The sequence below is a fragment of the Bradyrhizobium sp. SZCCHNR2028 genome (assembly GCF_032380995.1).
Taxonomy (GTDB): Bacteria; Pseudomonadota; Alphaproteobacteria; order Rhizobiales; family Xanthobacteraceae; genus Bradyrhizobium.
In genome coordinates this window covers 115,344-344,902 of the sequence record NZ_JAUHJF010000004.1, presented here as the reverse complement: position 1 = coordinate 344,902, position 229,559 = coordinate 115,344, and the positions used below count along the sequence as shown (strand labels likewise).

General features: G+C 66.1%; 215 protein-coding genes, 2 pseudogenes and 1 riboswitch (1 of these 218 only partly in view). Of the genes and pseudogenes, 92 read left to right on the top strand and 125 right to left on the bottom strand.

Going from position 1 to position 229,559, the window contains the following annotated elements:
- A protein-coding gene (locus QX121_RS09865) for a DUF1993 domain-containing protein (protein ID WP_315811849.1) crosses the window boundary here: on the top strand, positions 1-306 show its 3' portion. The gene continues 198 nt to the left of window position 1, outside the view; only the last 306 of its 504 coding nucleotides appear in the window; its start codon lies off the left edge, out of view; its stop codon occupies positions 304-306.
- A gap of 159 nt (positions 307-465) precedes the next feature.
- Entirely contained in the window at positions 466-1,563 is a 1,098-nt protein-coding gene (locus QX121_RS09860) for an alkene reductase (RefSeq protein WP_315811801.1), read from the top strand.
- 174 nt (positions 1,564-1,737) lie between these two features.
- On the opposite strand, the gene QX121_RS09855 is transcribed toward QX121_RS09860, so the two are convergent.
- The 3 genes from QX121_RS09855 to QX121_RS09845 all read right to left on the bottom strand — a co-directional run bounded on the left by QX121_RS09855 (position 1,738) and on the right by QX121_RS09845 (position 8,501).
- Positions 1,738-2,154 (bottom strand): hypothetical protein, encoded by a 417-nt coding sequence (locus QX121_RS09855; protein WP_315811848.1) that lies wholly within the window; start codon positions 2,152-2,154, stop codon positions 1,738-1,740.
- A gap of 491 nt (positions 2,155-2,645) precedes the next feature.
- Positions 2,646-5,672, bottom strand: coding sequence for an autotransporter domain-containing protein (locus QX121_RS09850; protein WP_315811800.1), 3,027 nt, complete (start codon positions 5,670-5,672; stop codon positions 2,646-2,648).
- Between the two features lie 453 nt (positions 5,673-6,125).
- Positions 6,126-8,501, bottom strand: a complete 2,376-nt coding sequence (locus QX121_RS09845) for a TonB-dependent receptor (RefSeq protein WP_315776118.1) — start codon at positions 8,499-8,501, stop codon at positions 6,126-6,128.
- Between the two features lie 312 nt (positions 8,502-8,813).
- Between QX121_RS09845 and QX121_RS09840 the strand changes: the two genes are divergently transcribed.
- Positions 8,814-9,449, top strand: coding sequence for a response regulator transcription factor (locus tag QX121_RS09840; RefSeq protein WP_315811799.1), 636 nt, complete (start codon positions 8,814-8,816; stop codon positions 9,447-9,449).
- Positions 9,450-9,576: 127 nt separating this feature from the next.
- Here QX121_RS09840 and QX121_RS09835 read toward each other — a convergent pair whose 3' ends face one another.
- The gene (locus tag QX121_RS09835) at positions 9,577-9,933 is read right to left on the bottom strand and encodes an EF-hand domain-containing protein (RefSeq protein ID WP_315738719.1); all 357 of its coding nucleotides are present in this window, start codon (positions 9,931-9,933) and stop codon (positions 9,577-9,579) included.
- A gap of 956 nt (positions 9,934-10,889) precedes the next feature.
- Between QX121_RS09835 and QX121_RS09830 the strand changes: the two genes are divergently transcribed.
- Together QX121_RS09830 and QX121_RS09825 are read left to right on the top strand one after the other, a co-directional pair.
- Positions 10,890-11,732, top strand: a complete 843-nt coding sequence (locus QX121_RS09830) for a hypothetical protein (RefSeq protein WP_315811798.1) — start codon at positions 10,890-10,892, stop codon at positions 11,730-11,732.
- Positions 11,733-11,780: 48 nt separating this feature from the next.
- Positions 11,781-12,122 carry a hypothetical protein gene (locus tag QX121_RS09825; protein ID WP_315717331.1) on the top strand — a complete coding sequence of 114 codons (342 nt, stop codon included), beginning with the start codon at positions 11,781-11,783 and terminating at the stop codon, positions 12,120-12,122.
- A gap of 43 nt (positions 12,123-12,165) precedes the next feature.
- Here QX121_RS09825 and QX121_RS09820 read toward each other — a convergent pair whose 3' ends face one another.
- From QX121_RS09820 to QX121_RS09730, 19 genes and pseudogenes are all read right to left on the bottom strand, one after another.
- On the bottom strand, positions 12,166-13,116 hold the full coding sequence (locus QX121_RS09820) for a TonB family protein (RefSeq protein ID WP_315811797.1): 951 nt from the start codon (positions 13,114-13,116) through the stop codon (positions 12,166-12,168).
- Positions 13,113-13,538 (bottom strand): TonB system transport protein ExbD, encoded by a 426-nt coding sequence (exbD, locus tag QX121_RS09815; protein WP_315776114.1) that lies wholly within the window; start codon positions 13,536-13,538, stop codon positions 13,113-13,115. The genes QX121_RS09820 and exbD overlap by 4 nt, the downstream gene beginning before the upstream one ends.
- A 3-nt stretch (positions 13,539-13,541) precedes the next feature.
- Positions 13,542-14,318 carry a tonB-system energizer ExbB gene (gene exbB / locus QX121_RS09810; protein ID WP_315811796.1) on the bottom strand — a complete coding sequence of 259 codons (777 nt, stop codon included), beginning with the start codon at positions 14,316-14,318 and terminating at the stop codon, positions 13,542-13,544.
- Positions 14,319-14,652: 334 nt separating this feature from the next.
- The gene (locus tag QX121_RS09805; protein ID WP_315738720.1) at positions 14,653-16,395 is read right to left on the bottom strand and encodes an ABC transporter substrate-binding protein; all 1,743 of its coding nucleotides are present in this window, start codon (positions 16,393-16,395) and stop codon (positions 14,653-14,655) included.
- A 119-nt stretch (positions 16,396-16,514) separates the two neighbouring features.
- Positions 16,515-16,844, bottom strand: a complete 330-nt coding sequence (locus QX121_RS09800; RefSeq protein ID WP_315738392.1) for a DUF2160 domain-containing protein — start codon at positions 16,842-16,844, stop codon at positions 16,515-16,517.
- Between the two features lie 187 nt (positions 16,845-17,031).
- Positions 17,032-17,838 (bottom strand): carbohydrate ABC transporter permease, encoded by an 807-nt coding sequence (locus tag QX121_RS09795; protein ID WP_315811795.1) that lies wholly within the window; start codon positions 17,836-17,838, stop codon positions 17,032-17,034.
- Positions 17,838-18,740, bottom strand: a complete 903-nt coding sequence (locus QX121_RS09790) for a sugar ABC transporter permease (RefSeq protein WP_315738394.1) — start codon at positions 18,738-18,740, stop codon at positions 17,838-17,840. The genes QX121_RS09795 and QX121_RS09790 overlap by 1 nt, the downstream gene beginning before the upstream one ends.
- Before the next feature lie 3 nt (positions 18,741-18,743).
- Complete coding sequence (locus QX121_RS09785) at positions 18,744-19,826, bottom strand: ABC transporter ATP-binding protein (protein WP_315796813.1); 1,083 nt, start codon at positions 19,824-19,826, stop codon at positions 18,744-18,746.
- Between the two features lie 12 nt (positions 19,827-19,838).
- On the bottom strand, positions 19,839-20,921 hold the full coding sequence (locus QX121_RS09780; RefSeq protein WP_315811794.1) for an ABC transporter ATP-binding protein: 1,083 nt from the start codon (positions 20,919-20,921) through the stop codon (positions 19,839-19,841).
- Positions 20,918-22,471 carry a glycerol-3-phosphate dehydrogenase gene (gene glpD, locus QX121_RS09775; RefSeq protein ID WP_315811793.1) on the bottom strand — a complete coding sequence of 518 codons (1,554 nt, stop codon included), beginning with the start codon at positions 22,469-22,471 and terminating at the stop codon, positions 20,918-20,920. Before glpD ends, QX121_RS09780 begins: the two co-directional genes overlap by 4 nt.
- 153 nt (positions 22,472-22,624) lie before the next feature.
- Complete coding sequence (locus QX121_RS09770; RefSeq protein ID WP_315773407.1) at positions 22,625-23,458, bottom strand: DeoR/GlpR family DNA-binding transcription regulator; 834 nt, start codon at positions 23,456-23,458, stop codon at positions 22,625-22,627.
- A gap of 158 nt (positions 23,459-23,616) precedes the next feature.
- A complete protein-coding gene (locus QX121_RS09765; RefSeq protein WP_315738399.1) occupies positions 23,617-23,808 on the bottom strand; it encodes a hypothetical protein in 192 nt (63 codons plus the stop codon).
- Between the two features lie 160 nt (positions 23,809-23,968).
- Positions 23,969-24,211, bottom strand: coding sequence for a hypothetical protein (locus QX121_RS09760; protein ID WP_315738400.1), 243 nt, complete (start codon positions 24,209-24,211; stop codon positions 23,969-23,971).
- Between the two features lie 369 nt (positions 24,212-24,580).
- The gene (locus tag QX121_RS09755; protein WP_315756980.1) at positions 24,581-25,009 is read right to left on the bottom strand and encodes an acyl-CoA thioesterase; all 429 of its coding nucleotides are present in this window, start codon (positions 25,007-25,009) and stop codon (positions 24,581-24,583) included.
- A 51-nt stretch (positions 25,010-25,060) separates the two neighbouring features.
- On the bottom strand, positions 25,061-25,684 hold the full coding sequence (locus QX121_RS09750) for a flavin reductase family protein (RefSeq protein ID WP_315776111.1): 624 nt from the start codon (positions 25,682-25,684) through the stop codon (positions 25,061-25,063).
- A gap of 65 nt (positions 25,685-25,749) precedes the next feature.
- A complete protein-coding gene (locus QX121_RS09745) occupies positions 25,750-26,358 on the bottom strand; it encodes a TetR/AcrR family transcriptional regulator (RefSeq protein WP_315773451.1) in 609 nt (202 codons plus the stop codon).
- Between the two features lie 24 nt (positions 26,359-26,382).
- Complete coding sequence (locus QX121_RS09740) at positions 26,383-29,523, bottom strand: efflux RND transporter permease subunit (RefSeq protein WP_315811792.1); 3,141 nt, start codon at positions 29,521-29,523, stop codon at positions 26,383-26,385.
- 271 nt (positions 29,524-29,794) lie between these two features.
- Complete coding sequence (locus tag QX121_RS09735; protein ID WP_315756977.1) at positions 29,795-30,901, bottom strand: efflux RND transporter periplasmic adaptor subunit; 1,107 nt, start codon at positions 30,899-30,901, stop codon at positions 29,795-29,797.
- 226 nt (positions 30,902-31,127) lie between these two features.
- Positions 31,128-32,459: pseudogene (locus QX121_RS09730) on the bottom strand (MFS transporter).
- Between the two features lie 35 nt (positions 32,460-32,494).
- Here QX121_RS09730 and QX121_RS09725 point away from each other — a divergent pair.
- Positions 32,495-32,683 carry a hypothetical protein gene (locus QX121_RS09725; protein WP_315717351.1) on the top strand — a complete coding sequence of 63 codons (189 nt, stop codon included), beginning with the start codon at positions 32,495-32,497 and terminating at the stop codon, positions 32,681-32,683.
- A gap of 36 nt (positions 32,684-32,719) precedes the next feature.
- On the opposite strand, the gene QX121_RS09720 is transcribed toward QX121_RS09725, so the two are convergent.
- The 4 genes from QX121_RS09720 to QX121_RS09705 all read right to left on the bottom strand — a co-directional run bounded on the left by QX121_RS09720 (position 32,720) and on the right by QX121_RS09705 (position 35,893).
- Positions 32,720-33,682, bottom strand: a complete 963-nt coding sequence (locus QX121_RS09720) for an alpha/beta hydrolase (RefSeq protein WP_315811791.1) — start codon at positions 33,680-33,682, stop codon at positions 32,720-32,722.
- A gap of 49 nt (positions 33,683-33,731) precedes the next feature.
- Positions 33,732-34,289 (bottom strand): TetR/AcrR family transcriptional regulator, encoded by a 558-nt coding sequence (locus tag QX121_RS09715; protein ID WP_315776107.1) that lies wholly within the window; start codon positions 34,287-34,289, stop codon positions 33,732-33,734.
- 126 nt (positions 34,290-34,415) lie between these two features.
- Positions 34,416-35,588, bottom strand: a complete 1,173-nt coding sequence (locus QX121_RS09710) for a winged helix-turn-helix domain-containing protein (RefSeq protein ID WP_315811790.1) — start codon at positions 35,586-35,588, stop codon at positions 34,416-34,418.
- A gap of 74 nt (positions 35,589-35,662) precedes the next feature.
- On the bottom strand, positions 35,663-35,893 hold the full coding sequence (locus QX121_RS09705) for a hypothetical protein (protein ID WP_315738409.1): 231 nt from the start codon (positions 35,891-35,893) through the stop codon (positions 35,663-35,665).
- Positions 35,894-36,278: 385 nt separating this feature from the next.
- Between QX121_RS09705 and QX121_RS09700 the strand changes: the two genes are divergently transcribed.
- A complete protein-coding gene (locus QX121_RS09700) occupies positions 36,279-36,929 on the top strand; it encodes an OmpA family protein (RefSeq protein WP_315738410.1) in 651 nt (216 codons plus the stop codon).
- Positions 36,930-36,997: 68 nt separating this feature from the next.
- On the opposite strand, the gene QX121_RS09695 is transcribed toward QX121_RS09700, so the two are convergent.
- The gene (locus QX121_RS09695; RefSeq protein WP_315811789.1) at positions 36,998-38,326 is read right to left on the bottom strand and encodes a phospholipid carrier-dependent glycosyltransferase; all 1,329 of its coding nucleotides are present in this window, start codon (positions 38,324-38,326) and stop codon (positions 36,998-37,000) included.
- Between the two features lie 139 nt (positions 38,327-38,465).
- On the opposite strand from QX121_RS09695, the gene QX121_RS09690 reads away from it, so the two are divergent.
- From QX121_RS09690 to QX121_RS31630, 5 genes and pseudogenes are all read left to right on the top strand, one after another.
- Positions 38,466-39,167, top strand: coding sequence for a FecR domain-containing protein (locus QX121_RS09690; protein WP_315796806.1), 702 nt, complete (start codon positions 38,466-38,468; stop codon positions 39,165-39,167).
- A 2-nt stretch (positions 39,168-39,169) separates the two neighbouring features.
- Positions 39,170-40,330: a hypothetical protein gene (locus QX121_RS09685; protein WP_315811788.1), complete on the top strand. Its 1,161-nt coding sequence runs from the start codon at positions 39,170-39,172 to the stop codon at positions 40,328-40,330.
- 152 nt (positions 40,331-40,482) lie between these two features.
- Positions 40,483-41,916, top strand: a complete 1,434-nt coding sequence (locus tag QX121_RS09680) for an MATE family efflux transporter (protein WP_315811787.1) — start codon at positions 40,483-40,485, stop codon at positions 41,914-41,916.
- 284 nt (positions 41,917-42,200) lie between these two features.
- Positions 42,201-43,430, top strand: coding sequence for a Tad domain-containing protein (locus QX121_RS09675; protein ID WP_315785610.1), 1,230 nt, complete (start codon positions 42,201-42,203; stop codon positions 43,428-43,430).
- A 435-nt stretch (positions 43,431-43,865) separates the two neighbouring features.
- Positions 43,866-43,973: pseudogene (locus QX121_RS31630) on the top strand (GTP-binding protein); the annotation flags it as partial.
- Positions 43,974-44,125: 152 nt separating this feature from the next.
- On the opposite strand, the gene QX121_RS09665 reads toward QX121_RS31630, so the two are convergent.
- Entirely contained in the window at positions 44,126-44,644 is a 519-nt protein-coding gene (locus QX121_RS09665) for a cupin domain-containing protein (RefSeq protein ID WP_315717363.1), read from the bottom strand.
- Between the two features lie 146 nt (positions 44,645-44,790).
- Here QX121_RS09665 and QX121_RS09660 point away from each other — a divergent pair, with 146 nt between their 5' ends.
- Positions 44,791-45,006 (top strand): CsbD family protein, encoded by a 216-nt coding sequence (locus tag QX121_RS09660; RefSeq protein ID WP_315738416.1) that lies wholly within the window; start codon positions 44,791-44,793, stop codon positions 45,004-45,006.
- A gap of 360 nt (positions 45,007-45,366) precedes the next feature.
- On the opposite strand, the gene QX121_RS09655 is transcribed toward QX121_RS09660, so the two are convergent.
- Both QX121_RS09655 and ggt read right to left on the bottom strand, forming a co-directional pair.
- Positions 45,367-45,825, bottom strand: coding sequence for an FKBP-type peptidyl-prolyl cis-trans isomerase (locus tag QX121_RS09655; RefSeq protein WP_409998083.1), 459 nt, complete (start codon positions 45,823-45,825; stop codon positions 45,367-45,369).
- A gap of 869 nt (positions 45,826-46,694) precedes the next feature.
- Positions 46,695-48,281: a gamma-glutamyltransferase gene (ggt, locus tag QX121_RS09650; RefSeq protein ID WP_315811785.1), complete on the bottom strand. Its 1,587-nt coding sequence runs from the start codon at positions 48,279-48,281 to the stop codon at positions 46,695-46,697.
- A 132-nt stretch (positions 48,282-48,413) separates the two neighbouring features.
- Between ggt and QX121_RS09645 the strand changes: the two genes are divergently transcribed.
- Together QX121_RS09645 and QX121_RS09640 are read left to right on the top strand one after the other, a co-directional pair.
- The gene (locus QX121_RS09645) at positions 48,414-49,193 is read left to right on the top strand and encodes a rhodanese-related sulfurtransferase (protein WP_315811784.1); all 780 of its coding nucleotides are present in this window, start codon (positions 48,414-48,416) and stop codon (positions 49,191-49,193) included.
- Positions 49,180-49,407 carry a SlyX family protein gene (locus QX121_RS09640; RefSeq protein ID WP_315738419.1) on the top strand — a complete coding sequence of 76 codons (228 nt, stop codon included), beginning with the start codon at positions 49,180-49,182 and terminating at the stop codon, positions 49,405-49,407. Before QX121_RS09645 ends, QX121_RS09640 begins: the two co-directional genes overlap by 14 nt.
- A 13-nt stretch (positions 49,408-49,420) precedes the next feature.
- Here QX121_RS09640 and QX121_RS09635 read toward each other — a convergent pair whose 3' ends face one another.
- Positions 49,421-51,331, bottom strand: coding sequence for a diguanylate cyclase (locus QX121_RS09635; protein ID WP_315811783.1), 1,911 nt, complete (start codon positions 51,329-51,331; stop codon positions 49,421-49,423).
- 170 nt (positions 51,332-51,501) lie between these two features.
- On the bottom strand, positions 51,502-51,741 hold the full coding sequence (locus QX121_RS09630; protein WP_315738420.1) for a hypothetical protein: 240 nt from the start codon (positions 51,739-51,741) through the stop codon (positions 51,502-51,504).
- A 182-nt stretch (positions 51,742-51,923) separates the two neighbouring features.
- On the opposite strand from QX121_RS09630, the gene hemE reads away from it, so the two are divergent.
- On the top strand, positions 51,924-52,970 hold the full coding sequence (gene hemE / locus QX121_RS09625) for a uroporphyrinogen decarboxylase (protein ID WP_409999326.1): 1,047 nt from the start codon (positions 51,924-51,926) through the stop codon (positions 52,968-52,970).
- Positions 52,971-52,974: 4 nt separating this feature from the next.
- Here hemE and hemC read toward each other — a convergent pair whose 3' ends face one another.
- From hemC to QX121_RS09610, 3 genes are all read right to left on the bottom strand, one after another.
- On the bottom strand, positions 52,975-53,952 hold the full coding sequence (hemC, locus tag QX121_RS09620) for a hydroxymethylbilane synthase (RefSeq protein WP_315756959.1): 978 nt from the start codon (positions 53,950-53,952) through the stop codon (positions 52,975-52,977).
- A 15-nt stretch (positions 53,953-53,967) separates the two neighbouring features.
- Positions 53,968-55,593, bottom strand: coding sequence for a choline dehydrogenase (locus QX121_RS09615; RefSeq protein WP_315811782.1), 1,626 nt, complete (start codon positions 55,591-55,593; stop codon positions 53,968-53,970).
- A gap of 97 nt (positions 55,594-55,690) precedes the next feature.
- Positions 55,691-56,869 (bottom strand): acetate/propionate family kinase, encoded by a 1,179-nt coding sequence (locus QX121_RS09610; protein WP_315811781.1) that lies wholly within the window; start codon positions 56,867-56,869, stop codon positions 55,691-55,693.
- Between the two features lie 170 nt (positions 56,870-57,039).
- Here QX121_RS09610 and QX121_RS09605 point away from each other — a divergent pair, with 170 nt between their 5' ends.
- Complete coding sequence (locus tag QX121_RS09605) at positions 57,040-58,074, top strand: uroporphyrinogen decarboxylase family protein (RefSeq protein ID WP_315811846.1); 1,035 nt, start codon at positions 57,040-57,042, stop codon at positions 58,072-58,074.
- 138 nt (positions 58,075-58,212) lie between these two features.
- Positions 58,213-58,860, top strand: coding sequence for a hypothetical protein (locus QX121_RS09600; protein WP_315811780.1), 648 nt, complete (start codon positions 58,213-58,215; stop codon positions 58,858-58,860).
- Between the two features lie 12 nt (positions 58,861-58,872).
- On the opposite strand, the gene QX121_RS09595 is transcribed toward QX121_RS09600, so the two are convergent.
- The 14 genes from QX121_RS09595 to QX121_RS09530 form a co-directional block, all read right to left on the bottom strand.
- The gene (locus QX121_RS09595) at positions 58,873-59,853 is read right to left on the bottom strand and encodes a PDR/VanB family oxidoreductase (protein ID WP_315796793.1); all 981 of its coding nucleotides are present in this window, start codon (positions 59,851-59,853) and stop codon (positions 58,873-58,875) included.
- A 10-nt stretch (positions 59,854-59,863) separates the two neighbouring features.
- Positions 59,864-60,619: a GntR family transcriptional regulator gene (locus QX121_RS09590; RefSeq protein ID WP_315738426.1), complete on the bottom strand. Its 756-nt coding sequence runs from the start codon at positions 60,617-60,619 to the stop codon at positions 59,864-59,866.
- Positions 60,620-60,624: 5 nt separating this feature from the next.
- A complete protein-coding gene (locus QX121_RS09585) occupies positions 60,625-61,668 on the bottom strand; it encodes an aromatic ring-hydroxylating dioxygenase subunit alpha (protein WP_315738427.1) in 1,044 nt (347 codons plus the stop codon).
- Between the two features lie 372 nt (positions 61,669-62,040).
- On the bottom strand, positions 62,041-62,649 hold the full coding sequence (locus QX121_RS09580; protein WP_315738428.1) for a nuclear transport factor 2 family protein: 609 nt from the start codon (positions 62,647-62,649) through the stop codon (positions 62,041-62,043).
- A 1,084-nt stretch (positions 62,650-63,733) separates the two neighbouring features.
- A complete protein-coding gene (locus QX121_RS09575; RefSeq protein WP_315811779.1) occupies positions 63,734-64,402 on the bottom strand; it encodes a hypothetical protein in 669 nt (222 codons plus the stop codon).
- Positions 64,403-64,555: 153 nt separating this feature from the next.
- A complete protein-coding gene (locus QX121_RS09570) occupies positions 64,556-65,224 on the bottom strand; it encodes a DUF1109 domain-containing protein (protein ID WP_315811778.1) in 669 nt (222 codons plus the stop codon).
- The gene (locus QX121_RS09565) at positions 65,221-65,853 is read right to left on the bottom strand and encodes a sigma-70 family RNA polymerase sigma factor (protein ID WP_315811777.1); all 633 of its coding nucleotides are present in this window, start codon (positions 65,851-65,853) and stop codon (positions 65,221-65,223) included. The genes QX121_RS09570 and QX121_RS09565 overlap by 4 nt, the downstream gene beginning before the upstream one ends.
- Entirely contained in the window at positions 65,843-66,349 is a 507-nt protein-coding gene (locus QX121_RS09560; RefSeq protein ID WP_315755483.1) for a DoxX family protein, read from the bottom strand. The genes QX121_RS09565 and QX121_RS09560 overlap by 11 nt, the downstream gene beginning before the upstream one ends.
- Positions 66,346-67,131 carry a DNA-binding domain-containing protein gene (locus QX121_RS09555; RefSeq protein ID WP_315811776.1) on the bottom strand — a complete coding sequence of 262 codons (786 nt, stop codon included), beginning with the start codon at positions 67,129-67,131 and terminating at the stop codon, positions 66,346-66,348. Before QX121_RS09555 ends, QX121_RS09560 begins: the two co-directional genes overlap by 4 nt.
- Entirely contained in the window at positions 67,131-68,000 is an 870-nt protein-coding gene (locus QX121_RS09550; RefSeq protein WP_315811775.1) for a DUF692 domain-containing protein, read from the bottom strand. The genes QX121_RS09555 and QX121_RS09550 overlap by 1 nt, the downstream gene beginning before the upstream one ends.
- A gap of 53 nt (positions 68,001-68,053) precedes the next feature.
- A complete protein-coding gene (locus tag QX121_RS09545) occupies positions 68,054-68,401 on the bottom strand; it encodes a DUF2282 domain-containing protein (RefSeq protein WP_315738435.1) in 348 nt (115 codons plus the stop codon).
- A gap of 128 nt (positions 68,402-68,529) precedes the next feature.
- On the bottom strand, positions 68,530-69,102 hold the full coding sequence (locus QX121_RS09540; RefSeq protein ID WP_315772083.1) for a TlpA disulfide reductase family protein: 573 nt from the start codon (positions 69,100-69,102) through the stop codon (positions 68,530-68,532).
- Positions 69,103-69,122: 20 nt separating this feature from the next.
- Positions 69,123-69,467: a hypothetical protein gene (locus tag QX121_RS09535; protein WP_315772081.1), complete on the bottom strand. Its 345-nt coding sequence runs from the start codon at positions 69,465-69,467 to the stop codon at positions 69,123-69,125.
- Positions 69,468-69,636: 169 nt separating this feature from the next.
- The gene (locus QX121_RS09530) at positions 69,637-69,852 is read right to left on the bottom strand and encodes a hypothetical protein (protein WP_315811774.1); all 216 of its coding nucleotides are present in this window, start codon (positions 69,850-69,852) and stop codon (positions 69,637-69,639) included.
- Positions 69,853-70,124: 272 nt separating this feature from the next.
- Here QX121_RS09530 and QX121_RS09525 point away from each other — a divergent pair, with 272 nt between their 5' ends.
- The 5 genes from QX121_RS09525 to QX121_RS09505 all read left to right on the top strand — a co-directional run bounded on the left by QX121_RS09525 (position 70,125) and on the right by QX121_RS09505 (position 73,017).
- The gene (locus QX121_RS09525) at positions 70,125-70,604 is read left to right on the top strand and encodes a VOC family protein (RefSeq protein WP_315811773.1); all 480 of its coding nucleotides are present in this window, start codon (positions 70,125-70,127) and stop codon (positions 70,602-70,604) included.
- 191 nt (positions 70,605-70,795) lie between these two features.
- The gene (locus QX121_RS09520) at positions 70,796-71,104 is read left to right on the top strand and encodes a hypothetical protein (protein WP_315738440.1); all 309 of its coding nucleotides are present in this window, start codon (positions 70,796-70,798) and stop codon (positions 71,102-71,104) included.
- 305 nt (positions 71,105-71,409) lie between these two features.
- Complete coding sequence (locus QX121_RS09515) at positions 71,410-71,775, top strand: hypothetical protein (protein ID WP_315811772.1); 366 nt, start codon at positions 71,410-71,412, stop codon at positions 71,773-71,775.
- A gap of 73 nt (positions 71,776-71,848) precedes the next feature.
- Positions 71,849-72,655, top strand: a complete 807-nt coding sequence (locus tag QX121_RS09510; RefSeq protein WP_315811771.1) for a sensor histidine kinase — start codon at positions 71,849-71,851, stop codon at positions 72,653-72,655.
- The gene (locus QX121_RS09505; RefSeq protein WP_315811770.1) at positions 72,646-73,017 is read left to right on the top strand and encodes a signal transduction histidine kinase; all 372 of its coding nucleotides are present in this window, start codon (positions 72,646-72,648) and stop codon (positions 73,015-73,017) included. The genes QX121_RS09510 and QX121_RS09505 overlap by 10 nt, the downstream gene beginning before the upstream one ends.
- Before the next feature lie 19 nt (positions 73,018-73,036).
- On the opposite strand, the gene QX121_RS09500 is transcribed toward QX121_RS09505, so the two are convergent.
- Positions 73,037-73,957, bottom strand: a complete 921-nt coding sequence (locus QX121_RS09500; protein ID WP_315811769.1) for a LysR family transcriptional regulator — start codon at positions 73,955-73,957, stop codon at positions 73,037-73,039.
- Between the two features lie 135 nt (positions 73,958-74,092).
- Between QX121_RS09500 and QX121_RS09495 the strand changes: the two genes are divergently transcribed.
- The 7 genes from QX121_RS09495 to QX121_RS09465 all read left to right on the top strand — a co-directional run bounded on the left by QX121_RS09495 (position 74,093) and on the right by QX121_RS09465 (position 80,046).
- Entirely contained in the window at positions 74,093-75,373 is a 1,281-nt protein-coding gene (locus QX121_RS09495) for a gallate dioxygenase (protein ID WP_315811768.1), read from the top strand.
- 213 nt (positions 75,374-75,586) lie between these two features.
- Positions 75,587-76,549, top strand: coding sequence for a PDR/VanB family oxidoreductase (locus tag QX121_RS09490; RefSeq protein ID WP_315811767.1), 963 nt, complete (start codon positions 75,587-75,589; stop codon positions 76,547-76,549).
- Between the two features lie 4 nt (positions 76,550-76,553).
- The gene (locus tag QX121_RS09485) at positions 76,554-76,757 is read left to right on the top strand and encodes a hypothetical protein (RefSeq protein WP_315776080.1); all 204 of its coding nucleotides are present in this window, start codon (positions 76,554-76,556) and stop codon (positions 76,755-76,757) included.
- Between the two features lie 263 nt (positions 76,758-77,020).
- Complete coding sequence (locus QX121_RS09480) at positions 77,021-78,664, top strand: nitroreductase family protein (RefSeq protein ID WP_315811766.1); 1,644 nt, start codon at positions 77,021-77,023, stop codon at positions 78,662-78,664.
- 65 nt (positions 78,665-78,729) lie between these two features.
- On the top strand, positions 78,730-79,473 hold the full coding sequence (locus QX121_RS09475) for an ankyrin repeat domain-containing protein (protein ID WP_315776257.1): 744 nt from the start codon (positions 78,730-78,732) through the stop codon (positions 79,471-79,473).
- Positions 79,470-79,784, top strand: coding sequence for a hypothetical protein (locus QX121_RS09470; RefSeq protein WP_315776078.1), 315 nt, complete (start codon positions 79,470-79,472; stop codon positions 79,782-79,784). Before QX121_RS09475 ends, QX121_RS09470 begins: the two co-directional genes overlap by 4 nt.
- 22 nt (positions 79,785-79,806) lie before the next feature.
- The gene (locus tag QX121_RS09465; protein WP_315738450.1) at positions 79,807-80,046 is read left to right on the top strand and encodes a hypothetical protein; all 240 of its coding nucleotides are present in this window, start codon (positions 79,807-79,809) and stop codon (positions 80,044-80,046) included.
- Between the two features lie 126 nt (positions 80,047-80,172).
- Here the strand turns inward: QX121_RS09465 and QX121_RS09460 are convergent, their stop codons facing one another.
- Positions 80,173-80,616 carry a Rieske (2Fe-2S) protein gene (locus QX121_RS09460; RefSeq protein WP_315776077.1) on the bottom strand — a complete coding sequence of 148 codons (444 nt, stop codon included), beginning with the start codon at positions 80,614-80,616 and terminating at the stop codon, positions 80,173-80,175.
- A 191-nt stretch (positions 80,617-80,807) separates the two neighbouring features.
- Between QX121_RS09460 and QX121_RS09455 the strand changes: the two genes are divergently transcribed.
- Entirely contained in the window at positions 80,808-81,452 is a 645-nt protein-coding gene (locus QX121_RS09455; RefSeq protein ID WP_315776256.1) for a glutathione S-transferase family protein, read from the top strand.
- A gap of 5 nt (positions 81,453-81,457) precedes the next feature.
- On the opposite strand, the gene QX121_RS09450 is transcribed toward QX121_RS09455, so the two are convergent.
- Together QX121_RS09450 and QX121_RS09445 are read right to left on the bottom strand one after the other, a co-directional pair.
- A complete protein-coding gene (locus QX121_RS09450) occupies positions 81,458-83,176 on the bottom strand; it encodes an ATP-binding protein (protein ID WP_315811765.1) in 1,719 nt (572 codons plus the stop codon).
- A gap of 25 nt (positions 83,177-83,201) precedes the next feature.
- Positions 83,202-84,818 carry a flavin monoamine oxidase family protein gene (locus QX121_RS09445; protein ID WP_315811764.1) on the bottom strand — a complete coding sequence of 539 codons (1,617 nt, stop codon included), beginning with the start codon at positions 84,816-84,818 and terminating at the stop codon, positions 83,202-83,204.
- 136 nt (positions 84,819-84,954) lie between these two features.
- On the opposite strand from QX121_RS09445, the gene QX121_RS09440 reads away from it, so the two are divergent.
- The 5 genes from QX121_RS09440 to QX121_RS09420 all read left to right on the top strand — a co-directional run bounded on the left by QX121_RS09440 (position 84,955) and on the right by QX121_RS09420 (position 88,646).
- Positions 84,955-85,359: a nuclear transport factor 2 family protein gene (locus tag QX121_RS09440; RefSeq protein WP_315755459.1), complete on the top strand. Its 405-nt coding sequence runs from the start codon at positions 84,955-84,957 to the stop codon at positions 85,357-85,359.
- A 276-nt stretch (positions 85,360-85,635) separates the two neighbouring features.
- On the top strand, positions 85,636-86,154 hold the full coding sequence (locus QX121_RS09435) for a hypothetical protein (RefSeq protein WP_315811845.1): 519 nt from the start codon (positions 85,636-85,638) through the stop codon (positions 86,152-86,154).
- A 92-nt stretch (positions 86,155-86,246) separates the two neighbouring features.
- The gene (locus QX121_RS09430; RefSeq protein WP_315738455.1) at positions 86,247-86,408 is read left to right on the top strand and encodes a hypothetical protein; all 162 of its coding nucleotides are present in this window, start codon (positions 86,247-86,249) and stop codon (positions 86,406-86,408) included.
- A gap of 71 nt (positions 86,409-86,479) precedes the next feature.
- Entirely contained in the window at positions 86,480-87,070 is a 591-nt protein-coding gene (locus QX121_RS09425; RefSeq protein ID WP_315811763.1) for a cysteine dioxygenase, read from the top strand.
- Positions 87,027-88,646, top strand: coding sequence for a rhodanese-like domain-containing protein (locus tag QX121_RS09420; protein WP_315811762.1), 1,620 nt, complete (start codon positions 87,027-87,029; stop codon positions 88,644-88,646). The genes QX121_RS09425 and QX121_RS09420 overlap by 44 nt, the downstream gene beginning before the upstream one ends.
- Before the next feature lie 149 nt (positions 88,647-88,795).
- On the opposite strand, the gene mmsB is transcribed toward QX121_RS09420, so the two are convergent.
- From mmsB to QX121_RS09315, 21 genes are all read right to left on the bottom strand, one after another.
- The gene (gene mmsB / locus QX121_RS09415) at positions 88,796-89,986 is read right to left on the bottom strand and encodes a multiple monosaccharide ABC transporter permease (RefSeq protein ID WP_315738458.1); all 1,191 of its coding nucleotides are present in this window, start codon (positions 89,984-89,986) and stop codon (positions 88,796-88,798) included.
- Between the two features lie 21 nt (positions 89,987-90,007).
- Positions 90,008-91,558, bottom strand: coding sequence for a multiple monosaccharide ABC transporter ATP-binding protein (gene mmsA / locus QX121_RS09410; RefSeq protein WP_315811761.1), 1,551 nt, complete (start codon positions 91,556-91,558; stop codon positions 90,008-90,010).
- Positions 91,559-91,638: 80 nt separating this feature from the next.
- Positions 91,639-92,709 carry a multiple monosaccharide ABC transporter substrate-binding protein gene (gene chvE, locus QX121_RS09405; RefSeq protein WP_315796773.1) on the bottom strand — a complete coding sequence of 357 codons (1,071 nt, stop codon included), beginning with the start codon at positions 92,707-92,709 and terminating at the stop codon, positions 91,639-91,641.
- A 108-nt stretch (positions 92,710-92,817) separates the two neighbouring features.
- The gene (locus tag QX121_RS09400) at positions 92,818-93,702 is read right to left on the bottom strand and encodes an SMP-30/gluconolactonase/LRE family protein (protein WP_315811760.1); all 885 of its coding nucleotides are present in this window, start codon (positions 93,700-93,702) and stop codon (positions 92,818-92,820) included.
- Positions 93,699-94,781 (bottom strand): aldose epimerase family protein, encoded by a 1,083-nt coding sequence (locus tag QX121_RS09395; protein ID WP_315811759.1) that lies wholly within the window; start codon positions 94,779-94,781, stop codon positions 93,699-93,701. The genes QX121_RS09400 and QX121_RS09395 overlap by 4 nt, the downstream gene beginning before the upstream one ends.
- Positions 94,782-94,785: 4 nt before the next feature.
- A complete protein-coding gene (locus tag QX121_RS09390) occupies positions 94,786-95,712 on the bottom strand; it encodes a Gfo/Idh/MocA family oxidoreductase (protein WP_315811758.1) in 927 nt (308 codons plus the stop codon).
- Positions 95,709-96,644, bottom strand: coding sequence for a dihydrodipicolinate synthase family protein (locus QX121_RS09385; protein ID WP_315811757.1), 936 nt, complete (start codon positions 96,642-96,644; stop codon positions 95,709-95,711). Before QX121_RS09385 ends, QX121_RS09390 begins: the two co-directional genes overlap by 4 nt.
- A 9-nt stretch (positions 96,645-96,653) precedes the next feature.
- A complete protein-coding gene (locus QX121_RS09380) occupies positions 96,654-98,390 on the bottom strand; it encodes an IlvD/Edd family dehydratase (protein ID WP_315811756.1) in 1,737 nt (578 codons plus the stop codon).
- Complete coding sequence (locus tag QX121_RS09375) at positions 98,387-99,127, bottom strand: FadR/GntR family transcriptional regulator (RefSeq protein WP_315772067.1); 741 nt, start codon at positions 99,125-99,127, stop codon at positions 98,387-98,389. Before QX121_RS09375 ends, QX121_RS09380 begins: the two co-directional genes overlap by 4 nt.
- Complete coding sequence (yjfF, locus tag QX121_RS09370) at positions 99,124-100,104, bottom strand: galactofuranose ABC transporter, permease protein YjfF (RefSeq protein WP_315738467.1); 981 nt, start codon at positions 100,102-100,104, stop codon at positions 99,124-99,126. The genes QX121_RS09375 and yjfF overlap by 4 nt, the downstream gene beginning before the upstream one ends.
- A complete protein-coding gene (locus QX121_RS09365; protein WP_315811755.1) occupies positions 100,101-101,093 on the bottom strand; it encodes an ABC transporter permease in 993 nt (330 codons plus the stop codon). The genes yjfF and QX121_RS09365 overlap by 4 nt, the downstream gene beginning before the upstream one ends.
- The gene (locus QX121_RS09360) at positions 101,090-102,640 is read right to left on the bottom strand and encodes a sugar ABC transporter ATP-binding protein (RefSeq protein WP_315811754.1); all 1,551 of its coding nucleotides are present in this window, start codon (positions 102,638-102,640) and stop codon (positions 101,090-101,092) included. Before QX121_RS09360 ends, QX121_RS09365 begins: the two co-directional genes overlap by 4 nt.
- Before the next feature lie 114 nt (positions 102,641-102,754).
- Positions 102,755-103,720 (bottom strand): galactofuranose ABC transporter, galactofuranose-binding protein YtfQ, encoded by a 966-nt coding sequence (gene ytfQ, locus QX121_RS09355; RefSeq protein WP_315811753.1) that lies wholly within the window; start codon positions 103,718-103,720, stop codon positions 102,755-102,757.
- A 239-nt stretch (positions 103,721-103,959) separates the two neighbouring features.
- Entirely contained in the window at positions 103,960-104,604 is a 645-nt protein-coding gene (eda, locus tag QX121_RS09350) for a bifunctional 4-hydroxy-2-oxoglutarate aldolase/2-dehydro-3-deoxy-phosphogluconate aldolase (protein WP_315811752.1), read from the bottom strand.
- Positions 104,601-105,497, bottom strand: a complete 897-nt coding sequence (locus QX121_RS09345; RefSeq protein WP_409999331.1) for a sugar kinase — start codon at positions 105,495-105,497, stop codon at positions 104,601-104,603. Before QX121_RS09345 ends, eda begins: the two co-directional genes overlap by 4 nt.
- A 47-nt stretch (positions 105,498-105,544) precedes the next feature.
- Positions 105,545-106,576, bottom strand: a complete 1,032-nt coding sequence (locus tag QX121_RS09340) for an L-idonate 5-dehydrogenase (RefSeq protein WP_315738473.1) — start codon at positions 106,574-106,576, stop codon at positions 105,545-105,547.
- Between the two features lie 35 nt (positions 106,577-106,611).
- A complete protein-coding gene (locus tag QX121_RS09335; protein ID WP_315776061.1) occupies positions 106,612-107,379 on the bottom strand; it encodes an SDR family oxidoreductase in 768 nt (255 codons plus the stop codon).
- Positions 107,380-107,465: 86 nt separating this feature from the next.
- Positions 107,466-108,662 (bottom strand): mannonate dehydratase, encoded by a 1,197-nt coding sequence (gene uxuA, locus QX121_RS09330; RefSeq protein ID WP_315755434.1) that lies wholly within the window; start codon positions 108,660-108,662, stop codon positions 107,466-107,468.
- A gap of 27 nt (positions 108,663-108,689) precedes the next feature.
- Positions 108,690-109,415 carry a GntR family transcriptional regulator gene (locus QX121_RS09325; protein WP_315738476.1) on the bottom strand — a complete coding sequence of 242 codons (726 nt, stop codon included), beginning with the start codon at positions 109,413-109,415 and terminating at the stop codon, positions 108,690-108,692.
- Between the two features lie 18 nt (positions 109,416-109,433).
- On the bottom strand, positions 109,434-111,296 hold the full coding sequence (locus QX121_RS09320) for a TRAP transporter large permease subunit (protein ID WP_409999325.1): 1,863 nt from the start codon (positions 111,294-111,296) through the stop codon (positions 109,434-109,436).
- A gap of 47 nt (positions 111,297-111,343) precedes the next feature.
- Positions 111,344-112,360, bottom strand: a complete 1,017-nt coding sequence (locus QX121_RS09315) for a TRAP transporter substrate-binding protein (RefSeq protein WP_315811749.1) — start codon at positions 112,358-112,360, stop codon at positions 111,344-111,346.
- A gap of 184 nt (positions 112,361-112,544) precedes the next feature.
- Between QX121_RS09315 and QX121_RS09310 the strand changes: the two genes are divergently transcribed.
- Complete coding sequence (locus QX121_RS09310; protein ID WP_315811748.1) at positions 112,545-113,555, top strand: Zn-dependent oxidoreductase; 1,011 nt, start codon at positions 112,545-112,547, stop codon at positions 113,553-113,555.
- A gap of 9 nt (positions 113,556-113,564) precedes the next feature.
- Positions 113,565-115,046: a mannitol dehydrogenase family protein gene (locus QX121_RS09305; protein ID WP_315811747.1), complete on the top strand. Its 1,482-nt coding sequence runs from the start codon at positions 113,565-113,567 to the stop codon at positions 115,044-115,046.
- 45 nt (positions 115,047-115,091) lie between these two features.
- Here QX121_RS09305 and QX121_RS09300 read toward each other — a convergent pair whose 3' ends face one another.
- The 6 genes from QX121_RS09300 to QX121_RS09275 form a co-directional block, all read right to left on the bottom strand.
- Positions 115,092-116,507, bottom strand: coding sequence for an FAD-binding oxidoreductase (locus QX121_RS09300; RefSeq protein WP_315811746.1), 1,416 nt, complete (start codon positions 116,505-116,507; stop codon positions 115,092-115,094).
- A 119-nt stretch (positions 116,508-116,626) separates the two neighbouring features.
- Entirely contained in the window at positions 116,627-118,336 is a 1,710-nt protein-coding gene (gene nikE, locus QX121_RS09295) for a nickel ABC transporter ATP-binding protein NikE (protein ID WP_409999324.1), read from the bottom strand.
- Entirely contained in the window at positions 118,336-119,196 is an 861-nt protein-coding gene (locus QX121_RS09290; RefSeq protein WP_315738483.1) for an ABC transporter permease, read from the bottom strand. The genes nikE and QX121_RS09290 overlap by 1 nt, the downstream gene beginning before the upstream one ends.
- Positions 119,197-119,198: 2 nt before the next feature.
- Entirely contained in the window at positions 119,199-120,230 is a 1,032-nt protein-coding gene (locus tag QX121_RS09285) for an ABC transporter permease (RefSeq protein ID WP_315738484.1), read from the bottom strand.
- Between the two features lie 18 nt (positions 120,231-120,248).
- Complete coding sequence (locus QX121_RS09280; protein WP_315811744.1) at positions 120,249-121,868, bottom strand: ABC transporter substrate-binding protein; 1,620 nt, start codon at positions 121,866-121,868, stop codon at positions 120,249-120,251.
- A 113-nt stretch (positions 121,869-121,981) separates the two neighbouring features.
- Positions 121,982-123,397 (bottom strand): NAD(P)/FAD-dependent oxidoreductase, encoded by a 1,416-nt coding sequence (locus QX121_RS09275; protein WP_315776049.1) that lies wholly within the window; start codon positions 123,395-123,397, stop codon positions 121,982-121,984.
- A 210-nt stretch (positions 123,398-123,607) separates the two neighbouring features.
- On the opposite strand from QX121_RS09275, the gene QX121_RS09270 reads away from it, so the two are divergent.
- The gene (locus QX121_RS09270) at positions 123,608-124,504 is read left to right on the top strand and encodes a LysR family transcriptional regulator (RefSeq protein WP_315811743.1); all 897 of its coding nucleotides are present in this window, start codon (positions 123,608-123,610) and stop codon (positions 124,502-124,504) included.
- A 1-nt stretch (position 124,505) separates the two neighbouring features.
- On the opposite strand, the gene QX121_RS09265 is transcribed toward QX121_RS09270, so the two are convergent.
- The 3 genes from QX121_RS09265 to hydA all read right to left on the bottom strand — a co-directional run bounded on the left by QX121_RS09265 (position 124,506) and on the right by hydA (position 127,908).
- A complete protein-coding gene (locus QX121_RS09265) occupies positions 124,506-125,267 on the bottom strand; it encodes an SDR family oxidoreductase (protein WP_315811742.1) in 762 nt (253 codons plus the stop codon).
- A 1-nt stretch (position 125,268) separates the two neighbouring features.
- Positions 125,269-126,240, bottom strand: coding sequence for an NAD(P)-dependent oxidoreductase (locus QX121_RS09260; protein WP_315811741.1), 972 nt, complete (start codon positions 126,238-126,240; stop codon positions 125,269-125,271).
- A gap of 198 nt (positions 126,241-126,438) precedes the next feature.
- Positions 126,439-127,908, bottom strand: a complete 1,470-nt coding sequence (hydA, locus tag QX121_RS09255) for a dihydropyrimidinase (RefSeq protein WP_315811740.1) — start codon at positions 127,906-127,908, stop codon at positions 126,439-126,441.
- Between the two features lie 128 nt (positions 127,909-128,036).
- Here hydA and QX121_RS09250 point away from each other — a divergent pair, with 128 nt between their 5' ends.
- The gene (locus QX121_RS09250) at positions 128,037-128,696 is read left to right on the top strand and encodes an aspartate/glutamate racemase family protein (protein WP_315772054.1); all 660 of its coding nucleotides are present in this window, start codon (positions 128,037-128,039) and stop codon (positions 128,694-128,696) included.
- A gap of 250 nt (positions 128,697-128,946) precedes the next feature.
- Here the strand turns inward: QX121_RS09250 and QX121_RS09245 are convergent, their stop codons facing one another.
- Both QX121_RS09245 and QX121_RS09240 read right to left on the bottom strand, forming a co-directional pair.
- Positions 128,947-129,873 (bottom strand): N-carbamoyl-D-amino-acid hydrolase, encoded by a 927-nt coding sequence (locus tag QX121_RS09245; protein WP_315781830.1) that lies wholly within the window; start codon positions 129,871-129,873, stop codon positions 128,947-128,949.
- A gap of 27 nt (positions 129,874-129,900) precedes the next feature.
- Positions 129,901-131,130, bottom strand: coding sequence for an amidohydrolase family protein (locus QX121_RS09240; protein ID WP_315811739.1), 1,230 nt, complete (start codon positions 131,128-131,130; stop codon positions 129,901-129,903).
- A 249-nt stretch (positions 131,131-131,379) separates the two neighbouring features.
- Between QX121_RS09240 and QX121_RS09235 the strand changes: the two genes are divergently transcribed.
- From QX121_RS09235 to upp, 3 genes are all read left to right on the top strand, one after another.
- Entirely contained in the window at positions 131,380-132,636 is a 1,257-nt protein-coding gene (locus tag QX121_RS09235; protein ID WP_315811738.1) for a GTP cyclohydrolase II, read from the top strand.
- 15 nt (positions 132,637-132,651) lie between these two features.
- Positions 132,652-133,875: a URC4/urg3 family protein gene (locus tag QX121_RS09230; RefSeq protein ID WP_315811737.1), complete on the top strand. Its 1,224-nt coding sequence runs from the start codon at positions 132,652-132,654 to the stop codon at positions 133,873-133,875.
- Between the two features lie 270 nt (positions 133,876-134,145).
- Positions 134,146-134,775, top strand: coding sequence for a uracil phosphoribosyltransferase (gene upp, locus QX121_RS09225; RefSeq protein WP_315738496.1), 630 nt, complete (start codon positions 134,146-134,148; stop codon positions 134,773-134,775).
- Between the two features lie 6 nt (positions 134,776-134,781).
- Here upp and QX121_RS09220 read toward each other — a convergent pair whose 3' ends face one another.
- The 7 genes from QX121_RS09220 to QX121_RS09190 are packed head-to-tail and all read right to left on the bottom strand — an operon-like array spanning position 134,782 to position 141,292.
- Positions 134,782-136,155: an amidohydrolase family protein gene (locus tag QX121_RS09220; protein WP_315811736.1), complete on the bottom strand. Its 1,374-nt coding sequence runs from the start codon at positions 136,153-136,155 to the stop codon at positions 134,782-134,784.
- Positions 136,152-137,045, bottom strand: a complete 894-nt coding sequence (locus QX121_RS09215) for a polysaccharide deacetylase (protein WP_315811735.1) — start codon at positions 137,043-137,045, stop codon at positions 136,152-136,154. Before QX121_RS09215 ends, QX121_RS09220 begins: the two co-directional genes overlap by 4 nt.
- On the bottom strand, positions 137,032-137,850 hold the full coding sequence (locus QX121_RS09210) for an ABC transporter substrate-binding protein (RefSeq protein WP_315811734.1): 819 nt from the start codon (positions 137,848-137,850) through the stop codon (positions 137,032-137,034). Before QX121_RS09210 ends, QX121_RS09215 begins: the two co-directional genes overlap by 14 nt.
- Before the next feature lie 4 nt (positions 137,851-137,854).
- Positions 137,855-138,622 carry an amino acid ABC transporter ATP-binding protein gene (locus tag QX121_RS09205; protein WP_315811844.1) on the bottom strand — a complete coding sequence of 256 codons (768 nt, stop codon included), beginning with the start codon at positions 138,620-138,622 and terminating at the stop codon, positions 137,855-137,857.
- Entirely contained in the window at positions 138,619-139,473 is an 855-nt protein-coding gene (locus QX121_RS09200) for an amino acid ABC transporter permease (protein WP_315811733.1), read from the bottom strand. The genes QX121_RS09205 and QX121_RS09200 overlap by 4 nt, the downstream gene beginning before the upstream one ends.
- Complete coding sequence (locus QX121_RS09195; protein WP_315811732.1) at positions 139,470-140,309, bottom strand: ABC transporter substrate-binding protein; 840 nt, start codon at positions 140,307-140,309, stop codon at positions 139,470-139,472. The genes QX121_RS09200 and QX121_RS09195 overlap by 4 nt, the downstream gene beginning before the upstream one ends.
- An 8-nt stretch (positions 140,310-140,317) precedes the next feature.
- On the bottom strand, positions 140,318-141,292 hold the full coding sequence (locus tag QX121_RS09190) for an N-carbamoyl-D-amino-acid hydrolase (protein WP_315811731.1): 975 nt from the start codon (positions 141,290-141,292) through the stop codon (positions 140,318-140,320).
- A gap of 153 nt (positions 141,293-141,445) precedes the next feature.
- On the opposite strand from QX121_RS09190, the gene QX121_RS09185 reads away from it, so the two are divergent.
- Positions 141,446-142,384, top strand: coding sequence for a LysR family transcriptional regulator (locus QX121_RS09185; RefSeq protein WP_315811730.1), 939 nt, complete (start codon positions 141,446-141,448; stop codon positions 142,382-142,384).
- A 101-nt stretch (positions 142,385-142,485) separates the two neighbouring features.
- Here the strand turns inward: QX121_RS09185 and QX121_RS09180 are convergent, their stop codons facing one another.
- Together QX121_RS09180 and QX121_RS09175 are read right to left on the bottom strand one after the other, a co-directional pair.
- Entirely contained in the window at positions 142,486-143,274 is a 789-nt protein-coding gene (locus QX121_RS09180; protein ID WP_315811729.1) for a creatininase family protein, read from the bottom strand.
- A 295-nt stretch (positions 143,275-143,569) separates the two neighbouring features.
- Positions 143,570-143,812, bottom strand: coding sequence for a hypothetical protein (locus tag QX121_RS09175; RefSeq protein WP_315811728.1), 243 nt, complete (start codon positions 143,810-143,812; stop codon positions 143,570-143,572).
- 1,209 nt (positions 143,813-145,021) lie between these two features.
- Here QX121_RS09175 and QX121_RS09170 point away from each other — a divergent pair.
- On the top strand, positions 145,022-145,456 hold the full coding sequence (locus QX121_RS09170; protein WP_315738506.1) for a DUF2267 domain-containing protein: 435 nt from the start codon (positions 145,022-145,024) through the stop codon (positions 145,454-145,456).
- A gap of 59 nt (positions 145,457-145,515) precedes the next feature.
- On the opposite strand, the gene QX121_RS09165 is transcribed toward QX121_RS09170, so the two are convergent.
- The 6 genes from QX121_RS09165 to QX121_RS09140 form a co-directional block, all read right to left on the bottom strand.
- A complete protein-coding gene (locus QX121_RS09165; protein WP_315811727.1) occupies positions 145,516-147,429 on the bottom strand; it encodes a nitric oxide reductase activation protein NorD in 1,914 nt (637 codons plus the stop codon).
- Positions 147,430-147,432: 3 nt separating this feature from the next.
- On the bottom strand, positions 147,433-148,242 hold the full coding sequence (locus tag QX121_RS09160; RefSeq protein ID WP_315776025.1) for a CbbQ/NirQ/NorQ/GpvN family protein: 810 nt from the start codon (positions 148,240-148,242) through the stop codon (positions 147,433-147,435).
- A gap of 59 nt (positions 148,243-148,301) precedes the next feature.
- On the bottom strand, positions 148,302-149,648 hold the full coding sequence (locus QX121_RS09155; RefSeq protein WP_315811726.1) for a cbb3-type cytochrome c oxidase subunit I: 1,347 nt from the start codon (positions 149,646-149,648) through the stop codon (positions 148,302-148,304).
- Positions 149,649-149,688: 40 nt separating this feature from the next.
- On the bottom strand, positions 149,689-150,141 hold the full coding sequence (locus QX121_RS09150; RefSeq protein WP_315738510.1) for a cytochrome c: 453 nt from the start codon (positions 150,139-150,141) through the stop codon (positions 149,689-149,691).
- Positions 150,142-150,243: 102 nt separating this feature from the next.
- Entirely contained in the window at positions 150,244-150,507 is a 264-nt protein-coding gene (locus QX121_RS09145) for a cytochrome C oxidase subunit IV family protein (RefSeq protein WP_315755398.1), read from the bottom strand.
- A gap of 3 nt (positions 150,508-150,510) precedes the next feature.
- Positions 150,511-151,089 carry a cytochrome c oxidase subunit 3 gene (locus QX121_RS09140; RefSeq protein ID WP_315811725.1) on the bottom strand — a complete coding sequence of 193 codons (579 nt, stop codon included), beginning with the start codon at positions 151,087-151,089 and terminating at the stop codon, positions 150,511-150,513.
- A 119-nt stretch (positions 151,090-151,208) separates the two neighbouring features.
- Here QX121_RS09140 and QX121_RS09135 point away from each other — a divergent pair, with 119 nt between their 5' ends.
- Together QX121_RS09135 and QX121_RS09130 are read left to right on the top strand one after the other, a co-directional pair.
- Positions 151,209-151,364, top strand: coding sequence for a hypothetical protein (locus QX121_RS09135; RefSeq protein WP_315738513.1), 156 nt, complete (start codon positions 151,209-151,211; stop codon positions 151,362-151,364).
- Between the two features lie 52 nt (positions 151,365-151,416).
- The gene (locus QX121_RS09130) at positions 151,417-151,605 is read left to right on the top strand and encodes a hypothetical protein (RefSeq protein ID WP_315738514.1); all 189 of its coding nucleotides are present in this window, start codon (positions 151,417-151,419) and stop codon (positions 151,603-151,605) included.
- A 6-nt stretch (positions 151,606-151,611) separates the two neighbouring features.
- On the opposite strand, the gene QX121_RS09125 is transcribed toward QX121_RS09130, so the two are convergent.
- Positions 151,612-151,857 carry a hypothetical protein gene (locus QX121_RS09125; protein WP_315738515.1) on the bottom strand — a complete coding sequence of 82 codons (246 nt, stop codon included), beginning with the start codon at positions 151,855-151,857 and terminating at the stop codon, positions 151,612-151,614.
- A gap of 303 nt (positions 151,858-152,160) precedes the next feature.
- Here QX121_RS09125 and QX121_RS09120 point away from each other — a divergent pair, with 303 nt between their 5' ends.
- From QX121_RS09120 to QX121_RS09085, 8 genes are all read left to right on the top strand, one after another.
- Positions 152,161-153,579 carry a M20 family metallopeptidase gene (locus QX121_RS09120; RefSeq protein WP_315811724.1) on the top strand — a complete coding sequence of 473 codons (1,419 nt, stop codon included), beginning with the start codon at positions 152,161-152,163 and terminating at the stop codon, positions 153,577-153,579.
- Between the two features lie 25 nt (positions 153,580-153,604).
- Positions 153,605-155,170, top strand: coding sequence for an amidase family protein (locus QX121_RS09115; protein ID WP_315811723.1), 1,566 nt, complete (start codon positions 153,605-153,607; stop codon positions 155,168-155,170).
- A 258-nt stretch (positions 155,171-155,428) separates the two neighbouring features.
- Positions 155,429-156,196 carry a molybdate ABC transporter substrate-binding protein gene (gene modA / locus QX121_RS09110; RefSeq protein WP_315772031.1) on the top strand — a complete coding sequence of 256 codons (768 nt, stop codon included), beginning with the start codon at positions 155,429-155,431 and terminating at the stop codon, positions 156,194-156,196.
- Positions 156,197-156,208: 12 nt separating this feature from the next.
- Positions 156,209-156,898: a molybdate ABC transporter permease subunit gene (gene modB, locus QX121_RS09105; protein WP_315772029.1), complete on the top strand. Its 690-nt coding sequence runs from the start codon at positions 156,209-156,211 to the stop codon at positions 156,896-156,898.
- A complete protein-coding gene (modC, locus tag QX121_RS09100; RefSeq protein WP_315738520.1) occupies positions 156,895-157,992 on the top strand; it encodes a molybdenum ABC transporter ATP-binding protein in 1,098 nt (365 codons plus the stop codon). Before modB ends, modC begins: the two co-directional genes overlap by 4 nt.
- A gap of 205 nt (positions 157,993-158,197) precedes the next feature.
- Positions 158,198-159,058, top strand: coding sequence for a xanthine dehydrogenase (locus QX121_RS09095; RefSeq protein ID WP_315811722.1), 861 nt, complete (start codon positions 158,198-158,200; stop codon positions 159,056-159,058).
- 11 nt (positions 159,059-159,069) lie between these two features.
- Positions 159,070-159,660: a DUF2478 domain-containing protein gene (locus QX121_RS09090; RefSeq protein WP_315738522.1), complete on the top strand. Its 591-nt coding sequence runs from the start codon at positions 159,070-159,072 to the stop codon at positions 159,658-159,660.
- Complete coding sequence (locus QX121_RS09085) at positions 159,657-160,079, top strand: LysR family transcriptional regulator (RefSeq protein WP_315738523.1); 423 nt, start codon at positions 159,657-159,659, stop codon at positions 160,077-160,079. The genes QX121_RS09090 and QX121_RS09085 overlap by 4 nt, the downstream gene beginning before the upstream one ends.
- Here QX121_RS09085 and QX121_RS09080 read toward each other — a convergent pair.
- Positions 159,988-160,467 (bottom strand): TOBE domain-containing protein, encoded by a 480-nt coding sequence (locus QX121_RS09080; RefSeq protein WP_315738524.1) that lies wholly within the window; start codon positions 160,465-160,467, stop codon positions 159,988-159,990. The two genes, QX121_RS09085 and QX121_RS09080, sit on opposite strands and share 92 nt — an antisense overlap.
- Positions 160,468-160,488: 21 nt before the next feature.
- On the bottom strand, positions 160,489-161,736 hold the full coding sequence (serA, locus tag QX121_RS09075) for a phosphoglycerate dehydrogenase (protein WP_315738525.1): 1,248 nt from the start codon (positions 161,734-161,736) through the stop codon (positions 160,489-160,491).
- Between the two features lie 289 nt (positions 161,737-162,025).
- Here serA and QX121_RS09070 point away from each other — a divergent pair, with 289 nt between their 5' ends.
- Positions 162,026-164,680 (top strand): flavin-containing monooxygenase, encoded by a 2,655-nt coding sequence (locus tag QX121_RS09070; RefSeq protein ID WP_315811721.1) that lies wholly within the window; start codon positions 162,026-162,028, stop codon positions 164,678-164,680.
- Here QX121_RS09070 and QX121_RS09065 read toward each other — a convergent pair.
- The 5 genes from QX121_RS09065 to QX121_RS09045 all read right to left on the bottom strand — a co-directional run bounded on the left by QX121_RS09065 (position 164,661) and on the right by QX121_RS09045 (position 167,811).
- On the bottom strand, positions 164,661-165,161 hold the full coding sequence (locus tag QX121_RS09065) for a DUF3147 family protein (RefSeq protein WP_315811720.1): 501 nt from the start codon (positions 165,159-165,161) through the stop codon (positions 164,661-164,663). The genes QX121_RS09070 and QX121_RS09065 overlap by 20 nt on opposite strands.
- A complete protein-coding gene (locus tag QX121_RS09060; RefSeq protein ID WP_315811719.1) occupies positions 165,161-165,508 on the bottom strand; it encodes a DUF3147 family protein in 348 nt (115 codons plus the stop codon). The genes QX121_RS09065 and QX121_RS09060 overlap by 1 nt, the downstream gene beginning before the upstream one ends.
- A complete protein-coding gene (locus QX121_RS09055; RefSeq protein WP_315811718.1) occupies positions 165,505-166,140 on the bottom strand; it encodes a phosphatase PAP2 family protein in 636 nt (211 codons plus the stop codon). Before QX121_RS09055 ends, QX121_RS09060 begins: the two co-directional genes overlap by 4 nt.
- A gap of 95 nt (positions 166,141-166,235) precedes the next feature.
- The gene (locus QX121_RS09050) at positions 166,236-166,877 is read right to left on the bottom strand and encodes a 2-dehydro-3-deoxy-6-phosphogalactonate aldolase (RefSeq protein ID WP_315811717.1); all 642 of its coding nucleotides are present in this window, start codon (positions 166,875-166,877) and stop codon (positions 166,236-166,238) included.
- 1 nt (position 166,878) lies between these two features.
- On the bottom strand, positions 166,879-167,811 hold the full coding sequence (locus tag QX121_RS09045) for a 2-dehydro-3-deoxygalactonokinase (protein WP_315811843.1): 933 nt from the start codon (positions 167,809-167,811) through the stop codon (positions 166,879-166,881).
- 71 nt (positions 167,812-167,882) lie between these two features.
- On the opposite strand from QX121_RS09045, the gene QX121_RS09040 reads away from it, so the two are divergent.
- From QX121_RS09040 to QX121_RS09030, 3 genes are all read left to right on the top strand, one after another.
- Complete coding sequence (locus QX121_RS09040) at positions 167,883-168,707, top strand: DeoR/GlpR family DNA-binding transcription regulator (RefSeq protein WP_315755380.1); 825 nt, start codon at positions 167,883-167,885, stop codon at positions 168,705-168,707.
- A 31-nt stretch (positions 168,708-168,738) separates the two neighbouring features.
- The gene (locus tag QX121_RS09035) at positions 168,739-169,875 is read left to right on the top strand and encodes an MFS transporter (protein ID WP_315776008.1); all 1,137 of its coding nucleotides are present in this window, start codon (positions 168,739-168,741) and stop codon (positions 169,873-169,875) included.
- A gap of 271 nt (positions 169,876-170,146) precedes the next feature.
- Positions 170,147-170,665: a nucleoside deaminase gene (locus tag QX121_RS09030; protein ID WP_409999330.1), complete on the top strand. Its 519-nt coding sequence runs from the start codon at positions 170,147-170,149 to the stop codon at positions 170,663-170,665.
- A gap of 52 nt (positions 170,666-170,717) precedes the next feature.
- On the opposite strand, the gene QX121_RS09025 is transcribed toward QX121_RS09030, so the two are convergent.
- Complete coding sequence (locus QX121_RS09025; protein WP_315811716.1) at positions 170,718-171,839, bottom strand: hypothetical protein; 1,122 nt, start codon at positions 171,837-171,839, stop codon at positions 170,718-170,720.
- Positions 171,840-172,410: 571 nt separating this feature from the next.
- Here QX121_RS09025 and QX121_RS09020 point away from each other — a divergent pair.
- The 9 genes from QX121_RS09020 to QX121_RS08980 all read left to right on the top strand — a co-directional run bounded on the left by QX121_RS09020 (position 172,411) and on the right by QX121_RS08980 (position 182,968).
- Positions 172,411-173,976 carry an ABC transporter ATP-binding protein gene (locus QX121_RS09020; RefSeq protein WP_315811715.1) on the top strand — a complete coding sequence of 522 codons (1,566 nt, stop codon included), beginning with the start codon at positions 172,411-172,413 and terminating at the stop codon, positions 173,974-173,976.
- Positions 173,960-175,051 (top strand): ABC transporter permease, encoded by a 1,092-nt coding sequence (locus QX121_RS09015; RefSeq protein WP_315811714.1) that lies wholly within the window; start codon positions 173,960-173,962, stop codon positions 175,049-175,051. The genes QX121_RS09020 and QX121_RS09015 overlap by 17 nt, the downstream gene beginning before the upstream one ends.
- Positions 175,038-175,955: an ABC transporter permease gene (locus QX121_RS09010; protein ID WP_315738536.1), complete on the top strand. Its 918-nt coding sequence runs from the start codon at positions 175,038-175,040 to the stop codon at positions 175,953-175,955. The genes QX121_RS09015 and QX121_RS09010 overlap by 14 nt, the downstream gene beginning before the upstream one ends.
- Before the next feature lie 81 nt (positions 175,956-176,036).
- The gene (locus tag QX121_RS09005) at positions 176,037-177,116 is read left to right on the top strand and encodes a BMP family ABC transporter substrate-binding protein (protein WP_315781888.1); all 1,080 of its coding nucleotides are present in this window, start codon (positions 176,037-176,039) and stop codon (positions 177,114-177,116) included.
- Positions 177,117-177,319: 203 nt separating this feature from the next.
- Entirely contained in the window at positions 177,320-178,921 is a 1,602-nt protein-coding gene (locus QX121_RS09000; protein WP_315781890.1) for an ABC transporter substrate-binding protein, read from the top strand.
- Between the two features lie 92 nt (positions 178,922-179,013).
- Positions 179,014-180,024 carry an ABC transporter permease subunit gene (locus tag QX121_RS08995; protein ID WP_315738539.1) on the top strand — a complete coding sequence of 337 codons (1,011 nt, stop codon included), beginning with the start codon at positions 179,014-179,016 and terminating at the stop codon, positions 180,022-180,024.
- Entirely contained in the window at positions 180,021-180,932 is a 912-nt protein-coding gene (locus QX121_RS08990; protein ID WP_315811713.1) for an ABC transporter permease subunit, read from the top strand. The genes QX121_RS08995 and QX121_RS08990 overlap by 4 nt, the downstream gene beginning before the upstream one ends.
- A 27-nt stretch (positions 180,933-180,959) precedes the next feature.
- Positions 180,960-181,994 (top strand): ABC transporter ATP-binding protein, encoded by a 1,035-nt coding sequence (locus QX121_RS08985; protein WP_315811712.1) that lies wholly within the window; start codon positions 180,960-180,962, stop codon positions 181,992-181,994.
- On the top strand, positions 181,991-182,968 hold the full coding sequence (locus QX121_RS08980) for a peptide ABC transporter ATP-binding protein (protein ID WP_315811711.1): 978 nt from the start codon (positions 181,991-181,993) through the stop codon (positions 182,966-182,968). The genes QX121_RS08985 and QX121_RS08980 overlap by 4 nt, the downstream gene beginning before the upstream one ends.
- 9 nt (positions 182,969-182,977) lie before the next feature.
- Here QX121_RS08980 and QX121_RS08975 read toward each other — a convergent pair whose 3' ends face one another.
- Positions 182,978-184,324: an 8-oxoguanine deaminase gene (locus QX121_RS08975; RefSeq protein WP_315796724.1), complete on the bottom strand. Its 1,347-nt coding sequence runs from the start codon at positions 184,322-184,324 to the stop codon at positions 182,978-182,980.
- A 140-nt stretch (positions 184,325-184,464) separates the two neighbouring features.
- Here QX121_RS08975 and QX121_RS08970 point away from each other — a divergent pair, with 140 nt between their 5' ends.
- Both QX121_RS08970 and QX121_RS08965 read left to right on the top strand, forming a co-directional pair.
- On the top strand, positions 184,465-185,292 hold the full coding sequence (locus tag QX121_RS08970) for an FAD binding domain-containing protein (protein ID WP_315811710.1): 828 nt from the start codon (positions 184,465-184,467) through the stop codon (positions 185,290-185,292).
- Positions 185,289-188,003, top strand: a complete 2,715-nt coding sequence (locus QX121_RS08965) for a molybdopterin-dependent oxidoreductase (protein WP_315811709.1) — start codon at positions 185,289-185,291, stop codon at positions 188,001-188,003. Before QX121_RS08970 ends, QX121_RS08965 begins: the two co-directional genes overlap by 4 nt.
- Positions 188,004-188,119: 116 nt before the next feature.
- Here the strand turns inward: QX121_RS08965 and QX121_RS08960 are convergent, their stop codons facing one another.
- Entirely contained in the window at positions 188,120-188,431 is a 312-nt protein-coding gene (locus QX121_RS08960; protein WP_315811708.1) for a hypothetical protein, read from the bottom strand.
- A 200-nt stretch (positions 188,432-188,631) separates the two neighbouring features.
- Between QX121_RS08960 and QX121_RS08955 the strand changes: the two genes are divergently transcribed.
- Both QX121_RS08955 and QX121_RS08950 read left to right on the top strand, forming a co-directional pair.
- On the top strand, positions 188,632-189,816 hold the full coding sequence (locus QX121_RS08955; protein ID WP_315811707.1) for a urate hydroxylase PuuD: 1,185 nt from the start codon (positions 188,632-188,634) through the stop codon (positions 189,814-189,816).
- Positions 189,817-190,334: 518 nt separating this feature from the next.
- Positions 190,335-190,634, top strand: a complete 300-nt coding sequence (locus QX121_RS08950; RefSeq protein ID WP_315781907.1) for a hypothetical protein — start codon at positions 190,335-190,337, stop codon at positions 190,632-190,634.
- A 310-nt stretch (positions 190,635-190,944) separates the two neighbouring features.
- On the opposite strand, the gene QX121_RS08945 is transcribed toward QX121_RS08950, so the two are convergent.
- A complete protein-coding gene (locus QX121_RS08945) occupies positions 190,945-191,583 on the bottom strand; it encodes a TetR/AcrR family transcriptional regulator (RefSeq protein ID WP_315781909.1) in 639 nt (212 codons plus the stop codon).
- A gap of 315 nt (positions 191,584-191,898) precedes the next feature.
- Here QX121_RS08945 and QX121_RS08940 point away from each other — a divergent pair, with 315 nt between their 5' ends.
- The 4 genes from QX121_RS08940 to QX121_RS08925 all read left to right on the top strand — a co-directional run bounded on the left by QX121_RS08940 (position 191,899) and on the right by QX121_RS08925 (position 198,552).
- On the top strand, positions 191,899-193,020 hold the full coding sequence (locus QX121_RS08940) for an efflux RND transporter periplasmic adaptor subunit (RefSeq protein ID WP_315781912.1): 1,122 nt from the start codon (positions 191,899-191,901) through the stop codon (positions 193,018-193,020).
- Entirely contained in the window at positions 193,017-194,093 is a 1,077-nt protein-coding gene (locus QX121_RS08935; protein WP_315811706.1) for an efflux RND transporter periplasmic adaptor subunit, read from the top strand. Before QX121_RS08940 ends, QX121_RS08935 begins: the two co-directional genes overlap by 4 nt.
- Positions 194,090-197,167: an efflux RND transporter permease subunit gene (locus QX121_RS08930; protein ID WP_315811705.1), complete on the top strand. Its 3,078-nt coding sequence runs from the start codon at positions 194,090-194,092 to the stop codon at positions 197,165-197,167. Before QX121_RS08935 ends, QX121_RS08930 begins: the two co-directional genes overlap by 4 nt.
- A 110-nt stretch (positions 197,168-197,277) precedes the next feature.
- Complete coding sequence (locus QX121_RS08925; protein ID WP_315811704.1) at positions 197,278-198,552, top strand: DUF2130 domain-containing protein; 1,275 nt, start codon at positions 197,278-197,280, stop codon at positions 198,550-198,552.
- 89 nt (positions 198,553-198,641) lie between these two features.
- On the opposite strand, the gene QX121_RS08920 is transcribed toward QX121_RS08925, so the two are convergent.
- The 4 genes from QX121_RS08920 to asd form a co-directional block, all read right to left on the bottom strand.
- Positions 198,642-199,535, bottom strand: a complete 894-nt coding sequence (locus tag QX121_RS08920; protein WP_315811703.1) for a DUF3313 domain-containing protein — start codon at positions 199,533-199,535, stop codon at positions 198,642-198,644.
- 174 nt (positions 199,536-199,709) lie between these two features.
- The gene (locus tag QX121_RS08915; protein WP_315811842.1) at positions 199,710-200,588 is read right to left on the bottom strand and encodes a DMT family transporter; all 879 of its coding nucleotides are present in this window, start codon (positions 200,586-200,588) and stop codon (positions 199,710-199,712) included.
- Positions 200,589-200,618: 30 nt separating this feature from the next.
- Positions 200,619-201,614: an NUDIX hydrolase gene (locus QX121_RS08910; RefSeq protein ID WP_315811702.1), complete on the bottom strand. Its 996-nt coding sequence runs from the start codon at positions 201,612-201,614 to the stop codon at positions 200,619-200,621.
- A 115-nt stretch (positions 201,615-201,729) separates the two neighbouring features.
- The gene (gene asd, locus QX121_RS08905; RefSeq protein ID WP_315811701.1) at positions 201,730-202,605 is read right to left on the bottom strand and encodes an archaetidylserine decarboxylase; all 876 of its coding nucleotides are present in this window, start codon (positions 202,603-202,605) and stop codon (positions 201,730-201,732) included.
- Positions 202,606-202,640: 35 nt separating this feature from the next.
- On the opposite strand from asd, the gene QX121_RS08900 reads away from it, so the two are divergent.
- Positions 202,641-204,305 carry an aminotransferase class III-fold pyridoxal phosphate-dependent enzyme gene (locus tag QX121_RS08900; protein ID WP_409999329.1) on the top strand — a complete coding sequence of 555 codons (1,665 nt, stop codon included), beginning with the start codon at positions 202,641-202,643 and terminating at the stop codon, positions 204,303-204,305.
- Positions 204,306-204,544: 239 nt separating this feature from the next.
- Here QX121_RS08900 and QX121_RS08895 read toward each other — a convergent pair whose 3' ends face one another.
- The 3 genes from QX121_RS08895 to QX121_RS08885 form a co-directional block, all read right to left on the bottom strand.
- On the bottom strand, positions 204,545-205,177 hold the full coding sequence (locus QX121_RS08895; RefSeq protein ID WP_315811700.1) for a hypothetical protein: 633 nt from the start codon (positions 205,175-205,177) through the stop codon (positions 204,545-204,547).
- Between the two features lie 144 nt (positions 205,178-205,321).
- The gene (locus QX121_RS08890; protein WP_315811699.1) at positions 205,322-206,011 is read right to left on the bottom strand and encodes a class I SAM-dependent methyltransferase; all 690 of its coding nucleotides are present in this window, start codon (positions 206,009-206,011) and stop codon (positions 205,322-205,324) included.
- 50 nt (positions 206,012-206,061) lie between these two features.
- Complete coding sequence (locus QX121_RS08885) at positions 206,062-207,117, bottom strand: glycosyltransferase family 1 protein (RefSeq protein WP_315796711.1); 1,056 nt, start codon at positions 207,115-207,117, stop codon at positions 206,062-206,064.
- Positions 207,118-207,474: 357 nt separating this feature from the next.
- On the opposite strand from QX121_RS08885, the gene QX121_RS08880 reads away from it, so the two are divergent.
- The 4 genes from QX121_RS08880 to QX121_RS08865 all read left to right on the top strand — a co-directional run bounded on the left by QX121_RS08880 (position 207,475) and on the right by QX121_RS08865 (position 212,653).
- A complete protein-coding gene (locus QX121_RS08880) occupies positions 207,475-208,173 on the top strand; it encodes a L,D-transpeptidase (protein WP_315811698.1) in 699 nt (232 codons plus the stop codon).
- A 255-nt stretch (positions 208,174-208,428) separates the two neighbouring features.
- Positions 208,429-210,066, top strand: a complete 1,638-nt coding sequence (locus tag QX121_RS08875; RefSeq protein WP_315811697.1) for a DUF4403 family protein — start codon at positions 208,429-208,431, stop codon at positions 210,064-210,066.
- Positions 210,067-210,476: 410 nt separating this feature from the next.
- Entirely contained in the window at positions 210,477-211,217 is a 741-nt protein-coding gene (locus QX121_RS08870; protein WP_315717811.1) for a response regulator, read from the top strand.
- A gap of 23 nt (positions 211,218-211,240) precedes the next feature.
- Positions 211,241-212,653 carry an ATP-binding protein gene (locus QX121_RS08865; RefSeq protein WP_315811840.1) on the top strand — a complete coding sequence of 471 codons (1,413 nt, stop codon included), beginning with the start codon at positions 211,241-211,243 and terminating at the stop codon, positions 212,651-212,653.
- A gap of 71 nt (positions 212,654-212,724) precedes the next feature.
- Here QX121_RS08865 and QX121_RS08860 read toward each other — a convergent pair whose 3' ends face one another.
- The 3 genes from QX121_RS08860 to QX121_RS08850 all read right to left on the bottom strand — a co-directional run bounded on the left by QX121_RS08860 (position 212,725) and on the right by QX121_RS08850 (position 215,748).
- Complete coding sequence (locus tag QX121_RS08860; RefSeq protein ID WP_315811696.1) at positions 212,725-213,261, bottom strand: PRC-barrel domain-containing protein; 537 nt, start codon at positions 213,259-213,261, stop codon at positions 212,725-212,727.
- Positions 213,262-213,848: 587 nt separating this feature from the next.
- Positions 213,849-214,097, bottom strand: a complete 249-nt coding sequence (locus QX121_RS08855; protein WP_315772004.1) for a hypothetical protein — start codon at positions 214,095-214,097, stop codon at positions 213,849-213,851.
- A gap of 163 nt (positions 214,098-214,260) precedes the next feature.
- Entirely contained in the window at positions 214,261-215,748 is a 1,488-nt protein-coding gene (locus QX121_RS08850; protein ID WP_315811839.1) for a hypothetical protein, read from the bottom strand.
- A 215-nt stretch (positions 215,749-215,963) separates the two neighbouring features.
- Here QX121_RS08850 and QX121_RS08845 point away from each other — a divergent pair, with 215 nt between their 5' ends.
- From QX121_RS08845 to QX121_RS08800, 10 genes are all read left to right on the top strand, one after another.
- Positions 215,964-216,746, top strand: a complete 783-nt coding sequence (locus tag QX121_RS08845) for a lytic transglycosylase domain-containing protein (protein ID WP_315772002.1) — start codon at positions 215,964-215,966, stop codon at positions 216,744-216,746.
- 79 nt (positions 216,747-216,825) lie between these two features.
- A riboswitch (TPP riboswitch) is annotated at positions 216,826-216,936 on the top strand.
- On the top strand, positions 216,924-217,937 hold the full coding sequence (locus tag QX121_RS08840; protein ID WP_315811695.1) for an FAD-dependent oxidoreductase: 1,014 nt from the start codon (positions 216,924-216,926) through the stop codon (positions 217,935-217,937). (Overlaps the previous riboswitch by 13 nt.)
- Positions 217,928-218,125: a sulfur carrier protein ThiS gene (thiS, locus tag QX121_RS08835; RefSeq protein WP_315775976.1), complete on the top strand. Its 198-nt coding sequence runs from the start codon at positions 217,928-217,930 to the stop codon at positions 218,123-218,125. Before QX121_RS08840 ends, thiS begins: the two co-directional genes overlap by 10 nt.
- A gap of 358 nt (positions 218,126-218,483) precedes the next feature.
- Positions 218,484-219,266 carry a thiazole synthase gene (locus QX121_RS08830; protein ID WP_315811694.1) on the top strand — a complete coding sequence of 261 codons (783 nt, stop codon included), beginning with the start codon at positions 218,484-218,486 and terminating at the stop codon, positions 219,264-219,266.
- Positions 219,253-219,861: a thiamine phosphate synthase gene (locus QX121_RS08825; RefSeq protein WP_315811693.1), complete on the top strand. Its 609-nt coding sequence runs from the start codon at positions 219,253-219,255 to the stop codon at positions 219,859-219,861. Before QX121_RS08830 ends, QX121_RS08825 begins: the two co-directional genes overlap by 14 nt.
- A gap of 387 nt (positions 219,862-220,248) precedes the next feature.
- Positions 220,249-222,150, top strand: a complete 1,902-nt coding sequence (gene thiC, locus QX121_RS08820; RefSeq protein WP_315811692.1) for a phosphomethylpyrimidine synthase ThiC — start codon at positions 220,249-220,251, stop codon at positions 222,148-222,150.
- Between the two features lie 512 nt (positions 222,151-222,662).
- On the top strand, positions 222,663-223,049 hold the full coding sequence (locus tag QX121_RS08815; RefSeq protein ID WP_315811691.1) for a RidA family protein: 387 nt from the start codon (positions 222,663-222,665) through the stop codon (positions 223,047-223,049).
- 434 nt (positions 223,050-223,483) lie between these two features.
- A complete protein-coding gene (locus QX121_RS08810) occupies positions 223,484-224,743 on the top strand; it encodes an acyltransferase (RefSeq protein ID WP_315796701.1) in 1,260 nt (419 codons plus the stop codon).
- Between the two features lie 188 nt (positions 224,744-224,931).
- A complete protein-coding gene (locus QX121_RS08805) occupies positions 224,932-225,189 on the top strand; it encodes a hypothetical protein (RefSeq protein WP_315738574.1) in 258 nt (85 codons plus the stop codon).
- 195 nt (positions 225,190-225,384) lie between these two features.
- A complete protein-coding gene (locus tag QX121_RS08800) occupies positions 225,385-225,654 on the top strand; it encodes a hypothetical protein (protein ID WP_315738575.1) in 270 nt (89 codons plus the stop codon).
- Positions 225,655-225,687: 33 nt separating this feature from the next.
- On the opposite strand, the gene QX121_RS08795 is transcribed toward QX121_RS08800, so the two are convergent.
- A complete protein-coding gene (locus tag QX121_RS08795; RefSeq protein ID WP_315811690.1) occupies positions 225,688-226,308 on the bottom strand; it encodes a glutathione S-transferase in 621 nt (206 codons plus the stop codon).
- 108 nt (positions 226,309-226,416) lie between these two features.
- Between QX121_RS08795 and QX121_RS08790 the strand changes: the two genes are divergently transcribed.
- Positions 226,417-226,944: a mismatch-specific DNA-glycosylase gene (locus QX121_RS08790; protein ID WP_315738735.1), complete on the top strand. Its 528-nt coding sequence runs from the start codon at positions 226,417-226,419 to the stop codon at positions 226,942-226,944.
- Between the two features lie 414 nt (positions 226,945-227,358).
- Here QX121_RS08790 and QX121_RS08785 read toward each other — a convergent pair whose 3' ends face one another.
- Entirely contained in the window at positions 227,359-229,050 is a 1,692-nt protein-coding gene (locus tag QX121_RS08785; RefSeq protein WP_315811689.1) for an IS1182 family transposase, read from the bottom strand.
- Between the last annotated feature and the right edge of the window lie 509 nt (positions 229,051-229,559).

The window sequence follows — 229,559 nt, the reverse complement described above, 5'->3', positions numbered from 1 at the left end:
GCCCGGCTTTCCCACAGCGAGGTCCCGAGCACACCCGACACCGAGACGACGTTCGCCGAGCTTCGCCAGCGGCTTGCCAGAACCATCGATTACCTGAAGACGTTCCAGCCGGCGCAGTTCGAGGGAGCCGATAGCCGCGACGTGACCTTTCCAACCGGGGCCAACACCACCCAGACCTTGAAGGGGCAGGAGTTCGTCAACCGCGTCTCGTTTCCGAACTTCTATTTCCACGCTGCAATCGCGCACGGCATTCTCCGCCACAACGGCGTCGAAATCGGCAAGCGGGACTTCCTCGGGGTTGCCTGACCCCCTTTTGTTTTCTGCAGCAGGCTACCCAACGGACGGCTTGTTGCGGCGGCCCCGATCGCGCAGCTCGTTTGCGTCGGACGGATACCTCCTGGCATTGCGCTGTTCGCGGCAATGCACAATTGACCACAACCCCCTCCTCTCTCCTGGAAAGACCCGATGAGTGCATCCAAACTGTTCGAGCCGCATAAGCTCGGTCCGATCACCCTGGCCAATCGCGTCGTGATGGCGCCGCTGACCCGCAACCGCGCCGTGGACGGCCTCGCGCCGGGCCCGCTGACGGCCGAATATTACAGCCAGCGCGCCTCCGCCGGCCTGCTGATCTCCGAGGCCAGCCAGGTCTCGCAGCAGGGCCAAGGCTACCAGGACACGCCCGGCATCTATTCCAAGGAGCAGATCGCCGGCTGGCGCAAGGTGACCGACGCGGTGCACGCCAAGGGCGGCCGCATCTTCGTCCAGCTCTGGCACGTCGGCCGCATCTCCCATGTCTCGCTGCAGCCGAACGGCGGCGCCCCGGTCGCGCCCTCGGCGATTCCTGCCAAGACCAAGACCTTCGTCGGCGGCACCTTCACCGACGTCTCGACGCCGCGCGCGCTCGAGCTCAGTGAGATTCCCGGCATCGTCGCGGCGTTCAAGCAGGCCGCGCTCAATGCGATCGAGGCCGGCTTCGACGGCGTCGAGATCCACGGCGCCAACGGCTATCTGCTCGACCAGTTCGCCAAGGACGGCGCCAACAAGCGCACCGACGCCTATGGCGGGTCGATCGAGAACCGCGCAAAGCTGATGCTCGAGGTCGCCAAGGCCGTCTCGGAGGCGATCGGCGCCGACAAGACCGGCATCCGGCTGTCGCCGGTGACGCCCGCGAACGACATCTCCGATTCCAATCCGCAGGCGCTGTTCGACTACATCGTCGACCAGCTCGCGGCGCTGAAGCTCGTCTACATCCACGTCATCGAGGGTGCGACCGGCGGTCCGCGCGACGTCGCGCCGTTCGACTACGCGTCGCTGCGCAAGCGCTTCAAGGGCACCTATATCGCCAACAACGGCTACGACCTCGCGCTCGCCAACAAGCAGCTCGACGCCGGCGCCGCCGACCTGATCGCCTTCGGCCGCCCCTTCATCGCCAACCCCGACCTGGTCGAGCGCCTCAAGACCGGCGCCCCGCTCAACGAGCTCGACCGCGCCACGCTCTATGGTGGCGGCGAGAAGGGCTACACCGATTATCCAACGCTGAAAGCGGCGCAAGCGGCGGAGTAGTCGCCATCACGTAGGGTGGGCAAAGCAGCCGCCCGCAGGGCGGCCGCGTGCCCACCATGCCTCCGCGAGAGCGGAGGGAGTGGTGGGCACGGCGTACGAGAGGCCGCGCCTGTCGCGACATCTCGCTTCGCGCCTTTGCCCACCCTGCGCTTCTGCGATCCGGCACATCCCCACCTATATCATGCTGCCCGGCAGGAAGCACCGCACATCGATGCGCAGGCCCGTATTCAGCTCGCGATAATACACGGGCCATACCATCGTCCGGCCGGCGCGATTGGGCTCGGTCACCACAGCCTCTTCCGGAACGACCCACCATTGGCCTTCAATGCGAACACGGTAGCGGCCATCCTTCGTGTCCCAATCCGTGTCCGAGAGCGCGGTGCCATCCGCATCCGAGCAGCACGGCCCCTTGCCCGAACGCAAACTCTCGAACCAGCCCTTGAGCGGAGAATTGGCGTAACGCCCATCGAGATCGCGCGCCGCCGCATCGCCAAGCAGCAGAGAATACGCCCCCAGACTGCCGGCGAGAAGCAGGGCAGAGATTATCGCTCGTACCCAAGGAGGCACGTGGGGCCGGTGAACGGCATCCATCGATGACGTGATGATCGATACAAGACTTGAAGATCTACGGCTCACGTGCACCACCTCGCTGCTCGATACGATGCGCAATAGCTGGTCGGGTTCTGTGGCGGAAGTTCGTAGTTGACGGAGGCCGGCAGCAACTAATCGCGATGCTTCGCAAATTCCAGAAGCGCGCAGCGATCTCGTTCACGAGGTCAGCGGGATAATTGCCCAAAATCCAACGTGAGCAGACTCATCGACGATTCATACCGGCTGCGTAGGGTGGGCAAAGCAGCCGCCCGCAGGGCGGTCGCGTGCCCACCGTGCATCCGCGCAAGCGGAAGGAATGGTGGGCACGGCGCGCGGTGGAGTTGAGCTCGTGGCATGCAGTGTCGCACGCGCGCCTTTGCCCACCCTACGGCAGCGGAGACACGTCACGCCTTTGGTCAAGCAACGACAAGGCCGGGATTGCTCCCGGCCTTTGACGTCGTGCTTCGCAGGTCCTGCCCGAGGCAGCCGCTTCAGAACTCCGCGCGCACCTTCAGCAGCGCCGACTGCTCGAGATACTGGCTGCCGACCACGGCGTTGTAGCCCAGCGAGATCGACTGACGCTCGCCGAACGCCACCAGCTTGAGCGCGGCGCCCAGCTCGGCCAGGTTGCGCTCGGGCGACGGTCCGGCGGCGAGGAAGGTCGCGCTGCCGCCGGCAAAGCTTGCGGTCACGTTCTGCGCGGTGTTGCCGAACTCGTGCCGCCACGCCGCCAGCGTCTCCAGGCCGAAGCCGTAGGTCGAGGTGACCAGCAGCGGAACGGTCGAACGGAAGCCGAGGTTCGAACGCACCGAGTTGGTGGTCTGCCTGGCGATCGCGAGCGCGGCACCTGCGGTGCTGGTCTCGGTGTAGGCCTGCTGATCGAGATGGCCGTAGGTCACGCCGGCGAACGGCGTCAGCACGGCCTCGCCGAGCTTCACCGGGACACCGAACTCGCCACGCACCAGCGTAAGCCAGCCCTTGTGGCTGCCCGAGACGGTGTCGGTAAAGCCCGCGAAGTTGACGCGGCGCGTGGTGGTGTAGTCGACCAGCGCGATGCCTGCGGAGCCGTTGACGTACCAGGACGGCTGAACATAGGCGGCGTACACCGTGCCCTGATAGTGCTGCATGCCGACCGCATCGCCGGCGGCGGTCCGATCGTCGATGCTGCTGGTGGCGTAGCCAAACGCAGCACCGACGCGGAACGCATTGTCGATCCGCTGATCGATGCCGGCGACGAGGCCCCCGGTGTTGCCGCCGTAGCCGGCAACACCCGCCACGTCACGCTGCGAGGCATTGGTGCCGATCAGGCTGCCCCAGACGGTGCGCTCCGGCTCGGGCGCGATGGCCGACGCCAGCGGCGCCTTCACCGTCGGACGAGCCTTGGTCGGATGGAAGGCCATCAGCATCGAGGCGAGCGGATCGGCGTCGTCGGCGAACGCTGAGGCGACACGCGAATTGGGCGACGCGGCCGCCGCCGTCAGCCGGTTGTCGATCTGGTTCTGGAACAGCGATGCGGTGCTGAGCGGCACCTGGACCTGGGCGCCGTTGACGAGCGGACGCAACTGATCGCCGGCGCCGCGCACCTCCCGGTCGGTGCTGAGGCTCTGCACCGCGCCGCCGAGCGCCTGCAGCTGCGCATTGCTGCCGTTGTAGCCAAGCAGGCCGTTGAGCGCGGCAAGGCTGCTGGGCGAGATGCCGGCAATGGTCGCGGGCGACCGCACGGACGCGTTCAGCAGCAGAGCCCCCGTCGAGGTATCGGCAGTGAAGCCGACCAGCGCGCTGGAGAAATCGACGCCGAGCGGCGTCGCCGACACCGCCGTCGCGACACGGTAGAAGTCGCCATTGCGCACGATGCCCTGAAGCGTCGGCGCAACCGTCCCCGCGCCGGCGAAGGTCACCGCGCCGGTGATGTTGCCGATCTTCGTCGACGGCGCTGCCGCGGTGCCGCCCGACCCGAAGATCGTCGTGCGCAACACCGCGCCATCGACGAGCTGCACGCCGGCCCCGCCGCTCATGGTGACCTGCGACTTCATCAGGTCGAGCATGCCGAAATTGACGATGCTGGCGAGGCTGGTCACGCCGTCGAGCGTCAGCGAATTGCTGCCGAGGCCGCTCTGCGCGACGACGTTGCCGCTGAAGCCGGTGCCCTTCAGCAGGATGGTATTGGTCGCACCATCCTGGTCGTTGATAATGATGTCGCCGCCGAGCGCGCCGGTGTTAACCAGATTGAAGGTGCGCGCGCCGAAAAACGTCGCCGCCTGGGTGGTGCTGGCGGCGCAGAGCGGATCGGTCGTGTTCGCGCCCGCCGTCGGACAGGCATTGCCGTTGACGTCCGTGCCCGAGCCGGAGCTGCTATAGGTGCCCGCGACGGTGCCTGCGATCGCCTTCGCAAACGAGCCGCGCGAGGCGCTCTGGTCGACCGAGATCGATCCCGAGATCGTGCCGCTGTTGGCGATGTCGTGCTCGCCCGAGCCCAGATAGAGGTTGCCCTGGATCAGGCCGGCATTGCTGATGACGCTGTCGCGCGGGCCCGAGTTCGAGCCGCTGCCGGTCAGCGGGAGGGTCGATCCCGCCGCAAGCCCCGCGGCCGTGGTCAGCGGATTGGTGTCGAGCGCCAGGATATCGCCCTTGATCACGCCGCCGGCAGTGTTGGTCAGCGTCAGCGCCTTGGTTTCGGTCACCGTCACGTTGCCGCCGGCGTCGAACTTGTAGAGCGGCGAATCCGGATTGCTGCCGGGGATCGTATCGAACTCGGCGCCGGCGAAGGCGCCGATGGCCCAGTGCCCATCATAGAAGCGGCTCGCCGCCGTCCAGCTGGTGTTGGCGATGGTGCCGGAGTTGGTGATCGTGGTGTCGGCCCGGCCGTAATAGGCGGCGGCATAGTTGCCGGTCGCCGAGATCGTGCCGCCGGCGCGGTTGTTCACCACGAAGCTGTTGGTGTTGTCGTCGGAATACAGCGCCGAGATGATGGCGAGGTTGGTGCCGTTGTAGCGGCCCGTCGCGGTCGCACCGACCGAAACGCTCAGCTTGGTGGGATCGAACGCGCCGAAGAAATTCTGGGTGGCGGCGAGCGTCCCGGTGTTGTTGACGGTGAACCTGTTGACCTGGCTGTCGGCGACGATGACGTGAAGCCGGCCAGCGCTGAGCTGGCTGGTGGTGAGGCTGAGCCAGCCGGCGTTGTTGATGACGACGTTGTTGACGGCCGGATCCTCGGCATTGGAAAAATTGGCCGCGATCATGCCGCGATCGGCCAGACCGGCCTGGGTGTTGGTGGTGAGATTGCGAACGGCCGTCGAATCCAGCGTGACAATCGTCGTCGGCGGATTGGGATTGTAGCCGGTCACCGGAAAGGCCGGGTTTGCCGGCGTATAGGAATTGCTGCCGCTCGAGGGCGTCGCCGTCGCCGCAGCGGCGTCGTACACGGTGATTGCCGTGCTGATGGTCCCGCTACAGGTGACGGTGACGCCTGGCGTCGTACATTCGGCCCTTGCCTCGCCGGCGACCATCCATGTCGACAACAGTACGAAACTTGCGGCAGCTGCCTCGCTGCGCCTTCTATTCTTTGACTTCACCTGACGCCCCACGTTACGCAATACGCGGCTTCTTGTTGATGACCGATTGTATCGAAACGTTGGCAGGAACCAGCAAAGCGAAAGTTTCTAGGAACGAACGGGACATTATCAAACTAACAACCGAATTAGTCCCGCAACGCCAGGACTAATTATCATCATCCGCTTCATTTGAAACACCACTCCTCCGCCAGATCTGAAATTTTGACGACAAGGACGGCGGACCGCTCCACCGTGGAGGACAGCGCAGAGATGAACTCGCGCTCCCGGTTCCGACACCTGCTGGCTCCGATCAACAAATGAAAAGGCCGGGATTTCTCCCGGCCTTCTTGCCACGGTGGGGGGGGCTGCCGTGGCGCGGCGCGGATGCGCCTATGGTGGCTGGTCGTCCGCCCCTGAGGCTCAGAACTTCGCCCGGATGCCGGCATAGGCCGCGAGCGGCATTCCCGGAACCATGCTGCGCGGATCGTTCAACGCGAACGCCGTTCCGCCGCCGGCGGTGTTGAAGCCGGCCGGATCGAACACGGTTCCTGCCGAATAATAGCGCTGATTGAACAGGTTCTGGATCAGGCCGAACACCTCGACGTTCTTGGTCACCTGATAGGACGTGTTGACGTTCACGACCCAATAGGCCGGGACCTTCGGATAGACGTTGGTCTCGTCGTGAAGCAGGTACTGGCTGCCGACATAGTTGACGCTGGCGCCCACCTTCCAGGCGTCGGTCACGGCATATTCCGCTCCGAGCTTCAGGCGATGCGCCGGAATGCCGGGAATGTGGTTGCCGGAGACGACGCCGACCGGCACCCGGAGGAACGGATCGTTGACGTCGAAGGCGCTGCGGAAGGTGGCGTCGATGAAGGTGTAGTTGGCGTAGGCGGTCCACCGGTTCCAGGCCAGGTCGACCTTGGCCTCGACACCCTGGCGCAGGGTGGTGCCGGCGTTCTTGAAATAGCCGCGCACCGGGTTGAGCGGATCGACCACCTGCAGGATGTCGTCGGAATTCTCGGTACGGAACAGGCTGAGGCCCCAGCGCAGCCGCCAGCCGTCATCGACCGCCACCGATTTGATCGGCGCCTTGCGGTAGGCCGGCAGGTCGGCAGCGTAGGCCGAGCGGCCGCCGGAAATCTCGCCGCGCAGGCCGCCTTCGACCGTGCGCGACACCACCTGCTTGAGCGGCGGATCGGCGATCAGGAAGTTGTCGATCAGGCAGGGATTGGCCGGATCGGAGCAGCCGAGCTCGAGCGGGGTCGGCGCGCGGTTGGCTTCGGAGTAGCCGGCATAAGCGGTCATATCAGGCGTGATCTTGTAGGTCAGGCCGACCACCGGGTTGAAGCGCTGAAAGTTGTTGTTGCTGTTCAGGAGTGGCGCGAAGCCGGTCTGGTCGCGCAGGTTGATCTGCGCCCAGTTGAAGCGGCCGCCGGCCGTCAGCGCCAGCTGCGAGGTGATGTCGAAGGTGTTGGTCGCGTAGACGCCGAGATAGGTGTTCTTGGCATTCAGGTTGACCGGAGCAAGGCCGGCGTTGGGCTGGTCGATATAGACGCCGAGGCCGGTGACGAACAGGTTGTTGTCGAGGGTGCCGAGCTCGGAGGTCGCCTGGAAGTTGGTGTTGCCGTGATCGACGCTGGCGCCGACGACGAAATGGTTGTCATGACCGAATAGCTGCGTGGTCGAGGTCGCCTGCAGCGAGCCACCATAGCTGTCGGTCTTGACCGTGTTGCGGTCGATCTGGCCGAGCGCCGCATCGGCGGCCAGCGTGTTGGCGGTTGGGCCGTTGCGGTTGATGTCCCACGGGGTCCCGGCGGCGTCCTCAAGGACGAACACGCCGCCGCCGTCCTGCACTTCGGTGCCATTGCCGTCGACGCGCGCCGACTTGTAGTTACGATAATAGCCGTTGGCCTGGATCGACAGCGTGTCGGTCGGTGTCCACTTCGCGCTCGCCTGCACCATCTGCATCTGCAGATGCAGCGATTGCGGCCAAGTATAGACGCTGGACCAGCGCTGGTTCAACATCTCGATCGGCGTCGCGGCCACCGAGCCGAGCTTGTTGTCGGCGCCGGTGAAGGACAGGTGGAATTCGGTATTGTCGCCGCGCGCGCCGAAATCGGCATACATGCGCCGGATCTGCGAGGCCGACGAGTAGTCGCGCCAGCCGCGGTCATAGGCGCCCTCCGCCGCGATATAGGCCGAATAGGTGCCGTTGTTCCAGCCGTATTGCGCGCCCGACTGGACCCGGCCGAACGATCCGCCGAACAGCTGGGCTTCTCCGCCCTGGTAGGTGAAGCCGTTCTTCATCTCGATCGACATGGCCCCGCCGGTGGCGTTGAGGCCGAACAGCGGGTTGTTCGGCATCAGCGTCATGCGCGCAATCGCCATTTCCGGGATCAGGTCCCAGTTCACGACGTCGCCGAAGGCCTCGTTGATGCGGGTGCCGTTCTGGTAGACGGCGATGCCCTGCGGCGTCCCGAGCACGGGCGAGGCAGTCTGACCGCGATAATTCAAGTCGCGCTGGAACGCGTTCCCGGTCTGGTCGCTGAGCGAGACCCCGGGCACCGATTGCAGGATGCTGTCGAGCAGCGTCGGCGCGCGGCTGTGGTCGAGCTCCCGCGCCCCGATGGTTTCGACATTGGAAGGAATCTTGTCCTTCGCGATCTCGCTGCCCTGAACGGGCGAGACGCCGACCACCTCGATGGTCTGCAGGGTTTGCTGCGCGAACGCAGCCGTAGGCAGCAACGCACACGTCGCGAGAAGCGCGCTCTTCAGCGCCGACAGTCTGGTCAAGACGTCCCCCAGTTTCTTGTCGACCGGTTCCGGCAACAGCCCACGCCCCTGAGCCTTTACCCGCACCAGAACCGGCCGATTTACCTGTTTACGAACGTTAACATTCGTAAACAGCCCTCCAGTTCGTCGCAACGGGCAATATTCTTTGGGACCTAGGGACAATCTTCCCGGATCCGGAAAGTGGCGATCAATTCGCCGAGCTATCTCCCAGCCTCGGCCGCACTGTTGCACCCGATCCTGGTTTGCAAGGGAACTCACATGGTAGAGGAAGCATCGGCGCCGTCGGCGCCATAAGGGCAAGACCTTCATCGGATGTATCGCGTTCTGCTCGTCGATGACCACCCGGTCGTGATCACGGCCTGCCGCTGGCTGCTGAACGAAGCCGGGATCCGCTCGCTGTCCGAGGCACACGATGCCGAGAGCGGGTACCAAGCCTATATCCGCGACCGGCCGGACGTCGCGATCGTCGATCTGCGTCTACAGGGACGGGAACTCGGCGGAATCAGTCTGATCGAACGCATGCGGTCGCACGATCCCCGCGCCCGAATCCTGGTCTTCAGCATGCACGCCGATCCGCGTATCGTCCGCTCCGCGATCGACGCCGGCGCCAACGGCTATTTGCTCAAGGACGCCCCGCCGCACGAGCTGCCAAAGGCATTGGAACAGGTTCGAACCGGCGGCACCTATCTCGACCCGCAGCTCGCCACCCGCATCGCCCTGCTCCGCGCCGATCCGGACGGCATGGCGACCGCGGCATTGACCCCGCGCGAGCGCCAGGCACTTGCGCTGCTGGCTCAGGCGAAATCCTATCAGGCGATAGCCGACCATCTCGGCATCAGCTACAAGACCGTCATCAACCTGACCTACCGGCTGCGACAGAAGCTCGGGGCGCGCAGCCTGCCCGACCTGGTTCGTCTCGCAGTGGAAATGTCCCGCCCAAGCATGTGAGAGCCAATCGCCGTCCCTGCCGGCCCGCCACGAGCATCCGCCTGAAAGGCGAGGGCCTGCGACGGTCTCCCATCACAGGCCCTCGAGCTCATATCTGTGTCGCGTCGGTCCAGTGCGGACCGATGTCTCACTTCAGCAGCTTGGCCACCGACTTCAGCTCCTTGGAATCGAGCGTGCCGTCATGGTCAGGATCGGCCGCCTTGAAGCGGCCTTCCACCAGCGCGAGATACTCGTCCTTGGTCAGCGTGCCGTCATTGTCGGGATCAGCGGCCTTGAGATCCTTGGCCGAAACGCGGCCGCGCAGCTCCTTGGCGTCGAGCGTGCCGTCGTGGTCGCGATCGAGACGATCGAACAGTGCGCCGGCGGCCGTGCGGACCTCGTTCATGTCGGCGGTGCCGTCCTTGTCGGGGTCGATCGAGGTCAGCAGCTTGGAAGGGGCCGGTGCACTGACAGCGATCGTCGACGTGCCGACGATTGCTGTCATGCCGACGGCAGCGGCCGTCATCATCAGTTTCCAATTCATCGAATTGATCCTTTGTCTCCGCCGTCCGGGGGGCGGCGATGAAGGGCACGAAAACAACGTATGCGAGCGTCGGCGGTTCACCGGCAACGCGCCACACATCACTTTGACCTATGGGAGGCCTTGTCATTTCGCAAGTGCAAGAACGCGACGCCCGGGAAATTCCCGCAAGAGCGTCGGGACTAGAACCTCGGTCCGTGCAGGAAATATCTCCCCGGACGGTCGCGACGCGGACCGCTATCGTGGTCGAAGACACCTCCTCCTGCCTCGGCCCGGGCATTGGCGACGTGGCGTCCGCGCTTGGCGACATGCCTTGCGGTTCTGGCACCGCTCCCCGATGACGCCTGTCGGACTTGCCCAACCTGACCTCTCTTGCCGGCCTGGGTTTGATTCCACCACGCTTCCAACTGGTCCCGCAGCGACTCCTCCGCGAAGGCGCGTCCATCCGGCAGCAGCGTGGACAGAAGGAGTGTGAGCACCAGTCCGAGCCGCATCGGCTGAGCGGACAAGCGGCGACGATGACCGGGTGTGTGAAGCACGGGCGTGTCCATTCTCTGGCTGATCCGGCGATCAGCAATGCATGCTGCAGCACATGTTTTCCTCGCTCTATGACTTCAATGTGTTTGCAACACGCCACATTCATCGCCGCCCTGAGATTCACTCGCGAAATGGCCGCCATATTGTCCCGGTCAAAATGTCCCGTTCGACTTGCCAAAACATCCCTATTCCTCATCGAAGCAGGAAGGGCCGGAGCAATTGCGGCATTCAACGACTGATCGTTTCCCGATCGCGTCATCTTTCAGCCGACGGGCCCGCATGTTTTCGCCCCGCCGACTCGTTAGCTCATCAGTTGAAGGGAGCGCGGGGACATGCAGCCGAACGGCATCGCCAGGAGTGCAAGAAGACGATCGCGATTGTACATGGCTGCCGGTGCTCTCGTTCTCGCGCCGTTCGGTGCAGCGGCCGAGGAGATCCAGGGCAATGACCCCGCCTCGCCCGGACATTTCCAGGTCGAACAGCGCTTCGGCTATCTGACAACCTTCAATCCGCAACAGAACGGCGGACGCCGCGTGCCGCAGCGTGCGGTCACCGGCGAGACCGAGATCGGCTACTCGCCAACCGAATGGTACGAGATCGCGTTGACCTCGCCTTACGCCTTTGCCCGCACCAATGTGCCGATGGCGCTGGGCAACGTGATGGACAATGGCGTGCCCGGCTATTCATTCCAGTCCGGCGGCGTCACCATTCGCCAGACCTTCATCCAGGGCGACCGGCTTGAGCGCACCGTCTTCCTCGGCCTGGTGTCACGCACCATCCTGGCGCCGCAGGGCGGCCTGACGCCAGACCTGTGGGTCGCCAACAAGGCCGGAGCCGGCCAGCCCGGCGCGCCGCGCTTCGTGCAGGAGGCCACGCCGCGGGTGGCGCAGATGTTCACGCCGATCATCGGCGTCAACCTGCCCAACGACTATCAGCTCATCTTCAACGCCAACATGACCTTCGGCATCGACGGCGCCGGCTCGGCCTTCGAGCCCTCGGTGCGCGTCGTCAAGCGCCTCAGCGATCGCTGGACCATCGGTATCGAGCACTTCTCCAATCTCGGACCGTTCGGCTACATCCTGCCCTGGAATCAGCAGATGCAGACGCTCTACGCAGTCGCCGACACCCGCTTCAAGGGCTTCGAGCTCAGCTTCGGCGTCGGCTACGGCCTGACCAACGCCTCGCGCGGCCTTGCCGTCAAGACCAGCATCGGCAAGGATTTCTGATCCGCGCGCCTTCATCCCATGACCAATCATAAGAAAAGGACACTCGTCATGCGTCGCCTCGTCACTGCCTGCGCGCTTCTCATGCTTGCCGGCTCCGCCGCGTCCGCCGAGGACGGCCCGCGCTTCCTCAATCGCACCGGCCAGACCATCGTGAAAATGTACCTGGCGGCCGCCGGCACCAAAACCTGGGGCGCCGACCAGTGCAAGAACGACGACGAGGGCGAGGTCGACCACAATGAGCGCATGACGCTGGTCGGCGTGAAGTCCGGCCGCTACGACATCAAGCTGTCCGAAAAGGGCGGCCGCACCTGCGTCGCCAAGAACATCGAACTCAAGGAAGGCGCGCAGTTCGTCGTGCGCGATACGGATCTGACCGAGTGCAGCAAATAAGCGGCACGCGGCGGCACCGATATCGCCCTGGATGGCGCCGCGTTCAGCGCGGCCTCAGATGGAGGGGGACCGTGCGCGAGACCTGCGCCTGAGCCATCGCCGGCGGAAAGCGCGGGAACGGCGCGGCGCGTTCGATGATGCCCATCGCCGCGCGGTCCAGCGCCGGCGAGCCCGAGCTTCCAGCGAGCCGTCGCGACAGCAGCCGTCCGTTGCGATCGATCACGACGTTCAGCATGACGGTGCCGCTCGCGCCATTGCCGTCGGAGGGATAGGCTGCGGCGCGGCGGATCTGCGCCACCACCTCGGCGTTCCAACTGGCCTGGCCCTCGCGCGCCCCGACGCTGTCCTCGCCGGGATTGGGCGCCGACGCGACACGTGAAGGCCGGGCCGCCGGCGCCGCAGCCGGCTTCGGCGGTGCGGGCTTCCTCTCGGCCCTCTCCTTCGTCTCCTTCGTCTCCTTCTTCTCCACTGGCTTGCGCTCGACACGCTCGGGAACGGGCTTCGGCTCCGGCGGTATCGCCTCGATCGGTTTCGGTGGTGGCGGCGGCGGCAAAATGACATCGTCTGCACGCGGCGGCTCGGGCGCGAGCGCGACCTGTGGCGCGGGCTCCGGCGAGGGAATGACATCCGGCACCGGCTCCGGCTGCGCCATGACCTGCGGCTCCGGCTCGGAGGGAGCCGGCGGGACAGGCTCAGCGACGGCCTCGCGCGCGACCGGGTCGTCCTTCACCGGCTCGTCCTTCGGCGGCTCCACCGGCGGCGGCTCGGACGCCGGCGCATCCTGCGCCGTCGGCGCCGGCTCGCTCACCACCGCCGGGGTGAACACGACGTCGAAGGCCGGCGCCTGGGCACGTCCCTGCGGCGCGGGACGCAGCAGCAGATAGCCGACGGCGAGCCCGACATGCAGCCCGCCCACCACCAGCGCGGCGATGGTCCACAGCGTCCGCTCCCGGCGCTGCTCGTATTCGAACGGATCGAGCGTGAGGACGCTCACTGCGCGCCCCGGTCTTCCAGGGCGACGAGCGCCACCTTGGTGTAGCCGGCACGGCGCAGCGTGTTCATCAGCGCCATCACCTCGCCATAGGGCAGCGTCTGATCGGCGCGCAGCAGCACGCGCTGCTCGTGATCGGACTTGGTGGCGGCATCGAGCGAGGCGGCGATGTCGGGCTGCGCCACGCTCTGGTCGCCAACGGCGAGCGAGCGGTCGGCCTTGAAGGTGACGAAGACCGGCGTCTCCGCGCGCGGCTGCGGCTCGGCCGAGATCGCCGGCAGGTTGACCGGGACGTCGACAGTGGCGAGCGGCGCGGCGACCATGAAGATGATCAAGAGCACCAGCATGACGTCGATGAACGGCGTCACGTTGATGTCGTGCGTCTCCTCGAACTCGTCGGGGCGCCGGGCAAGCTTGACGGCCATGGCTCACTCCGCCGGATTGGCGATCGACAGCAGCGGCGCGTCGACCGCGCGGATGGCGCTGCGCCGCGTTTCGGCGGGCCCCGCGTGCTGCCGGTCGAGATCACGGCTGAGCAGGCGCATGACCGCCACCGATGCATCGGCGATGACGGCGCGATAGCCGCCGGTGGCGCGCGCGAACAGGTTGTAGATCACGACCGCGGGAATCGCGGCGGCGAGGCCGAAGGCGGTCGCGAGCAGCGCTTCCGCAATGCCCGGCGCCACCACCGCGAGGTTGGTCGTATGGGCATGCGAGATGCCGATGAAGCTGTTCATGATGCCCCAGACGGTGCCGAACAGGCCGACGAACGGCCCGACCGCGCCGACCGTGGCGAGAATGCCGATGCCGCGGCCGATGCGCGCCACCGCCGCCGCCTCGATCCGCTCGAACTGCCAGGAGACACGCTCCTTGATGCCATCGGCGGGGAGGCCACGCGACTTGTCGATTTCGTCATCGGCGACGGCCAGCAGCCGGCCGACCACACCGTCGTCGGCGGAAATGCGTCCCGTCGCATCCGACAGCGCGCGCGCGGCCATCGCGATGCCGAGCGCGCTGCGCGAGGTACGCAGTGCCGCGCGGAGTTGGATCGTCTTCACCACCAGAACGGTCCAGGTTGCGACTGAAGCCAGCGCCAGCCCGATCATCACCGCCTTCACGACGATGTCGGCCTGCATGAACATGGTCCAGGGCGACAACGCCTCCGGCAGCGTGCTCGCGATATTGGCGATGTGCGCCTGATCCATGGCCGTACTCCCTCGGTGGCCCCGTGGTTGGTGATCACGATCCCGGCGTGGATCGCATGGGGCCATGCCGGATCGTGTCGAGGCCTTGTTGTTTCGTGTCGTTGGGGCAAAGTCACGGCGAAGATCGCGACAATCCCGATCGTCAAAGAGTGCCGCCTGTCCCCACCGGCTTCAAGGCATTTGCTGCGTGGAAGTTGTCCTATGCGACCCGGGAATAATTCCCGAATGGAACGGGAAGCCCCTCACCTCTGGGCCAAAAGAAAAGGCCGGGATTGCTCCCGGCCTTCGTGATGGGATTGCCGGTCGAGCCGGACGACGACTTCAGAGCGTGGGCTCACTTCGCCTCTGCGCGCTTCGGCGGGGTCGCCGGCCACGACTTGATCAGGGTGTCGTAGTCGATCGTCTCGCCCTTCGGCTTCTCGTTCGCGAGCTTGCGCTGCGGAGCGATGTTGCCGTCCTTGGCCGACTTGTTGAACCAGAACTCGGCCGATTCCTTCTTGTTCAGCTTCGGACCGCATTCGCCCTGGACCTTGGATTTCTCGAGACGCTCGAGGACGGAGTCCTGGGCGGCTGCGAGCGCATCCATCGCGGCCTGCGGCGTCTTCGCACCGGACGACGCATCGCCGATGTTCTGCCACCACAGTTGCGCCAGCTTCGGATAGTCGGGCACGTTGTTGCCGGTCGGGGTCCACTGCACGCGCGCGGGCGAGCGGTAGAACTCGACGAGGCCGCCGAGCTTCGGCGCACGCTCGGTGAACGACTTGTCCCAGATGTCGGATTCACGGATGAAGGTGAGACCGACATGGCTCTTCTTCAAGCTGACCGTCTTGGAGACGATGAACTGCAGGTACAGCCAGGCGGCCTTGCGGCGATCCGGCGGGGTCGACTTCAGCAGCGTGAGCGAGCCCGCGTCCTGATAGCCGAGCTTCATGCCTTCCTTCCAATAGGCGCCGTGCGGCGACGGAGCCATGCGCCACTTCGGCGTGCCGTCAGCGTTCACGACCGGCAGACCCGGCTTCACCATGTCGGCGGTGAAGGCGGTGTACCAGAAGATCTGCTGGGCGACGTTGCCCTGCGCGGGCACCGGGCCGGCCTCGGAGAAGGTCATGCCCTGCGCCTGCGGCGGCGCGTACTTCTTCATCCAGTCGAGATATTTGGTGATCGAGTAGACCGCCGCCGGACCGTTGGTGTCGCCACCGCGCTCGACCGAGGAGCCGACCGGACGGCAGCCTTCCATGCGGATGCCCCATTCGTCGACCGGCAGGCCGTTCGGGATGCCCTTGTCGCCGTTGCCGGCCATCGACAGCCAAGCGTCGGTGAAGCGCCAGCCGAGCGAGGGATCCTTCTTGCCATAGTCCATGTGGCCATAGACCTTGACGCCGTTGATCTCCTTGATGTCGTTGGTGAAGAACTCGGCGATGTCCTCATAGGCCGACCAGTTCACGGGCACGCCGAGGTCGTAGCCATACTTGGCCTTGAACTTGGCCTTGTAGTCCGGATTGGTGAACCAGTCGTAGCGGAACCAATAGAGGTTCGCGAACTGCTGGTCGGGCAGCTGATAGAGCTTGCCGTCCGGAGCGGTCGTGAACGACTTGCCGATGAAGTCGTTGACGTCGAGATAGGGGTCGGTGACGTCCTTGCCCTCACCCTTCATGTAGTCCGACAGCGCGATGGTCTGGCCGTAGCGGAAGTGGGTGCCGATCAGGTCGGAGTCGTTGATCCAGCCGTCATAGACGTTCTTGCCGGACTGCATCTGGGTCTGCAGCTTCTCGACGACGTCACCTTCCTGGATGATGTCGTGCTTGAGCTTGATGCCGGTGATCTCGCTGAACGCCTTGGCTAGCGTCTTGGCTTCGTACTCATGCGTGGTGATGGTCTCGGAGACGACGTTGATCTCCATGCCCTTGAAGGGCTCGGCGGCCTTGGCCAGCCACTGCAGCTCCTTCAGCTGCTCCTCTTTCGAGAGCGTCGAGGGCTGGAATTCGCTGTCGATCCACTTCTGGATCGTGGCGTCGTCGGCAAGCGCCGGCACGGACAGCGTCATGGTCGCGGCGAACAGCGCGGCAGCGCTGGTCATCGCGAGATAGCTTGCCTTGGTCAGGTGATGCTTCCTAGGTTTCAAGTGTCGCATGCTTTCCTCCTTGAGCGACGTATCCAGGTCCGGGTTGCCCCCGGATCTGCCCTTCCTCGCCTGCCTCAGACGGTGCGAAAGATCGCAACGGCGGATGCAAGCGAAATTGCGGTCGCGAGCCACAGGCTCGAAACCTCAAAACTGTCCTCGCCGACCGGCAGGGTCGCGATCGTGTCGGTGCCGACAAGCCCGATCCAGACGAGGTGAATGACGGCGGCCGAGATCAGCGAGATGAACAGGCGGTCGCCGCGCGTGGTCGGAATGCGCAGCACGCCGACGCGCTCGGCCTCGGGATAGCGCGCGGCGAGTAGCGTCATGACGCCAAGGGTGCAGGCCAGCGCGGCGAAGAAGATCGCCGTCGGCGCAGTCCAGGCCATCCATGCGATGCTGTCCATGGCTATCAGCTCCAGGCGATAATGCACCCCCTCCCCCGCTTGTGGGGGAGGGTTGGGGTGGGGGCGCCGCGAGTCCGACTGCCCAAGAGGAGAGATGCCCCCACCCGTATCGCATCTGGCGATGCGATACGGCCTCCCCCGCAAGCGGGGGAGGCGGAACGGAGGCCGTCGCGGATCGTCTGCATCATCACACCCGCCCCAGCGCGAAGCCGCGCGCGATGTAGTTTCGGACGAACCAGATGACGAGTGCGCCCGGGATGATGGTCAGCACGCCGGCAGCCGCGAGCAGGCCCCAATCCATGCCGGACGCCGACACGGTCCGGGTCATCACCGCCGAGATCGGCTTGGCATAGACCGAGGTCAGCGTGCGCGCGAGCAGCAGCTCGACCCAGGAGAACATGAAGCAGAAGAAGGCGGCGACGCCGATGCCGCTGGCGATCAGCGGCACCAGGATCTTCACGAAGAAGCGCGGGAACGAATAGCCGTCGAGGAACGCGGTCTCGTCGATCTCACGCGGGACCGAGGACACGAAGCCCTCGAGAATCCAGACCGCGAGCGGAACGTTGAAGATGCAATGCGCGAGCGCGACCGCCCAGGGCGTATCGAACAGGCCGATCGCGGAATAGAGGTTGAAGAACGGCAGCGCGTAGACGGCGGCCGGCGCCATGCGGTTGGACAGCAGCCAGAAGAACAAATGCTTGTCGCCGAGAAAGCGGTAGCGCGAGAACGCGTAGGCCGCCGGCAGCGCCACCAGGATCGAGATCACTGTGTTGATGATCACGTATTTCAGCGAGTTGATGTAGCCGGAATACCAGCTCTCGTCGGTGAAGATGCGCATGTAGTTGGCCAGCGTCGGCTGATGCGGCCAGAGCGTCATCGTTGTGACGATCTCGTTGTTGGTCTTGAAGCTCATGTTGACGAGCCAGTAGATCGGCAACAGCAGGAAGACCAGGAACAGCGAGATGATGATGCGACGGCCCGGAATGGTGTTCATCACGCGCCCCCCTTCACCGGCCGGCGCTCGGCGCCGGCATTGGTCATGATGGTGTAGAACACCCAGCACACGATGAGGATGATCAGATTGTAGACCAGCGATAGCGCCGCCGCCTTGCCGAGGTCGAACTGGCCGAGCGCGATCTTGACGAGCTCGATCGAGATGAAGGTCGTCGAATTGCCCGGTCCGCCGCCGGTGACGACGAACGGCTCGGTGTAGATCATGAAGCTGTCCATGAAGCGCAGCAGCACGGCGATCAGCAGCACGCGATGCATCTTTGGCAGCTGGATTGCGGTAAACACCGCCCAGCGCGAGGCGCCGTCGATCTGCGCAGCCTGATAATAGGCGTCGGGGATCGACTTCAGGCCGGCATAGCACAGCAGCGCCACCAGGCTGGTCCAGTGCCACACGTCCATCACGATGACGGTGGCCCAGGCATCGAGATCGTTGGACACGTAATTGTAGTCGATGCCTACGCTCGTCAACGCATAGCCAAGCAGGCCGATGTCGGGACGGCCGAAAATCTGCCAGATGGTGCCGACCACATTCCACGGAATCAAGAGCGGCAGCGCCAGCACGACGAGGCAGAAGGCCACGGTCCACCCGCCCCGCGGCATCGACAGCGCCACGACGATTCCGAGCGGAACCTCGATGGCCAGGATCGCGAGTGAGAAGATCAGGTTGCGCCCGAGCGAGGCGAGGAAGCGGCCGCCGAGATCGGTCGAGGGATCGAGCAGCTCCTTGAACCAGCCGACACCGTTCCAGAAGAACTGGTTGTTGCCGAACGTGTCCTGCATCGAATAGTTCACCACCGTCATCAGCGGCAGGATGGCGGAGAACGCCACCAGCAGGAACACCGGCAGCACCAGGAACCAGGCCTTGTTGTTGATGGTCTTGTCCATCACTCAGGCTCCCTCGACGAGACGGCTGTCGGCGTAGACATGGACATAGGCTGGATTGAACTTCAGCCCGATCGCCGAGCCCTGCGGCGAGAAGCCGGCCGGCAGTCGCGCGGCGAACTTGACGTCGCCGACACGAACGCGCGCGAAGCGGATGCGGCCGAGATCGTCGACGCGCTCGATATTGGCATCGAGCAGGCCGGGTCCGGGCTGAGCGACATCGACGAATTCCGGACGGACGCCGATCTCGATCTTGGCTCCGGCCGGCAACGCGTCGTAGCTGCGCGCCAGCGTCAGGGTGTGACCGTCGATGCGGGCTTCACGTCCTTTCACCTCGGCCGAGAGGATGTTCATGCCGGGCGAGCCGATGAAATAGCCCACGAACGTATGCGCGGGCTTGTCGAACAGCTCGGCCGGCGTGCCGCTCTGCACGACGCGGCCGTCATGCATCACGACGACGGTGTCGGCGAAGGTCAGCGCCTCGGTCTGATCGTGGGTGACGTAGATCATCGTCAGGTCGAGCTCGCGATGCAGCGCCTTCAGCTTGGAGCGCAGCTGCCATTTCAGCTCGGGATCGATCACGGTCAGCGGCTCGTCGAACAAGACGGCGGCGACGTCGGAGCGCACCAGGCCGCGGCCGAGCGAGATCTTCTGCTTGGCGTCGGCGGTCAAGCGCGTGGCCTTGCGGTTGAGGTACGGTGTGAGATCGAGCAGACGCGCGATCTCTGCAACGCGCTTGTCGATCTCGGCCCTTGGCACGCCGCGGTTCTTCAGAGGAAACGCAAGATTTTCGCCCACCGTCATCGTGTCGTAGATGACCGGAAACTGGAACACCTGCGCGATGTTGCGTTCGCGGGTCGAGGCTTTGGTGATGTCCTTGCCGTCGAACAGGATCTTGCCGTGCGAGGGCGTCAGGATGCCGGAGATCAGGTTGAGCAGCGTGGTCTTTCCGCAGCCGGACGGGCCGAGCAGCGCATAGGCGCCGCCCTGACGCCAGGTCATCGTCACCGGCTTCAGCGCATAGCTTTCGATATCGCCGCTGTTACCGTTATAGGCGTGGGCGAGATCGACGAGGTCAATGCGGGCCATGCGGCATCTCCCTCAGATCGCCGGCGCCGCGACCAGACGGTCGCCGGCGTCGAACACGAACACATTGGCAGGATCGAGTACGGCGTCGAGGACCTCGCCGGGCTCGTATTCATGGACGCCGTGCAGCACCGCGACCCAGTTCATGCCGTCGCGCGTCAGATGCACGAAGCTCTCCGATCCCGTGATCTCGGTGACCGAGACGGTCGCGGGAAAGGCATGGCGGCCGTGGCTGCCGTCGCCTTTGCCAAGCCCGAGCTGATGCGGGCGAAAGCCGACGCGATAGGCGCCGTCCGGCAGAGCGGCATAGAGGCCGACCGCCGGCGCCTTGACCCCGCCGGCATACTCCACGCTCTCGCCGCGCTTCTGGATCTCGACCGTGTTCATCGGCGGATCCGAGAACACCTGGCCGACACGTAAGGTGTCGGGTCGGCGATACACGGCCGCGGTATCGCCGGCCTGCAGCGCCTGCCCTTCCCACATGCAGATGGTGCGGCCGCCGAGCAGCAGCGCCTCCGAGGGCTCGGTGGTGGCATAGACGAAGATTGCGCCGGATGCCTCGAAGATGCGCGGCAGCTCGGTCCGCAGCTCCTCGCGCAGCTTGTAGTCGAGATTGGCGAGCGGCTCGTCCAGCAGCACGAGGTCCGCACCCTTCACCAGTGCGCGCGCAATCGCCGTGCGCTGCTGCTGGCCGCCGGAGAGCTGCAGCGGCGTGCGCTTCAGATAGGGCTCGAGCCGCAGCAGCCGGGCCGCTTCCGCCACGCGCTTCTCGATCTCCTGGCGCGACTTGCCTTGCACGCGCAGCGGCGAGGCGATGTTCTCATAGACCGAGAGCGAGGGATAGTTGATGAACTGCTGATAGACCATCGCGACCGAGCGCTGCCGCACGTCGGCGCAGGTGACGTCCTTGCCGTCGACCAGCACCCGCCCCGTGGTCGGCCGGTCGAGGCCGGCGAGCAGTCGCATGATCGAGGTCTTGCCGGACAGCGTCGGCCCGAGCAGCACGCTCAGCGTGCCGCGCTGCAACGTCAGCGAGACGTCGCGAATGGTGGTCACGCCGTCGACGATTCGGGAGACGTGATCGAGCGTGACGCTCATGCGCGCCCTCCCGCCTCACGCGCCGGCACGGCGGAGCGCTCGCGATTGGCTGTGATCCACGCATCGAGCGCGGCGATCTCAGCCGCCGACATCCGCAACCCCAGCTTCGATCGACGCCACACGATGTCCTCGGCCGTCAACGCCCACTCGTTCGTCATCAGGTACCTGACTTCACGCTCCGTCAAGGTGCCACCGAAATCCTGGCCGAGATCGGCCGAAGATGTCGCACCGGCGAGCATGGCCGCAGCCCGCGTGCCATAGGCATGGGCGATCCGCTTCGCATGTGCATCCGACAGGAACGGATAGGTCTTGCGGAGATCCGCAATCAACGGCGCAACGGCCGAAACCTTCATGTCGCCGCCGGGCAGCGGCGCCTTGCCGGTCCACCCCTCCTCCGCCTTGCCACCTTTCACATAGGGCGCGAGACGCTCCAGCGCCTCTTCCGACAGGCGCCGGTAGGTGGTGATCTTGCCGCCATAGATCGACAGCAGCGGCAAGCCGCCGGGCGTATCGAGCTCGAACACGTAGTCGCGGGTCGCCGCCTTGGCCTCGCTGGCGCCATCGTCATAGAGCGGACGCACGCCGGAATAGCTCCAGACCACGTCGGCCGGCGTCACCGGCTTGGCGAGATATTCGCCGAGCGCGGCGCAGAGATAGGCGATCTCCTCGTCGGTCGCCTTCACCTTGGCCGGATCGCCCTGATAGTCGCGATCGGTGGTGCCGATCAGCGTGAAATCCTGCTGATAGGGAATGGCGAAGATGATGCGGCCGTCGGCGTTCTGGAAGATGTAGGCGCGGTCGTGGTCATAGAGCTTGCGCACCACGATGTGTGACCCCTGCACCAGCCGCACTTTCGCTTTCGCATTGACGCCGGCGCCGATCGCCAGCACCTGCTCGACCCAGGGACCGGCGGCATTGACCAGCGCGCGCGCCTTGATGGTCTCGCGCTCGGCGGTCTGCGTGTTCTCGGTGGTGACCAGCCAATGGCTGCCATCCTGCCGGATTTCGATCGCGCGCGTGCGGGTGCGGATGACGGCGCCGCGGTCGACGGCATCGCGCGCGGTCAGCACGACCAGACGCGCATCGTCGACGAAGCAGTCGGAATATTCGAAGCCCTTGCTGTAGCGCCCGGGGATCAAGGGGCGGCCGACCTCGTCGCTGCGCAGGTTCACCGACCGCGTCGGCGGCAGCAGCTTGCGGCCGCCGAGATGATCATAGAGGAACAGGCCGAGGCGCAGCAGCCAGGCCGGGCGCAGGCCGGAATGATGCGGCAGCACGAAACGCAACGGGCGGATGATGTGGGGCGCGATCTGCCACAGGATTTCGCGCTCGATCAGCGCCTCGCGAACCAGCCGGAACTCGTAATATTCGAGGTAGCGCAGGCCGCCATGCACGAGCTTGGTGGACCAGGACGAGGTTCCGCTCGCCAGATCGTTCATTTCACAAAGGAAAACGGAATTTCCGCGTCCGGCCGCATCGCGCGCGATGCCGCAACCGTTCACGCCGCCTCCGATAATGGCGAGGTCGTAGATCCGCTCCAACAGACGCATCCCCCGGCAATCGCCTTGACTGTGGCGATTTCACTTTCGGTTTCGAGTTAAACACAAACGAAAGTGAAAGCAAATCGAAATTCGCATGTTGGGCCGCGATTGGGCAAAACCTGCCCAAACCGGGATCAAGGAGCCTGCGAGAGTGGCGGAAAGTCAGGCGCGGCGGAGCACGGCGGACCCCGCCGTTTCGGTTGCCTCCGCGGCGTCGTCGGCGTCGGCGGCGGGCATCGCCGAGACCACCTCGATGCCGCGGCTATGGCAGAGGCTGGCCAGTCCGTCCGGCAGTGGCCGGTCGGTGACGAAGGTCTGGATCTGGCTGAGATGGGCGATGCGCACCGGCGCGCTGCGATGAAGCTTGGTGGAATCGGCGACCAGCATCACGCTGCGGGCATTGGCGATGATGGCCTGGGCGACCTGCACCTCGCGATAGTCGAAGTCGAGCAGCGCGCCCTCCTCGTCGATCGCGGATGCGCCGATGATCGCGTAGTCGACCTTGAACTGGCCGATCAGCTGCGTCGCCGTCGATCCGATCACGCCGCCATCCGAGCGCCGCACCGTGCCGCCGGCCACGATCACCTCGATGCGCGGATGCGGATAGAGCAGCATCGCGACGTTGAGATTGTTGGTGATGACGAGCAGGTCCTGGTGCGACGACAGGGCGCTCGCCACCTCCTCCGTCGTGGTGCCGATGTTGATGAAGAGCGAGGAGCCGTTCGGAATCCGCGCGGCGGCGACCGCGCCGATCGCCTTCTTCTCGTCGGCAGCGACGAAGCGCCGCGCCTCGTAGGCGAGATTCTCGACGCCGGAGGCGATGATGGCGCCGCCATGGATGCGCGTCAGCGCGCGCTGCTCGCACAGATCATTGAGGTCCTTGCGGATGGTCTGGGCCGAGACTTCGAAGCGGCGCGCGAGATCCTCCACCATGACGCGGCCGGAGGCGCGGGCGATGTTAAGGATGTCGGTCTGGCGTTGGGAAAGGACGGCCATGGCAAGCTTTCAGGACAAGCTGCACCATGGTGATGCTGATCGAGTCAAGCGTCAATCGGCGAAGCATTGGGCGCATCGCAGCAATCGCCGGCTCGGAGCACGTCCGGCGCGGCACGGTCCGGCTGACGTGCGCCGGCGGCCGCGTGCGCCAAGCTCGCTCAGGCGGCTGCGCTCAGCTCGCCGGTCACGAGCCGAAGCGCGGCGCGTTCGGCTTCGCGGGCATTGCGAAACACCTGGCCCTCGAGGGCATTGAAGCGGTGGGACGCCGCGAAGAAGCGGAAGCCGCCACGATCGCGGACGACGATCCCTGCCGCCTGGGAGCTGACCTCGATGATATAGGTGTCGGACATTGCGAAATCCCGTCGTTCATTCCGGGGCGTATAACGGAGCTCTATGACGAACGTTCCGGTCCTGGAGCCGCCGGCTATCCGATCTGCATGCCAACAGGAAATTGTGTGGATGTTATGTTGGCTGCGCTGCACGCGCCTTCGCCGTCACGACACGGCCGAATCAGCGTGGATCATTCGGGACGAGCGTCGGCCTGCGCAGCGACGCATCGGCCCCGCCGATGCGGTCGTGATGCTGACCGAGCAACTGATAGATGGTGCGCAGATCCTTCAACACCTCGACTTGATCTTCACGAAACGCACTGAGCTGATTTTCGTAGACGCAAATCCTGCGCTCGGCGTGGAGAAGCCGCTGCTGCAGCTTCTTCAGGACCTGCAAGATCAGTTTCTCGTCGACGTCCGACATGGACTTCCTCCCACCCTGTTCGCGCACCGCGCCCCGCCATTTCCCTGTGCCGGCAATTTTTTCCGGCTGGCCCTTTTGGCCTTGTTGATCGGAAGCGGACTACCAACCTCGATGCCCGTCCGATGCGCCACTCGAAGCGCGCAATGAGGCAGAGACGCGGCATCGCACCTCCAAGCAACCAGAACTTGCAAATATCGTAAACACGCCTGCCCTGTGGACAAGACCTACATCGCGCGAGATTGATCGGCACAGACGCCGCAAACGCGTGCTCGAATGAACGCGCGCCGCCGGATCACGGTTCCTATGCCGAGCAAGTGGCATATGCCGGGCATTAACTGATGTTATTTTGGCGGGAGACCAAGATTGCGATCAGGCCGTGGTCGCCCCGTCGCGCCGAATCGGCTGCGGCCGGCCGTCGTCGTCGATCGAGACGTAGGTGAAGTTGCCGTCGGTGACGAGGATCGGCTGCTCCTCCTTCCGGCGCAGCACCCAGGCTTCGAGACGCACCGTCATCGAGGTGCGGCCGACGCGGACGAGATGCGCATAGACCGAAACGAGATCGCCGACATAGACCGCCTTGCGAAAGTTCATCGCCTCGATCGCGACCGTCACCGTGCGCGACTTCGCGACCTTGGCGGCGTACACGCCGCCGCCGACGTCCATCTGGCTGAGCAGCCAGCCGCCGAAGATGTCGCCATTGGCATTGGTGTCGGCCGGCATCGCCAGAGTGCGGATGCAGAGATCGCCGCGGGGCTCGGTCGGCGCGGACAGCGCGGCATGGACGGTCGCTTCGGTCACGTCGGATGGTCTCCAATTGCGGGAGCGTTCAAGAGGCGTCGAGCAAGGCCGTCAGTCGGGCCTCGCCATTTCGAACATCGCCTCCTGCATGATCTCGAAATAGTCGCCGCGACGGCCGGCGCGGACGATCGGATGCGCCAGCGCAGTCTGATAGACCCCGTCCTTGATCAGCGTCTTGTCGATATGCACGCCGACCACCTCGCCGAGCGTCAGCCAGGCCTGCGCCTTGGCGCCATCGGCGCCCTGCAGCTGGATGATCTGCGTCACCTTGCACTCGAACGCGACAGGGCTTTCGCCGACGCGCGGCACATTGACGAACTTGCACGGCACCGGCGTCACGCCCGCAAGCTTGAACTCGTCGACCTCGCGCGCGACATGCGCGGCGGTCGCATTCATCTGCGTGGCCAGGCCGCGCGTCACCAGGTTCCAGACGAACTCGCCGGTGTCCTGGATGTTGGCGACCGAGTCCTTCCACTGCGTCGAGGAGAAGCCGATGATCGGCGGGGTGTAGTTGAAGGCGTTGAAAAAGCTGTAGGGGGCGAGATTGACGTGACCGTCCGGATCGCGCGACGAGATCCAGCCGATCGGACGGGGGGCGACGATGGCATTGAAGGGATCGTGGCGGAGGCCGTGGCCGTTCTTCGGTTCGTAGAAATGCAGATCCCGTTCGGTCACGCCGTCGTCCCTTCCGTCATTGCGGGGAGCGCAAGCGACGAAGCTTCGCTCGAATGACGGCGAACTTAGCTTGCAGCGCCCCTGGAACCAAGCCCTGCCAGCACGAAATCGATCATCTCGTCGACCGTCGGGCCCGGCTTGGTCGCGCATTGCGCGATCATCTGCGGATGGAAGAAGCGCATCATCGCGGTCGTCGCACATTTTGCCGCCAGCGGCAGGTCGGTGACGGCGAATTCGCCGGAGGCCGCGCCCTGCCCGATCACGCGGCCGATGATCTCGGTGATCAGCAGCATGTGCGCCTCGCAGACGTCCCAGCTCTCCTCCATCGCCACCGCGACCATCTCGTGCAGCTTGTTGTCGCCGACATAGCGCTCGGTGTTCATGCGATGAATGGTGCCGAGCAGCTCGCGCAGCCGTGGCGCCGCAGGCCCCGCCCGCTCCGCGATCGCGATGGCAGCCGCCTCGACCTGCGCCATCAGCGTGCGGGCGACCCCCCGGTGGATCGCCTTCTTGGAATCGAAGAACCGGTAGACATTCGCCGGGCTCATGCGGAGCTCCTTGGCGATGTCGGCGACGGTCGTCTTCTGGTAGCCGATCTGTCGAAACAGACGCTCAGCAACGACGAGAATGCGTTCGTGCGTATCGGATTCGATATGGTCGGAAACCAGGGTCATCATGCCTGCGATCTTGTTGGTCCTTCATTCGGCGGCCTCGGCCAAAGGAAGCGCGGGCCTCGGCACGTCAACGTGCTGCGTTGCGGAATGATCCGCGTCCTTCGCTCCGCGCTCGTCCAGGCTCTTGCGGAACCATAGGGCATACAATCCTGGCAAGTACAGCAGCGTGAGAAAGGTTGCAACGAACAACCCGCCCATGATGGTGATCGCCATCGGGCCCCAGAACGCTGAGCGCGACAGCGGGATCATGGCGAGGATCGCGGCCAGCGCGGTAAGCACCACGGGCCGGGCGCGGCGCACCGTGGCCTCGATGATCGCATCCTTGCGGGTCAGACCATGGGCGACGTCGGTCTCGATCTGATCGACCAGGATCACCGCGTTGCGCATGATCATGCCGGCAAGCGCAATCAGGCCAAGCAGCGCCACGAAGCCGAACGGCGCGTTGGCGACATTGAGCCCGAGCGAGGCACCGACGATGCCGAGCGGCGCGGTCAGGAACACCAGGATCAGCCGCGAGAAGCTCTGCAGCTGGATCATCAGCAGGGTCAGCATCACGATGACCATCAGCGGAAACAGCACGAAGATCGAGGCATTGCCCTTGGCGGATTCCTCGAACGCGCCGCCGGCCTCGATCCGGTAGGCGGGCTCGAGGTGGTTGCGGATGTCCTGTAGCTTCGGCGAGATCTGGTTGGTGACATCGGGCGCCTGGACCCCGTCCGCCACGTCGGCGCGCACGGTGATCGCCATGTCGCGGTTGCGCCGCCACAGGATCGGCTCCTCGTGGGAATACTCGATCCTGGCGATCTGCTGCAGCGGCACCGCGACGCCGTTCTTCGAGGTGATGGTGAGGTCGCCGACATGGGCGAGATCCAGCCGCTCGGACGGCGCCGCACGCGCGACGACGCCGACCTTCTCGATGCCGTCGCGGATGGTCGTGACCTGCACGCCGGAGATCAGCATCGCCAACGACTGCGACACGTCCTGCGGGGTCAGGCCAAGTGCGCGGGCACGATCCTGGTCGACGACCAGCTTGAGGTAGGGCGACTGCTCGTTCCAGTCGAGCTGCGGATCCCTGACGTTCGGGTTCTGGCGCATGACGTCGCGCACCTGGTAGGCGATCTCGCGCACCTTGGCCGCATCGGGGCCGATGATGCGGAACTGGACGGGGAAGCCGACCGGCGGACCGAAATTGAAGCGATCGACCCGGACGCGCGCTTCGTTCAGCTCGCCATTCGCAGCGGCGGTCTCGATCTTGGCCTTGATGCGCTCGCGCGCGGCGACGTCCTTGGCGACGATCACGATCTCGGCGAAGGCTTCGTTCGGCAGTTGCGGGTTGAGACCGAGCCAGAAGCGCGGCGAGCCCTGCCCGACATAGGCGGTGTAGGTCTCGATGTCCTTGTCGTCCTTCAAGAGCGCTTCGGCCTTGCGTGCCGCCTTCTCGGTGACGTTGAAGGCGGTGCCCTCCGGCAGCCGCAGCTGCAAGAACAGCTCGGGCCGCTCCGACAGGGGAAAGAACTGCTGCTGGACATGGCCGAACGCCACGATCGATGCCGCGAAGACGCCGACCGTCGCGGCAACGGTGGTGATGCGATGCGTGACGCACCAGCGCACGATGGCGCGCAGGCCGCGATACATGCGCGTGTCGTAGACCGCGTGCTCGTCATGGCCGTGATGGGCCTTCATATCGGGCAGCAGCTTGACACCGATATAGGGCGTGAAGATCACGGCGACGAACCAGGACGCGACCAGCGCGATGGCGACGATCCAGAAGATGCTGCCGGCATATTCGCCGACGGCCGAATTGGCGAAGCCGATCGGCAGGAAGCCGGCGGCCGTGACCAGGGTTCCGGTCAGCATCGGGAACGCGGTGGATTCCCAGGCAAAGGACGCGGCGCGCATCCGGTCCCAGCCCTGCTCCATCTTCACCACCATCATCTCGACCGCGATGATGGCATCGTCCACCAGGAGGCCGAGCGCGATGATGAGGGCTCCGAGCGAGATGCGATGCAGGTTGAGCCCCATGATGTTCATGACGATGAAGACGAGCCCGAGCACCAGCGGCACCGACAATGCCACGACGATGCCGGTGCGCCAGCCGAGCGCCAGGAACGACACGAACAGCACGATCACCAGCGCTTCGACGAACGAGTGCACGAACTCGCTGACGGCGTGCTCGACCACCTTGGGCTGGTCGGCGATCTGCTCGATCTCGATGCCCTGCGGCACGGCCTTCATGAAGTCGTCGGCGGCGGCGTGGACGTCCTTGCCGAGCTCCAGGATATTGGCCTCCTTGGCGGTGACGACGCCGATGCCGAGCGCGGGCTTGCCCTCCTGCCGCACCTTGAAGCTCGGCGGATCGACGAAGCCGTGGCTGACGGTGGCGATATCGCCGAGCCGGAACACGCGTCCGTTGCTTTCGACCGGCGTCTCCGCGACCGCCTTGGCGCCGTCGAGCGCGCCGGTGACGCGCAGCGGCACGCGCTGCGACGAAGTTTCGACCGTGCCGGCCGGGGTCACATTGTTCTGCTTGGCAAGCGAATCGAACAGCGCCTGCGGCGTGATGCCGAGGGTGGCGAGCTTGGCATGGCTGAACTCGACATAGATACGCTCGTCCTGGGTGCCGTAGAGATTGACCTTGGTGACGCCGGCGACCTTCAGCAGGCGCTGGCGCAGGCCTTCGGCGGTCTTCTTCAGCTGCGCATAGTCGGCGCCGTCGCCGGTCATCATGAACAGGATGGAATCGACGTCGGAGAACTCGTCATTGACGAACGGCCCGATGATGCCCGACGGCAGCGACGACTGCACGTCGTCGAGCTTCTTGCGGATCAGATAGAACAGGTGCGGCACCTGGGCCGGCGGGGTCGAATCGCGGAAGGTCACCTGCATCGCGGTGAAGGCCGGCTTCGAATAGGTCTGCACCTTCTCGAAGTAAGGCAGCTCCTGCAGCTTCTTCTCGATGGGGTCGGCGACCTGGCTCTGCATCTCAGTCGCCGTGGCGCCGGGCCACATCACCGAGACGTTGACGACCTTGACGGTGAAGAACGGATCTTCGGCGCGGCCGAGCTTCTGATAGGAGAAGAAGCCGGCGACGCCGAGCGCGACGATCAGGAACAGCACCAGCGGCGGATGATTGACCGCCCAGGCCGACAGGTTGAACCGCTTCATAGGTGCTCTCCGAGATTCGATATCACTGGTCCGAGCCGTTGCTGTTAGTCACCGTCACCGCGAGCGAAGCGACCTGTCCGCCATAGCCCAAAGGGCGACGGCGGAAGCAATCCAGAATCCGCCTGCAGAAAAAACAGTCTGGATTGCGCCGTCGCTTCACTCCTCGCGATGACGACCGTTACGTCCGTCATTCCGGGGCGATGCGAAGCATCGAACCCGGAATCTCGAGGTTCCGGGTTCGCACTACGTGCGCCCCGGAACGACGGCAGAGCTAGAACGTCAGCGCCGACACGACGCGCACCCTCTGGCTGGGATCGATCTTCTGCACGCCGAGCGCCACGACCTTGTCGCCTTCGTCGACGCCTGACGTGACGAGCACGTCCTTGCTGTCATAGGCCTTCACCTTCACCGGCTTCAGCGCCACCTCGCCCTTGTCGTTGACGACGTAGAGCGACGGATCGCGGCCATCGCTGAACAGCGCCGACAGCGGCAGCCGCGCGACGCGCGTGGTGGCGGGATCGGCGAGCGTCAACGTCGCAGTCATGCCGAGCGAGACGGCGTCGCCGGCGTCCGGCAGCGAGAACTTGGCGAGATAGGTGCGCGTCGCGGAATCGGCGGTGGGCGCGATCTCGCGCAGCTTCGCCGCATATTGCTTATTTGCCTCCGACCACAATGTGACGTAGGCGCTGCCGGTCTTGGCGCGCTCGAGCAGGGTCTCAGGGATCGCGACCACGGCCTCCTTCTCGGCAAAGCGCGCGACACGGATCGCGGCCTGGCCGGCGGCAACGACCACGCCTGGCTCGATCATGCTCGCTGTGACGACGCCGCGCGCGTCGGCAACCAGCGTCGCATAGGACAGCGAGTTGCGCGTCAGTTCGACCGAGCGCTCGGCGCGATTGAGCCGCGCCCTCGCCTCGTCGGCGGACGCCCTGGCCTGGTCCATCTGGGCATCCGTGGTCCAGCCCTTGGCGCGCAGCTCCTTGGCGCGGGTCTCGGCGGCGGAGGCCTGCGCCAGCACGCCGGTGGCGGCGCGGAATTCGGCTTCGGCCTGCTCGGCCTGCAGCTTCAGGTCGACCTCGTCGAGCGTGGCGAGCGGCTGGCCGACCTCCACGGTCTGGCCGACCTCGACCAGGCGCTTGGCGACCTTGCCGGCGACGCGGAAGCCGATATCCGCCTCGATGCGCGGCCGGATGGTGCCGACGAAGCTGCGCTCGGGCGTCTCGGCCTCGTAATGGACGGGCGCGACCAGAACCGGCCGGACCGGCTCGGCCTTCTGGGCGACGGTTTCATTGCACCCGGCCAGGGCGACGGCCATCGTGGCCAGCGCAAGGCCAGTCAACAGCTTGGAATAGCTCGCGAAAATCAGGCGGATCAACATGGGGCACCCTCGCTGCTCTTACGAGGAAGTGTCGAATGTCGAATGATGATTGTCAATATTCGTCAGCAATCATGACTTCGTGATCATCTGGACATGTTGCCGCAGGTGCTCAGTGGAGCGGCAGGCCGGCTCGGAACTCCGCCGTGCGCTCACCCGCCACCGATTCCGGGGCCGTCCGCCGCCGCGGTCGAGCCCGGCCCCGCAATCAGGGCATGCACCGTGCGCTTCACTCCGCGGGCGCCTGCCCGGCGAATTCGACCTTGCTCTCATGGCCGCCGAAGAACGCGAGCAGCCCGGCGATCAGCGGCAGCACCGACAGCGCGAGCAGGCCGTGGGTGGTGGAGCCGGTCGTGTCCTTGATCCAGCCGACCAGATAGGGGCCGCCGAAGCCGGCGAGATTGCCGATCGAGTTGATCAGCGCGATGGCGCCGGCCGCGGCCGTACCCTACAGCCATGCCGTCGGCAGCGTCCAGAACACGCCGAAGACACAGAACACGCCGATCGCCGCGACCGTGAGCGCAACCATGGTGAGCGTGGGATCGCCGATCATGCTCGATGCGGCCAGCGCCACCGCGATCAGGATCAGCGGCGCGCCGACATGCATCACGCGCTCGCGTGTCGCATCGGAATGCCGCGCCCACAGGATCATCGCGACGGTGCCGAACGCATAGGGGATCGCGGTGACGAAGCCGGTCTGCACATTGGTCAGTCCGAATGCCTTGACGATCTGCGGCAGCCAGAACTGCATGCCGTAGAGCGCGCCGACGAAGCCGAAATAGATCAGGCTGAGCACGATCACCTTGGGCGACGACAGCGCCTCGCCGAGCGTCATGTGTCCGGCGGCCTGCTTCGCCGCAGTCTCGGCCTCGAGCTTCGCCGCGAGCCAGGCCTTCTGCTCCGCGGACAGCCAGGTCGCATGCTCCGGCCGGTCGGTCAGGTAGAACCAGGTGACGACGCCGAGGATGACGGAGGGGATGCCCTCGATGATGAACAGCCACTGCCAGCCCTGCAATCCCATCAGGCCGTGCATGCCGAGCAGCAGGCCGGAGACCGGCGCGCCGATCACGGTCGAAATCGGCACGGCAACCGCGAAGGCGGCGAGGAAGCGCGCGCGATACTGGGCGGGGTACCAATAAGTGAGATAGAGGATGATGCCGGGAAAGAATCCGGCCTCGGCGACGCCGAGCAGGAAGCGCAGCGTGTAGAAGCTCCACGGGCCTGAGACTACGGCCATCAGCGCCGAGATGATGCCCCAGGTCACCATGATGCGCGCGATCCAGCGGCTGGCGCCGAACTTCTCCAGCGCCAGATTGCTCGGCACCTCGAAGATGAAATAGCCGATGAAGAAGATGCCGGCACCCCAGGCGAACACCAGCGGCGAGAATTTCAGCTCCGCATTCATGGTCAGCGCGGCGAAGCCGAGATTGACCCGGTCGAGATAGGAGAAGAAATAGGCCAGCACCAGAAACGGAATCAGGCGCCACGAGATGGCGCGGATGGTCGCGGACTCGATATCGGAGCGGCCAAGCGCGGCCGGACTGGTGGCGGACGGACTCATCGATCTCCTCCCCGGAGCTTTCTGGACATTGATAGTTGAAGGCGGTGTTGAGCATCGGTCGTGGCAAGTCAATCGGAAAACCTGACATCCCACAGCCCGTCGGCGCATCGCGGGGGCGCGGCGCGCGCATGACGCCCTCCTCGCCCGAGATGCTCATCCGCGTCGTCGGCATCCTGCTCGGCATCTGGATCGACCGGATCGCGATGCGGCCTGCTTGGGCATAGGCCTGCCAACGGCAAGCCGCGATATCAACCGAAAGCTCAGGTCGGCCCCGCGCCGGCGCGGCTGAAGAAAGCGTTGAGCTCCTCGGCCAGAACGGCAGGCTGCTCTTCCGGAATGTAGTGGCCGCACGAGGAGATGGTGATGCCCTCGACGTGATCGGCGACCTCCCTGAGCGGCGCGGCCATGTCCACGATCGACCCCTGGTCGGCACCGACGGCGAGCACCGGCGGCTTCAGCTTGCCTCTTTGTTTCAGCTCGCGGTTCTGAAGCGCGGACAGTGCGGCGGCACGATAATAAGCGAGCCCGGCGCGCAAGCCGCCGGCCTTGGTCAGCACGCGGGCGTATTCGTCGAGATCGCGTTCGGAGAACGCTTCGGGATTGGCCCCTTTGCGGCGCAGGAACCAAGCGAGATAGTCGCGTTCGCGGCCGTGGATCAGCATCTCCGGGAGATCCGCGACGGCGTGGAACGCGAAGTGCCAAGTGCGCCACGCGCGGTCTGGCGCGAAGGGCAGCGCCTCGGGCAGCGTGACGCCGGGAATTCCCGCATCGAGCAGGGCCAGGCTGCGCACCTCGGCTTCGAACAGCGCCGCATAGGGATAAGCCACCCACGCACCGATATCGTGGGCCACCAGATGATAGCTGGTGACGCCGAGTTGCTGCAGCAGCCGATGCACCGCCGTGGCCAGGGTCTGAGTGTCGTAGCCTTCGGCTGGCCGGTCCGAATCGCCCTGCCCGGGGAGATCCGGCGCAATGACCCGATAGCGCGACGCGAGCAGCGGCATGAGCTTGCGCCAGGCAAACCAGCTTTCGGGAAAGCCGGCGAGCAGCACCACGACCTCGCCGGCCGGCGGGCCACCGCTGACATAGTGCAGCCGAAGGCCATCGACGGTCTCGAAGCGGTGGGTAAAGCCCGGCAACGACGCATCGGCGCGACCGAACGGCTCGGCCGCGACCAGCCGCGACGGACTTTCGGCAGAGATGGCACTCATCAACTCAGTCATGGATCATCCTCCTAATTATAGAACAATCGTTTCCTATTTAGACACGACATCACGCGAACAAGGCGGCAGCTTGGTCTGCCACGGCCATCATCTCGCTCCTCGTGCGCCCTGTCTTGCCGACCACCCGAAATCCCTGGATCACGCAGAACAAGGCTCGGGCCACGACTTCCGCGTCGAGATCCGGCCGGATCGATCCATCCGCCTGGCCCAGCCTGATCAGGTCGCGCAACAGGGTCTCGACCCGCCGTAACGCTCCGCGGACCTTGGCGGCGGCCTCCGCATCCAAGGTGGCGAGCTCGGCCGCGCTGGTCACGACGAGGCAGCCGCGCCGGCCTTCGCTGTCGCTGGCGGATTCCGCGTAGAACTGCAGCAAGGCCTCCAGCTTGTCGCGGCCGCTGGGCTGCGCATCGATGCGCTCGCGCACCTGCTGGTCGCGGCGCGCGATGTAATGATCCAGCGTCGCCAGAAAGATCGCGCGCTTGTCCGCGAAGGCCTTGTAGAGGCTGCCGGTGGCGAGCTTCATGGCCGCGCGCAGTTCGGCCAAGGACGCGGCGTGGTAGCCGCGCTCGCTGAAGACCACCAGGGCCTTGTTCAGGGCGGTGTCCATATCGAACTCGCGCGGCCGACCGGGCCCGCGGCGCTCGGATGACTCCTGTTGCGACCTCGTCATTCCTCCTTTTAGGAAACATTCGTTTCCAAATCAAGAGCACTGAGCGGATCTCCGACGACCAGGTCAGTCTCCAAGCTGAAAGCGCTGGAACCGGTGCAGCTCGTCCTCGATGGTCCGCTTCAGCGCCTTGCGCCGGTCGCCGCGCGCCGCCTTGCCCTCGCCGACCCAGCTCCATTTCTGCATCAGGAGCTTGCCGTTCTGGCGGTCGGTCTTGAGATCGAGCGCGGCGACGATCTCGTCGCCGACCAGCACCGGCAGCGCGAAATAGCCGAACAGGCGCTTGTCCTTCGGGACATAGGCCTCGAAGCGATGATCATAGTCGAAGATCGCCTGCGTCCGCTTGCGCTGGATGATGAGCGGATCGAACGGCGACAGGATGTGCACGCGCTCGGAGCTGATGTCGATCGGCCCCTCCAGCGCGGCCGGCGTCGCCCAGTGCTCCTGCCTGCCGGCGCCCTCCAGCGTCACCGGCACGAGCTCGCCGCGCCGGACCCTGGCATCGATGACCCGGCGCACCGCGGCCTTGCTTGGCGCATTGAGATGGCAGAGCGAATCGAGGCTCACGACGCCTTGGGCGCGCAAGCCGCGGTCGAGCAGATGGGCTGCGATCTCGCGATCGTTGGCGCCCTTCGGCAGCCGTTCCCAGCCGAAATGCCGGGTGGTGAGGTCGTAGGTCTTGAGCATGCCGTCGCGGCCCGACACCGTCAGCACGCCCTCGTAGAAGCCGAGCTGCAGCGCGCGCTTCGACGGCTTGCGGCTGGCCCAGGCGTGGTCCTTCTCGCGCAGCACGTCGTCGTCGATGTCGCGAATCGTCAGCGCGCCGCCTTGGCGGATCAGCCGCATGACCTTGCGCGTATCCTCGGGCTTCACGGTCTGCAGCCAGCGATGGCCCTCACGGCGGTAGCGGCGCATCGCCGGGACGAAGTAGCGGAAGTCCTGCAGCGGAATATAGGATAGCGCGTGGGTCCAATATTCGAAGACGGTCTTGTCGGCGCTCTGCGCCTGCCTGAGATCGGCGCGGCGATAGGCGGGAATGCGGCTGAACAGGATGTGGTGATGGCAGCGCTCGATCACGTTGATGGTGTCGATCTGCACATAGCCGAGATGAGCAATGGCGGCGGCGACCGCCTCGGGGCCCGCGCCGAACGGCGCCTCGGCATCGAGCCGCTGCGCGCGCAGCCAGATGCGGCGCGCCTGCGGCTTGGAGAGCGGGATGGGCGTGGGGACAGCGGGCATGCCGCGCAATGGTGCGAGATTCGCCCCCGCTCCCGCAACGGCAAATCAGGCCGGCGAGATCCCCTTGCGGAACCTCACGGCTTGGCCTTGTCCGGAATGCTGCCGGTGGCGATCTCGGCCTTGCAGCTGGCGCGGCCGGGATCGGGCGCACGGCACTTGTAGATGCGGCCGGTCAGGCGGTCGACCAGCCAGGCCGTATCCTCGGCCGGACTTTCCAGGCCGACATAGCGGTTGCCGACCGCGGTGATCAGCGTCGACAGCAGGATCGATGCCGCAATGATGCCAGCCCCGATCAGCGTCGACATGGAACCGGCTGATCCCGTCTGATCCTGACTGCTCGCCCGATGGGACTGATAGTCGCGCCTGTGCGATGGGTTGAACACGGCTCTGCTTTTCTGTTTGCGTTTCTTAGACTACGAATCCAGTCGCCGTTCGCGTCCTTCAAGTTTGCGATTTTTTCCCGGCGAACGCTATCCGGTAGAGGCGCATCTGGCCGATTTGTTGTTCGCGGACCGGCCACCTGCCGATCGCTTTGCGGCAGCGCGCGGCGCGTCCCGCGGACCACTCGCTTCGCCCCGCAAGGGCCGCCCAGTCCGGCAACGTGACGTCGATCACATTTGATGCTTTGAACCCGTTCTATCGTTCACGCATCCAATGACCATAGGGCATGACGACCCGAGGATAACGACAATGACCCCATATTTTGGACGCTTTGCAGTTCAGGCGGCGGCGTTCTCCGCCATGCTGGCGATCGGCGCAGGCACCGCCCTCGCCGGCGAGGCCGTGTCGGCCGACAAGATCCTCAACGCGCTGAAGCCGAAGGCCGTGACGCGCGGCATTTCGGTCGGACCGCAGGCAACCCCGCAGGCCGACGCGGCAGCGCAGGCGAAGCAGGCGGCCTTCATCGACAGCATGCGCAACCGCAAGACCCGCTCGCTGTCGCTCGGCGAGCGCGAGCAGATCGCCGAGATCGCGGCGACCAAGCCCAAGATCGATCTCGAGATCCAGTTCGACTACAACTCGGCCGAAATCAGCAAGGCCTCGATGCCGGCCGTGCAGGAGCTCGGCAAGGCGCTGTCCGATCCGAACCTGAAGGGCTCGACCTTCGTGGTTGCCGGCCACACCGATGGCATCGGCAGCGACGGCTTCAACCAGGACCTCTCCGAGCGCCGTGCCGACACCATCAAGCGCTATCTGGTCGAGAAGTTCGCCCTCGCCGGCCAGGACCTCGTCACGGTCGGCTATGGCAAGACCAAGCTCAAGGACGCGGCCAACCCGGCCGATCCGCTCAACCGGCGGGTCCAGGTCGTCAACATGGACACCAAAACCGCGGCGAAGTGAGCGCTCCGCCGCGCATCGCCCCGCCTGCCCACGGTCCCTGGCAGGCGGGGCGCTTTCTTGTCCGCACTTCAGATCCAGCTCTGGAACAGCATCAGCCGGGTGAAGGTCTGCATCGTCGTGCCGATGAAGGCGGCGCTGACCGGCAGCATCGCAACGAAGCCCAGCACCACGACGGCGACATAGCTCAACAGCACCCAGCGCGGCCAGCGGGTCAGCACATGGACGAGCGCGAGGCTCGCCAGCGTCGCCGACGGCAGGTAGTAGTAGATGAAGCTCAGCGCGCGCGGCAGCAGCGCCCAGGGCAGATAGCAGCCGAGATAGAACGCCAGGATCAGGAACGCCGCCGCGCTGCGCGTCGCGATGAAATCCCGGACGCAGATGCCGAGCGCGGCAAGTGCCGGCCACAGCACCAGCGGATTGCCGAGCAGCACCACCGCGGCGATGTCGGTGTCGCTGGTCTTGTCGAACAGGAACCAGACCGGACGGACCAGCAACGGCCAGGTCGGCCACGCGCTCATATAGGTATGGCCGGCAATCGCCGTGGTGACGCTGTCGGCGAAGATGCGCCGCTGCGCTTCGAAGATGCCGATAACGGACAGGCCATGCAGCGGGACGAAGGTCGCGAGATAGCAAACGGCCGGCATTGCGACGAGGCACAGCACGATCTGCAGCCAGCTCAGTTGCGGCCATTGCTCGGGCCGATACCAGTCGGTCGGCTCGCCATCTCCGAACGAGGTCTGCCAGTGCTGCAACAGCTTGATGAGACCGATGATGAGAAGCGCCGTCAGCAGCGGAAACAGCCCGCTCCATTTGCAGGCGATCGCAAGGCCGAACAACGCGCCCGCCAGCGCGAACACGACCTGCGGCCGGCGCTGCCTGAACGAAAACAGAAAGGCCGCGATCCCGAGCAGGCTGAAGGCGAGCGCGCCGATGTCGAGCATCGCGATGCGCGCCTGCACGAACAGCATCTGGTTGAAGGCCGCGAGCAGCGCCGCTGCGATGGCAGGCCATTGCGCCGCGAACAGCGCCAGGCCGCACAGATAGATCGCGGCGACGGCGAGCCCGCCGAGCACGGTACCGGGATAGCGCCATGCGAAGGCGTTGTCGCCGAACGTCCTGATCGACAGTGCAATCAGCTCCTTGGCGAGCGGCGGATGCATCGGATTGAGCTGCGGCGTCGCCGGCGCCAGTCCCAGCATCTGCCGCGCCGCCGGGACGTAATGCACCTCGTCGAAGACGAATTTCGGCGGCGAGGCGAGCCCGATCATCAGCACGACGTGCGCGATCGCGAAGATCAGCAATGCCGTCATCACACAGCGGCGGACCGACAGAGCGCCATCCTGCGCAACCTCGCCGTCCTCGTCGTCGTCATCCCGGCGAGCAGCAGATACCTTCATGGGCCTCCGCGTTGAACTGATCTCACGGTGGCGGCAACTAACCACCGAACGGTCATCGAGGCAAACTTGTGCCCATTTTACAACAACCCCGCGCGCCGTCTTCGGCTAGATTGAGCAGGAAACAATCTTCGGTGTGGATATGAGTCTGCGTCGCCGAACCTGTGTCGCTGCGATCTCGGCGGCCGCCCTGCTGGGCGTCGCGGGCGGCGCAAGCGCCGACGGCCGCATCGGCGAAGCCGTGCTGGTGCAGAAGGACGTGCTGCGCGTGGCAGGCGCCTCGAGCAGCCCGATCAGCGTCGGCGACGGCGTCGTGCGCAACGAAACCGTGCGCACCGGCAATGACAGTGCCGCGCGGCTCGTCATGATCGACAGCACCAATCTCTCGCTCGGCGCCAACGCCACCCTGACGCTCGACCGCACCGTCTTCAACGACGAGACCAGCTATCGCGACATCGCGATCCGGCTCGGCACCGGCGCGTTCCGCTTCGTCACCGGCCATTCCGAGAAAACCGCCTACAAGATCAACACGCCGCTGGCGACCATCGGCGTGCGCGGCACCATCCTCGACATCCGCTCGCAGCGCGGCCAGACCATGGTCGTGCTGCAGGAAGGCGCCTCGCGGGTCTGCACCCTCACCTTCCAATGCCTCGAGCTGACGCAGCCGGGCGACACCGCGATCATCACCGCGACCGGCCAGGGCCGAAGCGCGATCAAAAAGACCGGCAATCCGTCGTGGAGCTTTGCCGCCACCTGCGCGTCGACATCGGGCCTTTGCACGGTCACCGATCTCGCCAGTAATGCGCCGCCGCAGGACTTCACCGGCATCCTGTGCGGGCGGTGACGATGAGAACGCGCCGCGATCAGCTTGCTCTCCTGATGACCGCCATCGCCGCCGGGCTGCCCGCGCTCGCCCTGCAGGCCGCGCCGGCCGCCGCGCAGAGCAGTTGCGGGGCGGACAATTTCGCGGCGGCGCTGTGCCCGACCCCGTCGCCGTCGCCGACCTCCTCGCCCACCGCAACGCCCACGCCGTCGGCCACGCCGACATCGACCTCCAGCCCGACGCCGACGCCCTCGCCCTCGATCTCGCCGACCCCGTCGCCGACGCCCACCGGCGCGGGAAACAGCGCGAACGCGATCAACGGCCTCGCCGACCAGCGCTTCAACCAGATGATCACCAACCGCGTGCTCGGCCTGGTGCTGCTCGGCGTCAACGAGCAGGTCAACTGCAACGACTGCGTCAGCGCGTTCGGCTCGGCCGGCTCGTTCTCGGCCGGCATCCATGGCCGCAAGCAGCTCACCAACAATCTGGCGCTGCTTGCCGGCCTCGCCTACACGCACTACGACGAGGACGGCTACCACGTGACCTCGGCGCCGATCGGCGCCTTCGCGCTGCGCTACGACTTCACCGATTGGGGCTCGTCGCGGCCGTTCTTCGACATCGGCACGATCCTGACGCCGTATGAGCGCGTGCGCTACGGCCGGAGCTATGCGACGAGCCTCGGTAACGTCACGGTGGACGGCACCACCACGGCGTCGAACTACGCGGTCTATGGCCGCGCCGGCTGGATCAGCCGGTTGTCGCCGCGCGACGAGCTCGCGGCGTCGGTCGAGCTATGGCAATTGTGGCAGCACGTCGCCCGCTATCGCGATCCCGCGCTCGCCTTCAACCCGTTCGATGCGACGATCGCCGGCGGCACCGACCGCACCAGCCTGGTCAAGGTCGGCGGCCAATGGACCCACCTGTTCGGCTCCAGCATCGAAGCCAACATCAATGGCGGCTATGTCCAGTCGTTCGCGACCAGCTCCGGCATCGTCGCCGCCGTCACCGGCAGCGGCACGGTGACGCCGACCATGGGCAACCAGGGCTGGTTCGAATATGGCGGACGGCTGGGCTTCCGCCTGCCGCAGGGCTGGATCGCCGATCTGTTCGTCAACGGCACGCTCCGCCCGCAGCCGGTCGGCAACACCATCCACGGCGGCATGGGCCTGCGCGTCCATTATTAGCGGCTGGCCCGGCGCCGAGCGGATCACCCTCGCTCCGTCAAAATTTCATGATCGGCCTGCGCTCGGGTCGCCTTGACCCGCGCCCGCCGGCGGACCTATTGAATGATAATCATCATTTAAACGCGATGGTTCGCCAGGCGCGCGGAGATCCGATGGACGTTTCCACCCAGGCGACCACCGAAGCCCTGCCCGGTGTTGCGGCGGCGCCGTTCGAGCCGGCCCCGGAGCCGCCGCGCGCCAAGGCCGCGTCGGTCCGCACGGCATTGCTCTCCGGCCCGGTGCTGCCGGCGCTGTTCCGGTTGGCGCTGCCGACCATGACCGTGCTGGTGGCGCAAACCGCGGTCAACGTCGCCGAAGCGTATTACGTCGGCTTCCTCGGCACCGATGCGCTGGCCGGCGTCGCACTGGTGTTCCCGATCTTCATGCTGATGACGATGATGTCCAATGGCGGCATCGGCAGCGGCGTCTCCTCGGCGGTGGCGCGCGCGGTCGGCGCCGGGCACAACGCCGATGCCGATGCCATCGCCTTCCATGCCATCGTGCTGGCGGTGATCGCCGGCGGCCTGTTCACGCTTGCGACCGCCCTGTTCGGCCCGGCGCTGTACCATGCGCTCGGCGGGCGAGCCGGCGCTCTGGAGGCGGCGCTGCGCTACTCCAACTATCTGTTCGCCGGCGCCGTCCCGGTGTGGATCGTCAATCTGCAGGCGGCGGCGCTGCGCGGCGCCGGCAATGTGCGGGTGCCGGCGCTGGTCACCCTGGTCGGCGCGCTGGTCATGATTCCCGCCTCGCCGCTGCTGATCTTCGGCATCGGCCCGCTGCCGGGGCTCGGGATCGCCGGCGCGGGCATCGCCTTCGGCCTGTATTACTGCGGCGCTATGCTGGTGCTGGTGCGCTACATGACCTCTGGCCGCTCCAGCCTGCATGTGCGCGTTGCGCGGCTACAGGGCCGGCTGTTCGCCGACATCCTGAAAGTCGGGCTGCCGACCGCGCTCAACGCGGTCATGGTCAATCTCACCGTCATCCTGGTGACCGCGCTCGCCGGGCGCTTCGGGACCTCCGAGCTCGCCGCCTACGGCATCGCCTCGCGGCTCGACTACATCATGATCCCGATCCTGTTCGGGCTGTGCACGGCCACCCTGACGATGGTCGGCATCAATGTCGGCGCCGGCCAGCGCGGCCGTGCGCGCCGCATCGCCTGGATCAGTGCCCTGGCGGGCGCAGCCCTGGTCGGGATCATCGGCCTGATCGTGGCGCTGCACCCGCCGCTCTGGCTCGGCCTGTTCAGCCGCGACGCCGGGGTTCTGCGCGAGGGCGCGACCTATCTGCGCACCGTGGCGCCGGCCTACGCCGCGCTCGGCTTCGGGTTCGTGCTGGCTTTTGCCGGCCAAGGTGCGGGCCACGTGCTGTGGCCATTCGTCGGGTCCGCCCTGCGCGTGCTGATCGCGGCGGGCGGCGGCTACATCGCAATCATCATGCTCGGCGGCGGCATGGCCTCGCTCGCCGCGATGGTCACGCTGTCGCTCGTCGCCTACGCATTGGTGTGCAGCCTCGTTCTCTCGCCCCGGATCTGGCGCTCGCCTCGTTAGCGCGACATGCACCGGCGGGCGCAATCCAACCGCTTGCAACTCACAAGCCGTCACCGCCAAATACAGGCAATTCGCGCGGTTGCTACCAATGAGTGGTGCGAACGGGCACCTGTCGATGATCCGACAAACGGGCTGATAACCTTCCGCTTCCGCTACTCCGCTGCCGGGTTCCTTTACGGAACCGGATTCAGCATGCGGTAATCTCTGACCGCCACTTCCTTGCAGCAGGGGCTCGCATCCGCCGGCGTCGAGCCTCGGACAGCCATCAGCAGGAAGCGTTGCACATGACCGCATCGATTTCGTCGAAGACTCTTCGCGATCTGGCATGGAGATTTGGCCGCGCGAAGGATGGCCAGATCAGCATGATCTTCGCCATCACCATCATCCCCATCCTGGTGTCGGTCGGCGCCGCCGTCGATTTCGCCAAGTCCAGCGACACCAAGGCGCAGTTGCAGAAGTCGGTCGACGCCGCGGTCCTCGCCGGCGTGACCCAGGCCAGCGCGCAGCAGGTCTCGACCGCGAGCGCGGTGTTCTCGGGCAGCTTCAAAGGCCGGTTCGGCACCGGCACAACGGCGACCTTCACGCCCAACAGCGACGGCTCGCTGTCGGGCACCGCGACGACCTCGGTGAAGACCTCGTTCCTCAACGTGATGGGCACGACATCGCTCGGCGTGACGGCGTCCGCAACGGCCAAGGCCGGCGCGCAGACTACGTCGCCCGTGTGCATCCTGCTGGTCAGCACCATCAACGCGCAATCATTGCTGGTGAATTCCGGGGCCCAGCTCAATGCGCCGAGCTGCGAGATCCACGTGCTGTCGACGCAGAGCCCGGCCGCGATGTTCAACGCCACGCTCAACGTCAAGCGCATCTGCATCAAGGGCACCAATATCACCAAGAACGGCGGCGCCACTCCGCCGGCCGAGACCGGCTGCGCGGCGATCTCCGACCCATTTGCCGGCAAGCTGCCCGCCGTCACGGTGGGCGCGTGCACCACCAACAACAAAGTCTATGATCCCGGCTCGGTCACGCTCAGCCCCGGCGTCTATTGCGGCGCGACCAATTTCAACGGCTCCGGCACGCTGACGCTCAATCCGGGCCTCTACGTCATCAAGGGCGGCGCGATGACCTTCAACTCGGGATGGACGGTCACCGGCAGCGGCGTCACCTTCTATCTCGTCGACCAGAACGCGACGCTCACCTTCAACGGCAACGTCAATGCGACGCTGTCGGCGCCGACCAGCGGCACCTACGCCAATATCCTGATGTACGAGCCGAGCGGCCTGTCGACGACGAACCTGCCGATCAACGGCACCAGCAGCTCGTCCTACACCGGCCTGATGTATCTGCCGAGCCGCAACGTCACCATCAACTCGGTCTCGACCATGAGCAGCAACAGCGTCACGATGGTGTTCAACACGCTGATCCTGAACCAGACCAACTGGGCGATCGCGCCCGGCGCGTTGTCGATGTCGGCGGCGAGTGGTCCGGCCGGCACGGCGTTCCTGTCGAGGTAGTTGCCATAGCTGAGCCAATTCTCGTGAGTGCTGTTTCAGCGGCTTGTCGCCGGGACTGACGACCCGGCTTCACGAGAAGGGATCAGCTCCTCTCTTCCGAGATGAAACGGAGCTGCATCCCGCCACCGATACTGCTTCCCTCTCCCCGTTCTTCACGGCAGAGGGAACGCGGTGTCGCTGGCGGCTGCAGCGTCGTTTCAGCACTGCAAGGACTTCACCAGCTCACCAGAGCCGCTCGCGCCCTGCGATCTCGGCCGCCGCCTCTGCCGACTCCACAAGCCGCCGCCGGCCCGCCCAATCACGCCTTCGTCGCCACGCTCCCCCCTTGACACCGTCTCCCGCTTCAGATGATGTTACGTTATAACATTTCATAAAGAGTCCGCATGCCCGCCCGCCGGCACCGACCCTTTCCCCTGAAGAGGCTGTTCGATCTCGATGCGCAAACTCCCCGTCACGGTCTTGTCCGGCTTCCTCGGGGCTGGGAAGACCACTTTGCTCAACCACATCCTGAAGCTGGCGCCGCGCCAACGAGGCGGCCTGATCAGCCCGCATCCGAACCGAAAGTCCTCGGGTGCAACGAACCGCGAGACACACGCGCGACAGTCGCCCCTGCTTCGCGTGTGAGAGGGAAGGCGTTATAGCCGCTCCCTGCCCGGCGGAGCCGTCGCGAGACGGCTCCGCCAATTCCTTGATGGCTACGACTTCGACTCGGCGGGATCGCGGTGCACCGGGTCGATCCACAGCACCGTCTCGGGCTTCTCGACCGGCTCGATATCGATGTTGATCGCGACCGCCTCGCCGTCGCTGCGCACCAGCACGCATTCGAGCACTTCGTCCGGGCTCGCATTGATCTCCTGGTGCGGCACGTAGGGCGGCACGAAGATGAAATCGCCGGGACCGGCCTCCGCGGTGAACTGCAGCCGATCGCCCCAGCGCATCCGCGCCTTGCCCTTCACGACGTAGATCACGCTCTCGAGATGACCGTGATGATGCGCCCCGGTCTTGGCGTCAGGCCTGATCGTGACCGTGCCCGCCCACAATTTCTGCGCTCCGACGCGCGCGAAGTTGATCGCCGCCTTGCGGTCCATGCCCGGCGTCGACGGCACGTTGGAATCGAGCTGATTGCCCGGAATGACGCGGACGCCGTCGTGCTTCCAGCGCTCGTCGCCGTGATCGTGGGAATGGCCGTGCGCGTGATCGTGAGAGCCTGACATGATTTCTTCTCGGGATTTCGTCTGTTCGAGGGAACCAAACCATTAGCCGAAATGCCGCAGCGAAGCTATTCGCGGTTCCGCACGAACCTTTCTGCATCGCGTGCGTTGGATCGGTGGAGTTCACACAATCAGCGGAGGACGAAGTCATGGGTGCCACCACCGACAAGATCAAGGGCGTCGCCAACGAGACCATCGGCAAGGCCAAGCAGGGCATCGGCGAAGCCACCGGCTCCGAGCGCCTGCAGGGCGAGGGTGCCGTGCAGGAAATCAAGGGCAAGGGCCAGCAGGCGCTGGGCGATGCCAAGAAGGCGACCAAGGACGCGGTGAACACCGCCGCCGGCGCCGCCAACAAGAATCTCTGAGCAGGATCGGCGCGGTCGCGGAGATCGCGCGAAGACGCTATCAACTACAAGACCGGCCCCTCACGGGGCCGGTCTTTGCATCGTCGTTAGTTGACGATAGATGGCAACTATCAGCCAGATCATTACAGCGCTCCAGCCGGCGCCCATGAATGCGCCCTCTCCCCTTGTGGGAGAGGGCATGTAGGACAGCGCCACAAGCTCGGTCGGGTGAGGGGCCTCTCTCCATGAGCGTCGCTCGCCGAGAGAGACCCCTCACCCCATTGTGTTCGCGGTTGGGCCCGTGATGCCCTCTCCCACAAGGGGAGAGGGCGCTGTATCGCGCAGCACGCTTGGTTGCCCTCCCGGCATCATTCGCGCGCCTTACTTCACGCCGAGCAGTTCGACGTCGAACATCAGCGTCGCGTTCGGCGGAATCACGCCGCCGGCGCCGCGGGCGCCGTAGCCCAGCTCGGGCGGAATGATCAGGGTACGCTTGCCGCCGACCTTCATGGTGGCAACGCCCTCGTCCCAGCCGGCGATCACGCGCTTCATGCCGATCGGGAATTCGAACGGCTCGTTGCGATCCACCGACGAGTCGAATTTCTTGCCCTTCTGGCCGTTCTCATACAGCCAGCCCGTATAGTGCATCACGCAGGTCTGACCGCGCGTCGGCGTGGCGCCGGTGCCTTCCTTGGTGTCGATGATCTGCAGTCCGGAGGGAGTGGTCATGGTCTTTCCTGTGGGTTTGGCGGAACTGGTCTGTGCCGAGACCGCGCGGGAGCCCAGCAAGACACCGGCCGCGGCCGATGCCGCCGCCATCAGCGCAACTCTTCTGTTCATCGGACGCCGCATGCTCCAGACCGCCTCTGCTCGTTCACGGGAGCCGCGGTTTAGCTCATGCGGGAGCGGCTGACCAGCCCGGCATCGACTTCCGAAAAAAATAATTCACTTGCGCATAATCGGAAATCATGATTTTCTCCGCGCATCCCGCCTCACCGCAGAGGGGCGTAGCGCGCGATCGTCACGACACGCGAGGTGGGATGCGATGGCCGCGTTGTTGCCGCAGCGTGTCTTCGGACGCGCCGACGAACGGCAGCTTGCGGACGTGAAGTCGCAGCGTCCTGATACCCCGATGCTGGTATCACGCGCAGTGCGCGCAAGCGCATTGTCGCAATGGTGGCCAACAAGCCCGGCGCACCAGGGAGACTGCGTATAAGCGTGAAGACCGTCGCGCAGGGAATGCCGGTTGAATCGGCTTTGCCTGTGGTACCTGCCGCCTGCATTTTTTTCGCAGGCGGGCCATGGGTGAGGCCTTCACCCGGCATTCCCTGCGCCCTCTGCATTTTGCAAGGGCCACGATGATCGCAGACCTCGGGCGTCCGTGCCGCGAGAACGAGACCGTGTGTCGATCGTTGTTTGAGCCGTGTATCCGCCCCATCCACCGCCGTCGTCCCGGCGCCGATCCGGGGCCCATACGCCGCGGCGGACGTGACGTGCGAGGAACTAACGGCTGGCCTGCCTCAAACCACTGCCTGGGGTTATGGGTCCCGGCGCAAGGCCGGGACGACAGCGGTGTGTGTGGATGCGGCTTGCGTAGCCACCATCGTCATTGCGTGGAGCGAAGCGACGAAGCAATCCGGGGTCACGATCGCCACTCTGATCGTTTCGCTGCGCTCGCGATGACGAACGCACGGAAGAATTCCGGCACCTCAATAGCCCAGCGCACAGCCGTCCTTGCGCGGGTCGGAGCCGCCGGTGAGCGTGCCCTTGTCCCAGTCGATCCAGATCGCCTGACCGCCGCCGAGCGGCGACACCACCTTGGCGGTCTTGTGGCCGATCTTCTGCAAGCCCTCGACCACCTCGGCCGGCACGCCGTCCTCGAGCTGATAGACGCCCTCGTAGTGCAGACCGCGCGCCATATCGATCGCTTCCTGCACGTCGCAGCCATAGTCGAGGATGTTGGTCAGCACGTGGGTCTGGCCGACCGGCTGATACTGGCCGCCCATGACGCCGTACGACATCTGGGCGCGGCCGGCCTTGGTGGCGAGCGCCGGGATGATCGTGTGCAGCGGACGCTTGCCCGGGCCGATGCAGTTCGGATGGCCCGGCTGGATGCGGAAGCCGCCGGCGCGGTTCTGCAGCAGCACGCCGGTCTCGTTGGAGACGATGGCCGAGCCGAACGAATGCGCGATCGAATTGATGAAGGAGCAGACGTTGCGGTCGCGGTCGACGACCGTGATGTAGACCGTCTCCGGATTCATAGGCGGCGCGACGTTCGGCAGGTCGAGCAGCTTGTCGAGGCTGATCTGCGAGATGTACTCGTCGGCGAACTCCTTGGCGAGGATGCTGGCGACCTCCGTCGTCATGTGCGCGGGATCGCCGATGTGCTGCTCGCGCATCATGTAGGCGATGCGCGCGGCCTCGGCCTCGAGGTGGAAGCGCTCGACGCTGAGCGGATCGATGCGCGTGAGGTCGAAGCGCGAGAGGATGTTGAGCATCACCAGCATGGTGATGCCCGGGCCGTTCGGCGGGCACTGCCAGACGTCGTAGTCCTTGTAGGTGGTGCCGATCGGCGAGGTCACCTCGGTCTGGTGGTTGGCGAAATCCTCCAAGGTGTGCAGGCCGCCGATGCCACGCAGCGTCTGCACCATGTCCTCGGCGACCGCGCCGGTGTAGAAGCCCTTCGGCCCCTCCTTGGCGATGACGCGCAGGGTCTGCGCCAGCTCCGGCTGGCGGATCACGTCACCCACGGCAGCCGCCTTGCCATGCGGCAGAAAGTAGCGCGCGGTGTTGGTGCCGTTCTTGAGCTTCTCGAACTGGTTGTTCCAGTCGAACGCGACACGCGGCGCCACCACATAGCCGTCCTCCGCGGCGCGGATCGCGGGCTGCAGCAGCCGGTCGAGCCCGAGCCGGCCGTGGTCGCGCAGGATGCGGTCCCAGGCGTCGACCGCGCCGGGGACGGACACCGCATGGGCCGAGGTCAGAGGGACCGAGTGGATCTTGCGCTCGAGAAACCAGTCCACGGTCGCGGCGGCGGGCGCCCGGCCCGAGCCATTATAGGCCATGACCCGGCCTTCGCCCCTGGGCTGGACCAAGGCAAAGCAGTCGCCGCCGATGCCGGTGGATTGCGGCTCGATCACCCCGAGCAGGGCGCAGGCTGCCACCGCCGCGTCGGCTGCGGTGCCGCCGGCCCGCAGCACCTCGATCCCGGCCAGCGCCGCCTGCGGGTGCGAGGTGGCGATCATTCCGTTCTGGGCGTGGACCGTCGACCTGCCGGGGAAATGGAAGCTTCTCATCGTTGCTCGCTGCGTGATCGTTTGGTGGCTGGAATGCCAGTGCTGGCCGGCTACATCGCACATTCCTTCCAGGCTCGGCAATGCCCGGGGATACCAGCTTTTCTATGGTCAGCTCTGCTGGTAAACGGCCGCATGCCCCTCGCCGTCGCCGCCTTCTATCAGTTCGTCGCCCTGCCGGATTTTCGCGACCTGCGCGCGCCGCTCCACGGCTTTTGCGCTGCACGCGGCATCAAGGGCAGCGTCCTGCTGGCCGAGGAGGGCATCAACGGCACCGTGGCCGGGACCGAACCGGCAATTGCCGCTCTGGTCGGCGAGTTTCGCGACGGAACGCTGTTCGCCGGCCGGCTGGACCGTCTGGAGCTGAAATACTCGCGCGCCACGGCCATGCCGTTCCGGCGCCTCAAGGTGCGGCTGAAGCGGGAGATCGTGACGCTCGGCGATCCCGCCGCCGATCCGACCCGGCAGGTCGGGACCTATGTCAGTCCCGCCGATTGGAACGCGCTGATCGCCGCGCCGGATACCGTCGTGCTCGACACAAGGAATGCGTTCGAGGTGGCGATGGGGACGTTCGAAGGCGCGGTCGATCCAGGCCTGCAGAGCTTCGGGCAGTTCAAGGATTTTGCGGAACGCGCACTCGATCCTGCGAGGCACAAGCGGATCGCGATGTTCTGCACCGGCGGCATCCGCTGCGAGAAGGCGAGCGCGCTGCTGCTGGCGCGCGGCTTTTCCGAGGTCTACCACCTCAAGGGCGGCATCCTGAAGTATCTCGAGGAGATCCCGGAAGCCAAGAGCCGCTGGCGCGGCGGCTGCTTCGTGTTCGACGAACGCGTCGCGCTCGGCCACGGTCTGCGGGAGCACAGCGCGGCTACGATCAAGGCAGTTCCGGAGGGCGCACGCGATGAGCAGCTCTGATCCATCCAACGCGGAGCTCGGCGAGCGCATCGACACGCTGGAGATGCGCCTCACCTTCCAGGACGACACGATCGAGACGCTGAACCAGACCATCACCGCGCAGTGGCGCGAGATCGATGCGCTGAAGCGCAAGATCGCCCTGCTGGTCGAGCGGCTCGAGGACGCGCAAAGCAATGCCGAGGGGCCGCGCAATGAGCAGCCGCCGCACTACTGATCGTGCGGCGATCTCAGGCCGGGACGGTCGCCGGCGCCTTGCCGGCGGGCCGATCGATCACCTCTCCGGCCACGATCAGGCGGTCGCGGCCGGCGTCCTTCGCGGCATAGAGCGCGCGGTCGGCCGCCTCGATCAACGAGGCCGGGCCGGCCGATCGCTCGAAGCCCGGCCGGCACACCGCGCCGCCGATGCTCGCGGTGACGATGCCCGCCGGGTTGTGATCGTGGACGATGCAGGCCTCGTGCAGTGCCCGCCTGATCCGCTCGCCGAGCCTGGCGCAGCCCCCGGCATCGGTGTTCGGCAGCAGGATGGCGAACTCCTCGCCGCCGTAGCGGGCCGCCAGATCCGAGCTGCGCTGCGCCTCGTCGGCGAGAATGCCGGCCACGGTGTGCAGGCATTCGTCGCCGGCCGGGTGACCATAGGCGTCGTTGAAGGCCTTGAAGTGGTCGATGTCGATCATCAGCAGCGCCAGCGAAGTCTTGTCGCGGTAGGCCCTGCCCCACTCCTCCAGCAGCCGCTCGTCGAACCGGCGGCGGTTGGCGAGCCCGGTGAGACCGTCCTCGATCGCAAGCGTCTCGAGCCGTCCTTGCAGCGTCTTCTGCTGCGTCACGTCGCGGGTGACGGCGACGAAGCCGTCGAGCGCGCCGTCCGGCTGACGGGTGGCGCGGATCGTGGCCTCGACCCAGATCTCCGACTTGTCCCGGCGGCGCATGCGATAGGTTGCGCGTGCTTCGTCGACGGCCCCCCTCCTGAGCTGATCGAGGATCTCCTGCAACTGCGGGCGATCCAGCGGATGCACGCCGGAGAGCGCGCGCTTGCCCAGGAGCTGCGACGGGTGCCAGCCCAGCACGCGCATGGTCGAGGGCGAGACGTAGCCGATGCAGTCGTCCAGCTCGATCCGCGTCACGATGTCGCTGGAGCCTTCGGCGAGCAGCCGGAAGTTCTCCTCCTTTGCCGCCAGCGCCGCGGCAAGCTGCTGCCGCTGCAGCAACTGCTTCGCGAGGAAGATGCCGATCGCAATGACAAGCGCGACCAGACAGACCAGCACCGTGAGCCGAATCAGCGCATCACGCTTCCATTCGGCCAGGACCTCCGCCTCCGTGCGCGTCACCAGAATGAGGAACGGATAGCGCTGCGCGTGCTGATAGAACCCGATGCGTTCGGATGTTTCGCCGAGCCTTCGGAACTGCAACGGCCCCGACGCCGGATGATAGGGGATCGCTTCAAGTACGGGGCGCCCGACCGTCTGCGGGTCCGGTTCCGCATTGTCGGCGAGGACGGCTCCGTCACGGCTCCTCAGGCTGATCGTCCCCTCACGACCGACGGCAAACTGACGGTAGAACCGAGCGAAATAGGCAACGTCGACGGTTGCCAGCACGACGCCGCCGAACCGGCCATCCGCGTGATTCCAGCGCCTCGACAGGGTGATGACCCATTGACCGCCGGCCCTGCTCTGCACCGGACGACCGATCAGCAGCGAGCGATCGGCCGAAATCCTGTGGTGTGCGAAGTAGTCACGATCGGCATTGTTGTAGTTGGTGAGCGTGACGTCCTCGGTGGTGGCAAGCCAGTCGCCGTTTTCGCCATAGGCGAAGATGCCCCGGATGCGGCCGAGATTGGCCTTCCTCGTCTTCAGAATCGTCTGCAGTCGGGCGATCGCACCGGGCTTGCCGTCATCGGTCTCGAGCGCGGCGACGACGCCGCGCAACAGCGAATCCGCAAGCTCGAAGGTATCCTCGACGTGCTGGGTGAGCGAGTGAGCGAGGTTGCCGAGATCGGTTTCGGCATTGCGCACCTCCGCCTGTCGGGACGTCCATTCGCCCCAGACGCTGTAAGCGAGAATCGCGACCGACACGAGCGCAAGCACGCCAGCCGCCCACATCGGCAGGCGGCTTCGATCAACTCTGGTCGCACCAACGTCCATTCCGCGGGACTCTCCGGACGCCGGGAGAGTCCCATGGACATCTTATCTAACCCTGAAATGCGGCGGGTCCGAAGGCGTCCGCGGCGCCCCGTAAGATTACGGCGTCTCCCGTACGACTACGGACAAACAGCGGCGGTGCCGCGGTCAAGGCGGGCGTTCGGCCTGTTAGTTCAGCGAACGAACACCGATCGCACCTTGTCCCAAAGCGATGGCGAATGGTCTCGGTCAACGTCAGCGTCGTCCTTCACGCGGGTCGTCGAGGGCTGCTGCAGGCTCACCGGGTCCGAGGCCGGAAACGTGTCCATCAGTCCCTTGTCGAGCTGCGTTGCAGTCTTGCGGTCGAGACGCGCGGCTTCGCGGGGATCGACGGCGTGCTTGTCGTGCGGCGCGGGATTGAATTTCTCAGCCATGACCAATCTCCCTGTGGGACAACAACGCAGGGGCGAAGGACGTGTTCCCCTCGATGTGACGCCCTGCGACTGCGGGGACGCTCGCATCTCCCGCGACGCCCGAGCGGATATGACCTTGGCCGGAACCGCTTGGGCATGTATCACGGACGGTAAACTGTTCCCGAAGTTGCGGAGCCCTGAGCGTGAGTAAGACTGCCGTGAACAAGCCTTTCATCGACGTGCTGTCCGGTCAGCGCCAGAACGTGCCGCCGATCTGGATGATGCGGCAGGCCGGCCGCTATTTGCCGGAGTACCGCGAGGTGCGTGCCAAGGCCGGCGGCTTTCTCGATCTCTGCTTCAATCCTGAGCTCGCGGCCGAGGTCACGCTGCAGCCGATCCGGCGCTTCGGCTTCGATGCGGCGATCATCTTTTCGGACATTCTGGTGATCCCGCATGCGCTCGGCCGCAGCGTCCGCTTCGAGGTCGGCGAAGGCCCGCGGCTCGATCCGCTCGATACGCCGGAGAAGATCGCGACGCTGTCGGCGAAGGCAGACCTGTCGACGCTGGAAGCGGTGTTCGAGGCGCTGCGCCGTGTGCGGGCCGAACTGGCACCGAGCACCGCCCTGATCGGCTTTTGCGGCGCCCCTTGGACGGTCGCGACCTACATGGTCGCGGGCCAAGGCACACCTGATCAGGCGCCGGCGCGGCTGCTCGCCTATCGGCATCCCGATGCGTTCGGCAGAATCATCGATGCGCTGGTCGACAGCTCGATCGCCTATCTCTTGAAGCAGCTGGAGGCCGGTGCCGACGCGCTGCAGATCTTCGACACCTGGGCCGGGGTGCTGTCACCGCGCGAGTTCGCGCGCTGGTCGGTCGCGCCGACGCGACGCATCGTCGAGGGCGTGCGCAAGGCGCGGCCGGATGCGAAGATCATCGGCTTTCCGCGTGGCGCCGGCGCGCTGTTGCCGGGCTATGTCACCGAAACCGGAATCGATGCGGTCAGCATCGACTGGACGGCGGAGCCCGCCTTTATCCGCGAACGGGTGCAGAGCAAGGTGGCCGTTCAGGGCAATCTCGATCCGCTGGCGCTGATCACCGGTGGCGCGGCGCTCGACCAGGCGGTCGACGACGTGCTGGCGAGCTATGCCGGGGGACGTCACATCTTCAATCTCGGCCACGGCATTCTGCCGGAGACGCCGATCGCCCATGTCGAGCAGATGCTGGCGCGCGTCCGCGCCTACAGGGGATGACCGATCAACGCGGCCGGCTGCGCTCGATCAGCTCGGCCGCGCCGTTGGCAAGCAGCTCGAGCCCGACCGCCCGGCCGAGCTCGCGCGGACGATCCGCCGGCGCGGAGCGTTGCGCCTCGATGAAGCGGCCGCCGTCCTCGTCGAGCACCGAGGCGGTCAGCGTCAACTGTCCGCCGTCGATGGTCGAAAAGCCTGCGATCGGCGAGTTGCAATGGCCGTTGAGCACCCAAAGCACCTCGCGCTCGGCGTCGGCGCAGGTCCGCGCCGCCGCATCGTCGATGGTCGCTAGGATGCGCCGGGTTTCCCAATCCGACGCGGGGCACTCGACGGCGACGATGCCCTGCCCGACCGCCGGCAGCATGTCGGCGACCGGAAACTCGTAGGAGGCGCGGTCGGACAAGCCGACCCGCTCCAGCCCGGAGCGCGCCATGATCAGGGCGTCGGCCGGCCCCACGGCGCCGCCGTCCGGCAGCCGCTGCAGCTCGCCATTGTCGAGCTTGCGGATGCGGGTGTCGGCCGCGCCGCGGAAATGGATCAGCTCGGCCTGCGGAAACAGCCGCCGCGCATAGGCGGCCCGGCGCACGGCATTGGTGCCGATCTTGAAGCCCCGGCCGCCATCCTTGCGAAATTCGTCGAGCGACAGCCCGCGCCGCAGCACCAGTACGTCGCCCGGCGGATCGCGCGACAGCAGCGCTGCGATGACGAGACCGGGCGTCTCCTCGTTGCCCGGCATGTCCTTCAGCGAGTGCATCGCTGCATGCAGCCGGCCGTCCAGCATGGCACGGCGGATCTCGGCCACGAACGCCCCACCCTTGCCGCCATGCGAGAGCAGCTTGCTGGTCTGGTCGGAATCGCCCGTCGTCTCGAATTTGACGATCTCGATGTCGAGCGACGGAATCGCAGCCTGCAGCCGGCGGGCGATCTCCTCCGTCTGCGCCAAGGCCATCGTGCTCTTGCGGGTGCCGATCCGGAAACGTGTCACGAACTCATTCCTGCGTCAGCGCGCGTCCAGCAAGATCATGTCGGAGGCCTTCTCCGCGATCATGATGACCGGCGCGTTGGTGTTGCCCGAAACCAGATCCGGCATGATCGAGGCATCGACCACGCGCAGGCCGTCGACGCCGCGCACGCGCAAGCGTTGATCGACCACAGCGACCGCATCGGCCCCCATCCGGCAGGTCGAGGTCGGATGGTAGATCGTGCTGCCGGTCTGCCGGCAATAGGCCAGGATGTCGTCATCGCTCACGATCTTGGACCCCGGATAAGCTTCATCCGAGACATACGGCCTCAGCGCCGGTGCCGCCAGGATTTTCCGCAGGATCCGGAGACCCTCGATGTTGGCCCGCCGGTCGGTTTCACTGGCGAGATAATTGATGCGGATTTCCGGCGGCACCGTCGGATCCGCGCTCCTGATCCGCAGCGAACCGCGGCTTTCGGGCCTGAGCTGGCAGACCGAGGCGGTGAAGCCGGAGAAGGTGTGCAGCTTCTCGCCCATCTTGTCGGTCGAGAACGGGATGAAGTGGATCTGGATGTCCGGGCTCGCAAGCCGCGGATCGGTCTTGAAGAACGCGCCGGCCGTACCCGCCGCGATCGTCAGCGGACCGTTGCGGAAGGCCGCATAGCGTGCGCCGGCCAGCACCTTGCGCACGGGGTTGTTGACGATGTCGTTGAGCGTGATGCGCTGGCTGCAGCGCATCACGATGCGGACCTGCAGATGGTCCTGCAGGTCACTCCCGACACCGGGCGCATCGAGGACCACGTCGAGGCCGTGCTGCTTCAGCAGCTCGCCCGGACCGACCCCGGACAACTGCAGCAGTTGCGGCGAGTTATAGGCACCGCTCGACACCAGGATCTCTTTGCGAGCGCGGGCCGTCCGCATCCGGCCGCGCTGGCTGAACGTCACGCCGCACGCCCGGCGTCCCTCGAACAGGATGCGCTGGGCCAGCGCGTCGGTCTCGACGTGGAGGTTGCTGCGGCCGAGCGCCGGCCGCAGGTAGGAGACTGCGCTGCTGGCGCGCCGGCCATGGCGTGTGGTGGTCTGGAAGAAGCCCGCGCCCTCCTGGCTCTGGCCGTTGAAGTCGCCATTGAAGGGCAAACCGGCTTCGACCGCCGCCTTCACGAACGCTTCGGACAACGGGTCCTCGTGTCGCCAGTCGGACACCGGCAGCGGGCCGTCGACGCCATGATAGTCGTCGCCGCCGCGGGACTGATTTTCCGCCCGCTTGAAATAGGGCAGCACGTCGTCATAGCCCCAGCCGACATTGCCGCGCTGGCGCCAGCGGTCGTAATCCTCGTGCTGGCCGCGCACATAGAGCAGGCCGTTGATCGAGCTGGAGCCGCCGAGCACCTTGCCGCGCGGCTGGAACACGGAGCGGCCGTCGAGCCCGGGCTCCGGCTCGGTCTGGTACATCCAGTTGACGGATTTTTCCTTGAACAGCTTGCCGTAGCCGAGCGGAATGTGGATCCAGATGTTGCTGTCCTTCGGGCCGGCCTCGAGCAGCAGCACCGTGTGCTTGCCGTCGCTGCTGAGCCTGTTGGCGAGAACGCAGCCGGCCGATCCGGCACCGACCACGACGTAGTCGAACTCCATGTCCGCCTCACGCAACGCCACGCTGCCTTCCATCGCTTCCCCACCGGCCTTGTTATTCTTTCATCCTCGATGATACCAAAACGCAAGGACATGCAAGCGGCAAATCAGCAGGTCTGGTCGGCCATCTCAGTCATTGCTGCCTAAGCAGGCGCGCGGCGTGCCGCGCGATCATCATTTCCTCATTGGTATTGACCACGCGCACGCGCACCCGCGACCGGTCCGAGGAGATCAAGGAATGACTCGCACGATTGCGGCCGTCGTCCAACGCGATCCCGAGCCATTCGAAGCCTTCGCAGACGCGCTGGCGAATGCGCCATGCGTGCTCGCCGATGCCGCCGCAGAACACCACCGCGTCGATGCCCGAGAGGATCGCGGCCATGGCGCCGAGCTCGCGCCTGATGCGGTCGACAAAGTAGTCGATCGCCTGCCGGGCTTCCGGCGTGCCGGCTGCCTCCAATTCGCGCATGTCCTGCGACAGTCCCGACAATCCCTTGAGGCCCGAATGATTGTAGAGGAGATCGGTGACCGCCTCGGCGGTCATCCGCTTCTCCTGAAGCAGATAGAGGACGACGCCAGGGTCCAGCTGACCGCAGCGCGTGCCCATCGGTAGACCGTCGAGCGCCGTGAATCCCATCGACGAACCGATGCTCTGCCCATCCCGGATCGCACACATCGAGGCGCCGTTGCCGAGATGCATCACGACCACCCGGCCCTTCTCGTCGAGCGGAGCGATCTCCTTCAGTCGCGAAACGACGTATTCGTAGGACAGGCCGTGAAAGCCGTAGCGGCGGATGCCTTGGTCGTAGAACTCACGCGGCAAGGCATAGGTATCATTGACCCAGGGGTGCGAACGATGGAACGCGGTGTCGAAACATGCGACCTGCACGGCATCGGGAAAGGCGCGATGCGCGGCGCGGACGCCGGAGAGATTGTGAGGCTGGTGCAATGGTGCCAGCGGAATGAGCTTTTGCAGATCATTCAGAACATCGTCATTGACGACGATCGGCTGCGTGAAAGCGAGCCCGCCATGGACGACGCGATGACCGACGGCGTCGACTTCGGTGCGGCCGATGGCGCGCTGCAGTACCTCGAGCACGACGCCGAGAGCCGCCTCGTGATCGGTGGCGCTCGCGGCATCGAGCCGTTCGTCAGCCAGCGCACCGTCCCTCAGCTTTGCTTCGAGATGCGGCGCCGCACCGCCGAGCCCTTCGATCTGGCCATGCACGGCCTCGACAAGCGCGGCATCTTCCTCGAACAAGGCGAACTTGATCGAGGATGAGCCGGAGTTGAGGGTCAGGATGTGTTGCATCGATGATGCCGCCTCGTGGAGAATGATGAACTGATAAACCGCAGAAAATACGAACTATTTCCGTGACGATCCGAAGACGAATAAAACGCTAGGTTGCATTCTGCCCTGAGCTTACTGCCTGCTATCATATCAAAGGTTGAGTCGGACCCGCGGGAGAGCATTGCGTGAATATGCCTCGACATCTCCTGCCGACCACCGTGGTCGGAAGCTACCCGCAGCCGGATTGGCTGGTCGATCGCGCAATGCTGTCAAAGTCCGTTCCCCGCATTCGCATGCAGGGCATGTGGCGCATCCCCCGGCCGCTGCTCGACGACGCCCAGGACGATGCGACCATTGTCGCGATCCACGACATGGAACAGGCCGGGATCGACATCGTGTCGGATGGCGAGATCCGGCGCGAAAGCTACTCCAACCGGTTCGCGACTGCGCTCGACGGCGTCGATGCCGACAATCCCGCCATCGTCATCTCGCCGTCCGGGATCAAGACGCCGGTGCCGCGCGTCGTCGGCCCGATCCGGCGGACACAGCCGGTCGAGCTGCGTGACATGGAGTTCCTCCGCCGTAACACCAAGCATGCCGCCAAGATCACCCTGCCCGGGCCGTTCACATTGAGCCAGCAAGCCCAGGACGACTTCTACCGTGACGACGAGGCGCTCGCGATGGCCTTCGCCGACGTCGTCAATGCCGAGGCCCGCGACCTGCAACGCGCCGGCGCCGACGTCATCCAGCTCGACGAGCCCTGGGTCCGCAACAATCCGCGGGCGGCGCGGCGCTATGCCGTCAAGGCGATCAACCGGGCGCTCGATCATATTACGGTGCCCACCATCGTTCACGTCTGCTTCGGTTATGCCGCCGTCGTGCCGGGCTCCAGCAAGCCGAGCGGATATGCGTTCCTGGCCGAGCTTGCCGATTGCCACGCCGCGCAGATCGCGATCGAGGCGGCGCAGCCGCGACTCGACCTCGGCGTTCTCAAAGATCTCTCGACCAAGACCATCGTGCTCGGCGTCCTCGATCTCGGCGATGCCGAGGTCGAGCCGGTCGCGGTCGTCGCCGAGCGCATCCGCAACGGCCTCAAAGTGGTGGCGCCGGAGCGGCTGGTCGTGGCGCCGGACTGTGGCATGAAATATCTGCCGCGTGCGACCGCCTTCGGGAAATTGAAGGCGATGTGTGGGGCGGCGGCGCGGGTGCGCGAAGAGCTCGCCTGAAAGCCCAATGTGGCAGATGCGGCGCATGTCGGGCGCGACGCTCCACGATGGCGCCACCCTGCAAACCCATTTCCGGAATAAGGCAGCCGGCGAGCGCGAGGGGTCGGCTGGCCCGATCTCGTCGCAAGGGAGGCTCCGATGGCCGTCTGCATCACGTCGAGACATGTCGCCGGTGCGATCGGCATGCTTGCCGGCGCAGCGTTGAGCGGGACCGCGATGGCCGATCCGCTCGACGACATCATGGGCGGCCTGATGCGCGACGCGCGCAGCTCGTTTGCGCGGATGGTGCCGATCGGGCTCGTACCGACCATGCCATCGCTCCAGCCACCTCCCATCCAGCAGCCAACGGCACTCCCACCATCCTCTCCGCCCGCGCTCCCGCCACAGGCTCAGACCGTCAAGCCGCAGGCCACGGCGAAACCACTGCGCCCCCGGCCGCCGCTCAGTCCCGCCGCGGCGACGCTGGCGGCTGCCCATGCTGCCGAGACGGTCGCCGACGCCAATCTCGATGCGGCGCTGGCGGCCAACGAGAAGGCCATTTCCGACCGCGACGCGGCGGAGGTGCTGGCGAAGGCCAATCCCACCGCTACCAACATCGCGGCGGCCAAGGCCGCGGCCGAGGCCGCCTACATCGCGGAGGCCAACCTCACCGACGCGCTGCTCGCCGACAAGGACGCCGACGCGCGCCTCAAGGCGGCGCGGGCCTCTCTTGCCGCGGAGCAGAGCGGCCGGAGACCGGCCGCCAAGCCGCAGGAAGCGATGCCGGTCAGCCTCGCCGACAAGTAGCCGGCATCGCGCTCACAGCGCGTCGGCTCGTTCCATCGTATCGATCGTGACCACGCCATGGGCGCGCGACACGCAGGCGCAGAGCTTGCGGTTGTCGTGCTTCTGCTCGGCGCTGAAGAACACGTCGCGATGATCGATCTCGCCCTCGACCTCGACCACGTCGACCGCGCAGACGCCGCACTCGCCGCGCCGGCAATCCGCCATGACCTCATGGCCGGCGACATTCAGCACGTCGAGCATCGAGCGGTCGCGCGGCACCACGATTTCCTCGCCGCTGCCACGCAGCCGGACCTTGAACGGCTCGGTCGACAGCCGGCCGCTCGATCCGAACGTCTCATAGCTGAGATCGGCGGGAGCGCGGCCGCACGCCGCCCACGCGCTGCGCGCGGCATCCAGCATCCGCATCGGTCCGCAGAACAGCACGGCTGCTCCGGACGGCAGACTCGAAAACAGACCGGGCAGGTCCAGCCGCTGCGACTGGTCTGCGGCATACACCGCGAGCCGGTCGCCGAGCAGCGCCGAGAGCTCATCGACATAGGCCGCCTCGCCCTGCGATCGCACCACGTAGTGCAACGAGACGTTCGGCGTCTTGCGGAGCAGCGCGTGCGCGGCCCCAACCAGCGGCGTGATGCCGATGCCGCCGGCCACCAGACAATAATGCGGACGCTGCCAGTCGACCTGCAGCAGCGAGGTCGGGCTCGCCACATCCAGCCGCGCACCGGGCTGCAGCGACCACAGATAGCGCGACCCGCCGCGGGAATCCTCGGCGAAGCGCACGGCGATCCGGTAGCCACGCGGATCCGCCTCGCCGACCAGCGAATAGGAGCGGACATCGGGCTGGCCGGCGGCGAGAACGCCGACCTTGATGTGGCTGCCAACCGCATAGGGCGCGCAGACATAGCCGTCGGGCCGCAGAATGAATTCGCGGATGCCCGGCGCGAGGTCGCGTGTCGAGACCAGGGTCGCAGGCGACCAATTGTCCTGGAATCGCATGATCGCCTCCTCAGCCGTTGGTCTGCGTCTTGATCAGCACCGCCGCCGGCACGAGGTCCATCGGACCACGCGCCTTCACGGCCAGCCGCAGATTGCGGGCGGCAAGCCGGGCATGCTCGCGCATGATCCCCTCGGCGCGCGCGCCCTCGCGGTTCTCGATCGCGTCGATGACGATGCGGTGATGCTCCTGCGCGACCACCAGGATGTGACGCGCCTCGGGGAGCGCCGATTGCGCCATCACGAAGCCGCTCGGCGAGGCGAACGGCAGCGCGCTGGCGCGGTCGACCTGACGGATCACGGGCGGACTGCGCGACAATTCGGCCAGCAAGGCATGAAAGCGCGCATTCAGCGCCACATAGGCCGAGAACCCATCGAACGAGAGCTCGGCGGGCGCGATGAGCTCGTCGATCTGGGCGAGGCATTCGCGCATCGGCTCGGTGTCGCGCACGGACACGCCGCGCTCGGCGGCGAGCCGCGCCGCCAGTCCTTCCATCGTGCCGCGCACCTCGATGGAGTCGAGCACGTCGCGCTCGGAGAACGACTTCACCATGAAGCCGCCGGACGGAATGGCCTCGAGCAGCCCCTCCTCCTCCAGCCGCACCAGCGCCATCCGCACCGGCGTGCGCGAGACGCCGGCGGCCTCGACCGCCTGCAGCTCGGAGATGCGCTCGCCAGGGCGCAAGCCGCCGGTGAGAATCAGGTCGCGCAAAGTGAGCTGCGCACGGACGGTCTGCGAGATCGAGCGCTCGCTGTCACGCTCAGCCATTCCATTTACTCCGCGGCTTCGCGCAGCGGCGTTTCGCGCGCGATCATCCGATCGATGATCCGTCGTGCCCACATTGCGCCTGCATCGATGTTGAGGTTGTAGAAAACGCGTCCTGGATTCTCGTCCATCGCACGCTGCTGCGCTTCCAGGATCAGCTCGTCCTCGCGGAAGATGCCCGACACGCCCTCGCGAATCTCCGTCGTCAGCCGCTGCTCGGAAAGCTGGTAGTTGCGGGCGAACGCCCAGAAATAGTGGCAGGTCTTGTCGGTCTCCGGCGTGATGGTGTTGAGCACCATGCCGTTGACGCCCTGCGAGCGGTCGCCCTCCGGCGCGCCCGTCCCGGTCGGGGCGACGCCGACGTCGATCGTCACCGTGCACGGCGCCTCGAAGCGGATGATCTGCCAGCGGTCGACGAGACCGGGCTTGCCGAGCTGCTTCGCCCAGAACGGCGGCGGCTCGATGCCGCGCATCCAGCGCGTCACGGTCGCGGTGCGCTCGCCATGGGTGACGTCGAACGGCGCTTCCGCCACCGCGTCGTTGCCGATCGACGAGCCGTGCACGAAGGTCTCGTGCGTGAGATCCATCAGATTGTCGACCACCAGCCGGTAGTCGCATTTGACGTGGATGGTCTTGCCATCGCCGGCCCAGGCCGGATCGTGATTCCAGTGCATGTCGGGAATGGTCGCGGGATCGGCCAGCGCCGGATCGCCCATCCACAGCCAGATGAACCGATGCCGCTCGACCGCCGGATAGGCCCGCACGCAGGCCGAGGGGTTGATGGTCTCCTGCGAGGGCATGAACGTGCAGCGGCCCTGCGGGCTGAACTTCAAGCCGTGATAGCCGCAAACGACAGTATCGCCTTCCAGCCGCCCCTTGGACAGCGGCACCAGCCGGTGCCAGCAAGCATCTTCGAGCGCGGCGATGGTGCCGTCGGCCTTACGGTACATCACGACGTGCTTGCCGCAGATCGTCCGCGGCAGCAGGGCCTGCTTGACCTCAGCGTCCCAGGCAGCGGCGTACCAGGCATTCATCGGAAAAGAAGCGGCCATGGCGTGTCCTCGTGTCGGTATACGTCCAACTGACCGCTGTATACAATAAATGGGAGACAAGGCGCAAGTTCCGCCTGTTCCATGTCCACATCTGCCATTTCTGTATACAAAACACCTTCTCAGCCGCGCGACGGTTCCGCCAGAAGGAACGAAGCTGACAGACAATCCTTTCTGATTCAGTGACTTGCGTTGATTCCTCGCCGGTCCTCGACCAGATGTCACCCGTTCGGCTTCGGTCTTCGCCGCCCAGCGAGCGCTCGATCCCTTGGCATCTTTGCCTGGCAACGGGACCACAGGCACGAGGGATCAGCCGCCCCACGGCGAGAGCAGATCCCGCAGGCAGCGCGGCGCCAGCGAGGCAGGGTTCGACGATCACGAGTGCTCGCCCCGAAGCCACGCGGCGCCGCGTGCATAGAGCGCTTCGACTTCCGGCCCCTTCAGCCCGGGCATATCGCGCTTCACCGTGTAGCCGATGCGCGTCTGCAGATAGGCGAGATGCCGATACCCCACGGGAAACTGCTCGAGCAGCGCACGATCCAGCGCCGGCACCGCGCCGGGTGTCACCGGGTCCATGCGATCCTTCTCATAGATCGGCTGGCGCAGCACGATGCCCCATTTGCCCGCGCGCTTCTCGAGAAAGTCGTAGAAGCGGCCGGTGCAGAGCACGTCGCAAACGACGCCTTCGACTTCGGCGCGCTGTGAGATCGTCATCTTGGTCTGCGCGATCGCGCGCTGGCCGGCGAGATCGACCGAGATGCCGCCGAGAAAGTGCAGGATGTTCACACCCTTGGCCCAGGCCGCCTTGCTGATCTCGATGAACTCGTCACCGGTGCCCTGCGTCCACGTCGCCATCATCCGCCCATCCGGATGCCACACCGTGCGGAAACGCTCCCAATCGCCGGCATCGCGCCAGATCGCCCAATTCTGCAACAGCTCGCGGATCTGACGGTCGTCCTCGATTTCGGCGGCGGTCTTGGTCATGTGCATTTCCTCTGTGTTGTGCGGCTGCTGGATACATGGATCGGAGCAGCGCTGCAAAACTCACATTGCTGGTGATGAAGTCCAAGACGCGCCAAGCATTCAGTGTCGTCCCGGGCAAGTCCGACAACGCGGAGCGTTGCCGGACGCCGACCCGGGATCCATACGCCGCGGCGGATGCGGCTGGGCGAGAATGGTCGACCATCGTGCCTCGCACATCTCCTTGGGGTTATGATCCCGGATCGGCGCGCGCGTTGCGCGCTTGTCCGGGACGACAGTTGAGTAAATGTCGACACCTTCGGCCTCATCACGGAGGCGAAGTGATAAGCATCTTTCATCCCGCGGCACGTCGTGCCCGGGTGATGCAGCATTCGTGTCCCTCTGAACAAAGAGAGGGCGCGAGGAAGGCCGGACCTCGGCTGAGGCCCGTGGCCCGCCTGCTCAAAAGAATGCAGGCGGCAGGTACCACAGGTACAGCCGGACAGACCCGGCCTTCCCCGCGCGACGGTGTTAACGGTGTCCTTCGTGCTCTCCCTGGGGATCGGCTTTCTTGCCCCCATCGCCCGCGCGTGCCGTCAAGCAACGCTCACGGACTTGACCTCAGCGTCGAGAGGCCAGGACCACACGACTTCGCCGTACGTAACCACTGCGCTCGTCGGCACAGCCATCACGTCCATCGCAGCCCACCTCCACGTTCGTGACGACGCGTACGTCCCTCTGCTCGAGGCGGGTTGCGCCGACATAAGCACAGTTTCTGAAAAACAGCAATAAAAATCTTTCCAATCGGCAGGCCGCCTGCCCCGAAACAGCGCGAGAAGCTCATCGTTCGGCCGTTCGGTCGCTCCTAAGGCCTTTCCCCTGAACGACCAAAGCGATCGCATTTGCATCGTTGATGTCCGCAGCCGTTGCTGAGCTCTCATGGTCCGAGGCCGCGGCAGGCGGGGGTCTCAGAGGACGGCCACAGGCGCTGCCAGCACTGCGCTCTTGTCCATCTGCGATCCCCCTGCCCCCACAACCGTGCATGATGGCCTACGAATAGTCGGGTCACCTCGCCGGCCTTGCCACCATGCGCCAGCTCTCTGACCGCCTATTCCGGAATCCGTGCGATCAGCTGATGATGGGCATTGACGCCGATGTCGCCGCGCTGCGCGCCATGAGCCGCACCGTCGCTGTGATAGACGAGCAGTACGGCGTTGTCGTGGGTCAGAGGCTGCGGCACCATGATCGTCAGCTTGGCCTTGCCATCTGCGCTGGCCACGAAGTCGTTGGTCGTGGCAGTGCCGTCGAGCGGCGTGAAGCCGACAGGCTTCTGGTCGAAATGGTTTTCGAACAGGCTGTAATGGCCGCCCGGCTTCAGATGATCGAAGCTCATGGCAATCTCGACCTTGCCGCCAGCCGCCGGCGTGAGCGTCACGCTGCCGCTCGCTGCCAGCCAGTCGCCGAGCGTGAAGCCGATCGCCTCTCCCTTGGCATTGGAGATTGCAACGGTCATCGCATCCTGATCGATGAAGGCTGGCCGGAAGCCGGCGACATGCGAGATGTTCTGCGGCCCGACGGCGACCGGCGCTGCCGCGTCCGCGACGAAGGCATGGGGATCGACCGACTTCGGCTGCTTTGTCTCGGCCGAGAAGAATGCAGCATGCGTGACGAAGGTCAGATGGCTTGCATCGGCAGCCATGCTGGGGCCGGAGGCAGCGAGTGACGCGAGCAGCAGCACCGGGCCGGCCCACGAGATCAGATTCTTCGATCGTTGCATCGTCTTATTCTCCTGGCGCCGCGTGCATGTCGACGCGCGCGATGCGCGTCCTGGCGGGCCTGCCCGCGCCGAAGCCCTGCTGGCTGTTCGCTTCGAACGCGACAAAGGTTACGCCCGCTGCCGCCCATGTTCGTGGCGCGCAGCACTGCGAGCTCAGTCCTGGGCAAAGACGCGTGGCGCGATCGAGAGGAACATGCGGCGGCCAAACAGGGCGGCCACCCCCATGAGCAGGACCGCCGTTCCGACGTTCCACATCAGGATCATCACCGAGGCGTCGATGGTATGGAACAGCGCGAGCGCCGTCGACGTGATCGCAGAGACGGCGAGGCTTCCCATCAGAGCGACCATGGTGGGACGAAGCCGCGCGGCATAGCGCAGCATCACCAGCAAGGCCAGCGACAGCGGCAGACTCGTCACCGCGAGCGTCGTGAAGCAGCGCGCCGCTTCGCCCGGACTCATGCCGTCGGGACCGATCGAGATCCAGTCCGTCAGACACTGATAGCCGATGTTGGACAGCCAGAGCGCAAGCGCCGGCAGCGGCAGGAGCATCCAGAGTCGCGAGCGGTCGGGAAGACTGACCAGGAACGCCGCGATCACCGCGAGCACGCCGGTCAGGATCGATCCCAGCAGGCTGGTGACGAAGGGCGCATCGTGCATGCGCTGCGCCAGATCCGGACGGATCCCCTGGTTGACGGCGAGCAACGCCACGATGGCGGCTGCTCCCAGCAGCCAGCCGCAGGCGCGCAGCAGCGGCGGCCGCAGCCGTCTCACCGGCCGCATGTCGGTCGCAAGAGAGTCGATCAGGTCATCGGTCTTGATCATGGCTCGTTCCGCGGAATGAGCAGCTTCTGAAGGCTCTTCAGAGCGCGGTGCATGTTGACTTTCAAGGACGTCGTGGACATTCCGGTCGCCGCTGACGCCTCCCTGAGCGACAGCTCCTTGAGCTTGAGCAGTCGCACGGCCTGTTGCTGGGCCGGCGGAAGGTTGCCGATCGCCCGCTCCAGTTCGCGGCGGTCAGGGGCCGCCTCCGCACTGGTCTCAGGCCCGGCTGCAATCTCGTGCTCCGGCGCCAGCGCGATCTCTCGCCCACGCTGGCGGACCTGCCGCCGCACCCGATCGATCAGTCGACGGTTGGCGATGGTCACCAGCCACGGCGCGAACGGGCGCGTCGGATCATAGGTGTGGCGGATCGAATGAATGGTCAACAGCACGTCCTGCACCGCGTCCTCGATGTCGCTGCGGTCGTTGCAGCGCCGGGCCGCGAGCGAGCGCAGATACGGCGTGATCTCCTGCAGCAGTCGCTGATAGGCGACGCGGTCACCCTCCTGGGCATGCGCCATCAGGATCGCCCAATCGAGCGCCCGCCGCTCCGGCCTGACCTCGGCACGCGCCTGATGGCCGGCCGCGACGAGCCTCAGCCGCGGTGCGGGACCGCCCGAATCACTGCTCATCGGCGCCCTCCGCCTTTCGACCGAACGACGCTGCGAGACGATCGAGACTGACAGGCCCCGGCCCCAGGGCGATGATCGCAACGGCCATCGCAGCCCATGGCAGATGAAAATTGGCCCAGCCGTCGGGGACCACGAGCTGAATGATTGCGGTCATCATCAGAAGCCCGAGCGCGCTCAGCCGGGTCGCGAGCCCGGCCACCAGAAGCACGGGCAGCACGATCTCAGCCACGCCATCGAAGAATGCGAAGGCCGTAGGCCAGGGAAGATCGTAGGCCTGCCCGAACACATGCAGCTTGAACTCATCCTCGAACAGATAGGAAGCGGCCGGCGACAGCGACAGCAACCCATCCCACTTGGTCAGGCCGGATCTGAAGAACGGGACCGCCAGCGCGATCCGCAGCACCGGCGGCGCCACGGTCCCCGCCAGGCGAGCGAGCCGATCCGCGACGTCACGCACGACGACGGCGAGGGCTGGAATGGTTGCGGCCGTTCTCATGCCGTCCCCGCCATCGGCGCGAGGTCGAAGCCGATCACGGCTCCGCTGTGGATCAGGTCGTGGAGCGTTCCGGCCAGCTCGAAGCGGACGTCGGCGCGCAGCGCATTCTCGAGCGCCGTCAGGACCGATCGGCCAGCCAGGAGGGCCTCGACGAAAGCGAGGCTGCCCGCGGGGATCGAGCGGACCACGACATCAGCGTCCGGACGAACGATCAGCGCGGCCTCTCGGGCGTCGAGATCTACAGGGCCAGGAATTCCTCCCGCCGCATTCATCTGCCAAATCGTGAGCGCAGGAAACGATGAGCCGACGAGCCGCAACGACGGATGAAACCGCAGGCGAAGCCCGGGCAGATCGGCCGGCGCAACGGCTGCGAAGGCCGCCGGTGTGACCGGCCCGGCCTCGGCGGCGTGATAGGCCTCCGTCCAGGCGCGCTCGATCCGCGCGACATCCGCCAGATAGGGCAGCGCCGATGCCGGCGCGAAGCCGTGGATGAACGCGGCGAAGCCGGCGCCGTAATCGAGCAGGATGGGAGAGCGCGGAAGCTCGGAGACGACATAGCGGCGCGCCATGGCCTGGAAGAACTCCGCTCCGACGATGCGATGCACTGCGGGATAGGCGTCCTTCAGCGTGGCCGTCAAGCCGACCACGACGTTGTTGCGGTAGACGCCGAACCGTCGCCGGCTCGGCGTGCCGTCCGGCCCGACCAGACCGGCGGGCACCGGCTGCTCGGGGTCGAGCAGCGCCCGCGCAAAGCTGCCAAGACGTTCAGCAGGCGGCGGCATCACGCCACCTCCGTCACTTGCATGCGCATGACCGCCTCGGCGCGGCTGGCATCTTCCGCGAGCACCGGCCAGGGTGGCACCTCGGCGTCCCACTCGACCAGCGTCGGCACGGGGCCGATCGACCGGATGGCACGCGCATACAGCGCCCAGACCACGTCGTCGACCGGACGGTCATGGGTATCGATAAGGAGCGGCTGTCCGTGCTCGTCGGCCTCGCGCGCGTGACCGGCGAGATGGATCTGCAGCACATGCCCAAGCGGAAACGCGTCGAGATAGGAATACGGATCCCACTGCTGATTAGTTGCGGCGACGTGCACGTTGTTGACGTCGAGCAGGAGTCCGCAGCCGGTGCGGCGCGCGATCTCGGCAATGAAGGCGGGTTCGGACCAGTTGCTCTCCGCGAACGCGACATAGGTGGACGGATTTTCGAGCAGCATGCGGCGGCCGAGCGCGCTCTGCACCTCGTCGATATTGGCGCAGATGCGGTTCAGGGTTTCCGTCGTGTAAGGGACCGGAAGCAGATCGTTGAAGAACCCGGACTCGTGCGACGACCACGCGAGGTGTTCCGAGAACAATCCGGGCTCGTAGCGCGCGATCAATTGGCGGAGGCGGCCGAGATGGGCTTGGTCGAGCGGGCGATCGGCGCCGATCGACAATCCGACGCCGTGAAGCGACAGCGGATAGCGCTCGCGAATAGCCATGAGGTAGCGGTGCGGCGGTCCGCCCGCGCCCATGTAGTTCTCGGCATGCACTTCGAAGAAGCCGATGTCGGGCGATGTTTCGACGATGCAGCGGTAGTGCTCGGCCTTCAGGCCGACGCCCCCCCGTGCAGGGATCCCTGCAGCCGTCGAGAATTGCGAGCGTGACACGTGCAGTCTCCGATCAAGAAGTGAGGCGGGCCGCGCGCAGCCCGCCCGCGGCATCAGGCCTTCGGCGTGAGGCTTCCCGATCCCTTCGGGGTCTGCATCGTCGTGCAGGTGCCCTTGGGTTCGAGCTTGAAGGCATTGCCCTGATAGTCCGCCGTGCTCGTGCCCGCGCAGGTCGTGCCGGCGCCTGCGAAGCAATCGTTCTGGCCCTTCAGCGCGACGCCGAAGCACTTCTCCATCTTGCCGTCCTTCATGGCCTTCATGGTCTCGGCCTGCTTGGCCTTCATCATCTTTTCCATGTCGCCCTTGGCCATCATCTCCGCCGAGGCGGACGTCACGGCAAGCGTGCCGGCGGCGACCGCGAATGCGCCGACAATCATTGCGGACAGCGTGCGATTGGACATGCGTGTTCCTCCATTCTCAGGGTTCAGCCTGCGGACATTGCAGGCGTCTGGCGGCCATCGGCACGCCTGCACATCGGTTCGTTCGGATGCGGCGGAAGGTTACGTCGCCGCGTTCGAGATGGCGTCCCTCAATTGCGCCTGAGATAGACGAATAGATCGGCGGCCGCCGACGACGACCAATCGGCGGCGCCCTGGAGGTATCCGATGACGAGGCCCGAAGCGGAGATCAGGTAGGTGATCGGCATTCCATGGAGGATGAACGGCGCGGTCCTGCCGCTGCCGTCGCCCTGCTGGGCCACATATCCGTTCGGATCGAGGCAGATCGGCAGCGTCTTCAGCCCAAGCGACCCGACGAAACGACCGACACGGTCGCGATCGCTCCGGTCTTCGGACACCGCGACGACCTGCAGGCGATCATGGGCGACGCTGCGCGCGAGTTGATCCAGCACCGGCAGTTCGGTGCGGCAGGCCGCGCACCATGAGGCGAAGAAGTTCAGCAGGATCGGCGCGCCGCGCAGCGCGGCCAGATCGAGCGTCCCGCCCTCGAGGCGAAACAGCCTCACCGGCGGCAGGCTCTGTTGCGGCCGCAGCAAGATGAGCTGATGGCGCCCGTCCGCGAAGGCCGGCACGTCATCGTGAGGCGGCGCAGCCAGGGCGGATCCCGCGCCCGCCATGAGGACCGACAGCAGGCCGCCGGTCACATCGCGCCGGCTCGCCACGCTCATTCCGTCACCTCCTCGACGACGAGAACGGGCGACGACTGCGGCACGGCGGGACGGAATGCGATGAAGAAGAACAGCGGATTGGGTAGCCAGTACAGCCAGCCGATCGACGGCTCACGCCGGCCATCCGGAAGCCGAAGGTCCAGCCAAACGTACAAGAACTTGTAGATGCACAGCCCGGGGATCCAGTTCAGCCGAAGATGGCCCGTCTTCAGGTAGCGCCGCCGGATGTAGAGATTTCCTTCGAACGGCGTGATGCCCCAGAGTCCGACCGGCCCCTCGGCAATCACCTCGCCGCTCGGCCGGTGCGTGATGCGCACGATGCGCGGGCGTGTGATCTGCAATCGGATACCTCCGCTGACCGCTCCGGACCATGTTGTTCCGACGGTTCGATCGCGGACCTGGAAAGGTTACCTGGCAGCTTGTCACGACGGAGCGGATATCCGCGGCGCAAATCCGGCTACGGCGGCCCGAGCCTCGACTGGCCTCACGGCTGACGAATCCGGATCGAGATCACACGTCCTGCCCGATCGCAGCGTCGCCGATCACGAGCGGACCGAGACGAAGGCAGGTTCGCGTGATCGGACTCTCCAGCTTGGCCGGCGTGAGCTGCTGCGACATCTTCGCGACGCAGGTGAACCCGACCGCCTCGGCGGCGCTCCCGGCTGCGAAAACGAATGCCAGCAGGAGGAGCGCGTCCGATATCACGGACGGCGTGATGGCTTTCATGCAATTCCCCCTGCCGCAGGACCCGCGGCGGCAAGCCTCACGACACGTCCATACGATATGACTGCGCCAAGACCACAACCGTTGGCGGAACCGACCCGCTGCAGACCACCTGAAAAAAATCTGCTGGAAACGCCGGCCGTCGTGTCGGCATGTGCGCATGCGGACCGTCCTTGGGTCAGCCGTATCGATACGAGCTGGCTTGAGCACTCCCAAATGGCCGCCTATCCAAGGTTGAAGCGTGGCCTGCACCCGGACCGGAGAGGACCCCTGCGATGCCGACGAACAAAAACACGATCTGCCTGTGGTTCGACAAGGACGCCGAGGCGGCCGCGCGGTTCTATGCCGAGGTGTTTCCCGACAGCCACGTGGCCTCCGTGCACCGCGCGCCGGGCGACTATCCGTCCGGCAAGGCCGGCGACGTGCTGACAGTGCAATTCACGGTGTGTGGCATCCCCTGCCTCGGCCTCAATGGCGGTCCCGCGTTCACCCACAATGAATCGTTCTCGTTCCAGATCGCCACCGACGATCAGGAAGAGACCGACCGCTACTGGAACGCCATCGTTGGCCATGGCGGCCAGGAAAGCCAATGCGGCTGGTGCAAGGACAAATGGGGCATCTCCTGGCAGATCACGCCGCGCGCGCTCACCGACGCGATGGCAGCCGGCGGAGCCGAGGCCAAGCGCGTGTTTGCCGCGATGATGGCGATGAAGAAGATCGACGTCGCCGCCATCGAGGCGGCCCGGCGGGGATGACCTTGCCAGCCGGAGCGCAGCATCGCCGCGCTCCGGCGTCACGGGCGCAGGCTGCCGCCGCGATGGCGCGCAGGCTGCCGTTCGACGCCAGAGCCTCGGGACGAAACAAATGACGCCGCCGGGGGAACCATGGGATTGCCAGCAGATTGGTTCCATGACGCAATCCCCCCACCCGGAGACATCTCATCACCATGAAGATTCTTACGATCACTCTCGCAGTAGCCGCGAGCACATTGATGGCTGCAGCCGCCTCCGCTGCCCCGCTCACGGCCAGTATATCGGTCCTCCCGGAGAGCAGCATCCAGCAGGTTCGCCTGGTCTGCAACGAGAACGGCCGCTGCTGGCGCCAAAGCCGCGAACGCCGTGTCATCATCCGCGAAGACCGCGGCGCCTACGGCTATGGCCGGCACGAGCGGCGTGACTATGAAGGGCGTGGCTATGAAGATCGTGACGGCATCGGCATCCGCGCGCCCGGCGTGAGCGTCGGAATCGGCCGATAACACGTCCGACGTTCTGACTCCATGCCAAGGCATCGCGATCAGAACTGCACATGATCCACAAATGAGCCAGGCGTCCGACGTTCGCATGTCGATGCAACGATGCTACGAACGTCGGATGAGCCGTCAGGCCAGACTCGCTCTCGCTTCAGGCGATGGCGGCGACCAGATCCTCACGACAAATAGTTTCGGGCTGGACCTCGCTATTGCGCGCGCACACTCCATATGTTGATGATCACCGCGCGTCCCCCGGCTGCCATCGGTGACTGAGAGCCATGCGCTCCCGCCGCGACCAGAAGGCGGACAGCATGTCGAAAACCTCGAACACCTCTTCGAACACCACCACGTCCAGTGCGCGCGTGGTTGGTGCGACCGCTCCTGGCGCCGCCATTCTTTGGGCTGCTGATCGTCGCCGCGATTCTGATCCAATGGCCGCCGTTCGCAGCGGGGCGCTTGCGCCAGTTCACCCCAACAAGCCCTCCGAGCCGGCCAAGCGAGAGCGGTCATCGCTGCACGCGACACTCGCCACCAGGGCGGAGAATGCGTTGGAGACGGCGGGCCTGATGCAGCAGGGCGGCGAGCGCGCTGCCGCGATCAGGAAGGCGACCATCCTCGCAAACGCCGCCGAGATACTCGGGCATTTCAACGGAAGTGTCCGCTCGCGAACGAAGTGACGCTGGGGCGGCCTGCTCCTGCGTACCATCGTGCCCTCCGAGGGCGGCATCCGGTACAAGGACATGTCAGCCAATGCTCGAGATCAACCTCACCACAGAGCCTCCTCACGGCACGGTCGTGGATCCCGACTTTCTGCTGACGGAAATCATCGGGCTGAAGCGCCTGCTCGTCGAGGCCGAGAGCAATGCCAAGACCCGGTCCGAGCAGGCCGAAATCGAGGCGAGAGAACGCGAGACGGCGAGCAGGCTGCAAAAGCTCATTCTTGAGGAGCTGCACCATCGCATCAAGAATACGCTCGCGACCGTCACCGCCATCGTCTCCCAGAGCCTCCGCAACGTGCCGGCGACCAAGGATGCACAGCATGCCATCTCCGGGCGGCTCCTGGCCCTCGGACGGGCACACGATCTCCTCCTGCAAGCGAAATTGTCCAGCGGCGATCTCCGCACGGTGATCCGTACGTCCGTCCAGGCCTTCGACACGCCCGACGACTCACGCTTTGCGATCACCGGGCCCGACGTGCTGGTGACGCCGGATGCCGTCATCGCCATCGCGATGACGCTCAACGAGCTGTGCACGAACGCCCTGAAGTTCGGTGCGCTGTCCGTGCCGGAAGGACGCGTCGATCTGCTGTGGACCGTCGACCAACGCCGGGTCCGCTTCGCCTGGACCGAAAGACACGGCCCGGTCGTTCAACAGCCCGCCAGCCGAAGCTTCGGAACCCGGCTGATCGAAACGCTCGGCGTGCAGCTCGGCGGCGAGGTTCAGTTGAACTATGCGCCGTCAGGGCTCTCCTACACGTTCGATGCGCCGATCGCCGTTCTCGACTCTCCCGTGAGACCGCCGATGCACGCAACAGAAAGGGATCTCCGATGTCGCTGAGCCAATTTAGCGTCGATGTGCAGCCGCATACGATGGACGGATTGCGCCTGCTCGCCCAGGATGGCACCGTCGGCGTCGAGGCCTTCGTCAGCCGCAAGGTGATGGACATCTGGGCCGAGTCGATCGAGCACACGGGCGGCCGGCAGAGCCTGTTTCGTGTCCAATACAATGCGCTGGGAAAATTGAACCTTGGTGCGATCGAGCGGATCGTGAGCAGGAAATATCGGCGCGGCGCCGCATCCAACCGTCAGCATCCCTTCATCGAGGTGTTGTTCTCGGATATCGCCGACAGCGGTGAAACGCTCGATCTGAGCGAGCTGGTGCGAGAGCCATTGCCGCCGTCATTCCATCGGCTTGCGTGAGACAGGCGGACGGCGCACCTCAGGTCTGACCGATCAGGGTTTGCGCGGACGCGGTGCAGATCTCCTCGAGGAAGTCGAGGAAGGCACGGGCGCGCGAGGAGATCAGCTTGCGGCTCGGAAAGATCGCGGTCAGCTGGGCGGCGCGGGTGTCGAACACGACCCCCCTGCCGATCTCGACCAGCCGGCCCTCGCCGAGCAGCTCGACGCAATAGTGCTCCGGCAGAAAGGAAATGCCGGCGCCATGGGCGACGGCGCGGCGCACCGCCAGCGGATTGTTGATGCGGGCGACATGCGCACCGACGTCGAAGCGGACGAGATGGCCGTGCTGCTTGATCATCAGGGTGCGATCGCCATAGCGCCGCTCGCAGATCATGAGATGGCGCTCCAGCGCGCGGACGTCGTCGCCGATGTCGTGCGCGGCGAGATAAGCGGGGCTGGTCACCCAGATCAGGCGGCCGCCGATCAGCACCTTCTGCGCCAGTTCGGAATTCTCCTGCACGCCGACCACGACCGCGATGTCGAAGCGGTCGGCCAGCATGTCGATCGCCCGCGTGGTGGCCTCGACATCGAGCTCGATGCGCGGATAGCGGCGGTGGAATTCGGCGAGCTGCGGGGCCAGGATCTCCTCGCAGAATGCCGGCGGCAGCGCCACGGACAGTCGGCCGCTGGGCACGCCGACCAGCCCGGTCATGACCGCGTCGGCCTCAGAGACCTGATCCAGGATCTTCTGACATTGCTGGAAGAACAGCTCGCCCTCGCGGGTCACCCGGACGCGCCGCGAGTTGCGGTCGAACAGCCGGATGCCGAGATCCTGCTCGAGCCGGGCGACCGATTTGCTGACCGAGGATTTCGGCATGCCCAGGGACCGCGAGGCGCCGGTCATGCCGCCGGTCGCGACCACCGCATGGAACACCGGAATGTCCTCGATCCGCCATTTCATCCTAGAGCCGCTCGTTCATCGAGAGAAACGATCCGTGCACGTTAGCATGATTGTCTAGCATGGGAAACTTCGTAAGGTCCGTCCCAGCACGGCCGCGGGTCACAGTCCACGGCGGCCCATTTCGCGGAGGGACACTTGGCCCGGATCATCGGCGGCATCGGCGCCTCGCACTCGCCCACCATCGGCTTCGCACTCGACACCAACAAGCAGAACGACCCGGCCTGGAAGCCGATCTTCGACGGCTTCGCGGTCGTGCGCGACTGGGTGAAGCAGAAGGACATCGACGTCCTGTTCATGATCTACAATGATCACATCACCTCGTTCTTCTTCGATCACTACTCCGCCTTCGCGCTCGGCATTGACGACCGCTATATCGCCGCCGACGAAGGCGGCGGACCGCGCGACGTGCCGCCGGCGAAGGGCCACCTCGGCCTGTCGCAGCACATCGCGATGGCGATGATGGCGGACGAGTTCGACATGTCGTTCTTCCAGGGCAAGCCGGTCGATCACGGCCTGTTGTCGCCGCTGTCGATGATGGGCGATGCCAGCGGCCCGTGGCCGGGCATGGTGGTGCCGCTGCAAGTCGGCGTGCTGCAATTGCCGATTCCCAATGCGAAGCGGATGTGGAAGCTCGGCAAGACCCTGCGCAAGGCGATCGAGAGCTATCCGGAAGACCTGAAGGTCGCCATCTTCGCCACCGGCGGGCTGTCGCACCAGGTTCACGGCGAGCGCGCCGGCTTTCTCAACGAAGACTGGGACAACGAATTCCTCGATCTGCTGGAGAACGACCCGGAGCAGCTGACGGCGATGCGCATCGCCGACTACGCGGTCACGGGCGGCATGGAAGGCGCCGAGGTCATCATGTGGCTGATCATGCGCGGTGCGCTCTCGGACAGTGTGAGGCTCGTGCACAAACAGACCTACGCGCCGTCGGTGACCAACATCGCCACGCTGGTGTTCGAGGATCTCGGCGGCGCGCCCGACCCGCAGGAGGTCGCGGCCTATCGCGCACACATCGGCCATGAACTCGCGGGCGCGGAGATGCTGACCGGCACCTACCCGTTCACCCATGGCCGCAGCCAGGCCAATTTCCGCATCAACGACTTCCTGCACCGGCTCGTCATCCCCGCGCATCGCAAGAGATTCGTTGCGGAATTCGACGCACTGGCGGACGAGCACCGTCTCACGGACGAGGAGCGCGAGCTCATCAAGAACCGCCGCTGGATCGAGATGATCCGACGCGGCGTCAGCTTCTTCGTGCTGGAGAAGATGGCCGCCGTGATCGGCGTCTCCAACCCGGAGGTCTATGCCGCGTTTCGCGGCGAGACGCTGGAAGCCTTTCTGAAGACCCGCAAGGTGCCGATGCGCTACTCCGTCGCCGGCGGCGCCAAGGCGGACGCGATCGACGCCCATTGACATCGGCACGGACGACCGGCGCCGCCGCCCCGCAGCGGCGACGCAGGTCATGTCTCCGGCGTTGATGCCGCGCGCCTTGGCCCAGCGCTCCAGGACCTTGCGCTCGTCGCAGCGTGCACAAGCGGAAAAGCCGCCGCGCCCCGCGGCGAACGCCGCTTGGCCCTCCCCTTGCATCGGCCTCTCATGAGCCGGTTCGCAAGATGGAGTTGTCAGATGTCCGACAGCCTGCACACCGTCGTCGTGGCCAGGAAGGCCATCGAGGCGCACAACATGGCGTCATTCGAACTTGTCCCGGCGGACGATCGGCCGCTGCCGGGCTTCACCCCCGGCAGCCATATCGACGTCACCCTTCCCAACGGGCTCACACGGCAATATTCGCTGCTGAACAGCGCCGCCGAACGCAATCGCTACTGCATCGGCGTGTGGAAGGATGCCAACAGCCGCGGCGGCTCCAAGGCGCTGCATCTCGATATCAACGAAGGCGACAAGCTGCAGGTGAGCCGCCCACGCAACCGCTTCAAGATCCCGAAGGACACCAAGCAGGCGCTGCTCGTGGCGCGCGGCATCGGCGTCACGCCGATCCTGTCGATCGCGGACACGCTGAAGGCGAAGAACATCCCGTTCGAGCTGCACTACGTGTTCGCGCTGATGTCGCCGGATTCGTTCCGTAGCACCATCGAGGCCTCGGCCTTCACCGAAGATACGACATACTACAAGGAAGCCACCGAGGACAATCAGCTGCTGAAGGCCGCCGAGCTGCTGGCCGACCGGCCCGACGACACCCAGCTGTTCATCTGCGGCGTCGACTGGTGGATGGATCCGATCGTCGCGCTGGCCAAGCAGAAGGGCTTTGCCGAGGAGCGCATCCATGTCGAGCGCTTCACCGCGAAGGCGGCCGCGGCACTGCTCGACAAGGTGTTCGACGTCACCATCAAGAGCACCGGCGCGACCTTCAAGATCCCCGGCGACAAGACCGTGACCGCGTTTCTCGAGGAGAACGGCGTCAAGATCGCGACCTCCTGCGAACAGGGCCTATGCGGCACCTGCAAGACCAGGGTCGTCGAGGGCGAGGTCGACCATCGCGACAAGCGCCTGTCGGCGGCGCAACGCGCCGAAGGCTACTTCCTGCCCTGCGTATCGCGCGGCAAGGGCGACCGGCTGGTGCTGGATCTCTAGCACCGTGACGACCGAGACCGATCTGTGGCAGACCGCGTGGATCATCGCGCAACAGCATGGGACCGACGGGCCTGCGTTCGCGGCCCGCATGGCCGACGGCTTCAGGCTCGGCCACAAGGTCGCCGCGCATCGGGCGTGGCTGTCGATCGCGGCCAAGGTCGCCGTGCTGATCGACGACAGCGCATCGGGCACCACGCACCGGCATTGATATGTCGAGAAGCGGACAGTTCTGATCGCGCTGTTCAGAATCGGACACGCTGTGTCGGCGCGTCATTCCGGGGCGACGCGCAGCGGCAAGCCCGGAATCCATATCCACCAGCCGTGGTTATGGATTCCGGGCCTGCGCCCAACGGGCTCATGACGACGGGGAGGCAGTTGCGGCTGTTCGGAACGTTTTTTGCTCCGCCTGACGCAGTCACCAAGCGACCGTCCAACATGCGCGAACGCGCAGGTCGCGCCTTGTGAGGAAGCATGTCCGTGTCACAGTCCGGCACGGCGGACGTTCCAGCCGCCGCCGACATCGCGTTGGCCTATCACGCCCGCACCAAGCACAGCCTCAAGCGCTATGCGGCGGGGCCGGAGACGCTGGACTGGGACGCGCAGCCCAATCCGTTCCGCGAGTTCGCCGGCAGCCCGCGCACCGATCTGCCGCTGACCTCGGACCGTCTCGCCGTGAGCTTCGCCGATGCCTGCGACGCCACGGCGCCGGTCCAGCCGTTGACGATCGACGGCGTCGCGCTGCTGCTGGAATTGTCGTTCGGGCTGGCGGCCTGGAAGGAGTACGGCCCTGACCGCTGGGCGCTGCGCTGCAATCCCTCCAGCGGCAATCTGCATCCGACCGAGGCCTATGTCATCGCGGAGAATGTGACAGGGCTCAGCGACGGTCTTCATCACTATGTCAGCCGCGATCACGTGCTGGAGCAACGTTGCCGCCGCGGCAGGCCATCGCATGGCGAGCCGCGGCTATGGCTCGCGCTGTCCTCGATCCATTGGCGCGAGGCGTGGAAATATGGCGAGCGCGCGTTCCGCTACTGCCAGCTCGACCTCGGACATGCGATCGGCGCCGTCAGCTACGCCGCCGCTGCGCTCGGCTGGTACGCGCGCGTGATCGACGGCATCGACAGCGCGAGGCTCGCGGCGCTGATGGGACTCGATCGCGCGGATGATTTCGCCGGCGTCGAGACCGAGAATGCCGATGTGCTGCTCGCGATCGCGCCGCGCGATGCGAGCTCGCGGTCGCCCGCCGGTTTGCCATCACTCGCCACGATCGACGACACGTGGAAAGGTCAGGCGAACCGGCTCGATCGCCATCCGCTCTACCGCTGGCCCATCATCCCCGAGGTGAGCGCGGCCACGGCCGGCGCGGCGCAGGATGCGATCTCCATTCCGTGGCGGTGCCCGCCGCTGACGCGGCAATCACAGGCGCGCGCGGCCGAGCTCATTCTCGGTCGTCGCAGCGCGCAACGCTTCGACGCCAGGTTCACGATGGATCTCGCAACGTTGCTTCACCTTCTCGACGCGCTGCTGCCGCGCGCTACGCCGCCATGGACCATCTGGCCGTTCGCGTCGCGGCTGCATCCGCTGCTATTCGTCCATCGCGTCGAGGGGCTCACGCCCGGGCTCTATGCGCTGCCGCGCGGCAGCGAGGCGGAGACCAGCCTGCGGCGCGCGCTGCGTCCCGACTTCGACTGGCAGCCGGTCGAGCGCGTGCCTGATCATCTGCCGTTGTTCCGGCTGCTGCCGACCGACAGCCGCGGCGTGATCCGCACCGCTAGCTGTCACCAGGCGATCGCGGGCGACGGCTGCTTTGCGATGGCGATGCTCGCCGAGTTCACGCCGGCCGTCAGCGACCATCCGTGGCGCTATCGGCAACTGCATTGGGAGGCTGGCCTGATCGGCCACGTGCTCTACCTCGAAGCCGAGGCGGCGGGCCTGCGCGGCACCGGCATCGGCTGCTTCTTCGACGACTCCGTGCACGAGATGCTCGGCGTGGTCGGAGAGCAGTTCCAGGTGCTCTATCACTTCACGGTCGGCCGTCCCCTGACCGATGATCGCATCACGACGCTGGCGGCCTATCCCGGCCGAACGCGCAATGAAGCGGGAGTCCTGCCATGAGACCGCGTATTCCGTTTCAGCGCATCGATGTCGACCACGCAGCCGAGCTGCTGCAGCGCGACGATGTGCTGCGCTTCGACGTCCGCGACACCGCCTCGTTCGACACCGCGCATATGGCCGGCGCGCGGCATCTCACCCAGCGCAATCTCGCCGAGATGATCGCCGGCACGAGCAGGCGCGCGCCGATCCTGATCTACTGCTATCACGGCAATGCCAGCCAGGACTACGCGCAGACCTTCTCCGATTTCGGCTTCACTGAGGTCTATAGCCTCGACGGCGGCTATGAGGCGTGGCGCCAGCGTTGTCCCGCGCGGAGCGGCGCGGCGAACGTCAGTCCGGCCCTGGCGGCGTGGCTCGCCGCCCAGGGCTTTCCCGCTGACGACGTCGACGCCATCATCGCCAATCGGACCACGCCGCTGATGAAGGCGGCACATCTCGGCAATGTCGTCGTTATCCGCGAGCTGCTCTCTGCCGGCGCCGACGTCGCCGCCAGGAACGCGGACGGCAATAACGCGCTGTGGCTCGCCTGCGTCGGCCGGCATCTCGACGCCATCGACGCGCTGGTCGAGGCCGGCATCGATCTCGACAACAGCAACGACAATGGTGCGACAGCGCTGATGTATGCGTCCTCCTCCGGCAAGGCCGATGTGGTCGCGCATCTCCTGGCCAAGGGCGCGGACATCCGCACCGAGACGCTCGACGGCTTTTCCGCGCTCGACATGGCCGCTTCGCTCGAATGCCTGAACCTGCTGCGGAATGCGGCCAAGGCGGCGGCTTCAAAGGCGCCCGCGCCCGAGGTCCGGCCGTGACCGTCATCGAGCACGATTTCGGCATGCAGCAGCGCCAGGTCGAGCGCCGCTTCCGGACGCTGCTCAGCCTCGATGCGCTGCACGAGGCCAATGTCCGCGCCAATCCCATTCCTTATCTGGAACGCGCCAGCGAGCGCATCTACCAGCTTGAGAAGGCGCTGTTCGATGCGCTGCAGGCGGCGACGGCTGCGGCCGACGATCATGGCGAGACGGTGAGCATCGGCAAGGCCGAGCATCAGCGCCTGCTGCATTGCTGGGCCATCGTCGAGAGCGCCTATGCGCAGCTCGTCGCCGATCAGCCCGAGACCTGACTGAACGAGGTTGGAGAAAGAGATGAGTGAAGGATTCTTCGTGGACTGGGATGGCAACCTGCGCAGCGCCGCCGATCCCGGCGGCGGATATCTGTGCGACATCGACACTGTCGCGCGCTATGTCGCGGTGACGACCAAGAACGGCACGCTGGTGCACGAGGCGACCTTTTTCAGAACCCGGGCCGATGTCGACAAGGCCGGCATCAAGGCACAGCTTGTATCCGGCACCCATCCGTGGGGCAAGAAGGCGGATGGGTTCTGAGGGTCCGCCGAACGACATCACGTAGTGAGTGTCATTGCGAGCGAAGCGAAGCAATCCAGGGCTCAGGTAGGATTCTGGATTGCTTCGTCGCTTCGCTCCTCGCAATGACGTTGGAAATCCCATCCGTCAATCCGGGTGGATCATGATCTCCATGGTCTCGTCGAGGTCGTCGAACGGATCGGGAATATCTTCCACCAGCGCGACGCCGCACAGGCAGACCTCGCCGTCGATGACAGCGAGCGCAATCGGCTCCAGGCTCTGCCCTGCGCAGGCACCGGCGTTGCACAGCCCGGTGTCGATCTCGAACGTTGCGCCATGCCGTCCGCAGCGCAGCAGCGTCCGATCCTTATTGAAGAACTGGCCGCTACCGATGTTCAGCCATTTGCCCTCGTGTGGGCAGCAGTTGACATAGCCCACAAAGCCACCGGACACAGTGTGGATGATCACGATAGGAAACGGCCGCGCCTCGCCATTGTCGCCGATCCGCGACAGGCTGAACGCCTTGGCTTCACCCGGCGCGATGCCGGCGGTCGGACAGATCACGAAGATTTCCGGCTCACGTTCCGTCATGCGCGGCGCTCCCTGACCGGCGCGACGGAGCTACGGGACCGCGATGACGTCTCCTGTCGCAAACCCGACGGCAGCAGCCCGACGTGTCGAGCCACGGCGCATCAGTCTCGATCTGTCCCGATCCTTGCATGAAGCATGCCGTAGGCATCGAAGACACGCGCGATGTCGGCTTGGAGACAATGATGGCCGCGATGAAATTCTACATGACGCCGGGATCGTGCTCGACCGGCATCCACATCATTCTCGAAGAGCTTGAGGAGGTGTTCGAGGCCCATATCGTCAACCTGCCGGCCGGCGACAATTTCAAACCGGACTATGTGGCCATCAACCCGAAATCGACGATTCCGGCGCTGGTGCGCAGCGACGGCAGCGTGCTGACGGAGGTGCCGGCGATTGCCTATTGGCTCGGCCGCTCCAGGCCGCGCGCCAGATTGTGGCCTTCGGATATCGAGACCGAAACGCGGCTGCTCGAAGCCATGAGCTACATTGCCGGAACGGTGCATGGCCACGGCTTCGCGCGCATCTTCGCCACGCCGACCTTCAGCCGCAACGAGGCCGACCAGGAGTCGGTGCGCGCGCTCGGCCGCAACATCGTCGTGAAGGGCTTTGCCATCCTGAACAAGATGCTCGACGGGCAGTCCTATCTCGGCGGCGAATTCTCGGTCGCCGATCCGATCCTGTTCTATGTCGAGTTCTGGGCCGACAAGACCGGCATTGCGCTGCCGGCCAACCTGCTCGCGCACTACCGCCGCATGCTCGCGCGCCCGGTCGTGCAGCGGGTGCTGCGCGAGGAAGGGTATAATCCGGCGACCTTGGGGCAGGCCAGCCAGTTGTAGCCGATCTACTCCGCGGCCTCCGGCAGCAGCTCGTGGTCGCCAAGATCGATGCCGCGGAAGATGGCGCAGCGGCGGAAGACCTCGATGGTCGGGCGGACGCTCTTGTGGTGGCAATATTTGGCGACCAGCTTGGCCAGCCCCTTGATGTCGCGGCCTGACGCGCCTGGGAACGTGTCCACCAGCAGCTCCACCAAGCCGGCATCGACGTTCAAGCCGAACTGCGCGCACATCACCCGCCAGATCCGGCCGCGCGCTTGCGCGTCCGGCGCCTGGAACCTGATCAGCGCGATGCAGCGCGACACGATCGCTTCATCGATGTCGTCGATGCGATTGGTGGTCAGGAACAAGAGCCCGTTGAAATATTCCAGCACACGCAGGAATACGCCGACGACGGCATTCATCGTCATGTCGTCCTCGCGCCGCTTGATGTAGACGTCGGCCTCGTCGATCAGCATGACCGCGCCCCAGCGCTGCGCGCGCGTCAGCGCATCCTTCAGCGCACTCTCCATCGCCGCGACGTTCAGCCCGAGCTGACCGGAATGCACGCGGTACAGCGGCCGGCCGATGATCTCGGCGTAGACCTCCGCCGTCAGCGTCTTGCCGACGCCGGGCGGCCCCGCGCACAGCACGGTGGTGCCGCCGGACTTGCCGGCGACGATGTCGTCCATCAAGAGGTCCATCTCGGCAGTGAGGATGTCGATCAGGTCGGTCTGCTCCTCCGGCAGCACCAGCTTCTGCTTGAGCTCGGGCTGATAGGCGTAGGGCACCATGTCGTCGGCATGCACCCAGAGATAATGGTGCAGGTCGAGATGGAACATCAGCATATAGGGATGGACGGGAATGCGGCAGAAGATGCCCTTCGGGATCGCCGCCCTGGATTCTTCGACCTCCTGCTCGGCGTCATAGAGATTGCTCTTGGCAGCCTTGCGCAGGTACTGCCCGAGTATGTCGCCCGTGACCTCGAGCGTCAGCGCCCGCTCGGTGAGAATGCCTTCGTCGTTGACGAGCCGCGCGCTGCCGCCGCCAGACGACAGCACGATCACGTCCTTGCGCGACCAGTCCATGTCGCGATGCGAGGAGTTCGGATCATCGGCGAAGAAGCCGATGCCGCGGCCGGAGAACTGCGCTCCGTAGCGGCCGCGCCAGGCGAAATAGCGCTCGGCCGTCTCGTCATAGGCGGATATCAGCTCGGGTGTTTCCTTGAGGAAGCCCTTGGCGGCGAAGATTTCGGCGACCGTCCTGCCGACGATGTCGCCGGCGGAGATGCGCAGGGTGGACGTGGTGATCGCGCCCTTGGCGTTGGCCTTGAGCTCGATGAAGACGCGGCCGGCCTCGTCATTCGACGGTGCGCTGTAGTCGAGTCGCGTCACGACATAGGGCAGCGGCCGGCTGGCGACGTTGGCCGTGAACATCCAGCCGCGGATGGCGTCCGAGATCAGGTAGCGCGCAATCGCCGGCAGCACCGATTCCAGTTCGTGCTCGGAGAACCGGGCGCCGGAATCGGCAAAGGCGCGCTGCAGGGTGGCGATCTGCGCCGCACGGGCGTGCCATTCGGGACCGGCCTTCTGGTAGCTGTCGCGCAGGAAGTCGAGCTCGGCGGTCGCGAGTTGCGCCATATTGACCTCGACCTTGTCGCCGAAACGCAGCTGCTCCGTCAACGAGGCCAGACGCGGGAAGGCCACCGCCATCGCCAGGATGGTCGGACGTTCGATCTGCAGCTTCATCGGTCGCACCTCGACGCTGTCGGACTCACGACGACATTCTCGTCGGCGTGCGCGTCACGTCTCCCGACTTTGCCAGCAGCAGGCGGTTGGCGGCGAGCGAGAACTCCTGCCAGGCGGCGGCGATGTCGCGCAGGATCGTCTGCACGTAGTCCTTCGACGGCTTGTGCTCGAACGGAAAGTTCGACAGCGCGCAGGAGGTGCGATTGAAGGCTATGGCATCGTCGAGCAGCGACTGCATGACATCGCGGAACGGTTTCTGGATCTCCGGCATCAGGGCGGAGCGCCCGCGTTCGACGGCGACGTCGCGCATGTCGAAGGTCAGTGCGTCCAGCACCTGCAGCGCCGCCGCGAACACCCCCTCGGTGGCTCCAAGAACAGCGAGCTGGGTCAGTTGCTCGCGCTGCTGCGTAGCGAGGCTGCGGTTGAGCCGCTGCCGATAATCGTCGAACGCGGCATCACGCTGCGCGGCGACCCAGGCGCCGAACCAGGCGAGGCTCGCTGCGTTGCCCGACAGCCCGTCGCCGATCGCCACGGCCGGCCGCGGCCCGGCGATCTCGCCCATGCTCCGGGCCATCGCACGCTCGATGCGCTTGGCGGCGTTCAGGGCACCTTCGAGATAGCCGGCCGCGTGGCTTGCGGTCTCGGCGCCACCGAGGTGCAGCCGCCCGTCCCATAGCGCCCGCCGCAGCATCGGATTGGCGATCTCGCTGTGCTCGCCGCGCGGCGTGGTGCGATCCAATGCGCTGCAGGTGAAGCGCTCGGCCGCCCAGTCCTGATAGTGCTGCTCGCCGCCTTCCAGCGCGGAGCCGAACAGCTGCACCATCTGGCTGTCCATCAGCAGCGGCAGCCCGACACTGAAGGTCGCGCGCAGATCGGGCGAGAAGGCGAGGAAGCCGCCGAGCGCAGCACGGTCGCCGCCGGCATCGCAGGCGTCGAAGATCTCGCCGATCACGGCCTGCTCGTGGCTGACGAACGCATTGCCGGACCGGCCCTGGTCGCGCCAATGCGCCTGGTCGTAGGCGATCACGACCTTGGCCTGCGCCGCCATCCAGGTCTCGGCACCGCGCATCGCATCGAAGGTCGCGTCGTCCAGCTCGGGAAAGAAGCCGACGTGATCGATCAGCAGCCGCGGCGGCAGCGCGAGCACGGCGCGCTTGGCCTCGATCGCGACCGATTCCGTTGATGTGGCAAAGATCAGCCGCACATGCGTGCCGCAATCGACGATGCGCACCAGCTCATGGCCGAGATGGATGAAGGGCTGCGGCAGATCACGCGCCAGCGCCTCGACCAGCTTCGTCATGCCGCCGGAGAGCCGGCGCGCGCCCTGGTGGACCGGCGGCCCGCCGATCTGCTCGGCCGACTTGTCCGCCTCCTTCAGATGAAGAACCGTGCCGTCATCGTGCTGGGCAAAGTCGGACAGGCCGAGCTCCGCGATCAGGCCGGTCAGCAGCGGCTGGGTGTCCGGCCAGAACCAGGTCGGGCCGAGGTCCAGCGCAAGCCCCGCCTTGCTCCTGACCGACAGCACACGTCCGCCCAGGCGATGTCGGGCTTCGAACAAAGCGAACGTGCTGCCGCGCTGCTGCAGGCTGCGCGCGAGTGCCATTCCGCACAATCCACCTCCGACAATGGCCGTTTCGAGCATGGCAGGACCTCGGCTGATGCGTTGCGATCGCGTCTCGACCGGGTCCTGCAAGAAGCTTGCAAGTTTTTGCGCACCAGGGGATGTGCGTTTCCAAACATTGCTTGATTTTCGCACCGGCTTGGCTCACGCCATCACAATGAGCGACGAGCGCGAGATCCTGGCCGCCAATGCGGCCTTCTATGCTGCCTTCACGGCCGGCGATTTCGCGGCACTCGTTGCCCTCTGGGCCGATCGCGACGGCATCTCCTGCATTCATCCGGGCTGGCCGGCGATCGTCGGCCGCGCCGCCGTGATCGGCAGCTGGCGCGACATCCTCGCCAACCCCGGCCGGCCGAACATCGTCTGCGCGGACCCGCACGCGATCGTCGACGGCGATCATGGCCACGTGCTCTGCATCGAGCTGGTCGACGGCGCGGCGCTCGCAGCGGCCAATCACTTCGCGCGCATCGACGGCGCCTGGCGGATGATCCACCACCAATCCAGCCCGATCGCGCAGCTCGCGACGCCGGAACACGACGCCGACGGCCATCGTCTCCACTGATCGCCGCATCTGGCACGAAATTTGATCTACCCTCCCTGACCGGCAGCAATGTCGGGGATTGTTGATTTTCGTCGCGTCGGATTCGGGTCGAATGTCCGTCTCCACGCAAGGCGATCTGCGCAGGCTGCGACCAGCAACGTGCAGATGCCGACGGGAGACAGGGATGGCACGCGTTCTGACCGCCTATCTGAAACGCAGCGATGTGCCGACGCGCACAGCGTTGCAGCAGGCCATCGACCTCGCGCTCGGACAGGCGCAGGGAGCACTGGTATGAACATCGCGGCTCCACTTCAGCCGACGGCAATCCATGCCGTGCCTGCCGAGCTCTGCGAATGCGGCTTCCGCCTGCTGATGATCCGCCAGTTCAATGTCGGCGCGGTGCCGCCGGCCTTCGCCATCATTGATCAGCGCGTCATGCGCATGCCGCAGCGGCTCGGCCGCCATGGCGTGTCGTTTGCCGCCACGTTCCTGCCCGAGGTGATGTCATGGCTGATCGATCATCTCGGCCGGCCATCGCTGCATGATGAGACCGGCCGCTCCTACCGCAATCCGCGCTGGCCTGTCGTGTGCTGGCATGACCAGGAACGCTACTGGCCGAGCGGCGCCGTCACGGTCGAGTGGTTCGCCGAGGTTGCCTTCCAGGATCACGCATCATGGATGGCATTCCGCACCCATTGGCACGAAAGCCTGACGGGCCGGAATGCCGGCGCAGATGCGACCGATGGAGAAGCAGAGCAGCGCGACGCGTACGATGCGGAAAAGGAATTTGCCGGCGAGGTGCTTCAGCAGGCATGATCTGCCAAAGTGATGCGGAGCCGTGCCGGGCTCTGTTCGATGCCGGTCGAGGCGTGATATCAAGGACGTGATCAATCCGCGCGGAGGCTCTCATGCGCTACGTCTCATGGTTCGGAGGCTGGCTCGGTCATTTGCTGCCGCAAGGGCGCGCTGACAGCCGTCTCAAAGCGCACGACATCCTCACCCGGCGCCCGGCCGCCGAGTTGTCCAATGAGGACCTGTTCTACATCGCGATGCTCGGCCCTCACGTCTGAGTGGGATCAGATCCCTCGCCCATCGCGCCGCCCATCGGCGGCCTCCCGCCTCGATACGACACGAGCCCGACATGACTGACATTGCGCGCTTCCGCGACTTCGTCGCCGATACGGCACGCCTCGTCGCAAGCACGACAAACGAGCCGGAGCTGCTCGCCGCGCTCGCACCGAAACTGAAGGAGCTGGTCGCGCATGACGACTGGCTGCCTCAGGCCTTTGCGGTCGCCGACGGCGGCCGCTACCGACAATATCTGCTGTATGCCGATCCGCTCGATCGGTTCTCCATCGTGAGCTTCGTGTGGGGCCTCGGCCAGGGCACGCCGGTGCACGACCATCGCGTCTGGGGCCTCGTCGGCGTGCTGCGCGGCGAGGAACTCTCGGTCAGCTATGCGCGGCAGCCGGACGGCACGTTGCGCGAGGCTGCGCCGGAGCGGCTGCGGGCTGGACAAACGGCCGCGGTATCGCCACACATTGGCGACATCCACGCGATCTCCAACGGTCTGGCGGACCGCTCCTCGATCAGCATCCACGTCTATGGCGGCAATATCGGCCGCATCCGCCGCGCGGTGTATGATGCGGAGACCGGCGCCGCCCGAGACTTCATTTCCGGATATTCGAATGACACCGTCCCCAACCTCTGGCCCGACCGCACCGCCGCCTGACGGTTTCCGCATCATCACACCGACCGAGTTGCGGCGGCGCTGGCGCGCCGGCGAGGAGGTGGCACTGCTCGACGTCCGCGAGGAAGGCCCATATTCGCTGTCGCATCCGTTCTTCGCGGTGTCGCTGCCACTGTCGCAGATCGAGCTGCGCATCCTCGATCTCGTGCCGCGTCTGAATGTAGCCGTCGTCGTTTATGATGATGGCGAAGGCTATGCCGCCCGCGCGGTGCCGCGCATTCATGCACTGGGCTACACCGACGTCGCGATGCTCGCTGGCGGGCTGTCGGGCTATGCGCGCCATGGCGAGGTGTTCCGGGACGTCAACGTGCCGAGCAAGGCGTTCGGCGAATTGGTCGAGGCCATCCGGCACACGCCGTCGCTGTCGGCCGACGACGCCAAGGCGCTGATCGAGCGCGAGTCGAATCTGGTCGTGCTCGACGCCCGCCGCTTCGAGGAATATCGCACCATGAGCATCCCGCGCGGGGTCAGCGTCCCCGGCGGCGAGCTGGCGTTTCGGGCGCGCGAGGTCGCGCCGTCGCCCGACACCACGATCATCGTCAACTGCGCCGGACGCACGCGCTCGATCATCGGCACGCAGTCGCTGATCAATGCCGGGCTGCCGAACAAGATCTATGCGTTGCGCAACGGCACGATCGGCTGGACACTTGCCGGCCATCAGGTCGAGCGCGGCAAGACCGCGCGCGTCCTGGAGCGGCCACGGACGAGCTACGCGACCGCGCTGGCTGATGCCAAGGCCTGGGCCGAGCGCGTCGGCGTCGGCGTGCTCGATGCCGCGACATTCGCGCGCCATCAGGCCGAGGCCGGGGCGCGCACGCTGTATTGCCTCGACGTCCGCACGCCCGAGGAACATGCCGCCGGCCATCCGGCCGGCTTCGTGTCGGCACCGGGCGGCCAGCTGGTGCAGGCGACCGACGAGTGGGTGGGCGTGCGCGGCGCCCGTCTGGTGCTGTTCGACGATGACGGCGTGCGCGCGCGCATGACGGCGTCATGGCTGAAGCAGATGGGCTGGGACGTGGCGGTCGTGGGACCGGATGTCGTTGGAGCGACCGAGACGGAAATCCGCGCCGCACGCCGACCGCCGCTGCCGCAGCTTGGCGACGCGGCAATCAGCGCCGAGCAACTCGCGGCCGATCCCGCTGCGTGGACGATCGTCGATCTCACGCGCAGTCCGAGCTACAAGGCCGGACACATTCCGGGCGCACATTTCGTGCTGGCGTCGCGCTTTGCGGATGATCTCGCCAAGCTGCCCGGCGACGGTCCGATCGTGCTGACCAGCAACGACGGCAGCGAAGCCGCGTTTGCGCTTGCGGATGCACGTGCCGCGACGACGCGTGAGCTGCGCGTGCTCACCGGCGGCACGCGCGCCTGGACGGCTGCCGGGCATGTGCTGGAGAGCGATCGGTCCTCATGGATCTCGCTTGCCGACGACGTCTACAAGCGTCCCTATGAGGGCACCGACAACGCCGCCGAAGCGATGCAGGCCTATATCGACTGGGAGCTGCAGCTCGTCGCTCAGCTCGCCAATGACAGCGTGTCGAATTTCCACGTGGTGTAGTTCTGTGAATGCGCAGGGTGGGCAAAGCCGCATTCGCGACGCGAATGCCGCGTGCCCACCGCTTTCACGCGGGTCGCGAGACGTGGTGGGCAGGCGCCGCTTTGCCTACCCTAGGTCGTTACAGCGTCACCGGGAGCTGCGCGCCGAACTCAGCGGCGCTGGTTGTAGACGTCGATGCAGACGGCGCCGAGCAGCACCAGGCCCTTGATGACCTGCTGATAGTCGATGCCGACGCCGAGAATGGACATGCCGTTGTTCATCACGCCCATGATCATGGCGCCGATGACAGCGCCGCCGACCCGTCCGACGCCGCCATAGGCCGAGGCACCGCCGATGAAGCAGGCCGCGATGACGTCGAGCTCGAAGCCGAGGCCGGCCTTCGGCGTCGCGGTGTTGAGCCGGGCGGCGAAGATCAGGCCGGCCAGCGCCGCCAGCACACCCATGTTGACGAAGGTCATGAACACGAGCCGCTCGGTCTTGATGCCCGACAGCTTGGCGGCCTTGGCGTTGCCGCCGACCGCATAGATCTGCCGGCCGACCACGGTGCGGCGCGTCATGAAGCCGTAGAGCGCGATCAGCGCCGTCATGATGACCAGCACGTTGGGCAGGCCGCGATGCGAGGCGATCAGATAGGTGAAATACATCAGTGCGCCGGCCAGCACGACGTTCTTGGCAGCGAAGAAGCCGAACGGCTCGACCTCGATGCCGTGCTCCACCTCGCGCGCACGGCCCTTGACGCTGGCATAGACCAGAATGAGCGTCAGCACCGCGCCGATCGCGAGCGACGTGGGATAAAGATGCGCCGCGCTCGGCATGAACTCAGGGATGAAGCCGGACGACAGCTTCTGGAACGTACCCGGGAACGGCCCGACCGATTGCCCCTGCAGCAGCGCCAGCGCCAGGCCCTTGAACACCAGCATGCCCGCCAAGGTGACGATGAACGACGGAATGCCGAAATAGGCCACCCAATAACCCTGCGCGGCGCCGATCGCGGCGCCGACGATCAGGCAGGCGATGATCGCGAGCGGGAAGTCGACGTGATAGCGCACCATCAGCACGGCGGCGACGGCGCCGACGAAGCCCGCAACCGAGCCGACCGACAAATCGATGTGCCCGGTCACGATCACCAGCAGCATGCCCAGCGCCATGATGACGATGTAGCTGTTCTGCAGCACCAGGTTGGTGAGGTTGAGCGGCTGCAGCAGGGTGCCGTCGGTCATGAACTGGAAGAACAGCATGATCACGAACAGCGACAGCAGCATGCCGTAGCTGCGCAGATTGTTCTTCAGGAAGCCGCTATGCGACTTCTCCTCCGGGAGCGAAACCGTCTTGTCGGTCATTGCTGGCGTCCTCCCGACCGCTTACGCGGCCGTCTCCTGGTTCTTGATGGTTTCGTTGCGCATGATGGCGCGCATGATCTTTTCCTGCGTCGCCTCCGGCCCGGCGAACTCGCCGACGAAGGCGCCGTCATTCATCACGCAGATGCGGTCGCAGATTCCGAGCAGCTCCGGCATCTCCGATGAGATCACGACAACACCCCGGCCGGCATCCGCGAGCTCCTGGATGATACAGTAAATCTCATACTTTGCGCCAACGTCGATGCCCCGCGTCGGCTCGTCGAGGATCAAGACCTTGGGATCGGTCATCAGCCATTTTGACAGCACGACCTTCTGCTGGTTGCCGCCGGAGAGCTGGCCGGCCTCCTGATAGACGTCGGAGCAGCGGATCCGCATCCGGCCGCGGTAGCCGGACGCCGCCTTGAGCTCGGCGATGTCGTCGATCACGCCCTTCGGCGCGACCTGCGCGAGGCTCGCCAGCGTGATGTTCTTGCGCACGTCGTCGGCCAGGATCAGGCCGAGCTGCTTGCGGTCCTCGGTGACATAGGCGAGGCCGGCGTCGATCGCGGCCGGTACGCTGTTGAGAGTGACGTCGTGGCCTTCGAGGCGGGCGCGGCCCGTGATGTTGACGCCCCAGGAGCGGCCGAACAGGCTCATGGCGAATTCGGTGCGCCCCGCGCCCATCAGGCCGGCGATGCCGACGATCTCGCCGCGGCGCACCTGGAAATCGACGTTCTTGATTACCTGGCGGTCGGTATGCTGCGGATGGTAGACCGACCAGTTCTCGACCGTGAACACGGGCTCGCCGATCTTCGGCTGCCGCTCGGGGAAGCGGTGCGCCATGTCGCGATTGACCATGCTCTTGATGATCCGGTCCTCCAGGACCGGCTCGGCGCGGCAATCGATGCTGTCGACGCTGCGCCCGTCGCGCAGCACCGTGATGCGATCGGCGACGCGGGCCACCTCGTTCAGCTTGTGCGTGATCAGGATCGACGAGATGCCCTGCTCGCGGAAGGCGACGAGGCGGTCGAGCAGCGCCTGACTGTCGGCCTCGTTCAGGCTCGCCGTCGGCTCGTCCAGGATCAAGAGCTTGACACGCTTGGACAGCGCCTTGGCGATCTCGACCAATTGCTGCTTGCCGACGCCGAGATCGGTGATCAGCGTATCCGGCGATTCCTTCAATCCCACCTGAGCCAGCAATTGCTGGGTGCGCCGGTAGACCTCGTCGCGATCGATGACGCCAAAGCGTGACGGCGCATGCGACAGGAAGATGTTCTCGGCGATCGACATCAGCGGAATCAGCGCGAGCTCCTGGTGGATAATGATGATGCCGAGCGCCTCGGAATCGTTGATGTCACGGAAGTGCCGCTCCTCGCCTTCGAAAATGATCTGGCCCTCATAGCGGCCGTAGGGATAGACGCCGCTCAGCACCTTCATCAGGGTCGACTTGCCGGCGCCATTCTCGCCGACGAGGGCGTGGATCTCGCCCGCCGCGACCGTAAAGCTGACGTCGCGGAGCGCCTGCACGCCCACGAAGCTCTTGCTGACGCTGCGCATCTCGAGGATTGCCGTCATCGCGCTGTATCCCGCAACACTTGAAGTCGTTGAGATAAGAGGAGCCGGCGAGCGCATGGCCGCGCTCGCCGGCCATGAGATCACTCGACCTGCGACTTTTTGTAGTAGCCGCCTTCGATCAGGACCTTCTCCCAGTTGCTCTTGTCGACCACGACCGGCTTGAGCAGATAGGCCGGGACGACCTTGACGCCGTTGTTGTAGGTCTTGGTGTCGTTGACCTTCACTTCCTTGCCGCTCAGCGAAGCATCGACCATGTCGGCGGTCACCTTGGCGAGGTCGCGGGTGTCCTTGAAGATGGTCGAGTACTGGTCGCCGCGCAGGATCGCCTTGACCGACGGCACCTCGGCGTCCTGGCCGGAGATGACCGGCATCGGCTGGTTGCCGCTGCCATAGCCGACGCCCTTCAAGGACGAGATGATGCCGATCGAGAGACCGTCATAGGGTGACAGCACCGCATCGACACGCTTGTTGCCGTAATAGGCGCTGAGCAGGTTGTCCATGCGGGCCTGGGCGGTGGCACCGTCCCAGCGCAGGGTCGCAACCTTGTCCATGCCCTTCTGGCCGGAGGCGACCACGAGCTTGCCGGAGTCGAGATAGGGCTGCAGCACCGACATCGCGCCATTGTAGAAGAAGTAGGCGTTGTTGTCGTCCGGCGAGCCGCCGAACAGCTCGATGTTGAACGGTCCCTTGCCGTCCTTCAGCCCGAGCTTGTCCACGATCGACTGCGCCTGCAGCACGCCGACCTGGAAGTTGTCGAAGGTCGCGTAGTAGTCGAGGTTCGGCGTGTCGCGGATCAGGCGGTCATAGGCGATCACGGTGATGCCCTTGGCCTTGGCCTGCTTCAGCACGTCCGACAGCGTGGTGCCGTCGATCGCGGCGATCACCAGCACCTTGGCGCCCTTGGTCACCATGTTCTCGATCTGCGAGAGCTGGTTCGGAATATCGTCCTCGGCATATTGCAGGTCGGTGGTGTAGCCGCGCTCCTTCAGCACCTTCACGATGTTGTTGCCGTCGTCGATCCAGCGCGCCGAGGATTTGGTCGGCATCGCGATGCCGACGGTCCCCTTGCTCTGGGCCAGTGCGGCGCTGGACAGCGCCATCGCGCCGAGGCCGGCCAGCGCGGCGGCCATGATGGTCTTCATTCTCGACATGTCTTCACTCCCTTTGGATTTTCGAATTTTGACAAGAGATACCCGATTGCGTATCTTGATACCAGTTAGCTGTTAGGCTGAACGACGCTTGACTGATTGTTCCTCCTCTCAGATCGACAGCTTGACGTCGGGCTCGGCGCGACCGTGAGCGCCGACGTCAAGAAGGAAAGTCTGGCCATGGCCGGGGTCGGCCGCCTTGGCCGCCTCGTCCATGTCCTGCCAGGCCGACGTCACCAGCAGGCGCGACAGATCGGGACCGACGAACGCCGGGCAGCTCGCCTGGCTGGCCGGAACCGCGATGCTGCGCAGATGCTCGCCCTGCGGGCTGTAGACGTCGACACAACCGCCGCCCCAGCGTGCGTTCCAGATCCGTCCCTCGGCATCGACGACGGCGCCATCGAGCCCACCGACACCGGCATGGCGCAGCAGCACCTCCGGCTCGCCGCGCGGCAGGCCCGTCTCCGGGTCGAGCGCGACACGGTAGAGGACGTTCTCATCCGTATCGGCGAAATAGCCGATCGCGCCATCCGGCGAGAAGCAGATCGCGTTGGGAATGGTGACGTTGGGGAACAACCGGATGATCTCGCCGCGATGCAGCGCATAGATCGAGCCCAGGCCGCACTCGGCGTTGCGGCCCATGGTGCCGATCCAGAACGTGCCGGAGGGATGGACCCGCGAATCGTTCGACCGCGTCGCCGGATTGTCGGCTTCGAGCGGCAGATGCAGCGACAGCGCGCCGTCGGCGACTCTGCGGATGTAGAGTCCGTCCTCGGCCACGATCAGCTGCCTGTCGGCATCGATGCGGCCGAGCGCGCTCGCCATCCTGCCGAGCCCGTGGCGGCGGACTTCGCCGCTGCCGATCTTGGCCTCGAACAGCAGGCCCTCCCGAATGTCGAACCACCAGGCGGTGTCGGTGTGGGGATCGTAGGTCGGCCCCTCGCCGAGATGGCAGCGCTCGTCGCAGAGGATCGTGGTCGGCACCTGCTCGATCATCTGGGCGCTCCCGCGGTTGAGAAGCGATACACGGTCTCGTGCTCATAGACGTCGACGGGCGCAAGACGCGCGCTTGGAAAATCCGGACGGTTCGGACTGTCAGGCCAGACCTGCGGCTCCAGGCAGAGCGCGTCGGATTGACGATAGACACGCCCCTTGCCGCTCACGGTCGCGTCAAGATAGTTGCCTGAATAGACCTGCAAGCCAGGCTGATCGGTGAGCAACTCCATGATCCGCCCGGAGCGCGGCGACTCGAGCCGGGCCGCGAAACGCACGCCAGAGCCGTCGCGCAGACAGAAATTATGATCATAGCCGCGGCCACATTTGATCTGCGCATCGTCGGCACGGATGCGCGCACCAATGGGATGCGCGTCGCGGAAATCGAACGGCGTCCCCACGACGGAATGCGGCGGCCCCGCCAGCGGGATCGCAGTCTCGTCGATCGCGAGATAGTGGTCGGCTTCGACTGTCAAACGATGATCGAGAATGCCGGTGCCGGCGGCCAGGCCGTCGAGATTGAAGAAGCTGTGGTTGGTCAGGTTGACAACCGTCGTCCGGGTCGTCCGGGCGCTGAAGCTGACGGCCAACTCCGTCGGTCCCGCCAGCTGATAGGTGACACGGACGTCGAGCCGCCCCGGATAGTTGGCCTCGCCGTCGGGACTGACATAGAGCATCGTGACCGAGGGCTGGGCGCCGCCTTCGGTGGCGACGATCTGCCAGAGCTTGCGGTCGAAGCCGTCGGGGCCGCCATGCAATGCATGCGCACCATTATTGGCGTCGAGGCGCAGGTCCTGACCGTCGAGCGAAAAGCGCGCCTTGGCAATGCGGTTGGCGTAGCGTCCGACCGTTGCACCGAAAAATTTCCGGAGCTTGAGGTAGCTCAGCAGGTCGTCGTGGCCGAGCACGACGTCGTCGACGCGGCCCTGCGCATCCGGCACCAGCAGCGCCTGCAGCGCCGCGCCGTAAGTGATGATCCGCGCCTCGAAACCGTGAGCGCCACGCAAGGTGACGCGCTCGACCTCGCGGCCGTCCGGCAGCGTGCCGAAGACATCCCGGGTGATCCGTGCCTGCTCCGCCATGGCGTCAGTCCTCGAACGGCTCGACGACGTGGCGGCGACCGAGCAGGAAAGCGTCAGCCACCAGCCGCAGCGGCGTCAGATCGACGTCGCTCGCACCGGTCCTTGTGAGTTCGACGAAGCGACGGTAGAGGCCGGGATACTCCCGCTCCCTTTCGTCGACCATCGGCTGGTCGTCCGCGGTCATCCGCGCGCCGCCCAGCGACAGCTTCAACCGGCCTGCGTCGGTCTCGATCCGGATGTCCCAGCGCTGCGGCCCGGTCTGGCGGAAGTCGAACTCGGCCGCGATCGGCAGGTCGCTCGCCGTCGACAGTGACAGGTTGGCCGCGATCGGAGCCTGGCGGTTGGACGGGAACGACAGTTCCGCCTCGGTCACGAACACCGGCTCTGGCAGAATGCGGGTCAGGATCGACAGCGCGTTGATTCCGGGATCGAACACCCCTAACCCGCCCGGCTCCCAGATCCAGCCCTGCCCCGGATGCCAGACGCGCACGTCCTCCTTCCAGTCAATCCGCACGCTGCGAATCTGGCGGGAAGACAGCCACGCGCGCGCCGGCTCGACGGCGGGCGCGTAACGTGAATGCCAGGTCGCGAACAGCGTGCGCCGCTTCGCGGCGGCAAGCGCGACCAGCGGATCGAGCTCGCTGACGGCGGCGCCCGGCGGCTTCTCCAGCATCACATGCTTGCCGGCTTCCAGCGCGGCGAGCGCCTGCGCACGGCGCACCTGCGGCGGGGTGCACAGCGCGACCGCGTCGATCTCGGGTCCGTCGCGCAGCAGCTCTTCGATCGTGCCGAAATGCGGCAGGCCGGGCAGCGAGGCATTGCGACTCGCCACTGCCGTCAACGTCACGCCCTCGGTGGCGGCGATCGCCGGCACGTGCTGATCCCTGGCGATCTTGCCGAAGCCAACGATGGCGACACGAAGCTCGCTCATCTCGAGCGTCCCCAGCGCAGCACGACTGGGTCGAGCCGGCGCGCGATCTCGATCAGTCCCTTCTGGGTCGCCGGATGAATTGGCGGCTGCGGCGCTCGCAGCGTGTCGTGGCGGATCACGCCGCCCGCCTTCATCAGTATCTTGCAGGTGGCAAGCCCGCACTGCCGGTTCTCGTAGTTGATCAGCGGCAGCCAGCGCTCATAGGCCGCCGCCGCGGCCTCGCGGTCGCCCGCGAAATACGGATCGATGATCTTGCGAATGCCGTCGGGATAGCCGCCGCCGGTCATCGCGCCGGTGGCGCCCGCGTCGAGATCGGCCATCAGGGTGATTGCCTCCTCGCCGTCCCACGGACCTTCGATCGCCGTGCCGCCTGCCTCGATCAGCGCGCGCAACTTGTCGGCCGCGCGCGGCACCTCGATCTTGAAATAAGCGAGGTTCTCGATCTCCTTGGCCATGCGCGCCAAGAACGGCACCGATAGCGGCGTGCCGGCGACCGGCGCGTCCTGCACCATGATCGGGATCGAGATCGCGTCCGACACGCCGCGATAGAACTCGTAGATCGAGCTATCAGGCACGCGGAAGGTGGCGCCGTGATAGGGCGGCATCACCATGACCATGGCCGCGCCCTTCTCCTGCGCGCGGCGCGAGCGCTCGGCGCAGACAAAGGTCGAGAAATGCGTCGTGGTGACGATGATCGGCACGCGGCCGGCGACATGATCCAGCACCGTGGTCATCACCAGATCGCGCTCGTCATCGGTCAGCACGAACTGCTCGGAGAAATTGGCGAGGATGCAGATGCCGTGCGAGCCGGCATCGATCATGAAGTCGATCGCGCGCTTCTGGCCCTCGAGATCGAGGCGGCCGTCAGCGTCGAAGATGGTCGGCGCGACCGGGAAGACGCCCTTGTAGAGCTTTTTGGCGGAAGCGGTCATGCGGCACCTCTAGTGATTGTCGCGCGGCACCGGCGAGCCGCTGCGGCCAACGAGAAAATCGAAATCAACGCCGCGATCCGCCTGCAGCACGTGATCGATGTAGAGCTTCTGATAGCCGCGAGCCGCATGCGGCTTCGGCGGCGTCCATGCGGCGCGGCGCGTCGCCAGCTCCTCGTCGCTGACATGCAGATGCAGCGCGCGGGCGGCGACGTCGAGCGTGATCATGTCGCCATTCTTCACCAGCGCCAGCGGTCCACCGACGGTGGCCTCCGGCGCGACGTGCAGGACGACGGTGCCGTAAGCGGTGCCCGACATGCGCGCATCCGAGATGCGGATCATGTCGCGCACGCCCTGGCGCAGGAGCTTCGCCGGGAGCGGCATGTTGCCGACCTCGGCCATGCCCGGATAGCCCTTCGGTCCACAGTTCTTCAGCACCATGATGCAGGACGCATCGATGTCGAGATTGTCGTCGTCGACGGCGTCATGCATCTCCTCGACACTCTCGAACACGACCGCCCGTCCCGTATGGTTCATCAGCTCCGGCGAGGCCGCCGACGGCTTGATGACGGCGCCGTTGGGCGCGAGATTGCCGGTGAGGATCGCGATGCCGGCTTCCGTCTTGAACGGCGAGTCGAACGGGGTGATGACGTCGGCGTTCCAGTTCGGCGCGGCGGCGACGTTGTCCCATAGCGTCTTGCCGTTGACGGTGCGGGCGTCCTTGTGCAGCAGGCCGCGCTCGCCGAGCGCGCGCAACACGGCCGGCAGGCCGCCGGCGTAGTAGAAGTCCTCCATCAGGAAGCGGCCCGACGGCATCAGGTCGACCAGGCAATGCACGTCGCGGCAGAGCCGATCGAAATCATCGAGCGTCAGCTCGACGCCGACACGGCCAGCAATGGCGAGCAGATGCACCACGGCGTTGGTCGAGCCGCCGATCGCGGCCAGCGTGCGGATCGCATTCTCGAACGCCTGCCGCGTGAGGATGTCGGACGGCTTGAGATCCTCAGCAACCATCTCGACGATGCGGCGGCCGGCCATGCGCGCCAGCAGGTTGCGCCGCGCGTCCGCAGCAGGGATCGCTGCGTTTTCCGGCAGGCCGATGCCGAGCGCTTCCACCATCGACGCCATGGTCGAGGCCGTGCCCATGGTCATGCAGCTGCCGGCGGAGCGGTTCATGCCGGCCTCGGCCTCGTGGAATTCCTTCAGCGTGATCTCGCCGGCACGCAGTTGCTCGCTCATCGAGATGATGTTGGTGCCGGAGCCGATGATCTGGCCACGATAGACGCCGCGCAGTTGTGGCCCGCCTGAAACACCGATCGCAGGCAGGTTGGCCGAGGCGGCGCCCATCAAGAGCGCCGGCGTGGTCTTGTCGCAGCCCATCAGCAGCACGACGCCGTCGAGCGGGTGCGCGCGGATCGCCTCCTCGACATCCATCGAGGCGAGGTTGCGGAACAGCATCGCGGTGGGACGCATCGTCACCTCGCCGAGCGAGGAGACGGGGAATTCGAGCGGATAGCCGCCGGCGTCGAGCACGCCCTGCCGGACATGCTCGGCGATGACGCGGAAATGCGCGTTGCAGGGCGTCAGCTCCGACCAGGTGTTGCAGATGCCGATGACGGGCCGTCCATCGAACCGGTCCTGCGGCGTGCCGCTGTTCTTCAGGAACGAGCGATAATAGAAGCCCATCTTGTCCTGGCGGCCGAACCACGCCTGGCTCCGCAGCGTCTTCTTCTCGTTGTCGTTGCTCATTCCCGGTCCGTTCGTGCAGCCGACTGGGCATGGCGCCGCCGGCCGTTGTAGATGACTTCGATCATGGCCTCGGAGGCGCCCTCGGCGTCTCGAGCGGCGATCGCGTCGATGATGCGCTGGTGCCAGACCAGCACGGTGTCGCGATCGGCAGTCTCGATCGGGGCGCTCAGGACGAACGAGGCGCGCAAGGCGGCTTCGATGACGGCGCCGATCGAGCGCATGAAGGGATTGCCGGAGGCATTGGCGATCGCGATGTGCAAAGCAAGGTCGGCTTCGGCGAAGGCGACCGAGGTCGACGGCTCGCGCTCCATCTGCGCCATTGCCTTGCTCATCGCGGCAAGATCGTCCTCGCTGCGGCGTTCGGCAGCGAGCGCCGCCGCGCGCGGCTCGATCGCCAGCCGGATCTCGGCGAGGTCGGCGAGGAAGCGCTTGTCGATGCCGGCATCGAGGTGCCAAGCCAGCACGTCGGGATCGAACATGTTCCAGTCCGAGCGTCCGCGCACCACGGTGCCGACGCGCGCCTTGGTCGACAGCAGCCCTTTTGCAACGAGCGTCTTCACGCTTTCGCGCAGCACCGGACGCGACACGCCGAACGTCGCCGTCAGCTCGGCATCGCCGGGCAGGCGCGCTCCCTCGGCCAGACGGCCGGAGATGATGTCGATGCCGATGCTGCGGGCGACCTCGGCATGGTTGGAATGCGCGCGCCGTGTCGGAATCGAGACGAGCTGCGAGGTCATGTCCTCGCCCCCGCCGGTTTGACGGACGAGCGGCGCGCCAGCGCCATCAGACCTTGCTGCAGCGCAATGAAAACGAACAACAGAACCCCCGTGGCGATCTTGGTCCACCAGCTCGACAGCGTGCCGTCGAAGTTGATGTAGGTCTGGATCATGCCCTGGATCAGGACGCCAAGGAAGGTGCCGATGACGGAGCCCTGCCCGCCCGTCAACAATGTTCCGCCGATCACCACCGCGGCGATGGTGTCGAGCTCGACACCGACCGCAGAAAGCGAATAGCCGGCCGCCGTATAGAAGGAGAAGACGATGCCGGCGAGGCCGGCAAGCACGCTCGACAGCATATAGATGCGGATCGTCATCGGTCCGACCGGAATGCCCATCAGGGCCGTCGCGGCGCGGCTGCCGCCGAGCGCATAGACGTTCGCGCCGAAACGGGTGAGGTGCAGCAGCAGCGCGCTCAAGACCAGGATGACCAGCATGGCGATCGCAATCGCGGTGAGTCGTCCGCCGCCTGGCAGCCGGATCGCGAAATCGGACACGGCGCTGTAAATCGGCGCGGTGATCGGAATCGACTCGGTCGACAGCAGGAAGCTGACGCCGCGTGCCAGGAACATGCCCGCGAGGGTCACGATGAAAGGCGGCAGGTCGAAGACGTGGATGACGGCGCCCATCGCGGCGCCGAACAGCGCGCACAGCACGAGCACCATTGCGAACGCGGCAAAGGGCGGGATGCCCCAGCGCTCGATCGCGAGCGCCACGAACACCGTGGTGAAGCCGATCACCGAGCCGACCGACAGATCGATGCCGCCGGAGATGATGACGAAGGTCATCCCCGCCGCAACGATGCCGAGGAAGGCGTTGTCGGTGAGCAGATTGGCGACGACGCGGGTGGAGGCGATGTTCGGGAATTGCAACGCGCACAACGCGAAGCCGGCGACCAGCACAAAGGCCGTGATCGCAACCGAGGTCGATGCTCTCATGGCTTCATCCTCCGCCAGCGCGCGGTGAAGCGCGAGAGATCGCCGAGCCGCGGCGACTGCGCCAGCAGCACGGCGAGCACGACGACGGCCTTGACCAGCAGGTTGAGCTCCGGCGGATAGCCCGACAGCAGGATGCCGGTGTTCATGGCCTGGATGATCAGCGCGCCGGCGACCGCCAGCACCAGGCTGAATCGCCCGCCGAACAGCGAGGTGCCGCCGATGACCACGGCGAGGATCGCATCGAGCTCGAGCCACAGCCCAGCATTGTTGGCGTCGGCGCCCATGATGTCGGCGGCCGCAATGACGCCCGCGAGCGCGGCGCACAGTCCGCACCAGACATAGACCGACAGGATCATGGCGCGGGTGCCGACGCCGGAGAGCTCGCTCGCGCGTGCATTGCCCCCGGTCGCCTCGATCAGGAGCCCGAGCGCGGTGCCGCGCACGACCGCCCCCGTCACCAGCAGCATGCCGACCGCGATCACGATCGGCGTCGGCAGGCCGAGCACGGCGCCGTTGCCCATCCACACCAGGTCAGGCGACGTGAACGTGACGATGCGCCCCTCGGTGATGAGCTGCGCGATGCCGCGCCCGGCAACCATGAGGATGAGCGTGGCGACGATCGGCTGGATGCGCAGGACGGCGACGAGGATGCCGTTCCACAGCCCGCAGGCGAGGCCGACGGCGAGCGCCGAGCCGATCACGACCGGCAGCGGCTGCGTATCGGCGAGGCTCGCCGCAGTGGCGCCTGCGATCGCCATCACGGCGCCGACCGAGAGGTCGATGCCGCCGGTCGCAATCACCAGCACCATGCCGAGCGACAGCAGCGCCACCGGCGTGCCGCGGTTGAGCACGTCGATCACGCTGCCGAACAGCCGGCCATCCTGCAGATGCAGGTTGAAGAACTGCGGCGACACCGTGCGATCGATGATCAGGATCACGATCAGTGCCAGGGCTTGCGCGAGACCACGGCGCGGAATCCGGAGCGTCATGATGCGGCCTCGTGCGCGGTCGGTACATCGGCCGCGATCGCCGCGAGAATGCTGGAAACTTCGACGGCGTCGCCCTTCAGCTCCTCGACATGGGCACGGTCGCGCAGCACGATGACGCGGTTGGAATAGGTGACGATCTCGTCGAGCTCCGAGGAGATCACGAGCAGCGCCAGGCCCTGCTCGCAGAGCTCGCGCACCAGGCGGATGATCTCGGCATGGGCCCCGACGTCGATGCCGCGGGTCGGCTCGTCCAGCACGAGAAGCTTCGGCGAGGTCGCGAGCCAGCGCGCCAGCAGCGCCTTCTGCTGATTGCCGCCGGAGAGCAGCCCGATCGGCCGTTCCGGGTCGGGCGGCCTGATGTCGAGCATGCGAATGTAGCGCATCGCGATCTCATCCTGCTCGCGCCGCGACAGCGGCCGGTGCAGGCCGCGCCGGGCCTGCAGCGCCAGGATGATGTTCTCGCGCACGGTCAGATCGGCGACGATGCCCTCAGTCTTGCGCTCCTCCGGGCAATAGCCGAAGCCGAGCCCGGCGGCGTCGCGCGGCGAATTCAGCCGCACGGTCTCACCGTTGACGGTGGCCGCACCGCTGTCGGCGCGCTCGGCGCCGAACACGAGCCGTGCCGTCTCGGTGCGGCCTGAGCCGAGCAGGCCGGCAAGCCCGACCACCTCGCCGCGGCGCAGCTCCAGATCGAACGGCGCAAGATAGCCCTGCTTGCCGTAGCCCTTGAAGCTGACACAGACCTCGCGTGCGGTCTCGGGCTGGCTGGCGGCACGTTCGCCGGTGGTCTCGGCGAGCTCGCGGCCCAGCATCATGCGGATCAGGTCGAGCCGCGGCAGATCGGCAATCTCGCGCGTGCCGATCAGCCGGCCGTTGCGCAGCACCGTGACGCGATCGCAGATCTCGTAGACCTGATCGAGGAAGTGGCTGACGAACACGATGCCGATGCCGCGGGCGGCAAGCTGGCGCATCACCTTGAACAGGATTTCGACCTCGTGGCGGTCGAGGCTCGCCGTCGGCTCGTCGAGAATGAGCACGCGCGCGGAGAGATCGACGGCGCGCGCGATCGCCGTAATGTGCTGGACCGCGACCGAATAGCTCGACAGCGGTGCGCCGACGTCGATGTCCAGCCCATAATCCAGCAGCAGCGCATGCGCCCGCCGCTTCATTTCAGCCTCGCGCACGACGCCGAAGCGCGTCGGCTGCCGGCCGAGATAGAGGTTCTGCGCCACCGAGAGGTTCGGCAGCAGATTCACTTCCTGATAGACGGTCGCGATGCCGGCATCGACGGCGTCCTTGGCCGAGCGCGGCGCGATCTCGCGGTCCGCCAGCCGCACGGTGCCGGCGTCCCGCGCGAACACCCCGGTGACCACCTTGATCAGGGTCGACTTGCCGGCGCCGTTCTCGCCCAGCAGCGCGTGAATCTCGCCCTCACCCAGCGTGAAGTCGACGTCATCAAGCGCCTTCAGCGTACCGAAGCTCTTGGCCAAGCCGCGGATTTCCAGCAGGGCTGGACGCATCGCCGGCGGAGCTGAACTATCAGACATGACGAACTACTTGGCGATCACCAGGAAGGTTGACGTCCGCACGATGTGCGGACGCCAGCGACTTGTCGTCCATCGTCCCGGCGAGCGCCGGGACGACGGCTCAACAGCCAAGGCTCAGTAGCCGAGGCCCTTCTTGCTGTCGTAGACCTTCTGCGGCTCGTCAGCCGCCGTGTAGAGCTTCGATTCCGTCTGGATCCACTTCGGCGGCGTGGTGCCCTTTTCCTTGTAGGCAACGATGGCGTCGAAGGCCGGTCCGGCCATGTTCGGCGTCAGCTCGACGGTCGCATTGGCTTCGCCTGCGGCGATCGCCTTGAAGATATCCGGCACGGCGTCGATCGAGACGGTCAGGATGTCCTTGCCCGGCTTGAGCCCGGCTTCCTTCATCGCCTGGATCGCGCCGACCATCATGTCGTCGTTATGGGCGTAGACCGCGCAGATCGACTTGCCGCCGTTCTCGGCCTTGATGAAGCTCTCCATCACCTCCTTGCCCTTGGCACGGGTGAAGTCGCCGGTCTGGCTGCGCACGACCTTCAGGTTGGCATTCTTGGTGACGACCGCGTCAAAACCCTTCTTGCGGTTGGTGGCGACGCTGGCGCCGACCGTGCCCTGCAGCTCGACGACGTTGCAGGCCTTGCCGCCGACGGTCTTGGCGAGCCACTCGCCGGCGACCTCGCCTTCATGCACGCTGTCGGAGGTAACGGCGGTCAGATAGAGGTCCTTGCCCGACGGATCGATGTCACGGTCGAGCAGCACCACCGGAATCTTGGCTTCCTTAGCTTCCTTCAGCACGGCATCCCAGCCCGAGGCCACGACCGGCGCCAGGAAGATCGCATCCACCCCCTGCGCGATGAAGGAGCGGATCGCCTTGATCTGGTTTTCCTGCTTCTGCTGCGCGTCGGCGATCTTCAGGTTGATCTTGCGCTTGGCGGCTTCCGACTTGGAGACGGAGGTCTCGGCGGCGCGCCAGCCGGACTCGGAGCCGATCTGCGAGAAGCCGACGGTCAGTTCGGCAGCGCTGGCGGACGTGGCAAGCAACAAGGCGGCCGTCGCGGAGGCCGCAAAGAGGGCTTTCAGGGTCATCAGGCGTTCTCTCCCAAATGTCTGTTTTGGATGCGCCGCCGCTCCAGAGCGGTGTCGTCGCACCTTTTCAGCCGGCCTCAACGGCCGACGTGCCCGGTTATTCCACGGAACCTCAGGGCTGACTAGTCATATTATTTGACTGTAATACTTTTTGAAAAGGATGTGCGAGCCCGCGCGTGCACACTGCCCAAGAGCGACAGCATACACCAATGAAATCTTAAGTTGTCAGCAGCGTTCAGCTACCGCAGCTTGGTCGCCTCGCGGGCGCGCAGCTCGATCGCGGCCCAGGCGCCCGCCTTGATGTCGGCCGCCGGCGCGACCCAGGAGCCGCCGATTGCGACGACCTTCTTGTGCGCGAGCCATTGCGCAGCGTTGCCGGCATTGATACCGCCGGTCGGGCAGAAGCGCACGCTCGGGAATGGTCCGGCCAGCGCATCGAGCGCGGCAAGCCCGCCGGCCGGCACCGCCGGAAAGAACTTCACCAGCTCATAGCCGCGCGTCACGCAGGCGATGAGATCCGACGCGGTCTGGACGCCCGGCGCGAACGGCAGCTCGCCGGCATTCGCGGCATCGAGCAGGCCGATCGACAGGCCGGGGCTGATCGCGAAGGCTGCACCGAGCCTGGCGGCGCGCTCGTAGTCCGCCGGCGTCAGCACCGTGCCGATGCCGACAACGGCGTCCGGCACCTCATCGATGATCGCGCGTGCAGCATCGAGACCGGCTTGCGTGCGCAAGGTGATCTCGATCACGCGCAGACCACCGCTCACAAGGGCGCGCGCCAGCGGCACGGCGTGCGCCGCATCGTCAATGGTGATCACGGGGATCACCGGCGCCAGCGCGAGCACCGCATCGAGCTTCGCGCGCTTGTCCAGAGTGCTCATCACGCCTCGCTCATCGCCAGAATGTCCCGCGGCATCGCGGTTGCCGGAATCACGGCCCCCGGCGCCATGATCACGGCCCCCGCCAGCCGGTGGCCCGCCAACGCCGCCTTCCGTGGCGGCGCGCCCTTGATGCGCGCGGCGAGATAACCCGCATTGAAGGAATCGCCGGCCGCCGTGGTGTCGATCGGCTTGAGCACCGCGGGCGGCGCAATGTCGACCAGCACGCCATCGGCATGGATCAGACAGCCGCGCGCGCCGCGCTTGACGACGACTTCGCCCACGCCGGCGTCCTTGAAGCGGCGCAGGCTGACCGACGCATCGGAATCGCCGAACAGCATCTGCTCGTCCTCCAGCGTCGGCAGCGCGACGTCGACCAGCGGCAGGATCGCGCGGAATGCGCGTTGCGCCGCCTCGCGGCTGGCCCAGCCGCGCGGCCGATAGTTGCCGTCGAAGGCGACCCGCGCGCCGCGCTTGCGCGCCACCGTCAAGAGCTCGCGCAGCTTGGCCTTGCCGGTCTCGCCGTACAGCGAGAGACTGATGCCGGAGAGATAGATCCAGTCGAAGCGCGAAAGCCTGTCGAGCATGTCGCTGTCGGCGCGATCGAACAGCTCGCGCGCCGGCGCGCGGTCGCGCCAATAGAGGAAGCTGCGCTCGCCCTTGGCATCGCGCTCGATCATGTACAGGCCGGGCACGCGGCCCTCGACCTGCAGCACCTCCGAGGTGTCGATGCCCTCGGCCTGCCAGGCCGCGAGCATCATGGCACTCAAGGGATCGTCACCGAGCGCGGTGACGTAGGAGGTGGGCACGCCGAGCCGGGCCAGATAGAGCGCCGTGTTCAGCGTGTCACCGCCGAAGCCGCGCCGGAACAGACTGCCGTCCTCCTGCGCGAACTCCACCATGCACTCTCCGATGCAGGCGACTTTCATCGGCGTCGATCCATCCATCAAAACGTCAAATGAACCTTCATCGACCGGCTTCGATCGCTGGCGAGCTCGAACGCGGCAACCGCCTGCTCGAATGGCAGCGCGGCCGAGATCAATGGCTTGACGTCGAGCAGCCCCTCGCCCATCAGCCGCACCGCCAGCTCGAATTCGCGGTCGAACCGGAACGTGCCGCGCAATTGCAGCTCCTTCGTGACCAGCGTGTTGACCGGCAGGGTCATCTCGCCGCCGAGCCCGAGCTGGACGATGATGCCGCCGGGCCTGATGACATCCAGTGCGGCACGCAGCGCGGCCTGGTTGCCGGAGGCCTCAAACAACACGTCGAACGTGCCCTTGCCGGCCCGCCACGGATCGAGCGCGGACGGCCCCGCGCCGACATTGAAGGCGTGGCTGGCCCCGAGGGCGCGCGCGACCACCAGCGGCGCATCGGCGACGTCAGTGGCCACGATCTCGGCGGCGCCGCCGTAACGCGCAACCAGGATCGACAGTGCACCGATCGGGCCGCAGCCGGTCACCAGCACCCGCTTGCCGAGCAGCGAGCCAGCCTGATGCGCCGCATGCAGACACACCGACAGCGGCTCGGCCATCGCCGCTTCACCGAGCGACAGCGACGGCGCGATCGGAACAGCCTGCGCGGCATCGACGGTGACGAACTCGCGGAAGCCGCCCTGCACGTGGGGATCGCGCATCGCGCTGCCCATGAAGCGCATGTCCAGGCACTGGTTGCGCAGCCCCTCGCGGCAATAGACACATCTGCCGCACGGCAGGCTCGGATTGACCGCGACGCGCGCGCCTTCGGCAAGGCCGCTGACGCCGCTGCCCACCGCGGCAACGATGCCGGCGATCTCATGGCCCAGGGCCATCGGCTGCTTGATCCTGACGGTGCCGAAGCCGCCATGATGATAGTAGTGCAGGTCCGAGCCGCAGATGCCGCCGGCTTCGATCTTGACCCGGACCTCACCTGCTCCGGGCGCCGGATCGGGATAGCTGTCGATGCGCAGATCCTTGGGCGCATGAATCACGACGGCTCGCATCGGCTGTTCTCCCTGGCTCGTTGTCCCGGCCGATCCTACATCGACGCCAGCATGCCGCCATCGACATAGATGGTCTGGCCGTTGACGTAGGTGGAGGCCTCGGAGGCCAGGAAGATTGCGGTGCCGACCAGCTCGTCCGGACGGCCCCAGCGCTTCGCCGGGACGCGCGACATCAGCCAATTGTTGAAGTCGGGATTGCTCATCAACGCCTGGTTCATGTCGGTCAGCATGTAGCCGGGGCCGATCGCGTTGGCCTGGATGCCGTGCGCCGCCCATTCGACCGCCATCGCACGGGTCAGGTTGCGGATGCCGCCCTTGGCCGTGGTGTAGGGTCCGATTGTCGGCCGCGCCAACTCGCTGCCGAGCGAGCCGATGTTGATGATCTTGCCGCTCTTGCGCGGGATCATCCGCTTGGCGGCCTCGCGCCCGATCACGAAGGCGCTGGTGAGATTGGTCTCGATGATCCGGCGCCACTCGTCGGTGGTGAACTCGACCAGCGGCTTGCGGTGCTGGATGCCGGCATTGTTGACGAGGATGTCGATCGCAATCCCCTCGTCATCGAAGCGCGCGAAGGCGCGGACGACGGCCTCTTCGTCGGTCACGTCGAACGGACAGGCCTCGGCCTGATGGCCCACGGCGCGGAATTCCTCCACGGCTGCCAGCGTGCGCGCCGGGTCGGTGCCGTTGATGACGAGCCGCGCGCCAGCCTTGGCGAAGCCTTCGGCGATGGCGCGGCCGAGGCCACGCGAGGACCCGGTCACCAGCGCGGTCTTGCCGGAGAGATCGAAGAGCGAGGTCGACATCGGTTCAACTCGAATGGACGAATTCGGGCCGGCATCCTCGGCCACGGCACGCGCGCTGACAAGCGCGTTGTCCGGCGCGGCCTGGATCAGACGGGCAAGCGGTTAATGGCCGCTACCGCGGTCATGACGCCGCGGATCTCGGCAAGACCTTTGAGCCGGCCGACCAGCGGATAGCCTGGATGGGTGCCGCGACCGATGTCGTCCGCCAGCTCGTGGCCGTGGTCGGGCCGGAACGGAATCCGCCAGTCCGGCTCACCCTCGGCCTTGCGGCGAGCCTGCTCCTTCAGCAAGGTCGTCACGACCGCAACCATGTCCACGTCGCCGCGCAGATGCTCCGCCTCCATGAACGAGCCGTCGAGCATCTTGGTGACGTTGCGCAGATGCACGAAGCGGATGTGCGGAGCGAAGCGCTCGGCGAGCGCCGGCACGTTGTTCTGTCCGCCGGCGCCGAGCGCGCCGGTGCAGAACGTGATGCCATTGGCCTTGGACGGGGCGGCATCGACGATGAACTGCAGATCGTCGGCTGACGACACCACGCGCGGCAGGCCGAACAGGTCCCGCGGCGGATCGTCCGGATGGACGCACAGGCTGACGCCGCACTCCTCCGCCGTGGGTACCACCTCGCGCAGGAAGCGCGCGTAGTTGGCGCGCAGCTCGGCATGGCCGATGCCGCGATATTTCTCCAGCATGCGGCGCAGGCCGGGCACGTCATAGCGATCATAGGCTCCGGGCAACCCGGCCATGATGGTCGCGAGCAGACGGTCCTTGTCGGATTCCGAGGCCTGCGCCACCCACGCGCGGGCACGGTCGAGCACGTCGGAGGAGAACTCCGCCTCGGCGCCGGGGCGCTGCAGGATGTAGCAGTCGAACGCGGCGAAGCGATCCTGATCGAAGCGCAGCGCGGTGGCGCCGCCAGGCAGGCGGAAGGCGAGCTCGGTGCGGGTCCAGTCCAGCACGGCCATGAAATTGTAGCAGACGGTGGTGACGCCGCAGGCCGCGAGGTTGCGCAGCGACTGCCGGTAATTGTCGAACAGGTCAGTGAGGTCGCCCTCGCCGAGCTTGATCGCCTCCGACACGGGCAGGCTCTCGACCACGCTCCAGCGCAGCCGCAGCGATGAATCACCCTCGATCATGCCGATGCGCTTGACGATCTCATCCGTGCTCCACACCACGCCATAGGGAATGTGGTGCAGCGCGGTCACGATGCCGGTCGCGCCGGTCTGGCGGACCTGCGGCAAAGTGATGGGATCATCCGGTCCGAACCAGCGCCACGTCTGTTCCATGTCGTCCACCTTCCAAAACGCGTGCGGTCAGCGCCGCCGCCGTGTCCTTGTGCGCGGCTCGGCCTGCGCCAACTCTTCCTGCCGTGCAAAAATGCCGTCAGCGCGGCGGAACACCTCGCGCAAATGACGGCGCATCGCTGCCACCGCCTGGGCCTCGTTGCAGGCCGCGAGCCCGTCCAGGATCTCCTGATGCTGCGCGATCAGGAGCGGAATGTGGCCGGCATCCTCGATCAAGGTCAGATGCCGGACGCGGTCGAAATGGATCTTGGTCTGGCGGATCACCTGCCAGACATGCGGATGCCGGCTGGTGCGGGCGATGGTCTGGTGGAACGCCTCGTCATGGGCGTAGAACTCCGCGGGAGTCGCGGCCGCCTTCTGCTTGTCGATCAGTTCGTTCAATTCACGCAGCGAGGTCGCATCGATGTAGCGCACGGCCTCGGCGACCAGCGCGCATTCGAGATGCTCGCGGATGAACTGGGCTTCTCCGAACGCCTCGCGCGACACCGGCGCGACGACGCTGCCGCTCTGCGGATAGATTCGAACCAGATCGACATCGGCGAGCTTGATCAGCGCCTCGCGCACCGGCGTGCGGCTGACGCCGAGCCGCTCGCACAGATCGAGTTCGGCCATCGGCGTCCCCGGCGGCAGCGCGCCGGAGACGATGTCCTCGAGCAGCCGCTCATAGACCTGGTCGGCGAGCCGCCGCCCGGCCTTGCCGTCCATTCGCGTCAGCGGTGTCAGATCGTCATCCATGACGGCAGTCTATCCGATTCACAGGAAACCGATCGAGATCCATGGCAGGAACACGATCAGCAGCAGCGCCACCACGAGCGCGGCGAGATGCGGCCAGACATGACGGATGACCTCGTCGGGCGAGGCACGGCCGATGGCGCAGGCGAGATAGAAGCCGACGCCGAACGGCGGCGTGAACAGGCCGAGCCCCATCGCGAACACCGCGATGATGGCGTAGTGCACCTCGTGCACGCCCATCATCCGCGCGATCGGGAACAGCAGCGGCCCGAACAGCACCACGGCCGGCACGCCTTCCAGCACGCTGCCGAGCACGACGAAGGCGAGGGCCGAGATCAAGAGGAAGCCCCAGCGGCCGCCGGGTACGGCGACCATGAGATCGACGAGCTGCTGCGAGAAGCCGGACTGGGTCAGCGCCCAGGCCATGCCGGTGGCCGCACCCACCACCAGCAGGATCGCGCCGGACAGCGAGGCGGTATCGACCAGGATCGGATAGACCCGCTTCCAGTCGAACTGGCGATAGACAAAGATGCCGACCAGCACCGTGTAGATGACGCCGATGGCAGCGACCTCGGTCGCGGTGGCGACGCCCTCGACCACCGCCGAGCGGATGACGATCGGCAGGCCGAGGCCGGGGATCGAGATCGCGAACAGCTTCAGCCGCGTCTTGGCGTCGAAACGCTGCGCGCCGCCCATGTCCTCCTTTCGGGTCTGCATGAAGACCACGACGGAGAGCGCGATCAGGCCGACCACCGCCGGCAGCAGCCCGCCGGTGAACAATGCGGCGATCGAGACGCCGGTGACCGATCCGACCGTGATCAGCACGATCGAGGGTGGGATCGTCTCCGACATCACGGCCGAGGCCGACAGCAGCGACACCAGATCACCTTCGGAGCTGCCGCGCTGCTTCATCTCGGGAAACAGTGCCGGCGCGACGGCGGCCATGTCGGCCGCCTTGGCGCCGGAGATGCCCGAGACCAGGTACATCGCGCCGAGCAGCACATATTGCAGGCCACCGCGGAGATGGCCGATCAGCGACACGAGAAACAGGATCATCGCCCGCGCCAGCCCGGCGATCTCGATCAGCGCTCCCAGCAGCACGAACATCGGCACCGCCAACAGCACCATGTGCGACATGCCCTCGCTGACCCGGCCGGGCACGATGAGGACAGGCACCGTGGTGCTAAAATGCAAGTAAGCCACGGTGGCGAGCAGGAAGGTGAACGCGATCGGCGTACCGATCACCATGGCACCCGCGACAAGGACGAAGAAGAAGATGAACAGATTGTAGTTGCCGAGATCCTCCAGCACGGGCGCGGCGGCATAGAGCACCCCTGCTCCCGCCAGCACCAGCGCCAATGCGCCAACGATCTGGAGCAAGCTCCCCTGCTGGATCAGCCGGTCGACGGCGGTGAGCAGCATCAAGAGCACGCCGACGAGCATCGCGGCCTCGCGAAAACCTTCGCTGATCTCGAGCACCGGCATTCGGCTGATCATATGGCTTTCGAGATGATGCCAGGACGGCATCACCAGCGCGACGAGCACGGTGCAGACCAGCATCAGTCCAAGCGCATCGGTGCGTGCCCGCCATGCCGGCGAGAGGTTGCGCACAAAGGCGGTGAGCCGCATGTGCTCGGCGCGCCGCAGCGCGACGACCGCACCGAGCATCGCCAGCCACACGAACAGCACGGTCGCGAGTTCGTCGGACCAGATCAAGGGCGCATTGAAGACGTAGCGCGCGGCCGACGCCGCGCCGAGCAGCACCAGCTCGGCAACGACGATGGTGGCCGCCAGCGCCTCGACCGTGCGGCCGAGCAGCTGATCGAACCGCGCGAACGCGCCATGCGACGGCACAGGGGTCGTCGCTGTCATGTCAACGGCCATTGTATCCTCCCCGCAGATTGCTTGCGCTTCCGCGCGCGATGCCAGCCTCAGAGCTGGCCGACCGACTTCTCGAGCAGGCCCCAGGCCTCGGCGCCGAACTTGGTCTTCCACTCGGTGTAGAAGCCGGCGGTGCGCAACGCGTCACGGAACGGCTTGGTGTCGACCTTGTTGAACGCGACGCCCCCCGCCTGCATTTCGGCCTGCGCCTTCTCGTTGAAGCTCTGGATGTCCTGCCGCTCCTTGACGGCCGCCTCCGACAGCGTCGCGGTGATCGCGTCGCGCACGTCGGCGGGCAGGCCGTTCCAGCGCGCCGCATTGGCGAAGATGTGGTGACCGTCCCAGATGTGGCCGGAGAGCGCGATGAATTTCTGCACCTCGTAGAGCTTGGCGCTCTGGATCAATGCCAGCGGATTCTCCTGACCGTCGACGATGTGGGTCTGCAACGCCGCATAGAGCTCGCCGAAATTGATCGGCGTCGGCGCCGCGCCGAGCGTCTTGAACAGCGTCACCCACAAGGGATTGCCGGGCACGCGGATCTTGAAGCCCTTGAGATCGTCAGGCGAGGTGATCGGCTTGGCGCCCGAGGTGATGTTGCGATAGCCGTTGTCGAGGCATTTCGGCAGCACGTGCAGGCCGACCTTGGCGAACTCGCCGCGCACGTGATTGCCGAGGTCGCCATCCATCGCCGACCACACCTGGTCGTAGCTCTCGAACGCGAAGGCTATGGCATTGATGCCGCCGATCGGCACCACGGTCTGGTTCACGCCGGAGGTCGACATGAAGTCGAGGGCGCCGCTGCGCACCTGTGAGAACATGTCGGGCTCGCTGCCGAGCTGGCTGTTCGGATAGACCTGCAGGTCGACCAGACCATTGGTCTGCTTCTTGATGCCCTCGGACGCCTCGATGATTCTGATGACGCCGGGATGGGTGGCGGGAAACGCCGTACCGTAGCGCAGGCGATACTTGGCCGACTGCGCCCGGGCTGGCCCGAACGCCAGGGCGGACGCCCCCGCGAGTGCGGTGCCGACGAAGCTGCGACGGGACATGGATGTGGACGAAGACATTGGCAAACCTCCCCTGCCGGCCCGCTTGGGGGCCTTTTGTATGTCATTCATGAAGATAAAGCATATAATGGATACCAAATTAGGTTTCAATACGTAACTTGTATCCAAGTTCTCGGATTGCTATACGGCAGCCGCTCACGGTGGAGATGAGCGCCCAAGAAGCGCCCAAGGGATGGAGGAACGCGTGAAGAGCCTCGTGGTGGAGCGGCCCGGCCGCCTGTCGATCGAAACCCGCGCCATTCCCGAGGCCGCCGCCGGCGAGATCCGCATCAAGGTCGAGCGCGCCGGCATCTGCGGCTCCGACATCCACATCCTTCACGGCAGCAACCCGTTTGCGCGCTATCCGCGCGTCATCGGCCATGAATTCTTCGGCCGCATCGACAAGCTCGGCGACGGTGTCGACGCACGGCTCGGCGCTCGCGTCGTGGTCGATCCGGTCGTCGCCTGCGGCCACTGCTATCCCTGCTCGGTCGGCCGTCCCAATGTCTGCGCTGAACTCGCCGTGCTCGGCGTCCACCGCGACGGCGGCTTTTCCGAATATGCCTGCGTGCCGGCTGCGAACGCGCATCTGCTGCCGGACAGCGTCGACGACGACAAGGCGCCGCTGGTCGAGCCGTTCTCGATCGCCGCCAACATCACCGACCACACAAGCGTGTTTGCCTCCGATGTCGCGCTGGTCTATGGCGCCGGGCCGATTGGGCTGACCGTGATCCAGGTGCTCAAGCGCGTCTATGGCGTCAAGGAACTGATCGTCACCGACCGCATCGACCAACGCCTCGACGCGGCGCGGCACAATGGCGCCGATCGCGTCATCAACACCGCGCAGACCGCCCTGCCCGCAGCGCTCGCGGACGCCGGCCTGAAGCCGACGCTGATCATCGATGCCGCCTGCCATCCCGCCATTCTCGCTGAAGCGATCGAGATCGCCTCGCCCGCAGCGCGGATCGGCCTGCTCGGCTTCTCGGCCGAGCCCTCCACGATCGTGCAGCAGAAGGTCACGGCGAAGGAGCTTTCGATCCACGCCTCGCGGTTGAACAGCGGCAAGTTCGCCAAGGTGATCGCGTGGTTCGCCAGCGGCACCTTGCAGCCCGAGCGCCTGATCACCCACCGCTTCGAGCTCGACGCCTACGCCACCGCGTTCGACACGTTCGAGCACAACCAGACCGAATGCTGCAAAGTGCAGTTGATCTTCTGAAGTCCCGCCATGGACCGTCTCAGCCCCGCCACGCTCCACCGCCTGCCTGTCGGCATCCCGAAACCGGACTACGACCGCACGGCCGTCGCGACCGGCATCGTCCATCTCGGGCTCGGCGCGTTCCATCGCGGCCACCAGGCTGTCTACACCGATGCGCTGCTCAAGGATGATCCGCACTGGGGCATTCTCGGCGTCTCCTTGCGCTCACCCGACACCCGCGATGCGCTCGAACCGCAAGGCGGCCTCTACAGCGTGACGGCCAGCGACGGCGCCGGCCATGCGCGGCGCGTCATCGGCGCGCTCACCGGCGTTGCGGTCGCGCCGGAAGATCCTGCGGGCATGATCGCACGGCTGGCCGATCCCGCGGTGCGTATCGTCTCGACGACAGTGACCGAGAAGGGCCACAGCCACGATCCGGCCACCGGCGCGTTGCGCGCCGATGATCCCGACATCCGCCACGACGCTCTAAATCTCACGCATCCGCGAAGCACGCTCGGCTTCATCGTCGGCGGCCTGCGGCTGCGGCGGCAGCAGGGCCTGCCGCCCTACACTGTGCTCGCCTGCGACAACCTTCCCGCCAACGGCCACACCCTGCGCGGCCTTGCCATCGCCTTCGCCGGGCTGGTCGACCGCGATCTCGCCGAATGGATCGCGGACAATGTCCGCTTTCCCTCGACCATGGTCGACCGCATCGTGCCGGCCACCACCGACGCCGACCGCGCCGATGTCAGCGCTGCGCTCGGCCTCGACGATGCCTGGCCCGTCGTGACCGAGCCGTTCAGCCAATGGGTCATCGCGGATGATTTCGGCGGCGACCGTCCGGCCTGGGACGCCAGCGGCGCGCAGTTCGTCCGCGACGTCGCGCCGTTCGAGCTGATGAAGCTCCGGCTGCTCAACGGCGCGCATTCGACGCTCGCCTATCTCGGCTACCTCATGGGATGCGAGACGGTGGCCGCAGCCATGGCCGAGCCCGATCTCGCCGGCCTCGTCGAGGACATGATGCGCGACGAGGTCACCCCGACCCTGCCCGCGCTCGGCGGCTTCGACGTGACCGCCTATCGCGCCGCGCTGCTCAACCGCTTCCGCAATCCGGCGCTCAAGCATCGCACGGCGCAGATCGCGATGGACGGCTCGCAGAAGCTGCCGCAGCGCCTGCTCGGCACGATCCGTGACCGGCTGGCGCGCGGCGTGCCGATCACCCGGCTCGCGCTCGCCGTTGCGGGATGGATGCGCTACGTCAGCGGCACTGACGAGCACGGCCAGCCGATCGCGCTGCGCGACCCGCTGGCGGCCAAGCTGCGCGCACTGGCGGATGAGGCCGGCCCGGTCGCGAGCCGGCTCGCGCCGGCGTTGTTGTCGGTTACGTCAGTCTTCGGCCACGGGTTGCCGAACGATCCTCGTTTCGCGCGTGCGGTTGAGACAGCACTCGGTAGCCTCTTCCTGAATGGAACCCGTGCGACTGTCGCGCGGATCCGGCAAGACGTAGGCTGACGTCACGTCGGCTCTAGCCGGACGACGGGCGACATCAGCATCGAACTAAACGTTCGGCAGCAGCTTGCCCGGGTTCATCAGCCCATGCGGATCGAGCGTAGCCTTGAGCTGTCGCATCAGTTCCAGCTCGAGCGGCGGCTTGCACAGCGGCATCTCGGCGATGCGGAGCTGGCCGATGCCGTGCTCGGCGCTGATCGAGCCCCGGCGGCGGGTGATCTCGTCGTGGACGATACGGGTGATCCGCGCACCGTGCTCGTAGAACTGCGCCTCGCTCATATCGAGCGGACGCATCAGGTTGTAGTGCAGGTTGCCATCGCCGAGATGGCCGAACACCATGGGCCGGACGCCCGGCAGCGCCGCACGGACTGCTGCATCCATCACATCAACGAAATCGGCGATCTCGGCGACGGGGAGGGCGATGTCGTGCTTGACCGCCTTGCCCTCGCGCACCAGCGCCTCCGACACGCCTTCGCGCACGCGCCAGAACGCCTTCGCCTGCGTGCCGTCCTGAGCAACCACGGCATCTGAGGCGATCCCGTTCGCCATCGCCTCGGCCAGCGCAGTTTCGAGCCGCACGGTCAGCGCGCTCTCGTCACCAATGTCGCTCAGTTCGATCAGCACTGCCGCGCCGGGAAGCGCCGCGAATGGCAGCCGCGTGTCCGGCATCTGGCGCAGGATCATCTCCAGCGTCGCCGAGGTCAGGAACTCGAACGCGGTGAGCCGGTCGCCGCAATGCGCACGCGACAGCCGCAGCAGCGCGAGTGCGGCGGCTGCATCGGCCACGGCGACGAAGGAGGTCGCACGCGCGGTCGGCTGCGGAAACAGCTTGAGCACGGCGCCGGTGATGATGCCGAGCGTTCCTTCCGAACCGATGAACAGATCGCGCAGCGCGTAGCCGGTGTTGTCCTTGCGCAAGGAGCGCAGGCCGTCCCAGATCCGGCCGTCCGGGAGCACCACCTCGAGGCCGAGCGTCAGCTCGCGCATCACGCCATAACGCAGCACGGCGACGCCGCCGGCATTCGCCGCGAGATTGCCGCCGACGGTGCAACTGCCCTCGGAGCCCAGGCTGAGCGGAAACAGCAAGCCGGCCGCGCGCGCGGCGTCCTGCACCTTGGCCAGTACGACGCCGGCATCGACCACGATGGTCTGGCCGATGGCATCGACCGCGCGGATACGGTTCATCCGCGCCAGCGACAGCACGACCGCCCTTCCGCCCGCATCCGGCGTCGCGCCGCCGGACAGGCTGGTGTGGCCGCCCTGGGGCACCACGGCGGAGCGCGCCTCGGCGCAGGCCACCATCACGGCCGCAACCTCCGCGGTCGAGCCGGGGCGCACCACCGCAATCGCCGCGCCGTGATACTTGCCGAGCCAGTCACGCAGATAAGGCGCCTGATCGTCGGCTGCGACGAGAACATGGGCGTCGCCAACGGCGCTCCGCAGCCTTTCGATCAGCTCCGTCATGATCAGCGCTTCGACCTTTCAAGATGCAGATGTTGCGATGGGCGGAAATTAACAGGACAGGCGAGGCCGTCCCCAATACCAAGTTGTCCGCCGTCCATAATCGATTGTTATGGGTGGGTTCAGGCCGATACCAGCGCCGCTGGCCGAGCGATATGCGGCACGGCGTCGACCAGCTCGCGCGTGTAGTCGGTCTGCGGGTTGGCGAACAGCGCCCGGCTCTCGCCCTGCTCGACGATCAGGCCGGTACGCAGCACGATGGTGCGGTCGCACATCATGCGCACGACGTTGAGATCGTGGCTGACGAACAGGAAGGCGAGATTGTCCTCGCGCCGAAGACGGTTCAGGAGCTGCAGCACCACGGCCTGCACGGAGACGTCGAGCGCCGCGGTCGGCTCGTCCAGCACCAGGAGCCGCGGCCGGCAGGCGATGGCCCGCGCAATGCCGACGCGCGCCTTCTGCCCGCCGGAGAGCTGATGCGGGAAGCGCGACAACAGCTCGCGCGGCAGCCCGACGCGGTCTGCGCATTCCTCCACGCGCTGGCGCAGCTTGTCGCCGTTGCGCATGTTCATCAGCCGAAACAACGGATGAGCGATGCAGTCGAACGCGGTATAGCGCGGATTGAGGCTGTCGTTCGGATCCTGGAAGACGATCTGAATGTCCTTGCGCAGCTCGCTCGCGTGGAAGTCGCGTGCCAGGATCTGGCCGATCGGCCGCCCGTCGAACAGGATCTCGCCCTCGCTGGGGTCGATCAGGCGGCAGATCATGCGCGAGGTCGTGCTCTTGCCGGAGCCGCTCTCGCCGACCAGGCCGACGCTCTCGCCGCCGCGCATCGTCATCGAGAAGTCGGCCACCCCAACGGTGCCGTCGTCGAAGCGCTTGACGATGTTCTTGACGTCGAGCAGCAGCGGCGTGCCGTGCGGCGGAGGCGGCAGCTCGCCTATCTCGACCAACGGAATCCTCTCGCCATCGGGCACCAGATCCTCGATGCGCGAGGTCGCCGTCGGCGATGCCGCGACCAGACGCTTGGTGTAGGGGTGCTGCGGGCGATGGAACAGCGTCAGCGGCTCGGCCTGCTCGACCAGCCTGCCCTGCTCCATCACCACGACGCGCGCGCAGTAGCGCGCGGCGAGCCCGAGATCATGCGTGATCAGGATCGTCGCCATGCCGCGGTCGGCGGCGATATGAGCGAGCAGGTCCATCACCACCTTTTGCGTGGTGACGTCGAGGCCGGTGGTCGGCTCGTCGGCGACCAGGAGCTGCGGACTGCAGGAGATCGCGATCGCGATCATCACGCGCTGGCACATGCCGCCGGACAGCTCATGCGGATAGGCGCCCATGCGCCGCTCGGGATCGCGGATCTGCACCGCCTTGAGCAAGCTCAGAGCCTCGGCCTGCGCCTCCTGCCGCGACAGACGGCGATGGGCGAGGATCGCATCCGCAATCTGCTGGCCGACGGTGCGGATCGGGTTGAGCGCGGCGCGCGGGTTCTGGAAGATCATCGCCATGGCTGCGCCATGCAGGCTGCGCAGATCGGCGCCGCCGGCGCGGGTGATGTCCTGGCCCTTGAAGCGGATGCAGCCATCGGTGATGCGGCCGGCCTTGTCGAGCAGATGGGTGATGGCAAAGCCGGTCACCGATTTGCCGGAGCCGCTCTCGCCGACAAGGCCCAGCATCTCGCCGGGCTGCAGCGACAGCGACACGCCGCGCACCGCCTCGACGAGGCCGCGACGAGTCGAGAAGGTCACCTTGAGGTTCTCGACCTCGAGCAGCGGCGCCGTCACGTGCGCATCCTCGGATGCGCCCGGCTCTGCTTGGTTTTGACGAGACATCACGTGCGCATCCGGGGATCCAGGATGTCGCGCAGGCCGTCGCCGAGCAGATTGAAGCACAGCACCGCGCTCATCAGCGCAAGTCCGGGAAACGCCACCAGCCACCAGCGCCCCGTGGAGATGAAGCGTGCGCCCTCGGCGACCATGATGCCCCATTCCGGCGTCGGCGGCTTGACGCCGAGGCCGATGAAGGAGAGGCCCGCGGCATTGAGAATGGCCCAGCCGAGATTGAGCGAGATCTGCACCGCCATCGCCGGCAGCACGTTCGGCAGCAGGAAGCGCAGCACCACGGCGATGTGGCTCTCGCCGCAGGCCCGCGCGGCCTCGACCCAGCCGAGATTACGGCGGATGTTCACTTCGGCGCGGGCGAAGCGGATGTAGAACGGCAGATTGATGATCGCGGTCGCGATCACGATGTTCTCGACGCGGTTGCCGAGCGCGGCGACCATCGCCATCGCCAGCACGAACAGCGGGAACGCCATCAGGACGTCGACGAAGCGGCCGACCGCCTTGTCGAGCCGGCCGCCGGCATAGCCGCACAGCGCGCCGACGACCGACCCGAGCGCGAAGGACACGGCGACCGCCGTCACCGCGATGGTAAGATCGAGCCGGCTCGCGACGATCAGGCGGCTCAGCACGTCGCGGCCGAGCTGGTCGGTGCCGAACCAGTGCGCCGCGCTCGGCGGCTGCAGCGCGGCGGAGACCTCGGACGCGACCGGATCATAAGGCGCGAGCCACGGCGCAAAGATCGCGATCAGTGCCAGCAGCAGCGCGCCGCCGGCTGCGACGGCGGTGACCGGATTGCCGCGTAGCACGAACGCGGTATGGCGCAGGGTCGACGCGGTCTCGATCGTGCTCATGCTCACGCCACCGTCGCCCTGGGATCGGCGATGCCATAGAGCAGATCGACCAGGAGATTGACGATCACGAAGATCGTCGCCATCAGCAGCACGAAGCCCTGCACCGGCGCGTAGTCCGACACCAGCAGCGCATCGAGCGCGTAGGAGGCGACGCCCGGCCAGGAGAACACCTTCTCCACCAGCACGTTGGCGCCGAGCATGGTCGAGAATACGATGCCTGCGATGGTGATCACCGGAAGGATCGCGTTGCGCAGCGCATAGGTGACGACGATGCGCCACCACGACAGCCCGACCGAGCGCGCGGTGCGCACGAAGTCGCTGCCGAGCGACACCAGCATCGAGGCGCGGGTGATCCGCGCCAGCGGCGCGATCACGAACAGCGCCATGGTCAGCGCCGGCAGCATCAATTGCCGCGCCGCCGCCCACCAGCCCTCGAGATCGCCGGCGAGCAGGAAATCGATGATCAGGAAACCGGTGCGCTGCGGCGGCAGCGTGGCGAAGATGTCGATGCGGCCCGTGGGGTCCGGCGCGAAGCCGAGCAGATAATAGAACACGTAGATCAGCAGCAGACCGGAGACGAAGGTCGGCACGCAGACGCCGAGCGAGCAGAACAGCCGCACGCCGTGATCGACCAGCGACCCTGGCCGGAGCGCTGCGAGCACGCCAAGCGGCACCGCCGAGACCAGCGCGATCAGCAACGCGGTCAACGTCAGCTCCAGCGAGGCCGGCAGCCGCTCCTTGAGGTCCTTGGCAACGGCCTGCCCGGTCATCATCGAACGGCCGAGATTGCCGCGGCCGACGTCGTACAGATAGATCGCGAGCTGGTTCGGCAGCGGCTTGTCGAGCCCGAGCTGCCGGCGGATCACCTCGATCTCCTCCTGGCCGGCATTGGGACCGGAGGCAAAGAACACGGCCGGGTCCCCCGGCAGCACGCGCATCAAGAGAAAGGTGAACACCAGGACGCCGAACAGCGCCGGCAGCGACGAGACGAAGCGCCGTCCCGCCCGAGCCAAGGTTGCGCCGATCGTGCCCATGGTTATCAGCCGTCCCCGTTACTTGCGGCTCAGGTTACGATAATCGACCTGCCGCGTGAACTGGTAGACATAGCCATCCACCGTCGGCTGCATCACCGCGTCCTGCGCCGCCTGCCAGATCGGGATCTGGAACATCTGGTCGAAATGGACGGCGTTGAGCGCCTTCCCCTGCTCCTCATATTTCGCCTTGTCGGCCTCGAAGCGCGCCTCCTGCGCGATCTTCTCCAGCTCGGCATTGTCGGTCGAGGAGTAGTTCCAGCGCTGCTTGCCGGTGTAGAAGTTGCGATAGAAGTAGTCGGTCGAGGGCAGCCAGGCGACGATGCCCTCGGTGAAGAACGGCAGCTTCTTCTCGTTGATCGCGGTCGACATCTGCGCATCCGGCAGCTTCTGGATGTCCACCTTGATGCCGATCTTGGCGAGCGATTCCTTGACCAAAGCGGCCATCGGCTCGGCGGTCGCCGCCTGGCCGACATTGAAGCTGAAGGTGGTGGAGAAGCCGTCCGCCATGCCGGCGTCCTTCAGATAGGCCTTGGCCTTCTCCAGATCGAGCTTGATCGGCTGCGGGATCGGATAGCCGCCGCTCGGCGGCTTGCCGTCGGCCCACGTCGCGCCGTAGAGCGGCGCGCCGCGGCCGAACAAGGCCGCCTTGAACATGTCGTCATAGGGCAGCGCGGAGGCGACGGCGCGACGCACATTGACGTTGTCGAACGGCGGGATGGTGTTGTTCATCGAGATGAAGGTCACCGCGTTGTATTGCGGCGTCGAGATCACCTTCAGCTTGCCCTTGCTTTCCAGCGACTGCACGTCGCTCGCCTGCAGATCGATGACCAGATCGGCATCACCGCGCTCGACAAGGTTGGCGCGCGTCGCCGGCTCCGGCACAGACTGGATGATCAGGCGCTTGAACGCCGCCGGCTTGTCCGGCGTGCCGCGGTTCCAGGCCTCGTTGCGCTTGGCGATCACTTGCTCGCCGGGCTTGAAGGTCTCGACGATGTAGGCGCCGCTGCCGGCCGCGTTCTCCTTGGTCCAGTTCAGCGCCCAGGGATCTTCAGCCGTCGCATGCGCCTTGGCCAGCTTGGAGTTGATGATGATCGGATAGACGGTCGCGAGATTCGGCAGCGCCAGCTTGTCCGGCTTCGGCAAGGTCACTTCGAACGTCAGGGGATCAATGACCTTGAACTGATCGGCCGACGTCAGCGAGCCCGTCAGCAGTTGCGCCTTGCCGAGGATCGGCGCGCTGACGCAGCGGTCGAGCGACCATTTGACGTCCTCGGCCGTCACCGGCGAGCCGTCCTGGAACTTGGCGTCGGGGCGCAGCTTGAAGGTGATCTTCAAACCGTCAGCGCTGACCTGATAGGATTCAGCGAGCTCGCCGGTGATCGTGTCGAGATCGAACACCCACTTACCATTGAGCTGCTTGCGACCGAACGACACCAACCGGTCGTAGCTCGACATCGACAGCGCGAAGGCCTCGCGCGTCGAGCCCGGAATGTTCGGATCGAGCGTGTTGACGGTGGCACCGGTGACATAGCGCAGAGTCTCGGCGCGGCTCTGCGCATGCGCCGATGGCGCAACCAGCATCACCGCGAGCAAGGCGGTCGCGGCGAACAACGAACGTTTGGACATCTCGAAACTCATCGCCCTTGTTCCCTCATTGGTCTCAAAATCCGGGACTGAAATACCCTGCCAGCGGTCACCGGCGACGCAAGCGCAGCAGATGGAAGCGCATCAGATGGAAGCGCAGCAGCAATTCACGTGCCACGGCGCACCTCGGCCTGCTTCACATCGTAGGCCTGGAAGCTGGCCCAATGCTTGTCGATGTCGGCCTTGAACAACCCGCGCGTCAGCCCATGCACGAGCTTCGGCACCGCTGTGGTCATTGCATTGATGGAAGAACCCGACGCGCCGAAGCTCATCGTCGAGGCAATGGCGAAAACATGGACGTCGCGGATCCACGGCGTCCGGCCAGCCACACGCTCGCACAGCGCATAGTCGTCGGCGAGATAGGGAAAGGCGCCGAGCCGGTCGTTGCGCTCGCTGGCGTCGGGCGTGTAGCGATCGCACCAGCGTGCGATGTTGGCGGCAAAGCGCTGCAGCTCCGGACGCTTTGCGAAGTCCATCGAGATGCCCGTCGCGCTGACTACGAAATCGACTGTGACTTCGTCTTGCGGTGTCCGCAGCACGACTCCGTCGGACGTCTCGCACGCGGCCACGATCGGCGCGCCCTCGTGTAGATGGAACGCGGCATGACGGGCGCAGCGATCATAGGTGTGCTGCGGAAAGCCCTCGCGCAACTCGAGGACCGCGCGCATGAAACGCCAGCGCCAGACGTCGTCGAGCTCGGAGAAATGCCGCAGGAAACCGCGGAACGTCAGCCAGCGATAGGGCTGGATCAGCTGGATTTCCGTGCGGCGGCATAGCAGATCGACGCGCGCCGCACCGGCTTCGAGCGCAGCCGCCGCATTGTCGAACGCCGAGGCACCGGCGCCGATCACGGCGACGCGGCGGCCGCGCAAGCTGTCGAAATCGATCTCGGCGCCGGAATGGGCGCCGCGCGTTGCGGGCAGATCGCGCAGCGGCTCCGGAATGCTCCAGTCGCCCATCCCCTCCTGCCCGGTCGCCAGCACGATCTTGCGGGCGTAGATCGTCGCCTCACCATCCTTGCTGCGCACGGTCGCCTGCAGCAGTCCATCAGCGGCCGGCGCGATATCGACGACTTCGCAGCCGTTGCGCACGGGAAGGTCGAGCACCTCGCGATACCAGGCGAGATAGTCTGCCCAATATTCGCGCGGAATCAGGTCAAGATTGCGCCAGCTCTCGCCGCCGAACTTCGCCTCGTGCCACGCCTGATAGGTCAGACAGGGTATGTCGAGATCCGGTCCGGTGAAATCTTTCGGGCTGCGCAGGGTCGGCATGCGCGCATAGCTGAGCCACGGTCCTTCGCGGCCAGCTTCGGCCTTGTCGAGCACGAGAATGTTGCTGACGCGTGAGCGCAGCAGCGCGAAGGCGGTGGCAAGACCCGATTGGCCGCCGCCGACGATCAACACATCGCGCGCAGGTCGGCCATCGGGACCGATGATAGGCGTCAGCCATGGCATGCTGGGATGCGCGATCCTGGCAAGATCGCTGCGGACCTGGGCCGTCAGCGCGGCGAGACCGGCGCTCATGCCGGCCACCGGATGAAACACGCGCAATCGCGATCGACACGCTCGCTGTCGCTCACGCTCTCTCCATCAGTCATGTCACCCGGCGAGCGAAGCTTAGCAAAGCGAGCCTGGAGCCGACCATACCGATTTGTCCGCCGCCCATAACAGCTTGTTATGGGACGGCAGCGGCAGCTAGAATCGACAGCCATCCGCAGCGAGACAAGAGGTCGCATGCCGCTCAATCTGCGCCAGATCGAGGTGTTCCGCGCCATCATGATGACAGGCTCGATCAGCGGCGCTGCGCGGCTGCTGTCCGTGTCGCAGCCCGCGATCAGCCGGCTGCTGGCCTATACCGAGGATGGCCTCAAGCTCAAGCTGTTCGAGCGCATCAGCGGCCGGGTGCAGCCGACGCCGGAGGCCAGGCGGCTGTTCGCCGAGGTCGAGCACGTCCATCGCGGCGTCGCGCGCATCAACGATCTCGCCGACGAGTTGCGCGCGGGCGGCACCGGGACGATCCGCGTGGTGGCGAGCCCGAGCGCGGGACACAGCATGGTGCCGGAGGCGCTGGCGCGGCTGCGCGACCGCTTTCCCGATCTGCGCGTCGAGTTCGAGTCGCTGACCCTGCTGGAGATCGTCAGCCGCGTCGGCACAGCCCGCGCCGATCTCGGCATCACCGTGCTGCCGGTCGACGAGCCGACAGTCGCGGTCGAGACGATCGCGGAGGGCGCGCTGCACGTAATCATGCCGGCCAATCATGCCCTGGCGAAGCTGCGCAGCGTCAGGCCGAAGGACATGCTGCCCTATCCGCTGGTCGGCTTCGGCCCGCAGACGCCTTATGGCCACATCGTCACATCGGCCCTCGCCGGCGGCCCGGAGCCGACCACCATCGTGCGCTACACGCCCGACGCCTGCGCCATGGCCCGCGCCGGCGCGGGCCTTGCCGTGGTCGACGAATTCGTGCTGCGCGGCCGCGCCTGGCCCGACCTCGCGGCACGGCCACTCGCACCGAAGATTCCGATGCGCGCGTATCTGCTGACGCCACGCTTCGAGCCACTGTCTCGCAACGCGGCCGCGCTTGCGGACATTTTGCGCGGGCGCGATCGGAAATCCGGCACTGCGAGGCGTTGAGCTACGCCGCCAGCCAGCCGCCATCGACCGGCAGCACGATGCCGGTCGTGAACGACGCCTCGTCGCTGGCGAGGAACAGCGCGGCGGCCGCGACCTCGTCTGCCGCGCCAAAACGCTTCATGGCGTGGCGCTGGCGCGAGGCCTCGCGCACCGGCTCGGGATCGGCGTGGCGCGCAAAGCTCCGGCGCAGCAGCGGCGTGTCGATCGCGCCCGGCGCCAGCGCATTGACGCGGATGCCATCGGCGGCGAAGTCGACCGCCATGGTGCGGGTCAGGCTGATGATCGCGCCCTTGGCGGCGATATAGGCGCTGTTGCCTTTGCCGCCGGCGACCGCAAGCTGCGACGCCACGGTGATGATCGATCCGGCCTTCTGCTTCTGCATGATCGGCACCGCGACCTTGGCCCACAGCCAGGTGCCGCCGACATTGGCGCGGAACACCGCGTCCCAATCCATAGGATCGGTCGTGACCACGGTGCCGCCACAGGAGAAGCCGGCCGCGGTCATCAGTACGTCGAGCCGGCACCGTGCCCCGGCCACGCCCTCGATGGTCGCCTTGGCGAAGTCGGCGTCACCGACATCGCCGACATGGACGCTGCCATCCCCGCCCGCGCTCCGCACAAGCGCCAGCGTCTCATCCGCGCCCGCAGCGTCGCGATCGACCAGGGCGAGATGTGCCCCCTCGCGCGCGAACATCACGGCGCTAGCGCGCCCAATGCCGGAGCCGCCGCCGGTGACGATCGCGACCTTGCCTGCGAGCCTCATCTCAATCTCTCCCGTGCTGATCGAACCAGCGGCCGAAATGCTCGGCCGATGCCGCGCAGTCGAAGCGAGCGCGCCAGCCGAACTCCTCGGCCAATCGCGTCGTCGACAGCCGGCCGCGGTTCGGAGCAAACACCGGCACCGTCGGCGCCTCGCCCTGCTCCGCGAGCCGGCAGACGAAACCGGAGCGGCCTTGCGCGAAGGCGCGGCCCCAGGCCTCGGCGGTAAACATGGCTGCGTTGGAGATGTTGTAGAGCCTGTGCTGCGGCCTCTCGGCTTCCAGCAACCGGCGGACGGCGTCGGCGACGTCGACCGCATAGACCCAGTCCTTGTCGCCCGGCTCGTTCAGCAGCGCCGGCGCATTGCGCGCGCAACAGGCCGCGATCAGCGCCTGCGGCGATGGCGTGTCGCGCACGCCGCCGGCGCGCTCGAAAGGGCCGAAGACTGCCGACAGGCGCACGCTGATCACGTCGGTTTGCCACAGGTCCGACAGCCGCGCGGCGACGCGCTCGGAGGCGAACTTGGTGATCGCATAGAGCGACACCGGCTCGCACGGTGTGGTCTCCTCCAGCACGGCAAAGCGCTGACCGCTGGCGCCATAGGACGCCGCCGAGGACAGGTTGATGACGCGGCGGATGCCGCTGCCGCGCGCCGCCTGCAGGATCGGCACCTGCGCCAGCAGATTGACCGCGAGGATGCGCTCGGGGTCGGCGGCATCGCGCTCGGCTCCGGCGGTGATCGCCGCGCCCATCACGACGGCATCGCAACCATTGCCGATCGCGGCCGCGACAGCGCTCGCATCGGTGACGTCGCCCTGCACCAGGTGCAGACGCTCGCGATACGGCGCAAGGGCGCGCTGCGCTGCCGCCGGCAAACCTGCTGCGTCAAAGATCGTCGCGGCATGGCCGCGCTCCAGCAGGCCTTGCGCAATGTTGAGCCCGACGAAGCCGGCGCCGCCGAAGATCAGGACATGCATCAAAGAGTTCCTCGCGTGGACAGCGATCGACGAAGGGCGTTCAGCTCTCTCCCCACGTCATGGCCTAGCGCCGTCCCGGCCATCCACGTCCGACGGCATCCTGGGAAGCACGTGGATGCGCGGGTCCAGTCCGGCCATGACGGCGAAGAGCGGAGCGACCGCGTCAACATGATCAGCTACTCCAACAGCTCTTCGCGCCTAGAGCAGCTTCGCCCCAAAATTCTGCTCCGGGTCCATATCCGCGACCAGGCGCCCCGTCGGCTTCGCAGCCTCGCCACCGCTGCGGGCGAGGAACTGGCCGGAGCCGGGCTGGGCCGACAGTCTGCCGCCGTCAACGATGACGCGGCCGCGCGACAGCACGGTCACCGGCCAACCCTGCACGCTGCGCCCCGCAAATGGCGTGTAGCCGGCGAGGTCGTGCATGGCGGCATCGCTGATCGTGACGTGCTTGTCCGGATCCCACAGCGCGATGTCGGCATCGGCGCCGATCGCGATCGCGCCCTTTCTCGGATGCAGATTGTAGATCTTGGCCGGCGCCGTCGCTGTCAGCTCGACGAACTTGTTGAGGCCCAGCCGCCCCTTCGACACCATCGCGTCGAACAAGAGCGGCAGCCGCAGCTCCAGGCCCGGCAGGCCGTTGGCGATCTGCTTGAAGTTGGGGTTGGGGCCGGCGCGCAGCTTGCCGGTCTCGTCGAACCGATACGGCGCGTGATCGGAAGAGATCGTCTGCAGGTCGCCGAGCGACAGCGCCTGCCACAGCGCCTCCTGATCGGGCGCGCGGCGCGGCGGCGGACTGCACATCCACTTCGCACCCTCGATGCCGGGCTTGTCGAGATCATCAGCCGTCATGAACAGATATTGCGGGCACGTCTCAGCAAACACCTTCAGCCCCTGCCCGCGCGCATCCCGGATCACCTTGGCGCCTTCCGCGGTCGAGACGTGGAAGATCATGATCGGCTGATCGACGAGGGCGGCCATGCCGATCAGCCGGTTGAACGCTTCGGCCTCGGAGAAGCGGGCGTGGCTGATGGCGTGATATTTCGGCGCGGTGTAGCCGCGCGACAGCAGCCGCTTCACCATCCAGGAGATGATGCCATGGTTCTCGGCGTGCGCGCACAGCATGGCGCCGCCTTCGCGCGCGGCGACGAGAATGTCGAGCAGCGGCTCGTCGTCGATCTTGAGCCGGTCGTAGGTCATGAAGATCTTGATCGAGCCGTGGCCCTGGCGGATCAGCGCCGGCAGATCGCGCTCCAGCGTCTCCCTGGTCGGATCGGCGACGATCATGTGGAACGCGTAGTCGATCACGGCCCCCTTGCGCGCCAGCGCGTGATAGTCCTCGACCACCTGCGGCAACTGCATGCCGACATGCTGGGCCGCGAAGGAGATCACGGACGTGGTGCCACCGAACGCGGCCGACGTGGTGGCGCTCTCGAACGTGTCGGCATTGACGATCCCTGCCGCCGAGAGCTGCTCGATATGGCAATGGCTGTCGACGCCGCCGGGCAGCACATATTTGCCGCGCGCATCGATCTCGCGCTTGGCCGGGCCGAGCCCGCGGCCGATCGCCGTGATGGTTTCGCCTGATATCGCGACGTCGGCCTCGAACGTGTCGGTGGTGGTGGCGACGCGCCCTCCCCGGATGATCAGGTCATAGGCCGGCTCGGTCATCGCGATCTCCTAGTTCTGCCAGATGGAACGCCGTGGACGCGAGACGACCGCATCGGCCCCATTGCGTCAGCCATGGCATAGTGGTTGCCTGTCACGCGCCGTCAACACTGAAGAAGCAGGTAGCACCCATGTCCCGCCCGCGCATCACCGTGATCAATCCGAACTCCAACCAGGTGGTCACCGACGGCTTGGCGGCGGCGCTCAAGCCGCTGATGTTCGCCGACGGGCCGGAGATCGTCTGCGAGACCTTGAAGGAAGGTCCATACGGCATCGAGAGCCAGAAGGACGCCGACAGCGTCACCCTGCCGCTGCGGCGTCTCGTCGAGGGCGACAACGCGTCCAGCGCGTTCGTGATCGCCTGCTACAGCGACCCTGGCCTGCATGTCTGCCGCGAGGCCACGGCACGGCCGGTGCTCGGCATCGCCGAATGCGGCGTGCTCACCGCGCTGACCCGCGCCGACACGTTCGGCGTTCTCGCCATCGCGCAGCGCTCGATCCGCCGCCACATCCGCTATCTCCGCCAGATGGGCTTGATGGATCGGTTGGCCGCGGAACGGCCGTTGGACATGACCGTGGCGGAGACGGCGTCAGGCGAAGGCACCTTGGCGAAGATGATCGCGGTCGGCCGCGCGCTGAAGGAGGAGGACGGCGCCGGCGCCATCGTGATGGGTTGCGCCGGCATGGCGCGGCACCGGAAGAGCTTAGAGGAGGCGCTGGGGATTCCGGTGATCGATCCGACCCAGGCTGCGGTGACGATGGCGCTCGGCGCGGTGGCGTTTGCTGGGTGAGTGGCGCTGAGCCTTGCGCTCTGCATTCGCTGATCTGCCCGACCGGTCGCCTCACACACGGCTGTCGTCCCGGCCTTGAGCCGAGACCCATAACCACCGGCTGCGGTGAGGCAGGCAACTAACAGTCACGTTCCTCGATAGCTTCCGCGGTATGGGTCCCGGCGTTCGCCGGGACGACACCATTGTCGTCGCTGGAGTCGAGCACAATAACTGCGATCTGCTTAGCTCCGGCAGCTAAAAAACTCGTTGTTCACTCCGGCGGCACCGCGCCCGTGCGGCTGGTGATCAGCCCGTAATGCTCGATCCGCCGATGCCTTGCGAAGTCGAAGATCGTCTGCTTGCCGAACCGCGTCGCATCGAGATCGCACGGCACGACCAGCACCTCGTCCCCTTCCGTCACGGCTTCCGCGACGATCTCGCCGTCGGGATTGACGATCAGGCTGCCACCGATCAGGTGATGGCCGTCCTCGACGCCGGCCTTGGCGACCGCCACCACCCAGCACGAGTTCTGATAGGCGCCGGCCTGCGCCGAGAGGCGATTGTGAAACAGGCGCTGCTGCAGGCCCTCGGCGCTCTTCAATGAGTTCACCGACGGCGTGTTGTAGCCGATCAGCACCAGCTCGACGTCCTGCAGCCCCATCACGCGATAGGTCTCCGGCCAGCGGCGGTCGTTGCAGATCGCCATGCCGATGATGCCGCCAAGATCGCGCCACACCGGAAAGCCGAGATCACCCGGCTCGAAATAGCGCTTCTCCAGATGCTGGTGGCTGCGCTCCGGTTCGAACTCCTCGTGGCCGGGCAGATGCACCTTGCGGTACTTGCCGACGATGGTGCTGCTGCGATCCGTGAGGATGGCGGTGTTGTAGTGGTGCCCATCCGGCGTCAGCTCGGCATAGCCGAGATACATCGCCATACCATGCTGCGCAGCGCGATCGAACAGCGGCTGCACGGCGGCATTCGGCATCATTAGCTCGAACCAGCTATCGACCTCCACCTGATTCTCCATGTACCAGCGCGGAAAGAACGTCGTCAGCGCCAGCTCTGGATAGACGATGAGATCGGCCCCCCGGCGCTTGGCCTCGTCCAGCAGTGCGATCATGCGCGCCACCACCGCCTCGCGGCTGTCGGCGCGCTGAATCGGCCCCATCTGGGCGGCGGCAACGTTGATCACGCGCATGGTTGGTCTCCTATTCTAACTCTAGCGTCACCCCGGCCGATGCAGCAACGGCCGCGTCCGCGAGAACGATGGCCGGCCGCGCTTGAGGCCCCATAGCGGCTGCGCCAGGGTCGCCACCGTCTCGGTCGGCGTCGACGCATCGATGCAGACCAGATCGGCAGGCGCGCCGACCCTGATGCCATAGTCGTCGAGACGCATCAGCCGGGCCGCATCATGGGTCACCATGTCCAGGCAGGCGGCGAGATGGTCAGGGCGTGAGACGTGGCAGACATTGGCATAGAGATTGGCCATGCGGATCAGCGAGCCGTCGCCATAGGGCGTGAACGGGTTGAGCACGTTGTTGGTCGAGAGCGAGCAGGTCACGCCCGCAGCGCGTAGCGGCTCCAGGGGGACGACGCCGCGTGGGATCGCATGATCCTGCCGGCGACCCATCAGATGCAGGTCGGTCGAGGGCAGCACGGTGACGGCGACCCCGGCATTGGCCAATTGCGCAGCGATGGCTTTGAAGCGCTGCGGCGGCAGTAGCGACAGCTGCGTGACGTGACCGACGGCGACGCGGCCGCCCCAGCCATACTCCTCGGTCTTGCGGCAGACATATTCGATCTGCATGTGATCGAGCGTCTCGGCGAGATCGAGATGCATGTCGATGTCGACGTCGTGCTCGCGCGCGATCGCGAAGATGCGGTCGATCTGCGCCGGCGGGTCGGTGTCGAAATACGGGGCGGCGCCGATGGTTCGCGCGCCGCGGCGCAGGCCTTCGATCAGCAGCTCCTCGGTGCCGGGATAATTGGTGAGACCTTCCTGCGGAAATACGCAGATCTCGAGATCGAGCGCCCAGGCATAATCCAGCGCGAGCCGCCGGATCGCCTCGAAGCCGATGAAGCCGATGCCGGGATCGAGCTCGACATGGGTGCGCATGCGCATCGTGCCATGGCTGACGCAGCGCTCCACCGTCTGCTTCGCTCGCGCGTAGACATCATCAGCGGTGAAGTTGCGCTTCGCGGCCGCGGTCTCGCGCACCGCCTCGGCGACTGTCCCGTCGCGGATGGTGCAGCGGTCGAGGATGCAAGTCTTGTCGAGATGGATGTGCGTCTCGATGAAGCCGGGAACGACGAGGCAATTCTCCGCGTCGCGCTCCGCGCCGTCGGCTGGCAGCGACGGCGCGATCGCCGCGATGACACCATCGGAAATTCCGATATCGGCGCGGCGCAGTTCGCCCTGCTGCGCCAGCATCGCGTTGCGAATGATCAGGTCCATGCTGCCGCCAGGGATTCCATACGCGCGCCAAGCTGGCGGCCCGGCTGCGAAAAGGCAAGCGCCATGCCAAGGCCCGTCCGCCGCAACGCGCGGCCAGCGCTCGATACCATTCGTTTACAAATAGACGGCCGCCGGGAACCACTTGTTTGCCGGGGAAAAACTGCTATATTGATGCATGGAAAACGTGAACTCGTTCTGCTCAGGCCCGTCGTCAAGGCGGGCCGTTGCCGTTTTGGGGGTAGCTGTCCGATGACTCGCTCCAACCGTACGGATCACATTCGCCTGACCTCGCACCCGGTGCCAGGCGCCAAGCACAATTTCCCGCTCCACTGGGGCGCCGAGAGCGCGCGCGAGCGCGGCCCGATCATCGGCACGGTGTCGCGTCCGCAGGACCGCAACGTGATCGGCAGCCATGGCGGCTCCTACACGGTCTACCGCGCGCTCGCGGTATCATCTGGTGCGCTCGATCCGATCCGCCGTCCGGATCTCACCAACACCCATCCCGCCGCTACCATCGGCCCGTTCGCGCAGTGGCGCGATCCGGCGAAGATCGTCGCGCTCGATCCCTGGGGCCATCTGGTCGCCGAGAATTTCGGCGGCGAGATCGCGGAAGGAATCGATATCCGGCCGACGATCGCCGTGACCAAGGCGCGCATCGAGCTGCCGGAGCTGCATGCGGCGCTCGCGGCCAAGCGCCTCGTTCATGATGGCGATGTCGTGCACGCCAACAGCAGCGTGTCGGTGGTCAAGATCGCGATCGATCCGGTGTGGTACCTGCCCGGCGTGGCCGCGCGGTTCGGCACCAGCGAGACCAATCTGCGCCGCGGCCTGTTCGAGCAGACCGGCGGCATGTATCCGGAGCTGGTGACCCGGCCCGACCTGCAGGTGTTCCTGCCGCCGATCGGCGGCACCACGGTCTATCTGTTCGGCGACGTCGACAAGCTCAATGACAGCCGGACGAAGATTACATGTCGCGTGCATGACGAGTGCAACGGCTCCGACGTGTTCGGCTCCGACATCTGCACCTGCCGCCCCTATCTGATCCATGGCATCGAGGAATGTGTCGCGGCCGGGCAGAACGGCGGCCTCGGCATCATCGTCTACAACCGCAAGGAGGGCCGCGCCCTCGGCGAGGTGACGAAGTTCCTGGTCTACAATGCGCGCAAGCGCCAGGAGGACGGCGACGCCGCGGCGGCCTATTTCGAGCGCACCGAATGCGTCGCCGGCGTGCAGGATGCGCGCTTCCAGCAGTTGATGCCTGACGTCATCCACTGGCTCGGCATCAAACGCATCGACCGCTTCATCTCGATGAGCGACATGAAGCATGACGCACTGGTGGGCCAAGGCGTCGACATCGTCGAGCGCGTGCCGATCCCGGACGAGCTGATTCCGGCGGATGCCCATGTCGAGATCGCGGCCAAGAAGGCGGCCGGCTATTTCTCGCTGGAGCCGCAGAAGCCCGAGGCGCTCGGCGACACCGTCGGCCGGCCGCTCGAGAAATACTGAGCGAAGCCTGAGCTCATGGACGACGTCTCCTACCTCCTCTCGGCCCGCGCAGTGCGCGAGCGTGCGCATCAGATGCTGGCGCTCGGTCTTGCCGACAAGCTGTCGCATTTTCGGGTCGAGATCGGCAAGCTCGATGCGATCGCCGACCTCGTGCTGGACGTCACCAGCAAGGCCTATCCCGATGGCGAGGTGCCGTTCCACTCGCGCTGGCGGCATTTCGTGGTCGGCGGCGTCGATCGCTGGGCCGCTGTCGCAGACAAGATTCAGTGGAATGATGCGGCCTCACGGGCGCGCGCCGAGTTCGATCTCGCCATCACCAGCGTGCTGCTCGACGCGGGCGCCGGCGCGGCGTGGCGTTACCATGATGTCATAAGCGACACGCGTATCGGCCGCTCCGAAGGGCTGGCACTGGCGAGCCTCGACATGTTCGCACGCGGTGCGTTTTCGGCCGATGCAAGCCATCCGCTGCGGGCCGACGCCGCGAGGCTGCAGCACATCATCGTCGCCGATCTCGAACGCGGCTTCCAGGTGAGCGCCGACAATCCGCTGGTCGGACTCGAAGGCCGCGTTGCGCTGCTGCGCCGGCTAGGCGAGGTCACGGCTGCAAAGCCGGAGATCTTCGGTCGGAAAGATACCCCACGTCCCGGCGGTCTGTTCGATCAGCTCGCCGCTGGTGCGACCGGCGGCCACCTCCAGGCCGCTGACATTCTGCAGCAGGTGCTGCTGCAGCTCGGCCCGATCTGGCCGTCGCGGCTGACGCTGCAAGGCATCGCGCTCGGCGACTGCTGGCGCCATGCTTCCCTGGTCACCGATGACGCGACCAGCGGTCTCGTCCCGCTGCACAAGCTGTCGCAATGGCTGAGCTATTCGCTGATCGAACCGTTGCAGCGCGCGGGCCTGGTGGTCGAGAACATCGACGGCCTCACTGGCCTTGCCGAATACCGCAATGGCGGCCTGTTCGTCGATGGCGGCGTGCTGGTGCTGCGCGACCCTGCCGATGCCGCGCGCGCCCATGCAGTCGACTCGCCGCTGGTGGTGGAATGGCGCGCGTTGACCGTCGCCCTGCTCGACCGTCTGGCCTTGCTGATCCGTCAGCGCACCGGCCAGACCGCGGAGCAGCTGCCGCTGGCGCGAATCCTCGAAGGCGGCAGCTGGGGCGCCGGCCGCAAGCTCGCCTTCGCTCGCCGCCCGGACGGCTCGCCGCCGCTGACCATCATCAGCGACGGCACGGTGTTTTAAGGGGGGTTGAGGTTAAACTCATCGATCTTGCGCCTCCGTCATTGCGAGCGAAGCGATTTGTCCGCCATAGCCCGAAGGGCGACGGCGGAAGCAATCCAGGGCCAGGAAGGAAGTCTGGATTGCTTCGTCGCTCCGCTCGCAATGACGAAACTGATGAAGTGCCTGTAGGGTGGGCAAAGCGCAGCGTGCCCACCATTCCAAGCTGAGCTAATATCAGGTGGGCACGGCGCTTCGCGCCTTCGCCCACCCTACGCTTCGGAGATGAAAGCCATGGAAGGCGTCACGGTCGTCGATCATCCCCTGGTGCAGCACAAGCTGACCTTGATCCGCGACAAGTCGATCTCGACCAAGTCGTTCCGCGAGCTCTTGAAGGAGATCGGCATGCTCCTGTGCTACGAGGTCACGCGTGACCTGCCGCTCACGGAGGTCGAGATCGAGACGCCGCTGGCGCGGATGCAGTCGGCCAAGATCGCCGGCAAGAAGCTGGTGTTCGTACCGGTGTTGCGCGCCGGCGTCACCTTCGTCGACGGCATGCTCGACCTGGTGCCGACCGCGCGCGTTGCCCATATCGGCCTCTACCGCGAGCCGCAGACCTTCACCGCCGTCGAGTACTTCTTCAAGGCGCCGTCCGACCTGCAGGAGCGTCTCGCCGTCGTCGTCACACCGGTGCTCGCGACCGGCAACAGCGCGGTCGCCGCGGTCGACCGGCTCAAGGAGCGCGGCGCCAAGGACATCCGCATGGTCTGCATGATCGCGGCGCCCGAGGGCGTCGAGCGCGTCCGCGGCCTGCATCCCGATGTCGCACTGTGGACCGCCGCGATCGACGAGGGCCTCGACGACGACGCCTTCATCGTTCCCGGCCTCGGCGACGCCGGCGACCGCGCCTACGGCACGAGGTAGCAGCGGTCAGCCGGCGAACGCGGCCTGCGCCTCTGGCAGCGCCCAGATCCTCTCGATCGCAGCAGTACCTGCGGCCATGATGGCCGCCTCGTTGCCGTGGAGATAGCGACCGTCGTGGATCAGCAGCCGGCCGTCGACCATCACCTGGTCGATGTTGGCGCGGTTGGCGAGGGCGATCAGGCCGCGGCGGGGATCGTGCAGCGGCTGGAGATGCGGATGGGTCATGTCGATGACGGTGAGATCGGCGGTCGCACCCTGTGCTATTACGCCCAGATCAGGCCGCTTGATCATCGCGGCGGCGGTCGCCGTGACCGCGTCGATCAGTTCCGGCGCGCTCGCGGTCTCGGCGCTTCCCAGCGCGATCTTCGAGATCATCGACGCCGCGTTGAGCTCGCCGAGCAGGTCCATGTTGTAGCCGTCGGTGCCGACCGCCGTGCGTACGCCATGCGCGGCGAAGCGGCCGAAGGCGGCGGTGACGCCGGCGCGTGCGAAGACGCGCGGGCAGTTCAGCACGCCGGCACCACGCGCCGCCATCAGCGCAAGGTCCGCATCGGTCGAGGCATGGCAATGCGCCGCCAGCAGATCTGGACCAAGCAGGCCGAGCCAATCGAGATACTCGGCCGGGGTGCGGCCGTCATAGCGCTGCGCGATGGTCGCGACCTCGCCTGCGCTCTGCGCCATGTGCGTCGTGATGGGAATGTCGAGCTCGCGCGCCCGGCTCGCAGCCGCGCGCAACAGATCCGGTCCGCACGTATCGGTCGCGTGCGGGCTCATCGCGAGACGAATACGGCCGTCGCCCTGGCCGTGCCAGCGCCGATACAGCGCATTCCAGATTGCCATGTCGGCTTCGCCGTCATTGCCCGCGTAAGTCACGACGCCGGAGGCATCCGCCTTGGCATCTGATGTCGAGAACAGATAGGGCGCGCCATAGAAGCGCAGGCCCATCTCGAGAGCCGCATCGAACAGCTCCGGAATCGTGTTGCGGAACGGCTCCATGACCGTGGTGGCGCCGCCCTTCAGGAGCTGCAGCACCCCCATGCGGCCGATCGCCAGCCGCTCCTCCGCCGAGAGGATCTCGGCCCCGCGCTTGGACAGCGGCAGCAGCACCGTGTAGACGATGCTCTTGTTGTTGCGCCGGCCGTTGCCGTCCTCGGTGAGCGTGCGTGCGATCGCCTCGCTGAAGATGTGGTTGTGCAGATTCAACAGGCCCGGCAGCACGAAGCGGCCGGGCCGGTCGAACACCTCGTCCGCCGCAGGCTTATCGGCCGTCACGGCTGCGATCTGCTTGCCCTCGATCAGCACCCAACGGTCGCGCAGCACATCCTGCGCGCCGTCCTTGCGCGCCAGCACGTAGCTGCCGAAGATCGCGGTCGTGCTCATGCGTCCTTCGCTTCCGCCGCCTCATGACGCTGATAGTTCGCCGCGATCTCGGCCCCGGTCGTGATCCACACGTCCCGGCACGATTTGGCGTAGGTCAGGAACTCGCGCAACAGGCGGAAACGCATCGGCCGCCCCGAGACCTGCGGATGCAGCACGGTCGTCACCATCGCGCCCCAGTCGCGGACTTCGTCCAGCTCGTCCTTCCACATCGACAGCACATGCTCTTTCGGAAAGATCGAGCGCGGCGAGAACCGCGCCGACAGGCCGTGCATCCAGTCGTCATAGCTCGCGGTCACCGGGATCTCGATCGTGCCCGGCTTGCCGTCGGCGAGACGGTGTCGATAAGGCCTGACGTCGTCGCGGAACGACGAGGTGTAGATGATGCCCTGCCGCACCAGCGCTGTCAGCAGCTCCTCGCAGAACTCGCCGAACGGCGCGCGGTAGCCGATCGGACGGACGCCGAGCCGGCGCTGGATCGCCTCGAAGCCGCGCTCGATTTCCTCGATGATGAAGGGATCGCCGGGATCGGGCAACAGATGGTGATAGCCGTGATGGCCGATCTCGTGCCCCGCCTTCAGCACGGCTTCCGCCATCGCCGGATGCGCGTCGACCGACCAGCCCGTGATGAAGAACGTCGCCTTGAGATCGAGCTCGGCGAGCAGCTCAAGCAGCTTCGGCGTGCCGACGCGCGCCTCGAAGCCACCGAAGCTCATCGTCACCAGACGCGCGGCGTGCGCCGGATCCTTCGAGGTCCAGGCGCTCTCGGCGTCGATGTCGAACGACAGGAACATGGCCGCGCGATACGGCTCAGGCCACGGATAGTCCGGCGCCGGCGGCGCGGTGTTGGCGGGAATGAGCGGAATGCCTGCGAGCGCCTTACTGTCCGGCATTGATCAGCACCTTCTCGATTCCGTTATCGCTGAGCTTCCACTTCACCAGCAGCGCCTTGTAGCTGCCGTCGGCAATCAGGCCCTCCAGCGCGTCGCGCAAGGCCTCGCGCAGCTCCTCCGCCTTCACCGGCGTCGCCAGCCCCGTATATTGGTAGGCGATCGGCGCGCCGATCGGCACATAGGTGTTCGGCTCGAGATCCATGATGTAGGGCAAGGTCTCGTTGCCCTGCACGGCGGCGTCAATGCGGCCCTGCTTGAGCTGCGTCCGCGCATCGGCCGAGCCTTCCGTGCCGACGAACTGAATCGGGCTCGCGCCGCAGTTCTTCTCGCTCCAGGCGGCGATGTCCTTGGGGAACATCGTGCGCCTGCTGGCGCCGACCTTCTTGCCGCACAGCGCGGCCGGCTCCTTGAACTCGGCCGCGCGCGACGCCTGGACGAAGAAGCGCGGACCGCTGCGCAGATAGTCGAGGAAGGTCGCGGTGTCCTGCCGGCTCTTGTAGTCGGTCATGCCGGTCAGGATGATGTCGAAGCGTTGCGTGGCGAGGCCCGGCATCAACTGGTCGAAGCTGGTCTCCTGCCACACCGCCTTGACGCCGAGCTTCTTGGCCAAGGCCTCGCCGAGCTCGACATCGAAACCGGTCAGGGTCGCGGTGGCCGGATCCTTGAACTCCATCGGCGGATAGTTCGGCACCACCGCGACGCGCAGGCCGCTCTGCTTGATCTCGGCCGGCAGCTCTGCGGCGAGAGCCGCGCCCGCCACGGCCGCGCTCATGAACCCAGCCAACATGATCGACTTCAAACCCATCACCTCACCCCACTTCAGCTGCCAGGAATGCCTTTGTTCTCGCCTCGCGCGGCGCGCGCAGCACCTCACGGGCCGGGCCGCTCTCCACGATCACACCCTGATCCATGTAGACCACCCGGTCGGCGACCTCCCGCGCGAAGCCGAGCTCATGCGTCACCACCAGCATGGTCATGCCCGATGTCGCGAGTTCCTTCATCACGCTGAGCACCTCGCCGACCAGCTCGGGATCGAGCGCCGAGGTCGGCTCATCGAACAGCACCATCCGCGGCTTCATGGCGAGCGCGCGCGCAATGGCGACGCGCTGCTGCTGGCCGCCCGACAATTGCGATGGATAGGAGCCCGCCTTGTCGGCGAGGCCCACCCGCCGCAGCAGCGCCATGGCCTCGTCCTTCGCTTCGGCCGGTCCACGCTTCTGCACCTGCACCGGCCCCTCGATGACGTTCTCCAGCGCCGTCATGTGCGGAAACAAATTGAAGCGCTGGAACACCATGCCGCAGGCGAGGCGCTGCCGCGCGATCTCGCGCTCCGACAGCCGATGCAGCCGGCCATCCTGCTCGCGGAAACCGAGCAGCGCGCCGTCGAGCCAGATGCCGCCGCTGTCGGCCGTGGTCAGCTGGTTGACGCAACGGAGCAAGGTGGTCTTGCCGGAGCCGGATTGCCCGATCAGGCAGACCACCTCGCCCTCGAACACATCGAGCGAGACTTGCTTGAGCGCCTGGAATTCGCCGAAGCGCTTGCTGACCTGACGGATGGCGACGAGCGGCGTCATCAGCGTCCCCGCGCGATGCCGCGGGCAAAACGGCGTTCGAGCAGCATCTGCAGCGGCGTCAGGATCGAGACCACGAGCAGATACCAGAGGCCGGCGACGATCAGGAGCTCGATGACGCGCGAATTGGCGTAGTAGATGTTCTCGGCCGAGTGCAGCACCTCGGGATACTGGATCACGCTGGCGAGCGAGGTCGCCTTGACCAGGCCGATGAACTCGTTGCCGAGCGGCGGGATCACCACCCGCATCGCCTGCGGCAGGATGATCCGGCGCAGCGCCTGCAGCCGTCCCATGCCGATCGCCTGCGCCGCCTCGTATTGGCCGATGTCGACCGACAGCAGCCCGGCTCGCATCACCTCCGAGGTGTAGGCGCCCTGGTTGATGCCGAGCCCGAGCAGCGCGGCCAGGAACGGCGTCATCACGTCGACGGCACGCGCGCTCCACAGACCGGGAATGCCGATGGTCGGAAACACCAGCGCGAGGTTGAACCACAGCAGCAGCTGCAGGATCAGCGGCGTGCCGCGGAACAGCCAGGTGTAGCCGGCGGCGACCGACCGCAGCACCGGATTGGGCGACAGCCGCATGATCGCGACGACCACGCCAAGCGCGATGCCGAGCGCCATCGCCGCGACCGCCATGACCATGGTGTTGACGATGCCGCGCAGGATCACCGGGGCGGTCAGGAAGCGTTCGACGTAAGACCATTCGATCTGGCCTCTGGCGAAGGCGCGGCCGATCGCCAGCAGGATCACGACGATGACGGCAGCCGTAAGCCAGCGGCCCCAATGCGCCTCGCGCGCGATCCTGTGCGCCGACAGGTCGGGAAAGCCATCGGCCAGCACGTCGGCGCGGCTCATTGCGGCGCCGCGTTGAGCATCGGCTCGCGCACCGCATTGGCGCCGAGACCCCATTTGTCGAGAATGACCTTGTAGCTGCCGTCGGCGATCATCGCCTTGATCTGCTCGGTCACGACTTCGCGAAGCCCCGCATCATCCTTGCGGAACATGATGCCCTGGTAGCCGAAGGCGATGGGCTCACCGACGATGCGATACTTGCCGGTCTCCTGCGACTGCGCATAGGGCAAGGTTTCGCTGCCCTGCACGGCGGCCTCGATGCGGCCCTGCTTCAGCTGGTTGCGGACATCGATCGAGTTCTCCCCCGGCACATATTGCGCCGCCGGCTTGCCGGCGGCCTCGCAGACCGCCTTGCTCCATTTCTCGATCTCCTGCGGGAAGCTGGTCGAGCGCGTGGTGCCGATCTTCCTGCCGCACAGATCGGTCGCGACCTTGGCATCGCTCTCCGCCAGCACGAAGAATTGCGGGCCTGTGACCAGATAGTCGACGAAGTCGGCGGTCTCGCGCCGCGAGGCGCGATCGGAGATGCCGGAGATGATGAAGTCGGCGCGCCTGGTCTGCAGCGATGGGATCAGCTCGGCGAACGGTGTCTCGCTCCAGACGATCTTGACGCCAAGCCGCTTCGCCAGCTCGTTGGCCAGGTCGATGTCGAGTCCCTTCAGCTCGTTGGTGGCGGGGTCGTGATATTCCATCGGCGCGTAGGTCGAGTTGACCGTGAGCTTGAGCACGCCAGCCTGCTTGATCTCGGCGGGCAGCTCCGCGGCCCCCGCCGGAGCAAGCGAGGCGAGGATGACGAAACCTGCGAACGACGAACGGCGCACCCTGCGACACTCCCCCATGTGAACGGCTAATCGAGCGCGACCGGCTCGACCACGCCGGCGCGCTCGGTGATGACCTTGTACTGATCCGGCCGGCGATGCGCCGCGAAGTTGAACATCTTGTCCTTGCCCTGGCGGCACAGATCGAGGTCGATGTCGGCGACGATGACCTCATCGGCGAGCGTCGTCGCCTTCGCCACGATGCAGCCATCGGGATCGACGATGCAGGAGCCGCCGATCAGCCCGCTGCCATCCTCGTCGCCGGCCTTCGCCACCGCGATCGCCCAGGTCGCGTTCATGTAGGCGTTGGCCTGCGCCACCAGCGTCGAATGGAAGGTGCGCAGCGAGGCATCCTCGGTGGTGCCGCCATTGGGATCGTAGGCCGCGGAATTGTAGCCGACGCAGACCAGCTCCACGCCCTGCAGCCCGAGCACGCGCCACGATTCCGGCCAGCGCCGGTCGTTGCAGATCATCATCCCCATGATCGCGCCGCCCCATTCGCTGCCGGCGCGCACCGCTGGAAAGCCGAGATCGCCGTAGCCGAAATAGCGCTTCTCCAACTGCTGATACCTGGCGCCCGGCCGCGGCTCGACCGAGCCCGGCAGATGCACCTTGCGATATTTGCTGATGATCTCGCCGTCGGGATCGACCAGGATGGAGCTGTTGAATCGGCGTCCGTCCGGCGTCAGCTCGGCATAGCCGACATAGAAGCCGACACGAACCTCTCGCGCCCGGTCGAACAGCGCAGCGACGGCCGGGTTTGGCATCGACCGCTCGAAATGGTCGTCGAGCGCCTCGTCTTCGAGGATCCATCGCGGAAAGAACGTCGTGAAGGCGAGCTCGGGGAAAACCACCAGCTTCGCGCCCTGGCTGGCGGCCTGATCCAGCAGCGCAATCATGCGGGACAGCGTGTGCGTCCGGCTGTCGGCGCGCTGGGTCGGTCCCATCTGGGCGGCGGCGGCGCGGAAGATTCGGCTCAATGGTGCCTCCGATCTGTGCGCCATGCCGAACGATCAGGCGGAACGCCGCCTGGATGCGCGCACTGGAAGAAGGGATCATTTGGCGAAAGCGGCGTGGGATTTGCAATCTGCCCACACGGCCGCGCGCTATGATATTTTGGCCGAGACCATCACCGGGGCTTATAGGACGACCATGCCATGAACCTGCGCCAGCTGGAGATCCTGCGGGCCGTCATTCGCCATCACACCACCGTCGCCGCCGCCGAAGAGCTGGCGCTGTCGCAGCCCGCGATCAGCAACGCGCTCAAGGCGATGGAGGCCCAGGCCGGCTTCACCCTGTTCGAGCGCGTCAATAACCGATTGTTTCCGACGCCGGAGGCAATGACGCTCTATGAGGAGAGCGAGGCGATCTTCACCTTGCACGCCCGGCTGGAAAACCGCGTGCGTGACCTGCGCGAGCAGAAGACGGGTCATCTGTCGATCGTCGCCACGCCGCCGCTCGCCTACAGCATCATCCCGCCGACCTTGTCAGGCTTCCTGCGGCGCCGGCCGCAGACGCGAATGTTCTTCGACGTGCGCCGCTACGAGGGCATCATCGAGGGCGTGCTCGGCAATGTCGCCGAGCTCGGTTTCGCGCTCGGACTGTCCGACCATCCCGGGATCGCCCATGAGGTCGTGCACACCGGCGAAATGGTGTGCGTGATGCCAGCCCGGCATCCGCTTGCGGACCACGATGTGATTTCAGCGCGGGATCTCGCTGGGTTCCCGCTGATCGGCCTCGAACGCGGCACCCGCCTCGGCGAAGCCGTGCGCGAGAGCTTCCGGCAAGCCGATGCGGACTTCCAGCCGACCGTCGAAGTGCGCTACTGCAACACGGCCTGCGTGCTGGCTTCGACCGGCGTCGGTGTCGCCGTGGTCGACCCGTTCTCGCCGCGTCAGGGCGGGCCTGATCTCGTGGTACGGCCGTTCACGCCCTGCACCACGGTGTCGGCCTATGTGCTGTGGTCCGAGGCAAGGCCGCTGTCGAATCTGGCGAAGACGTTTCGAAACGAGGTGCGCAACGCGAGCCGGAGTCTCGCCGGTTGCGTCGACGCGATCGGGGCTCCGAGTCTCGCCGCTTCCGCGGAACGCGGCTGAGCTTGCCGTCCATGATTAAACCGGTGGACGTATCGTTTGCGGCCCATCATCCGAAACGCCTGCCTGCGGCGGGCTTCCCGGGATGATGCTCCGCGTCGCTGTCATCTTGCGGCTGGCGGCGGAGTTGTTGCAGTCGACCATGGCTCGCCCGCCCGCAATCGCGCCGCCAGCGCCGCCGCGCAGCCGGCGAGCAGCTTCTCGCCCTTTGCAGCAGATGCCTTGCGCGCATCGCCTGCGACGCCGGAGGTGGTGATGTCGGCGAACGATCTGAACATTTTCAGCGACGGCACCAGCGAGCCCATGATGTCGAAGCTCGGCCCAAAGGCCGCGTCGAGCCTCGCCGCATCGACGAGGCCGGGATGAACCACCATCATCATCGAGGTCTCGGCTTCGCAGGCATGCATCACGCCCTCCTGATCCTCGAGGACCTCGGCCATCATCTCCCGCCCTTCCATGAAATAGGTCGTCGTCGCGATCGGCGCATTGAGCTCGCGCGTCAATTCGCCGGTGAGAGTGGCCAGCGCCTGAATGTTGCCGCCATGGCCGTTGACGATCACGATGCGGCGGAAGCCGGCATTCAGGATCGAGCGACACAGGTCCCTAAGCACGGCGTGGTAGGTGGAGAGACTGAGGGTGAAGGTGCCGCCGAACGGAACGTGATGGTCGGCAAGCCCGCACCAGACGGTCGGCGCGACCACGATGGGATAGTCTGGAGCCAGCTCCAGCGCGGTGCGACGGCAGACCTCGCTGCACAGGAAGTCGTCAACGCCCGTCGGCAGATGCGGGCCGTGCTGCTCGGTCGAGGCCACCGGCAACAACACGATCGCGTCGCGCGCCGCGAGCGCGCGAAGCGCTGCGGCGGAAAGTCTGTTCCAGGCGGTTTCTGTCATGATGGCTGCTCGCATGGTCGGAGATGAGGAAGATTGGCTCATACCACCCGACACCGCAACGGCGCATCTTGCGCGCAGGCCGCGACAGCCGTCTGCGTGCACCCCAGCCACGACGCGGCTGCAGTTACAGCGCCCTCTCCCACAACGGGCGAGGGCGCAGTAACGGGCACCGCACCCTCGGCTAGATCAGGAGCTGCTTTCCATACACTCAAACATCGACAACGATTGCGATGACCTCAACAAGATGCAACGGCCTTGCGTCCTCACGACACCAGGACCCGCACGGCAGGCCGACTCACACCCGCGCCAACTCGATGTCGTGGGTCTGCTTCGTCTCCGCGTCGTACACCCTGATCTGCAACATCGGAAACCGGCGCTTCAGGTCATGCGCGCCGTTGTGCGCGCCCTCTTTTGTCTTGAACTCGGTCTTGATCTGACCATCGACCACGACGGCATAGCCGGTCAGCGGAAGGTCTTTGCCGGATTTGTCTTGAGCAGGCTTGTTGTGAACAGACTTCTCTTGGGCAGACTTGAGCATTGCGAGCCGACGTCGATTCGTGAGTTGAAGGGGTGTCGAGACGCGATCTCTCCGCCTCGGACGACTCCGATGTAAGGTGAGTCTGTCGCGACGAGCAAGCGAAGACGTGTTCTTCACAAGCAGGACGATTACGGTTCAACCTGACGGCGCAGCGCCGGCCCGCGATGATCTCGGGATGTTCACTGCGAACGAGTCGCGCGAGTTCCAGATTTGTGAGCTTTCCGGACGCTCGGAGTCATGCTCGCCACCGCGAACGACGAGCGCTGTGGTCGCATGTCTCTCAGTGCCCGCAGCGCTCACCTCGCGCCGCCTCGAAGGCATAAGCCCGATTCCAGCATGAGATGTGCGCTCCAACTGAGCGAGGTCACGCAAAATCCCGGCGCCATCGAATGAATGACTCAGCATGACCGCCATGCGCGAATTGCCCGTCGTGCCAGTCTGCCGCAGATAAACCGCTTGCGCCGTCGGGCAAATCGGGACGACATTTCGCGCATCCCGCCTCATGAAGAGGGGCGTGTCGCGAACGTCACGAGACGTGGAGTGCGGGATGCGATGGACGCGACGTGTCGCAGCGGGTGTCATGCCTGCGGACGAACGGCACGGCGCGGACGGCGAAATCGCATGGTCCTGGCGCCGCGACGCTGGCGTCAAGCTCGTGACGAGGTTTCAGCCTCACGCGGGTGACGGTGGCAAGACAGCCCGTTCACCGGGGAGAATGCGTATAAGCCGTAACACCATCGCGCAGGGAAGGCCGGGATGTCTCAGCCGAACCTGTGGTTCCTGCCCCGTGCATTCTTTCCGCACGGGGGCCATGGGGGCGGCGAGCTCCCGGCCTTCCCTGCGCCCTCTCACTTGAAGAGGGTGACGTCATGCAAGCCTCGGGCGTAACCTGCGCCGCGAGATCGCGATGTGCTGTCCTGCTGTTTGTCAGTGTGAACCCCGATCCCCGTGAGATCACGGATGCCGCGCCCGCCGCCCGGTATCCCTGTCGGCAGCTCGGCGCAGATGAGCGGGAACCGTCAACGGCGGCCCGGCGCGGTTGACCCTCCATTTACCTCACGATCGGCCACAACACTCGCGTTGATGCAGATCAACATCCTCGCTGAGAACGCGCCGCCTACTCACAAGGCTCCCTAGCGAATCAGTCGTCGCTGTTGCCTCGTTCGGCGTCCCGCGAACGGTCCTTGTGCAGCATTCACGGAGAATCACATGAGCGAGATCGGCGTGACGGCTCTGGATCACACCGTCCAGGAAACCAACATCTGGCTGAAGGCCATCGAGCAGCGCCTCGCGCTCTCGAGCCGACAGCAGGCCTACAACGCGCTGCGCGCGGTGCTGCATGTGCTGCGCGACCGCCTGCCGATGGCGACCGCCGTGAACTTCGGCGCGCAGCTGCCGCTGCTCATTCGCGGCATCTACTACGAAGGCTGGCATCACGCGGCGACGCCGACCAAGGACCGCCATCTCGAATATTTCGTCGATGACATCTTCCGTCAGTTGCCGCCACAATTTCCGGTCGATCCGCTCAGGGCCGCACGCGGCATCTTCGAGATTCTCTGGGAGAAGCTCGACCCCGGCGAGTTCGACAAGCTGATGGGTCATTTGCCGGTGCCGTTGCGAAATCTGCGCGAGCCGGCGACCTGAAGGGGGGCAAGCTCCCGAAAGGTGAGAAATAGCTCGCAACTCGCAACCAGCGTCCGACCTCAGTGGGCAATCTGCCGATACAGCGCGGGCAGTGCTGCAGGCAGTCGCCTGATGTTGCCGACGATGCCGTAGCCGCCGCGGCCGAACAGGGTCGGAAAATACGACTGCGCCGACGCGTCGATGGTCACGCCGAACACGGCGACGCCGCCGCGCCGCGCCTCCTGTACCGCCTTGCGCGTGTCCTCGATCGCGAAACGTCCCTCATAGTGATCGACGTCGTTCGGCTTGCCGTCGGTCAGCACCAGCAGCAGACGCTTGCGCTCGGGTCGCTCGGCGAGCTCGCCGGCGGCGTGACGCACCGCCGTGCCGATGCGCGTGTAGTAGCCGGGCCTAAGCGCACCGATACGGCGCTCGACCCGCCCGCTCATCGGCTCGCCGAATGCCTTCACGGTCTCCAGGCGGACCCATGAGTTGCGCCGCGAGGTGAAGGTGAGAATGCTGTGGCTGTCGCCGCAGGCCGACAGCCCATGCGCCAGCACCAGCAGCGCCTCCTTCTCGACGTCGAGCACGCGCACGCCGTCGATCCACGCATCGGTGGACAGGGAGACGTCCACCAGCAGGGTCACCGCGAGATCATGCGCGAGCGGGCGCATCGCCAGATGCACGCGATCAAGTCCGCCATGGCCGGCATTGAGATCGCAGCGCGCGCGCACCAGCGCGTCGATGTCGAGGTCGTGGCCGTCGGCCTGCGCGCGCATCACCTCGTGACGCGGCCGCAAGGTCTCGAACCTGCGCCGTACGCTGCGGATGCGCCGGCGCATCGCATCGTCCGGAGCCCACGCCTCGCCCGCCTCAGCGGCGTCGCCGGTCACGACGCGGCAATGGTCCGGCAGATAGGCGCCGCCGCGATAATTCCATTCGGGATACAGTCGGCCGCTGCCGAGACGGGCCGTGTCCACCGCCTCGGGCGGCAGGTCGAGATCGAATTTCAGCTTGCTCGCCGGACGCCCCTTGCGCCTGGCGATCGCGAGCTCATCGAGATCGTCGGCGGCCTTGCGGGCATCGTCATCGTCGGTATCGTCGGAAGGGCGATCGACATTGACCATCTCCGCCATCGCCAGGATCTTCTCGAAGCGGTTGAGAATGAACGGATCGCGCTTGGCCGTGTCGTCGCGCTCGCGCCGCGCAAAGCGCTTGCGGGTGTCGGGTGCCCCCTCCTGCTCCGCGGGCGTCTGCGTCTCGTCGTCCTCGCGCGCCGCGGCAACGGCATCGCGGCTCCAGCAATCGCCCCATAGCGGACACGGCAAGAACGGCCGATAGCCGGGCGGGGCGGCCTCCGGCAACGCGCCGCCGGCGATGACCGCATTCCACAGCGCGCCCTTGGGCGGCGCGCCGGCGCCGAGCAGCGCCATGACGATATGCTCGACCTGCTGCTCGAGCCGAGGCAGCGGCCGCCGCGGCCGCGCCGCAGCCAGCGCTTCGGCGAGTTGCGCATGCGTGCGCGCCAGTCCCGCAAAGCGCGCCAGCACCAGCGAGGTCGTCTCACAGGCCCGGCGCAGCGCCAGCAGATCATGCCGCAGCGGATCGCGCTCCGCGATCGGCTCGACCGCCATGGTCGCGAACCACGCCGCGAGCCAGTGATAGAGCTGTGCATTGAGCGCGCGATCCGGCAGCAAAGCGATGGTCTCCGGCAGGAACACGGTGGCGCCGTCGCGCCCGGCCTGATCGAGGCATTCGTCGCCGAGGCCAATGCGCTGGCGCCAGCCGAGCCGATGGCCCGACTTGCGCGCCCTGGCTCCGGCGACCTGCACGCCGCTCTCGCCGCCCAGCGCGCGGAACATCACGGCGATGCGGCCGCTGATCTCGTTCAGCGCGACGGCCTGATCCGGATGGACCGGATAGCTCGAGGTCGTGCCGACCATGCGGTGCCAGGCGCGGCCGACGGTCTCCTCCAGTTCGAGAAAGTCGAGCATGACTCACCCGATCACGGCACGCGCGACCTCGCGCAAAGCGGCCTTGACGTCGGCGTCATCGGTGAGCGGCTCGATCATCGCGGCGAGCACGGCGTCGGCGACGGGCGTGCCAGCCGCAACCAGGGTTGCGCAATAGACCAGGAGCCGGGTCGAGACGCCCTCCTCCAGGTCATGGCCCTGCAGCGCGCGGAGGCGATGCGCGAGCGCTACCAGCGGCCGAACGCGCTCCGGCGGCAGCCCGCTCTCGGCGGCGACCACCGCGATCTCCTGCTCGGCGGGCAGGAAGCCGAATTCGATGGCGATGAAGCGCTGCCGTGTCGACGGCTTGAGCGCCTTGTGCAGCGACTGATAACCCGGATTGTAGGACACCACGAGCATGAAACCGTCGGGCGCGATCAGCTCCTCGCCGGTCCGCTCCAAGGGCAGGATCCGGCGGTCGTCGGTGAGGGGATGCAGCACCACCGTCACATCCTTGCGGGCCTCGACCACCTCGTCGAGATAGCAGATGCCGCCCTCGCGCACCGCGCGGGTCAGCGGGCCGTCGGTCCAGACGGTGTCACCGCCCTTGAGCAGATAGCGTCCGGTGAGATCGGCGGCGGTGAGGTCGTCGTGACAGGCCACCGTGTGCAGCGGCAGTTCCAGCCGCGCCGCCATGTGCGCGACGAAGCGGGTCTTGCCGCAGCCGGTCGGGCCCTTCAGGAGCACCGGCAGGCGATGCCGGAACGCATGCTCGAACAGCGCGCATTCATTGCCGGTCGGCGTGTACGAGGGAAACGACGGGGCGGTATCGATCGCGTGCAGCGCGGGCTTCATGATCACTCTCCGAATCGGGGGATGCGGGCGGCGGCATCGAGGCCGCCGCCTGCGGGATTTCACTCCGCCGGCTGCAGCGCGCCGGGGATCACGGGCTCCTTGGCGCGGCCGGGCACCAGCACGGCCCAGACGAACATCAGCGCCGCGATCGCCACGAACACACCGGAGCCGAGCCGCACCCAGTAGAACATCGCGAGCTGGTCCTGCACGTCCATGTAGCTCTGGCCGAGCACGCGCTGCAGATGCACCTGGATGATGCCGGCGAAGGTCAGCGCAAAGGTCATCGTCATCATCGCCGTGCACATGATCCAGAAGCTCGCCATCGAGAGCCACTGATTGTAGGGCGCACGCTGGCGCAGTTGCGGCACGGCATAGGCCATCACGGCGAGGTTGAGCATCACATAGGCGCCGAAGAAGGCGAGGTGGCCGTGCGCAGCGGTGACCTGGGTGCCGTGGGTGTAGTAGTTCACGCTGGACAGCGTGTGCAGGAAGCCCCACACGCCGGCGCCGAGAAACGCCATGACGGAGCAGCCGACCGACCACAGCAGCGCGGCGCGATTCGGATGCCTGCGTCCCGCCTTGAGCGTCATCTGCACCGTGAAGATCACCATGGTGAAGAACGGCGCGACCTCGAGGGTGGAGAACAAGGAGCCGATCCACTGCCAGTAGCCGGGGGCGCCGATCCAGTAGAAATGATGGCCGGTGCCGAGGATGCCGGAGAACAGCGCGAGCCCGATGATCACGTAGAGCCACTTCTCGACCACCTCGCGGTCGATGCCGTTGAGCTTGATCATCAGGAAGGCCAGGATAGAGGCCATGATCAGCTCCCAGACCCCCTCGACCCAGAGATGGACGATGTACCACCAGTACATCTTGTCGACGGCGAGATTGGCCGGATTGTAGAAAGCGAACAGAAAGAAGATCGCCACGCCCCACAGGCCGAACAGCAGGATGTTGGTTACCGTGGTCTTGCGGCCCTTAAGGGCTGTCATGGTGACGTTGAACAGGAACATCAGGCAGACGACGACGATGCCGACCTTGATGATGAAGGGCTGCTCGAGGAACTCGCGGCCCTCATGGTAGTGGAAGAGATAACCGACCACGGCAGCCCCCGCCGCGCCGAAGAACATCCAGAACTGGATCTTGGCGAGCAGCGGGCTGTAGAGCTCGGTCTCGGTCTCCTCGGGCAGCAGAAAGTAGGTGGCGCCCATGAAGCCGATCAGCGACCACACGATCAGCGCGTTGGTGTGGATCATGCGGACGATGTTGAAGGGCAGCAGGACCGACAGCGTGTTCGGCAGCACGTAGATGGTGCCGGCGAGCAGGCCGAAGATGACCTGGGCGAGGAAGAGCGTCAGCGCGCCGTAGAAATACAGCATCGCGACCTTCTGGGTCTCATATCTCATCGCGGATCTCTCTCATGACGGGGGGGGGCGGGGTGCCGGCTCAGCCGGCCTTGTTCGGCGGCCAGTCCTGACGCTTGATCGTGTCGGCCCATTGCAGGAAGTCGGCGAGGTCGTTGAGCTCCTGGTCGGACAAATTGAACTGCGGCATCTGCCGGCGGCCGGGAGCGCCGGAGGGTTGCGACTGCATCCAGGATTTCAGCATCTCGCGCGCGGCGGCCGGGTCCTGTCTGCCGCCCCAGCGGTCCCAGACATTGCCGACCTCGGGCGCGAAATAGGCGCCCTCGCCGAGCAGGGTATGGCAATTGATGCAGGAGTTCTTCTCCCAGACGTGCTTGCCGCGTGCGACGCCGTCGGACAGCGTCGACGCATTGGTCGAGGTCGTGACCATGTAGTAGTGGCTGTGCGCTGTGAGCCCGAGGAAGATCGCAAAGAAGAAGGCCGAACCGCCGTAAAAGACGTTCCGCGCGGCCGACTTGGTCAGGCGTTCCGCCATGACACGTCCTTTCCGTTTGGTGAAGTTCGATGGTGTGAAAGCAATCTACCGGCAATGCCGAGGGGCTCTTTGTCGGAGCGCAACGAGCGCGGCGATGGCCGATCAGATGAGCGCGCGGATCGCGACCGCGAGCCCGGCAAGCGCAACGAGAGCCGCCAGCCACGTGGTGAGCAGGCCGCGCCACAGCGCGGGCGCATCGCGCAAGCCGAGAAAATCGAGCACGATCACCCTGCCCTTTGCCAATGCGAGCAGCAGTGCGGCCGCATCGACGAGCCATCGGCTCGGCAGCAGCAGCGACGCCGCAAGCGTCGCAATGGCAAGGGCCAGCAGTTGAAGCCAGGCCCGATCGAGACGGTCACGGAACATGGCTCAACCGACCAGATAGAGGACCGGAAACATGACGATCCAAACCAGGTCGACTATGTGCCAGAAGGCGGTCCCGGTCTCGACGCCATTGGCGGTGGCGCTGCGGCCGACGACGGCCAGGATGACGATGCCGAGCAGAACATGCAGGAGGTGAAAGCCCGTCAGTAGGAAGTAGAGGGTGAAGAACGGTGATGTCTCCATGCCCGCGCCGGCGGCGATCTCGCCGCCATATTCCGTCAGCTTGACGGCGATGAAAACGGCACCCAGCAACATGGCGAGCCCGAGCCAGCGTCGGGCGCTCCCGGTCGAGGCGTGCCGCGCAGAAGCAGCAGCTCGCGCGGCGGCCCAGCCGCTGGTGACCAGCACGGCCGTGTTCACAGCGGCCAGGCGGCTATCGAGCATCGCCTGCCCGACCGCGAACACGACGGGGTTGAGGGCCCGCGTCACCACGAAACCGCCCAGCAGGAGGCCGAAGGCGACGAGCTCGCTGAGGATCAGCACCCACATCATGGCGTCGCCGGGCAGACCATCCAGCACGCCCCAACGTTCCTCCTGCTCCGGCTCACAAGCGAGCGCCGACATCCCTGCCTCCGAGTTGAACGTCGAGAGGCTAGTCGGACCGTCAGTTGGACTCTTTGTCGGCGCGCAAACAGCGGACCCGCGAGGCACGCTAAGAGCCGGCATCGTCAGGAGCAGATCCCATGACCGAAGCGCAGCTCGGCCTCCTCACCGCGACGCCGATCATCATCGTCTTTGCCGGCGCGCTGTGGCGCATGGGCGTGCTGTCGACCACGGGGACGGTGTCCGCGGTCGCGCTCTCCGTCGCGATCGCCTTGGTCCTGTTCACCACGCAATAGCCTGCCTGGAACCTTTGCCGTCCTCGCACGTCAGTTCGTGCGGAGGTGCCGCATGGACGACAAGCGATTCGCAGAGCTGCTCGGAAACGCCGCCATCGGCGTCTGGGGCGACATGCCGCGCGACATCCAGGAGGCGCTGTTCGAGACGGCGATGCGCGGTCACGACGATCTGAGGCACGAGCTCGCCAAGCTGCTTCACGACCGGCATCCGCGTACGCAACATCCGCCGCGTCCGGCTTGAGCGGTCTCAGTCGGGATGATCATCAGCCCGGAACTGTGACGGCTCGTCGTAACCCTTGCGGCTGCTGTAGAACAACAGCACCATCAGCCCAATTCCCACGATGAGCGAAAACACCACGCCGAGCGTGAGCGCGATCCATCCTTCTCGCGGCATCGGATCGCCCGGCAGGGTCAGCCCCTGATAGGCGAAGACGATGGCGGCTGCGAGAATCAGCAGCAATGCGACGGTGATCGCGATCGGTCCTGCACGCATTGGCGATCGTGCTCCTGGCAGCGAGAACCAAGCCCGCCCGCGATCGTTCCTCGGCGATCCCGGTAACGGCGCACGGCGATAGTTCCGAAATGTGAGAACGGGTCGTCCCGCTTCGCCTGACCTTGCGCTGCCGCAATCACCGCGCTGCATCCAATCGCGGCATCATCTGCTCAAAGGATGACGCGCTCGCCCTCGGCCTGGTGCATGCCGCATGGCTGCTCCCGCCCGGGATCGCTAGGCGCCCGGGAACTTAGCTGATACCTCTATCGGCTTCCCATCGGCAGCAAAGGACAAGGACCGGAGATGGACAACCGCAGCGAGATCTGGCGCGGCGTCGACGCGATCAAGACCCGTTTCATCGAGCTCAGCGACCGGGTGTGGAGCATGCCCGAGGTCTGCTACACCGAGGCCCGCTCGTCCGCCGAACACCTCGCCGAGTTGAAGCACCAGGGTTTTCGCATCACCGAGAAGGTCGCGGGAATCCCGACCGCGCTGATGGGGGAATGGGGCGAAGGCGGCCCGATCATCGCCTTCATGGGCGAATACGACGCCCTGCCCGGCCTCAGCCAGGAGGCCGGGGTCGCCGAGCACCGTCCGGTCGAGACCGGCGGCCATGGCCACGGCTGCGGCCACAATCTCCTGGGCTCGGCGGCGCTGCTCGCGGCCACCGCCGTGAAGGACTGGCTCGCCGCCAACAAGGTTCCCGGCCGCGTGCGCTACTATGGCTGCCCGGCCGAGGAAGGCGGCGCCGCAAAAGCCTTCATGGTGCGCTCGGGCGCGTTCGAGGATGCCGACATCGCGATCACCTGGCATCCGTCGAGCTTCTGGGAAGTGGTGATGACGCCCTCTCTCGCCAACACGCGCGCGGACTTCATCTTCACCGGACGCACCTCGCATGCGGCCGCCTCGCCCCATCTTGGCCGCAGCGCGCTTGACGCGGTCGAGCTGATGAATGTCGGCGTCAACTACATGCGCGAGCACATGCCGAGCGACGCCCGCGTGCACTACGCGCTGCTGGACGCCGGCGGCATCGCGCCCAACGTCGTGCAGGCGCATGCACGGGTGCGCTACTCGATCCGTGCCCGAGACCTGCCCGGCATGAACGAGCTGGTCGAGCGTGTGCACAAGATCGCACAAGGTGCGGCGCTGATGACCGAGACCAAGGTGGAGATGAAGATCATCTCCGCGGTCTCCAACATCCTGCCCAACACGCCGCTCGAAGAGGCGCTGTATGGGATCATGGAGGAGCTCGGCCCGCCGCATTTCGACGCGACCGACAAGGATTTCGCCGGACAGATCCAGGCGACCCTGACCGACAAGGACATTGCCTCGGTCTACTACAGCATCGGCTTGGACCCGACCGACAAGCCGCTGGCCGACTTCCTGGTGCCGCTCAATGCCAAGCGCAATCCGCAGATCGGCTCGACCGACGTCGGCGACGTCAGCTGGGTGGTGCCGACGGTGCAGGTGCATGCGCCGACGGTAGCGATCGGCACGCCGTTCCACACCTGGCAGGTCGTCGCGCAAGGCAAGACGCCAGCCGCGCACAAGGCCATGGTGCAGGCTGCCAAGGCCATGGCCGGCCTGGGCATCAAGGCGCTCAACGAACCCGCCTTGATTGCAGCTGCCAAGGCCGACCTGAAAAAACGGACGATGCGCACACCTTATGTCAGTCCGCTGCCTGCCGAAGTGGAGCCGCCGCTGATGATGTCGATCGCCTGAAACGTCAACCTTGGGGGGGAACACAATGGCGAAAACGGCAACAAAGAAGAAGCCGGCGGCGAAGACCGCCAAGCCTGCTCCGAAGCGCGCGGCCGTGACCGCCACGGCCAACAAGAAGCACGTGAAGGCCAAGCCGCAGCACAGGCCACAAGCGAAGGCAGCCGCGCCAAGACCGCGGCTGCCGAAAGGACCGGTCTGGCAGTGGTCGGCGGTCGACACGGCAGCTGCGATCCGCGCCGGCGCGGTCTCCTCGGTCGAAGTGACCGAGGCGCATCTCGCGCGCATGCATGCGGTCAATCCGAAGCTCAATGCCGTCGTCGTCGATCTCTCCGAAGACGCCCTGAAGGCTGCGCGTGCGGCCGACAAGGCGCGCGACAAGAGCGGCCTGCTGCATGGCGTGCCGGTCACGATCAAGGAGAACGTCGACTACGAAGGACGGCCGAATCCCAACGGCGTTCCATCGCAGATGGGGATCATCGCGCCGTCGGACGCTCCGGTCGTGCGCAACCTGAAGCAGGCCGGCGCGATCGTGCTCGGCCTCACCAACACGCCGGAATTCTCGTTCCGCGGCTTCACCGACAACCCGCTGCACGGGCTGACCTTGAACCCGTGGGATCCAGAGATCACCTGCGGCGGCTCGTCGGGCGGCGCCGGAGCCGCGGTCGCGGCGGGCATCGGCACCATCGCGCATGGCAACGACATCGGTGGGTCGCTGCGCTGGCCGGCACATTGCAATGGCATCGTGACCATCAAGCCGACGCAGGGCCGCATCCCCGCCTACAACGAGAGCGCTGCTGCCGAGCGGCCGATGCTCGCACATCTCATGTCGTCGCAGGGGCCGCTGGCGCGCAGCGTCGCCGACGTCCGGCTGGCGCTGGAGGTGATGAGCCGGCGCGATCCGCGCGATCCGTGGTGGGTGCCAGCGCCACTGGAAGACGTGAAGCCGAAGCGGCCGGTCAAGGTCGCGCTCGCCAAGATCCCTGACGACATGGACGTCGATCCGTCCGTGCACGCGGCGCTGCGGCAGGCAGCGGATCATCTGGAGCGGTCGGGCTACCGGGTCAGCGAGGTCGAGGTCCCCGACATCTCCGGCGTCTGGCAAACCTGGTGCGACATCATCACCAACGAGGTGGTGGTGATGCAGGAAGCCAAGATGCTGGCCGTGACGTCGGAGGATTTCCACAAGGCCTGGGGCGGGATGCGCGCCAAGGCCGAGATGCTCGACCTCGCCGGCTGGATGAATGCGACCGCGCAGCGCTCGACGCATATCCGTGCCTGGCAGCTGTTCTTCGAGGACTACCCGATCGTGCTGGCGCCGACCACGGTCAAGCCGACGCCCGGTCCGCGCGACGACACCATCAGCCCCGAGCGTGTGCGCGAGATCTTCTTCAACGAGATCCGCTTCATCTCGGCGATCAACGTGCTCGGCCTGCCCGGCGCCGTCGTGCCGGTCACGGTCCAAGACGGCCAGCCCATCGGCGTGCAGCTGATCGCCGGCCGCTATCGCGAGGACCTCGCGCTCGATGCCGCCGCAGCAATCGAGAAGCGTGCAGGAATGCTGGTGCGGCAGCTCTGGGAACGGATGGTTTAGTCCCGCTCCGGCCCGAGGATCGTGGTCCTCGGGCCGTCATGTTTCCGACACTGCCCGGCATCGATTGTCGAAAGTCGAACACTGACGCGCATCGCGTTCGCTCGAGATCGCCTCGGGTTGACGGGAACTGGCCGACCTGTCTATTTTGATGTATACGAATGGATATAGCTCGGCGTCGGCACTGGCCCATGCGTCGGAACGGGACTTGCAATTCACCGAAACGAACCCGCCTCGGTGGATATGAACAAGGACAATGCGATGAGATCGACACGCTCCCTCACCGCCGCTCTGTGCGCGGCGGCCATTCTTTTGACCTGCGCGACTGCGTTCGCCGGCAGCGCCAACGTCGCCGTGGCCGCCAACTTCACCGAGCCCGCCAAGGAGATCGCGGCGCTGTTCAAGGCCAAGACCGGGCACGAACTGGTGATGAGCTTCGGCGCGTCCGGACAGTTCTACACCCAGATCAAGGAGAACGCGCCGTTCGCGATCCTGCTCTCCGCCGACGACGAACGGCCGAAGAAGCTGGTCGACGAGGGCCTCGGCGTCGCCGGGAGCCGTTTCACCTACGCCATCGGCAAGCTCGTGCTGTGGAGCAAGGACCCCAACGCGGTGAAAGGCGAGGAAACGCTGAAGGCGAACGCGTTCAACAAGCTGTCGATCGCCAATCCCACCGCGGCGCCCTATGGCGCCGCCGCGGTCGAGACGCTGAAGGCGCTGAAGCTCTATGAGACGATCCAGCCCAAGATCGTCCAGGGCAACACGATCTCGCAGGCGTACCAATTCGTCGACACCGGCAATGCCGAGCTCGGCTTCGTCGCGCTGTCGCAGCTGATGCCGAACGCCGGCGGCTCGCGCTGGCTGGTGCCGCAGAATCTCTACGGCGAGATCCGCCAGGATGCCGTGCTGCTGAAGGCGTCCGCCGGCAACGAGGCCGCCACCGCATTCCTGGCCTTCCTCAAGACCCCGGCAGCCCGTGCGGTCATCGAAAAGTTCGGCTATGCTCTGGATCCGAAGTCGGGCACCTGAGCATTCGGATTCATGAACCTCCACGTCTCCGCCGATATCTGGCAACCGATCCGGCTGACGCTCGAACTGGCAGCGCTCGCGACGATCGTCCTGATGATCGTGGGCACGCCGATCGCATGGTGGCTGGCGCGGTCGCGGGCGTGGTGGAAGGAGGCGGTCGCGGCACTGGTGGCGATCCCACTGGTGCTGCCGCCGACGGTTCTCGGATTCTACCTGCTGGTCGTGCTCGGCCCCAGCGGACCGGGCGGCGCTCTGGCTTCGCTCTGGGGAGCGCGCACGCTGGCCTTCACTTTTCCGGGCCTGGTGATCGGCTCGGTCCTGTTCTCGATGCCGTTCGTCGTCCAGCCGATCCGCAACGCCTTCGAGGCCATGGGCGAAAAGCCGCTGGAAGCGGCCGCCACTCTGCGCGCCTCACCCTGGCGCGTGTTCTGGACCATCGCGGTGCCGCTGGCGAGCCCCGGATTTCTCACCGGCGCCATCCTCGGCTTCGCCCATACCGTCGGTGAGTTCGGCGTCGTGCTGATGATCGGCGGCAACATTCCCGGCAAGACCAAGGTGCTCTCGGTTGCGATCTACGACTATGTCGAGACCTCGCAATGGACCGAGGCCTCCGTGCTGGCGCTCGGCATGGTCGTGTTCTCGTTCTGCGTCATTCTGACGATGATGCTGATCGAGAAGAAGATGACGCGCAGCACGTCATGAGCACGGTCAGGGTCAATTTCCACGGCACGCTCGGTCGCTTCGAGCTGAACGCGCGCTTCGAGGTTCCGGCGCGCGGCGTGACCGCGATCTTCGGTCCGTCCGGTTGCGGCAAGACCGCGGTCATGCGCTGCATTGCCGGCCTCAACCATCTCGCCGGCGGGCTGTGCTCCGTCGCCGGCGAGGTCTGGCAGGACGAAAAGCATTTTCGTCCCGTGCATCAGCGTCCGATCGGCTACGTCTTCCAGGAAGCCAATCTGTTTCCGCACCTCTCGGTCCGCCGCAACCTGATGTACGGCCATCCCGGCTCGAGCAGCGCAGCCGCGATCGGCTTCGACGAGGTCGTCGCGCTGCTCGGCCTTGGACGGCTGCTCGACCGCTCGCCGCGCCACCTGTCCGGCGGCGAGCGGCAGCGCGTCGCGATCGGCCGCGCGCTGCTCAGCCAACCGAAGCTGCTGCTGATGGACGAGCCGCTGTCGGCGCTCGACCAGATGACCAAGGATGAGATCCTGCCGTATCTGGAGCGGCTGCACGCCGCCCTCGACCTGCCGATCCTCTATATCAGCCACGACCTCGCTGAGGTCGAGCGGCTTGCCGATCAGCTGGTGCTGATGCGCAATGGCGCGGTCCTGGCTTCGGGCCCCTTGTCCGTGCTGCAGGCCGACCTGTCGCTGCCGCTCGCGCTGTCGCGCGACGCCGCCGTGAGCCTCGACGCCACCGTCACCGCCCAGGATACGGCCGATGGCATGGCGACACTCGAAGTCCCCGGCGGCCAGTTCCTGCTCCCGGCCGAGCCCCTCACGCCGGGGGCGCGCCGCCGCCTGCGCGTGCTCGCTGACGACGTCAGTCTCGCGCTGGAAACGCCGAGCCGCAGCACCATCGTCAACGTGCTCCGCGCCAGAATACTCGAGATCCGCAGCCAGTCGGACCACCGCGTCACGGCCTTGCTCGGACTCGGCGAGGATGGTCACGGCGCGCGGCTGCTGACGCGTGTCACCCAGCGCTCGTGGAATGAGCTCGGCTTGCGGGCGGGGCTTGCGGTCTATGCCCAGGTCAAGGGTGTCGCGCTCGTCCGCCGCGAAGAGCCTATCGCCTGAATCCAAACACCTGGCCTTCGGCAACATCGCGCGATGTTGCATACGTGACAATAGCCCCCCTCATGTTATATCGTAAACAATACAACTTCGGATGAGACAAAGCGGCAGGCGCTTTGATTTCGTCAATGCAATGAACGAGTTGAGCGGCAGGACATCGTCTGGCCCGGTGCTTGCTACCTGGATCTCGCAACAAGAGGTCATCAGCATGAAAGCCGCCGTCACCTGGCATCCGAACGCGCCCAAGCCGCTTGCGCTGGTGCTGGGCACCAACGAGATCGCCTCCGCCGTCGCGGCCAAGCTCAATCATGCCCGCTTCGCGGTCGTACTATGCCATGACGCCTTCCCGCCGGTGATCCGGCGCGGCATGGCCTTCCATGATGTCCTGTTCGGCGAGACGCGCGACCTCGACGGCGTGATCGGCTCCCGCGCCGAGAGCATCACCGATGTCGTGCGGATTCACCGTGAGCCAGACCAGGCCGCCGTGACCGGGATGCATCTGACCGACATCATCGCCTTCCGCTATCCAGCCGTCATCGTCGACGCCCGCATGCAAAAGCATCTGGTGACGCCGGATCTGCGCGGCGTCGCCGGTATCGCCGTCGGCATCGGACCGCGTTTCGCGATCGGGCACAATTGCGACGTCGCGATCGAGACTCATCCCCGCGAGACCGGCACGATCTTGGCCCATGGCACGACGCGCAATGCGGACGGCAAGGCACGCGATCTCGGCGGCGCCGGCCGCGAGCGTTTCGTCTATTCGGACCAGGAGGCCGTCTGGCACACCCCGCTCGACATCGGCACCCGGGTCTACAAGGGCCTGCAGCTCGGCTCGCTCGGCGGCACGCCGGTGCTCGCACCGCTCGACGGCGCGCTGCGCGGCATCGCCCGCGACGGCGTACGCGTGCCGGCCAACGTCAAGCTGCTCGAGATCGATCCGCGCGGCCGTCAAGCGGCCTGGACCGGCATGGACGAGCGCGGACAGGCCATCGCGGCGAGCGTCGTCGCGGCCCTTCACCAGATCATGCAAACCGGTCGGAAGGCGGGCCGCGTCTCCGCCAACGTATGAGGAGGACTGCCATGGGTGTCGCTGACGTCGGGACTTGTCAGATCGTGGCGCTGCAGGGCGCAGCGTCCAGCGTGATCCAGGAGATGCTCGGCGATTTCGCCAAGCATCTCTCGGAGAATGGCCTGCGTGTCTCCGGCGTGATCGAGAGCAGCGCCGACAAGGCCAGGCCGTGCAAGGCCATGATGCTGCGCAGCCTCGACGATGGCCGCGTGTTCGCGATCTCTCAGGATCTCGGCCCGGAGTCGCAGGCCTGCAATCTCGACCCGGAGGGCCTCGTGCTCGCCTGCGCCGCCGTGCAGCAGTCGATCTCGCGGGGCACCGACATCGTGATCCTCAGCAAGTTCGGCAAGCAGGAAGCGGCAGGAGGTGGCCTTGCCGATGCCTTCGGCTCCGCCATCGCAGCCGGCCTCCCGGTCATCACGGCGGTCTCACCGGCGATGATGGACGCGTGGACGCGCTTTGCCGGCGCGTTCGCCGAGCACGTTGACGCCGATATCGCGCGCCGGCCGGGCTGGATCGAGGCGCGGTACAGCCGCTGGGTGACATCGCGAGCCACCCGTGACATGGTTGGCTCTCAACGCGAGCGGATCGGAATGGGATGAAGCGCGAAGCTCAGATCGCATTGACCATCAACTTCGGCAATGGCGGCAGCCTGTGCCCGGAGGATCTGCTGCTGATCGATATCATCCGGAGGGAGCGCTCGATCCTCGGCGCCGCGCGCGCGAGCGGCATCTCCTACCGCAAATGCTGGCTGATGGTCGATGCGCTCAACCGCACCTTCGAGACGCCGGTGTTCGAGACCCATCCGGGGCGCCGGGGCGGCGGCGCGGAGATCACGCCATTCGGCGAGCGGCTGATCGCGCTGTACCGCTCGATGGAGCGGCGCACGCGCACAGCCACGGCCGCCGCGCTCGGCGAGCTGCAGAAGGCTACGGATCCCCGCTATCAGAAGCGGGCCAGCGGCGCGGCCGAGGCAGCTCCGAAGGCCGAACCGCGCCGGGTCCGATCGCGACGCTCTTGATCATCGCCCAGGCGGACAGATCCGGCTCCAGCGCCAACCGCTCGACCGACTCCAGCGTCACCAGCGCATGCAGCCTGGTCGCGCCGAGATCGAAGGTGACCCGCACGTAAGGCGGCTCGAGCGGCAGGATCTGCTCGATCCGGCCCGGCAGCCGGTTGGTGATCGACACGTCCATCGGCCGCGACAGCGCGATCGAGACGTCGCGGGCCTCGATGGTCACCGAGACGCCGGCGTCGATCGCCGCGTCCACCATCGGCACGCGCAACTCGCCATCGGCAAAGAACAGCGTCGACATGCCATATTGCGGATCATGGCGCAGCACGCGCGCGGGAACCGTCGTGCTGAGAACGACGGACGAGGCTGAAGACGATGCAGACTGGCCGGTCATCGCGCAGCAGCCTCCACGGCCTCAAGGCCGGTCGTGATCATACAGCACGCGGACGCGGATCGTGCCTTCTACCGCGCGCAGCTCCGACAGCAGCGCCTCGCCCTCGCCGCCGACCACGTCGGTTTCGAGCACGACATAGCCGACCTCGGGATCGGTCTGAAGATATTGCGCGAGGATGTTGATATTGTGCCGCGCCACCGCCTCGTTGACCTGGCGCAGCACGCCCGGCACGTTGCGGTGGACATGGATGAAGCGCGTGCCGGTCGGGCGTGCCGGCAATTGTACCTGCGGGAAGTTGACGGCGCCGAAGGTCGAACCGACGTCGGAATAGTCGATCAGCTTGCGCGCGACCTCGCCACCAATTCGGTCCTGCGCCTCCTCGGTGGAGCCGCCGACATGCGGGGTCAGGATCACGTTGGGCAGGCCCTGCAGCGGCGAGACGAACGGATCGGCGTTCGATGCCGGCTCCGCCGGGAACACGTCGACCGCGGCGCCGGCGAGCTTGCCCTCGCGCAGCGCGCTGGCCAGCGCTTCGATGTCGACCACGGTGCCGCGCGAATTGTTGATCAGATAGGCCCCGTCCTTCATGTGACGGATCTGGCGCTCGCCGATCATGTTGGCGGTCGCCGGCGTCTCCGGCACGTGCAGCGACACGACGTCGCTCATCGCCAGCAGCTCATCAAGGCTCTCGACCGGCTCGGTGTTGCCGTGGCGGAGCTTGTCGGTGAGATCGAAGAAGATCACCCGCATGCCCATGGCCTCGGCGAGGTTCGACAGCTGCGAGCCGATGTTGCCATAGCCGATGATGCCGAGCGTCTTGCCGCGCACCTCTCGGCTGCCATTGGCCGACTTGTCCCAGCCGCCGGCATGCGCCGACACCGAGCGCGGGAAGATTCGGCGCATCAGCATCACGACTTCGGCGATCGTCAGCTCGGCGACGCTGCGGGTGTTCGAATAGGGCGCATTGAACACGGGGATGCCGAGCCGCTTCGCGGCATCGAGATCGACCTGGTTGGTGCCGACGGAGAAGCAGCCGACCACCATCAGCCGGTCGGCGGCCTGCAGCACGTCGGCGGTGAGATGCGTGCGCGAGCGAATGCCCAGCATGTGCACGCCCGACAGCATACGCTTCAACTCCGCCGAACCGAGCGCCTTCGGCAGCCGTTCGATTTCCGTATAGCCGTTGGCCTCGAACATGCGGACGGCCGAGTCGTTCACGCCCTCAAGGAGCAGAACGCGGATCTTTTGCTTGGGCAGCGATAGCGGCATGGGCCTGGCCTGATTCAGTCGTGGGTGTGGCGTAGTGTAGCGGTTGTTACAGTCGCGATGCGTTGAAACTTGGTGAATGCGACGCGGCAGGAACGCTTTCTGTCGCTTTCCCAGGGTCTTGTCCACTCCGCACCGGCATTTTGGCCTGCGATGCAAAATCAGCGCCTGGCATACCGGACGCACCGCACGGTCCGCACTGCAACAACCGGAGATCGCTGTTTTGGCTGCTGACAAACCATGCGAGCAGAGCTAGCCTTTCTTCCAATCACAAAATCATCGGGAGGTCAGCATGTCAGACGGGGTTGTCGAGACACGCGCGTCGGAGGCGTCGGGCCGTGAAACGCAGACGGTCGATGTCGCCGTCGTGGGTGCCGGATTTGCGGGGCTGTACCTGCTGCACCGCCTGCGCGAGGCTGGCTTCTCGACCGTGGCGCTGGACACCGCAAACGACGTCGGCGGCACCTGGTACTGGAACCGGTATCCCGGCGCGCGCTGCGACATCCAGACCGTCGACTACAGCTACACCTTCGATCCCGAGCTCGAGAAGGCCTGGCAATGGTCGGAGAAATACGCCACCCAGCCGGAGATCCTGCGCTATCTTGGCTTCGTCGCCGACCGCTACGATCTGCGCCGCGACATCCGCTTCGGCACCCGTGTCCTCGGCGCCTCCTGGGACGATGCCAAGGAGCGCTGGCTGCTGACGACCGACAAGGGCCCCGCCGTCTCCTGCCGCCACTACATCATGGCGACCGGCTGCCTGTCGCAGCCGAAGCCGCCGGAAATCGACGGTGTGCACGACTTCAAGGGCGAGATCTACTTCACCAGCCGCTGGCCGCACGACGGCGTCGACCTCCGCGGCAAGCGCGTGGCCGTGATCGGCACCGGCTCCTCCGGCATCCAGTCGATCCCGCTCATCGCCGAGCAGGCAGCGCAGCTCACGGTGTTCCAGCGCACGCCGAACTTCGCACTGCCTGCGCATAATGGTCCGCTCCCGGCCGATCGCGCCGCGCAGCTTGCAGAGGATCGCAACGGGCTGCGCCAGCAGGCGCGCTGGTCGATGACCGGCGTGCCGATTCCGCCGGCCACCGAGTTCAGCTGGCAGATGAGCGAGGCCGAGCGCCGCGAGCGCTTCGAGAAGCTGTGGGCCTCTGGCGACCTCGTCGGCATGCTGACGCAGCTCTGGGCCGACCAGGGCGTCGACCCCGACGGCAACGCGCTGCTCGCCGATCTCATCCGCGAGAAGATCCACGAGATCGTCAAGGATCCCGAGACCGCTGCTGCGCTCACGCCCCATGACCATCCGTTCGGCGCCAAACGCCCCTGCCTCGACACCAACTACTATCAGACGTTCAATCGCCCCAATGTCACGCTGGTCAATCTGCGCCAGGAGCCGATCACATCCATCACCGCTGATGGCATCAAGACCGACAGGCGCAGCTTCGACATCGACGTCATCGTGTTCGCGACCGGCTTCGACGCCATGACCGGTGCGATCCGCGCCGTGCATCCGATCACCGGGCGCGGCGGCAAATCACTGGAGGATGTCTGGGCCAACGGACCGCAAACCTATCTCGGACTCACGGTCGCGGACTTTCCCAATCTGTTTCTGATCACGGGTCCCGGCAGCCCGTCAGTGCTGTCGAACATGGCGGTCTCGATCGAGCAGCATGTCGACTGGGTGGTCGACCGTCTCATCACCCTTCGCGAGGACGGCTTCACCACCATTGAGCCCACGGAGACCGCGCAGGCCGGCTGGGCCCGCCACATGGCAGACTGCGCGACCGTGACGCTGCACCGGCTCGCCAACACCTGGTACACCGGCGCCAACGTGCCGGGCAAGCCGCAGACGCTGATGCCTTACACCGGCGGCGTCGGCCCCTATCGCGGCATCTGCAACGAGATCGTCAGCCGCGGCATGCTCGGCTTCAAGCTGTCAGGTCCGAACGGCGCGTCCCAATGCAATGACGGCGAGATCGTGCGGCTGCAGCCGGATGTCCGGCTGGTGCTGAACATGCTGGCCGAGATGAACCTGCCGCCGATCGAATCAATGGGCGCGGCCGGCGCCCGTGAATTCGTCGCGCAATTCAACGCGACGAGGCCGCCTGGACGTCCCGTTGGCGAAGTCAAGGATGGCACATTGCAGGGCGCTGATGGTCCCCTGGCCTACCGGCTCTATCGTCCGGCGACGCCCGGCCCGCATCCGATCGTGGTGTACTTCCATGGCGGCGGCTGGGTCCTCGGCGACGAGCAGTCGGACGATCCGTTCTGCCGCGACATGTGCCGCCGCTCCAACATGATTTTCGTCAGCGTGAACTATCGCCATGCGCCCGAGCACCGCTTCCCGGCGGCGGCTGAGGACGGCTATGCGGCGACGCGCTGGGTGGCCGAGCACGCCGCCGAGCTCGGCGGACGCGAGGGACCGGTGCTGGTGGCAGGCTGGAGCGCCGGCGGCAACATCGCGGCGGTCACCTGCCAGCTCGCGCGAGATCGCGGCGGGCCTGATATCGGCGGCCAGCTGCTGCTGTGCCCGGCCACCGACTGCAGCTTCGATCGTCCGTCCTACACGGACAATGCGACCGGCTACTTCCTGACGCGGTCGCTGATATACTGGTTCTGGGACATCTACTGCTCGCCGGCGGATCGCACCGATCCGCGCGCATCGCCGTTGCGGGGCAAGCTGCAGAGCCTGCCGCCGGCCTACATCGTCACCTGCGAGTTCGATCCGCTGCGCGACGAGGGGGTTGCCTATGCGGAAGCCCTCGCCGCCGCGGGCGTGCCGGTCGGACAGCTCAAGGCGCACGGCCACTTCCATTCGTCGTTCATGATGGTCGACGTCGTCATCACCGGCGTCGGCGGCCGCATGCGGATGGCGGAGGCGCTGCAGGCGTTCACCCAGTCTGCGGAAGAAGGCGAATCGCTGGAGATCAACGCCGCCGCGAGCTGACCAGCGGAGGCTGCGGCCGAGCAGTATCGCAACGGCCCGCAGCCTTGCGGGCCGTTGCTGCGACGCGCAGCTTGCGTCGGATCGCCCACGCTGTCACCGAGACGACGAGCCACGCCGTTGTTGCGGCGGCGAAGGCGGTCGCGACGCTTAGCTGAACCAGCGTGGAGAATACGGCCGCGAACGCCAGCATGCCGAGGCTGCCGAGCACCGCGCCTACGGTGTCGAGCGCAGCCGCTTCGCGTCCGCGCCGCTCGCCGAAGAATCCCTGTTGGCGCTTGCGCCTGATCTCGTGCGCCTCGATCAGGGTGACGCTGGCGCAGAAGATGGCGGGCAATGCCAGGAAGAGGCCGCCGATCGCAGGACCGAAGGCCTTGGCAATGAGCCCCGTGGCGGCTGTCGCGGCGCCGCCCAGCGCGAAGCGGATGACATATTCGTGCCACTTGCCGTCCTTCAGCGCCGAGGGCGAGATGCGGATCAGCATCACGCGCCTCCGGAGAAGACCGCCTGGAGTCCGAGCGCCGCCACCAGCCAGACGACCGTCGCGAGCAGGCTCGCAGTCGACGCGCGCAGATGCAGCCGCATCAGCAGTTGGCACACGATCATGCTGTAGAGACAGAGCGCGACGGCGCCGAACATCATCGAACGGCTCTGGACCGCCGCGTAGGCGGCGTCATGTGTGACGATCGCAATGCCAAGCGTCGCCAGCGCAACCGAGGGCGCGGCTCCGAACAATCCGGCAAAGCTCTTCGGACGCAGCCCGTCGCCAATCATCGCGAATGCCGAAACGATGACGCCGCCGATCAGGAAGCGGATGACGTATTCGGTCATGTCCGGCTTGCTCCCGGTGGTTGGTAGCCGGTCCACGGGCGCAAGCTGCGCTCGAGGGCAGCGCCGAGCATGAATCCGACAACGACGTCGCTGGCCCAATGCGCAAGCAGCATCACGCGCGTGATGCTGAGCCCGACGGCAGCACTCCTCACCGCAATCCTTGCGCGTGCCGGCAGCGGACCGGCGGCGGAGTAGAGCGCACCCATGTGCAGCGCATGTCCCGAGGGAAAGGCGTCCTGTGCATGGCCGGACGGCGCCACGCCGTGGAGATGGCCGCGCAAGGTGGTGCGATCCGGCCGGGTCTGATCGAAGATGGCCTTCAAGGCATGCGGCAGAGCCGAAGCCGCAACCGTGACCACCAATGCATGAGTGGTCGTCGCACGAACGCGGCTGCTTTGGCTGCGCGTCACCAGCCAAGCCACCGATGTCAGGGCCAACCACACCTTCTCGTCCGCACCCCACGCGAGGCCGCGTGCGAGCTTTTGCAGCCACGGCTCCGTGGTTCGTGCAGCTACGTCCGCAATGATGCGGTCCGCCTTGGTCGGCTCGACGTGGATGGCCGTGGCGGAACTTTGCTTGCGAAAGGGCACCGAAATTGCCGGTGTGATCTTCTTCCCGATGGCGCGGATCATGGCACTTGCGAAGGACGAACAATATGTTCACCTACAACGCCGAGCCCTCACAACGGGTTTCGGGAACAGTCACGAAACTGTCACGAGTTACCAGCTCAGCTCTGACCGCGAATAGCCTCGTCATACGCCTCGACCGAGGCTCGAGCTGTCTCCCGCACATCGCTCGCGCTCATGCCCGGCTTGTACAGGCTCGAGCCGAGACCGAAGGCGCGCACGCCGACGGCGACGTAGGAGGCGAGCGTCTTGTCCGACACACCGCCGACGGCGCCGACCACGACGCCTTTCGGCAGGACTGCAAGTTGCGCTGCAATCCCCGACGGACCGAGCACTGACGCCGGAAAGTATTTCAGGGCCGAGGCGCCGCAATGCAAAGCCAGAAAGGCCTCGGTCGGCGTGAAGACCCCGGGCATGGTCACCATGTCATAGGCCTGCGCCGTCGCCAGCACTTCGACGTCGACGTTCGGGCTGACCATCAGGCGCCCGCCGGCCTCCGCAACGCGCACGCAATCCGCGGCATTGACGACCGTTCCTGCGCCGATCAGGCAGTCCTTGCCGAACCGAGATGCCAGACGCTCGATCGAGACGAACGGTTCCGGCGAGTTGAGAGGAACCTCGATCAGCTCGAAACCGGCTTCGATCAGGACATCGACGATGGCCTCGGACTCGTCGGGTTTGATACCGCGCAGGATCGCAACGAGCGACCGCTTCACATGCGGCCAGGCGACGGACTGTGTCATTTCAGAAACGCGCTCCCCAGATCTGCCGCGCGGCCTTGAGCAGGCCGCGGCGTGACGCCTGTTCGGCATCGCATTCATTCACATCGAAACCAGCAGCGGCCAGCGCCTCGCGATAGAGGCGGCCGAGCCGGCCCGCTCCGATCAACCGGAGTGGAAGCTCGGCGCCGAACCGCGCGCGCGCATCGGCGATTTCGCTGCCGATCAGAATCCCGGAGAGCCTTGCAGCTCCATCGGACCGCCGCTCGAAGCCGAGGAGCTGCGCCGCGCGCAGCCGGAACAGCGCGTTCGTCAGTGCCGTCGGCGCGGCCAGCGCCGCCGCGAGGCTCTCGCGGAACGCCGTGTCGTGCTCGACGGTCGAGGCTTCCGGTTCGACGGCATGCATGAGGATGCTATGCTGAGAGACCACCGCGAACAGCTCACCGGTCATGTAGGTGGCGAAGTCGATCACCACGCCGGCATCGATCTGGATCCATTTGCTGTGGGTGCCCGGAATGCAGACGATCCCGGTGAATTCCGGCTCGGTGACGCCGAGCAGCTGGGTTTCCTCGCCGCGCATCACGTCCGGCCGGTCCGCGCGAACCTGCGCCAGTCCCGGCAGAATTCTGACGTCGCGGTCGGCGTCGACACTGATCGCTCCGGCATACAGCGCATCCAGACGGGTGGGCGTGTGCAGATACGGCGCCTCGACCCAGCCTTGCCGCGCGCCGGCCATGCCGCAGATCAGCACCGGAACATCGGCCGGTGCGGCAAGCATCGCCAGATGATCACGCAGCACCGGCGCGAAGCCTGATGTCGCGCAATGCAGCATGCCCTCGCCACCACGGCTCTCGGCAAGCTCCGTCCCGTCTCCGGCCACAAGCCAGGCACGGAAACTGGAGGTTCCCCAGTCGACGGCGACAAAGGCCGGCGTTGCTGACGAATAGACGGCGGTCACATCCTGCTCCCGAACACTTCCACATCTGGCAATGGCACGCCGGGCGGGCCACGCAAACAACAAATTGCATCATGCACGATTATGCACGTTGTTATTCTTGTTCATGCATGGTAACAAGCGGCATGTCAGACCTTCCACTGGCGCGCCGCGACCAGATCGCCGGCCGCCTCTCTGCGGGGCAAGCGGTCATCGCGACCGCCCTCGCCGACGAATTCGGCGTCTCCGAGGATGCGATCCGGCGCGATCTTCGCGCGCTTGCCGCCGAAGGACGCTGCCGCCGCGTGTACGGCGGCGCATTGCCCATCGCCGGCGGCATGGCACCGATGGCGGCGCGTATCGGGCAAGATCGCGAACGCAAGCTGGCGCTCGCCCGGTCGGCCGCCCGCAGCATCGCGCGTGGGGAGTTTCTCTTCCTCGATAGTGGCAGCACCAATCTCGCCCTCGCTGAAGTCCTGCCCGATGATTTCGATCTCACCGTCGCGACCAACGCCATCGACGTTGCCGCAACCGTGCTGCATCGGCAGGACCTGCAGTTGATCGTGATCGGCGGCTCCGTTCACCCCGCAGTCGGCGGCTGTGTCGACGCCGACGCCATCATGCAGGTGCAGCGCTTGAACATCGACCGCTGCTTCATCGGCGCCTGCGCTGTATCGGCGCAAGGCGGCATCAGCGCGGTTGATCCGACTGACGCAACGTTCAAGCGAACGCTGCTGTCGCTGAGCCGCGTCAGCGTCGCAATGGTCACCAACGAGAAGCTCGAGACCCGAGCCCCCCACCGTATCGCCGGCGCCAAGACGATCAGCCAGCTCACCGTCGAGCATGATGCGCCGGCGGCCCGACTCGCCCTGCTCAGACGGGCGGGAGCTACCATCATGACCGCCACCCCGCCCGGATGACGGCGCCTTCGGAGTTTCAGGAATCTTCCAGATGAGTTCGGATCACCGCGCGGCGCGGCTCGCGACACGCCTGGCTTTTTTCGTCGCCGGCTTCGGCATCGCCTGCTGGGCTCCGCTGGTGCCGTTCGCCAAGCAGCGGCTGGGGGTCGACGATGCGACGCTCGGGCTGCTGCTGCTCTCGCTCGGCGTGGGCTCGGTCGCATCGATGTTGGCGGCAGGTCTCCTGAGCGCCCGCTACGGCAGCAAGCCCGTCGTCATCGTCAGCGGCATCGCCTTGAGCATGCTGCTGCCCCCGCTGACGATCGCCTCGACGCCAGCCACGCTCGGGCTTGCGCTGTTCGCCTTTGGCGCGGCGCTCGGCTCGCTCGACGTCGCCGTGAACATCCAGGCGATCGACGTCGAGCGGCTGAGCGAGCGTCCGCTGATGTCCGGCTTCCACGCGCAGTTCAGCATCGGCGGCTTCGCAGGCTCCGGCGTCATGACTGCGCTGCTCGCGTTCGATGTCGCGCCGCTGCTCGGCACGCTCGCCTGCTGTGCGCTCGCCCTGGCCACGATGACCGTGGCTGCCCCACGACTGATAGCGAGCAAACCGGCGCAATCGGGCCCTCTGCTCGTGCTTCCTCACGGCGCAGTGCTGCTGCTGGCGGCGCTCGCCGCGATCATGTTCCTGGTCGAGGGTGCGATGCTCGACTGGAGCGCGCTGTTGCTCGCCGGGTCGGGCCGCCTGCCGGCCGCGCAAGCCGGGCTGGGCTACATCATGTTCTCGATCGCAATGACCGCCGGGCGTCTCGTCGGCGATGCCGTGGTTGCACGGATCGGCGATCGCGCGACGTTACTGGGGGGCAGCGTCATCGCGATCACCGGCTTCGTCGTGCTGCTCGCGGTTCCCTGGATTGTTGCTGCCATGGCCGGCTTCGCGCTGATCGGCTTGGGTGCATCGAACCTGGTCCCGGTGCTGTTCCGCCGGGCCGGCGCGCAGACAGCGATGCCGGTCGGGCTGGCCGTCGCCGCCGTCACCACCGCCGGCTACTCCGGCGTACTGCTTGGGCCCGCCGGCATCGGCTTCGTCGCCGCGGCCACCAGCCTGCCGGCCGCGTTCTGGATGTTGGCCGCACTGCTCGTCATTGTGCTGCTGAGCGCACCACGCGTCGTAGCTGCGCCAAATTAGGAACGAGCCCGGTGCTTGGCTTTGATACGCATCTCATGCCCCAGCCAAGAGCAGAATCGGACGCGCACCCAATATCGTTACTCTCATTCTCATCATCGTCGGCGCGGCCTAGACGGCAATCCTGGAATCCGCGTTCGCGGCCATCGTAGCCTGCCCGCCTGCCCCGCTTCGTGCGCCGCCCCGCAACGCAGGTTGCAGACATCGCCTCCCTTGCGAAGCTCGTCCGGACGGCTCAGGATCGCCGGACAGACAGCGGAGCAGTCTAGTGGAGATCGCTGGCGAGGCCCCTGCGGACGAAGACGGATTTGCCGACACACAGGCGCGCGACGCGCATTTCCTGCGCCACAGCTTCTCTGTCGCCCTCCGCTCGATGTCACACGGCAATCACCCGTTCGCCGCCATTCTCGTCGATGCTGACGGCAGGGTCCTGATCGAAAGTGAAAACGGCTACCTGCCAGCGCGCGATGCCACAGCGCATGCAGAGCGACTGGTCGCGACGCAGGCCTGCACGTCGATTGCCCCCGAGATCAGAGCTGTGGCTACGCTGTATTCGTCGGCAGAGCCGTGCGCGATGTGCGCGGGCGCCATCTACTGGGCCGGCATCGGACGCGTGGTCTACGGCCTCAGCGAGCGGCGGCTACGCGACCTTACCGGCAACCATCCGGAGAACCCGACGCTCGACCTGCCCTGTCGCGAGGTGTTCGCGAGCGGCCAGCGCGCAACCGAGATTGTCGGCCCCTTGTTGGAGGAGGAAGCCGCGGCGCTGCATGAAGGAGCCTGGGACAAATGAAGCAGGCGCCGCGACCGAGCCGCGGCGCCCTCTTCGAGTGCTTCGATCCGTATCAGAACTTCACGGTCACGCCCGAGTAGAGCGACGACTCGGTGCAAGCGCCCGTGGCGACGCGGGTGCCGCCGCCACCGGCGACGGAACAGCCGACCGCGTTGTTGTGGTCGAGGCCGAACTTGTTCTGCCAGTAGCGATAGGCCACCCAGACGTCGATCATGTGGCTCTGCTTCTCACCCCACATCGCCTTCGACGCATCGAAGGTCAGGCGGATCGGCTCGGAGTTGAACTCGACCTTGGTCGGATAGACGCCGTTCGCGACGCTGGCCGGGAGCGGCTCGGTATCGGTGCCCTTCTTGCCGTACCAGCCGGCGCGACCCGAGATCGAGAAGAACTGCATGCTCTCAGGCAGGAAACCGAGATCCATGTAGTAGTTGGTCTCGACGGCCCAGGTTGGCTTGAACGAGGTGTTGCCGTCGGAGATGCAGGGGTTCGACCAGCCGGCGCCGCACTGCGAGAACGAGTTGTGGTTGGCGAACTCCCAGTACATCAAGGGAGCGACGTTGAAGTAGCCCTTGTAAGGCAGGTTGAACGCGAACTGCAGACCGGCGACGACGTCACGCTTGGCCGCGCCGAAGTAGCGGTTCTCGGTATTGGCATCCATGCCCACTTCGAACGAGATGTTCTGCAGCGGCCCCACCGTGAAGGCCTTGGTGTTGAAGATCTGGTTCCAGCCGAAGGTCGAGCGGAACAGGCCGTAGATCTCGGTCGCACCGGCGCAGCTCGCCGGCGTGAACGCGAAGCCCGCGTTGGGCGAGACGATGCCGCCGGTCTGCGTGCAGGGCCCCGCCGGGTCGTTGTGGTCCGACTTGAACAGCGAGATCGTGAAGAAGTTGGTGCCGTAACCCCAGACGTCGAAATGGGTGAACGAATAGACCTGCTTGGCGGTCTTGGCGTTGAACGTGCCGTTGCCGTTGACGCTCCATGCACCAGGCTGGCTGGCATTGAAGATGTAGGAGTAGCTGACGCGATTATCGACGACGAGGAAGAACGGCACCTCGGCCGGAGCCTTCTTCGCGATCGCCTTGGCGGGCAGGTCAGCAGCCCCTGCGACACCGACTGAGCTAAGCGCTACCGCGCCCAGCGCGACGGCCGCCGCGATTGTTTGACGTAACGACATTCAGAACACCCCCAGTTGACAAGCGCCGATTCCCGACTTGCATGCACAGTTGCGCCGTTCGACCGGCTGGAGAAGCCTCAACTTTCTCCAGGACTTGCCCGCAGTTTGATCAAGGTTCCGCCGTATTGCAGCGGCGACGACAGCAGATGCTGGCCTGAACATGGGACGATTGGCCGCGGCCGCGATGCTCCCAAATTCCGATCTTGCTGCTTCACATTGCAGAAGTTTTTCCGAAAGCCCCCCGCGTGGCCTTCCGCGCGCTTTCGCGAGCAAGCCTGCGCGCAAGCGCGCCCCTGACGCGCATTGGATGACGCTGCTCATCCAACGTGCAGCTTGCTGCGGCGGATCGATTTCCGGCCAGTGTCTCAAAAGTGCCACAGAGCTTTATCGATCACAGCTGATTGCAGCGTACGCTGCTTGCAACCAAGGGCGCGCTGCATTCGCCGATCGCCGCGCGATGGGCGCTTGGACAAGAGTTGGGCAGAGGATGGCGCTTTTCGCCTCTTACGCGCCGCGGAAAATTAGATCACAATTGAGGCATCTTCGTTCCCCTGCCCCCACGACGCAGCAAATGCCTGAACCCGCGCCGGCCGATCCGAACCCTATGCCTCCGCTCCTGCAGACGATCGGGTTGACCAAGCGCTATGGCGACTTCCTTGCTAACGACGAGATCGACATCGAGATCCGGCCACGCGAGATACACGCCTTGCTCGGCGAGAACGGTGCCGGCAAGTCGACGCTGGTGAAGACGATCTACGGACTGGTGCAGCCGAGCGCCGGTGAGTTGCGCTGGCAGGGTGTGCCCATCAAGCTGTCCGGCCCGGCCGAGGCGCGATCCCTCGGCATCGGCATGGTGTTTCAGCATTTCTCCCTGTTCGACAACCTCACCGTGGCTGAGAACGTGGCGCTCGGGCTCGACGGCAAAGAGCCATTCAAGGCCATGTCAGCGCGGCTCGCGGACGTCGCGCGCGACTACGGACTGCCGCTCGATCCGAAGCGCGAGGTCTGGCAATTGTCGGTCGGCGAGCGGCAGCGCATCGAGATCGTGCGGGCGTTGATGCAGAGTCCGAAATTCCTCATCCTGGACGAGCCCACCGCCGTGTTGACGCCGCAGGAGGCCGACCAGCTGTTCGTCGTGCTGGAGCGACTAAAAGCAGAAGGCCGCGCCATCCTCTACATCAGCCACAAGCTCGAGGAGGTGAAGCGGCTGTGCGACACCGCCACCATCCTGCGCAGCGGCAGGAAGGTCGCGACCTGCAATCCGAAGCTGGAGACGGCTGCCTCGCTGGCCCGCATGATGGTGGGGACCGAGATCAAGGAAGTGAAGCCGCCGGCCGAGCGGCGCACCACCGTGCCGCGCCTGGTCGTCAATGATCTCACCCTCGCCCCCAGCGAGCTGCATGGCGTGGGCCTCAAGAACATTTCCTTCGAGCTGAAGGGCGGCGAGATCCTCGGCATCGCCGGTGTCGCCGGCAACGGCCAGGACGAGCTATTTGCTGCGCTGTCCGGCGAACGCCTCGTCAAAGAGCCCGGCACGATCATCATCGAGGGCCTCGCTTGCGGCAATCTCTCGATCAGCCAGCGCCGCAAGATGGGAGCCGCCTTCGTGCCGGAGGAGCGGCTGGGGCACGGCACCGCCCCGCGGATGAAGCTGTCGGAGAATGCGCTGCTGACGGGACACGCTGCCAGCGACATGGTCCGGCACGGCTTCATCAACGCGGCAGCGATGCTGCGGACCGTCGATCGCACCACCGAGACATTCGATGTCCGCAAGGCGAAGCGCGATCCGGAAGCGGCGAGCCTGTCCGGCGGCAATCTGCAGAAGTTCGTCGTCGGCCGCGAGATCCTGCGCACGCCGGCGGTGCTGGTCGTCAACCAGCCGACCTGGGGCGTCGACGCCGGCGCCGCCGCGATCATCCGCCAGGCGCTGATCGATCTCGCCAGCGCGGGCGCTGCCGTCCTCGTGACCAGCCAGGACCTCGACGAACTCATCGAGATCGCCGACCGCATCGCCGTGATGTTTCACGGGCAGCTTTCGAAGGCGCTGCCACGCGCGGAGGCGACGCGCGAAAAGCTCGGCCTGTTGATGGGCGGCGCCAGCATCGAGAAGGAGGCCGCGCATGCAGCTCGTGCTTGAGAAGCGCGCCGAGCGCTCGCGCATCATTGCGCTGGTTTCGCCGCTGATCGCGATCGGGCTGACGCTCGTCACCGTGAGCGTGCTGTTCGCCGTGCTCGGTAAGAACCCGATCACTGCGCTCGGCGTCTACTTCATCGCGCCGCTCACCGACGGGTATTCGCTGCAGGAGATCGCGGTGAAGGCCACGCCGCTGGTGATGATCGCGATCGGCCTGTCGCTGTGCTACCTCGCCAACGCCTGGAACATCGGTGCCGAGGGCCAGTTCCTGATCGGGGCCGTAGCCGGCAGCTGGATCGCGGTGAAGACGCAGGGCACCGAGGCGGGACACTGGGTGCTGCCGGCGATGCTGGTCGCAGGTGCCGCGGCCGGCGCCCTCTATGCGCTGATCCCGGCACTGTGTCGCGTCAAGTTCGGCGCCAGCGAGATCCTCACCAGCCTGATGCTGGTCTACGTCGCCGATCTCCTGCTCGACTATCTCGTCCGCGGCCCCTGGCGCGACCCCGCCGGCTTCAACTTCCCCACCACGGCGGAGTTCGATCCGGTCGCGACCGTACCCGTGCTGATCGAGGGCGGACGCCTGCATCTCGGCAGCATCATCGCGCTGATTGTCGTTGCCGGCGCCTTCGTGCTGCTCGAGCGCACCATCAAGGGGTTCGAGATCCGCGTCGTCGGCGTGGCGCCGCGTGCCGCGCGGTTCGGCGGCTTCAATGCGAACCAGCTCATCCTTCTGACGTTCGCCGTGTCGGGCGCATTGGCCGGTCTCGCAGGGATCATCGAGGTGGCGGGCCCCATCGGACATCTGCAGCCCGGCATCTCGCCGGGCTATGGTTTCACCGCGATCATCGTGGCCTTTCTCGGGCGGCTCAACCCGGTTGGAATATTCATTGCAGGGCTTTTCCTCGCGTTGACGTTCATTGGCGGCGAGCAGGCCCAGATCACGATGAAGATTCCACTCGATGTGACCAAGGTGTTCCAGGGCATCCTGCTGTTCTACGTGCTCGCCTGCGATTCGCTCATCCTCTACCGTTTCAAGCTCGTCTTGGCCGCGCGGCAGGTGCAAAGTGGTGCTGGTTGAAGCAATCATCCTGTCGGTGCTCGCCGCCTCGACGCCGCTGCTGCTGGCGGCCACCGGTGAGCTGGTCACCGAGCGCTCGGGTGTCCTCAATCTCGGCGTCGAGGGCATGATGATCGTCGGCGCGGCCTGCGGCTTCGGTGGGGCCTGGCTGTCCGGCTCGATCATCGTCGGCGCGCTGTGCGGCATCGTCGCCGGCATGCTGATGTCCTTAATCTTCGCGTTCATGACCCTTGGCCTCGCCGTGAACCAGGTGGCGACGGGCCTCGCGCTGACCATCCTCGGCATCGGTCTGTCCGGCCTGATCGGCGCGCGCTTCGTCGGCGAGCGCATCAGCACCGCGCCGCACCTCTCCATCCCCGGCCTCAGCGACATCCCGCTGGTCGGCCGTATCGTGTTCGGCGAGGACGCGTTCGTCTATCTGTCGCTCGCCTTGATCATCGCCGTCTGGTGGTTCCTGTACCGCACCCGTGCCGGCCTGGTGCTGCGCGCCTGCGGCGACAACCATGTCTCCGCCCACGCGCTCGGCTATCCCGTGCTGCGCATCCGTTTGCTCGCGGTGTTGTTCGGCGGCGGCTGCGCCGGGCTTGCCGGCGCCTATCTGCCGCTCGCCTACACGCCGTTCTTCATTCCCGGCATGACCGCGGGGCGCGGCTGGATCGCGCTGGCGCTGGTCGTGTTCGCATCCTGGCGGCCGGGCCGCCTCGTCATCGGCGCCTATCTGTTCGGTGCGGTGACGATCCTGCAGCTGCATGCGCAAGGCGCCGGCGTCGGCATCCCCTCGCAGTTCATGTCGGCGCTGCCGTACCTCGCCACCGTGATCGTCCTGGTGCTGCTGTCGCGCGCCCGCACCGGCGGCTCCACCGCGCCGGCGGCGCTGGGGACGGTGTTCGTGCCGGATCGCTGAAGCAATCATCCGGAGCGCCAGCGATGGGGCGCGACGCTCTGGCTCACGAGGTTTCCCCCCGACTGTTTGGAGATATTGACGATGATGAAAAGGCTTCTGGGGGCTGCCGCCGCGTTGGTGCTGGCGGGAAGCATCGCCGGCGTGGCGCACGCCGCCGACAAGCTGAAGATCGGCTTCATCTACCTCGGGCCGATCGGCGACCTCGGCTGGACCTATCAGCATGAGCTCGCGCGCCAGGCGCTAGTGAAGGAGCTCGGTGACAAGATCGAGACGACCTATCTCGAGAATGTGCCGGAAGGCCCCGACTCCGAGCGCGCCATCGAGCAGTTGGTCCGCGCCGGCAACAAGCTGATCTTCACGACCTCGTTCGGCTACATGGATCCGACCCTGAAGGTCGCCAAGAAATATCCCAACGTGCATTTCGAGCACGCCACTGGCTACAAGCGCGACAAGAACATGTCGACCTATTCGGCGCGCTGGTATCAGGGCCGCTACATTCAGGGCATCATCGCCGGCAAGATGTCGAAGACCGGCGTACTCGGCTATATCGGCTCGTTCCCGATCCCGGAGGTCATCTCGGGCATCAACGCCACGATCATCGGCGCGCAGACGGTCAACCCGAACATCAAGGTCAAGATCATCTGGGCCAACACCTGGTTCGACCCGGGCAAGGAAGCCGACGCCGCCAAAGCGCTGATCGACCAGGGCGCCGACATCATCATGCAGCACACCGACAGCCCGGCCGCGATGCAGATCGCAGCCGAGCGCGGCAAGCTCGCCTTCGGCCAGGACTCCGAGATGATCAAGTTCGGCCCCAAGGCGCAGCTCACCTCGATCCTCGACACCTGGGGCCCCTACTACATCGCGCGCGTCAAGGCCGAGCTCGACGGCACCTGGAAGTCGGAGGACACCTGGGGCGGCCTCGATTCCAAGATCTTCGAGATGGCGCCCTACACCAACATGCCCGATGACGTGAAGAAGCTGGCGGAGGAGACCCAGGCGGCGATCACCGCCGGCAAGCTGCACCCGTTCAAGTGCCCGGTGCTCGGCCAGGACGGCAAGGAGATCGAGTGCAAGGGCGGCGACCATCTCGCCGACGGCCAGATCCTCGGCATGAACTTCTACGTCAAGGGCATCGACGACAAGGTGCCGGGCAAGTAATCAAGCTGGAGCTGCCGATCACCCTGCAGCTCTGCTGCGGCAGGGTGATCGGTACTCACATTTGAGTTGGACCTTTTGTTACGACGGATGATGAGGTAGATCGTTACCCGAATGCATCGTGTGGTACGGCCGCATCGTCTGGGTCGAGTCCAATGATGCTCCGCCTTGCGATGCCTTGACAGCCGTAACCGGGAGTTCCAACTGTGAACAGATCTATCCTGCTCGTTGCCGTCTGCACGTCGGCGCTACTGACGACTCCAGCCGCTTTCGCCAAGACCCTGGTTTTCTGCTCGGAAGGCAGCCCGGAGAACTTCTATCCCGGTGTCAACACAACTGGGACATCGTTCGATGGCAATGAGCCAATCTACAACCGCATCGTCGAGTTCGAGCGCGGCAGCACGCAAGTCGTGCCAGGTCTCGCCGAGACCTGGACGATCTCGCCCGACGGCACCACCTACACGTTCAACCTCCGCAAGGGCGTGAAGTGGCATTCGACCTCCAAGTCGTTCAAGCCGACACGCGACTTCAATGCCGACGACATTCTGTTCTCGATCGAGCGGCAATGGAAGGAGGATAATCCCTATTTCAAGGTGACGAGCCCGAACCATTCGTATTTCGGCGACATGGCGATGCCGAAACTTTTGAAGTCGGTCGAGAAGATCGACGATTATACGATCAAGGTGACCCTCAATCAGCCGGAAGCCCCTTTCCTCGCGGATCTCGCGATGCCGTTCGCCGCGATCCAGTCGAAGGAATATGCCGACGCGATGCTGAAGGCCGGTACGCCCGAGAAAATCGACCAGGATCCGATCGGCACTGGTCCATTCTACCTCGTACAGTATCAAAAGGACGCCGTGATCCGGTACAAGGCGTTTCCCCAATATTGGGGCGGCAAGGCCAAGATCGACGACCTCGTCTATGCGATCACGCCGGATGCATCCGTTCGCTGGGCCAAGCTGCAGAAGGGCGAATGCGACGTGATGCCCTATCCGAACCCGGCCGATATCGACACGATCAGAAAGGACCCGAACGTCACCGTGCTGGAGCAGCCGGGCCTCAACGTTGGGTATCTCGCCTTCAACACGCAGAAGAAGCCGTTCGATGACGTGCGCGTGCGTAAAGCGCTCAGCATGGCGATCAACAAGCAGGCGATCATCGACGCGGTCTATTTGTCGACCGGCATCGCGGCAAAGAACCCGATCCCGCCGTCGATGTGGTCCTACAACGACGCCGTCAAGGACGATCCCTATGACCCCGACGCGGCCAAGAAGCTTCTCTCCGATGCCGGATTCCCGAACGGCCTGGAGACCGATCTGTGGGCCATGCCGGTGCAGCGTCCCTACAATCCGAATGCCAAGCGCATCGCCGAGCTGATGCAGGCCGATCTCGCCAAGATCGGCGTCAAGGCCGAGATCAAGTCGTTCGAATGGGGCGAATACCGCAAGCGGCTGCAGGCCGGCGAGCACCAGATGGGCATGTACGGCTGGACCGGCGACAACGGCGATCCCGACAACTTCCTGCACACCTTGCTGGGCTGTGCTTCGGCACAATCGGCATCGGGGTCGAACATCGCAAAGTTCTGCTACAAGCCGTTCGACGAACTGGTCGTAAAGGCCAAGACCGTCAGCGACCAGGCCGAGCGTGCCAAGCTCTACGAACAGGCCCAGGTGGTCTTCAAGGAGCAGGCACCGTGGTTCACGATCGCGCATGCGGTGCAGTTGAAGCCTGTCAGCAAACGCGTGATCGACTTCAAGCTGTCGCCGTTCGGACGCCACAGCTTCTACGGCGTCGACGTCAAGGATTAGCGGACCTCAGGGCGAAGCAGCTTTCGCTGCTTCGCCGCTTCCGCTTCGCTGCCCTCCCGAAGACCTTCCGGGGAAAGTTGACAGAGCTCTGCATGTTGCGGTTCGTCTTTACCCGGCTCAGCCTTGTGGTCCCGACCTTCATCGGCATCACGTTGCTCGTGTTCGTGCTGATCCGCCTGATCCCCGGCGACCCTATCGAGACGATGGCGGGCGAACGCGGCATCGATCCGGCCCGCCTCGCGCAATTGCGCAAGGATTACGGTTTCGATCAGCCCGTGCTGGTGCAGTATGGTCTCTATCTGTCGCGGCTGGCGCACGGAGATTTCGGCCGCTCGATCGTCACCCATGAGCCGGTGATTGCCGAATTCCAGACCTTGTTCCCCGCGACGGTCGAACTGTCGGTCTGCGCGATCCTGTTTGCGCTGTGCGTGGGGCTGCCGGCCGGCATCATCGCCGCGGTCAGGCGCAATTCGATTTTCGATCACGGCGTGATGGGGATCTCGCTCACCGGCTATTCGATGCCGATTTTCTGGTGGGGACTGCTGCTGATCCTGCTGTTTTCGGTGCAGCTCGGATGGACGCCGGTGTCGGGCCGGATCGCGGTGCAGTATTTCATCGAGCCGGTGACCGGCTTCCTGCTGATCGATACGCTCCTGGCCGGTGATGTCGGCGCGTTTCGTTCGGCCCTGTCGCATCTCGTCCTGCCGACGATCGTGCTCGGCACGGTGCCGCTCGCGGTGATCGCCCGCATGACGCGATCGGCCATGCTGGAGGTCCTCGGCGAGGACTACATCCGCACCGCCCGCGCCAAGGGGCTGCCGCCGTTCCGCGTGATCGCGATTCACGCCTTGCGCAATGCGCTGATCCCGGTGGTGACGGTGATCGGGCTGCAGGTCGGCGTACTGTTCACCGGCGCCATCCTTACCGAAACCATCTTTTCCTGGCCGGGCGTGGGCAAATGGCTGATCGAGGGCATCAACCGCCGCGACTATCCGGTGCTGCAGGGCGGCACGCTGCTGATCGGCGCGATCGTCATGACCGTCAATCTGCTGGTTGATATCGCCTATGGGCTGATCAATCCCCGCATCCGGTACACGCGATGAGCGCCGAAAACCTCCCAGCCAACATCGTTGTGGCGCAGCCAGAAGCGCCGCCGTCGCCATGGCTGGAGTTCTGGCAGGACTTCAGGAAAAACGCAGGGGCCGTCGCGGGCCTCGTCGTGATCGCGGTCCTGGTCCTGCTCGCGGTGTCGGCCGATGTCGTCGCGCCGCATTCGCCTGTTCTCACCAACAACGCGGCGTTCCTGAAGCCTCCGTTCTGGCAGCAGGGTGGATCGCTCACCTATCCGCTCGGCACCGATGCGATCGGGCGCGATATTCTGTCCCGTCTCATCCATGGTGCGCGGCTGTCGCTTCTGATCGGCATCGCGGTGGTGACGTTGTCGGTGATATCGGGCACGATTCTCGGCCTGATCGCCGGTTTTTTCCGCGGCGTGACCGAGGTCGCGATCATGCGACTGATGGACATCACGTTGACGCTGCCGAGCCTTCTGCTCGCGATCGTCATCGTCGCGATCCTCGGGCCGGGCCTGATGAATGCCATGCTGGCTGTCGCGATCGTGCTGCTGCCGCACTACGTGCGGATCGCGCGTGCCGCCGTGATCAGCGAGGTCTCGAAGGACTACGTCATCGCGGCCAAGGTCGCGGGCGCCGGCCGGCTCCGCCTGATGTTCAAAGAAGTGCTGCCGAATTGCGCGGCCCCGCTGATCGTGCAGGCGACGCTCGGAATTTCCACCGCGATCCTGGACGCGGCTGCGCTCGGTTTTCTCGGTCTCGGCGCGCAACCGCCCTTGCCCGAATGGGGAACCATGCTGGCGGACGCGCGCGAATTCGTGCTGCGGGCCTGGTGGGTCGTCACGCTGCCGGGCCTGGCGATCCTGCTGACCGTGCTGGCCTTCAACCTGCTCGGTGACGGGCTGCGCGACGCGCTTGATCCCAAGCTCAAACGATAATCTGCGCAAGAGAGTGAAGGCGATCCGATGCCGCTTCTCGAGATCGAAAATCTGTCGGTCGCATTTCCATCGCGGAACGGGATGGTCCGTGCCGTGGATGGCGTCAGCATCGCGCTCGACAAAGGCGAGGTGCTGGGCATCGTCGGCGAGTCCGGATCCGGCAAGAGCGTCGGCATGCTGGCCCTGATGGGACTGGTGCCCTACCCCGGTCGCGTTCAGGCCGACAAATTGGTGTTCGAAGGACGCGATCTGCAGACCCTGTCCGACCGCGAGCGGCGCGCGCTCACCGGCAAGGACGTCGCGATGATCTTCCAGGAGCCGACGACGTCGCTCAACCCCTCCTTCACGATCGGCTATCAGCTGGCCGAGACGCTGCGCATTCACGAGGGGATGGATCGCAAGGCCGCGCGTCGGCGGGTGATCGAGCTGCTGGAGCAGGTCGGCATTCCCGCCGCCGAGAGCCGGCTCTCGTCCTATCCGCACCAGCTCTCGGGCGGCATGAACCAGCGCGTCATGATCGCGATGGCGATCGCCTGCAATCCGAAGCTCCTGATTGCCGACGAGCCGACGACGGCGCTCGACGTCACCATCCAGGCCCAGATCCTCGATCTGCTGCTGTCGCTGCAGCGCGACCGCGGCATGGCGCTGATCCTCATCACCCACAACATGGGCGTGGTCTCGGACACGACCGAGCGCGTAGCGGTGATGTATGCGGGACAGATCATGGAGCAGCGCCCGACCTCGAGCCTGTTCGCCTCGCCCCAGCATCCCTACACGGCCGCCTTGCTGGCGGCGCGCCCGGAAGCGAGCGACGGGGGACGGCTCGCCACCATCCCTGGCGTGGTGCCCGGAGCTTACGACCGGCCGCCCGGGTGCCTGTTCAGCCCGCGTTGCATCTATGCGACGCCGCTGACCGATGCGGTGCGTCCCGAGTTGCGTCCCTGGAGCGATGGCCTGGTGCGTTGTCATTACCCGCTCGGCGATCCCACGCGCGAAGAGCGAATCGAGGCCGACCGGCATGGCGCCGGTGCGCCGAGCCAGGCCCACGAGGCCCTGTCATGACGGCGCTCGTCACCGCGGACAGTCTCAAGCGCAGCTACGAGGTCAAGCAGGGCCTGTTCCGCGCCCCCGCGCATCTGCAGGCCGTTGGCGGCGTGTCCTTTGCCATTGAGGCCGGCAAGACGCTGGCGGTCGTCGGCGAATCCGGTTGCGGCAAATCGACTCTCGCGCGACTGGTCACACTCATCGAGAAGCCGGACGCCGGCACGCTCATGCTCGACGGCCTCGACGCCGTCGATCCTCCGGCCGGCGCCTCGAGGACCTTGCGGCGTACCGTGCAGATCGTGTTTCAAAATCCATATGGCTCGCTCAACCCGCGCAAGCGCGTTGGCGCCATCCTCGAGGAGCCGCTGATCATCAACACCGACCTCACCAAGCAGGAGCGGCGCGCGCAGGCGCTCGACATGATGGCGAAGGTCGGGCTGCGTCCGGAGCATCATGGCCGCTATCCGCACATGTTCTCCGGCGGCCAGCGGCAGCGCATCGCAATCGCGCGCGCCCTGATGCTGCGGCCGAAGCTCTTGGTCGCCGACGAGCCGGTCTCCGCGCTCGACATGTCGGTGCAGGCGCAGGTGCTCAACTTGCTGGCCGATCTGCAGCGTGAGCTGGGGCTCGCTTATCTCTTCATCTCGCACGACCTCGGTGTTGTCAGGCACATCGCCGACGACGTGCTGATCATGTATCTGGGACTGGTCATGGAGCACGGGCCGAAGGAGCGCATTTTCGCGCGGCCACTTCATCCCTATGCGCAGGCCCTGGTCGACGCCACGCCGGGCCTAGGCCGCAAACGTCAGCGGATCGTGCCCAAGGGCGAGTTGCCGTCGCCGCTCGACCCACCGGCCGGCTGCGTGTTTTCGACCCGCTGTCCCCATGTGACGGATCTCTGCCGCGCGCAGCGCCCGCCGCTGCGCCCGCTCGACGGCCGCCTCGTCGCCTGCCATTACGCCGAGCGCTTCCTGGACCCACAGCCGGCCTGACAATCGTCTTCACCCCGCCTGCATCTGAGCTGCCGCCGCGCTGTGGCGCCGGATCAGCCGGGTGACATCGAGCCCCGGAATGGCGCCGTCGATCACGGTCCAGCGGCCGCCGACCATCACGCGATCGGCGCGATGCGCGCCACACAGCACCAGCGCGGCGATCGGATCCCCTGAACCCGAGAAGCGCAGCTCGTCGAGCTTGAACAGTGCGAGGTCGGCGGCCTTGCCGACCGCAATCTCGCCGAGCTCGGGCCGGCCGACGCAGGCGGCCGAGCCCTTCGTCGCCCAGCGCAGCGCATCCTTGTGGCTGATCCGGCTAACGCCGTAGCGCGCCCGCTGCAGCAGGAAAGCGGAGCGCACCTCCTGCATCAGGTTGGAGCCGTCGTTCGACGCCGAGCCGTCGACGCCGAGGCCGATCCCGACGCCCGCCTCCTCCATCTCGCACACCGGGCAGCAGCCGGAGGCGAGCAACTGGTTCGAGCAGGCGCAGTGCGTGATCGTCGTCCTCGCCTTGCCGAGCCGCTTCATCTCCTCGGCATTGAAGAAGATGCCGTGCGCAAGCCAGGTGCGCGGACCAAGCCAACCCTGCTTTTCGAGATAGTCCAGCGGACGACAGCCGAACATCGCCTCGCAGAAGCGGTTCTCGTCCTCGGTCTCGGCGAGATGCGTGTGCAGCCGCACGTCGAGCTTGTCGGCGAGCGCAGCCGTCTTCTGCATCAGCGATCCCGTCACCGAGAACGGCGAGCACGGCGCCAGCGCGATCTGCACCATCGCATCCGGCCCGCGCTCGTGATAGGTGGCGACCACGCGCTCACTGTCGGCAAGGATCGTGTCCTCGTCCTGCACCACGCTGTCCGGCGGCAGCCCGCCGTCGCGCTCGGACAAGTTCATCGAGCCGCGGGTCAATAGCACCCGAATGCCGAGCCGCTTCGCCACCGCGACCTCGATGCCAACTGCATCTTCGAGCCCGGCGGGGAAGACGTAGTGATGATCTGTCGTGGTCGTACAACCCGACAGCATCAGCTCGGCCATCGCGACCGTGACCGCCGCATCCAGTGCCTCCGGCGTCAGCTTCGCCCAGATTGGATAGAGCGCCTTCAGCCAGGGGAACAGCTCGCGGTCCATCGCGGCCGGCAGCGCGCGCGTCAGCGTCTGGTAGAAGTGATGATGGGTATTGATCAGCCCGGGGATCACGACATGCGCGCTGGCATCATAGGTCGCCGCATCAGCGGTGGCCGGCTCGGCACCGGCAGGCACCAGCTCGACGATGCGGCCGTCCTTGACGACGACACCGCGCGCAGCATCCTCGGCGAGAATGGCGAGCGGGTCCTTGATCCAGATCGGCGTCGTGCTCATGGCTGCCTCGTCTCGTTGATTGGGCGTTTGCGTGTGCCGGTAACTTGCAAGCGGAAGGCCAGCGTCATCCTATTGCCAGTTGGCGCTGGTCTTGCAAGGATTCCACCCGCGATAGGCTGCGCCCACGAGCTGGCATCACCATGGATCTGAACACCATCACGGAGGTCGTGCGCCCGAGAACGCGGGCCGAGCTGCCCAGCTGGCAGGCAGGCGATGCCTGGCTGGCCGGCGGCACGTGGCTGTTCTCCGAACCGCAGGCGCAGCTGTCGCGGCTGATCGATCTCAGCGAGCTCGCCTGGCCGCCACTCACCATCAGCGATCAGGGCCTGTGCATCGCCGCGACCTGCAGCGTCGCCGCGCTGGACGCGCTGCCCTGCCCGGCCGACTGGATCGCGGCGCCCCTGATCGATCAATGCTGCCGCGCGTTCCTCGCTTCCTTCAAGATCTGGAAGACGGCGACCGTCGGCGGCAATCTCTGCATGTCGCTGCCGGCCGGGCCGATGATCTCGCTGCTCGCCGCGCTCGAGGGCGTCTGCACGATCTGGAGGAGTGACGGCAGCGAGCAGCGCATAAGGGTCACCGACTTCGTCACCGGCAACAACAGCAACGTGCTCGCACCTGGAGACCTGTTGCGCCAGATCGACATTCCGCTGGCCGCGCTCAAGCGCCGCACCGCCTTCCGCCAGATCGCACTCACTCCGGTCGGACGCTCCGGCGCGCTGCTGATCGGAACCTCGGGCCGCAACGGCGACCTGCTGCTCACCGTAACCGGATCGACCGTCAAGCCGCTGCAGCTGCGCTTTGCCAGCATGCCCGACGCAACCTTGCTGCGCGCGAGCATCTTCGGCGACATCCCCGATACGTCGTATCATGATGATGTTCATGGCAAGCCCGCCTGGCGCAAGGCAATGACCCTGCGCCTCGCCGAGGAGATTCGCGCCGAGCTCGCTGGCGGCGCGCGGTCATGAGCGTGATCGTCGATGGCAAGGAAGTCGATGCTGCCCCGCGCCCCGGACAGTGCCTGCGGACCTTTCTGCGCGACGCCGGCCATTTCGGCGTCAAGAAGGGCTGCGACGCCGGTGATTGCGGCGCCTGCACCGTGCTGCTCGATGGCGAGCCGGTGCACAGCTGCCTGATCCCCGCCTTTCGCGCCGAGGGCAAGGCGGTCACGACTGTCGAAGGTCTCGCCGCCGATGACGGCCTGCATCCGATGCAGCAGGCCTTCCTCGATGCGCAGGCGTTCCAATGCGGCTTCTGCACCGCCGGCATGATCGTCACCTGCGCCTCGCTGAACCAGGCGCAGAAGAAGGATCTCGGCGCGGCGCTGAAGGGCAATCTGTGCCGCTGCACCGGCTATCGCGCCATCGAGGACGCGCTGCTCGGCCTCACCCATGTCGAGGATGTCACGGCCGGCGAAGCCTTCGGACGCAGCCTGCCGGCCCCCGCCGGCCCCGACGTCGTGCGCGGCCGGGCACGCTACACCTTCGACACCACGGTCGAAGGCCTGCTGGACGTCAAACTCGCGCGCTCGCCGCACGCGCATGCGCGTATCGTCGCCATCGACAAGAGGGCCGCGCTGGCGGTGCCCGGCGTGCATGCGGTGCTGACGCATGAGGATGCGCCGGCGACGCTGTTCTCCACCGCGCGCCATGAGCAGGCCTGGATGGATCCGGCCGACACCCGCGTGCTCGACGACGTCGTCCGCTTCATCGGCCAGAAGGTCGCCGCCGTGGTCGCCGACAGCGAGGCCGCCGCCGAGGAAGGTTGCCGACGCCTCGTCGTCGACTACGAGATCCTGCCTGCCGTGGTCGATCCCGAAGCCGCGATCGCGCCCGGCGCGCCCGTCATTCACGCCGGCCGCACAGCTGCGCATCGCATCGCGGACGTCAGCCGCAACATTGTCGCCGAGACCCACGGCGAGCTTGGCAACGTCGCCGCCGCGCTCGCGTCTGCCGCCGCGACCTATGAAGGCACCTTCACCACGCAGCGGGTGCAGCACGCCGCCCTGGAAACGCACGGCGGTCTCGCCTGGCTCGACGACCACGGCGTGCTCACCGTCCGTTCCAGCACGCAAGTGCCGTTCCTGACACGGCGGGCGCTGTGCGAAATCTTCGACCTGCCTTCCGACCAGGTCCGCGTGTTCTGCGAGCGCGTCGGCGGCGGCTTCGGCGGCAAACAGGAGATGTTCGTCGAGGATATCCTCGCGCTCGCCGCGCTGAAGACCAACCGTCCCGTCAAGCTCGAATTCACCCGAGAGGAGCAGTTCATCGCGACCTCGACGCGACATCCGATGCGTGTCACGGTCAAAGCGGGCGCCGACAGCGACGGCAAGCTGACCGCGCTGCAGCTCGATGTAGTCTCCAACACCGGCGCTTACGGCAATCACGCCGGGCCCGTGCTGTTCCATGCCTGCGGCGAGTCGATCTCGGTCTACAATTGTCCCAACAAAAAGGTCGACGCGATCGCCGTCTACACCAACACGGTGCCGGCCGGCGCCTATCGCGGCTACGGCCTGCCGCAAACCACCTTCGCGGTCGAAGCCGCAATCGACGAGCTCGCGCGGCAGCTCGGCATCGACGCTGTCGAGATGCGACGCCGCAATATCGTCAGGCCCGGCGATCCCATGCTGGCGCCGCCGGCATCGGAGCACAGCGACGTGCTGTACGGCTCCTACGGGCTCGACCAGTGCCTCGATCTGGTCGAGCGCGCGATGGCCGAGACGACGCCGACGCCGGAGCTGTCGGCCGAGTGGCTGACGGGCGATGGCATCGCGCTGACGATGATCGATACGGTGCCGCCTGACGGCCACTTCGCCGACGCCGCCATCAGCCTGCGCGACGACGGCGGCTTCGTGCTCACCGTCGGCACCGCCGAGTTCGGCAATGGCACCAGCACCGTGCATCGCCAGATCGCGGCGACCGTGCTCGGCACCACGGTCGGTCGCATCAGCCTCAGACAGTCCGACACGGCGCATGGCGGCCACGACACCGGCGCCTATGGCTCGACAGGCACCTTCGTCGCTGGACGCGCGACCCAGGCTGCCGCCGAGGCGCTGGCCGAGACGATCAAGCGGTTCGCGGCCGACAGGTGGAACGTCGCTCCCGGCGCCTGCGTGATCGCCGATGATGCAATCACGTGCGGCGCACACCGTCTCGCTTTTGCCGAGCTCGCGAACGCCAGCGGATCGCCGCTCACCGCGAGCGGCAGTTCGCAGGGCACGCCGCGCTCGGTCGCGTTCAACGTCCAGGGCTTTCGCGTCGCCGTGAACAAGCACACCGGCGTGGTCAAGATCCTCAAGAGCGTGCAGGCTGCGGATGCTGGCCGCGTCGCCAATCCGATGCAGTGCCGCGGCCAGATCGAGGGCGGCGTCGCGCAGTCGCTGGGTGCTGCGCTCTACGAGGAGATCGTGATCGACGAGACGGGCCGCGTGATCAATCCGCGCTTCCGCGACTACCATGTGCCGTCCTATGCCGACGTGCCGCGCACCGAAGTGCTGTTTGCCGACACCAGCGATACGATCGGCCCATTGGGGGCGAAGTCGATGAGCGAGAGCCCCTACAATCCGGTCGCCGCCGCGCTCGGCAACGCGCTGCGCGCCGCCACCGGCATCCGCTTCACCGCCGTGCCGTTCAAGCCGGACCGGCTGTTTCCGCAGTTGCAGGAGACATTCGGCGAATGAGCCAATGATGGCGACGATCCGGGGACGGGCATGAGCGAGACATTTCGTCCGGTCGACGAGCGTCCGGCGGCCACCAGCTCCTCTGCGCAGCACGTCCGAGGTGGGAGATGGCTGCGCTAGGGCTTCGACCGGCGATCGTAGGACCAGCCGAACAGGCCGCTTCGCTCGGTCTCGGGCTCCGGCTCGGCTCCCGGAGCAGATTGCGTCGGCTGCGCGGCCGCCTGTGGCGCGGCAGGCGCGACCGGCTTTGGAATGGTCTCGCACTTCATCGAATAGACCAGCTTGCCGTCCTCGGTGCGCCCGATCGGCGCGCAGGCATCGGCGCGCCTGGCGGCTGCCGGCTTCGGCGCGGGCGCTGTCTGCGCCAAGGTGGATTGCACCAAGGCGGGCTGCGCCATCACCAGAATGATCAGGACCGGTCTCTTCATCGCGTCCGCCATGCGTCGTTACCGGATGCATTGAACGCAATCGCGCGGTCGAAGTCCACCAGATCAAGCGCGCATGAAGGCCTGTCTCCTGTGCACGGCCTGCCAAAGCGATGCGCTGGAAATCACACGGGATCGATGCAACAGATGGGGCGCAGGCGGCCGTCCTTCGGCGCGTGCTGCACAAAGGAGATGAGCGCACGATGTGGGCCTCGATCATATCGGAATGGCTGAGCCTGATCTTCCGCTGGCTGCATGTGGTCGCGGCGGTGGCGTGGATCGGGAGCTCGTTCTACTTCATCGCGCTCGATCTCAGCCTGAAGCCGCGTGAGGGCCTGCCGACGGGCGTGATGGGCGAGGCCTGGCAGGTCCATGGCGGCGGCTTCTACCACATCGTCAAATATCTGGTGGCGCCGGCGCAGATGCCGAGCGAGCTGACCTGGTTCAAATGGGAGGCCTACACCACCTGGCTGTCCGGCTTCGTGCTGATGATCGTGGTGTATTATCTCAACGCCGACCTGTTCCTGGTCGACAAGTCGATCCTCGATCTCACGCCCGTTCAGGCCGGCCTGTTCAGCTTCGGCTCGCTGGCGCTGGCGTGGCTGCTGTACGAGGGCGCCTGCCGCAGCGGCCTTGCCAGGCACGAGCTGCCGTTCGCGATCGGCGGCTACATCTTCCTCGTCGCGCTCACCTACGCCTTCACCCACGTGCTGAGCGGCCGCGGCGCCTTCAATCAGATCGGCGCGATCATCGGCACCATCATGGTCGCCAACGTGTTCGCGGTGATCATCCCCAACCAGAAGAAGATCGTTGCCGCGTTGCTCGCAGGTCAGGCTCCGGACCCCAGGCTCGGCAAGACCGGCAAGGAGCGCTCGGTCCACAACAACTATCTGACCCTGCCGGTCGTGGTGCTGATGATCAGCAATCACTATCCGCTGCTGTTCGGCACCCACTACAATTGGGCGATCGTCGCCATCGTGCTTGCGCTCGGGCCGGTGATCCGCCACTTCTTCAACGCGCGTCACAAGGGTCATCCGTCGCCATGGTGGGTGTGGGGCGTTGCGGCCGCGGGCATGATCGGCATCCTGCTGTTGTCCGCGGCGGGCCCTCGCGACGCCAAGACGACGATGAGCGCGCCGCCAACATTCGCGCAGGTCGCGGAGATCGTGACCTCCCGCTGCAGCATGTGCCACGCCGCCGAGCCCGTATGGGACGGCATCGTCGCAGCCCCCAAGGGCGTGCGGCTCGACACTGCCGACAACATCCAGCGCAATGCACGGCTGATCGCGCGCAACGCCGCGTGGTCGAGCGCCATGCCGCCCGGCAACGTCACCGAGATCACCGGCGACGAGCGCGCCGTGCTCGCGGCGTGGGCGGGTGCGCAATAGCCGCTCACCTTCACTGTCCTCTTCACCTGTCAAACAGCTCGTTCGCCGAGCCTGCACCCGCGCGAGCTCATGCGCCCTGGCAACGGTTCGACTTTCAATCACCGCGGTTCTCCAGGAGAAGACGTGCCACGTCGCTCCCGCGGCGCGATCAGCCCGGGTTGCGTATATCGTTCGCCCTCACGGGCACGGGGCATGTTCTCGGCGCGCAACAAGCACTCGACCCATCGTTCCGGCATTCGCCGACAACGCAGCCGTCGGCTCGGTCATTGCGCGGCGGCGTACTTGCAGATGCTCGCTTCGGTTCCCCACGACGCATGCGTGAAGCCGACGCTGGGACAACCGGATTTTCACAACGCGCAGTTGAGCTGCGATCCGAGCAACGACGATTGAGCTGGAGCACATCCGATTGTCGTCATGACCTTGCGGCAAAATTTACCACCCATTGGGACGCGGCTTGGCTGCAGAAAACATGGCGCTAGAGTGGCGCCCACAATCAGCTATCAGCGAAACGCTCCATCATGTCGATCTCCGTCAAAGGCCGGCTGGCCATTGTCGCGCTCATCGCGCTTGCCTGCTTCGCAAGCTCGGTGCTGAAGCTCTATCTGGGGCTGCTGTGCATCTCGCTGCTCGTGAGCTTTGCCGTGGTCGGCGTCGTGGCCCGGCTGGTCGAAGGGATCGCCAGCAAACGCAATCGGAGCGGCGAGCAGCGGCTGGCCCATCGCCGCGATCGCCCTGCTCTCGTCGAGGGCCCGCAGCCGCTGTCGATGACGACGATGGATCATGTCGACACGCCATCGCCAGCGGGGCCCGTGCGATGAGCGGGATGCATACGGCCGCGCCTGCCTCGTCGTTCCGTCTGATCTGCAGCATCGTCGGCGGCACCGAACGACCCTCGCGGTCGTCGATCATCCGTCTCGCGATCGAGCGCTGAAGGACAGGCATTATCGGACACCGGAGACTGGCAAATGGTGCTACGAGTTCGACCGCTGGAACGGCAAGGACCAGATCATCCTCTCGGCCAAGCCGATCGAGGACACAGCGACGCCGCGCTCGGTGGCGATCCATCGGAAAAGGAGCGAGTGGCCGTTCAGGTCGCCGCACTGATCGCGTCGATACGGCGTCTGTACCTCAGCCCTTCGGCCGCTTCCGCTTCGCCTCCAGCGCCGTGAGATAGGTTGCCATCATCTCCGGCAGCGCGGCGACCACGACGTCGCGACTGCGCGGATCCTGCTCGCGCGTGAACAGCAGGGTACCGAGCACGACGGCATCGAGCGTGGTGGACGCCTGTTGACCCAGTTCGTCGCCGAGCCTGGCACGCATGACGCGGTCGATGAGGGCCCTGAACTCGGCATGCATGGTCTGATCGTGCAGATCCAGCGTCGCCAGCGCATCTGGATGGCGAACGAAGTAGCGAATCGCCCAGCCGATTAACTGCTCGATGACCTGCGGCGGCGACATCGCTGCCCATTCCGCATCGCTTCGCTGCAGCACGCGATCGAACGCCGGCTGCAGCTCGGCATCGTGACGCTCGGCGAGCGCATCGAGCATCTGATCCTTGTCACGGAAGAAGTGATAGACCGAGCCGATCGACGCGCCGGCGCGCTGGGCTGCGGCGTGCATGCCGACGGCGCCGATCCCGGCCTCGGCGATGATGGCGGCCGCCGCGTCGAGCAACTGCTCGCGGCGCTCACGGCCGCGCGCCTGGCGGGGCGCACGAGCCGCAGTGCGCGCGGGGTCATTCAGGTCGGTCGCAGCTTTCCGTCGCACGTTCGCGTCATGCCTTCGTTCATCGCGGCGGCAGCGATGCCGATGTCCCAACGGGAGCGCCCGACAAGCCGCATAGGGGTAATTGGAAACCGCCACGAGAATGTTACTAGACGATATATTCTAGATTTGATTGTCTAATTCATGCACTGTCAAGAGGATGGTGTTCAACTCTCGCGTGAACCTGCTTCCTTGCAACGGCAGGCGGCTGAGCGAATTCTGCGGGCTGCTTGCGACCAACAGGCGCTTCTGATCCGGCGCGCATGCGCGGCGGGACAGGGACGACCGTCACCACCCAACCGAGCCGAAGATACGACCATGTCTCCATTCGCAGGATTCCCCTTCCTTCGGACGTCGGGCTCACGGCTGCTGGCCGTGGCCGGCTGTGCTGTCGTCAGCCTGCTGCTGGCCGGCTGCGAGCAGAAGACGGCCGCAACGGCGCCGCCATCCCGGCTGGTGCGGACCGAGGTGGTCAAGCTGTCGGAGCGGCGGCAATCGATCACGCTGACCGGCGACGTCCAGGCGCGCGTGCTCGCGGACCTGTCGTTCCGGGTCAGTGGCCGCGTCACCGAGCGGCTGGTCGAGGTCGGCGCACACGTTAAGGCCGGCCAGTTGCTGGCCAAGATCGACCCGGCCGAGCAGCAGGCCGATCTCGATTCCGCGGAGGCCGCCGTGACGGCTGCGGAGTCGCAGGTCAAGGTCGCGACCTCCAACTTCAACCGGCAGCAGACCTTGTTGTCGAGCGGCTTCACGACACGGGCGACCTTCGACCAGGCCCAGGAGACGCTCCGCACGGCGGAGGGTTCGCTGGAGTCCGCCAAGGCGCAGCTGGGCACGGCCAAGGACGCCCTGACCTATACCGAGCTGCGCGCCGATGCCGACGGCACCATCACCGCGCGCAACATCGAGGTCGGCCAGGTTGCCCAAGCCGCGCAGTCGGTGTTCACGCTGGCCCATGACGGCGCCCGCGACGCCGTGATCGACGTCTACGAGGCTGCGCTGTCGCTCAAGTTCGATGACAGCAAGGTGGCGCTTTCACTGCTGTCGGATCCCTCGGTCACCGCCAAGGGCACGGTGCGCGAGGTCTCGCCGACCATCGATCCGAAGTCCGGCACGGTCCGCGTCAAGATCGCGATCGAGACTCCGCCACCTGAGATGACCCTCGGCAGCGCCGTCAGCGCCACCGGCTTCATCAAGCCGGAGCAGCGCATCGTACTGCCATGGAGCGCGCTGACGGCCGCAGGCAAGACGCCGGCGGTCTGGCTGGTCAATGCCGCCGACAAGTCCGTGTCGCTGAAGCCGATCACGATCGAGGATTATGAGACCGGCGCGATCGTCGTCTCGGCCGGATTGAAGCCCGGCGATCGCGTCGTGACCGATGGCGGCAAGCTGCTCAGCGTCGGACAACAGATCACATTCAACGAGGAGAAGCGGTCGTGATGACGCCGATGCGTTGTGTTCTTCCGCTCGGCGCGCTCGCTCTGCTCGCCGGCTGCAACCAAAAGGCCGCCGCTCCCGAGCCGGTCCGGCCAGTGCTGTCGATGAAGATTGAGCCGCAGGCGGCCAACGGCTCGGCCGTCACCGGCACCGTCGAGCCGCGCTACAAGTCTGATCTGAGCTTCCGAGTCCTTGGACGGCTGATCTCACGTCCCGTTTTCGTCGGCGACATGGTCAAGCAGGACCAGGTGGTGGCGGCGATCGATCCCGCCGCGCTCGAGCTCGCCGTGCGTGCCTCGGCCGCCGAGGTCTCGCGCAGCCAGGCGCAACTGACCAATGCGACCGGCACCGAGGGCCGGCAGCGCACCCTGCTGGAAACCGACGCCACCACCAAGGCGACCTTGGAGAGCGCGGAGCAGTCGCGCGCAGCCGCCCAGGCCTCCGTCGTCAAGGCGCAGTCCAACCTCGCCAAGGCGCGCGAGCAGCTCGGCTACGCCCAGCTCAAGGCGGATTTCGCCGGCATCGTCACCGCGGTCGGCGCGGAAGTCGGACAGGTCGTCTCGCCGGGCGTGAGCGTCGTCACCATCGCGCGGCCCGACATCCGCGAAGCCGTCATCGATGTCGGCGACGACATCGCCGGCGGCCTGCAGGCCGGCACGCCGTTCACCGTGCGGCTCCAGGTCGATCCCGGCGTCAGCGCGGCAGGCAAGGTCCGCGAGATCGCGCCGCGCGCCGATGCAACCACGCGCACGCGCCGCATCCGCATCACGCTCGACAACCCGCCGGAGATCATGCGCCTCGGCACCACCGTGACCGCCACGCTGGACACCGAGCAGAAGACCGTCATCCGGCTGCCGCGCTCGGCCGTGCTGGAGCAGAACGACAAGAGCTTCGTCTGGCTGATCGATGCGGCCAGTAAGACCGTCAAGCGACAGGAAATCACGATCGCCAGGAACGAGGACGGCAGCGTCCGCGTCACCGGCGGCCTCGACGCCGGACAGCGCGTCGTCACCGCCGGCGTGCACAGTCTCAAGGATGGCCAGTCCGTCCGCATCGATCAGGAATCTCAGCCGTGAAGTCCTTCAACCTCTCCGACTGGGCGCTCGAGCACCGCTCGCTCGTCTGGTATTTCATGATCGCGTTCATGGCCGCGGGTCTCTACTCCTACCTGCATCTCGGCCGTGAGGAGGATCCGTCATTCACCATCAAGACGATGCTGATCCAGGCCAAGTGGCCCGGCGCCTCCGCCGAGGAGATGACACGCCAGGTCACCGACCGCATCGAGAAGAAGCTCGAGGAGCTGCCGGCGCTCGACTATACCAAGAGCCTGACCGTGCCCGGCCAAACCACCGTGTTCGTCAACCTGCGCGACACGACCAAGGCGCGCGATGTCGTTCCGACCTGGCTGCAGGTGCGCAACCTGATCAACGACATCAAGGGCGACTTTCCGTCCGGTGTGATCGGGCCGGGATTCAACGACCGCTTCGGCGACGTGTTCGGCAACATCTACGCCTTCACCAGCGACGGGCTGAGCCAGCGCCAGCTCCGTGACCGCGTCGAAGAGGTCCGCGCCAAGGTGCTGACCGTGCCCAATGTCGGCCGCGTCGACATCGTCGGCGCGCAGAACGAGGTGATCTATCTCGAATTCTCGCCGCGCAAGGTGGCCGCGCTCGGCATCGACCAGCGCACGATCCTGACCGCGCTGCAGGCGCAGAACGCGGTGTCGCCGTCCGGCGTGCTGCAGGCCGGCCCCGAGCGCGTCGCCGTGCGCGTCTCCGGCCAGTTCACCTCCGAGGAAAGCCTCAAGGCGATCAACCTGCGCATCAACGACCGCTTCTTTCCGCTCACCGACGTCGCCACCATCACCCGCGGCTATGAGGACCCGCCGACGTCGCTGTTCCGCTTCAACGGCCAGCCGGCGATCGGGCTTGCCATCGGCATGAAGGCGGGCGCCAACCTGCTCGACTTCGGCGAGGCGCTGAAGGAGGAGATGGCGAAGGTCGTGGCCGACCTGCCGGTCGGCGTCGGCGTGCATCTCGTCTCGGACCAGCCCAAGATCGTCGAGGAAGCCGTCGGCGGCTTCACCAAGGCACTGTACGAAGCCGTCATCATCGTGCTGGCGATCAGCTTCGTCAGCCTCGGCGTGCGCGCGGGCCTCGTCGTCGCGATCTCGATCCCGCTGGTGCTCGCGATCACCTTCCTGTTCATGAACTACACGGGCATATCCCTGCAGCGCATCTCGCTGGGCGCGCTGATCATTGCGCTCGGCCTCCTGGTCGACGACGCCATGATCGCGGTCGAGATGATGGTGGCGAGGCTCGAAGTGGGCGACAGCCTGCGCAAGGCAGCGACCTATGTCTACACCTCGACCGCGTTCCCGATGCTGACGGGAACGCTGGTCACGGTCGCCGGCTTCATTCCGATCGGCCTCAACAACAGCGCCGCCGGCGAGTTCACCTTCACGCTGTTCGTCGTGATCGCGGTGTCGCTGGTCGTGTCGTGGATCGTCGCCGTGCTGTTCACGCCGCTGCTCGGCGTCTCCATTCTGCCCGCGACCTTGCCGAGTCATCATGCCGAAGGCGGCCGGCTGACGCGGATCTTCCGCGCCATGCTCAATGCCTGCATGCGGCACCGCTGGATCACGATCATCGCCACGGTGCTGATCTTCGGCCTCTCCGTGTTCGGCATGCGCTTCGTGCAGCAGCAGTTCTTCCCCTCCTCCGACCGCAATGAGCTCGTCATCGACTTCAACCTGCCGCAGAACTCCTCGATCGCCGAGACCAATGCGCAGATGGCGCAGTTCGAGCAGGAGGCGCTGAAGGGCGATCCCGACATCGACCATTGGTCGACCTATGTCGGCTCCGGCGCGCAGCGCTTCGTGCTGTCGTTCGACGTGCAGCCGGCCGACGTGTCGTTCGGCCAGATCATCATCGTCACCAAGAGCCTCGAGGCGCGCGACCGTGCCCGCGCCAAGCTGCAGGCCTATCTGACCAAGACGTTCCCCGGCACCGACGCCTATGTGCATCTGCTCGACATCGGCCCGCCGGTCGGCCGCCCGGTGCAGTATCGCGTCAGCGGGCCCGATGTGGCCAAGGTGCGCGAGATCGCGCAGGAATTGGCCGGCGTCCTGCGCGGCAACAGCCATCTCGGGGCCGTCATCTTCGACTGGATGGAGCCGGCGCGCGTCGTGAAAGTCGACGTGCTGCAGGACAAGGCGCGCCAGCTCGGCGTCACCTCGGAGGACATCGCCAACGCGCTGAACGGCGTGCTCGACGGCACCTCGATCACCCAGGTGCGCGACGACATCTATCTGATCGACGTTCGCGGCCGCGCCCAGGCCAAGGAACGACAGTCGCTGGAGACGCTGCGCGATCTGCAGCTGTCCGGATCGAACGGCCAGTCGATCCCGCTCGCGGCGCTGGCGACCCTGCGCTACCAGATCGAGCAGCCGGAGATTTGGCGCCGCTCGCGGCAGCCGACGCTGACCCTGAAGGCCAGCGTGATCGATCAGGTGCAGCCCAACACGGTCGTCGATCAGCTCAAGCCGGCGATCACGGCCTTCGACGCCAAGCTTCCGGCCGGCTACAAGGTCGCCACCGGCGGCAGCGTCGAGGAGAGCGCCAAGAGCCAGGCGCCGATCATCGCGGTCGTCCCGATCATGCTGTTCACGATGGCGACCATCCTGATGCTGCAGCTGCAGAGCTTCCAGCGTCTGTTCCTGGTGTTCGCGGTGGCGCCGCTGGCCCTGATCGGCGTCGTCGCGGCGCTGCTGCCGAGCGGCGCGCCGCTCGGCTTCGTCGCCATCCTCGGCGTGCTCGCGCTGATCGGCATCCTGATCAGAAACTCGGTGATCCTGATCGTGCAGATCGAGCATCTGCGCGAAGAAGGACGGCCGCCGTGGGAGGCCGTGATGGAGGCGACCGAGCACCGCATGCGGCCGATCATGCTGACGGCGGCCGCAGCCTCGCTGGCGCTGATCCCGATCGCGCGCGAGGTGTTCTGGGGCCCGATGGCCTATGCGATGATGGGCGGCATCATCGTCGGCACAGTGCTGACCTTGCTGTTCCTGCCGGCGCTCTACGTCGCCTGGTTCCGCATCAAGGCGCCGGACAACACCGCGGCTCCGGAGGCCACGCCGCACGGCGCGTAAGACGCCGAATGGCGGGGAATCGCAGATAATTGCATGGGATAAGCCGTCCGCGTGGGTTAAACGCCACGCGGCGGCCGGTTAGATTCGGCCTTCATGGAAGGATGCGAATCATGACCGATCCTCAGATCGTCTGCCCCTCCTGCCGCACCGAGATCAAGCTGACCGAGCAGCTCGCAGCGCCCTTGATCGCGGAGACGCGCCGGCAGTTCGAAAAGCAGCTGCAGGCGAAGGAAGCCGATTTCGGCCGCCGCGAGGCGCAGCTCAAGGCGGCGCAGGAGCAGATCGCGCAGGCCAAGGCCGCGATCGATCAGCAGGTCGCTGTCAAGCTGAAGGCCGAGCGCGCCGCGATCGCGCAAGCCGAAGCCGAGAAGGCGCGCCAGGCCGTCGCGGATGAGATGGGCAATCGCGATCGCCAGCTCGCCGAGTTGCACGAGACCATCCTCAGCAAGGACGCCAAGCTCGCCGACGCCCAGAAGGCGCAGGCCGAGATGATGCGCAAGCAGCGCGAACTCGACGAGGCCCGCCGCGAGCTCGATCTCACCATCGAGACCAAGGTGCAGGAGAGCCTTGTTGCCGTGCGCGACAAGGCGCGGCTGGAGGCCGAGGAGTCGCTGAAGGCCAAGGTCGCCGAGAAGGAAACCCAGATCGCCGGCATGCAGCGCCAGATCGAGGAACTCCGCCGCAAGGCCGAGCAAGGCTCGCAGCAACTGCAGGGCGAGGCGCTCGAGATCGAGCTGGAATCGCAATTGCGTGCGCGCTTCCCCCGCGACCTTGTCGAGCCGGTGCCGAAGGGCGAGTTCGGCGGCGACGTGATCCATCGGGTCGTGGCCCCCAGCGGCCAGGTCTGCGGGGCGATCCTGTGGGAATCCAAGCGCACCAAGAACTGGAGCGATGGCTGGCTGGTCAAGCTGCGCGACGACCTGCGCGCCGCCAAGGCCGACATCGCGCTGATCGTCTCGAGCGCGCTGCCCAAGGGGGTCGACGGCTTCGACCTGATCGACGGCGTCTGGGTCGCCGAGCCGCGCTTCGCGCTGCCACTGTCGCTGGCACTGCGGCAGTCGCTGATCGACGTCGCCTGCAGCAAGCTCGCGCAGGAGGGCCAGCAGACCAAGATGGAGATGGTCTACGCCTATCTCACGGGCCCCCGTTTCCGCCACCGCATCGACGCCATCGTCGAGCGCTTCACCGAGATGCAATCGGACCTCGACCGGGAGCGCAAGACCATGATGCGGCTCTGGGCCAAGCGCGAGGAGCAACTGCGCGGCGTGCTGGATTCGACGGCGGGACTGTATGGCGACCTGCAGGGCATCGCCGGCCGGGCGATGCAGGAGATCGAGAGCCTCGACGTGCTGCTGATCGAGGGCAAGAGCGAGGCGGCGGAGTAGCGCGCGCCGGCCGCGCCGATCCGAGGCGTGCCAGCACCGCACCACGTTTATGCTTTCCTACGCGGCCGCGTCTGGCATTCCTGTGGCCGCTACTGCTTCGCCATCTGCGTGCTCGCCTGTGGGTCCCTTGGCACAGCACCCTTGTCGACCCATTCCGGCGGGGCGCCCAGGCGGTTGGCGACCATACCGATGACTCCAGGATCCCTGCCGAACGCCTCACACGCCGCGTTCTTCGGCTTGCCGCCGAGGGCCGCGCCGATCCGTTCGATCGACGGCAGCTTCGGCACCTTGCCGAACGGGGTCTCGCCGGTCACCAGCATCTGGCCGAAATCGGCGCTGAAAGAACCTGCCAAATCGTAGGCATCGCCGGCCTGCGACAGCACCGGCGAGTTGGTGAACGAATTAGCGCCGCGCGCCCACACCATTGCGGCCTGCTGCCGGCCCTTGCGGTCGAGCGCTTCAGCCTCGATCGTGAGACTGCCGAGCCCGATCGGCAGCCGCGGCACCGGAACAGGAACGCCGAGCGCGCCCGGCACGGCCGACACGACCTTGGAGGCCCCGGCGGCAACCGGATCGGTCGGCGTCGCCTGGGTGATGAAGGTGCGCGTCGTCAAATCGGCCCTCTGATTGGGCGCCACGACCGTGAAGCGTTCGCTCAGGTTGAGGCACAGCGCGCGGTCGACGGCGTTGGCGACGAGCTGCCGCTGCTGGTCCGTCAGCACCGCGCCGGCCTGGCCCGAGAAGGTTGTCGGCATGATACGCACGGTCTGCGCCGCGAGCACATTGTCCTTGTCGACGTTGAGCAGCGACTTGGCGAGCACGCCGTTCGATTCCGCCAGCGACTGATAGGATGCGAGCGCGCCGCTCTGCGTCATCGGCGCGGTGGCGCAGCCCGACAGGCCGAGGGCCGCGCACAGCATCGCCAGGCGGATGGTGGCCGGGGTACATGATCTCACGAAAGCCGCGACGTCGATTTCGACCATGCCCGGACCGCCTCACGCCGACCAATCTGCGCGCCCCTCGCGAGCGGCGCCATGTTTCTCCTAGGAAAATCCGGACAGCGTGGGGCGGAAGCATGGAGAGATGTTACGCAACGCCACCAACCAAGGAGAGAGTGCGGCAAGCGCGTCCGCGGTCCGCCACCTGCGCCGGCGGACTCAAAATCCGCTGGTGATGGCGACGACGCCCGACACGGCCAGGACGGCGCCCAGCCAGGCGGCCGGCGCGGGCCTGAGCCCGGTGCTCCACCACAGCAGCGGCAGGATCATGACAGGGGTCGTCGACGACAGGCTGGAGACGATCCCGACGGGCCGGCTGGTCAGCGCAAACAAGACGAGTGTCATGCCGACGCCCATCCCGAGCACACCGCTCAGCGCGGACCGCATGACGACCGATCGATCCACTGCGAACGAGCTGCGGAAACGCGGCATAACGGACAAGGCGACCAAAGCAGCCAATCCGATCGCAGCGCGAATTGACGTGGCCAATGCCGGATCCAGACCCGCGGCCATCACAGGACGCGCCATCAGGACAGCGGCCGCCGCGAACAGCGCGGCCGCCAGACCGAACAACAAACCTGCTCCGACCGAGCCGTGCGCTTCCTGAGCGACCGCGACAGGCTGTCGAAAGACGATCGCGACCCACACGCCGCTCACGATACACCCCACGCCCGTCATCTTGATCGTGGACAGCGTCTCACCGAGCAGGAGATAGCCGAGCACGGCCGCGAATGCGGCCCAGCTGGCGTAGACGACGGCGGTCAGGCGCGGCCCCAGCCGGGCCAGCGCCGCATAGAAACAGGAATCCGCGACGACGACGCCGAGCAGGCTCGATGCTGCCAGCATCAGCAGCTGATCACCGGGCGGCGCGGCCCAGTGGCCTCGTAGCGTCACCAAGGCCAGCATGCTCAAGAGCGCCGCCGCAAGGCGGATCGCGTTGAACCTGACGGGACCGAGTTGGCGGACGGCCGACGGCGCGATGATGTTGCTGACGGCGATGCTGAAAGCGGCCGCCAGCGCGGCCAGATCGTGAAGCATCATCGGCGGCACGCCGGTCGGCCGAACACCTCACGCGGCACGGCCAAGCCAGGCGCGCATCTTCTGGGCCAAGGTGAGGCGCGGCTCTCCCGCCGATGTCCCGTTGCCGACCGGATCATCGGCAGCTTCGCGATCCGCATCGGAAGGCTGCGGCTCGGAGCTGCCCGTCTCTCGTGTCGGCACGGCGCCGGCTGCGCCGCCACGCGTCGCCGGACGGTCCGGAACGAGCGATTTGATCGCGGCCACGACAGCTTCCACCCGCTCGACATCCTCGGGCACGCGCTCCGCCTCGGCGGGCTGCGGCGCGATCGTCGCGCCGACCTCGGACAGCGCCTCCGTCTCCGACCGGTCCGGCCGAGCCTCCGGCGCCGCTGCTGTGGCCGCCGCTGCCGGCGTTGGTGCGATCTCCGGCGCGGGCGCGTCGTGCTCGGCTGCGGTGACGACGGCGATCTCTGCAGGCGGCGCAGGCGGCTCGCTGACGCGGCTGCGGCGCTTCTTCGCCACGGCAGACTTTTCGGCGACGGCGGCCTTCTCCGCCACGATCTTTTCAGCTGCCGGCGGGGTCTTTTCCACCGTTCTGGCCACCTCCGGCGCCGGCTTCGCCCTGGTCTTGCGGATCAGGCCTGCGAGCGCGTAGGGCCCGACCATCTCCAGGAACGTCCTTTCATGATCGCGCGACAGCCGCGCGACCGCGGCATCGAGCAGCAGCCAGTCGACGGCGCGGACGTCGTCCATCAGCGGCTGCGACGGCTCATCGGCCGCTTCCATGCGCCAGTAATGCACGACCTTGGAGCGCGTGCCGGTGTCGACGACCAACGTGCCAAGGAATTCGTGCACGGTCACCTTGTGGCCGGTTTCCTCCAGCACCTCGCGCTTGGCGGCGTCGCGCGGCGTCTCGCCGTCGTCGAGCTTGCCCTTGGGCAGCACCCATTCGTCGCGCTTGCGCAGGCGCACGACCGCGATGCGCGGCGGCTGTTCCCGCCGCAGCACGATGCCACCTGCCGCCATGATCGGCGCTCTCGCCATCGCCTCTCCCGAGCCGCAACGACCGCAACTCCCGCGGTCCGATTCGCCAGTTGAACGCTCCGATATAGGACTGCGCAACGACGAAATCGAGATTCCGCGGGCGCGGACCTGACATTCATCCGGCGGCGACGCGCCTGCGCCACAGTGGCTGTCCGGCCCGGATGCGGGCGCCCTCCGTCACATTGGGGCAGAACGTGAAGTCGCCGGGCGCGAGCAGGATGATCGTCGAGCCATGCTCGAACCAGCCGAGCTCGTCGCCCTTGCGCACATTGTTGTTACAGGTGTAGGCGAGCGGCCGCTCGGTCTGCGCGTTCAATACGCGGTCCAGCGCATGCAGGCGGATGCTCGCGACCAGGATCGCGGCGACCGGCACGATCGTGAACGGCTCGCCGGAAGCGAGGTGCGTGCGGATGACCGCGCGCTCGTTCTTGCAGAACAGCCGCTCGACCCGCTTCAGCGCGATCGGATTGACGTTCCAGACGTCGCCATGGATCAGGCTGACATGCTCGATCGTCATGTCGGCCGGCGCGTGGAAGCGGTGATACATGCTCGAGGTGAGACGCAAGGTGACGAAGCAGCCGTTGCGATGGGTCTCGACCACGGCGGGATCAGCGACGAGTTCGCGCAGCGAATAGGGCGCGCCCTTGATCTGGTAGAGCTCGCCGTCGCGGATCAGGCCGTGGGCACCGATGATGCCGTCCGACGGGCTGGTGACGATGGTGGAATCGGGATCGAACGGCCGCAGGCCGGGCTTCAGCTCGCGCGTGAAGCAGGCGTGCAGGCTCTTGAAGTGGCTCTCCTTGGCCTCGGAGAGATCGAGGTCGGAGAACAGCTTCCACAGCGCGATCGAGGCGTCGCGGACGAGCGGAGTCTCGATCTTGGAGAACCAGCCCATGAAGCGGGTCAGCGCGGCGCGCGGCACGCGGTTGGTGAGCAGGAAGTTGAGGTCTTCCTGTTGGGTGACGGAGGCGATCAGGCTTTTGACTGTCATGAATCTGTCAGCAGGAGGGGTTAGCGCTGGTGGACATGATGGAAAACTCGATTCCTTATGTATCGCTCGCCGTTGGCGCTGCCGTGACGGCCGCCGTCGCCCCGAAGGTCAAGGCCCGCATCGAATTGTCGCGCGCCAAGCACCGCTCGCTGGCCGGCCATTCCAAGATGTCGCGCCGGATCTCGAAGATGATCCCGCGCTATGAGTTCGACATCGACGACTTCTTCCGCTCCGACGGCGCACCGCCGGATGTCGCGGCCCGGCGGCAGGATGGCTTCTTCCGGCTCGGCACGCTGTTCCAGGAGAAGTTCGCCAAGAGCCGCGCGCTGACGGCGGAAGCCGCGAGCCGCATCTCCGATCTGCAGTTCACGCAGTCCTACCGCGTGCCGTTCCAGTACAGCCGGCTGGTCAAGGAGCAGCTCGGCGCCGGCTCGTTCATGCAGGCCTCCTCCGGCGTGACCCTGACTGATCTCGACGGCAACCGGTTCTACGATCTCACCGGCTCCTACGGAGTCAACATCTTCGGCTACGACTTCTACAAGGAGTGCATCGCGGCCGCCGAGCGGCGGGCGAGCGCGCTCGGCCCGGTGCTCGGGCTCTATCATCCGGTCGTCGCGGACAACGTGAAGCGCCTGACCGAGCTGTCCGGCATGGATGAAGTCTCGTTCCACATGTCCGGCACCGAGGCGGTGATGCAAGCCGTGCGGCTCGCCCGCTACCACACCGGCCGCAGCCATCTGGTGCGCTTCGCCGGCGCCTACCACGGCTGGTGGGGCGACGTGCAGCCCGGCGTCGGCAATCCGATCGCGCCGCACGAGACCTACACCTTGGCCGAGATGTCCGAGCGCACCCTGCACGTCCTGCGCACGCGCCGCGACATCGCCTGCGTGCTGGTCAATCCACTGCAGGCGCTGCATCCGAACGGCAATGCGCCTGGCGATTCCGCGCTGGTCGACTCCTCGCGCAAGGGCCGCTACGACCGCGCGGCCTACACCGCCTGGCTGAAGCAGCTGCGCGAGGTCTGCACGGAGCGCGGCATCGTGCTGCTGTTCGACGAGGTGTTCCTCGGCTTCCGGCTCGCGCCGGGCGGCGCGCAGGAGTATTTCGGCGTCGCAGCCGACATGGTGACCTACGGCAAGAGCCTCGGCGGCGGCCTGCCGATCGGCGTGGTCTGCGGCAAGCGCGAGCTGATGCGCCGCTTCCGCGACGACCGCCCGGCCGACATCTGCTTCGCCCGCGGCACCTTCAACTCGCATCCTTACGTGATGGCGGCAATGGACGAGTTCCTGAGCCGGCTCGACAGCCCGAACTTCCGCGCCATCTACGACGGCCTCGACGAGACCTGGAACGGCCGCGCCGCGCAACTCAACGCCGCACTGGCCGAGCACGAGCTGCCGGTGCGCGTGTCCAATCTGCAGTCGATCTGGCTGGTCGAGTACCCCGTGCCGTCGCGCTACAATTGGATGCTGCAGTACTACCTGCGCGCCGAGGGCCTGGCGCTGAGCTGGGTCGGTACCGGCCGCTTGATCTTCAGCCTGAACTACACCGACGCCGATTTTGCCGAGGTGACCAGGCGCTTCGTCACGGCAGCCGAGAAGATGAAGCAGGACGGCTGGTGGTGGAACGACGGCACCCTCACCAACAAGACGATCAAGCGCCAGATCCTGAAAGAGATGCTCGGAGCCGTGGTCGGGCGCTGAGGTTGCTGTCACCCTCCCCCGGATGAGGCGGGGTGGGGTGATCTCTCGACGCAGTTCAGTGCTCGTGGAGAGATCACCCCACCCCGACGCCCGCTGCGCGCGCGTCGACCCTCCCCCTCCAGGGGAGGGTGGCACCGCCGCTTCGGCTTCGGGGGCGATCGATCTCACTTTGGCCTTCCCACAAACACCGATGCCCGGGACCGGCCCGGGCATCGCGCAACTCAAACGCAGCGTCCGGCTCAGGCGTGCTGCTCTTCGAGGCTCTCGCCCATCAGGTGCAGGCCGGGGTCGATCAGCTCGCCGCGCAGCAGCGCCAGCGGGGCCGAGCGATACTGCATGAAATCGTTGAACGGGTCGGTGATGATCTTGGTCATCCAGACGAGGCCGGTTTCGACGTCACGGATGAAGAACAGGTGCACGGTGCGGAACAGCAGCCCGCCGATGCCGATCACGAGCCACAGCTTGGCGGTCTCGCGCACGAAATCCATCGCCGAGGTCCAGGGCGGCAGCAGGCCGAACAGGGTCGGCTGCAGATAGAGCACCACGGGAGCCGCGGCCCAGATCGACATCAGCACGACCTTGCGCTGCAGATTGTAGCCGACCTTGATCTCTTCCTTGTGTTCGTGGGTCGCCTGGTTGACGTGGTCGTAGCCCTTCGGCTCGAAGAAGAAGTGGCCCGCCTGGCGCGAGGTCATCGATATCAGCCAGCCGATCAGCGCCGAGACCAGCGGATCGAACACCATCATGACATAGGCGATCATGAAGCTGAGCGCGCTGACGAAGTGGAGGCTCTGGTTGATGCGGCTGTGATGATAATAGCGGTGGTCGTCCCAGCGCTGGATCCGCAGCTGCTCCAGGAAATGCTTGATCATGGTTGCTCCGAAGAATGAGTTGCAGGTCGTGTACAGGGATTCGGTGTAGATCGTGTGACATCATCAAGATGTCACACGATCGGACGCAGCGAGACGTTGGGGACTACGGAGAACGCCGCAGCGGCGGCAGAGGGCTGCCGCGGCTTAGGCCGCGGCGGCACGCTCCAGCTTGCGGAAGCGGACCAGCGAGAAATGGCCGAGCGGCGGGATCAGGCGGCGCTCGACCAGCTCCATGCGCTGCGCGCCGGCGAGCCAGCGCATGTAGCGCGACCAGCCGAACTCGGCGGTGCGGAAGCCGAGACGGCGGACCACCGGCTGCAACGCCTGCTCGATGACGCGGCGCAGGCCGTCGTCGGCGCTGACGCGGGTCAGGATGATCAGCTCGCCGCCCGGGCGCAGCACGCGCGCGAACTCGTCGAGCGCGACCTCCGGGTTGGGAACGGCAGTGACGACATATTGCGCCATCACGACGTCGAAGGAGTCGTCGGGGAAGTCGAGCTGCTCCGCGTCCATCACCGCAAGGCCCTCGACGTTCTTGAGCCGCTGGTCGGCGACGCGGCGCATCGCCTTGCCGAGCATCGCCTCGGAGATGTCGGTGCCGAACACGCGCACATGCGGCGCATAGAGCGGCAGCGAGATGCCGGTGCCGACGCCGACCTCGAGCACGCGGCCGCCGAGCTTGTTGGTGGCGCTGATCGCAGCCTTGCGACCCTTCTCGAACACGCCGCCGAACACGAGGTCGTAGATCGGTGCCCAGCGGTCATAGGCCTGCTCGACCTGCTCGCGATCGAAGTCGAGCTCCCGCGCGCCGTCGAGCTTCATGGTTTCTGCCATCGTTACATCTCACTTGGTTTGGAATTGATGGAGTGACGCAACATCTGCCGTCAGCCGCGCACGGCGCTCTGACCGGCCAGCACCGGGGTCGGACGCACGACGCGGGACGGCTGCAGCACGGCGAGATTGCCGATGAACTGGCGCGCGCTGTTCTCCCAGGAGCGGTCGAGCGCAAATGCGCGGCAGGTCTCCCGCGACATCGTCAGCGCCTTCAAACATGCTGCGCGCAGATCCCAGTCGATCGCCCCGATCGGATGATCGGCGATGACGTCGAGCGGACCGGTCACGGGGAAGGCCGCGACCGGCGTGCCGCAGGCCAGCGACTCCAGTTGCACCACGCCGAACGTATCGGTCAGGCTCGGAAACACGAACACGTCGGCGGCGGCCATGTGCGCGGTCAGATCCTTGCCGGTCTTCTCGCCGAGGAAATGCGCCGTCGGAAACCGGCGCTCCAGCTCCGCCTTCTGCGGGCCGTTGCCGATCACGACCTTCGAGCCCGGCAGATCGAGCGACAGGAACGCCTCGAGGTTCTTCTCGACCGCAACGCGGCCGACCGTCATGAACACCGGACGCGGCAGATCGAGCGTGACAGGCTCATCCGGATTGAACAGTCTAGTATCGACACCGCGCGTCCAGAAGCCCAGCTTCTTGAAGCCGCGCGAAGCGAGATCCTGCTTCAGCGAATTGGTCGCCACCATGGTCATCGCAGCCGCATCATGGAAGCGGCGCATCACCCAGTAGCCGACGGCATCGGGGATGCCGGTGCGCACCGAGACATATTCCGGAAAGCGCGTCGTGTAGGACGTCGTGAACGGCAGGCCGTGGCGCAGACAGTAGCGGCGCACCGCCCAGCCGATCGTGCCTTCGGTGGCGATATGAATCGCATCCGGCGCGGCGGCCTCGATGCGCCGGGCGATCTCGCGGCCGTTGGTCACAGCGAGCCGCAGGCCCGGATAGGTCGGCACGCCGAACGATGGAAAGCCTTCCGGCGTGAGGAAGGTAATGTCGGCGCCGAGGCCGGCGGCCGCGCGCGCCAGCGAGGTGAGCGTGCGCACCACGCCATTGACCTGCGGGTGCCAGGCGTCGGTTGCGATTAAGATCCGCATAAGGCGATCCGGAAAGTTGCAGCGATTCTGAACGGCCGCAAATTCCGACATTGTTATTTCAGGCGTGTGACGTCATCGAACTGTCGAAGGGTCTTTTTGCCCGCCCGCCGCTATTTTCCCCGCGATCCGTGGCGGCGTCGCACAGGCGCTGTCGTGAAACCGTCATGAAACAAACGGTTAAGCCGACGAAACCGTTTTGCGTGCAGCGCGCAAACGCAACGAAACTTTTCTCCCCTATGAGTTGCAGCATCAGGCATGGGTCGAAGCGCCACAAAGAATGATGACAGGCAGCCGATTTTGACGACGCCGGCCGAGACAATGGCGGCGCGCACCAAGCGATCAAACAAGGGGACGTCCATGTTCACGCCAGGCACAGTCCGTTCGCCATCCCGCATCCTGTTCGGTGCGCTGATCGTCGGCACGATCGTTGCCACAACGCCGACGCTGGCCGCGCCCCCGGCCCCGCTCCCCTTCCCTTTCCTGCTGCAGCCGCCAGTGGCGACCTACGAGCCGCCGGCAACGACGCCGCAACTGATCACGCCGCGCGAGGACGAGGCGACCGCCTATGAGTTGCCCCCGCGCCTGCGCCGCCAGGTCGTGAGCTACGCGACCCGCGAAGCGCCCGGTACGATCATCATCGACACACCAAACAAGTATTTGTACTACGTGCTCGGCAACGGCCAGGCGATGCGCTACGGCATCGGCGTCGGCCGTGACGGATTCACCTGGTCGGGCGTGCAGTCGGTGACCAGGAAGGCCGAATGGCCGGACTGGACGCCTCCGCCGGAGATGATCGCGCGTCAGCCCTATCTGCCGCGTCACATGGCCGGCGGTCCCGGCAATCCGCTCGGCGCCCGCGCGATGTATCTCGGCGGCACCGTCTACCGCATTCACGGCACCAACGCGCCCGAGACGATCGGCACGCATGTGTCGTCGGGCTGCATCCGCCTGACCAATCAGGACGTGATCGACCTCTATTCCCGCGTCGGTGTCGGCGCCAAGGTGATCGTGCTGCCGATGGAGCGCCGCGCCGATCTCGGCCGCATGACCCGCTGACCTGCGCGGGCCGCACTGCTCGTTCCTTCTCCCGGATCCTCCCTGACTGGACCGCCGAGGCCCGAAAGCCGCGGCGGTCATTTCTTTGCGCGCATTTCGCCATTCACCATCACGGCCGATTGATGGTGGCCTGCTTCATCGGCTGCCCTGGCGCGCCTCCGTCCGGCCCTGTAAGCTCGGCAATCTTGCATTAACCGCGATCTCGCCGCTTCCGGCACGAGCCGGCCCGTGGCAACTGGAGTCCGTGGATCCGACATGAATCTTCCGACGCCGCGACCGGATTGGCAAAGCAGACCTCATCCGCTCGCTCCGAGACCGCAGCAGCCACGGCGGCGCTCGCCGCCCCGACTGCGGATGATCCTGATCGGCGCCGCCGGCCTTGCCGCCGTCGTGCTGATCGGCATCATCATCGCGGAGGTGTTTCTGTTCTCGGGCAGCACGCCGGCGCCGCAACTGACCCAACTGCCGCCGCTGCCGCCGGCCACGCGCAACTCGATCATCATGACGCCTGTGTCGATCTCGCTCGGCGCGATTCGTGACGCCGCCGAAAAGGCCGCGCCGCGCAACTTCTCCGGCAAGGCCGACAACCCCGTCAACCAGATCCTGCAGAACGCCGACATCGGCTGGACCGTCACCCGCGGCGTCATCGCCGCCACCGGCACCCAGGACACATTGTCCCTGGCGACGCCGCTCTCGGGCCGGCTGAACGTCACCGGATCACTGTCCGCCAAGGCGACCGGCGCGCTCGGCGATGCCATCGGCGGCCTGCTCGGCTCGGATGCCGCCAAGCAGATCGGCGGCATCAACATCAAGAATCTGAACGCCACCGCCGACATCAAGGGCAACGTCCTGATCGCGATGCGGCCGCGGCTCGCCGCCTCATGGTATGTCGAGCCGAATTTCGCCGCCCAGGTCAATCTCGGCGACACCGCGCTGACCGTGGCGGGTGCCCGCGTCAACGTGCCGGCCCAGATGAAGCCGATCATCGACAAGACCGTCAATGAACAACTCAGCGCGCTCAGCGACAGGCTGCGCAAGGACCCGACCATCCGACGCGTGGCGCAGGCGCAATGGGCCCGCGCCTGTCGCTCGGTGCCGCTGCAGGGCACCGCGCCCGGACTGCCCGCCGTCTGGCTCGAGATCAAGCCGACGCGCGCGTTGGCCGCGCAGCCCGCGATCGATGCCAACGCAGTCAGCGTCACCATGGGAATCGAAGCGGAGACCCGGGTCACGGCGGCCGAGACCAAGCCGGAGTGTCCGTTCCCCGATAAGATTACGATCATTCCGCCCACCGCCGGAACTATCAATGTCGCGGTTCCGATCGACGTCCCCTTCACCGAGCTCAGCAAGCTCGTCGATTCGCAACTTGCGGGGCGGACATTCCCCGAGGACGGCTCCGGCCCGGTCGCGGTCACCGTCAAGCATGCGACCGTCGTGCCCTCGGGCGACCGGCTGCTGATCTCGCTGCAGGTCAAGGGCAAGGAGAAGGAGAGCCTCTTCGGCTTCGGCGCCGATGCGACCGTGCACATCTGGGGACGCCCCATGGTGGATCAGGCGCAGCAGATTCTGCGGCTGTCCGACCTGCAGCTCGCCGTCGAATCCGACGCGGCATTCGGCCTGCTCGGCGCCGCCGCTCGCGCCGTGGTGCCGCATCTGCAACGCGCGCTGCTGGAACGTTCGGTGGTCGATCTCAAGCCTTTCGCCGACAACGTCCGCGATAAGATCGCCACGGCGGTCGCCGAGCTGCAGAAGAACGAGAACGGCATCCGCGTCGATACGGACATCAACAATCTCGCTTTGACCGACATCGCCTTCGACGCCACCACGCTGCGCGTGATCGCCTCGGCGGAGGGCACGATGTCGGTTCGAGTCAATACATTGCCAGGACTGTAACGGCCCGTTGCTACGCCTGGACGACGACGCCTTGCCGAAGCCGGCGGCAATTCGTGATCCTCGACGGCCGAGGCCACTTCAGGAGCAGGATATGGGAAGCCAAATGGATGGCGCCGTTAGTCTGGCGATCGACAAATAGACGGACGCGAGGCATGACGGCTTCGTCATCATTCCGCTTCACGACCGATCTGGTATTATCATCCGCAAGCGCATAGCCGGACCGTCATGCGCGGCGCGGACGCGAGACGGGACCGTGGCTCTCCCGCCACTGCGCGGGCTTGACGCGCTCTCACGAAAGCCGCAACACGGCGCAGAGAGATGTCGTCGGGCCCTTTCCGCGCGCCCGTCGCAGGAAACATTCCGTAACAAAATTCTTCGCAAAACGCCGCGATTCTAGGTCACTTGTCGGTATGGCCCAGACACAACCACACATTCTTGTCGTCGAGGACGACCGCGAGACGCGGACGCTGATCGCAAAATATCTGCGCAACAATGCCTGCAACGTGACCACCGCGACCGACGGCCGCGAGATGACCCGCATCATGGGCGACCACCGTGTCGATCTCCTGATCCTCGACGTGATGCTGCCCGGCGAGGACGGCCTGACCTTGTGCCGCAAGCTGCGCGCGGAGTCGCAAGTGCCGATCATCATGCTCACCGCGCGCGGCGAGGACGTCGATCGCATCCTCGGACTGGAGATGGGCGCCGACGACTATCTGCCGAAGCCGTTCAATCCGCGCGAGCTGCTCGCCCGCATCAACGCGGTGCTGCGCCGGCAGGCGGCCGCGATGACGGCGAGCGCAACCGAAGGCGCGACCGCGCTGAGCTTCCTCGGCTGGACGATCGACTTCCGGCTGCGCGAGCTGCGCAATCCCGAGGGCGCGCGCGTGGCGATGACCAGCGCCGAGTTCGATCTGCTCCGCACCTTCTGCGAGCGGCCGGGCCGCGTGCTGTCACGCGACAGCCTGCTCGACCTGACGCAGGGCCGCAGCGCCGGCTCGTTCGAGCGCTCGATCGACGTGCTGGTCAGCCGCATCCGCCGCAAGATCGAGCCAGACCCGCAGGAGGCCACCATGATCAAGACCGTGCGCTCCGGCGGCTACATGTTCACGCCCGTCGTCGAGGTGGTGACCGGCCCGCAAAGCCATTGACCATCGGATCGAATGGCGATGTCATGATGTCGTTCGGCTTTCTCAACCTCAAGGGAATCCGCGGCCAGATCACGGCGCTGGTGGCCATTTCGATCGTGGCGCTCCATGCCATCATCACGGCGACGTTCCTGATCTATCGTGCCGAGCAGCCCGACCCCGAAAACGAGGTCGGGCCGTTTCAGCTCGCGACGGCCATCCGCATTCTTGGCCGCGCCCCTGCTGCCGAACGACCTCGGCTGATCTCCGACATCGCTCGTGCCTATCCTGAGTTCGAGCTCAAGCCTCACGCGGGAGCTCTGCCGGGTGATCCCGGTCGCCTGCACGAGCCGGCCGGCCCCGACGTCGGCGCCGGGAGCGGTGGCGACGAGCGCCGCCCGGCCCCTCCGGAGATGGCTGACGGACGGCCTCACGGTCCAGGCGGCTTTCACGGCCTTGGCCCAGGCTATCGCATCTTCATGCCGCCGCCCGGCTCCCAGACGCGCACCGTCATCTTCGCTCTGCCCGATGGCAACATGGTCTCGGCCCGAATGGTCGACCGGCCGCACCGGCCGCCGTTCTGGGGTGCGCCCTGGCTGACGACGATCATGTTCGCGCTGATCAGCATGACGCTGCTCGGCCTGTGGGCCGCGCGCGCACTGACATCGCCGCTGTCGGGCTTCGCGAAGGCCGCCGAGAATTTCAGCCTCGACGGCGATGCGCCGGAATTGCCCGAGCGCGGACCGGAGGAGATCCGATCGTTGGCGCGCGCTCTCAACCGGATGCGCCAACGCATCACGGCGCTGATGAACGACCGCACCAAGATGCTGGCGGCCATCAGCCACGATCTACGGACACCGCTGACCCGCATGCGGCTGCGCTGTGAGTTCGTCGAGGACGAGCTGCAGCGCAGCCGCATGCTGGCCGATCTCGATCAGATGCATGCGATGCTGGGCTCGGTGCTGTCGTTCCTGCGCAACGGCCGCAAGCTCGAGCCGATGACGCTGGTCGATATCGCGAGCATCCTGCAGCTCGTTGCCGACCAGTTCGCCGACGTCGGCCACAGCGTCACCTATATCGGCCCGGCGCACGCAATGGCGACGGTGCGGCCCGACGACCTGATGCGCTCGGTCACCAATCTGGTCGAGAACGCCGTGAAGTACGGCAAGGAAACGGTCATCAGGTTAACTGCGTCGGGGAAGCGCCTGACGATCGATGTGGAGGATGACGGACCCGGGATCACCGATGCGCGCAAGCCCGACATGCTGGAGCCGTTCGTGCGCGGCGACGATGCCCGCAACATGGACGAGGCCACCGGCTTCGGGCTTGGCCTGTCGATCGCAAAGGCGATCGTCCAGGCTCATGGCGGCGAACTGTCGCTGCACGATCGCAGGCCGCACGGGCTGATCGCCCGCATCGAGCTGCCGCTCGGCCAGACCACCTTGCGCCCCGCAGCATGACGCGCGAACGCGCCCGGACAAGCCGGGCGCGCCGCGATCGAGACGAGCAGCTATTTTCGTCGGCGATGCCGTTACTGGGAGTACTTGAACTCGGGCATCGACTTCAGCTGGTCCTTGGTCGCGTTGATCATCGCGTGATCGGGATACCAGCGGTTCTTCGTGGAGCTCATCGACGAGGACGAAGTGCCGGTGGCCGCACCAGTCGTGGTCGTGGCCGGCGGCGTGGTCGAGGACGTGGTGCCGGAGGCCGGGGCATTCGACGCAGTGCTTGCCTGAACCGGCTGATCCGAGAACTTGATCTGATCGAACGAGACGGCGACGAGGTGCTCGCCCATTCCGAGGAAGCCGCCGACGCCAATCACGACGCCCTTGACCGCGCCGCTCTTGTCGACCAGCAGGTCGTCGATCGAGCCGACATTCTCGTTGTTGTTGTTGTAGACCTTCACGCCAACGAGCTTCGAGCTGCGCCAGTCGCCCTGATACGATGCCGCCGTGGTGCTGGCATGGGTCGTGGTCGTCGTGGTCGAGGTCGTGCTCTCCGCAGCGAAAGCCGCCGTCGCGAGCAACAGGGAACCGGCGAGGCCGGCCGCAACAGTTTTCATCACCATGTGGTGTCTCCTCTCAATGTGTATGGTGACGAGAGAACTGCAGCCGCCCCCCAGCGTTCCGTGGGAACTACGATTTCGTCATTTTGCGCGACAAGCCGCCTCGGTGCAGCGCGACAACGTCGCTTTGTGACACTCGGGAGCGCGCCGGGCCGGCGAGCCGAAAGCTGGAATCGCGTTTGAGGAGAGCGTTCGACTAGAAGCCCGTGCAACCGGAAGAGCCGCCCCTCACAGCAGAGGACTGCGAGCCGGCGGTCTTCGTTGAGCTGCGCGCGTCGAGCACGGATCCCGCAACGCGGTTCGATGCTCACCTCCCGCAGGTCAATCGCATCTGGAAGAGGCTGGCCGCCCGATACGCCCGCCTGCGGCGGGCTCCTCGGGACGAGGGCTGCTTGGCAAGATCCAAGCCCTCATAAATCCAAGCCCTCGTGGTGAGCGTCTCGAACCAGGGGGCCACGACGGCTCAGCCCATAGGAGATTGCCCTGCCCGCCGACTGCGTCAGGGCCATCTCATTCGGGACGACTGGTCGGTCGATCGACGAAAACTCCGAGCTTCGATATTTCCGAGAGAGCGGCGCATTCTGAATCAGCTACGCGGCCATCGCGCCGTCCTCATCGACGGCCTCGGCATAGAACGCGATGGTCTCGTAGCGATAGTCGCAGAGACGGCAGTGCCAGAGATAGGCGGTGCGCCGCCCATCCTTCTCGACCCAGGCCGGCAGCGCGATCGGCTCGCCACATTGGGCGCAGGGATTGTTGCGCGGCAGGTCGAGGACGCGCATCGCGGATTGCGCGTTGTCGAAATTGCGAAACTGGATGTCGGCTGCCTTCACGGCCATGACGCGCTCCCTCTCTGTTCAGTCTTCTTGAATGAGTCAGGCATGCTGTCGAACTGACGGGCGGGATCATAGCCGCGCAGCGGCTGATTTGCACGCGCCGGGATGCCGCGCGACATCCGACCTCACGAGGATGGGATCCGAGGATGGGATCAATGCGTTTGATTCAATTGCCTCCGGAAGTGACCGCCGGTTCCGCGACATGGCGGGCGCCTGGATTACGCAGATGGATGGTGGCGATATCGTCGGCATAAACCTTCTGCCAGCCGTCGACGTGATCGAGCAGCTTGGTCGCCGCACTCTGCGTGCGCAGCAGGGTCGCCTCGATGTCGTAGTCCTTGAGCAGGCGAAACAGATTGTCCGGCTCCATCAGGCCGGACGCGGCATTGTGATCGACGAAGAACTTTTCGCCGTAGAGCTCGGTGCGGCCGTCTATGAACGGCGCGACACCGGCTGAGATCAGGTAGCCGCCGAAATCATAGTCGTTGAGGACCCGCGTGAGGTTGAGCTTCTTCAGCTCGGTCACGGCTGCGACCGGGGTGCCGCGCATGTTCGGCGTGTAGTTCAGGATCGAGGCCGATGCGATGGTGCCGGCGCCGAGCGCGAGCATCACCGCCGCCGTCAGCGCGGCTCCCGACGCGCGCGCCTGCGGCAGCACGGGCAGCGCGCCCGCCTGCCGGGCCAGCGGCGCGGCGAGCACCAGCGGGCCGACCAGCGCCAGGATCTCCGCCGCGCGCGCCTGCGCCAGCGCCATGTGCAGCAGGCCGAGCAGCATCAGGATGCGCACCGGCGGCAGCCTGAGGCCGTGGAACAGCGCGACCCCGATCGCGATCAGCAGGCAGATCTCGAACGGGCCGAGGCCCTGGAAATCGGTCGCCTTCCATTCCACGATCAGCGGCAGCGCCTGACCCAGCGACAGGATCTTCTGCGACGCCAGCAGCGCGTTCCAGCCATAGGGCGTGCAGCAGCTCGCCGCCAGCGCGAGCGCGGCAAACCCCGCCCAGCGCAGCGCCAGGCCGCGGCGGGCCGGGGCATCGGCATCGACCAGCGAGTCGAGCGCGGCGGGCGCGATGAAGAACAGGCCGAACACGAAGCCGCCGTGCAGATTGGCCCACAGCGCGATCAGCAGCACCAGCGGCCATGGCGGCGCGGCCTTGCGATCGGCGGCGTCGATCAGACCGGCGATCCAGGCGACCAGGATGGGAAACGCCAGCACATGCGGCCGCGCCAATAGATGCGGCAGGCAGAGCAGGAACGCCGCGACCACGAACACCAATGTCGTGCCGTCGCGCAGATGCCGGCTGAGGGCGCGCGCGAACAGCGCAAAGGACAGCGCGATGGCCGACGCCGCCAGCACCACCGGTCCGGTCCAGCCGGCGAACTTGTAAGCGGCGGCATAGGCGACCTGCGCCAGCCACTGCGTGGAGATCCACGGCGCGCCGCGCATGGTGAAGGAATAGACGTCGACCTCGGGCACCGCGCGGTGGTCGATGATCCACTGCCCCACCGTGATCTGCCACAACGTGTCGGGATCGTTGAGCAGCCGGTTGCCGGAGATCAGCAGCAGCGCATAGACGCCGGCGCCGACCCACAGCGGCAGCAGCGCCTGCGCGCGCCCGGCGGTCGCTTCGGTGTGGGTGACGGACAGCGTCATCGCGGCATGGCCCCATTGGCGGAATTGCTCCGCCAGCCAAGCATGCACGGTATAATTCGCGGTAAACCGCCGGCGCATCCGGACTCGACCCGGCGTCTTCGCCCCATTTCTGCCACATTATCGCCCGGCGTTTGCGCCAATTACGGTGTGCAAAGTGTAAAGCGCGTGCTGGGGGGCTACTCGGCATGCGTGTGGTTCCCGGGGGATCCTGACACATGAGACGTCTCGTGCTGACGGCCTGCATTGCAGGCTTCGCGATGGCTGGTCCCGTGCCGTTCGCCATGGCTGCCGATGATGCGAGCACCGCATCGGACAGTGCAGCCAAACCGAAGGCCGGCAAGGTCAAGCTCGCCCATGTCCGCTCTGACGGCACCAGGGAGCTGGCCGTACGCAGCGCGGTGACCAAGGCCGCGCGCGAGGTCGAGGCGATCGAGGCCGTCAGCAGCGCCGACACCTCGCCGCCGATGGACGCCAATGCCTCAGCGCCAGCCGACACCGATGCCGCTGCGGCCGAGCCCCGCGAGGCCGAGCGCAAGGCGGCCGAAGCCAAGCCGCGCCACATCGACAGCGGCCATCCGCATATCGACGCGCTGGTGGCGGTGCACGCCGCCGCCAACAACATTCCGGAATCGCTGATCCACCGCGTCATCGTGCGCGAGAGCAAATACCAGAAGGACCTGGTCGGCCGCTGCGGCTGCATCGGCCTGATGCAGATCAAGCTCGGCACCGCGCGCGGCCTCGGCTACACCGGCGACGCGCAGGGCCTGCACGATCCGAACACCAACCTCACCTATGGCGTGCGCTATCTCGCCGGCGCCTACCGTGCCGCCCGCGGCGACCACGACCGCGCCGTGCTCTACTTCGCCAGGGGCTATTACGAGGAGGCCAAGCGGCAGCGCCTGGCTGACGCGCGGCCCGCCGGCCGCTCCGAGCGGACGAGCGCCCCGCTCGACATCACCCCGAAGATTGCGACCGGCCGCCACGCGCGGGCGCACTGATCGCCATTGGTTCCAAGGGCCGTCGGCATTGTCTTTCCGTGACACTCCGTTGACACGGGGGGATATCGGTCTATTTTAAGCGCGTTCCGAGGGGAGCTCCGAGGGGAGCTGAGATACCGCAGCGATGTGCGGTGACCCTTTGAACCTGATCCGGGTCATGCCGGCGAAGGGACAGGGATGCAGCAGATAACCACGCGCGGGGATGTCCCCGTTTCCATCATCGGTGCGGGCATCGCGGGTGCCTGGCAAGCCTTGCTGCTCGCGCGGGCCGGCCATCACGTCACCTTGCACGAGCGCAGCGACGCCGATCTGATGCTCTCCACCAGCCATTGGGCCGGCGGCATGCTCGCGCCCTATTGCGAGAGCGAGGTCGCCGAGCCGATCATCAGCCGGCTCGGGCTCGCCTCGCTCGACATCTGGCGGCGCGAGCTGCCGGACACGCCGTTCAACGGTTCGCTGGTGATCGCGCATGCCCGCGACCGCGCCGACTACAACCGCTTCGCCCGCCGCACCTCCGGCTATCAGCGGCTGGACGCGCAGCAGCTTGCGGCGTTGGAGCCGTCGCTGGAGGGGCGCTTCCGCGAGGGCCTGTTCTACCCGACCGAGGGCCATGTCGAGCCGCGCCGCGTGCTGCCGAAGCTGCATCAGCGCATCGTCGAGGCCGGCGGCCGGGTGCTGTTCAACAGCGACGTCACGGCTGATGATCTCGACGGCCTCGTGATCGACTGCCGCGGGCTGGAGGCGCGCGACGCCGAGCCCGAGCTGCGCGGCGTCAAGGGCGAGATGATCCTGATCGAGACCGCCGAGGTGCAGCTCGCGCGGCCCGTGCGGCTGATGCATCCGCGCTTCCCGCTCTATCTGATCCCGCGCGAGGACAATTTGTTCATGCTGGGGGCGACCTCGCTCGAGGCCGAGGACACCGGCGTCAGCTTGCGCTCGGCGCTGGAATTGCTCGGTGCCGCCTACTCCGTGCATCCCGCATTCGGCGAGGCCCGCATCCTCGAATTCGGCTCAGGGCTCAGGCCGGCCTATCCCGACAATCTGCCGCGCATCACCATCAAGGGCGAGCGCGAGATCCGCGTCAACGGCCTCTATCGCCACGGCTTCCTGATCGCGCCCGCGCTGGCGCAGGCGACGCTGAACTACATCTCGCACGGCCAGATCGACAACGAGGTGATGCGATGCGCGTGACCGTCAATGGCGAGGCCCGCGACATCGCCGCGACCTCCGTCGCCGCGCTGCTCTCCGAGCTCGACTACGAGGGCACCCATTTCGCCATCGCGCTGAACTACGACGTCGTGCCGAGGAGCCGCTGGGCCGAGACGGCGCTGAAGGCCGGCGACGAGATCGAGATCATCACGCCCCGGCAGGGAGGGTGAAGTTCATGGAGCGCTCGCTTGCGCCACGCACTCCGCTGTCGTCCCGGCGAACGCCGGGACCCATAGCCACCGGCTTTTGTGTTGAAGCTCGATCTCTCCCACCGAGGTCCCACGCCAGATCACGCGGTATGGGTCCCGGCGTTCGCCGGGACGACGTGGGGAGGGAGGTCGCGCCCCACGCACACCTCTCATCGCCCGGCGAAAGCGCGAAGCGCGTCTCGGCGAAAACGACCGGGCGATCCAGTACGCCGCGGCCTATCTGCGTGTCCGAGCCGCCTCTGGAATACTGGATCCCCGCTTTCGCGGGGATGACAGGCTTCATTGCGGCGACCACCGTCCGACATGGCGGAGACCATTGATGCCCACCTTCTACGACAAGACCTTCACCTCCCGCCTGCTGATCGGCACCGCGCTCTATCCCTCGCCCGCGATCATGCAGGACGCGATCCGCGCCTCCGGCGCGGAAATCGTCACCGTGTCGCTGCGGCGCGAGGCCGCCGGCGGCAAGACCGGCGACGCGTTCTGGAAGCTGATCAACGAGCTGAATGTCACGGTGTTGCCGAACACCGCCGGCTGCCGCAGCGTGCGCGAGGCGGTGACGACCGCCAAGCTCGCGCGCGAATTGTTCGGCACGTCCTGGATCAAGCTCGAGGTGATCGGCGACAACGACACCCTGCAGCCCGACGTGGTCGGGCTCGTCGAAGCCGCGACCATCCTGATCAAGGACGGTTTCGAGGTCTTCCCCTATTGCACCGAGGATCTCACGGTCGCGATGCGCCTGGTCGATGCCGGCTGCAAGGTCGTGATGCCCTGGGCGGCGCCGATCGGCTCGGCCAAGGGCATCACCAATCGCGATGCGCTCAAGCTCCTACGCGACCGCCTGCCTGACATCAGCCTCGTCGTCGACGCCGGCCTCGGCGCGCCCTCGCACGCGGCGGAAGCGCTCGAGCTCGGCTACGACGCCGTGCTGCTCAACACCGCGGTGGCAAAAGCCGCCGACCCGGTCGCGATGGCGCGCGCCTTCCGGCTCGGCTGCGAGGCCGGCCGCACCGCTTACGAGGCCGGGCTGATGGACGCCCGCGATTTCGCCTCGCCCTCCACCCCTGTCGTTGGGACACCGTTCTGGCATGCCGTATCCTGACCGCTTCTATCCCGTCGTCGACAGCCTCGCCTGGGTCGAGCGCCTCACCAAGCTCGGCGTCGGCACGGTGCAGTTGCGCGCGAAAGACCTCAACGACGGCGAGGCGCTGCAGATCGTCACCGACGCGCTCGCCATCACCAAGGGCACCGCGACCAGGCTGATCGTCAACGACTACTGGCGCGCCGCGATCGTCGCCGGCGCCGCGCACGTCCATCTCGGCCAGGAGGATCTCGCCGACGCCGACGTCGCCGCGATCAAGGAGGCCGGCCTGACGCTCGGCCTCTCGACCCATGACGACGCCGAGCTGGAAACCGCGCTCGCCGCCAAGCCCGACTACGTCGCGCTCGGTCCGATCTTCCCGACGACGTTGAAGGCGATGCGCTTCGCTCCGCAGGGCGTCGCGAAGATCACCGAGTGGAAGAAGCGCGTCGGCACGATTCCGCTGGTCGCGATCGGCGGCATCAAGCTGGAGCAGGCCGCGGAGATCTTTGCCGCTGGCGCCGATTCCATCGCGGTCGTCAGCGACGTCACCCAGAACGTAGACCCCGACGCCCGCGTCCGCGCCTGGCTCGATGCGACGAAGGAGCCGGCCTGATGCGCGCCACTATTGCGAATGCGTCTGAGAGCGATTGGGCCCCGACCTCGCCCCACACGAGCTCGTTCCCTCCCCCCTTGTGGGGGAGGGCTAGGGAGGGGGGTGAGCCACGAGCACCGAACGCGGGGTTACCCCCCTCCCCAACCCTCCCCCACAAGGGGGGAGGGAGCCTGAACAGCATCCGCCCCTTACGTCGACAACTCATTTTCGCCCTCGGCTCGGTACGAGCGAGCAACTGGCATGAGGCTCAACTCTCTCCACCGTCATTGCGAGCGAAGCGACGCAATCCAGAGCGACGTGAGCAGCCCTGGATTGCTTCGTCGCAAGTGCTCCTCGCAGTGACGTCCCCCATTCACTCCGACAACAACGATTGAGAAGGAGGATCCCATGAACATCCGCTCCAATCCCGACACCACCCTGCCCGCCGTCACCACCGGCCCGCTGCCCTCCTCGCGCAAGATCTACGCGACCCCGGAGTCCGCGCCCGACCTGCGCGTGCCGCTGCGCGAGATCATCCTCTCCGAAGGCGCCGGTGAGCCCAACCTGCCGGTCTACGACACCTCCGGCCCCTACACCGACCCGACCGTGACGATCGACGTCAACGCCGGCCTGTCGCGCACCCGCACCGCCTGGGTGCGCGAGCGCGGCGGTGTCGAGGAATATGTCGGCCGCGACATCAAGCCCGAGGACAACGGCAATGTCGGCGCCGACAAGGCCGCAAAAGCGTTCACCGCGCACCACAAGCCGTTGCGTGGCCTCGACGGCCACAAGATCACCCAGCTCGAATTCGCCCGCGCCGGCATCATCACCAAGGAGATGATCTACGTCGCCGAGCGCGAGAATCTCGGCCGCAAGGCCCAACTCGAGCGCGCCGAGGCCGCGCTCGCCGACGGCGAAAGCTTCGGCGCCGAGGTCCCGGCCTTCATCACCCCGGAGTTCGTGCGCTCGGAGATCGCGCGGGGACGCGCCATCATCCCCTGCAACATCAACCATGCCGAGCTGGAGCCGATGATCATCGGCCGCAACTTCCTCACCAAGATCAACGCCAATATCGGCAACTCGGCGGTGACCTCCTCGGTTGAAGAAGAAGTCGACAAGATGGTGTGGGCGATCCGCTGGGGCGCCGACACCGTGATGGACCTCTCGACGGGCCGCAACATCCACACCACCCGCGAATGGATCCTGCGCAATTCGCCGGTGCCGATCGGCACCGTGCCGATCTACCAGGCGCTGGAGAAGTGCAACGGCGACCCGGTGCAGCTGACCTGGGAGCTCTACAAGGACACCCTGATCGAGCAGTGCGAGCAGGGCGTCGACTACTTCACCATCCATGCCGGCGTGCGGCTGGCCTACATCCACCTCACCGCGAGCCGCGTCACCGGCATCGTCAGCCGCGGCGGCTCGATCATGGCCAAGTGGTGCCTCGCGCATCACAAGGAGAGCTTCCTCCACACCCATTTCGAGGAGATCTGCGACATCATGCGCAAGTATGACGTCTCGTTCTCGCTCGGCGACGGCCTGCGCCCGGGCTCGATCGCGGATGCCAACGACCGCGCCCAGTTCGCGGAGCTGGAGACGCTGGGCGAGCTCACCAAGATCGCCTGGGACAAGGGTTGCCAGGTCATGATCGAGGGCCCCGGCCACGTGCCGATGCACAAGATCAAGATCAACATGGACAAGCAACTCAAGGAGTGCGGCGAGGCGCCGTTCTACACCTTGGGGCCGCTGACCACCGACATCGCGCCGGGCTACGACCACATCACTTCGGGCATCGGTGCGGCGATGATCGGCTGGTTCGGCTGCGCCATGCTGTGCTACGTGACGCCGAAGGAGCATCTCGGTCTCCCCGACCGCAACGACGTCAAGGTCGGCGTCATCACCTACAAGATCGCCGCCCACGCCGCCGATCTCGCCAAGGGCCATCCCGCAGCGCAGCTCCGCGACGACGCGCTGTCCCGCGCCCGCTTCGACTTCCGCTGGACCGACCAGTTCAACCTCGGCCTCGATCCGGAGACCGCAAAGCACTTCCACGACGAGACCCTGCCGAAGGAAGCCCACAAGGTCGCGCATTTCTGCTCGATGTGCGGCCCGAAATTCTGCTCGATGAAGATCACCCAGGACGTCCGCGACTACGCCGCCACGCTGAATGATCCGACCACCGTTGGCATGACCATCAGCGGCACCATCGAGGACGGCATGGCCCAGATGAGCGCCAAGTTCAAGGAAATGGGCGGCAGCGTGTATCTGGATGCGGAGAAGGTGAAGGAGAGCAACAAGGCGCTGTCCTGAGCCGCCCCGCTCTCTCCATCGTCATGGCCCGGCGCAGACCCGGCCATCCATCAAAGCCGGGCGAAAGCCCGGCTTTGAGCTTGCAAGTTTCCTGTCCTCCGCACCCAATCAATGGCGGGCAATCGATGCGAGGACTAGGAACGCACTTGTCAGCCTTCGAAGACTTAGAACGATTCGCGTTATCCACAGGGAACACGAACGAACAGATCCAGCCACTTACGTGGCATGTATTTTTAATGATCCATTAAGGCGACCGCTAGCTACATGCTACATCCTTGCACTTTGTAGCGAGAGACATCACCCTTCCCGCCAAATTGAGCGGGAGAATCCGATGTCCGGACGGTCTTCTCGAGAACCGAAGCAGCACTGGTTATTTGGCTTAGCGGCCTGTTTGTGGCCGGTCGCTTTTGCACTGGTAGGAGTTTTCGGAAGCCTTCCAAGGTCCGCATTGGAGCTACTCACGCGGGCCTTGCGAGTTTGGTGAGCAATCCAAATAGATTGAATGGAAAGCCATGCCCATCCACCACATCCCGGCCCCACCCCACATCAAGGCCCCACCGCTGTCGTTCGGCACCCGTGTCGGCGACCTCCTCTTCATCTCCGGCATTCCCGGCTTCGACGCCCACGGCAACCTGCCCGACAATTTCGAGGCGCAGTTCGCCAACGTCGTGACGAACTTCACCCGCGTCCTGACCGAAGGCGGCGCTGATATTCGCGACCTCGTCAAGGTCAACGTGCTGCTGACGCGCGCCGCTGATGTTGCGACCATGAACCGGCTCTATGCCGAGGCGTTTGGGCCGGCACCCTACCCTGCGCGCACCACCTGCGTGGTGGTGGCGCTGCCTGATCCGAAGATGCTGATCGAGATCGAGGGCGTCGCGGCGGTCGTGAAACGGTAGGGTGGGTTAGCGGACGGCAACCGACGATCTCTCCACGCTCGCACATGGCTGAAAGCCGTTCGCGTAACCCACCATTCCGCGCAGGCGGCGGGTTACGCGCCCTGGCAAACATTCCCTCCGCGGTGAAATCGTCCCGCGGGCGCTAACCCGCCCTGCGTTCTCCGTGCAGGAAGCAACCGCTCCGCCTGCAGAATTCGCCGGCCTCAGCTACTCGCCGTCGCCCAAGCGCAGTTCAACCGCGAGGTCCCCTTCATCCACTGCAATGATGCCGAGCCGCGCCGCCGTTTGCCACCGCAGCGAGCGGCCTGCCTCATTCTGCTGCAACCCTGCGTCGTAATGGCCCCCGCTCCGCTGTTTTCGTCTCTTGCGGCCGATTTAAATTTTAAATAGGATTTAAATAGTCCGAAACATTATCTCCGAAAATTTCACGATAGATGTTTTATTCATGGCCGATCCATGCCCTGTTCCGCCTCGTCGGCGCCGCCACGGCGCCATTGCGGGAGGCGATCCGGGAGGCCTTCCAGGCCCAGGTCTATCCGCTCGGCTACGTTCCCTCGCATGACGGCATGCGCGGGCTGATGACCCTGGGCGTCGTTACGGCCCATGTCTCGCACACGCTCGTGCCGGGCGCCGTGCTCTATATCGACCTGTTTTTCGTGGCGAGCGCCTACTACATCACCGGCCTGCTGCTGCGGGACATCGACAAGCACGGCCACATCAGGTTCCGGCAGTTCTATGCGCGGCGCTTCGCCCGGATCGTGCCGCCGCTGCTGCTGATGCTCGCCGCCTATCTGCTGTTCACCTGGCTGCTGCGGCCGCCGTTCCTGCCGGCGCTGGAACGCGCCGCGATCGCGCTCTCCTACATCGCCAACTACTGGTATGTGTTCGACCCGAAGACGATCGAGGACATCGGCCACACCTGGACGCTGTCGACCGAGGAGCAGTTCTATCTGCTGTGGCCGCTGACCTTCGCAGTCCTGGTCAAACGCCTCGGCGTCACCTGGCGATTGGTCGGCGCCATCTGCGCCATTGCGGCCGCGATCTGGGCCTGGCGCGTGGCGCTGGTGCTCGATGGGGCCGAGTGGCGGCGGCTCTATACCGCGTTCGACACCCGCGCCGATGCACTGATGGCGGGATGCGCGATGGCCGTCGTGCTCAGGCTGGTGCCGCACGGCACCTCACCCGCGCTCGACCGGCTCTGGCCGAAGCTGGCGTGGCCGCTCCTGATCTATTGGGGCACGGTCACCTTCCTGTTCTGGTCGGCGGACGGGCCGAGCATGAACTACTATCTGTTCGGCAGCATGGTGTGCGGCGTGCTTCCCGGCATCCTCGCGTTGACCATGCTGATGCGCAGCCACGGCACGATCTGCCACCGCATCTTCGAATGGCCGGTCGCGATCTTCCTCGGCCGGATCTTCTACGGCATCTATCTCTGGCACCTGCCGGTCCTGAATTTCCTGGACAGCTACGGCGTCTGGTGGCCGCTGCGGCTCGCGATCGGGCTGCCGCTGTCGGTCGTGGCGGCCACGCTGTCCTACGCTTATCTCGAGCGCCACTTCCTGCGTCGGCGCGCGGGGCCGGTGGCCTCGCAGCCGCTCCTCGCCGGCGCGGGTCCGGCGCTGGTTCCGACCGCGAGCTTCAGCGGCGATCTCCGGTTCTCGTCCCGACCGAGCGCCGGAGGCATCCACTCCTGAGGCCTGCGCGACGCGCTGCGCAGGCCGAGAGGCCTCTCGCTCCGCCGCCTCATCGCGCCTCATCATCGGCCGGGGGCATCGCGCGCTTTTGCCGCACGATTCGCGCGCGGCTGCCTTCAAATTGATCGAGACCGCTCCGACATAGGGCCGGCCGCGGGCTGGGCCAGTTTGTTGCCGGAGTTTTCACGATGCCTCGTTTCACCACAGTCTGTCTTGCCGCAGGCCTCGCCGCGGCCGCGCTGCTCGCCGCTGCGCCGGCGCAAGCCGGCTACTACATCATCCGCTGGGACAACACCGGCATCTGCCAGGTCTGGAGCGAGGCTTTCGCCTTCAAGCCGATCGCATGGCCGTCAGGCTATCAGGTCATCAGCCGGCCGGTGCCGACGTTCAACGACGCCGTGACCCGCCAGATCAGGCTGCGCCAGCAGGGCCGCTGCACGCTGTAAGCCGGCGCGCGCCTGACGCGCGTCCATGTGACGGCTGCATGTCGTCATTCACATCCCGGACATCGCTGTGAACGACGGCACGGGCGGCTTGCGTTGCGCGCGCTTTTGTCGCACCACTTGGGCCTTGGTCCGGCCGCAAGGCCGGTGGCCCGCGCAGGCGGGCGATTGTCGTTGTTTCGTTTGAGGAGATTGATGATGCGTCGCCTGACCACGTTCGCTGCCGCCACGGCCATTGCAGCCGCCTCGATCGTGCCCACCGCCTTCGCCGCGCCTGCGCCCAAGTCCGGCTACTACGTGATCCGCTGGGACAACACCGGCATCTGCCAGATCTGGAACACCGAGTTGCAGTCGAAGCCGGTGGAGTGGCCGTCGACCTACAAGATCGTTTCCAAGCCGGTGCCGACCTTCGTCGAGGCGACCAACATCCAGCTCAAGCTGCGCGACGAGCGCCGCTGCTTCCTGTAAGCGGCGTTCGCACGCATTCATGCATGGCGGCGGTCAGGCGGCGCTGACCGCGCTCGCCTGCATCGGCACGAATCCGGGCAGATCAGTGATCCGCGCCAGCCACGCCTGCACGCTCGGGTACGGCGTCAGCGACACGCCGCCTTCGGGCGCGTGCGCGGTGTAGCTGTAGAGCGCGACGTCGGCGATGGTCGGCGCCGCGCCGGTGAGGAACGGCCGCGCGGCGAGTTCGCGCTCCATCACCGTGAACAGGCTGTTGGCGAGCTGATGCGCCCTCGCCATGTCCAGCGGGGCGCCGAACAAGGTCGCCACCCGCGCCGCTGCCGGGCCGAACGCGAGCGGACCGGCCGCGGCCGACAGCCAGCGCTGGACCTGCGCCTGGCCGAGCGGATCGCGCGGCAGCCATTTGCCCGAGCCGTCATAGCGGCCGGCGAGATAGACCAGGATCGCATTGGAGTCCGGGATGACGGCGTCGCCGTCGACCAGCACCGGCACCTGGCCGAACGAATTGAGCGCGAGAAAGTCCGGCCGCTTGTGCGCGCCGCCCTTGAGGTCGACCTCGACGAGCTCGCAAGGCAGGTCAAGCAGGCTCAACATGAGCCGCACGCGATGCGCGTGGCCGGAAAGGACGAAATGATACAGACGACGTTGCGACATGCTGTGCTCCTGTTGCTCGCCGTCACCTAGACCACGGCCGCCGCAGCAACAATGCAGCATCGCGTCAACAGCCTGTTGCAACGACTGCAACAATGCGACAACGGCGCCATGGATCGCCTGCCCGACCAACTCCAGCCCGGCCTGCGCCTCGTCTTCGTCGGCACCGCCGCGAGCGAGCGCTCGGCGGCGACCGGGCACTATTACGCCCACCCCGGCAACCGCTTCTGGCCGACGCTGTTCGCCGTCGGCCTGACGCCGCGGCTGTACCAGCCGCACGAGTTTCCAGCGCTGCGCGCGCTCGGCATCGGCTTCACCGATCTGTGCAAGCAGGGCGCGGGCATGGACCATGTCGCGCTGAAGGCCGGCGTCGACGTCGCCGGTTTCATTGCGAAGATCCGACAGCATCGACCAGCCACGGTCGCCTTCACCAGCAAGAAGGCCGCGAGCCTGTTCTATGGCCAGCCGACCGGCGCGACCGCGCTCGGGCTGCAGCCGGAGCAGGCCGACTTCCCGACCACGTTCGTGCTCGCCTCGCCGTCCGGCGCGGCGTCGGGTGCGTGGACATTGGCGCCGTGGCGGGAGCTGGCGATGCATTTGGCCCAGACCTCAGACGCGCAGCCGACTCGCGTGCGGTGATGATGGGTAGTAAGCCCATCATCATTGCGGCATGCGACTCGCTGACGACGATCCGCGCAATGCCGATGACTGCGCCCTCTCCCCTTGTGGGAGAGGGCATGTAGTATAGAGCGGCAAACGCGCTCGGGTGAGGGGTCCCTCTCCGAGCGTAGTTTGCTGAGAGAGACCTCTCACCCAAGCGAGCGGGCTGATCGGCCGGAGATGCCCTCTCCCACAAGGGGAGAGGGCGCTGCATCGCAGAGCGCAATGCTGGCGATCCGACGCGCGGTTGTGGCTATCCACGTCACCGAGGTGAAGCATCCTATCTCTGCCCGACGGGCAATCCGCGCATGCGCATCATGCGCAAACTGCCCGTCGTGTTAGTTTGTCGCACCCACGCGCGCTTGCCACGTCGAGGCTGGGCAAGAATCCGAATTAGGGGGGTGAGAGGGCTCGGCGCGGTGCAATTTCGAGCCATGACTGCATCATGGTCCAGAATCGGATCAGGGCAAGCGAAACCGCCTCCCATGCGCCCCTCGCTTCGCCGGAAGTGGCATGTAGAGCTGCAAGAGCCCATTCGGCGATGCGGGCGAGGAAGTCGTCGAAGCCGAGAATGTTGAGGGCGCGGGTGAGATTGTAGCAGAGCGCCATGAGGCTCCATTCCCCGCGAACCTTGTCGAAGCCGCGGACAAGGAAGTGCTGATAGCCGGCGCGGCACTTGAGCGTGCCGAACGGGTGCTCGACGATGGCCGAGCGGCGGCGCATCAATTGGCCGGCCTGTTCGCTCGCCATCCTCTGGCGGTGACGATCCAGCACCTCTTCGTGCTCCCATCGAGAGACGCGGCGGCTTTTTTCCTTCGCAGAGAGACAAGACGCCTTGAGGGGGCAGATGCCGCAAGTCGCCACGGAGGCCAGGTAGCGGCGTTCCATCCTGCCGCTCGTATTCTTCCAGAGCTTCTTTGTTGGATGCAGCGCTTGGCCTGCGGGACACTGGTAGGTGTCGGTCGCGGAATTGTAGGTGAAGTCACCTCGCGTGAAGCGACCGTGCTTCTTGCCATTGCCGTGATGCAGCGGGACATAGGCGGTGACGCCGTCATCCTCGCAAGCCTTGATATCCTCGCTGTTGTAATAGCCGACATCTGCCAGTATCTGCAGCGCCTCGACCTGGAGGCCCTCCTTGGCCGCCTTCGCCATCATATGAAGGTGTCCTGTATCGCTGCGATTGACGACCTCGCTGGCGATGATCAGCTTATGCTTGTCGTCGACGACGCTCTGGACATTGTAGCCTGCGATCGTCTGGTCGCCCTTGCTCAGCAGTCGCGCATCGGAATCGGTCTTCGACACCTGTCCCTTGTCGCCCTTGTCCAGGTTCTCCAGATCGGACTGTGCGCGTTCACGCCTGGCCATCAGCTCCTTGATCTTGTCCCCGACATCGCCGCCATCCTTGTTGCCATCCTTGCCGTCGTCGGGCTGCTTGGCTTCCGCCGCGTCGTTGGTGTCGAGAGACTTGCCGTACGCCTCAATCTCCTCATCGAGCTTGGCGATCTGTTTGGCGAGCTTCCCGCGCGTGAAGATGCTGTCCTTGCTGGCATTGCCGTGGAACAGCGCGCCGTCGACCGCGACCAGGGTCCCGCCGATCAACCCGATCTCCTGCAGCAACAGGACGAAGCTACGGTTCGCCGCCTTCAAGGCAGCCCAGTTCTCCTTGCGGAAGTTCGCAATCGTCCGATAGCCGGGCTTCAGGTTCCTCAACAACCAGATCAGCTCCAGATTGCGGCCGGCTTCACGCTCGAGCCGGCGCGACGATCTGATCTGGTTCAGATAACCATAGAGATAAAGCTTCAGCAGGTCCGCCGGATCGTACGGCGGCTGCCCGACACCCGATCCCCTCCGCTTGGCGTGGCGGAAGCCAAGCTTGGCCAGATCGAGAGCGTTGACGTAGCTGTCAATCGCACGAACCGGATTGTCCGGCCCGACATAATCCTCAATCCGAGGCGGAAGCAGGCTCTTTTGATCGCGGCTCTCGCCGCTCTTGAACGGCCGATTCGTCATGCCCCCAAATCTTACCGTGAACACTGAGTTCTTGCCCAGCCTCGTCGGGCAAATCAGGACGATGTTTTCGCTCAACCCGCCTCATGCAGAGGGACGTACGCGTCGTCACGATACGTGGAGGTGGGCCGCGGTGGACGTGGTGGCTGCGCCCGACGAGCGCCGGCTGTCACGTACGGTGAAGTCGTGATGTCCTGACACCCCGAAGCTGGTGTCACGTGCGTGCTCATGCGAAAGCGTAGCGCGCGCAATGGTGGCCAACAAGCCCGGCGCACCAGGGAGACCACGTATAAGCCGTCAAACCATGCGCGCAGGGAAGGCCGGGATGTCTCCGCCGAACCTGTGGTTCTGCCGCGTGCTTTTTTGTTGCACGCGGACCATGGGAGCGGCGAGCTCCCGGCCTTCCCTGCCCCTCTCGATTTTCGACGGGGCTCTCACGATGCATCCCTCGCGCACGCGGTGCGGCGAGAGCGCGGGCTTATGAGCAGAAGAGAGGGAGAGAGACGGTGTTGGCAATGCTCAGCACGCAACAACGGCCATCGCCCAGTCAAGCCGGGCGATGACACCTGTTGTGAGTTGCTAGGCGT

Coding starts and splice junctions, on each gene's coding strand:
- QX121_RS09065 (WP_315811720.1), bottom strand. CDS start 165,161: ATGCTGATCCGCATCTCGCCCTCGGCGCTGAAGGACGGCAAGTGGCAC.
- QX121_RS08910 (WP_315811702.1), bottom strand. CDS start 201,614: ATGGCGAGAGCGCCGATCATGGCGGCAGGTGGCATCGTGCTGCGGCGG.
- QX121_RS09520 (WP_315738440.1), top strand. CDS start 70,796: ATGAAGATTCTTACGATCACTCTCGCAGTAGCCGCGAGCACATTGATG.
- QX121_RS08830 (WP_315811694.1), top strand. CDS start 218,484: ATGCCCACCTTCTACGACAAGACCTTCACCTCCCGCCTGCTGATCGGC.
- QX121_RS08840 (WP_315811695.1), top strand. CDS start 216,924: ATGCAGCAGATAACCACGCGCGGGGATGTCCCCGTTTCCATCATCGGT.
- QX121_RS08925 (WP_315811704.1), top strand. CDS start 197,278: ATGACCGATCCTCAGATCGTCTGCCCCTCCTGCCGCACCGAGATCAAG.
- QX121_RS09700 (WP_315738410.1), top strand. CDS start 36,279: ATGACCCCATATTTTGGACGCTTTGCAGTTCAGGCGGCGGCGTTCTCC.
- QX121_RS09575 (WP_315811779.1), bottom strand. CDS start 64,402: ATGCAACGATCGAAGAATCTGATCTCGTGGGCCGGCCCGGTGCTGCTG.
- QX121_RS09070 (WP_315811721.1), top strand. CDS start 162,026: ATGTCAGACGGGGTTGTCGAGACACGCGCGTCGGAGGCGTCGGGCCGT.
- nikE (WP_409999324.1), bottom strand. CDS start 118,336: ATGTCTCGTCAAAACCAAGCAGAGCCGGGCGCATCCGAGGATGCGCAC.
- QX121_RS09375 (WP_315772067.1), bottom strand. CDS start 99,127: ATGACCTCGCAGCTCGTCTCGATTCCGACACGGCGCGCGCATTCCAAC.
- QX121_RS09265 (WP_315811742.1), bottom strand. CDS start 125,267: ATGAGGCTCGCAGGCAAGGTCGCGATCGTCACCGGCGGCGGCTCCGGC.
- QX121_RS09160 (WP_315776025.1), bottom strand. CDS start 148,242: ATGAAGCCCGCGCTGCACGCGATCGATACCGCCCCGTCGTTTCCCTCG.
- QX121_RS09280 (WP_315811744.1), bottom strand. CDS start 121,868: ATGAGTTTCGAGATGTCCAAACGTTCGTTGTTCGCCGCGACCGCCTTG.
- QX121_RS09395 (WP_315811759.1), bottom strand. CDS start 94,781: ATGGCGGAGCAGGCACGGATCACCCGGGATGTCTTCGGCACGCTGCCG.
- QX121_RS09020 (WP_315811715.1), top strand. CDS start 172,411: ATGCCTGAACCCGCGCCGGCCGATCCGAACCCTATGCCTCCGCTCCTG.
- QX121_RS08855 (WP_315772004.1), bottom strand. CDS start 214,097: ATGGCCGTGAAGGCAGCCGACATCCAGTTTCGCAATTTCGACAACGCG.
- QX121_RS09510 (WP_315811771.1), top strand. CDS start 71,849: ATGCTCGAGATCAACCTCACCACAGAGCCTCCTCACGGCACGGTCGTG.
- QX121_RS09425 (WP_315811763.1), top strand. CDS start 86,480: ATGACTGACATTGCGCGCTTCCGCGACTTCGTCGCCGATACGGCACGC.
- thiS (WP_315775976.1), top strand. CDS start 217,928: ATGCGCGTGACCGTCAATGGCGAGGCCCGCGACATCGCCGCGACCTCC.
- QX121_RS09250 (WP_315772054.1), top strand. CDS start 128,037: ATGTCCCGCCCGCGCATCACCGTGATCAATCCGAACTCCAACCAGGTG.
- upp (WP_315738496.1), top strand. CDS start 134,146: ATGGAAGGCGTCACGGTCGTCGATCATCCCCTGGTGCAGCACAAGCTG.
- QX121_RS09005 (WP_315781888.1), top strand. CDS start 176,037: ATGATGAAAAGGCTTCTGGGGGCTGCCGCCGCGTTGGTGCTGGCGGGA.
- QX121_RS09855 (WP_315811848.1), bottom strand. CDS start 2,154: ATGGATGCCGTTCACCGGCCCCACGTGCCTCCTTGGGTACGAGCGATA.
- QX121_RS08810 (WP_315796701.1), top strand. CDS start 223,484: ATGTTTTATTCATGGCCGATCCATGCCCTGTTCCGCCTCGTCGGCGCC.
- QX121_RS09335 (WP_315776061.1), bottom strand. CDS start 107,379: ATGTCGACCTCGCTCTTCGATCTCTCCGGCAAGACCGCGCTGGTGACC.
- QX121_RS08960 (WP_315811708.1), bottom strand. CDS start 188,431: ATGAAGAGACCGGTCCTGATCATTCTGGTGATGGCGCAGCCCGCCTTG.
- chvE (WP_315796773.1), bottom strand. CDS start 92,709: ATGTCGAGAATGAAGACCATCATGGCCGCCGCGCTGGCCGGCCTCGGC.
- QX121_RS09780 (WP_315811794.1), bottom strand. CDS start 20,921: ATGAGCGTCACGCTCGATCACGTCTCCCGAATCGTCGACGGCGTGACC.
- QX121_RS09640 (WP_315738419.1), top strand. CDS start 49,180: ATGAGCAGCTCTGATCCATCCAACGCGGAGCTCGGCGAGCGCATCGAC.
- QX121_RS09615 (WP_315811782.1), bottom strand. CDS start 55,593: ATGGAAGGCAGCGTGGCGTTGCGTGAGGCGGACATGGAGTTCGACTAC.
- QX121_RS09660 (WP_315738416.1), top strand. CDS start 44,791: ATGGGTGCCACCACCGACAAGATCAAGGGCGTCGCCAACGAGACCATC.
- QX121_RS09125 (WP_315738515.1), bottom strand. CDS start 151,857: ATGCGTGCAGGACCGATCGCGATCACCGTCGCATTGCTGCTGATTCTC.
- QX121_RS09565 (WP_315811777.1), bottom strand. CDS start 65,853: ATGAGCAGTGATTCGGGCGGTCCCGCACCGCGGCTGAGGCTCGTCGCG.
- modC (WP_315738520.1), top strand. CDS start 156,895: ATGAGCACGGTCAGGGTCAATTTCCACGGCACGCTCGGTCGCTTCGAG.
- QX121_RS09140 (WP_315811725.1), bottom strand. CDS start 151,089: ATGTCGGCGCTCGCTTGTGAGCCGGAGCAGGAGGAACGTTGGGGCGTG.
- QX121_RS09165 (WP_315811727.1), bottom strand. CDS start 147,429: ATGCTCGACTTTCTCGAACTGGAGGAGACCGTCGGCCGCGCCTGGCAC.
- QX121_RS09690 (WP_315796806.1), top strand. CDS start 38,466: ATGAGTCTGCGTCGCCGAACCTGTGTCGCTGCGATCTCGGCGGCCGCC.
- QX121_RS09055 (WP_315811718.1), bottom strand. CDS start 166,140: ATGATCCGCGCCATCGGGAAGAAGATCACACCGGCAATTTCGGTGCCC.
- QX121_RS08880 (WP_315811698.1), top strand. CDS start 207,475: ATGTTCACGCCAGGCACAGTCCGTTCGCCATCCCGCATCCTGTTCGGT.
- QX121_RS09185 (WP_315811730.1), top strand. CDS start 141,446: ATGAACCTGCGCCAGCTGGAGATCCTGCGGGCCGTCATTCGCCATCAC.
- QX121_RS09555 (WP_315811776.1), bottom strand. CDS start 67,131: ATGCCGCCGCCTGCTGAACGTCTTGGCAGCTTTGCGCGGGCGCTGCTC.
- exbB (WP_315811796.1), bottom strand. CDS start 14,318: ATGGATCAGGCGCACATCGCCAATATCGCGAGCACGCTGCCGGAGGCG.
- QX121_RS09785 (WP_315796813.1), bottom strand. CDS start 19,826: ATGGCCCGCATTGACCTCGTCGATCTCGCCCACGCCTATAACGGTAAC.
- QX121_RS09325 (WP_315738476.1), bottom strand. CDS start 109,415: ATGGATGACGATCTGACACCGCTGACGCGAATGGACGGCAAGGCCGGG.
- QX121_RS09525 (WP_315811773.1), top strand. CDS start 70,125: ATGCCGACGAACAAAAACACGATCTGCCTGTGGTTCGACAAGGACGCC.
- QX121_RS09460 (WP_315776077.1), bottom strand. CDS start 80,616: ATGACGGAACGTGAGCCGGAAATCTTCGTGATCTGTCCGACCGCCGGC.
- QX121_RS09530 (WP_315811774.1), bottom strand. CDS start 69,852: ATGAAAGCCATCACGCCGTCCGTGATATCGGACGCGCTCCTCCTGCTG.
- QX121_RS09145 (WP_315755398.1), bottom strand. CDS start 150,507: ATGTTCCGTGACCGTCTCGATCGGGCCTGGCTTCAACTGCTGGCCCTT.
- exbD (WP_315776114.1), bottom strand. CDS start 13,538: ATGGCCGTCAAGCTTGCCCGGCGCCCCGACGAGTTCGAGGAGACGCAC.
- QX121_RS08790 (WP_315738735.1), top strand. CDS start 226,417: ATGGATCGCCTGCCCGACCAACTCCAGCCCGGCCTGCGCCTCGTCTTC.
- QX121_RS08915 (WP_315811842.1), bottom strand. CDS start 200,588: ATGCTTCACGATCTGGCCGCGCTGGCGGCCGCTTTCAGCATCGCCGTC.
- QX121_RS09770 (WP_315773407.1), bottom strand. CDS start 23,458: ATGGCCGTCCTTTCCCAACGCCAGACCGACATCCTTAACATCGCCCGC.
- QX121_RS09610 (WP_315811781.1), bottom strand. CDS start 56,869: ATGCAACACATCCTGACCCTCAACTCCGGCTCATCCTCGATCAAGTTC.
- QX121_RS09720 (WP_315811791.1), bottom strand. CDS start 33,682: ATGACTGAGTTGATGAGTGCCATCTCTGCCGAAAGTCCGTCGCGGCTG.
- QX121_RS09465 (WP_315738450.1), top strand. CDS start 79,807: ATGAGTGAAGGATTCTTCGTGGACTGGGATGGCAACCTGCGCAGCGCC.
- QX121_RS09260 (WP_315811741.1), bottom strand. CDS start 126,240: ATGCATGTCCTGATCTTCGGCGGCGCCGGCTTCGTCGGGCTCAACATT.
- QX121_RS08985 (WP_315811712.1), top strand. CDS start 180,960: ATGCCGCTTCTCGAGATCGAAAATCTGTCGGTCGCATTTCCATCGCGG.
- QX121_RS08890 (WP_315811699.1), bottom strand. CDS start 206,011: ATGGCAGAAACCATGAAGCTCGACGGCGCGCGGGAGCTCGACTTCGAT.
- QX121_RS09215 (WP_315811735.1), bottom strand. CDS start 137,045: ATGCCGGACAGTAAGGCGCTCGCAGGCATTCCGCTCATTCCCGCCAAC.
- QX121_RS08920 (WP_315811703.1), bottom strand. CDS start 199,535: ATGGTCGAAATCGACGTCGCGGCTTTCGTGAGATCATGTACCCCGGCC.
- QX121_RS09050 (WP_315811717.1), bottom strand. CDS start 166,877: ATGACACAGTCCGTCGCCTGGCCGCATGTGAAGCGGTCGCTCGTTGCG.
- QX121_RS08860 (WP_315811696.1), bottom strand. CDS start 213,261: ATGGTGATGAAAACTGTTGCGGCCGGCCTCGCCGGTTCCCTGTTGCTC.
- QX121_RS09180 (WP_315811729.1), bottom strand. CDS start 143,274: ATGACAGAAACCGCCTGGAACAGACTTTCCGCCGCAGCGCTTCGCGCG.
- QX121_RS09195 (WP_315811732.1), bottom strand. CDS start 140,309: ATGGGGGAGTGTCGCAGGGTGCGCCGTTCGTCGTTCGCAGGTTTCGTC.
- QX121_RS09420 (WP_315811762.1), top strand. CDS start 87,027: ATGACACCGTCCCCAACCTCTGGCCCGACCGCACCGCCGCCTGACGGT.
- mmsA (WP_315811761.1), bottom strand. CDS start 91,558: ATGACGGCAATCCTCGAGATGCGCAGCGTCAGCAAGAGCTTCGTGGGC.
- QX121_RS09685 (WP_315811788.1), top strand. CDS start 39,170: ATGAGAACGCGCCGCGATCAGCTTGCTCTCCTGATGACCGCCATCGCC.
- hydA (WP_315811740.1), bottom strand. CDS start 127,908: ATGACCGAGCCGGCCTATGACCTGATCATCCGGGGAGGGCGCGTCGCC.
- QX121_RS09600 (WP_315811780.1), top strand. CDS start 58,213: ATGGCCGTCTGCATCACGTCGAGACATGTCGCCGGTGCGATCGGCATG.
- QX121_RS09760 (WP_315738400.1), bottom strand. CDS start 24,211: ATGTCGGACGTCGACGAGAAACTGATCTTGCAGGTCCTGAAGAAGCTG.
- QX121_RS09605 (WP_315811846.1), top strand. CDS start 57,040: ATGCCTCGACATCTCCTGCCGACCACCGTGGTCGGAAGCTACCCGCAG.
- QX121_RS09715 (WP_315776107.1), bottom strand. CDS start 34,289: ATGGACACCGCCCTGAACAAGGCCCTGGTGGTCTTCAGCGAGCGCGGC.
- QX121_RS08815 (WP_315811691.1), top strand. CDS start 222,663: ATGCCCATCCACCACATCCCGGCCCCACCCCACATCAAGGCCCCACCG.
- QX121_RS09765 (WP_315738399.1), bottom strand. CDS start 23,808: ATGTCCGACACCTATATCATCGAGGTCAGCTCCCAGGCGGCAGGGATC.
- QX121_RS09190 (WP_315811731.1), bottom strand. CDS start 141,292: ATGGCGCACAGATCGGAGGCACCATTGAGCCGAATCTTCCGCGCCGCC.
- QX121_RS08990 (WP_315811713.1), top strand. CDS start 180,021: ATGAGCGCCGAAAACCTCCCAGCCAACATCGTTGTGGCGCAGCCAGAA.
- QX121_RS08795 (WP_315811690.1), bottom strand. CDS start 226,308: ATGTCGCAACGTCGTCTGTATCATTTCGTCCTTTCCGGCCACGCGCAT.
- QX121_RS09430 (WP_315738455.1), top strand. CDS start 86,247: ATGCGCTACGTCTCATGGTTCGGAGGCTGGCTCGGTCATTTGCTGCCG.
- QX121_RS09130 (WP_315738514.1), top strand. CDS start 151,417: ATGGACGACAAGCGATTCGCAGAGCTGCTCGGAAACGCCGCCATCGGC.
- QX121_RS09675 (WP_315785610.1), top strand. CDS start 42,201: ATGACCGCATCGATTTCGTCGAAGACTCTTCGCGATCTGGCATGGAGA.
- QX121_RS09450 (WP_315811765.1), bottom strand. CDS start 83,176: ATGAAGCTGCAGATCGAACGTCCGACCATCCTGGCGATGGCGGTGGCC.
- uxuA (WP_315755434.1), bottom strand. CDS start 108,662: ATGGAACAGACGTGGCGCTGGTTCGGACCGGATGATCCCATCACTTTG.
- thiC (WP_315811692.1), top strand. CDS start 220,249: ATGAACATCCGCTCCAATCCCGACACCACCCTGCCCGCCGTCACCACC.
- ggt (WP_315811785.1), bottom strand. CDS start 48,281: ATGAGAAGCTTCCATTTCCCCGGCAGGTCGACGGTCCACGCCCAGAAC.
- QX121_RS09170 (WP_315738506.1), top strand. CDS start 145,022: ATGAGCGAGATCGGCGTGACGGCTCTGGATCACACCGTCCAGGAAACC.
- QX121_RS09275 (WP_315776049.1), bottom strand. CDS start 123,397: ATGAGCGCCGGTCTCGCCGCGCTGACGGCCCAGGTCCGCAGCGATCTT.
- QX121_RS09015 (WP_315811714.1), top strand. CDS start 173,960: ATGCAGCTCGTGCTTGAGAAGCGCGCCGAGCGCTCGCGCATCATTGCG.
- QX121_RS09385 (WP_315811757.1), bottom strand. CDS start 96,644: ATGACCGCTTCCGCCAAAAAGCTCTACAAGGGCGTCTTCCCGGTCGCG.
- QX121_RS08800 (WP_315738575.1), top strand. CDS start 225,385: ATGCGTCGCCTGACCACGTTCGCTGCCGCCACGGCCATTGCAGCCGCC.
- QX121_RS09590 (WP_315738426.1), bottom strand. CDS start 60,619: ATGGCTGAGCGTGACAGCGAGCGCTCGATCTCGCAGACCGTCCGTGCG.
- QX121_RS09120 (WP_315811724.1), top strand. CDS start 152,161: ATGGACAACCGCAGCGAGATCTGGCGCGGCGTCGACGCGATCAAGACC.
- QX121_RS09500 (WP_315811769.1), bottom strand. CDS start 73,957: ATGAAATGGCGGATCGAGGACATTCCGGTGTTCCATGCGGTGGTCGCG.
- QX121_RS09320 (WP_409999325.1), bottom strand. CDS start 111,296: ATGGCCGTTGACATGACAGCGACGACCCCTGTGCCGTCGCATGGCGCG.
- QX121_RS09695 (WP_315811789.1), bottom strand. CDS start 38,326: ATGAAGGTATCTGCTGCTCGCCGGGATGACGACGACGAGGACGGCGAG.
- QX121_RS09155 (WP_315811726.1), bottom strand. CDS start 149,648: ATGAGATATGAGACCCAGAAGGTCGCGATGCTGTATTTCTACGGCGCG.
- QX121_RS09840 (WP_315811799.1), top strand. CDS start 8,814: ATGTATCGCGTTCTGCTCGTCGATGACCACCCGGTCGTGATCACGGCC.
- QX121_RS09085 (WP_315738523.1), top strand. CDS start 159,657: ATGAAGCGCGAAGCTCAGATCGCATTGACCATCAACTTCGGCAATGGC.
- QX121_RS09175 (WP_315811728.1), bottom strand. CDS start 143,812: ATGCTCAAGTCTGCCCAAGAGAAGTCTGTTCACAACAAGCCTGCTCAA.
- QX121_RS08895 (WP_315811700.1), bottom strand. CDS start 205,177: ATGATCAAGCATTTCCTGGAGCAGCTGCGGATCCAGCGCTGGGACGAC.
- QX121_RS08845 (WP_315772002.1), top strand. CDS start 215,964: ATGAGACGTCTCGTGCTGACGGCCTGCATTGCAGGCTTCGCGATGGCT.
- QX121_RS08965 (WP_315811709.1), top strand. CDS start 185,289: ATGAGCGTGATCGTCGATGGCAAGGAAGTCGATGCTGCCCCGCGCCCC.
- QX121_RS09630 (WP_315738420.1), bottom strand. CDS start 51,741: ATGGCTGAGAAATTCAATCCCGCGCCGCACGACAAGCACGCCGTCGAT.
- QX121_RS09655 (WP_409998083.1), bottom strand. CDS start 45,825: ATGAACAGAAGAGTTGCGCTGATGGCGGCGGCATCGGCCGCGGCCGGT.
- QX121_RS09490 (WP_315811767.1), top strand. CDS start 75,587: ATGTCCGACAGCCTGCACACCGTCGTCGTGGCCAGGAAGGCCATCGAG.
- QX121_RS09360 (WP_315811754.1), bottom strand. CDS start 102,640: ATGTCTGATAGTTCAGCTCCGCCGGCGATGCGTCCAGCCCTGCTGGAA.
- QX121_RS09095 (WP_315811722.1), top strand. CDS start 158,198: ATGAAAGCCGCCGTCACCTGGCATCCGAACGCGCCCAAGCCGCTTGCG.
- QX121_RS09290 (WP_315738483.1), bottom strand. CDS start 119,196: ATGAGCACGATCGAGACCGCGTCGACCCTGCGCCATACCGCGTTCGTG.
- QX121_RS09115 (WP_315811723.1), top strand. CDS start 153,605: ATGGCGAAAACGGCAACAAAGAAGAAGCCGGCGGCGAAGACCGCCAAG.
- modA (WP_315772031.1), top strand. CDS start 155,429: ATGAGATCGACACGCTCCCTCACCGCCGCTCTGTGCGCGGCGGCCATT.
- QX121_RS09800 (WP_315738392.1), bottom strand. CDS start 16,844: ATGGACAGCATCGCATGGATGGCCTGGACTGCGCCGACGGCGATCTTC.
- QX121_RS09060 (WP_315811719.1), bottom strand. CDS start 165,508: ATGACCGAATACGTCATCCGCTTCCTGATCGGCGGCGTCATCGTTTCG.
- QX121_RS09710 (WP_315811790.1), bottom strand. CDS start 35,588: ATGCCCGCTGTCCCCACGCCCATCCCGCTCTCCAAGCCGCAGGCGCGC.
- QX121_RS09680 (WP_315811787.1), top strand. CDS start 40,483: ATGGACGTTTCCACCCAGGCGACCACCGAAGCCCTGCCCGGTGTTGCG.
- QX121_RS09830 (WP_315811798.1), top strand. CDS start 10,890: ATGGCTGCCGGTGCTCTCGTTCTCGCGCCGTTCGGTGCAGCGGCCGAG.
- QX121_RS09805 (WP_315738720.1), bottom strand. CDS start 16,395: ATGACCAGCGCTGCCGCGCTGTTCGCCGCGACCATGACGCTGTCCGTG.
- QX121_RS09300 (WP_315811746.1), bottom strand. CDS start 116,507: ATGACGGAGCTGATCGAAAGGCTGCGGAGCGCCGTTGGCGACGCCCAT.
- QX121_RS08865 (WP_315811840.1), top strand. CDS start 211,241: ATGATGTCGTTCGGCTTTCTCAACCTCAAGGGAATCCGCGGCCAGATC.
- QX121_RS09505 (WP_315811770.1), top strand. CDS start 72,646: ATGTCGCTGAGCCAATTTAGCGTCGATGTGCAGCCGCATACGATGGAC.
- QX121_RS08950 (WP_315781907.1), top strand. CDS start 190,335: ATGTCGATCTCCGTCAAAGGCCGGCTGGCCATTGTCGCGCTCATCGCG.
- QX121_RS09285 (WP_315738484.1), bottom strand. CDS start 120,230: ATGGGCACGATCGGCGCAACCTTGGCTCGGGCGGGACGGCGCTTCGTC.
- ytfQ (WP_315811753.1), bottom strand. CDS start 103,720: ATGACCCTGAAAGCCCTCTTTGCGGCCTCCGCGACGGCCGCCTTGTTG.
- QX121_RS09645 (WP_315811784.1), top strand. CDS start 48,414: ATGCCCCTCGCCGTCGCCGCCTTCTATCAGTTCGTCGCCCTGCCGGAT.
- QX121_RS09665 (WP_315717363.1), bottom strand. CDS start 44,644: ATGTCAGGCTCTCACGATCACGCGCACGGCCATTCCCACGATCACGGC.
- modB (WP_315772029.1), top strand. CDS start 156,209: ATGAACCTCCACGTCTCCGCCGATATCTGGCAACCGATCCGGCTGACG.
- QX121_RS09580 (WP_315738428.1), bottom strand. CDS start 62,649: ATGACCAAGACCGCCGCCGAAATCGAGGACGACCGTCAGATCCGCGAG.
- QX121_RS09515 (WP_315811772.1), top strand. CDS start 71,410: ATGTCGAAAACCTCGAACACCTCTTCGAACACCACCACGTCCAGTGCG.
- QX121_RS09860 (WP_315811801.1), top strand. CDS start 466: ATGAGTGCATCCAAACTGTTCGAGCCGCATAAGCTCGGTCCGATCACC.
- QX121_RS09090 (WP_315738522.1), top strand. CDS start 159,070: ATGGGTGTCGCTGACGTCGGGACTTGTCAGATCGTGGCGCTGCAGGGC.
- QX121_RS08870 (WP_315717811.1), top strand. CDS start 210,477: ATGGCCCAGACACAACCACACATTCTTGTCGTCGAGGACGACCGCGAG.
- QX121_RS08900 (WP_409999329.1), top strand. CDS start 202,641: ATGATGGAAAACTCGATTCCTTATGTATCGCTCGCCGTTGGCGCTGCC.
- QX121_RS08850 (WP_315811839.1), bottom strand. CDS start 215,748: ATGACGCTGTCCGTCACCCACACCGAAGCGACCGCCGGGCGCGCGCAG.
- QX121_RS09825 (WP_315717331.1), top strand. CDS start 11,781: ATGCGTCGCCTCGTCACTGCCTGCGCGCTTCTCATGCTTGCCGGCTCC.
- QX121_RS09705 (WP_315738409.1), bottom strand. CDS start 35,893: ATGTCGACGCTGATCGGGGCTGGCATCATTGCGGCATCGATCCTGCTG.
- QX121_RS09545 (WP_315738435.1), bottom strand. CDS start 68,401: ATGTCCAATCGCACGCTGTCCGCAATGATTGTCGGCGCATTCGCGGTC.
- QX121_RS09220 (WP_315811736.1), bottom strand. CDS start 136,155: ATGAGCACGACCGCGATCTTCGGCAGCTACGTGCTGGCGCGCAAGGAC.
- QX121_RS09570 (WP_315811778.1), bottom strand. CDS start 65,224: ATGATCAAGACCGATGACCTGATCGACTCTCTTGCGACCGACATGCGG.
- QX121_RS09305 (WP_315811747.1), top strand. CDS start 113,565: ATGGACCGTCTCAGCCCCGCCACGCTCCACCGCCTGCCTGTCGGCATC.
- QX121_RS09025 (WP_315811716.1), bottom strand. CDS start 171,839: ATGTCGTTACGTCAAACAATCGCGGCGGCCGTCGCGCTGGGCGCGGTA.
- QX121_RS09035 (WP_315776008.1), top strand. CDS start 168,739: ATGAGTTCGGATCACCGCGCGGCGCGGCTCGCGACACGCCTGGCTTTT.
- QX121_RS09365 (WP_315811755.1), bottom strand. CDS start 101,093: ATGACGCTCCGGATTCCGCGCCGTGGTCTCGCGCAAGCCCTGGCACTG.
- QX121_RS09445 (WP_315811764.1), bottom strand. CDS start 84,818: ATGCTCGAAACGGCCATTGTCGGAGGTGGATTGTGCGGAATGGCACTC.
- mmsB (WP_315738458.1), bottom strand. CDS start 89,986: ATGACCGACAAGACGGTTTCGCTCCCGGAGGAGAAGTCGCATAGCGGC.
- QX121_RS09245 (WP_315781830.1), bottom strand. CDS start 129,873: ATGCGCGTGATCAACGTTGCCGCCGCCCAGATGGGGCCGATTCAGCGC.
- QX121_RS09790 (WP_315738394.1), bottom strand. CDS start 18,740: ATGGACAAGACCATCAACAACAAGGCCTGGTTCCTGGTGCTGCCGGTG.
- asd (WP_315811701.1), bottom strand. CDS start 202,605: ATGACAGTCAAAAGCCTGATCGCCTCCGTCACCCAACAGGAAGACCTC.
- QX121_RS08980 (WP_315811711.1), top strand. CDS start 181,991: ATGACGGCGCTCGTCACCGCGGACAGTCTCAAGCGCAGCTACGAGGTC.
- QX121_RS09340 (WP_315738473.1), bottom strand. CDS start 106,576: ATGCGAGCCGTCGTGATTCATGCGCCCAAGGATCTGCGCATCGACAGC.
- QX121_RS08940 (WP_315781912.1), top strand. CDS start 191,899: ATGTCTCCATTCGCAGGATTCCCCTTCCTTCGGACGTCGGGCTCACGG.
- QX121_RS08805 (WP_315738574.1), top strand. CDS start 224,932: ATGCCTCGTTTCACCACAGTCTGTCTTGCCGCAGGCCTCGCCGCGGCC.
- QX121_RS09270 (WP_315811743.1), top strand. CDS start 123,608: ATGCCGCTCAATCTGCGCCAGATCGAGGTGTTCCGCGCCATCATGATG.
- QX121_RS09315 (WP_315811749.1), bottom strand. CDS start 112,360: ATGTCTTCGTCCACATCCATGTCCCGTCGCAGCTTCGTCGGCACCGCA.
- QX121_RS09635 (WP_315811783.1), bottom strand. CDS start 51,331: ATGGACGTTGGTGCGACCAGAGTTGATCGAAGCCGCCTGCCGATGTGG.
- QX121_RS09560 (WP_315755483.1), bottom strand. CDS start 66,349: ATGAGAACGGCCGCAACCATTCCAGCCCTCGCCGTCGTCGTGCGTGAC.
- QX121_RS09080 (WP_315738524.1), bottom strand. CDS start 160,467: ATGACCGGCCAGTCTGCATCGTCTTCAGCCTCGTCCGTCGTTCTCAGC.
- QX121_RS09585 (WP_315738427.1), bottom strand. CDS start 61,668: ATGGCCGCTTCTTTTCCGATGAATGCCTGGTACGCCGCTGCCTGGGAC.
- yjfF (WP_315738467.1), bottom strand. CDS start 100,104: ATGAGAGCATCGACCTCGGTTGCGATCACGGCCTTTGTGCTGGTCGCC.
- QX121_RS09740 (WP_315811792.1), bottom strand. CDS start 29,523: ATGAAGCGGTTCAACCTGTCGGCCTGGGCGGTCAATCATCCGCCGCTG.
- QX121_RS09210 (WP_315811734.1), bottom strand. CDS start 137,850: ATGGGTTTGAAGTCGATCATGTTGGCTGGGTTCATGAGCGCGGCCGTG.
- QX121_RS09235 (WP_315811738.1), top strand. CDS start 131,380: ATGACTCGCTCCAACCGTACGGATCACATTCGCCTGACCTCGCACCCG.
- QX121_RS09200 (WP_315811733.1), bottom strand. CDS start 139,473: ATGAGCCGCGCCGACGTGCTGGCCGATGGCTTTCCCGACCTGTCGGCG.
- QX121_RS09380 (WP_315811756.1), bottom strand. CDS start 98,390: ATGAGCAACGACAACGAGAAGAAGACGCTGCGGAGCCAGGCGTGGTTC.
- QX121_RS09455 (WP_315776256.1), top strand. CDS start 80,808: ATGAAATTCTACATGACGCCGGGATCGTGCTCGACCGGCATCCACATC.
- QX121_RS08885 (WP_315796711.1), bottom strand. CDS start 207,117: ATGCGGATCTTAATCGCAACCGACGCCTGGCACCCGCAGGTCAATGGC.
- QX121_RS08995 (WP_315738539.1), top strand. CDS start 179,014: ATGTTGCGGTTCGTCTTTACCCGGCTCAGCCTTGTGGTCCCGACCTTC.
- QX121_RS09390 (WP_315811758.1), bottom strand. CDS start 95,712: ATGAGCGAGCTTCGTGTCGCCATCGTTGGCTTCGGCAAGATCGCCAGG.
- QX121_RS08825 (WP_315811693.1), top strand. CDS start 219,253: ATGCCGTATCCTGACCGCTTCTATCCCGTCGTCGACAGCCTCGCCTGG.
- QX121_RS09230 (WP_315811737.1), top strand. CDS start 132,652: ATGGACGACGTCTCCTACCTCCTCTCGGCCCGCGCAGTGCGCGAGCGT.
- QX121_RS09745 (WP_315773451.1), bottom strand. CDS start 26,358: ATGACCCTGGTTTCCGACCATATCGAATCCGATACGCACGAACGCATT.
- glpD (WP_315811793.1), bottom strand. CDS start 22,471: ATGCGTCTGTTGGAGCGGATCTACGACCTCGCCATTATCGGAGGCGGC.
- QX121_RS09835 (WP_315738719.1), bottom strand. CDS start 9,933: ATGACAGCAATCGTCGGCACGTCGACGATCGCTGTCAGTGCACCGGCC.
- QX121_RS09240 (WP_315811739.1), bottom strand. CDS start 131,130: ATGGACCTGATCATTCGCAACGCGATGCTGGCGCAGCAGGGCGAACTG.
- QX121_RS08975 (WP_315796724.1), bottom strand. CDS start 184,324: ATGAGCACGACGCCGATCTGGATCAAGGACCCGCTCGCCATTCTCGCC.
- QX121_RS09795 (WP_315811795.1), bottom strand. CDS start 17,838: ATGAACACCATTCCGGGCCGTCGCATCATCATCTCGCTGTTCCTGGTC.
- serA (WP_315738525.1), bottom strand. CDS start 161,736: ATGCCGCTATCGCTGCCCAAGCAAAAGATCCGCGTTCTGCTCCTTGAG.
- QX121_RS09480 (WP_315811766.1), top strand. CDS start 77,021: ATGTCCGTGTCACAGTCCGGCACGGCGGACGTTCCAGCCGCCGCCGAC.
- QX121_RS08955 (WP_315811707.1), top strand. CDS start 188,632: ATGTGGGCCTCGATCATATCGGAATGGCTGAGCCTGATCTTCCGCTGG.
- QX121_RS09595 (WP_315796793.1), bottom strand. CDS start 59,853: ATGCGATTCCAGGACAATTGGTCGCCTGCGACCCTGGTCTCGACACGC.
- QX121_RS09735 (WP_315756977.1), bottom strand. CDS start 30,901: ATGTTGATCCGCCTGATTTTCGCGAGCTATTCCAAGCTGTTGACTGGC.
- QX121_RS09150 (WP_315738510.1), bottom strand. CDS start 150,141: ATGGCGGAACGCCTGACCAAGTCGGCCGCGCGGAACGTCTTTTACGGC.
- QX121_RS08970 (WP_315811710.1), top strand. CDS start 184,465: ATGGATCTGAACACCATCACGGAGGTCGTGCGCCCGAGAACGCGGGCC.
- QX121_RS08875 (WP_315811697.1), top strand. CDS start 208,429: ATGAATCTTCCGACGCCGCGACCGGATTGGCAAAGCAGACCTCATCCG.
- QX121_RS09135 (WP_315738513.1), top strand. CDS start 151,209: ATGACCGAAGCGCAGCTCGGCCTCCTCACCGCGACGCCGATCATCATC.
- QX121_RS09440 (WP_315755459.1), top strand. CDS start 84,955: ATGAGCGACGAGCGCGAGATCCTGGCCGCCAATGCGGCCTTCTATGCT.
- QX121_RS09040 (WP_315755380.1), top strand. CDS start 167,883: ATGCACGATTATGCACGTTGTTATTCTTGTTCATGCATGGTAACAAGC.
- QX121_RS09400 (WP_315811760.1), bottom strand. CDS start 93,702: ATGATCGAGCAGGTGCCGACCACGATCCTCTGCGACGAGCGCTGCCAT.